The 229,524-nt window shown below is 58.6% G+C and carries 223 protein-coding genes and 10 pseudogenes (1 of these 233 only partly in view); 122 read left to right on the top strand and 111 right to left on the bottom strand.

Translation table 11 applies throughout. The annotated features are described in order from the left end of the window. The 4 genes and pseudogenes from C5748_RS10605 to C5748_RS10595 form a co-directional block, all read right to left on the bottom strand. On the bottom strand, positions 1–434 hold the 5' portion of the coding sequence (locus C5748_RS10605) for a carbohydrate ABC transporter permease (RefSeq protein WP_105741901.1). It extends 526 nt beyond the left edge of the window; 434 of the gene's 960 nt are visible here — the first part of the coding sequence; the start codon lies at positions 432–434; its stop codon lies off the left edge, out of view. Continuing rightward, complete coding sequence (locus C5748_RS29470; protein ID WP_425350237.1) at positions 434–937, bottom strand: TOBE domain-containing protein; 504 nt, start codon at positions 935–937, stop codon at positions 434–436. The genes C5748_RS10605 and C5748_RS29470 overlap by 1 nt, the downstream gene beginning before the upstream one ends. A 147-nt stretch (positions 938–1,084) precedes the next feature. Then, positions 1,085–1,543 (bottom strand): annotated as a pseudogene (locus C5748_RS29465) (ABC transporter ATP-binding protein); the annotation flags it as partial. A gap of 62 nt (positions 1,544–1,605) precedes the next feature. After that, positions 1,606–3,120 (bottom strand): alkaline phosphatase family protein, encoded by a 1,515-nt coding sequence (locus C5748_RS10595; protein ID WP_105741899.1) that lies wholly within the window; start codon positions 3,118–3,120, stop codon positions 1,606–1,608. A gap of 147 nt (positions 3,121–3,267) precedes the next feature. Here C5748_RS10595 and C5748_RS10590 point away from each other — a divergent pair, with 147 nt between their 5' ends. Continuing rightward, positions 3,268–4,176, top strand: coding sequence for a LysR family transcriptional regulator (locus C5748_RS10590; protein WP_105741898.1), 909 nt, complete (start codon positions 3,268–3,270; stop codon positions 4,174–4,176). Between the two features lie 289 nt (positions 4,177–4,465). Here the strand turns inward: C5748_RS10590 and C5748_RS10585 are convergent, their stop codons facing one another. The 7 genes from C5748_RS10585 to C5748_RS10555 form a co-directional block, all read right to left on the bottom strand. Further along, complete coding sequence (locus C5748_RS10585) at positions 4,466–5,713, bottom strand: M24 family metallopeptidase (RefSeq protein WP_105741897.1); 1,248 nt, start codon at positions 5,711–5,713, stop codon at positions 4,466–4,468. Positions 5,714–5,788: 75 nt separating this feature from the next. After that, entirely contained in the window at positions 5,789–6,958 is a 1,170-nt protein-coding gene (locus C5748_RS10580; RefSeq protein WP_158259841.1) for an NAD(P)/FAD-dependent oxidoreductase, read from the bottom strand. A gap of 64 nt (positions 6,959–7,022) precedes the next feature. Continuing rightward, positions 7,023–7,892: an ABC transporter permease gene (locus C5748_RS10575; protein WP_105741895.1), complete on the bottom strand. Its 870-nt coding sequence runs from the start codon at positions 7,890–7,892 to the stop codon at positions 7,023–7,025. 2 nt (positions 7,893–7,894) lie between these two features. Beyond that, positions 7,895–8,827, bottom strand: coding sequence for an ABC transporter permease (locus C5748_RS10570; protein ID WP_105741894.1), 933 nt, complete (start codon positions 8,825–8,827; stop codon positions 7,895–7,897). Beyond that, positions 8,827–9,807: an ABC transporter ATP-binding protein gene (locus C5748_RS10565; protein ID WP_105741893.1), complete on the bottom strand. Its 981-nt coding sequence runs from the start codon at positions 9,805–9,807 to the stop codon at positions 8,827–8,829. Before C5748_RS10565 ends, C5748_RS10570 begins: the two co-directional genes overlap by 1 nt. Beyond that, positions 9,804–10,796, bottom strand: a complete 993-nt coding sequence (locus C5748_RS10560) for an ABC transporter ATP-binding protein (RefSeq protein WP_105741976.1) — start codon at positions 10,794–10,796, stop codon at positions 9,804–9,806. The genes C5748_RS10565 and C5748_RS10560 overlap by 4 nt, the downstream gene beginning before the upstream one ends. 71 nt (positions 10,797–10,867) lie before the next feature. Next, the gene (locus C5748_RS10555; RefSeq protein ID WP_105741892.1) at positions 10,868–12,442 is read right to left on the bottom strand and encodes an ABC transporter substrate-binding protein; all 1,575 of its coding nucleotides are present in this window, start codon (positions 12,440–12,442) and stop codon (positions 10,868–10,870) included. Between the two features lie 176 nt (positions 12,443–12,618). On the opposite strand from C5748_RS10555, the gene C5748_RS10550 reads away from it, so the two are divergent. The 3 genes from C5748_RS10550 to C5748_RS10540 all read left to right on the top strand — a co-directional run bounded on the left by C5748_RS10550 (position 12,619) and on the right by C5748_RS10540 (position 15,741). Continuing rightward, positions 12,619–13,530 (top strand): LysR family transcriptional regulator, encoded by a 912-nt coding sequence (locus tag C5748_RS10550; protein ID WP_105741975.1) that lies wholly within the window; start codon positions 12,619–12,621, stop codon positions 13,528–13,530. A 179-nt stretch (positions 13,531–13,709) separates the two neighbouring features. Further along, positions 13,710–14,894, top strand: coding sequence for a pyridoxal phosphate-dependent aminotransferase (locus C5748_RS10545; protein WP_105741891.1), 1,185 nt, complete (start codon positions 13,710–13,712; stop codon positions 14,892–14,894). Further along, on the top strand, positions 14,869–15,741 hold the full coding sequence (locus C5748_RS10540; RefSeq protein ID WP_245428981.1) for an isocitrate lyase/phosphoenolpyruvate mutase family protein: 873 nt from the start codon (positions 14,869–14,871) through the stop codon (positions 15,739–15,741). Before C5748_RS10545 ends, C5748_RS10540 begins: the two co-directional genes overlap by 26 nt. Positions 15,742–15,747: 6 nt before the next feature. Here C5748_RS10540 and C5748_RS10535 read toward each other — a convergent pair whose 3' ends face one another. Next, positions 15,748–16,116 carry a Rid family hydrolase gene (locus C5748_RS10535; protein WP_105741889.1) on the bottom strand — a complete coding sequence of 123 codons (369 nt, stop codon included), beginning with the start codon at positions 16,114–16,116 and terminating at the stop codon, positions 15,748–15,750. A gap of 299 nt (positions 16,117–16,415) precedes the next feature. On the opposite strand from C5748_RS10535, the gene C5748_RS10530 reads away from it, so the two are divergent. The 4 genes from C5748_RS10530 (at position 16,416) to C5748_RS10515 (ending at position 20,208) form a co-directional block, all read left to right on the top strand. Next, positions 16,416–17,552 (top strand): NAD(P)/FAD-dependent oxidoreductase, encoded by a 1,137-nt coding sequence (locus C5748_RS10530; RefSeq protein WP_105741888.1) that lies wholly within the window; start codon positions 16,416–16,418, stop codon positions 17,550–17,552. Next, positions 17,536–17,856: a (2Fe-2S)-binding protein gene (locus tag C5748_RS10525; RefSeq protein ID WP_105741887.1), complete on the top strand. Its 321-nt coding sequence runs from the start codon at positions 17,536–17,538 to the stop codon at positions 17,854–17,856. The genes C5748_RS10530 and C5748_RS10525 overlap by 17 nt, the downstream gene beginning before the upstream one ends. Beyond that, positions 17,846–19,231, top strand: coding sequence for an FAD-dependent oxidoreductase (locus C5748_RS10520; protein WP_105741886.1), 1,386 nt, complete (start codon positions 17,846–17,848; stop codon positions 19,229–19,231). The genes C5748_RS10525 and C5748_RS10520 overlap by 11 nt, the downstream gene beginning before the upstream one ends. Positions 19,232–19,485: 254 nt before the next feature. Further along, entirely contained in the window at positions 19,486–20,208 is a 723-nt protein-coding gene (locus tag C5748_RS10515; protein ID WP_105741885.1) for an autoinducer binding domain-containing protein, read from the top strand. A 4-nt stretch (positions 20,209–20,212) separates the two neighbouring features. Here C5748_RS10515 and C5748_RS10510 read toward each other — a convergent pair whose 3' ends face one another. After that, a complete protein-coding gene (locus tag C5748_RS10510) occupies positions 20,213–20,539 on the bottom strand; it encodes a transcriptional repressor TraM (protein ID WP_105741884.1) in 327 nt (108 codons plus the stop codon). A gap of 274 nt (positions 20,540–20,813) precedes the next feature. After that, positions 20,814–22,052: a group II intron reverse transcriptase/maturase gene (gene ltrA / locus C5748_RS10505; RefSeq protein ID WP_105741883.1), complete on the bottom strand. Its 1,239-nt coding sequence runs from the start codon at positions 22,050–22,052 to the stop codon at positions 20,814–20,816. A 1,038-nt stretch (positions 22,053–23,090) separates the two neighbouring features. Between ltrA and C5748_RS10500 the strand changes: the two genes are divergently transcribed. Beyond that, a complete protein-coding gene (locus C5748_RS10500) occupies positions 23,091–23,552 on the top strand; it encodes a MarR family winged helix-turn-helix transcriptional regulator (protein WP_105741882.1) in 462 nt (153 codons plus the stop codon). 473 nt (positions 23,553–24,025) lie between these two features. After that, positions 24,026–26,287: a bifunctional salicylyl-CoA 5-hydroxylase/oxidoreductase gene (locus C5748_RS10495; RefSeq protein WP_105741881.1), complete on the top strand. Its 2,262-nt coding sequence runs from the start codon at positions 24,026–24,028 to the stop codon at positions 26,285–26,287. A 146-nt stretch (positions 26,288–26,433) separates the two neighbouring features. Here the strand turns inward: C5748_RS10495 and C5748_RS10490 are convergent, their stop codons facing one another. Further along, a complete protein-coding gene (locus C5748_RS10490) occupies positions 26,434–27,567 on the bottom strand; it encodes an AraC family transcriptional regulator (RefSeq protein WP_105741880.1) in 1,134 nt (377 codons plus the stop codon). Positions 27,568–28,254: 687 nt separating this feature from the next. On the opposite strand from C5748_RS10490, the gene C5748_RS10485 reads away from it, so the two are divergent. The 6 genes from C5748_RS10485 to C5748_RS28565 all read left to right on the top strand — a co-directional run bounded on the left by C5748_RS10485 (position 28,255) and on the right by C5748_RS28565 (position 34,981). Further along, positions 28,255–29,781 (top strand): ABC transporter substrate-binding protein, encoded by a 1,527-nt coding sequence (locus C5748_RS10485; RefSeq protein WP_105741879.1) that lies wholly within the window; start codon positions 28,255–28,257, stop codon positions 29,779–29,781. Positions 29,782–29,856: 75 nt separating this feature from the next. Further along, positions 29,857–30,873, top strand: a complete 1,017-nt coding sequence (locus C5748_RS10480) for an ABC transporter permease (protein WP_158259840.1) — start codon at positions 29,857–29,859, stop codon at positions 30,871–30,873. After that, entirely contained in the window at positions 30,870–31,727 is an 858-nt protein-coding gene (locus tag C5748_RS10475) for an ABC transporter permease (protein ID WP_105741877.1), read from the top strand. The genes C5748_RS10480 and C5748_RS10475 overlap by 4 nt, the downstream gene beginning before the upstream one ends. Before the next feature lie 3 nt (positions 31,728–31,730). Then, positions 31,731–33,584 carry a dipeptide ABC transporter ATP-binding protein gene (locus C5748_RS10470; RefSeq protein ID WP_105741876.1) on the top strand — a complete coding sequence of 618 codons (1,854 nt, stop codon included), beginning with the start codon at positions 31,731–31,733 and terminating at the stop codon, positions 33,582–33,584. A 47-nt stretch (positions 33,585–33,631) separates the two neighbouring features. Beyond that, on the top strand, positions 33,632–34,252 hold the full coding sequence (locus C5748_RS28570) for an aldehyde dehydrogenase family protein (protein WP_199194761.1): 621 nt from the start codon (positions 33,632–33,634) through the stop codon (positions 34,250–34,252). A gap of 159 nt (positions 34,253–34,411) precedes the next feature. Further along, on the top strand, positions 34,412–34,981 hold the full coding sequence (locus C5748_RS28565; RefSeq protein ID WP_199194760.1) for an aldehyde dehydrogenase family protein: 570 nt from the start codon (positions 34,412–34,414) through the stop codon (positions 34,979–34,981). Positions 34,982–35,121: 140 nt separating this feature from the next. On the opposite strand, the gene C5748_RS10460 is transcribed toward C5748_RS28565, so the two are convergent. Further along, entirely contained in the window at positions 35,122–36,144 is a 1,023-nt protein-coding gene (locus C5748_RS10460; RefSeq protein WP_105741974.1) for an AraC family transcriptional regulator, read from the bottom strand. Between the two features lie 128 nt (positions 36,145–36,272). Between C5748_RS10460 and C5748_RS10455 the strand changes: the two genes are divergently transcribed. From C5748_RS10455 to C5748_RS10405, 10 genes are all read left to right on the top strand, one after another. Further along, positions 36,273–37,718 (top strand): APC family permease, encoded by a 1,446-nt coding sequence (locus C5748_RS10455; protein ID WP_199194759.1) that lies wholly within the window; start codon positions 36,273–36,275, stop codon positions 37,716–37,718. Positions 37,719–37,741: 23 nt separating this feature from the next. Next, positions 37,742–38,995, top strand: a complete 1,254-nt coding sequence (locus C5748_RS10450) for an ornithine cyclodeaminase family protein (protein ID WP_199194758.1) — start codon at positions 37,742–37,744, stop codon at positions 38,993–38,995. 88 nt (positions 38,996–39,083) lie between these two features. Beyond that, entirely contained in the window at positions 39,084–39,506 is a 423-nt protein-coding gene (locus C5748_RS10445) for a RidA family protein (RefSeq protein WP_105741875.1), read from the top strand. 73 nt (positions 39,507–39,579) lie between these two features. Further along, the gene (locus C5748_RS10440) at positions 39,580–40,872 is read left to right on the top strand and encodes an NAD(P)/FAD-dependent oxidoreductase (RefSeq protein WP_105741874.1); all 1,293 of its coding nucleotides are present in this window, start codon (positions 39,580–39,582) and stop codon (positions 40,870–40,872) included. Positions 40,873–41,101: 229 nt separating this feature from the next. Beyond that, on the top strand, positions 41,102–42,277 hold the full coding sequence (locus C5748_RS10435; protein WP_105741873.1) for an ornithine cyclodeaminase family protein: 1,176 nt from the start codon (positions 41,102–41,104) through the stop codon (positions 42,275–42,277). A gap of 70 nt (positions 42,278–42,347) precedes the next feature. Continuing rightward, positions 42,348–42,770 (top strand): RidA family protein, encoded by a 423-nt coding sequence (locus C5748_RS10430; protein WP_105741872.1) that lies wholly within the window; start codon positions 42,348–42,350, stop codon positions 42,768–42,770. A gap of 72 nt (positions 42,771–42,842) precedes the next feature. Continuing rightward, on the top strand, positions 42,843–44,135 hold the full coding sequence (locus C5748_RS10425) for an NAD(P)/FAD-dependent oxidoreductase (RefSeq protein ID WP_105741871.1): 1,293 nt from the start codon (positions 42,843–42,845) through the stop codon (positions 44,133–44,135). Positions 44,136–44,241: 106 nt separating this feature from the next. Then, a complete protein-coding gene (locus C5748_RS10420) occupies positions 44,242–45,753 on the top strand; it encodes an aldehyde dehydrogenase family protein (protein ID WP_105741971.1) in 1,512 nt (503 codons plus the stop codon). Between the two features lie 561 nt (positions 45,754–46,314). Continuing rightward, positions 46,315–46,881: a YybH family protein gene (locus C5748_RS10410; protein ID WP_105741869.1), complete on the top strand. Its 567-nt coding sequence runs from the start codon at positions 46,315–46,317 to the stop codon at positions 46,879–46,881. 230 nt (positions 46,882–47,111) lie between these two features. Further along, positions 47,112–48,446, top strand: a complete 1,335-nt coding sequence (locus C5748_RS10405; RefSeq protein WP_105741868.1) for an NAD(P)/FAD-dependent oxidoreductase — start codon at positions 47,112–47,114, stop codon at positions 48,444–48,446. 75 nt (positions 48,447–48,521) lie between these two features. On the opposite strand, the gene C5748_RS10400 is transcribed toward C5748_RS10405, so the two are convergent. The 7 genes from C5748_RS10400 to dctP all read right to left on the bottom strand — a co-directional run bounded on the left by C5748_RS10400 (position 48,522) and on the right by dctP (position 55,090). Further along, entirely contained in the window at positions 48,522–48,947 is a 426-nt protein-coding gene (locus C5748_RS10400; protein ID WP_105741867.1) for an organic hydroperoxide resistance protein, read from the bottom strand. A gap of 33 nt (positions 48,948–48,980) precedes the next feature. Continuing rightward, entirely contained in the window at positions 48,981–49,778 is a 798-nt protein-coding gene (locus C5748_RS10395) for an aspartate/glutamate racemase family protein (RefSeq protein ID WP_105741866.1), read from the bottom strand. Between the two features lie 123 nt (positions 49,779–49,901). Continuing rightward, positions 49,902–50,720, bottom strand: coding sequence for an alpha/beta fold hydrolase (locus C5748_RS10390; protein WP_105741970.1), 819 nt, complete (start codon positions 50,718–50,720; stop codon positions 49,902–49,904). Positions 50,721–50,778: 58 nt separating this feature from the next. Then, positions 50,779–51,996: an MFS transporter gene (locus tag C5748_RS10385; protein ID WP_105741865.1), complete on the bottom strand. Its 1,218-nt coding sequence runs from the start codon at positions 51,994–51,996 to the stop codon at positions 50,779–50,781. A 30-nt stretch (positions 51,997–52,026) separates the two neighbouring features. After that, a complete protein-coding gene (locus C5748_RS10380; protein ID WP_105741864.1) occupies positions 52,027–53,502 on the bottom strand; it encodes a TRAP transporter large permease in 1,476 nt (491 codons plus the stop codon). A gap of 3 nt (positions 53,503–53,505) precedes the next feature. After that, positions 53,506–54,027: a TRAP transporter small permease gene (locus C5748_RS10375; protein WP_105741863.1), complete on the bottom strand. Its 522-nt coding sequence runs from the start codon at positions 54,025–54,027 to the stop codon at positions 53,506–53,508. A gap of 82 nt (positions 54,028–54,109) precedes the next feature. Next, positions 54,110–55,090 carry a TRAP transporter substrate-binding protein DctP gene (gene dctP, locus C5748_RS10370; protein WP_158259839.1) on the bottom strand — a complete coding sequence of 327 codons (981 nt, stop codon included), beginning with the start codon at positions 55,088–55,090 and terminating at the stop codon, positions 54,110–54,112. A 525-nt stretch (positions 55,091–55,615) separates the two neighbouring features. Between dctP and C5748_RS10365 the strand changes: the two genes are divergently transcribed. From C5748_RS10365 to C5748_RS10355, 3 genes are all read left to right on the top strand, one after another. Beyond that, positions 55,616–57,253, top strand: coding sequence for an ATP-dependent acyl-CoA ligase (locus tag C5748_RS10365; protein WP_105741861.1), 1,638 nt, complete (start codon positions 55,616–55,618; stop codon positions 57,251–57,253). Between the two features lie 128 nt (positions 57,254–57,381). Continuing rightward, positions 57,382–58,557: a thiolase family protein gene (locus C5748_RS10360; protein ID WP_105741860.1), complete on the top strand. Its 1,176-nt coding sequence runs from the start codon at positions 57,382–57,384 to the stop codon at positions 58,555–58,557. Between the two features lie 2 nt (positions 58,558–58,559). Then, positions 58,560–59,810 (top strand): SDR family NAD(P)-dependent oxidoreductase, encoded by a 1,251-nt coding sequence (locus C5748_RS10355; RefSeq protein ID WP_105741859.1) that lies wholly within the window; start codon positions 58,560–58,562, stop codon positions 59,808–59,810. A gap of 99 nt (positions 59,811–59,909) precedes the next feature. Here C5748_RS10355 and C5748_RS10350 read toward each other — a convergent pair whose 3' ends face one another. The 15 genes from C5748_RS10350 to C5748_RS10285 form a co-directional block, all read right to left on the bottom strand. After that, the gene (locus C5748_RS10350; protein ID WP_105741858.1) at positions 59,910–60,635 is read right to left on the bottom strand and encodes an SDR family NAD(P)-dependent oxidoreductase; all 726 of its coding nucleotides are present in this window, start codon (positions 60,633–60,635) and stop codon (positions 59,910–59,912) included. A 5-nt stretch (positions 60,636–60,640) separates the two neighbouring features. Continuing rightward, positions 60,641–61,432, bottom strand: coding sequence for a cyclase family protein (locus tag C5748_RS10345; protein WP_199194757.1), 792 nt, complete (start codon positions 61,430–61,432; stop codon positions 60,641–60,643). After that, the gene (locus C5748_RS10340) at positions 61,429–62,667 is read right to left on the bottom strand and encodes an SDR family NAD(P)-dependent oxidoreductase (protein WP_105741857.1); all 1,239 of its coding nucleotides are present in this window, start codon (positions 62,665–62,667) and stop codon (positions 61,429–61,431) included. Before C5748_RS10340 ends, C5748_RS10345 begins: the two co-directional genes overlap by 4 nt. A gap of 1 nt (position 62,668) precedes the next feature. Continuing rightward, on the bottom strand, positions 62,669–63,841 hold the full coding sequence (locus tag C5748_RS10335) for a thiolase family protein (protein ID WP_105741856.1): 1,173 nt from the start codon (positions 63,839–63,841) through the stop codon (positions 62,669–62,671). Then, complete coding sequence (locus C5748_RS10330; protein ID WP_105741855.1) at positions 63,838–65,451, bottom strand: AMP-binding protein; 1,614 nt, start codon at positions 65,449–65,451, stop codon at positions 63,838–63,840. Before C5748_RS10330 ends, C5748_RS10335 begins: the two co-directional genes overlap by 4 nt. Before the next feature lie 8 nt (positions 65,452–65,459). Continuing rightward, entirely contained in the window at positions 65,460–65,933 is a 474-nt protein-coding gene (locus tag C5748_RS10325) for an aromatic-ring-hydroxylating dioxygenase subunit beta (RefSeq protein ID WP_105741854.1), read from the bottom strand. Further along, entirely contained in the window at positions 65,930–67,270 is a 1,341-nt protein-coding gene (locus C5748_RS10320; protein ID WP_105741853.1) for an aromatic ring-hydroxylating dioxygenase subunit alpha, read from the bottom strand. Before C5748_RS10320 ends, C5748_RS10325 begins: the two co-directional genes overlap by 4 nt. An 18-nt stretch (positions 67,271–67,288) precedes the next feature. Further along, positions 67,289–68,233: a PDR/VanB family oxidoreductase gene (locus C5748_RS10315; protein WP_105741852.1), complete on the bottom strand. Its 945-nt coding sequence runs from the start codon at positions 68,231–68,233 to the stop codon at positions 67,289–67,291. 309 nt (positions 68,234–68,542) lie between these two features. Beyond that, positions 68,543–69,289, bottom strand: coding sequence for a maleate cis-trans isomerase family protein (locus C5748_RS10310; RefSeq protein ID WP_105741851.1), 747 nt, complete (start codon positions 69,287–69,289; stop codon positions 68,543–68,545). Between the two features lies 1 nt (position 69,290). Beyond that, positions 69,291–70,208 (bottom strand): fumarylacetoacetate hydrolase family protein, encoded by a 918-nt coding sequence (locus tag C5748_RS10305; protein ID WP_105741850.1) that lies wholly within the window; start codon positions 70,206–70,208, stop codon positions 69,291–69,293. A 20-nt stretch (positions 70,209–70,228) separates the two neighbouring features. Further along, the gene (locus C5748_RS10300) at positions 70,229–71,347 is read right to left on the bottom strand and encodes a cupin domain-containing protein (RefSeq protein ID WP_105741849.1); all 1,119 of its coding nucleotides are present in this window, start codon (positions 71,345–71,347) and stop codon (positions 70,229–70,231) included. A 15-nt stretch (positions 71,348–71,362) separates the two neighbouring features. Continuing rightward, positions 71,363–72,409 (bottom strand): carbon-nitrogen hydrolase family protein, encoded by a 1,047-nt coding sequence (locus C5748_RS10295; protein ID WP_105741848.1) that lies wholly within the window; start codon positions 72,407–72,409, stop codon positions 71,363–71,365. An 85-nt stretch (positions 72,410–72,494) separates the two neighbouring features. Further along, positions 72,495–72,728 (bottom strand): hypothetical protein, encoded by a 234-nt coding sequence (locus tag C5748_RS28845; protein WP_245428997.1) that lies wholly within the window; start codon positions 72,726–72,728, stop codon positions 72,495–72,497. Further along, entirely contained in the window at positions 72,644–73,117 is a 474-nt protein-coding gene (locus C5748_RS10290; RefSeq protein WP_199194755.1) for an aminotransferase class III-fold pyridoxal phosphate-dependent enzyme, read from the bottom strand. The genes C5748_RS28845 and C5748_RS10290 overlap by 85 nt, the downstream gene beginning before the upstream one ends. A gap of 24 nt (positions 73,118–73,141) precedes the next feature. Continuing rightward, complete coding sequence (locus C5748_RS10285; protein ID WP_105741847.1) at positions 73,142–74,656, bottom strand: aldehyde dehydrogenase family protein; 1,515 nt, start codon at positions 74,654–74,656, stop codon at positions 73,142–73,144. A gap of 117 nt (positions 74,657–74,773) precedes the next feature. Here C5748_RS10285 and C5748_RS10280 point away from each other — a divergent pair, with 117 nt between their 5' ends. The 5 genes and pseudogenes from C5748_RS10280 to C5748_RS29305 all read left to right on the top strand — a co-directional run. Continuing rightward, complete coding sequence (locus C5748_RS10280) at positions 74,774–76,927, top strand: thiamine pyrophosphate-dependent enzyme (protein WP_105741846.1); 2,154 nt, start codon at positions 74,774–74,776, stop codon at positions 76,925–76,927. Positions 76,928–76,935: 8 nt separating this feature from the next. Continuing rightward, positions 76,936–78,501, top strand: a complete 1,566-nt coding sequence (locus C5748_RS10275) for an indolepyruvate oxidoreductase subunit beta family protein (RefSeq protein ID WP_105741845.1) — start codon at positions 76,936–76,938, stop codon at positions 78,499–78,501. After that, complete coding sequence (locus C5748_RS10270; protein ID WP_105741844.1) at positions 78,498–78,986, top strand: acyl-CoA thioesterase; 489 nt, start codon at positions 78,498–78,500, stop codon at positions 78,984–78,986. The genes C5748_RS10275 and C5748_RS10270 overlap by 4 nt, the downstream gene beginning before the upstream one ends. Positions 78,987–79,021: 35 nt before the next feature. Then, positions 79,022–79,540: a MarR family winged helix-turn-helix transcriptional regulator gene (locus C5748_RS10265; protein WP_199194754.1), complete on the top strand. Its 519-nt coding sequence runs from the start codon at positions 79,022–79,024 to the stop codon at positions 79,538–79,540. Beyond that, positions 79,537–79,800 (top strand): annotated as a pseudogene (locus tag C5748_RS29305) (MarR family winged helix-turn-helix transcriptional regulator); the annotation flags it as partial. The gene C5748_RS10265 and the pseudogene C5748_RS29305, both read left to right, overlap by 4 nt. A gap of 3 nt (positions 79,801–79,803) precedes the next feature. Here C5748_RS29305 and C5748_RS28835 read toward each other — a convergent pair. Beyond that, complete coding sequence (locus C5748_RS28835) at positions 79,804–80,394, bottom strand: LysR substrate-binding domain-containing protein (protein WP_105741841.1); 591 nt, start codon at positions 80,392–80,394, stop codon at positions 79,804–79,806. Continuing rightward, positions 80,391–80,537 carry a hypothetical protein gene (locus C5748_RS29460; RefSeq protein ID WP_425350236.1) on the bottom strand — a complete coding sequence of 49 codons (147 nt, stop codon included), beginning with the start codon at positions 80,535–80,537 and terminating at the stop codon, positions 80,391–80,393. The genes C5748_RS28835 and C5748_RS29460 overlap by 4 nt, the downstream gene beginning before the upstream one ends. A 143-nt stretch (positions 80,538–80,680) precedes the next feature. On the opposite strand from C5748_RS29460, the gene C5748_RS10250 reads away from it, so the two are divergent. Continuing rightward, entirely contained in the window at positions 80,681–80,917 is a 237-nt protein-coding gene (locus C5748_RS10250; protein ID WP_105741840.1) for a hypothetical protein, read from the top strand. A 456-nt stretch (positions 80,918–81,373) separates the two neighbouring features. Then, positions 81,374–81,913 (top strand): GNAT family N-acetyltransferase, encoded by a 540-nt coding sequence (locus tag C5748_RS10245; protein ID WP_105741839.1) that lies wholly within the window; start codon positions 81,374–81,376, stop codon positions 81,911–81,913. Positions 81,914–81,925: 12 nt separating this feature from the next. On the opposite strand, the gene C5748_RS10240 is transcribed toward C5748_RS10245, so the two are convergent. Genes C5748_RS10240 through C5748_RS10220 form a run of 5 tightly spaced genes read right to left on the bottom strand, consistent with a single transcriptional unit; the run spans position 81,926 to position 89,807 of the window. Then, positions 81,926–83,707, bottom strand: a complete 1,782-nt coding sequence (locus C5748_RS10240; protein WP_105741838.1) for an ABC transporter ATP-binding protein — start codon at positions 83,705–83,707, stop codon at positions 81,926–81,928. 8 nt (positions 83,708–83,715) lie between these two features. After that, positions 83,716–84,786 carry an ATP-binding protein gene (locus tag C5748_RS10235; protein ID WP_245428975.1) on the bottom strand — a complete coding sequence of 357 codons (1,071 nt, stop codon included), beginning with the start codon at positions 84,784–84,786 and terminating at the stop codon, positions 83,716–83,718. After that, positions 84,779–85,474: a response regulator gene (locus tag C5748_RS10230; protein ID WP_105741967.1), complete on the bottom strand. Its 696-nt coding sequence runs from the start codon at positions 85,472–85,474 to the stop codon at positions 84,779–84,781. The genes C5748_RS10235 and C5748_RS10230 overlap by 8 nt, the downstream gene beginning before the upstream one ends. A gap of 39 nt (positions 85,475–85,513) precedes the next feature. After that, positions 85,514–88,633: a multidrug efflux RND transporter permease subunit gene (locus tag C5748_RS10225; RefSeq protein ID WP_105741837.1), complete on the bottom strand. Its 3,120-nt coding sequence runs from the start codon at positions 88,631–88,633 to the stop codon at positions 85,514–85,516. Positions 88,634–88,646: 13 nt separating this feature from the next. Further along, the gene (locus tag C5748_RS10220; protein ID WP_105741836.1) at positions 88,647–89,807 is read right to left on the bottom strand and encodes an efflux RND transporter periplasmic adaptor subunit; all 1,161 of its coding nucleotides are present in this window, start codon (positions 89,805–89,807) and stop codon (positions 88,647–88,649) included. 302 nt (positions 89,808–90,109) lie between these two features. Between C5748_RS10220 and C5748_RS10215 the strand changes: the two are divergent. After that, a pseudogene (locus tag C5748_RS10215) lies at positions 90,110–90,271 on the top strand (GTP-binding protein); the annotation flags it as partial. Positions 90,272–90,394: 123 nt separating this feature from the next. Here C5748_RS10215 and C5748_RS10210 read toward each other — a convergent pair. Further along, positions 90,395–91,291 (bottom strand): LysR family transcriptional regulator, encoded by an 897-nt coding sequence (locus tag C5748_RS10210; protein ID WP_105741966.1) that lies wholly within the window; start codon positions 91,289–91,291, stop codon positions 90,395–90,397. Positions 91,292–91,395: 104 nt separating this feature from the next. On the opposite strand from C5748_RS10210, the gene C5748_RS10205 reads away from it, so the two are divergent. From C5748_RS10205 to C5748_RS10190, 4 genes are read left to right on the top strand one after another with little or no spacing between them, the layout of a single operon-like run. Continuing rightward, positions 91,396–92,478 carry a 4-oxalomesaconate tautomerase gene (locus C5748_RS10205; protein ID WP_105741834.1) on the top strand — a complete coding sequence of 361 codons (1,083 nt, stop codon included), beginning with the start codon at positions 91,396–91,398 and terminating at the stop codon, positions 92,476–92,478. A gap of 49 nt (positions 92,479–92,527) precedes the next feature. After that, complete coding sequence (locus tag C5748_RS10200) at positions 92,528–93,529, top strand: ABC transporter substrate-binding protein (protein WP_199194753.1); 1,002 nt, start codon at positions 92,528–92,530, stop codon at positions 93,527–93,529. 10 nt (positions 93,530–93,539) lie between these two features. Further along, positions 93,540–94,361, top strand: coding sequence for an ABC transporter ATP-binding protein (locus C5748_RS10195; RefSeq protein WP_105741832.1), 822 nt, complete (start codon positions 93,540–93,542; stop codon positions 94,359–94,361). Further along, entirely contained in the window at positions 94,348–95,124 is a 777-nt protein-coding gene (locus C5748_RS10190; RefSeq protein WP_105741831.1) for an ABC transporter permease, read from the top strand. The genes C5748_RS10195 and C5748_RS10190 overlap by 14 nt, the downstream gene beginning before the upstream one ends. 144 nt (positions 95,125–95,268) lie before the next feature. Here C5748_RS10190 and C5748_RS10185 read toward each other — a convergent pair whose 3' ends face one another. The 8 genes from C5748_RS10185 to C5748_RS10150 form a co-directional block, all read right to left on the bottom strand. Continuing rightward, entirely contained in the window at positions 95,269–95,865 is a 597-nt protein-coding gene (locus C5748_RS10185; protein ID WP_105741830.1) for a glutathione S-transferase family protein, read from the bottom strand. Positions 95,866–95,880: 15 nt separating this feature from the next. Then, on the bottom strand, positions 95,881–97,239 hold the full coding sequence (locus tag C5748_RS10180; RefSeq protein ID WP_105741829.1) for an MmgE/PrpD family protein: 1,359 nt from the start codon (positions 97,237–97,239) through the stop codon (positions 95,881–95,883). 116 nt (positions 97,240–97,355) lie between these two features. Beyond that, the gene (locus C5748_RS10175) at positions 97,356–98,711 is read right to left on the bottom strand and encodes an MmgE/PrpD family protein (protein WP_105741828.1); all 1,356 of its coding nucleotides are present in this window, start codon (positions 98,709–98,711) and stop codon (positions 97,356–97,358) included. Positions 98,712–98,716: 5 nt separating this feature from the next. Continuing rightward, the gene (locus C5748_RS10170) at positions 98,717–100,096 is read right to left on the bottom strand and encodes an MmgE/PrpD family protein (protein ID WP_105741827.1); all 1,380 of its coding nucleotides are present in this window, start codon (positions 100,094–100,096) and stop codon (positions 98,717–98,719) included. Positions 100,097–100,124: 28 nt separating this feature from the next. Next, a complete protein-coding gene (locus C5748_RS10165; RefSeq protein ID WP_105741826.1) occupies positions 100,125–100,895 on the bottom strand; it encodes an amino acid ABC transporter ATP-binding protein in 771 nt (256 codons plus the stop codon). 4 nt (positions 100,896–100,899) lie between these two features. Next, positions 100,900–102,000, bottom strand: coding sequence for an amino acid ABC transporter permease (locus C5748_RS10160; RefSeq protein WP_105741825.1), 1,101 nt, complete (start codon positions 101,998–102,000; stop codon positions 100,900–100,902). Between the two features lies 1 nt (position 102,001). Then, positions 102,002–103,198, bottom strand: a complete 1,197-nt coding sequence (locus C5748_RS10155) for an amino acid ABC transporter permease (RefSeq protein WP_105741824.1) — start codon at positions 103,196–103,198, stop codon at positions 102,002–102,004. An 82-nt stretch (positions 103,199–103,280) separates the two neighbouring features. Beyond that, positions 103,281–104,315, bottom strand: a complete 1,035-nt coding sequence (locus C5748_RS10150; RefSeq protein ID WP_105741823.1) for an amino acid ABC transporter substrate-binding protein — start codon at positions 104,313–104,315, stop codon at positions 103,281–103,283. A 65-nt stretch (positions 104,316–104,380) separates the two neighbouring features. Here C5748_RS10150 and metC point away from each other — a divergent pair, with 65 nt between their 5' ends. The 5 genes from metC (at position 104,381) to C5748_RS10125 (ending at position 110,511) form a co-directional block, all read left to right on the top strand. Further along, positions 104,381–105,631, top strand: coding sequence for a cystathionine beta-lyase (gene metC, locus C5748_RS10145; RefSeq protein WP_245428972.1), 1,251 nt, complete (start codon positions 104,381–104,383; stop codon positions 105,629–105,631). Positions 105,632–105,737: 106 nt separating this feature from the next. Further along, positions 105,738–106,382, top strand: coding sequence for a GntR family transcriptional regulator (locus C5748_RS10140; protein ID WP_105741965.1), 645 nt, complete (start codon positions 105,738–105,740; stop codon positions 106,380–106,382). A gap of 192 nt (positions 106,383–106,574) precedes the next feature. Continuing rightward, positions 106,575–108,188 (top strand): tannase/feruloyl esterase family alpha/beta hydrolase, encoded by a 1,614-nt coding sequence (locus C5748_RS10135; RefSeq protein ID WP_245428969.1) that lies wholly within the window; start codon positions 106,575–106,577, stop codon positions 108,186–108,188. 47 nt (positions 108,189–108,235) lie between these two features. Continuing rightward, positions 108,236–109,357 (top strand): serine hydrolase domain-containing protein, encoded by a 1,122-nt coding sequence (locus C5748_RS10130; RefSeq protein ID WP_105741820.1) that lies wholly within the window; start codon positions 108,236–108,238, stop codon positions 109,355–109,357. A gap of 203 nt (positions 109,358–109,560) precedes the next feature. After that, on the top strand, positions 109,561–110,511 hold the full coding sequence (locus C5748_RS10125; RefSeq protein ID WP_105741819.1) for a LysR family transcriptional regulator: 951 nt from the start codon (positions 109,561–109,563) through the stop codon (positions 110,509–110,511). A gap of 26 nt (positions 110,512–110,537) precedes the next feature. Here C5748_RS10125 and C5748_RS10120 read toward each other — a convergent pair whose 3' ends face one another. The 6 genes from C5748_RS10120 to C5748_RS10095 all read right to left on the bottom strand — a co-directional run bounded on the left by C5748_RS10120 (position 110,538) and on the right by C5748_RS10095 (position 117,206). Continuing rightward, on the bottom strand, positions 110,538–111,617 hold the full coding sequence (locus tag C5748_RS10120) for a serine hydrolase domain-containing protein (RefSeq protein WP_105741818.1): 1,080 nt from the start codon (positions 111,615–111,617) through the stop codon (positions 110,538–110,540). Between the two features lie 42 nt (positions 111,618–111,659). Continuing rightward, complete coding sequence (locus C5748_RS10115) at positions 111,660–112,601, bottom strand: ABC transporter ATP-binding protein (RefSeq protein WP_245428994.1); 942 nt, start codon at positions 112,599–112,601, stop codon at positions 111,660–111,662. Between the two features lie 44 nt (positions 112,602–112,645). Further along, complete coding sequence (locus tag C5748_RS10110; RefSeq protein WP_105741816.1) at positions 112,646–113,620, bottom strand: ABC transporter ATP-binding protein; 975 nt, start codon at positions 113,618–113,620, stop codon at positions 112,646–112,648. Then, positions 113,617–114,504 carry an ABC transporter permease gene (locus C5748_RS10105; RefSeq protein WP_105741815.1) on the bottom strand — a complete coding sequence of 296 codons (888 nt, stop codon included), beginning with the start codon at positions 114,502–114,504 and terminating at the stop codon, positions 113,617–113,619. The genes C5748_RS10110 and C5748_RS10105 overlap by 4 nt, the downstream gene beginning before the upstream one ends. 13 nt (positions 114,505–114,517) lie before the next feature. Then, complete coding sequence (locus C5748_RS10100; RefSeq protein ID WP_199194752.1) at positions 114,518–115,489, bottom strand: ABC transporter permease; 972 nt, start codon at positions 115,487–115,489, stop codon at positions 114,518–114,520. A gap of 160 nt (positions 115,490–115,649) precedes the next feature. Then, positions 115,650–117,206, bottom strand: a complete 1,557-nt coding sequence (locus tag C5748_RS10095) for an ABC transporter substrate-binding protein (protein ID WP_105741814.1) — start codon at positions 117,204–117,206, stop codon at positions 115,650–115,652. Between the two features lie 263 nt (positions 117,207–117,469). Here C5748_RS10095 and C5748_RS10090 point away from each other — a divergent pair, with 263 nt between their 5' ends. From C5748_RS10090 to C5748_RS10060, 7 genes are all read left to right on the top strand, one after another. Next, positions 117,470–117,727, top strand: coding sequence for an ABC transporter permease subunit (locus tag C5748_RS10090; protein ID WP_245428967.1), 258 nt, complete (start codon positions 117,470–117,472; stop codon positions 117,725–117,727). Continuing rightward, positions 117,714–117,851, top strand: a complete 138-nt coding sequence (locus C5748_RS10085; protein WP_245428964.1) for a hypothetical protein — start codon at positions 117,714–117,716, stop codon at positions 117,849–117,851. The genes C5748_RS10090 and C5748_RS10085 overlap by 14 nt, the downstream gene beginning before the upstream one ends. A 251-nt stretch (positions 117,852–118,102) precedes the next feature. Further along, positions 118,103–119,227, top strand: coding sequence for an acetylornithine deacetylase (gene argE, locus C5748_RS10080; protein WP_105741812.1), 1,125 nt, complete (start codon positions 118,103–118,105; stop codon positions 119,225–119,227). Between the two features lie 12 nt (positions 119,228–119,239). Next, complete coding sequence (locus C5748_RS10075) at positions 119,240–120,163, top strand: 2-hydroxyacid dehydrogenase (RefSeq protein ID WP_105741811.1); 924 nt, start codon at positions 119,240–119,242, stop codon at positions 120,161–120,163. 19 nt (positions 120,164–120,182) lie between these two features. After that, the gene (locus C5748_RS10070) at positions 120,183–120,536 is read left to right on the top strand and encodes a cupin domain-containing protein (protein ID WP_105741810.1); all 354 of its coding nucleotides are present in this window, start codon (positions 120,183–120,185) and stop codon (positions 120,534–120,536) included. 27 nt (positions 120,537–120,563) lie between these two features. Beyond that, positions 120,564–121,607, top strand: a complete 1,044-nt coding sequence (locus tag C5748_RS10065) for a tartrate dehydrogenase (protein WP_105741963.1) — start codon at positions 120,564–120,566, stop codon at positions 121,605–121,607. A gap of 16 nt (positions 121,608–121,623) precedes the next feature. Further along, the gene (locus C5748_RS10060; protein ID WP_105741809.1) at positions 121,624–123,081 is read left to right on the top strand and encodes an NAD-dependent succinate-semialdehyde dehydrogenase; all 1,458 of its coding nucleotides are present in this window, start codon (positions 121,624–121,626) and stop codon (positions 123,079–123,081) included. 127 nt (positions 123,082–123,208) lie between these two features. On the opposite strand, the gene C5748_RS10055 is transcribed toward C5748_RS10060, so the two are convergent. The 5 genes from C5748_RS10055 to C5748_RS10035 are packed head-to-tail and all read right to left on the bottom strand — an operon-like array spanning position 123,209 to position 128,974. After that, entirely contained in the window at positions 123,209–124,114 is a 906-nt protein-coding gene (locus tag C5748_RS10055) for a DMT family transporter (protein ID WP_105741808.1), read from the bottom strand. Between the two features lie 44 nt (positions 124,115–124,158). Beyond that, entirely contained in the window at positions 124,159–125,616 is a 1,458-nt protein-coding gene (locus C5748_RS10050) for an aldehyde dehydrogenase family protein (protein ID WP_105741807.1), read from the bottom strand. Then, a complete protein-coding gene (locus C5748_RS10045) occupies positions 125,613–126,887 on the bottom strand; it encodes an NAD(P)/FAD-dependent oxidoreductase (protein ID WP_105741806.1) in 1,275 nt (424 codons plus the stop codon). Before C5748_RS10045 ends, C5748_RS10050 begins: the two co-directional genes overlap by 4 nt. 49 nt (positions 126,888–126,936) lie before the next feature. Beyond that, positions 126,937–128,124, bottom strand: coding sequence for an alanine racemase (locus tag C5748_RS10040; protein WP_425350233.1), 1,188 nt, complete (start codon positions 128,122–128,124; stop codon positions 126,937–126,939). A gap of 1 nt (position 128,125) precedes the next feature. Then, complete coding sequence (locus C5748_RS10035; protein WP_105741804.1) at positions 128,126–128,974, bottom strand: GNAT family N-acetyltransferase; 849 nt, start codon at positions 128,972–128,974, stop codon at positions 128,126–128,128. 253 nt (positions 128,975–129,227) lie between these two features. Between C5748_RS10035 and C5748_RS10030 the strand changes: the two genes are divergently transcribed. Further along, the gene (locus C5748_RS10030; protein ID WP_105741803.1) at positions 129,228–130,172 is read left to right on the top strand and encodes an ornithine cyclodeaminase family protein; all 945 of its coding nucleotides are present in this window, start codon (positions 129,228–129,230) and stop codon (positions 130,170–130,172) included. Positions 130,173–130,249: 77 nt separating this feature from the next. Here C5748_RS10030 and C5748_RS10025 read toward each other — a convergent pair whose 3' ends face one another. After that, the gene (locus tag C5748_RS10025; protein ID WP_105741962.1) at positions 130,250–130,918 is read right to left on the bottom strand and encodes a haloacid dehalogenase type II; all 669 of its coding nucleotides are present in this window, start codon (positions 130,916–130,918) and stop codon (positions 130,250–130,252) included. Positions 130,919–131,235: 317 nt separating this feature from the next. Between C5748_RS10025 and C5748_RS10020 the strand changes: the two genes are divergently transcribed. From C5748_RS10020 to C5748_RS10000, 5 genes are all read left to right on the top strand, one after another. Next, positions 131,236–132,615 (top strand): aspartate aminotransferase family protein, encoded by a 1,380-nt coding sequence (locus C5748_RS10020; protein WP_105741802.1) that lies wholly within the window; start codon positions 131,236–131,238, stop codon positions 132,613–132,615. Positions 132,616–132,874: 259 nt separating this feature from the next. Next, entirely contained in the window at positions 132,875–134,485 is a 1,611-nt protein-coding gene (locus tag C5748_RS10015) for an ABC transporter substrate-binding protein (protein ID WP_105741801.1), read from the top strand. Between the two features lie 78 nt (positions 134,486–134,563). After that, entirely contained in the window at positions 134,564–135,514 is a 951-nt protein-coding gene (locus tag C5748_RS10010; RefSeq protein WP_105741800.1) for an ABC transporter permease, read from the top strand. Next, on the top strand, positions 135,511–136,359 hold the full coding sequence (locus C5748_RS10005) for an ABC transporter permease (protein ID WP_105741799.1): 849 nt from the start codon (positions 135,511–135,513) through the stop codon (positions 136,357–136,359). Before C5748_RS10010 ends, C5748_RS10005 begins: the two co-directional genes overlap by 4 nt. After that, positions 136,360–138,003 carry an ABC transporter ATP-binding protein gene (locus C5748_RS10000; protein ID WP_105741798.1) on the top strand — a complete coding sequence of 548 codons (1,644 nt, stop codon included), beginning with the start codon at positions 136,360–136,362 and terminating at the stop codon, positions 138,001–138,003. A 10-nt stretch (positions 138,004–138,013) separates the two neighbouring features. Here the strand turns inward: C5748_RS10000 and C5748_RS09995 are convergent, their stop codons facing one another. Beyond that, positions 138,014–138,490, bottom strand: a complete 477-nt coding sequence (locus C5748_RS09995; protein WP_105741961.1) for an Lrp/AsnC family transcriptional regulator — start codon at positions 138,488–138,490, stop codon at positions 138,014–138,016. Positions 138,491–138,717: 227 nt separating this feature from the next. On the opposite strand from C5748_RS09995, the gene C5748_RS09990 reads away from it, so the two are divergent. Beyond that, positions 138,718–140,043, top strand: coding sequence for an NAD(P)/FAD-dependent oxidoreductase (locus tag C5748_RS09990; RefSeq protein WP_105741797.1), 1,326 nt, complete (start codon positions 138,718–138,720; stop codon positions 140,041–140,043). Positions 140,044–140,047: 4 nt separating this feature from the next. Here the strand turns inward: C5748_RS09990 and C5748_RS09985 are convergent, their stop codons facing one another. Then, positions 140,048–141,076, bottom strand: a complete 1,029-nt coding sequence (locus C5748_RS09985) for a GNAT family N-acetyltransferase (RefSeq protein ID WP_105741796.1) — start codon at positions 141,074–141,076, stop codon at positions 140,048–140,050. A 656-nt stretch (positions 141,077–141,732) separates the two neighbouring features. After that, positions 141,733–141,960: pseudogene (locus tag C5748_RS09980) on the bottom strand (GNAT family N-acetyltransferase); the annotation flags it as partial. A 150-nt stretch (positions 141,961–142,110) separates the two neighbouring features. Here C5748_RS09980 and C5748_RS09975 point away from each other — a divergent pair. The 3 genes and pseudogenes from C5748_RS09975 to C5748_RS09970 form a co-directional block, all read left to right on the top strand. Continuing rightward, positions 142,111–142,419, top strand: a pseudogene (locus C5748_RS09975) (transposase); the annotation flags it as partial. A 708-nt stretch (positions 142,420–143,127) separates the two neighbouring features. Then, entirely contained in the window at positions 143,128–143,370 is a 243-nt protein-coding gene (locus C5748_RS27845; RefSeq protein ID WP_158259837.1) for an NAD-dependent epimerase/dehydratase family protein, read from the top strand. A gap of 36 nt (positions 143,371–143,406) precedes the next feature. Continuing rightward, complete coding sequence (locus tag C5748_RS09970) at positions 143,407–144,300, top strand: alpha/beta fold hydrolase (RefSeq protein WP_105741794.1); 894 nt, start codon at positions 143,407–143,409, stop codon at positions 144,298–144,300. A 99-nt stretch (positions 144,301–144,399) separates the two neighbouring features. Here C5748_RS09970 and C5748_RS29300 read toward each other — a convergent pair whose 3' ends face one another. After that, entirely contained in the window at positions 144,400–144,603 is a 204-nt protein-coding gene (locus C5748_RS29300) for a hypothetical protein (protein WP_342588354.1), read from the bottom strand. A gap of 18 nt (positions 144,604–144,621) precedes the next feature. Here C5748_RS29300 and C5748_RS28830 point away from each other — a divergent pair. Further along, positions 144,622–144,996: pseudogene (locus C5748_RS28830) on the top strand (FAD-dependent monooxygenase); the annotation flags it as partial. Between the two features lie 48 nt (positions 144,997–145,044). Here C5748_RS28830 and C5748_RS09960 read toward each other — a convergent pair. Both C5748_RS09960 and C5748_RS09955 read right to left on the bottom strand, forming a co-directional pair. Further along, positions 145,045–145,224 (bottom strand): annotated as a pseudogene (locus tag C5748_RS09960) (SDR family NAD(P)-dependent oxidoreductase); the annotation flags it as partial. Between the two features lie 188 nt (positions 145,225–145,412). After that, the gene (locus C5748_RS09955) at positions 145,413–146,222 is read right to left on the bottom strand and encodes an SDR family NAD(P)-dependent oxidoreductase (RefSeq protein ID WP_105741793.1); all 810 of its coding nucleotides are present in this window, start codon (positions 146,220–146,222) and stop codon (positions 145,413–145,415) included. A gap of 47 nt (positions 146,223–146,269) precedes the next feature. On the opposite strand from C5748_RS09955, the gene C5748_RS09950 reads away from it, so the two are divergent. The 11 genes and pseudogenes from C5748_RS09950 (at position 146,270) to C5748_RS09900 (ending at position 158,291) form a co-directional block, all read left to right on the top strand. Then, entirely contained in the window at positions 146,270–146,668 is a 399-nt protein-coding gene (locus C5748_RS09950; RefSeq protein ID WP_105741792.1) for a winged helix-turn-helix transcriptional regulator, read from the top strand. 542 nt (positions 146,669–147,210) lie between these two features. Then, positions 147,211–147,803 (top strand): annotated as a pseudogene (locus C5748_RS09945) (NADPH-dependent F420 reductase). A 519-nt stretch (positions 147,804–148,322) separates the two neighbouring features. Beyond that, positions 148,323–149,906 carry an AMP-binding protein gene (locus C5748_RS09940; protein WP_105741791.1) on the top strand — a complete coding sequence of 528 codons (1,584 nt, stop codon included), beginning with the start codon at positions 148,323–148,325 and terminating at the stop codon, positions 149,904–149,906. 63 nt (positions 149,907–149,969) lie between these two features. Then, positions 149,970–151,157, top strand: coding sequence for an acetyl-CoA C-acyltransferase (locus C5748_RS09935; RefSeq protein ID WP_105741790.1), 1,188 nt, complete (start codon positions 149,970–149,972; stop codon positions 151,155–151,157). 209 nt (positions 151,158–151,366) lie between these two features. Beyond that, entirely contained in the window at positions 151,367–152,053 is a 687-nt protein-coding gene (locus tag C5748_RS09930; RefSeq protein ID WP_245428956.1) for a TetR/AcrR family transcriptional regulator, read from the top strand. A gap of 129 nt (positions 152,054–152,182) precedes the next feature. Next, entirely contained in the window at positions 152,183–153,076 is an 894-nt protein-coding gene (locus tag C5748_RS09925; protein WP_105741788.1) for an SDR family NAD(P)-dependent oxidoreductase, read from the top strand. 135 nt (positions 153,077–153,211) lie between these two features. Continuing rightward, the gene (locus C5748_RS09920; protein ID WP_105741787.1) at positions 153,212–154,453 is read left to right on the top strand and encodes a branched-chain amino acid ABC transporter substrate-binding protein; all 1,242 of its coding nucleotides are present in this window, start codon (positions 153,212–153,214) and stop codon (positions 154,451–154,453) included. A gap of 109 nt (positions 154,454–154,562) precedes the next feature. Continuing rightward, positions 154,563–155,513 carry a branched-chain amino acid ABC transporter permease gene (locus tag C5748_RS09915; protein WP_105741786.1) on the top strand — a complete coding sequence of 317 codons (951 nt, stop codon included), beginning with the start codon at positions 154,563–154,565 and terminating at the stop codon, positions 155,511–155,513. Continuing rightward, on the top strand, positions 155,510–156,805 hold the full coding sequence (locus C5748_RS09910; protein WP_105741785.1) for a branched-chain amino acid ABC transporter permease: 1,296 nt from the start codon (positions 155,510–155,512) through the stop codon (positions 156,803–156,805). The genes C5748_RS09915 and C5748_RS09910 overlap by 4 nt, the downstream gene beginning before the upstream one ends. Then, positions 156,805–157,596: an ABC transporter ATP-binding protein gene (locus tag C5748_RS09905; protein ID WP_105741784.1), complete on the top strand. Its 792-nt coding sequence runs from the start codon at positions 156,805–156,807 to the stop codon at positions 157,594–157,596. Before C5748_RS09910 ends, C5748_RS09905 begins: the two co-directional genes overlap by 1 nt. Beyond that, positions 157,596–158,291 (top strand): ABC transporter ATP-binding protein, encoded by a 696-nt coding sequence (locus C5748_RS09900; RefSeq protein ID WP_105741783.1) that lies wholly within the window; start codon positions 157,596–157,598, stop codon positions 158,289–158,291. The genes C5748_RS09905 and C5748_RS09900 overlap by 1 nt, the downstream gene beginning before the upstream one ends. 42 nt (positions 158,292–158,333) lie before the next feature. Here C5748_RS09900 and C5748_RS09895 read toward each other — a convergent pair whose 3' ends face one another. From C5748_RS09895 to C5748_RS09885, 3 genes are all read right to left on the bottom strand, one after another. Continuing rightward, complete coding sequence (locus C5748_RS09895; RefSeq protein WP_105741782.1) at positions 158,334–158,651, bottom strand: CoA transferase; 318 nt, start codon at positions 158,649–158,651, stop codon at positions 158,334–158,336. A 310-nt stretch (positions 158,652–158,961) separates the two neighbouring features. Then, a complete protein-coding gene (locus tag C5748_RS09890; RefSeq protein WP_158259836.1) occupies positions 158,962–159,939 on the bottom strand; it encodes a glycosyltransferase family 2 protein in 978 nt (325 codons plus the stop codon). 24 nt (positions 159,940–159,963) lie between these two features. Then, positions 159,964–160,563: a polysaccharide deacetylase family protein gene (locus tag C5748_RS09885; RefSeq protein ID WP_245428954.1), complete on the bottom strand. Its 600-nt coding sequence runs from the start codon at positions 160,561–160,563 to the stop codon at positions 159,964–159,966. Between the two features lie 799 nt (positions 160,564–161,362). On the opposite strand from C5748_RS09885, the gene C5748_RS09880 reads away from it, so the two are divergent. After that, the gene (locus C5748_RS09880; RefSeq protein WP_245428951.1) at positions 161,363–161,779 is read left to right on the top strand and encodes a helix-turn-helix domain-containing protein; all 417 of its coding nucleotides are present in this window, start codon (positions 161,363–161,365) and stop codon (positions 161,777–161,779) included. A 570-nt stretch (positions 161,780–162,349) separates the two neighbouring features. On the opposite strand, the gene C5748_RS09875 is transcribed toward C5748_RS09880, so the two are convergent. The 3 genes from C5748_RS09875 to C5748_RS27835 form a co-directional block, all read right to left on the bottom strand. Beyond that, entirely contained in the window at positions 162,350–163,600 is a 1,251-nt protein-coding gene (locus tag C5748_RS09875; protein ID WP_105741779.1) for a type II toxin-antitoxin system HipA family toxin, read from the bottom strand. Beyond that, positions 163,593–163,901, bottom strand: coding sequence for a helix-turn-helix domain-containing protein (locus C5748_RS09870; RefSeq protein WP_105741778.1), 309 nt, complete (start codon positions 163,899–163,901; stop codon positions 163,593–163,595). The genes C5748_RS09875 and C5748_RS09870 overlap by 8 nt, the downstream gene beginning before the upstream one ends. 398 nt (positions 163,902–164,299) lie before the next feature. Beyond that, the gene (locus tag C5748_RS27835) at positions 164,300–165,178 is read right to left on the bottom strand and encodes a LysR family transcriptional regulator (RefSeq protein WP_158259835.1); all 879 of its coding nucleotides are present in this window, start codon (positions 165,176–165,178) and stop codon (positions 164,300–164,302) included. 130 nt (positions 165,179–165,308) lie between these two features. On the opposite strand from C5748_RS27835, the gene C5748_RS09855 reads away from it, so the two are divergent. The 6 genes from C5748_RS09855 to C5748_RS09830 all read left to right on the top strand — a co-directional run bounded on the left by C5748_RS09855 (position 165,309) and on the right by C5748_RS09830 (position 170,310). Beyond that, positions 165,309–166,511, top strand: coding sequence for an aminotransferase class I/II-fold pyridoxal phosphate-dependent enzyme (locus C5748_RS09855; RefSeq protein ID WP_105741777.1), 1,203 nt, complete (start codon positions 165,309–165,311; stop codon positions 166,509–166,511). A gap of 34 nt (positions 166,512–166,545) precedes the next feature. Further along, positions 166,546–167,178: an RraA family protein gene (locus C5748_RS09850; RefSeq protein ID WP_105741776.1), complete on the top strand. Its 633-nt coding sequence runs from the start codon at positions 166,546–166,548 to the stop codon at positions 167,176–167,178. A gap of 58 nt (positions 167,179–167,236) precedes the next feature. Then, positions 167,237–168,070, top strand: a complete 834-nt coding sequence (locus C5748_RS09845; protein WP_105741775.1) for an ABC transporter substrate-binding protein — start codon at positions 167,237–167,239, stop codon at positions 168,068–168,070. A gap of 67 nt (positions 168,071–168,137) precedes the next feature. Then, complete coding sequence (locus C5748_RS09840; protein WP_105741774.1) at positions 168,138–168,836, top strand: amino acid ABC transporter permease; 699 nt, start codon at positions 168,138–168,140, stop codon at positions 168,834–168,836. 2 nt (positions 168,837–168,838) lie between these two features. Further along, positions 168,839–169,585, top strand: coding sequence for an amino acid ABC transporter permease (locus C5748_RS09835; protein ID WP_105741773.1), 747 nt, complete (start codon positions 168,839–168,841; stop codon positions 169,583–169,585). Beyond that, positions 169,582–170,310, top strand: coding sequence for an amino acid ABC transporter ATP-binding protein (locus tag C5748_RS09830; RefSeq protein WP_105741772.1), 729 nt, complete (start codon positions 169,582–169,584; stop codon positions 170,308–170,310). Before C5748_RS09835 ends, C5748_RS09830 begins: the two co-directional genes overlap by 4 nt. 333 nt (positions 170,311–170,643) lie before the next feature. Here the strand turns inward: C5748_RS09830 and C5748_RS09825 are convergent, their stop codons facing one another. The 4 genes from C5748_RS09825 to traA are packed head-to-tail and all read right to left on the bottom strand — an operon-like array spanning position 170,644 to position 176,575. After that, positions 170,644–171,303, bottom strand: a complete 660-nt coding sequence (locus C5748_RS09825) for a lysozyme family protein (protein WP_105741771.1) — start codon at positions 171,301–171,303, stop codon at positions 170,644–170,646. 10 nt (positions 171,304–171,313) lie between these two features. Continuing rightward, entirely contained in the window at positions 171,314–172,480 is a 1,167-nt protein-coding gene (locus tag C5748_RS09820; RefSeq protein ID WP_245428949.1) for a conjugal transfer protein TraB, read from the bottom strand. Beyond that, complete coding sequence (traF, locus tag C5748_RS09815) at positions 172,470–173,000, bottom strand: conjugative transfer signal peptidase TraF (RefSeq protein WP_105741769.1); 531 nt, start codon at positions 172,998–173,000, stop codon at positions 172,470–172,472. Before traF ends, C5748_RS09820 begins: the two co-directional genes overlap by 11 nt. Further along, positions 172,997–176,575, bottom strand: a complete 3,579-nt coding sequence (traA, locus tag C5748_RS09810) for a Ti-type conjugative transfer relaxase TraA (protein ID WP_105741768.1) — start codon at positions 176,573–176,575, stop codon at positions 172,997–172,999. Before traA ends, traF begins: the two co-directional genes overlap by 4 nt. 257 nt (positions 176,576–176,832) lie before the next feature. Here traA and traC point away from each other — a divergent pair, with 257 nt between their 5' ends. From traC to C5748_RS09790, 4 genes are read left to right on the top strand one after another with little or no spacing between them, the layout of a single operon-like run. Next, a complete protein-coding gene (gene traC, locus C5748_RS09805) occupies positions 176,833–177,096 on the top strand; it encodes a conjugal transfer protein TraC (protein ID WP_105741767.1) in 264 nt (87 codons plus the stop codon). A gap of 4 nt (positions 177,097–177,100) precedes the next feature. Then, positions 177,101–177,316: a conjugal transfer protein TraD gene (gene traD / locus C5748_RS09800; protein WP_105741766.1), complete on the top strand. Its 216-nt coding sequence runs from the start codon at positions 177,101–177,103 to the stop codon at positions 177,314–177,316. Continuing rightward, positions 177,303–179,228 (top strand): Ti-type conjugative transfer system protein TraG, encoded by a 1,926-nt coding sequence (traG, locus tag C5748_RS09795; protein WP_105741765.1) that lies wholly within the window; start codon positions 177,303–177,305, stop codon positions 179,226–179,228. Before traD ends, traG begins: the two co-directional genes overlap by 14 nt. Then, positions 179,225–179,728 (top strand): thermonuclease family protein, encoded by a 504-nt coding sequence (locus tag C5748_RS09790; protein ID WP_245428946.1) that lies wholly within the window; start codon positions 179,225–179,227, stop codon positions 179,726–179,728. The genes traG and C5748_RS09790 overlap by 4 nt, the downstream gene beginning before the upstream one ends. Before the next feature lie 241 nt (positions 179,729–179,969). On the opposite strand, the gene C5748_RS09785 is transcribed toward C5748_RS09790, so the two are convergent. The 3 genes from C5748_RS09785 to C5748_RS09770 all read right to left on the bottom strand — a co-directional run bounded on the left by C5748_RS09785 (position 179,970) and on the right by C5748_RS09770 (position 182,103). Continuing rightward, positions 179,970–180,344 (bottom strand): hypothetical protein, encoded by a 375-nt coding sequence (locus C5748_RS09785; protein WP_105741764.1) that lies wholly within the window; start codon positions 180,342–180,344, stop codon positions 179,970–179,972. Positions 180,345–180,789: 445 nt separating this feature from the next. Further along, the gene (locus tag C5748_RS09775) at positions 180,790–181,332 is read right to left on the bottom strand and encodes a hypothetical protein (protein ID WP_105741762.1); all 543 of its coding nucleotides are present in this window, start codon (positions 181,330–181,332) and stop codon (positions 180,790–180,792) included. Positions 181,333–181,644: 312 nt separating this feature from the next. After that, positions 181,645–182,103 carry a hypothetical protein gene (locus C5748_RS09770; RefSeq protein WP_146119499.1) on the bottom strand — a complete coding sequence of 153 codons (459 nt, stop codon included), beginning with the start codon at positions 182,101–182,103 and terminating at the stop codon, positions 181,645–181,647. Between the two features lie 566 nt (positions 182,104–182,669). Between C5748_RS09770 and C5748_RS09765 the strand changes: the two genes are divergently transcribed. Beyond that, positions 182,670–182,912, top strand: a complete 243-nt coding sequence (locus tag C5748_RS09765; RefSeq protein ID WP_105741760.1) for a WGR domain-containing protein — start codon at positions 182,670–182,672, stop codon at positions 182,910–182,912. A gap of 157 nt (positions 182,913–183,069) precedes the next feature. Then, positions 183,070–183,348, top strand: coding sequence for an HU family DNA-binding protein (locus C5748_RS09760; protein WP_105741759.1), 279 nt, complete (start codon positions 183,070–183,072; stop codon positions 183,346–183,348). An 85-nt stretch (positions 183,349–183,433) separates the two neighbouring features. On the opposite strand, the gene C5748_RS28555 is transcribed toward C5748_RS09760, so the two are convergent. The 4 genes from C5748_RS28555 to C5748_RS09730 form a co-directional block, all read right to left on the bottom strand. Further along, entirely contained in the window at positions 183,434–183,598 is a 165-nt protein-coding gene (locus tag C5748_RS28555) for a hypothetical protein (protein WP_199194751.1), read from the bottom strand. A gap of 624 nt (positions 183,599–184,222) precedes the next feature. Next, a complete protein-coding gene (locus C5748_RS09750) occupies positions 184,223–184,534 on the bottom strand; it encodes a DUF736 domain-containing protein (protein ID WP_105741758.1) in 312 nt (103 codons plus the stop codon). 670 nt (positions 184,535–185,204) lie between these two features. Continuing rightward, entirely contained in the window at positions 185,205–186,068 is an 864-nt protein-coding gene (locus tag C5748_RS09735) for an adenine nucleotide alpha hydrolase family protein (protein WP_105741756.1), read from the bottom strand. Then, positions 186,068–186,994, bottom strand: coding sequence for an ArdC family protein (locus C5748_RS09730; RefSeq protein ID WP_105741755.1), 927 nt, complete (start codon positions 186,992–186,994; stop codon positions 186,068–186,070). The genes C5748_RS09735 and C5748_RS09730 overlap by 1 nt, the downstream gene beginning before the upstream one ends. 329 nt (positions 186,995–187,323) lie before the next feature. Here C5748_RS09730 and C5748_RS09725 point away from each other — a divergent pair, with 329 nt between their 5' ends. After that, on the top strand, positions 187,324–188,154 hold the full coding sequence (locus tag C5748_RS09725; protein ID WP_105741754.1) for a hypothetical protein: 831 nt from the start codon (positions 187,324–187,326) through the stop codon (positions 188,152–188,154). A gap of 113 nt (positions 188,155–188,267) precedes the next feature. Here C5748_RS09725 and C5748_RS09720 read toward each other — a convergent pair whose 3' ends face one another. The 3 genes from C5748_RS09720 to C5748_RS09710 all read right to left on the bottom strand — a co-directional run bounded on the left by C5748_RS09720 (position 188,268) and on the right by C5748_RS09710 (position 189,617). Beyond that, positions 188,268–188,672, bottom strand: coding sequence for a type II toxin-antitoxin system VapC family toxin (locus tag C5748_RS09720; protein ID WP_105741753.1), 405 nt, complete (start codon positions 188,670–188,672; stop codon positions 188,268–188,270). Beyond that, on the bottom strand, positions 188,672–188,917 hold the full coding sequence (locus C5748_RS09715) for a type II toxin-antitoxin system VapB family antitoxin (protein WP_105741958.1): 246 nt from the start codon (positions 188,915–188,917) through the stop codon (positions 188,672–188,674). The genes C5748_RS09720 and C5748_RS09715 overlap by 1 nt, the downstream gene beginning before the upstream one ends. A 112-nt stretch (positions 188,918–189,029) precedes the next feature. Continuing rightward, positions 189,030–189,617, bottom strand: coding sequence for a hypothetical protein (locus tag C5748_RS09710; RefSeq protein ID WP_105741752.1), 588 nt, complete (start codon positions 189,615–189,617; stop codon positions 189,030–189,032). Between the two features lie 520 nt (positions 189,618–190,137). Here C5748_RS09710 and C5748_RS09705 point away from each other — a divergent pair. After that, positions 190,138–190,446 carry an alkylphosphonate utilization protein gene (locus tag C5748_RS09705; RefSeq protein WP_105741751.1) on the top strand — a complete coding sequence of 103 codons (309 nt, stop codon included), beginning with the start codon at positions 190,138–190,140 and terminating at the stop codon, positions 190,444–190,446. 12 nt (positions 190,447–190,458) lie between these two features. Here the strand turns inward: C5748_RS09705 and C5748_RS09700 are convergent, their stop codons facing one another. The 7 genes from C5748_RS09700 to C5748_RS09670 all read right to left on the bottom strand — a co-directional run bounded on the left by C5748_RS09700 (position 190,459) and on the right by C5748_RS09670 (position 195,067). Beyond that, positions 190,459–190,761 carry a DUF7673 family protein gene (locus C5748_RS09700; protein ID WP_105741750.1) on the bottom strand — a complete coding sequence of 101 codons (303 nt, stop codon included), beginning with the start codon at positions 190,759–190,761 and terminating at the stop codon, positions 190,459–190,461. A gap of 102 nt (positions 190,762–190,863) precedes the next feature. Beyond that, positions 190,864–191,097: a hypothetical protein gene (locus C5748_RS09695; RefSeq protein ID WP_105741749.1), complete on the bottom strand. Its 234-nt coding sequence runs from the start codon at positions 191,095–191,097 to the stop codon at positions 190,864–190,866. 1 nt (position 191,098) lies between these two features. Further along, positions 191,099–191,494: a hypothetical protein gene (locus C5748_RS09690; RefSeq protein WP_105741748.1), complete on the bottom strand. Its 396-nt coding sequence runs from the start codon at positions 191,492–191,494 to the stop codon at positions 191,099–191,101. A gap of 34 nt (positions 191,495–191,528) precedes the next feature. Next, positions 191,529–191,870 (bottom strand): hypothetical protein, encoded by a 342-nt coding sequence (locus C5748_RS09685; protein ID WP_105741747.1) that lies wholly within the window; start codon positions 191,868–191,870, stop codon positions 191,529–191,531. Further along, positions 191,867–192,754 carry a DUF7007 domain-containing protein gene (locus C5748_RS09680; RefSeq protein ID WP_105741746.1) on the bottom strand — a complete coding sequence of 296 codons (888 nt, stop codon included), beginning with the start codon at positions 192,752–192,754 and terminating at the stop codon, positions 191,867–191,869. Before C5748_RS09680 ends, C5748_RS09685 begins: the two co-directional genes overlap by 4 nt. Further along, entirely contained in the window at positions 192,751–193,227 is a 477-nt protein-coding gene (locus C5748_RS09675; RefSeq protein WP_105741745.1) for a hypothetical protein, read from the bottom strand. The genes C5748_RS09680 and C5748_RS09675 overlap by 4 nt, the downstream gene beginning before the upstream one ends. Before the next feature lie 94 nt (positions 193,228–193,321). Continuing rightward, positions 193,322–195,067, bottom strand: coding sequence for a ParB N-terminal domain-containing protein (locus tag C5748_RS09670; RefSeq protein ID WP_105741744.1), 1,746 nt, complete (start codon positions 195,065–195,067; stop codon positions 193,322–193,324). Between the two features lie 300 nt (positions 195,068–195,367). Between C5748_RS09670 and C5748_RS09665 the strand changes: the two genes are divergently transcribed. The 4 genes from C5748_RS09665 (at position 195,368) to C5748_RS27830 (ending at position 196,735) form a co-directional block, all read left to right on the top strand. Next, complete coding sequence (locus tag C5748_RS09665; protein WP_105741743.1) at positions 195,368–195,670, top strand: BrnT family toxin; 303 nt, start codon at positions 195,368–195,370, stop codon at positions 195,668–195,670. Further along, complete coding sequence (locus C5748_RS09660) at positions 195,654–195,932, top strand: BrnA antitoxin family protein (protein ID WP_105741742.1); 279 nt, start codon at positions 195,654–195,656, stop codon at positions 195,930–195,932. Before C5748_RS09665 ends, C5748_RS09660 begins: the two co-directional genes overlap by 17 nt. Positions 195,933–196,116: 184 nt before the next feature. Beyond that, a complete protein-coding gene (locus C5748_RS09655) occupies positions 196,117–196,392 on the top strand; it encodes a ribbon-helix-helix domain-containing protein (RefSeq protein WP_105741741.1) in 276 nt (91 codons plus the stop codon). Beyond that, the gene (locus C5748_RS27830) at positions 196,376–196,735 is read left to right on the top strand and encodes a type II toxin-antitoxin system RelE/ParE family toxin (protein WP_146119498.1); all 360 of its coding nucleotides are present in this window, start codon (positions 196,376–196,378) and stop codon (positions 196,733–196,735) included. The genes C5748_RS09655 and C5748_RS27830 overlap by 17 nt, the downstream gene beginning before the upstream one ends. A gap of 280 nt (positions 196,736–197,015) precedes the next feature. Here C5748_RS27830 and C5748_RS09640 read toward each other — a convergent pair whose 3' ends face one another. The 5 genes from C5748_RS09640 to C5748_RS09620 all read right to left on the bottom strand — a co-directional run bounded on the left by C5748_RS09640 (position 197,016) and on the right by C5748_RS09620 (position 204,110). After that, the gene (locus tag C5748_RS09640) at positions 197,016–202,124 is read right to left on the bottom strand and encodes a DEAD/DEAH box helicase family protein (RefSeq protein WP_105741739.1); all 5,109 of its coding nucleotides are present in this window, start codon (positions 202,122–202,124) and stop codon (positions 197,016–197,018) included. An 83-nt stretch (positions 202,125–202,207) separates the two neighbouring features. After that, entirely contained in the window at positions 202,208–202,618 is a 411-nt protein-coding gene (locus C5748_RS09635) for a DUF3085 domain-containing protein (protein ID WP_105741738.1), read from the bottom strand. 136 nt (positions 202,619–202,754) lie between these two features. Then, positions 202,755–202,943 carry a hypothetical protein gene (locus C5748_RS09630; RefSeq protein ID WP_105741737.1) on the bottom strand — a complete coding sequence of 63 codons (189 nt, stop codon included), beginning with the start codon at positions 202,941–202,943 and terminating at the stop codon, positions 202,755–202,757. Then, positions 202,940–203,497, bottom strand: coding sequence for a hypothetical protein (locus C5748_RS09625; RefSeq protein ID WP_105741736.1), 558 nt, complete (start codon positions 203,495–203,497; stop codon positions 202,940–202,942). Before C5748_RS09625 ends, C5748_RS09630 begins: the two co-directional genes overlap by 4 nt. 10 nt (positions 203,498–203,507) lie before the next feature. Then, entirely contained in the window at positions 203,508–204,110 is a 603-nt protein-coding gene (locus C5748_RS09620; protein WP_105741735.1) for a DUF1419 domain-containing protein, read from the bottom strand. 242 nt (positions 204,111–204,352) lie between these two features. On the opposite strand from C5748_RS09620, the gene C5748_RS09615 reads away from it, so the two are divergent. Both C5748_RS09615 and C5748_RS09610 read left to right on the top strand, forming a co-directional pair. Continuing rightward, entirely contained in the window at positions 204,353–204,649 is a 297-nt protein-coding gene (locus C5748_RS09615; protein WP_105741734.1) for a hypothetical protein, read from the top strand. Between the two features lie 111 nt (positions 204,650–204,760). After that, positions 204,761–204,958: a hypothetical protein gene (locus tag C5748_RS09610; protein ID WP_105741733.1), complete on the top strand. Its 198-nt coding sequence runs from the start codon at positions 204,761–204,763 to the stop codon at positions 204,956–204,958. Positions 204,959–204,973: 15 nt separating this feature from the next. Here the strand turns inward: C5748_RS09610 and C5748_RS09605 are convergent, their stop codons facing one another. Both C5748_RS09605 and C5748_RS09600 read right to left on the bottom strand, forming a co-directional pair. Beyond that, complete coding sequence (locus C5748_RS09605) at positions 204,974–205,873, bottom strand: DUF3991 and toprim domain-containing protein (RefSeq protein ID WP_105741732.1); 900 nt, start codon at positions 205,871–205,873, stop codon at positions 204,974–204,976. A 212-nt stretch (positions 205,874–206,085) separates the two neighbouring features. Continuing rightward, positions 206,086–206,274, bottom strand: a complete 189-nt coding sequence (locus C5748_RS09600; RefSeq protein ID WP_105741731.1) for a hypothetical protein — start codon at positions 206,272–206,274, stop codon at positions 206,086–206,088. A gap of 363 nt (positions 206,275–206,637) precedes the next feature. Here C5748_RS09600 and C5748_RS09595 point away from each other — a divergent pair, with 363 nt between their 5' ends. The 9 genes from C5748_RS09595 (at position 206,638) to C5748_RS09555 (ending at position 216,132) form a co-directional block, all read left to right on the top strand. Next, positions 206,638–207,105 (top strand): Ros/MucR family transcriptional regulator, encoded by a 468-nt coding sequence (locus C5748_RS09595; protein ID WP_105741730.1) that lies wholly within the window; start codon positions 206,638–206,640, stop codon positions 207,103–207,105. Positions 207,106–207,408: 303 nt separating this feature from the next. Then, positions 207,409–207,642 (top strand): MucR family transcriptional regulator, encoded by a 234-nt coding sequence (locus C5748_RS29455; RefSeq protein WP_425350235.1) that lies wholly within the window; start codon positions 207,409–207,411, stop codon positions 207,640–207,642. A 215-nt stretch (positions 207,643–207,857) separates the two neighbouring features. Beyond that, positions 207,858–209,090 carry a GGDEF domain-containing protein gene (locus tag C5748_RS09585; protein WP_105741729.1) on the top strand — a complete coding sequence of 411 codons (1,233 nt, stop codon included), beginning with the start codon at positions 207,858–207,860 and terminating at the stop codon, positions 209,088–209,090. A 321-nt stretch (positions 209,091–209,411) separates the two neighbouring features. Further along, entirely contained in the window at positions 209,412–210,167 is a 756-nt protein-coding gene (locus tag C5748_RS09580; protein WP_105741957.1) for a LuxR family transcriptional regulator, read from the top strand. Between the two features lie 68 nt (positions 210,168–210,235). Next, positions 210,236–210,901 carry an acyl-homoserine-lactone synthase gene (locus tag C5748_RS09575; protein ID WP_105741728.1) on the top strand — a complete coding sequence of 222 codons (666 nt, stop codon included), beginning with the start codon at positions 210,236–210,238 and terminating at the stop codon, positions 210,899–210,901. Between the two features lie 455 nt (positions 210,902–211,356). Then, the gene (locus C5748_RS09570; RefSeq protein ID WP_105741727.1) at positions 211,357–212,775 is read left to right on the top strand and encodes a 3-phosphoshikimate 1-carboxyvinyltransferase; all 1,419 of its coding nucleotides are present in this window, start codon (positions 211,357–211,359) and stop codon (positions 212,773–212,775) included. Beyond that, positions 212,762–214,090, top strand: a complete 1,329-nt coding sequence (gene aroA / locus C5748_RS09565) for a 3-phosphoshikimate 1-carboxyvinyltransferase (RefSeq protein ID WP_158259832.1) — start codon at positions 212,762–212,764, stop codon at positions 214,088–214,090. Before C5748_RS09570 ends, aroA begins: the two co-directional genes overlap by 14 nt. 40 nt (positions 214,091–214,130) lie before the next feature. Then, complete coding sequence (gene asnB / locus C5748_RS09560; protein WP_105741725.1) at positions 214,131–215,681, top strand: asparagine synthase (glutamine-hydrolyzing); 1,551 nt, start codon at positions 214,131–214,133, stop codon at positions 215,679–215,681. A 70-nt stretch (positions 215,682–215,751) separates the two neighbouring features. Next, on the top strand, positions 215,752–216,132 hold the full coding sequence (locus C5748_RS09555; protein ID WP_105741724.1) for an ectoine synthase: 381 nt from the start codon (positions 215,752–215,754) through the stop codon (positions 216,130–216,132). Positions 216,133–216,260: 128 nt separating this feature from the next. Here C5748_RS09555 and C5748_RS09550 read toward each other — a convergent pair whose 3' ends face one another. Then, positions 216,261–217,193, bottom strand: a complete 933-nt coding sequence (locus C5748_RS09550) for a DMT family transporter (RefSeq protein ID WP_158259831.1) — start codon at positions 217,191–217,193, stop codon at positions 216,261–216,263. 45 nt (positions 217,194–217,238) lie between these two features. Between C5748_RS09550 and C5748_RS09545 the strand changes: the two genes are divergently transcribed. Further along, the gene (locus tag C5748_RS09545; protein ID WP_158259830.1) at positions 217,239–218,162 is read left to right on the top strand and encodes a LysR substrate-binding domain-containing protein; all 924 of its coding nucleotides are present in this window, start codon (positions 217,239–217,241) and stop codon (positions 218,160–218,162) included. A gap of 302 nt (positions 218,163–218,464) precedes the next feature. Here the strand turns inward: C5748_RS09545 and C5748_RS29450 are convergent, their stop codons facing one another. Both C5748_RS29450 and C5748_RS29445 read right to left on the bottom strand, forming a co-directional pair. Continuing rightward, positions 218,465–218,710 carry a hypothetical protein gene (locus C5748_RS29450; protein WP_105741720.1) on the bottom strand — a complete coding sequence of 82 codons (246 nt, stop codon included), beginning with the start codon at positions 218,708–218,710 and terminating at the stop codon, positions 218,465–218,467. 2 nt (positions 218,711–218,712) lie between these two features. Further along, on the bottom strand, positions 218,713–219,054 hold the full coding sequence (locus C5748_RS29445; RefSeq protein WP_425350232.1) for an MFS transporter: 342 nt from the start codon (positions 219,052–219,054) through the stop codon (positions 218,713–218,715). Between C5748_RS29445 and C5748_RS09525 the strand changes: the two genes are divergently transcribed. The 13 genes and pseudogenes from C5748_RS09525 (at position 219,005) to C5748_RS09485 (ending at position 225,277) form a co-directional block, all read left to right on the top strand. After that, the gene (locus C5748_RS09525) at positions 219,005–219,373 is read left to right on the top strand and encodes a hypothetical protein (RefSeq protein ID WP_146119496.1); all 369 of its coding nucleotides are present in this window, start codon (positions 219,005–219,007) and stop codon (positions 219,371–219,373) included. The genes C5748_RS29445 and C5748_RS09525 overlap by 50 nt on opposite strands. Further along, a complete protein-coding gene (locus C5748_RS29440; protein ID WP_425350231.1) occupies positions 219,285–219,599 on the top strand; it encodes a TetR family transcriptional regulator C-terminal domain-containing protein in 315 nt (104 codons plus the stop codon). Before C5748_RS09525 ends, C5748_RS29440 begins: the two co-directional genes overlap by 89 nt. Positions 219,600–219,894: 295 nt before the next feature. Then, positions 219,895–220,173 carry an AbrB/MazE/SpoVT family DNA-binding domain-containing protein gene (locus C5748_RS09520; protein WP_105741717.1) on the top strand — a complete coding sequence of 93 codons (279 nt, stop codon included), beginning with the start codon at positions 219,895–219,897 and terminating at the stop codon, positions 220,171–220,173. Next, a complete protein-coding gene (locus C5748_RS09515; RefSeq protein ID WP_105741716.1) occupies positions 220,160–220,549 on the top strand; it encodes a type II toxin-antitoxin system VapC family toxin in 390 nt (129 codons plus the stop codon). The genes C5748_RS09520 and C5748_RS09515 overlap by 14 nt, the downstream gene beginning before the upstream one ends. Before the next feature lie 342 nt (positions 220,550–220,891). Continuing rightward, positions 220,892–221,518, top strand: coding sequence for a GntR family transcriptional regulator (locus tag C5748_RS09510; protein ID WP_105741715.1), 627 nt, complete (start codon positions 220,892–220,894; stop codon positions 221,516–221,518). 136 nt (positions 221,519–221,654) lie between these two features. After that, positions 221,655–222,227, top strand: a complete 573-nt coding sequence (locus tag C5748_RS09505) for a biotin transporter BioY (protein WP_105741714.1) — start codon at positions 221,655–221,657, stop codon at positions 222,225–222,227. Next, the gene (gene bioB, locus C5748_RS09500; RefSeq protein WP_105741713.1) at positions 222,227–223,213 is read left to right on the top strand and encodes a biotin synthase BioB; all 987 of its coding nucleotides are present in this window, start codon (positions 222,227–222,229) and stop codon (positions 223,211–223,213) included. Before C5748_RS09505 ends, bioB begins: the two co-directional genes overlap by 1 nt. A gap of 11 nt (positions 223,214–223,224) precedes the next feature. Next, positions 223,225–223,629 carry a DUF3363 domain-containing protein gene (locus C5748_RS29435; protein WP_425350230.1) on the top strand — a complete coding sequence of 135 codons (405 nt, stop codon included), beginning with the start codon at positions 223,225–223,227 and terminating at the stop codon, positions 223,627–223,629. Continuing rightward, on the top strand, positions 223,514–223,759 hold the full coding sequence (locus C5748_RS29430) for a DUF3363 domain-containing protein (RefSeq protein ID WP_425350234.1): 246 nt from the start codon (positions 223,514–223,516) through the stop codon (positions 223,757–223,759). Before C5748_RS29435 ends, C5748_RS29430 begins: the two co-directional genes overlap by 116 nt. Further along, positions 223,760–224,206 (top strand): annotated as a pseudogene (locus C5748_RS09490) (DUF3363 domain-containing protein); the annotation flags it as partial. Next, on the top strand, positions 224,170–224,397 hold the full coding sequence (locus C5748_RS29625; protein ID WP_280953477.1) for a heme-binding protein: 228 nt from the start codon (positions 224,170–224,172) through the stop codon (positions 224,395–224,397). The pseudogene C5748_RS09490 and the gene C5748_RS29625, both read left to right, overlap by 37 nt. 56 nt (positions 224,398–224,453) lie before the next feature. Further along, positions 224,454–224,852 carry an EamA family transporter gene (locus C5748_RS29425; RefSeq protein WP_199194767.1) on the top strand — a complete coding sequence of 133 codons (399 nt, stop codon included), beginning with the start codon at positions 224,454–224,456 and terminating at the stop codon, positions 224,850–224,852. Then, a complete protein-coding gene (locus tag C5748_RS09485; RefSeq protein ID WP_199194750.1) occupies positions 224,780–225,277 on the top strand; it encodes a DMT family transporter in 498 nt (165 codons plus the stop codon). The genes C5748_RS29425 and C5748_RS09485 overlap by 73 nt, the downstream gene beginning before the upstream one ends. A gap of 102 nt (positions 225,278–225,379) precedes the next feature. On the opposite strand, the gene C5748_RS09480 is transcribed toward C5748_RS09485, so the two are convergent. Continuing rightward, entirely contained in the window at positions 225,380–226,285 is a 906-nt protein-coding gene (locus C5748_RS09480; protein WP_342588353.1) for a LysR substrate-binding domain-containing protein, read from the bottom strand. A gap of 162 nt (positions 226,286–226,447) precedes the next feature. Here C5748_RS09480 and C5748_RS09475 point away from each other — a divergent pair, with 162 nt between their 5' ends. The 3 genes from C5748_RS09475 (at position 226,448) to C5748_RS09465 (ending at position 229,422) form a co-directional block, all read left to right on the top strand. After that, the gene (locus C5748_RS09475; protein ID WP_105741711.1) at positions 226,448–227,587 is read left to right on the top strand and encodes an epoxide hydrolase family protein; all 1,140 of its coding nucleotides are present in this window, start codon (positions 226,448–226,450) and stop codon (positions 227,585–227,587) included. Between the two features lie 32 nt (positions 227,588–227,619). Further along, positions 227,620–228,720, top strand: coding sequence for a winged helix-turn-helix domain-containing protein (locus C5748_RS09470; protein WP_342588352.1), 1,101 nt, complete (start codon positions 227,620–227,622; stop codon positions 228,718–228,720). A gap of 114 nt (positions 228,721–228,834) precedes the next feature. Beyond that, the gene (locus C5748_RS09465) at positions 228,835–229,422 is read left to right on the top strand and encodes an alpha/beta fold hydrolase (protein ID WP_199194749.1); all 588 of its coding nucleotides are present in this window, start codon (positions 228,835–228,837) and stop codon (positions 229,420–229,422) included. Here the strand turns inward: C5748_RS09465 and C5748_RS09460 are convergent. After that, positions 229,399–229,524 (bottom strand): annotated as a pseudogene (locus C5748_RS09460) (IS3 family transposase); the annotation flags it as partial. The gene C5748_RS09465 and the pseudogene C5748_RS09460 sit on opposite strands and share 24 nt — an antisense overlap.

Below are 229,524 nucleotides of genomic sequence, written 5' to 3'. Positions count from 1 at the left end.
ATGGCCGTTAGCGTCGCCATGTAGGGCAGGAAATGGATAGCGCGGTAGAAGGCCCGGAAGGACTTGCCGCTCTCGATCAGCAGCGCGACCGCGAGGCCGAGAATGATCGTGCCTGGCACAACAATGGCGACATAGGCCACCGTGTTGAAGAGCGAGGCCCGAAAACCCGGATCCGCGAAGACCTCTTCGAAATTTTCCAGGCCGACGAAGGAAAGCGTGCTGGCCCCAAACTGCCAGTCGGTCAGCGCAATCACAAACACAGCAAGAACCGGCAAGAAAAACAGCACGATCAGCAGCGCGAGCGCCGGTCCGGCAAGCGTCCAGGCCGCGAGCATATCTGCGAGCTTGGTCGACCGACTGTTCGCCGAAGCCGGGGAGGCGCCGCGTTGGCGCGCCTCATGTTTCCGGTCGGGAAGCGACATGACGTCTCCCATCACGCAGTTTCCCGAATTGGCGTGACTCGGCTCTCGCTGATAGCAGTCTTCTGCAAACGATGGCCCGCCTCATCGAACAGCATCATCTGGGTTGGCTTCACGCCGACGACCAGTCTGTGACCGGAGCCAATATGAGGAGCCCGTTCGGCGTGCAGCCGGACGATCAATGGTTCATTCATGCCTTCGACGAGAAGGTGAACAAAGAGATCCGACCCCATATGCTCGATCAGATGAACCAACCCTTCGATCACGTTAGGAGCATCGGGCTGGGTAATCAGGCTGAATGCCTCCGGTCGGATGCCCACCGTGAGCTTCGTGCCGGGAGCAATGGACTCCGGCACGGAAAGCTTCGCTCCGGACGTCGCCATCAGGCCGCGCTCGATCACCGCGCCGTCCAGCGTGTTGATCTTCGGAGATCCAATGAACTCCGCGACGCGCCGATCATGAGGATCGGCATAAATGTCGCGCGGCGGGGCTACCTGGAGCAGTTCGCCATCGAGCATGACGGCCACTCGATCCGACAGCGTCATGGCCTCGGCCTGATCGTGGGTCACGTAAATGAACGTGACGCCAAGCCGCTTATGGAGTTCCTTGATTTCGGCCCGCATCTGAACACGCAGCTTGGCGTCGAGATTGGAAAGCGGCTCGTCCATCAGGAACACGGCTGGCTCGCGCACCATCGCGCGACCGACGGCGACACGCTGGCGCTGCCCGCCCGAGAGCTGCCCGGGCTTGCGCGCCAACAGGTGATCGATACCGAGGGCCGCCGCGGTCCTTGAAACCTCGGAGTCGATTTCTGCCAGGGTGGGGCGTGTGCCCGGCAACAGCTTGCCGATAAGCGGCAGACGCTGCCATGAGTTCAGCCGGCGCATACGCAAGGGGACCGCCATATTCCCGGCGACCGTCATGTGCGGATAGAGGGCGTAGGACTGGAACACCATCGCAACGTCTCGACGCTTGGGACGAAGATCGTCGACCTGGCGGTCGCCGATGCGCACCGAGCCGCCGTCTTGCCGTTCCAGACCGGCCAGGATTCTCAGGAGCGTCGATTTTCCGCAGCCCGAAGGGCCGAGCAGGGTGAGAAATTCGCCGCTCTCGATCGAAAGCGACACATCGCGCAACACCTGGGTGGCACCGTAGGACTTGCGGATGTGATCGAATGTGATCGCGCTCATTCGGCGGCCTCGAGCTTGCGTGTTGCGGTCGCATCATTGGCGGCAGCACCGCCCTCCAGATAGATGGTTCCGCCGATGACATTGCGCCGAAGCGACTGGCGGAAGGAGCCGAGGCCAGCTTCGAAATTCTCGGCTTCGACATGAGGCTCAAAATTGTCCTGTGTCGCGCTGGCGAGAGCTTCGCGAAGCACACGGCCCGTCATTGTCGAGGGAACGGCGAGCCTCAGCCCGTGCAAAATGGTTGGCGCAAGATCGCATATGCCCGAGGGGATCGTGGACACGCTTCCGCCACCCCGGAAATGCGAACCGGCGACGATCCCGACTGCGGCCAGCTCCTTGGCGTGCAGACCGCCATGGACGCCAAGGCCCGCGACGCGATCGTTATCATAGAAAGTGCCGCCGGCGAGGCCGAACTGGTCGATGCCATCGTCGGCACGGAATGCGAAATAGACGTCCGGCGCCCGATCGTGGTCGCAGAGCACAAGGCGGCTGGCAAAACTGCCGGGGGCAATGCCCTCGACTTCGTTTCGAGGCGCCGTGAATATGGGACCGCACCAGGGCTGGTCCATCATTGCCTCGACCAGGCGCGCCACCTGGGCGGCTGCACGGTCTCGCAGGTAAAGAGCTCCGACCTGACCTGGAACGACCACGATGTCGACATCAGGGTCGGGCGCCCGGCCGGGAGCAAAACCTGCCATCCTCAGGTCATCCATGACCGAGACGCGGGTATGCGCGGTGATGTGGCCGTGATCGGATGAAAGCATCAGTTGGACACCGGCCGACTGACCCTCAGCTTCCCACCACTCGAGCACGCGTCCAAACTGGGCATCGCAATAGGCGATGATTTCGCGGGTGGTCGAGGAACCGGTTCCGTGGAAATGCGAGGTCGTGTCCGGTTCCCCATAAGAGAGGACTGCAACATCCGGCGAAAGTCGCGGCCAGACGTAATCGAGGAAAACCGACGTGATCCATTCCTGCCCAGAAAAATCGGGCTGCCCGGTCGCTGGGGCCGGGGGCAGCTTGCCGAACTCGACTTCGATCTGAGCCAGGACATCAGCCGGCGTACATGCTTCCGGGAAATGCCCAGAAAGGCGGATATGACCGAAGTCCTCTGCCTTATGATGGAAAAGCCGCGTTGTGCCCGGCGTGTTCGTCGCAAGGACGGCCAGGCTTTTACCAGATGCCGCCAAAAGCTCACCAAGCGTCGGCGCTGTCATTAGGTGGCCGCCGCTTTCCCGGTTCAGCTGATCGAGCAGAACGGCGTCGGACGTGTCTATGTAGCGTTCAGGGATGCTTTTCCGGTCGACGAACTTGTTTCCGACCATGCCATGCCGGACAGGGGCTGATCCGGTGACCAGACTTGGAAAAGCGGCGCGTGTTTCACTGGGATAGACCGTAGTGTGTCGCCCGAGCGTCACACCTAATTCCTGGACGCGTGCAATGTTGGGCGTGAGCTCCGAGGATATCAGATCGGGCCGCAACCCATCAAAACTTGCGATCAAGAACTTCATACTGTCTCCCTGCGAAATTTGTTGCCTTTTCGCAGGGTCACCGGTAGCGGTGGATTGCAACATGGACGTGACAGATATCGTATTTTGCGATGAGTTGCTCCGATTTTGGCGATGGTTAAGTTGAAATAGAATTGTCGGAGCCCGCCCGTGTCGAAAGAGGACCAGGATGTCCCGCTGAATGCCATTCGCGCCTTTGCCATGATCGCCCGGCATGGCGGGGTGTCGGGTGCGGCCCGCGCGCTTGGGACCACACAAAGTTCCGTCAGTCGGCATCTGTCGGTGCTTGAGCATTATCTTGGCGAACAGCTGCTGGCACGGAGGGGCCGCACCAGCGAACTCACTGATTTTGGCCGCACGTTTGTATCTGTCGTGGGTGACTCGCTGGACACGATCTGCTTTACCGCGCAACGCATGCGGCGGAGCCAGCAATCTGCCGGAAACCGCCTCGTTATCCGGACCTCGCTTTCAACGTTTGCCTATACGATTCTCATTCCCAATCTGGAGTCATTCAGCGCTCAAACAGGTGGCGCACTGGTTGATGTCGTCACATCAATGGCGCCTCCGACGGCGCTCGACGGATTCGATGTTCTGCTGACCCGAGACCTAGACCTGGCCGAACCAGGAGCGCATTGGGACGTTCACGAAGAACGTCTCGTTTGCGTCGGCGCGCCAAGCCATGTTGCCCGGAAAGGCGCTGGGGCATTGCAGACCATGCCCGTCCTCACAATCACCTCACGGCCGGATATCCTTCCGAATTGGCTGAATGCGATGGAACTCACTGCAGATCAGATCCTGCTTGGCGCGCGTTATGACCATCATTACCTGGCGCTGCCTGCGGTTACGACGGGACGCAGCCTGCTCGTGGCCCCGGAGATCATCGTAAGCGGGCTTGTCCGGGATGGTGTGCTGGAGATCGTTCCGGGATCCCAGACGCCGAGCGGAATGCAATATCGGGCATACGTGGTCGATCGGACTCCCAACATCGTCCTGGCGCGGACATTTTGCCGATGGCTGACAAGATTATGCCGGACCTCCATCACCGCCGAAGACAGCTAAGATCGGTATCCCGCGATGGCGTTCATCACCATTACGATATCAGCGGTTGTTGATGTCATATCCCTCCACGATTCGTCTATCGATGTAGCGCGCCGGTGTGACCGAACGTGCTCGCTAGGAAAGATGCTACGGTGTTCAGACAAGGTCAGGCCGCGCGCCTGCAAGCGGCAGAGGTTTGGCGTCAACTCCGGAGAGACGAGGTCCGGGCGAATCCCCTCAAAGCTGACGATAAGGAAACGCACATCATCCTCACAGCGCAGATATCAAGTTGGAGGATTGTGCCGGTCCGTCAGCATTCGCAGACGACCAGATTTCGCGACAGCGACCAACACGGTTCGGCCGTTTCGGCGGCGATAATGAACTGATCTTCCAGCATGAACGCGCCAAGGCCTCGGATATACCAAGGCAGCTCATAGGCAAGCACCATGCCTGCCTCGATCTCCATGTGCTCGTCAGCCGATATGAATGGCCACTCCTCCACGAAGACCGAAGCACCAACACCGTGCCCGAAATGGCCCCGGCAATACATGGTAAAACCGTCATCGTGCATCGACCTCATGGCCGCGGCGTGAACCGCGCGCAGTGGAATGCCGGGGCGCAGCAATCCCAGCCCGCGGTGAAAGGCCTTGTGCAACGAATTGTAGACAGCCCGCTGATCCTCGCTGGGTTGGCCCATGACAGCGGTTCTGGCACTATCGGACGTGTAGCCCTGAACGGTGCAGCCAACATCAAGACGAATGATATCGCCCTTTTGTGCCGGCCGCCCCCATCCGGTTGCCTTCGGACCTACCGTTACGGTCCCTACAGGATAAATCGGACCATCATAGCCGAGCTCGACGGCACGACGCGATGAAGCGGCGTGGAAGCTGGAGAACAGCTGTTCCCCGGTGCGGCCGGGCTCGAGATTCGATATCGCCGCCGCCACGCCTGCCTCCGCCGATTGAGCGGCGATCCGAAGCAAGGCGATTTCCTGCTGAGATTTGATCATCCGCAACCGGCTCACCAACTGCGAGGCGTCCGACCAGCGAACATCAGGGCAGGCGGAGGAGAAGCGCCCAGCATCGGCGAATGGAAGAAAAGCATACTCAGTGCCCAACCGCGCCGAGGCGAGCCCGCGACGCCTCAGCACGTCGGCCAGCAGACCAAAGGTCAGGTCGGCATCGTAGTTGGCAGGTCGCGCACGGGCCGACTTGGCCGGACGCGCCAGCGACAGCCGCTCCACCAGTGTTCCATTTTCATACGGAGCAATGTCGATCAGATCGACCCAGACTGGAAAGGTAACAATGTCTTCGATTCCCGATGCGGCACGAAATTCTTCAGCATAAAAATCGCCGACAATGGCTGTCATCGGCACGTTGGCATTCGCCGGCACGATTACAAAGACTGCGCCGGCCCGACGCCAACCGGCCGCGCTGCCTGGCTTCGCGCCGGTGGCATAAGTCACCGATTCGGGCTGGATTAGGACCATGCCATCCAGCCTGGCCTCTTCCAAAAGAGCGTGGGCGCGTTTGCGGTCAAGCGAGCCAAGCTGGATCATATTGTCATGCCTTTCTTGCTGGCAACTGGGCCGGCCTACGCTCCAGATCGAAATCGTGCGGGTCGATATGTGTCATCAAATGCGCGTCGGAAGCATTTCCCCGCCAGTGGAGGGCGATAATCCAACAGAAGACTCCCATTCCCCAGCCGAGAACCGCTCCGGGCGGTAGAGAGCAAAGTCCGTTGACTGCCTGCCATGCAGGATCTCCTCCACCGCAGCGCGCCCGATCAGTGGGCTCAGGGAAATTCCCGAATGCATGACCGCGAGGTGATAACCGTCAACCCCAGTGATCGGGCCGAAAACCGGCTTGCTGTCAGTGGGATAGGGCCTGACAGAGACCCGTACCGCAGCAATCGTGGCCTCCCTCACGGTCGGAAGAACGGCTTCGACCAGCCGGATGATTTCCGCAGCGCCAGCCTGTCCGGCGTCTGGGCCCTCACTAGCATCGATCATCTCATCGGCGGACTTCGCATGCAGAAGGAGCCGGCCAGCGCCCTCGGGCTTGATGTATATATCGGGAGCCTTGAGGATCCGGCTGACATTGCTACGGGTCACATCCGTGATCACGGTCATGCCCGGTCGCCATTCCATTGGCAGAGCATAACCAAGGCTCCGGCCGATGACATTGACCGCGCGACCAGCGCAGTTGACGACGTAATCGGCCTCTAGTTCGCCGCCCTCAAGCAGGCTAACGCCCCGGACACGCCCCGCGCTCACCAGCAGGTTCTCGACGCCGGCCTCGACAAGCGTGGCCCCGCGCCGTTCCGCCTCGCGCATCAGAACGTGGCGATAGACGACCGTATCGACGCCGCCGTCGGTTGGATAATAGACTGCCTCGCAACCCTCAAGGCTAACGCGCGAGACATCTGGCTCCAGCGCCAGCACCTCCTCGGCGCTCAACATCTCCATTGAATGACCATAGGAGCGTAGGCGTTCCAGACGGACCGCATGCGCTTGGGCTTTCTCCGTTCCGGCCAACCACCATTCGAGCGTTCCGGTCAACCGGAGCCAGTTGGCATGGCCGATCGTCTCGCCCAACTCGCGATGCGCCGCGTTGCCACGCATCACTAGTCGGTAATACTCCTCGGGATGCTTGTCGTGGCAGTTCAGCCAGGCGAAGCTGGCCAACGAGGCGCCACCCATCAGCCCTTCGGGATCAACGATGGTCACCGTCGCTCCATCCATGGCAAGATGATAGGCGACGGAACAGCCGATCGCTCCCGCGCCGATGATGATCACTCTCATCTGGAGCACCTTGCAAACTGGGGCGTGCATCGGCCGAACATAGGACGAGGTCTCACGCGCCACATCATCGCAATCCTTTATCGAGGCCATCACGCAGCCAATCGCCAAGCAGGCTGATCGACAGCGTTGTCAGCACGATCAGGGCTGCTGGCGCGAGCATGATCCAGGGCGCCCGGGTCATATATTCGCGACCATAACCGACCATGTTACCCAGGCTCGTCATTGGCGGTTGAACACCGAGACCGAGAAAGGAAAGACTGCTTTCCATCAGGATGATCTCGGGAAAGGTCAGCGTCATCAGGACAATCAGCGTCGAGAGAACGTTCGGCAGGATGTGGCGCAGATAGATGCGCCGGGGTGAAGCACCCAATTGCCGTACCGCCCCCGCATAGCCCTGGGCAGCGGCCGAGAGCGCCAATCCTCGCGCGACACGGGCAAACCGTTCCCAGCCGTAGAGACCCATGAGGGCAATGAACAGGGGCAGGCCGGTCCCGAAGAAGGCAAGAACCGAAAGGGACAGGACCAGAAACGGCATCGCCGCCTGGAAATCGATCAGCACGAGGATGACATGTTCGACTGGGCCCCGGAAATGCGCCGCCATGAAGCCCAAGGTCGTGCCAAGGATCGCAGAAATCACCGTAGCGGCGAGTGCGACGACAACCGAGATGCGGACCGAGTAGACCAGCCGCGACAGCACATCGCGCCCGAGCTCGTCCGTCCCGAGCCAGTGCTGCGGATCAAAGGGGCCGATCAACCGGTCCGGTAAATTCAGTGAGGTATAGTGGAACGGCGCGATCTGGTCCGCGAAAAGGGCGACCAGCAGGACCACGACGATCCATGCGATACTCACCATCACCGATAAGGGAATGCGCCGCCGTTTAGAGGCGTCGGAGCTACGGGCAATCTGAACGGCCACGCCTGTCTTCGTGCGCATGGTCACCGCCCTTCCGAGTTGGCGTTGGAAAGGCGTGGATCGAGGATGCCGTAAAGGATATCTACGAACATGTTCGAAAGCACCATGGTGGCCGCGACCAGCAACAGGATGCATTGCACCACCGAGAGGTCGCGCGCCGTCACCGATACGACAAGCAGATTGCCGACGCCCGGCCACGAGAACACGCTTTCAGTCACCACCGAACCCGCGATCAAACTACCAACCATGAAGCCGATGATCGTCACGGTGGGGATCGCCGCATTGGGAAGGGCATGGGCCCGCACGACAGCACCCCAGGGGATTCCCTTGGCGTTGGCCGTCCGGATATAGGGCTGACCCAGCACCTCCAGCATTGCGCTGCGGACGAAGCGCGCAAGGATAGCCGCGCCGCCGATCCCCAGGGTGAGAACTGGAAGGATCAGATGCGAAAGCTCGCCAGTTCCCCCGGTGGGCAGCAGTGGCATCCAGAGTGCGAAAATCTGCACCAGAAGCAGGCCGAGGACAAAACTCGGCACCGTATAACCCGCAACCGCGGTGACCATGACGGTCCGATCGAGGGATTTGTCGTGGTGGAGCGCTGCATAAATCCCCGCGGGCACGCCGATGGCGACCTTCAGCAACAAAGCGGGCAGGGTCAGCATCACCGTCGCAGGAATCCGCGACACCACAAGGTCAAGCGCAGGCCCGCCGCCTCGCATGGAATGACCAAAGTCACCCTGGAATATCGCAGTTACATAATTGAAATACTGGATAAAAATCGACTGGTCGAGACCCCACTCCTTGCGGAAGGCCGCCATCGCCTCTGGAGAGGCATTGTCGCCCATGATGCTGATCGCCGGGTCGCCCGACACACGCAGCACAATGAAAGCGAAGGTCACGACCAGCGTGATGGTGATGAAGGCCCTCAAAAGGCGGATGAGCAGGTAGCGGACCATCAGGCGCAGACCTTTCCTGACGCGACCACATGGCAGGCGACGGCCCCGCCGTCACGCCGGACCGTCAGTTGGGGAATATCGCTGGCGCATTCGGACCGGGCGAGGGGGCAGCGGGGATGGAAGGCACAACCGCTCGGCCGAGCGGCAGGGTTCGGCGGCTCGCCTTCCAGCACTATGCGGGCGTGCGTGGGCCGACCTGGCACCGGTACCGCCGAGACCAGCGCTTTTGTATAGGGATGCAAGGGGTTTGACAGAACGGCCTGGGTTTCACCAAGCTCGACTATGCGGCCCAGATACATCACCGCGATGCGCTGACTGATCTGGCGCACCACCTTCAGGTCATGGCTGATAAAGAGCAGGCTCAGCCCCATACGATCCTGAATATCCATCAGCAGATTTACCACCTGCGCCTGAATGGAAACGTCAAGCGCCGACACGGGCTCATCGCAGACCAGCAGCGCGGGACGCATGACCAGCGCCCGGGCAAGAACCGCACGCTGGCGTTGGCCACCCGACAGTTGCCCTGGTAGGTTTGTCGCATGACCAGTGCCCAGGCCGACCGCGTTCAACATCTCCAGAGCAACAGCTTCGCGTTCACCAGTTGGGCCGATGTCGTGGATGTCGAGCGGTTCGCGCACTTGCTCGAGAATGGTTAGCCGCCGGTCCAGGGCGGCCAGAGGATCTTGAAAGATCATTTGCATCTGCGTGCGGATCCGGCGCCATGCAGGGCTGTCGATTTCGGGCAGTGCCGCGCCACGAAAACGGACTGTCCCATCGTCCGGCGGCTCGAGACCCAGCGCTACGCGGCCAGTGGTCGATTTGCCCGAGCCCGACTCGCCGACCAGCGCCAGCGTCCGTCCCTCCTCCACGTTAAGCGACACGTCGTCGACGGCGCGGAAGCGAACCTTGCGACCGAGCAGCCCCTGCCGGATCGCATAACTGCGCGAGATGCCGCGCAATTCGAGGATGGTCGAGGTCATGCCAGCACGCGGTCCTTTTCCGGTCGAACATAGGACGGGGTCTGTGCGACGCAGGCTGAAAGCCGACCGAAACCAGCCTGCACCAAGGGTGGAACGGCCGTTTCACAGAGCGGCTCGCGTTTCGTGCAACGGGGGGCGAAAGGGCAACCCGGCGGCAGTCTGCTCGGATCGGGCACCTGCCCGTCGATGGGTACAAGCCGTCTGAGCGGCCCCTCGAAGGGCGGCAGTGCCGCCAGAAGCCCCTGTGTATAAGGATGGCGCGGATTGGAAAATATTTCTTGCGCCGGCGCGGTTTCGACGACACGTCCGGCATACATGACCACGACACGCTCGCAGGACTCTGCGACCAATCCCAGATCGTGGCTGATCAGTACGAGCGCCATGCCTGTCTCGGTCCGGATAGTGGTCAACAGCGCAAGTATCTGTGCCTGGATGGTGGCGTCGAGCGCCGTCGTCGGCTCGTCTGCAACCAGAACATCGGGTTTCCCCGCCAAGGCCATGGCGATCATCACCCGCTGGTTCTGCCCGCCGGACAACTCATGGGGATAGGCATCGAACCGCCGGCGCGCATCGGGCAGTCCAACCAGTTCGAAGAGCCGCGTCGCCTCCGCCCGGATGTCACCCCCCGAAACTCCTTGATGCCGGGCCAAAACCTCTCCGACCTGGCGCCCGATCCGGATCACGGGATTGAGTGCGCTTGACGGATCCTGAAAGATCATCGCCACACGGCCACCACGGACCCGATCCAGATCCGCCGCCGGAGCATTCAACAGATCCTTTCCCTCAAGTGTGACGCGACCGGACACCGCAGCGAAGCTGGGAAGAAGACCGAGCGCTGCCAGCCATGTCACGGATTTGCCGCTGCCCGATTCCCCGACGATCCCGAGCGCCTCGCCACGATCGAGAGATAGATCGATTCCCCGCAGGACGGAGACGCCATCGAATGCTACCGTCAAGTCCTGGATTGCGAGCAAGGGGCCCGGCGGCATCGCCGCCGGGATCGTGAAGGGCGAGACAGTGTCGGGATGGAGGTTGTTCGCCCAAGGTTCGCGCATGACCATCAATTCTGAACACTGGCTGCGTTGAAAGGACCGAAGTCCAGATCCAGCGTTTGACCAGCCACCCAGGCCACGTCCTTGCGTTTGCCATAGAACTGGCCCGAGCCGTGGAGGATCACGACCGGCGGGTCTTCACGATCTACGATCTCGAGCATCCGACGGATGATGGAACGGCGGCTCTCGACATCAACCGTAACCTTCAGCTTCTCGCCGAGGGCAAAGTATTCTTCGTTGCGCCAGAGGCCGAGTCTGACGTTCTGGCCCGACGGGCCGAAAATGCGCCAGGGGAAGCCGAGCGGATCGGGAATGGTCGCAGTATTCGAACTATCGTAGATCGCGTGGACTGGGCTGGTCTGAATCTGGCCGAAATTCTCCATCATCTGCAGCTCGACATTGAGGCCGACAGCCTTCCACATCTCGACCATGACCTGCGCGCCGGAGACTTGGTTGGGATAGTAGTTGTTGAGCAATTTGTAGGTGATGGTTTCACCGGCATAGCCCGCCTCCGCCAGAAGTTGGCGTGCAAGCTCCGGATCATACGCGGGCTGCGGGAAGTCCTCGATATAGGCATCACCAAAGCTGGAGAGCTGGTAACCGTTTGGAATGGTCAGCCGATCTCCCCACAGGGCTTGAACCAATGCCTTCCGATCGATGGCAAGACTGAGCGCGCGTCGGACACCAACCTTCCCGAGAATCGGGTCGGTAGTGTCGATCACCAGGGCGCGGATGTTTGCCACCGGACCACCTGCGACTTCGAGATCGGGATGGTTCTCGATCTGCGGGAACATGTCCGGAGCGATGTCGGTGATGATGTCCACTTCGCCTGCGGCCAGTGCATTCATGCGCGACGCGGTTTCGGGAATGATCCTGAATTCGATTCCTGCATATGGCGGCGGCAATCCGCGCCAATAAGCATCGTGGGAAATCAGCGTCACCTCCTGATCGAGCGTCTGGCTGACGATCCTGTAGGGGCCGGTGCCGATCGGTGCGGTGTTCCAGGCATCCCACGAGCCGGCTGCGTCGAAGGCTGCCTTGCTGACGATTTCAGCACCCCAAGAGGCGAGCCGCTTCTCCAGCAGGGCATCGCTGCCCTTGGCGCGGACGATGACCGTGTGTGGATCGATGACTTCGACCGAGTCGATCGTTTCAAGCGTTTCCATCGCAGTCGCCTTGCCGGCCATGTCCGGACCCAAAAGGTGCTGTGGGCTCAGCGAAAAGGTGACGTCCTCGGCGGTAAACGCTCCGCCATCGTGGAAGGTCACCCCCTGGCGCAGGAACAGTTTGACCGAGCGATCGTCGGTGCGCTCCCACCGCTCTGCCAGACCCGGGCGCAGGTTCATTGCCGGTGTCTGGTCATAGGCGACCAGTGTGTCGAATATCTGGGGCGCCAGTCGGCGTGTGGCGGTGTGAGTGTAAAGCACCGGATCGATCGCAGGCGGGAAGCCGGACATGCCCACCCTCAGGGTGTGGCGCTCTGCGTCCTGTGCGGCCGCAAAGCGCGGCCCGATCATGGCTATCATTCCACCGGCCGCACCGCTGGCCAGCAGTTTGCGTCGGGTCAGTGTGAAGGTGTTCATGTTGGCTCCTGCTCGCAACTCGGCGTGTCGAGGTTTCCGTCGGCCCGGCACTCCACATTGAGCGCCAAGTCCGTGCGATCATCGGACGGCACTGTTACAAAACGGCGACAAACATCTAATAATGCGATGACTTGCCCGCGATTTCGGATGAATCGTGAGAACAAAGGGAATTGGATGTGACCGACGAAAGAGAACTTTCACTCAATGCAGTGCGCGCGTTCGTGCAGGTGGCCCGGGACAACAGCATTACTCGCGCATCGAAGACCCTCGGGATCACCCAAAGCTCGGTCAGCCGACATGTCGCGGTCCTCGAAGAGTATTTTGGGGCCAAATTGCTTGACCGCCGCGGGCGCCAGAGCCAGCTCACCGACTACGGGCGATTGTTCGCCGACGCTGTAGCTGAACCGCTCGAGACAATTTTGTTCACAGCACGGCGCATGCGGCGCGAGGATGGAGAGAATGCCAACCGGCTGGTGGTACGGACCTCACTCTCGACATTCGCCTATACCCTGCTCATCCCGAACCTGCGCGAGTTCTCGAAAGAGATGGGCGGTGTAACGGTAGACGTCATCAGCACACTCTCCCTGCCCGCAGCGGGCGATAGTTTCGACGTGCTGCTCACTCGCGATCTCACCTTGACAGAACCGGCGGATCGTTGGGATATTCATGACGAGCAGATCGTCTGTGTCGGCTCACCGGATTGTGTCGCCGGTCGTGGGCTCGAGGCTCTGGCGACGACACCCGTGATCGCCGTCACGTCGCGTCCGGACATCCTGCCAACCTGGCTCCGCTATCTCGGTCTCAGAACCGCTGATGTCAGGACCGGAGCACGTTATGACCATCATTATCTGGCGCTGCCGGCGGTAACGAACGGGCAGACGCTTCTGGTGGCCCCACATGTCATCGTCGCGGATCTGATCCGTCAGGGGCTGCTGGAAATGCTGCCTGGCTCGCGCGCGCCGAGCGGGATGCAATATCGCGCCTATGCAGTCGATCGTGGCGCCAATCCGGATCTCGCGCGCGCGTTCTGCCGCTGGCTCACGCGGCTGTGCCGGAAAAAGACCGGCGACGAGAGGGGCGGTAAATAGGCGAACAACGAAGAACCATCGCAATATGAGATCAATCTGAGCGCTTTCTCCGATGCCGAAACTGGCGAGAGCAGGGCGCCTAATCTAGGTCTGGCGGTAACCGCCCCGACTTTGAGGAAAGTCCATTGTCATTACTCTCCAAAAGATTGCAGGCTGTGCGCCCCTCTCAGACAAAAGCGATGACCGCCAAGGCCGCGGCTTTGCGCGAGGAGGGCAACGACGTTATCACACTGAGCCAGGGCGAGCCCGACTTCGATACACCCGAGAATGTCCAGATGGCTGGCATCGCCGCGATCCGCGACGGCAAAACGCGTTACACCGCCGTGGCGGGCGTCAAACCGCTTCGCGAGGCGATCCAGCACAAACTGAAGCGCGACAATGACCTTGATTACGAAATCGACCAGATCACCGTCGGCTGCGGTGCCAAGCAAGTGGTCTTCAACGCGCTCTTTGCCAGCCTTGACCCCCAGGACGAAGTGATCGTCCCGACCCCTTGCTGGGTTTCCTATCCCGATATGGTGCGGCTTGCAGGTGGTGAACCCGTGCTTCTCGAAACGGCTGAGCGCCACGGCTTCAAGCTCAGGCCGGCGGAACTCGAGGCAGCGATTACGCGGCGAACCAAATGGCTGATGCTCAATTCACCCAACAATCCAACGGGCGCTGTGTATTCCAAAGCTGAGCTCGCCGCGCTCGCCGACGTTTTGCGCCGACACCCGCACGTTCACGTGCTGTCCGACGATATTTATGAAAAGCTCGTTTACGACGCCCCGTTTGCCACCATGGCGTCGGCCGCGCCCGATCTCGGCGAGCGAATACTGACAGTCAATGGCGTGTCGAAGTCTACCGCCATGACGGGCTGGCGCGTTGGATATGGCGCTGGCCCAAAAGACCTCATCAAGGCGATGAACACCATCCAGGGGCAGACCTCCTCCCACACGAGCTCCATCTCTCAATACGCTGCCATCGAGGCGATCGCTGGCTCTCAGGAGTACCTCGGCGACTTTGTCGCGGAGCTCAAGAAGCGTCGCGATCTCGTTGTCGACAGGGTGAGCGAAATGCCCGGCCTTCACTGCCGTGTCCCCGAAGGAGCCTTTTACGTTTTCATCTCCTGTGCCGGGGTTCTTGGTAAAGCGACGGCGAACGGCAAAGTCATCGAATCGGACATGGATTTCGCCATGTATCTCCTCGAGGACTTTGGCGTTGCTGTTGTGCCCGGCAACGGCTTCATGGCCTCGCCTTACATTCGCATTTCCTATGCCTCGTCGGTCGAAGATCTGGTGCGTGCCTGCTCGCGCGTGCTTGCAGCCTGCGTCGCGCTTTTCGAAGGAGCACAGAACCGTGAGCAAATCAAAGAGACTGCGTGAATGCATGGCCGAGCGCGGCCTCGTTCACATCATGGCAACGCATAGCCCGCTTTCGGCGGTTCTCGCCGAAGAAGCCGGCTTTGACGGCTTGTGGGCTTCCGGCTTCGAGCTCTCAGCGCTTTATGGCGTTCCCGACATGAGCCTGATCTCGATGACGCAGCATCTCGATATGCTACGTGCGATCGCCGGCCGATCATCGCTGCCGATTGTCGCTGATATCGACACCGGCTACGGCAATGCCATCAACGTCATCCACGCCATTGGCGAATATGAACGCGCCGGCGCATCGGCGGTCGTCATCGAGGACAAGACCTTTCCCAAGGTGACCAGTCTCGTCGATGGCGGGCGTCAGGAGTTGCTTCGGGTCGAAGAGTTCCAGGGCAAGATCGAGGCCGCTATCAATACCCGTAAAGATCCGGATTTTCTTGTGATCGCTCGTACCGAGGCGTTGATCGCCGGCCTTGGAGAGAAGGAGGCGCTGAAGCGCGCTCACGCCTATGAAGCGGCCGGCGCCGACATGATCCTCATCCATTCCAAAAAGAAGGAACCCTCCGAGATCGAGTCCTTCGCGCGAGCCTGGGACGGCAATGTGCCGCTGACCATCGTTCCGAATGCCTATCCGGAGCTCGACGTTTCCCGGATCGAAGCGCTCGGCAATATTCGAATGGTTATCTACGGAAATTACGGCGTGCGCGCAGCCACCGCAGCGATGCAGTCGGCTTTCCGGCGCATCATTGCCGATGGCGGCGTGCAGAACGTTCATAAAGACATCGCGCCTGTCGAGGAGATCTTCCGGCTACAGCGCACCGACGAAACCAAGGTGAACGAGCGAGCGTTCCTGCGCTAGACGCCCTCATTCTGGCTTTGCGGCCACAACGGCAATCTCGACCAGGGTTCCGGGTGACAAAACCGTACCCATGCAGGCTCTTTGTGGCCAATGGTCGGGATTGTCACCGACCCATTGCCTCCATGCGACGTCGAAATCAGCTTTGCTCTCGAGATCAGACAAGAAGACGTTGACGGAAAGCAGGTAGCGCTTATCCGTTCCGAACTGAGCAAGCATTCGCTCGATCTTTTCAAAGCTTGCCGCAATTTGGCCCTTGAGATCGAGGGTTTTGTCCAGCGCCGTCGCTACCGTCCAGACCAAGCCGCCATAACACGACGCCGAACTTCTGCCAGGAGCAACGCCCGGCGCACGGTCTATGGGAAACTCAACTGTCATGACTCCCCTCTCAGCGTGAAAAGTCTTGCTAACGAGTAACGGTGGGCGATTGCCTCTGTCAACGCAATGCAAAATGTATTTCTATATATATATTCAAATATATTCGCCAATCATCTTGCATTGACGGCATATTTTAAAGAACATCAACTATCGAGAATTTGTGACAGAATGACCAAACAGCCATAGTTGAGAGGGTACAGCAGTTCCTCCCGCCGCCAGTGCTTAGCGGTCGTCCGATTTGTTCACGCACTGTCTTTCGCAACGAGGAGCGCGTTCTTGCTCAAACGCAAGCTGGACCGATGACAAATAGCAATCAACACGAGGCCGACGTGCTCATTGTCGGCGGGGGGGTGGTTGGAGCCAGCATCGCCTATGGGTTGGCAGAGGAGGGCGCTAAAATCGGAATCCTTGATGCCGAGGATTCCGATTTTAGCGCCAGCCGTGGCAATTTCGGCATGATTTCGATCTCCAACAAGGGCTTCAACAATCTCGCGTACTTTCGGCTCTCATACGCATCCAGCCGGCTGTGGCCGGAATTCGCCAGTACGTTGAGAGAGCAGACCGGGATCGATCCGGCCTTCGACCTCAAGGGGAAGGTCTATATCTCGGTCGGAGATCGGGAATTCGCAGCCCATGCCGAGAAAGTCGCTGAATACGCCCGACGTGTTGGTGCGGAATATCAGCATGACATTCTCAATCGAGCCGATCTCCGACAAATGCTCGGGAACGTGCGTCTCGGTGAGCGGGTGACCGGGGGTTCCTTCAGCCCGCTTGACGGGATCGCTGAGCCACTGAAGCTTTATTCGGGCCTTCTGAACGCGATCCAACGTCATGGGGGTAGTATCCTTCGTGATCACCGCGTGGGCCGCATTCAGCACCAGAGAGGTATCTTCACCGTCGAAGGCCCGTGGGGCTCGCTTTCGGCCCCGAGGCTGGTGATCGCCGCGGGGCTGGGAACGCCGGACCTGGCGTCACAAGTTGGTATTTCAGTCAAAGTGCGACCCCAGCGGGGTCAGATGATGGTCACCGAACGCGTAGAGCAGTCCTTCCCTTACCCGGTCAGTGGGCTTTTGCGCCAGAATCCGGAGGGAACGATCATGATTGGCGTTTCCACCGAAGAGGTTGGATATGATGACCGCACAACTGTCTCTGTCCTGAGGTCACTGGCGATGAAAGCCATCGAACGGCTGCCAGATCTTGGTTCGGTGCAAATCACTCGGTGCTGGGCCGCCTTGCGGCCGAGAACGGAGGATGGATACCCCGTTTATCAAGAGTCGCATGAACGGCCGGGGGCGTTCGTCATCACCTGCCATAGCGGAATCACGCTGGCTGCTCTTCACAAGCGTCTGCTGCCCCAGTGGATTCTGGGTGGGCGAAAAGATGCGTTGCTGGAGCCCTTCGGGTTAGGGAGGCTGCAAAGTGCGTCCGCCGCATGATCTGCCCGAACCACCTCACCAGGTTTCTTTCAGGTTCGGCGACGAAGAAATCGAGGCGTGGGAAGGCGAAACGGTTGCAACGGCCCTTCTGGCTTCGGGTGTGATGATCACCGGCGTCCGAGCGATGAGCGGCCGTAGCCGGGGGCCATACTGTCTCATCGGCGTCTGTCACGAGTGCCTGGTCGAGATAGACGGGCTTGCCAATCAGCGGGCGTGCATCACAACAGTCCGGCAAAACATGAAGGTGTGTCGGCAGACGCGACTGCGCCCGCTGACGGGGGAGGACGAAACGCGTGAACAATGATGTCGTAGTCATTGGTGCCGGCCCCGCCGGAATGGCAGCAGCTATTCAGGCCTCGAGCCTGGGACTGAAGGCACTCGTTTTGGACGAGCAGCCGGCCCCCGGCGGCCAGCGGTTCCGCGCGATTGAACAGCGCTATCGGCGCCTTCGCGCTGCCGGAAAAGGCCTTCCTGCTTCAGAGCAAAAAGGTCTTGACCTCATTCGCCGGTTTCGCGAAAGCGACACTCGCTTTGTCGATCAGGCTTCGGTGTGGGATATCTCGCCAGGCGGACGGCAGATCAGCTATCTTCATCATGGCCGGAGCTTCACGATTCCGGCGAACGCCGTGGTTGCTGCGCCAGGCGCCTATGAGAGGCCTGTTCCCTTGGAAGGGTGGCACCTGCCCGGCGTGATGAGCGCAGGCGCGGCCCAAACGATGTTGAAAATGTCCGGGCATCCAGTGAAAGGCCGGATCGTGCTGCTCGGCTGTGGGCCCCTTCTTCTGCTGACTGCCCGGCAATTGAGCAATGCCGGTGCGAATGTCGTTGGCCTACTTCAAACGACAGGGCCCGCTGATTTCCTTCGCGCAACACCGTATCTGCCCGCCGCCTTGAGGTCGGCGACTTTGCTCAAACAAGGGTTGCAGTTGCTCACGCAAACCCCGCTCGTCCCTAAAGTGTTTTCGCTGACACAGGCGTCGATCATCGGCGCCGACCACGTTGAGGGAGTGAACTATCGATCGCGTGGTGGCTCCGGGTTCATCGAATGCGATGCTGTACTGCTCCACTTCGGCGTCATTCCGAACACTCAGCTCAGCCGCCTTGCTGGTGTCGCCCATGACTGGAATGAACAGCAGGAATGCTGGCAGCCCGTAGTGGACGCATGGCAGGAGACGTCGGCTGAAAACCTGATGGTCGCTGGCGACGGAGGAGGGATTCTCGGCGACGAGGCGGCAGAGATGTCCGGCCGGTTGAGTATTCTTCGGATCGCCCACCGGTTGGGCCGGATCTCCGATCAGTCACTCAGCAAGCTGGCTGCGCCGCTGCAAAGGGGGCTCAAGCGACTTGCCGCTGCACGGGCATTGATCGATACGATTTTTCATACACCAGAAACGATGCTGATACCGAGCGGCGACACGGTCGTCTGCCGCTGCGAGGAAGTGACAGCCGCCGAAATTGCCGCGGCCAATGCATCCGGAGCGTCGGGTCTCCGGCACCTCAAGGTCCAAACGCGCGTTGGCATGGGGCCTTGCCGTGCCCAAATGTGCTCAATGGCAGCTATGGCGATGATCACACCGGGAATTCGATGCGGACAACGCCCGCCGCCACCAGCGACGGTGCGGGCGCCCATTCGTCCGCTGACTATCGGCCAACTTGCCGAGGCCGATGTGGAAATCTGATCTTGCCCAGCCTACCGACTCGCCAATGCCAGACTGGGATAGAAACCATTAACGGTCATCGCCGTCGGCGGATCAATGTTGTTTATCAATTGATCGTGAAAGCTGACGAACTATATCAATATATGTGGAGTCGGCGCTTGACACCGAGAATGAACGCCTGATCGAAATATCTGATTGGGCCTCGGGTAGAGGATTGCTGACAAGGGGCTCTCAAACCGCATTACCTGCGGATTCTGACCTAGGGGGACATACGGATGGGTGCAGAGCGTTGGATCGATGATCAACTGGCCAAGCTGATTGAGCAGATCGATGTCGTCAACGACATAGATGCCGCTAATGTCGTGCTACACGGCTTTGCGCGATCATGTGGATTTCAGCATTTTGCGTACATTTGTGTGGACGGCGATGAGTTGGTCGGGCTGACGGACTATCCACCAGACTGGCGGGAAGTCTACGTGAAGCGCAACTTCAAGGCAATCGATCCCGTCATGAGGATGGCACGCCAAACCCTGAACCCGTTCGCATGGAGAGGCTCCAACGAGCGCCTGAACGGGCTGGGCGACGCGGACTTCTTCCGGGAGGCGGAACGTCATGGAATCTGCTCCGGCTTCTCCATGCCTATACCCGCCGGATACGGGCGCTTGGCTATGCTCTCGTTGGCGAGTACTGATCCGGAAGCCTCTGCAGGCGTAGCAGTTCAAAATCCTGTTTTGGCAGCTACCGCCGTGGCCTTCGTACATCTTGGGCTTCTCCGATCGGCCAAGAATTCTGCCAATCGAGACCGACCGAGGCTCACTGGGCGGGAGGCCATCTGCTTGATGTGGTCATCTCGCGGCAAAACCGCGGCAGAGATTGCTACTCTTGTCGGAATCTCAGAGATCACGGTACGGTTCCACCTTAACCAGGCCCGCGACAGGCTGGGGGCTGGAAATGTGTCGCATGCAATCCGTCTGGCGGTCGAACGGGAATTGATCTGAGCCGTCACGGCCTCGGATTGCTCACCGGCGGAACCTCCGGAATATAGCCCAGCTTATCGGTCAACGCGGCGACGACCGCAATCTGCGCGCGATTGTTCAACATCGCATCCGAATAGGCCTTCATCAGCTTGTCCCTGCCCGGATCGTCATCAGCAATGTCACGCAATGCATCATATGCGAGCTCGAGCTGGTCGATCAGCTTGCGGTGTTTCACGATCGCCTGGGTGGTGGCACTGACCAATTCGTCTCCGGCGAGGGGCTCGAGGACTAGCGCCAGCGACTGCGCCAACTCTTCTATCTGGTTTGATGTTTGATCTTGACTGCGGGTCATTTCACTCTCGAAAGGATTTTTCGCGGTACGCCCCCGCGAATTTGATCCTGTGGCCCGTAGCCGGGGATTGCAAACTGTAACTAGACAGCCCTAGAACCTTTAGTGCCGAGCACCTGGACATAGTTCCAAGTCCCCGGCCGAAAAGGGCCAAGGAAAGGTGTCGTATCGGCCGACACCAACCGCTAGTTAGGTCGAGTAGGCCGAGGGTTTCCCCCCAGCCTCTCACAGAACCGTACGTGAGACTCTCGCCTCATACGGCTCTTCCGGTCCACCATTACACGATCACAAACCCGGCCTGCCAATGGGCGAATAGCTTCGGCGTGCGTACCGCCTGCTCCTTCACCCATGCGCGAGCCATATCACCATTGTACCGAAAGTTCTTGTACTTTCGTCGCGCCCATTTCACCAGCCGGGAATTCAGCACATAAAAGACCGCCGACATATCTGCCGGTCGGAACTTGCCGTAATAGGCCAGCCATCCCTTCAGCGCCGGATTGATCCGTTTGGCGATCTGGGCAAGGTCGAGTGTCACGGCCATATGCAAGCGCCATGTCCTCATGACACCGCGCAGCCGTGCCACCGCCTTCTTCGCGATTGCCGGTGAGAAGTTGCTGCACAACCGGCCCTGCTTCAGCGTCCGCCTTGCCCGGAAGTCGTACCCAAGGAAGGTAAATCCCGTCCGGGCATATGCGACCGTCCGCGTCTCATCCCTGCAATAGACGATCTGTGTCTTTTCGGGATGGACGGTGAGACCGCATTCGCGGAAGCGCTTCGTCAGCGCCGATTTGAACAGCTCCGCCTCGGCCTGCGAGCGCACATGAACGACGATATCGTCTGCGTAGCGCTCGAAGCCGAGATCGGGGTGCTCTCGCGCCATCCACATGTCGAACGCATAGTGCAGATACAGATTCGCGAGCAGCGGACTGATGACACCGCCTTGCGGCACGCCAGCAGTTCGTTCCTCCAGCCGACCATCGGGATGCTGCACCGGAGCGGTGAGCCACCGCTGGATGTAAAGCAGCATCCATGGCTCGCCGACGTGATGGCGCACGGCCTTCATCAGCAAGTCGTGGTCGAGCGTGTCGAAGAAGCTCTTGATATCCACATCCACCACCCAGTCCCGTTGCCAGCACCGCTTCCTCGCTTTCGCGATGGCATCGTGCGCCGACCGGGAAGGACGGTATCCATACGAGTCCTCGTGGAACAGCGGTTCGAGCAGGGCTTCCAGTTCCTGCGCCACCACCGCCTGCGCAATCCGGTCCGAGACGGTCGGAATGCCCAGCGGCCGGACGCCGCCTCCTGCCTTCGGTATCTCCACCATCCGCACCGGGGGCGGCATGTAGCTACCGGAACTCATCCGGTTCCACACCCGGTAAAGATGCTTCGACAGCGAAGCGTCGAAGGCGTCCCACGTCTGGTTGTCGACGCCGGTCCCTTCACCCCTATGGCGCACCTTTTTGAAGGCCCGCCACACCTGCTCCTTCGTGATGTTGAATGGTTTCGCCTTGAACACGGCTCATCCTTCGCAGTTGACCTAATCCAAGACGTAGGCCGGGCAACCCCTTCGCTCCCTCCCCATTACAGGGAGTTCATCACTACTACGGGTCACTCCGCCCCTGCCGTCCCGCACCAAGGCAGGCGGCAGGTTCCCAAGTTCCGTGAGAAAGCCGATGATCCACGCTCGCACTGCCTCTATGCCGGATGCCGCCTGGCCAGTCTGCACACATCCTCCAGGCTCCGTCCCGCGCCTAAACCCGAGGGCAGCGGTTTCGACATCACTTGGGCTTAACGACACCTCAATAGCAGTTCACTTGCGTTTGCCTTCATGGATCGTACCTCCCGGCAACGCTCACCACCGCGGCTTTTGACCGAAGCAGCTTGCCGAGGGTTTGGGATCTGCATGTGCATGCCGATCCCGGAGGGCCTTCCTCCATCTCACTCACAGCACGCAAAGATGCGCCAAACGGCACAGCTTTGCTTCTTGGCACACGGGTTTGCACGCCCCAAAGCAGCGCGTACTGCTTCGCGGGCCTTATACGAACGAAAAGCGGAAAAAACCAGACACCTTGGGTAGAGGGCATCATTTTCGTTGTAGACGTCGACTCGCATAGGAGGCCGTTGCTTGGACTTAAAGCCTTTTTGGCGAGCCCCGGTACAATGGAATCGAACGGGATTGAAGGGGCCGCGCCTGGGCTGGAAAGCAATGGGCGAAGGCATACCCGGCAACGAGCGCCAGATCAAACCCGCGCAGAAACGTTGCCGAACCCCATCCAGAAACCGCCCCAGAAGCATCTGAACTGCCTCTGCGCGGACACAATCACCATCATCCCGGCCCGAGTGGATTCGGCGCGCACCCCGGCCCCATTCCGAACGCGAACGGCCCGTGGGTGAGAACCATGGCGCTTTGATGCGTAAGCGGACCTGGATTCGATTCGGATAGAGTCAATAGGTCCGTTCACCCGATTGCCCTGCCCCCAACACACGAGTCAGTTGAGGTATAAAGTATTCTTCTTTATGTGTGTGGGATATCAACGCTCGGAAAGCTCTTAGAATGACCCCTCTGCGGACCAATGCCACATCCGTTGCAAAAGAACGGCTGCGTCTGTGGCTGAACATGCTCAAGGCAGTGCGTCATGTCGAAAATGACGTGCGCGAACGGCTTCGCGCGCAATACCAAATGACCCTACCGCAATTTGACGTCATGGCGACGCTGCATAACCACCCGGAAGGTTTGCGAATGAGCGACTTGTCGCAGCAGCTTGTCGTCTCGAACGGCAATGTCACAGGCATTGTCGAACGCTTGGTCGCTGACGGTCTGGCCGAGCGCGAGAACCTCGAAAGTGACCGCCGCGCATCACTTGTCCGAGTCAGCGAGAAAGGTAATGCTTTGATGGATGAGATGGTTGTAGTGCACCGCGAATGGATCGACGAAATATTCCAAGATATTTCAGAGCCGGATGCCGCGCGCGCCATTTCGATCATGTTGGATATCAGGCAAAGGCGCTGCGCATGATGAAGAGCTGCTGCTCCAACACAAATTACCGCAGATTTATTCTATATCTAAATATAAAAGCCGTTCCACCCGACCGATGACAGCAGCAGTTGGACTGAAGCGCCGTGACGGAAATCGATCATGATTCCGTCACTCATCGCCCTGCGGCGGACATGCATCATCCAGACCGGCGCTCAGCTTGCGGGCACCTCAGCTAGATAATCGGCTGACCTTCTACATTCCTTAGGTGCAGACGGAAACCGGAGTGAGGACACGTATTCATCGATGGTGTCCGCCACAATGTGTGCGAGACAGCGGTCCTCAGACACCCTCTCTGACCCTGATAAGGCGCGTGTAGAAACAGCGTGCCAGTGGCCGTGATCGTCCGATGTCATCGCGGTCACATCAGGCATATTAATTTAAGTTTGAAACTTTAAACTTGAAGCATTATCGGTTTGATGCGACACTTCTTGCGAACAGGGGAGTGTGAATCGATGCGAATTGCCTGTCTCGGCGGCGGCCCCGCCGGCCTCTATTTTGCAATCTCGATGAAGCTGAGGAGCCCGGGGGCAGAGGTCACGATCTTTGAGCGGAACAAGTCCGATGATACCTTCGGGTGGGGCGTTGTCCTGTCCGACCAAACGCTGGAGAATCTGCGGGGCAACGACCCGATCAGCGCGGACATGATCCAAAGTCACTTTGCCTACTGGGATGATCTCTCGGTCATCATCGGCGGCGCGCACGAGAAGAGCACCGGGCACGGTTTCTGCGGCATCGGTCGGATGCGGCTGTTGCTGATCTTGCAGGAACGGGCAAGGCAACTGGGCGTTACCTTGAAATTCGCGACCGAAGTCGCCTGCGTCGACGACCTCAAGGGCGACTACGATGTCGTCGTGGCATGCGACGGGTTGAATTCAAAGACGCGTGAACGTTATCAGGAGGCGTTCCGCCCCGTGGTGAACACGCGCGCCAACAAGTTTGTCTGGCTCGGCACGCACCAGAAATTCAACGATGCCTTCACCTTCATCTTCGAAAAAACCGACAATGGCTCGCTCTGGGCGCATGCCTACCAGTTCGACGCGGACACGGCGACCTTCATTGTCGAGACGGATGAAGCAACCTGGAAGAACTATGGCTTTGGCAAAATGAGCCAGCAGGAGTCCATCGCGGTCTGTGAGGAGATATTTAAGGACCACCTCGGCGGCCAGTCTCTGATGACCAATGCCAACCATGTTCGCGGATCTGCCTGGATCAACTTTCCCCGCGTGCTTTGCGAAAAATGGCATCACGAAAACATCGTGCTGTTGGGCGATGCGGCAGCAACGGCGCATTTTTCCATCGGGTCGGGGACCAAGCTGGCGATGGAAAGCGCCATGGCACTTGCCGATTTGTTGCATAACGAGCCCACCATCGACGCCGCGTTTATCAAATACGAAACCGACCGCCGGGCGCAAGTTCTGCGAATCCAGTCCGCCGCTCTCAACTCGCTGGAGTGGTTCGAGAACATTCACCGCTATCTAGATTTCCATCCGGTCCAGTTCAACTATTCGCAGGTGACCCGGTCACAGCGGATCAGCCACGAGAATTTGCGCCTGCGCGATCCCAAATGGCTCGAAGGTGCGGAACGCTGGTTCCAAGGTCATGACGGCCCGGTCCGCTCGCCGATATTTGCCGGCCTAAAGCTTCGGGATATGGAACTCGAAAACCGCGTCGTGGTCGCACCGATGTCGCAGTATCGGGCCATGGACGGGGCGATCACCGACTGGCACTTGGTCCACTACGGCGAGCGCGCCAAAGGCGGCGCGGGTCTTATCGTCACCGAAGCCTTGGCGGTCACACCGAACGGGCGCGCCACACTGGGTGATGCCGGCCTTTATGACGATAAGCAGATCGAGGGTTGGTACCGGATTGCGTCCTTCGTCCACGCCGAAGGCGGCGCAAAGATCTGCGCCCAGCTCGGACACGCCGGGCCCCGTGCCGCGACTAAACAACCTTGGAATGGCGATAATCTACCGCTGACCGACGGCTGGCCTCTCATTGCCGCAAGCGACATCCCATGGGGAGAGGCCTCCGCCTTGCCCAAAATGGCAACTATGGCCGATCTGTCCGAAGTCACCGCGGCCTTTGTCGCCGCCGCAAACCGCGCCAAGGCCGCAGGATTTGACATGCTCGAACTGCACGCCGCCGCCGGCGGCCTGCTTGGCTCCTTCCTGTCGCCGGTCACAAACAAGCGCGGCGACAGCTTCGGCGGGTCGGTAGACAACCGGCTTCGGTTTCCGCTGGAGGTTGTCGGGGCCGTCCGCTCGGCCTGGCCTTCCGGAAAACCGTTGTCGCTACGCTTCTGTGCCCATGACTGGCTTGAGGGTGGCCTGACCGCCGCTGATGCCGTAGCCTATGCGAAGGCGTTTGCCGCCGCAGGAGTCGACATTCAGGTCATCACAACGGGCGAAACACGGGCAACATCCAGCCCGCAATTCGGCCGGATGTACCAGACTCCCTTCTCGGACCAGATTCGGAATGAGGCTAAGGTCAGCACCATGGCTGTCGGCAATATCTATGAGGCCGACCACGCCAATTCGATCCTGATGGCCGGTCGCGCCGATCTAGTGGCTGTGGGGCGCCCGCACCTGACCGACCCTTATTGGACAAACCGGGAGGCCGCAAAAATCGGCGACATCCAACAGGCGTGGCCGGCACCTTATGCGCTCGGCGCCCAGCAACTGAACACTCTGATGGCCCGGGACAGACAGATATGACGCTCCGTCGACCTGTTTCCGCTGAAAACTGACTCTGACTCATATTCGCTGCCGTTGAGAGAAGGGTCTTGCTGATTCAGCGCGCCCGCGCCGTGACTATCCCGGCGTTATTGTGGCCCAGCTTTGCATCGCTGCTCTCACCCGTATCATTTGTCCTGTTCATCTGCGTCAGTCTCCTCATTATCGCTGGTGGCGCCGGTGCGCCGCGCGCGGCGCAAGGCGGTGATCGGCGGCTCGCCTGTCCACTCACGGAACGCTCTTGAGAATGCGGACTGGTTTGCATAACCGAGATGGGCCGCAAGCTGGCTTAGTTTGATCGTTCCGGTGCCCAGCAGCATTTTCGCTTTCTTTCGGCGTTCACGATTAAGGACCTTACTAAAGCTGGTGCCGAATGTACCCAGCTGACGGCGAAGCGTCCGAGGCGCTACGCCGAGCTTTCTAGCCAAGGCCTCCAAATCTACGCTCTCCCTTCCCAGCCGTTGGTCTATCAGTTGAGAAAGCCTTTCGTGTATCGGTTGAAACGTATCTTCAGGCGGTCGAAGCAGATCGAAAAGGTGCATTTCGACAATTGCCCGTGCAGCAGCGTTGGAATTGACCCAAGCATGCATCGGTCGGTCGAGCTCCGCATCGCGCAGGAGAATGCTATTGGAATCCTCATTACCCCTGACCGGACAACGGAAGAAACGCTCAAGAGGCTCTTCGCGTCCCGTGATGTCGTGCTCAAAGCAGATTTCGACGGGGCTCCAGCGCTCGGAAAGAAGCTGCCGAGTCAGAGTACACAAGCCACCTATCGCATTTTCTGCATCCTGCACCCGTGGCCAGATGTCCATATCATCAATCACGTAGCCGTATCTCGTCTCCTCGAACCTCCGTTCAACATTGCAGGTTGTATGGCTTTGCCAACTCGCTTGAAAACGCGAGAATACCCCGAGTGCTTCGCGCAGTGTCGGAGCGGTCGCCAAAAGGGGATAGACGGGTCCAATTTCCCAAAGCCGAAAGTTCTGTCCCAGCTCTAGCCCAAGATGGGGCCTTTGCAACGCCCTTGCGGCCTCTTCGAAGAATTCGACGTAAGATTTAAGCGGATAGGTTGCATACGGATTTAGGGATTTGCTATCTTTCAATTTGAACTTGGCCAGTGCACGGGCACACTCTGACGAATCGCCAGTCATTTCATTGATAATCATATCAAGGAAAAAACAGCGGACCGTAGCGTCCCGGGCTGCAACGCGCCTGCCGCGTTTAGGCTCTGGAACCGTTCCTTTCGTTTCGATGCCACTCATGCAGCTCCTCCCCTGTTGACATCTGCTTCATATATAAAAAAATGCAATAGCAAGGTTATGATTTCGATGGAAAAATCGAGAATAGCTGGAATATTGCCGATTTTGCAAAAATATTGGCCTGAATTGATATAGACGCTAGATTGGTGGCAACGTACTCTTTATGCAAGAACCAAAAAATTGGTGGAACGAACTTGATGATTTCTCTGGGTCAGATTGATTGCAATCAGCAGGCGGCTTTCGCAGATTGCAACAGCAGCGGTGTTCAAACTGGGGCCGGTTTTTTATGGTCAGGAGGCACTTGTCACCTGTCCGAGCAGAGCGGCTTCGTCCAAGTTTCCAGAACTGCAGTCTCAAAAAAGCGCCACTCGTGGCCGCGATGCGACTACAACCAAAGGCAGAGAGTTGCATTTTGTACTGCACCAACCGGCGCGGCGCAATGACCAGAATCGGCGTGGCGGGAAGCGCTTCTTGCATTGGGCTTTTCCCGGCAGGCTGCAGTCGATCATTGTCTTTGCGCCACATCATGCGGACGACCCGTAAATTGCTCTCGCACTTGCTGAGGTGACGTCAACACAGCTTGGACATGATTTTGGAAGAAAAAGCCCTTTGGGCCCATGCCGATACCAAGGCAGTCCGCCTAGGGCAGCATTAAGAACGCTAAAACAAGTAAGAGGGAGGGGTTCCAAAATGAATGAGATCGACAGGCGTCTGTTTATGAAACTCGCCGGTGTGGCCGGCTGTGCGTTACTGGCTCGACCAGATTTTGCATTCGCCGACGAAATCGAAAATGTTTCGATTGCATGGGTGACCGACCCGGTTACCTGGGATCCCAATCAACGGCTGGCTCCCGACCCGCAAACAATTCTGAAAACCGTTTTTGATCAACCGATTGATCAGACACATGACCTCAAACTTGTGCCCGGCCTTTTGACGGAGTGGAAAATGGCGGACGACGCCATGAGCCTGCACGTTAAGCTCCGTGATGATGTGAAATTTTCTGACGGAACTCCACTGACCGCGGAAGATTTTCGCTATACCTACTATGAGCGTGCCGCCAACGGCGATAAAATCGACCTTGTCGTAGGCTTCGGCATCGTTTCGGACATCGAGGTTGTCTCTCCGACCGAAGCGATCATGCGGTTTTCAAAACCGTTCCCGGCGGCTCCGCAATGGCTCAGTTTCAGCGCCAGCTACGTCATCTCCAAGGCCTATGCGGAAAAAGTTGGCCCGCACGCTTTGCAGACGGAACCGATGGGATCCGGTCCCTATGTGCTCAAAGAGTACAAGCGGGACAGCCGCATCGTCCTGACGCGGCGCGATGATTACTGGGGTGAACTCCCCTCTATCAAACAGCTAACATTCGAGATCATCCCAGACCCGACTGCTCGCCTTGCTGCGCTTGAGTCAGGCACTGTCGATATCGCGACGGAATTGTCGATCCGCGATGTGAAACGCCTGCGGCAAAGCGGCAGCTACAACGCGGTCGCAAATCCGATAGCACGGATAATCTACGTCACTATCCGTGCTGATGGCACATTTGAAGATCACAACATTCGCCTTGCCGCACACCACGCCGTTGACAAGGAGCTTCTGTCAAAAGCATTTTTCGGCGGTGACGCCGTTACGATCGACGTGCCAACCATCCCTAGAATGCCCAGCTTTCCGCCCGATTTCCATTTCGCCTACGATCAAGACAAGGCGAAGGAACTCCTGGCGGCATCGGGTTACAGCACTGACAATCCCGTCAGCCTCGATTTCGCCACGACAAACGGCCAGTTTCCCGGTGACTATGATATCGCGCGCGCCATTGTGACGATGTGGGAAAAGGTCGGCATCAAAGCCAACCTGACTGTGATCACCGAGGCGCAGTGGTATGACCTCAACGCCTCGGGTAAGCTTCCGGACGCTTCCCTCTTTGTCTGGGAGAACGGGACTGGTGATCCCGAACTTTTCGCCGGGAACATGTTTGACGCGGACCTACCCTTTTCGACTTACAGGACCCCGGAAGTCACCGCCATGGTCAAGCCGCTGCTCAAGGAACCAGACTACGAAAAGCGTATCAAGGGATATGAGGAACTTAACAAATACCTCATCAATGAAGGGGCGATGGTTCCGCTCCTCCAAGCCATCCAAACTATTGGCTATCGAAAGGGCATCGCGCTGACGCCTTGGTCCAACGGTTTGATTCGACCGAGCGCAATCACATCTGGGTAGGCTGTATTCAGTCGAGATCTCGTCATCGCCAAATGCGGCGGTGACGAGCCTTGTCGGCGCTATGGAGGTATGGCTTTGATCAAAGCAGTTATACGCGTCATAGGTCGAAGGCTCTTGGCGATTGTTCCCGTTTTCGCTGTTGTTACGATACTCGTCTTCGGGGCATTGAGAATTCTACCCGTAGATCCGGCCCAAATGTCCCTCCCACCGTCTGCAACGATCCAACAGGTCGAAGATAAACGCGAAGAGATGGGTTTAAACAGGCCCATTTGGGAACAGTATACGATTTGGTTCAAGCGAGCTGTTGTCGGCGATCTCGGTGTGTCGTCTCAATATAGAATGTCAACGGCAACCATAGTACTGGAGCGACTGCCTGCGACAATCGAGTTGGTGATGTGCTCACTGGTTTTTGCCGTTTTCGTGGGCACGGTTGGTGGACTGCTGATATTTTCAGCCAACGGGACGCCCTTTGCGTCCGTTGGGATGATGGTTACGTCGGCGGTCATGGCTTTGCCTGATTTCCTGCTCGCTCTGCTTTTCATTCTGCTGTTCGGGGTTTTGCTGCCCATCTTCCCCGTCAATGGACGTCTTGACCCAGGTCTTCAGGTTCCCGTTCACACGGAGTTCCTGCTCGTCGATTCCCTTCTGACAGGCGATATCAAGATATTCGCAAGCGCTCTCAACCATATAGCGCTTCCGGTCATGGCTCTTGGTTTGGCATTTTCTCCGACTATTGTTCGCGTGCTACATTCGAGCCTGATAAACACCTATCAACAAAGCTATATTCGGCAGGCCCGGCTTCGTGGATTGAGCGACCGCGAGATCCTGTTCGGACAGGCCCTTAAGAATGCCATACTGCCGGTGGTCATTCTGGTCGGAACACAGTTCGGCGGCCTGTTCGGCGGCACGCTGCTTGTCGAAATGATCTTCTCCTTTCCGGGGCTTGGCAATCTGATGGTGAAAGCCATGCAGACGGCTGACCTGTCGGTCATCATGGCCATTGCCTTGATCTATTGCGCCACCACGCTGGTCTTCAATTCGTTGGCAGATGCCGCAGCGTATTTGCTAAACCCGAAGCTGAGGAACGGATGATGGGCAAATCGTTTCGTCTGCCCGATCTGAGCCTTCTGGTCGGGGGGGCTGTCGCAGCGCTCATTCTCATGTGCGGCATCTTCGCGCCATGGCTCGCTCCGTACAATCCGAATGATCAGGAGCTTCTCTATATACTTGCCCCACCTGTTTGGTCCGCAAACGGTTCGATCGAGCATCTTCTGGGGACTGACAGTCTTGGCCGTGACACGCTTTCCCGTCTTATCTATGGCGCTAGCACCGCAATGACCGTCGCCACTGCCGCGTCGTTCGGTGCAATGGTTCTGGGTGCCTTCTTCGCCCATTTGGCTGGTTATTTCGGGGGCTGGGTTGATTGGATCATCAGCAGGACCGTGGAGGTCTGGTTGTCTTTTCCACCGGTTGTCCTGTCGATGCTCTTGATCATCGGCCTGGGTGTTGGGACTGACAAAGTCATATTGGCCATTGTGCTGGTGGACTGGACCCGTTTCTGTCGTGTGTTGCGCAGCGAAGTACAGGTGGTCCGAGGGCAGGATTATGTCGCGTTTGCCCGTCTCATCGGATTTTCGCATGCGCGCGTGATCGTCAAGGAAATACTGCCGGCAACCCTGCCTATGCTGATCACTTTGCTCAGCCTTCAGATGGGGATTTCGGTTGTGGTCGAGGCGATCCTTTCCTTTGTGGCAATGGGCGTTCCGTCAGACGTGCCGGCCTGGGGCCAGATGATCGCAGATGCGCGCATCGACATGTATGAGGCGCCTTGGGGTCTTGCTTTGCCCATTTTTGCGATCTTTGTGACCGTCTTGAGCTTCAATCTTTTTGGCGAAGGCCTGCGGCGGACGCTCGATCCGCGTCAAACCGCAAATCGGGACGCCTGATCCGTGGCAGAGCAAAATATTCTCCACATCAAAGATCTCGATATTTCGCTGAGGACCGGCGACAGGATTCTGAGTGGCGTCGACCTGGCGATCGGTCCAGGCAAAATCCTTGGGGTCATTGGAGAATCCGGCGCGGGTAAGTCGATGATCGGCAGTGCCATCGCCGATACGTTGCCTGTTGGACTCTCAATCTCACACGGCTCGATCGAGTTCGACGGATTGAACCTGACAGACATGACTGCGAAAACGCGCCGTGATCTCCTGGGTCGGGATATCGGGTTCATTCCACAGGAGCCGATGACCGCCCTGAATCCGACGCTAACGATCGGTCACCAAGTTTGTCACCACCTTGCAAGAATCGGAATCAGAAGCGCACGAACGCGTGAACAGCGCGCTATCGATCTTTTCTCTGAAGTGGGGCTGGGCCGGCCAAGGGAGCTCTTGAAAAGCTATGCCCATCAATTGTCGGGAGGCATGCTGCAGCGAGTCCTGATCGCGATGGCGTTCGCCTCCAATCCTCGCCTTGTCATAGCGGATGAGCCGACGACGGCACTTGATGTCACCATCCAGTTGAAGGTCGTCGAACTCATTGCGAAGATGCGCGAAGCCCACAACACGTCTGTGCTGTTCATCACCCATGACCTGCAGCTCGCTGCCGACGTGTGTGACGATGTAGCCGTCTTGTATGCCGGACGCATTGTCGAAACGGGAGATGCACGAAGGATCATCAATGCGCCGAGGCACCCCTATTCAAGCTGCCTAAATTTGGCGACCCCAAACCTGACGGGACCGAAGACCCATTTGATGATTATGCCCAAAGCGATGCCGAGCCCGCTTGAACGAACTGCCATGGCCGGCTGCGAATTTGCACCGCGCTGTCCCGTTGCGGACGATCGCTGCAGCAGTTCGAGGCCCCTGTTGGAAGAAATTTCTGCCGCACATTGGAGCGCATGCCATTGGCCGGAGCGGACTGAAACGATTGCGACGCCTCCGCTGAAGGCAGATGACGAGGGCCTCGGCCTGGGAAGCAACCTGGTGCTAAGAGCGAGGGCCCTGGGGAAATCCTACCGCCAGCACGATTGGCTTGGTCGGGTGCATCAGGTTGAGGCATTGCGGGGTCTGAATTTCGAGGTGCGCGAACGCGAGTTCGTTGGCATTGTGGGTGAAAGCGGATCCGGCAAGAGCACACTGACGAAACTCGTCGTCGGGTTGGAAGACATTACAACTGGCGTTCTCGACGTCGTAGGCATGGATCGCGTCACAACGCCCCGTGACAATTTCTTCGATCAAGTTCAGCTTGTCTTCCAGGATCCGCAGTCTGCACTCAACCCGCGTCGTCGAATCGGGAGTCTGGTGACACAAAGCCTGGAGTGCCGTGACAGCGGGCTCTCTCCGTCAGCCAGAAAGCAACTGGCCAAAGACCTGCTGGTCAAGGTCATGCTGCCGCCAGATGTCATCGAACGATTCCCCGATCAGCTTTCCGGAGGGCAGAAACAACGTGTGAACATCGCGCGGGCTCTGTGTTCCAATTCTCGTCTTCTGATTGCCGATGAGATCGTATCGGGGTTGGATGTGTCCGTGCAATCGCAGATCCTGGAATTACTCAGAGAACTTCGTAAAGAAGCATCGTTCTCGCTTCTGTTGATATCGCACGACCTCGCGGTCGTCCGCCAGGTCTGCGATCGGACGCTGGTGATGTGCAGAGGCGAGATCGTCGAACAGGGTCCCGTGGAAGAAGTCTTCAACAACCCGCAACACGCCTACACGAAAGAGCTTATCGCAGCAGCGAAAGGAAACTCTCGGTGGCACCCCCATACTCTTAATCAGGAAGCCGAGAATGAGGCATTTGGAAAATGACATAGAACTTCTCGGTGCGGAGGCTCGATCCTTCCTGAACCGAGAGCATGGCGTTTTCATCGACGGCAAATCGGTCCTGGGAGAAGAGCGCTACGACATCGTTGACGCCACCACAGGGCAAACCGCATCCACCGCCACAAGAAGCTACCCACGTTGATGTTGACGCTGCGGTGATCGCTGCCCGCAAGGCGTTTGACGGGGTATGGGCGCGCAAGCGGCCACACGAGCGCGAGGCATGCCTGCTGCGTCTGGCGGATTTGCTGCTGAAAAACAGTCGCGAGATCTCGGAAATCGCATCCATCGAGTCCGGTCGGTTGCTGTCCAATACACGCGGGATTGACGTCGAGCATTCCGTCCTTGTGCTGCGGTATATGGCTGAAATGGCAACCAAGATAAAGAGCACCACACTGCCCCTTTCGATTCCCTACATGCCGCAAGGTGAATTCGATGGCTACACTTATCGCGAGCCGATTGGCGTCGTTGCGGCGATCGTTGCCTGGAACGTTGCACTCGGGATAGCGATCTGGAAAATCGCCCCGGCACTTGCGGCCGGATGCACGGTCGTTCTCAAGCCTTCACCGCAGACCCCACTCACCGCTTTGCGCCTGGCAGAACTGGCGGTTGAAGCAGGCATTCCAGAAGGTGTTCTTAATTGTCTTGACTGGTAGCGGATCGCAGGTCGGCGAGGCATTGGTGCATCAGTTTGGAGCTTGGCGGAAAGTCACCTTTCATTGTCATGGAGGACGCCGATCTCGATACAGTGATCCCGGCGGCCGCCTGGGGAATTTTCGCCAATCACGGACAAAAATTGCTGCGCTGGATCGCGCTTGTATGTCCATGCCAGCCGGTATCACGAAGTTGTCGAAGGTGTGGCCGGGATTGCACACTCGATCAGAATGGGTTCGCCTTTGCTGGCCGAAACGCAGATGGGACCGTTCACAAACTGTGCACACCGCGATCGTGTCCTTCAATTCGTTGAAGCCGGAAAGTCGGAAGGTGCGCGTCTGGTGACTGGAGGCGGAAGCCCTGATCATTCAGGTGCATATATCGAGCCGACAATTCTGACTGATCTGACATCCCGCATGACCCCTGTTGCCGAAGAAATCTTCGGTCCGGTTCTCGTGGCTGCACCATTTGAGGCGGACGAAGAGGCGCTGCAATTGGCCAATGATACCATGTTCGGGCTCGGGGCCAGCATCTGGAGCAACGACACACGAGAAATACGGATGAAGAGAAGAGGGATCAAGGCTGGCTCGGTATGGGTGAATGTTCGCAATGCACTGGATATGGCGCTCCCGTTCGGAGGTTGGAAGAATTCCGGTCAGGGTTTCGATCTCGGCGAAAAGGCCGTACTCGGCCACACAAGGGTAAAGGCAGTTGTCCAACACTTTACGTGAGCAATAACTTAAATAGATGTGCACCGGGTTCTTTCACAACATCGGCAGCAAGCATCTCACATTAACCGGCAGGCGGACCGGAAACTTCAGATTTTCGGATCCCGATCTGTTTCAGATCATTCGCTGACGGACATGGGTTTTCAGTTTTCCGTCTTTGAAGGCGGGTGGCCAGCCCAACTTTTAAAGGCCCTGCAAAAGACGGCACCATCAGCGTAGCCCAGCGCCTGTGCAATATCCGACATGGTCGAATTCTCTGCCGATAACAGGTTGCGAGCAAGTTCCTGGCGGCAAGACAGAGTGAGATTGCGGATCGTAGCCCCCTCCTCCCCTAGTCTTCGCTGGAGAGTTCTCGGCGTGAGGCCCAGTTCTTCGGCTAGAAGGCCGACAGTTATGTGCCGTCTTCCGATATAAAGCCCGATGAGTGATTTGACCTTGGAGCTTAGGCTCTGACCAACATAGGTCTGGCTCATGAGATCGGACATATGTCGCTCCAGAATCAGAGACAACTCCTTGTTTTCATTTCGATATATCTGAACCGCTTCTTCGCGGTTCATGACAATGCGGTTGCTGGACTGCTTGAATAAGACCGGCGACCTGAAGATTCTACGGATCACCTCGGGCTGAGCCGGCATTTCGTGTTCAAAATGAACTTCTAACGGTTTCCAGCTTGCCTTGAAGTTGGAGCGCACGAGCTGGCAGCTCGCGGCCAACGAATATTCCGCATCCTGTCGGCGCGGCCAGATTGAGTTGTCCGATATCCGGTAGCTCCAGACCAGAGTATCACCATCCATGACTATGTTGGAATTCGTCGTGTTCTGCAGCGAGTTGGCGAATTTCGATATACGATCGAACGCGTCCATGATTGACGGCGAAAGCGAAAAGAGCATTCCCACTGGTCCGATATCACCTGGTTTGAAAACCGCCCCAAGCTTGGCCCCGAAGAAGGGATCATCCAGCGCTGTGGCGGCATCTTCAAAGAAAGCGACAAAGCGCTGTAGCGGAATGACGGCATAGGGATCGCTGAGAAGCGGCCGCATGATGCCGTGTCGGGATAGAAGTTCGCGAGCTTTTTCTTGGCGATTGTCAAATTGCTCAAGCAGAAGCTTGATCGCCGACACTCTGATGAAGGCAACGGCTCTTGTCGGATTACGGGTTTCGTTCATGGTCGCGCCCCGCAAATTACCCGGAATTTGGCGCATATTATCAAATTAATGGCACACTTTGCAATACTGCGGCGCAAAGAAGGCTGCTTAAGTCTTGCAAATAACAATTGATAAAAAAGGGGTTCAAGATGAATATTGGAGATAGCACCACCATGCCCGCCAACAAGCTGGCGAGCAATTCTGTCGGCATTGCCCACATCGTCTTTTTCGTCGTCGCCGCCGCCGCACCACTCACGGCGGTCGTCGGTGCAACACCACCGGCCTTCGCGTTTGGCAACGGTGCCGGCGTACCCGGCGCTTTCATCCTGGCGGGTCTTCTGTATCTGATCTTCTCGGTTGGGTTCACAGCCATGAGCCGTCACATCAAAGGTGCCGGCGCGTTCTACACCTATATTGCAAATGGCATTGGCAAGCCTGCCGGTGTTGGTGGTGCCTTCATTGCGCTTCTCACATACAGCTCGGTACAAATCGCCGTTTACGGTCTTATCGGGGTCTTCACTCAGGGTGCATTTGCGGGCCTCGGCCTTGATCTGCCATGGTGGGTCTGGTCCTTCGCATTCCTGCTCATTGTCCATTTTGCAGGACAACGCAACCTCGCCTTCTCGGGAACGATCCTTGGCGTGTGCATGTTGGTGGAAATGGTCATTCTCCTCCTCCTCGACCTTGGCATCGTCTATCACGGCGGCGGACCGGAAGGGTTCAGCATGACGTCATTTGCACCGGCAACTGTCTTCGCACCCGGTCTCGGCGTATCGCTGGTCTTCGTTATCGGTTCGTTTATCGGCTTCGAGGCAACCGCAATTTTCGGTGAAGAAACGCATCGTCCGGAAATCACGATCCCGCGCGCAACCTATTTCTCCGTTCTGCTGATTACCGTTTTCTACGCATTTTCAACCTGGGCAATCGTTCAGTATTACGGACCTTCCAAAATCCAGGACACCGCCAAGGGCGCACTCGACACATTGTTCTTTGACGCGGCTACAGTCGTGCTCGGCCCATGGGCCGCCCATGCGATGAACATCTTGCTGATTACCAGCCTGTTTGCTTGCATCCTGTCCTTCCACAACACCTTGAACCGCTATTTCTTCGCACTTGGCCGGGAAGGGCTGGCATTCAAGGTGCTGGGCAAGGTCCATGAGATTCATGGTTCGCCCTATGTGGCGGGTATGCTGCAATCCCTCATTGCGGCCGCTACCCTGGCTGCCTTTGCCCTTGCGGAACAAGATCCGTTCGCAGTTGTGTTTTCCTATATGTCCGCACTAGCGGTTCTCAGCATCCTGACCGTGCAGGTGCTCGTCTCGATCGCGATCATCATGTTCTTCTGGAACAACCGGCGAGGCCATGGCGTGTTGAGAACGGTCGTCGCTCCGGCAGTCGCACTCCTGGGGCTGGCGGGAGGCTTGGTATTGGTGACCTCCAATCTGGATCTGCTTGCCGGAACCTCGAACATCGTCGTCAATTCCTTCCCGGTCGTCGTCGTCGCGGTTGGTGTTCTTGGCGCTCTGTTCGCCCTTTCGATCAGAAAAACCAGCCCTGCTCGTTATGCAGCGCTCGGCAAGATCTTCGAGGAATAGCAACTGACGGGCATTGCATCGCAATGCCCGTTCATGAACGTCTTCCGGAAGACACTCCCACAGAACCCGTATTTGACCAAGGCGGCTCAAAGGGGCTGCGCGGCCTGATCTCAACAACGCTAAAAGAGCTTTCAACAATGACTGAAGATACCAAAATCGACTTCGTCTATCTGTCCGAGCAAGACATGATCAAAGCCGGTGTCACCGATATGCCGGCTTGTGTTGACGCAATGGAAGAAATGTTCGGGCTATTGTACCACGGCGACTATCGCATGGCCGGCCCTAACAACGACTCCCACGGTGCTGCCATCAGCTTCCCGGAGACTTCGCCCTTCCCTGATATGCCAAAGCCGACCGCCGATCGCCGCTTCATGGCAATGCCGGCTTATCTGGGCGGACAGTTCCGCACCGCCGGCATGAAATGGTATGGCTCCAACATCGCCAATCGCGAGAAAGGACTCCCGCGGTCGATCCTCATGTTCTGCCTCAACGACGCAGACACCGGAGCGCCGCTCGCCTTCATGTCTGCCAACCTGCTTTCCGCCTACCGCACCGGCGCCATTCCAGGTGTCGGCGCACGTCATCTGGCGCGCAAGGATTCCAGAACTGTCGGCATTCTCGGTCCCGGCGTCATGGCCAAGACCACGCTTTCTGCCTTTATGGCAACCTGCCCCATGATCGACACGGTCAAAATAAAGGGCCGGGGCCAGCAGAGCCTCGACAGCTTTCTGGGATGGCTCAGCGGCACCTTTCCGCAGATCACCAATGTCGAGATTGTCGATAGCATTGAAGCCGTGGTGCGTGACTCGGATCTCGTAACCTTCTGCAATTCAGGCGCCGTGGGCGATCCATCGACCTATCCCAAGGTAAGACGCGAATGGGTGAAACCGGGCGCATTTCTGGCTATGCCAGCGCTTTGTGATATCGACGAGGGCATGAAAAGGCTTGATATCCGCAAGGTTGTCGACAACACCGGCCTTTATGATGCCTGGTATCACGAACTGCCAAAGCCCGCCCATGTTTATGTGCCAATTCTCGGCGTCAAGTTCATGGACATGATTGCGGAGGGCGCCATGAACCGCGATCAACTCGAAGACATCGGCAAAATCATCGCGGGCGACGCCCCTGGGCGCCAACATGATGATGAAATCATCATCATGTCTGTCGGTGGCATGCCGGTCGAGGACGTGGCCTGGGGCACCGTGGTTTATCGCAACGCGATCGAACAGGGTATCGGCGTCAAGCTGAACCTCTGGGATGTACCCGTTTTGCGCTGACGTGCATTCCGGGGCGGGCCCTTGATCCAATCCGATCAGCACGACCCGGCTTGCCCCATCCTTCATTCCCAGAAATTTCGGAGACAACATGACCAAGGTCGTTAAAATCAAGACAGGTTCCAAATTCGAGGACCATGGTAGCTACTCTCGTATCGTGGCGGTCGACAACTGGATTTTCGTGTCCAACACTGCGGGCCGCAATCCGCAGACCCAAGAGATCCCCGTGGATGTGACCGAACAGACCGTGCAGGTCTTCACCAACATCGAGCGCGCGCTTGCGGCCGTCGATGCGAGCCTCGCCGATGTCATTTCGTCCCGCGTCTTCATTCAAAATCCGGAAGACACGGCGGCGGTCATGACAAAGGTCGGCGAGAAATTCAGTGGCATCAATCCGGCCAGCACCGTGACATGCCCGCCGCTTGGCTCGACGGCCTACAAGGTCGAAATCGAGGTCACTGCCTATCGTGGCGCATCGAAAGCAGACATCGAAGAACGCGTCATTTCGCTTTGAAGATGGCCTTGCGGCGATGGCCTCAGCCATTGTGCCGTGCTGCCAATTTTCCACAGTCCCAAGGATGACATCCATGGCACCGACAATTTCTCCCGTTCAAACCTCCACCGCTTTTCCGACTTCGACTACGGTTGTCGTGATCGGTGCTGGGATCGTGGGACTGACAGCCGCGTTGACGTTGGCGGAACGGGGCATTCCGGTCGTGGTGCTTGAAAAAGGCAGGGTGGCGGGTGAGCAATCGTCGCGCAACCTTGGCTGGGTGCGCAAGATGGGACGCTCGGCACCGGACGTTCCGATGTCATTGGCTGCCGATCGGCTCTGGGCAACCATGTCCGAGCGCGTTGGAGCCGATGTCGGCTACCGTCGGGCCGGCATTATGTATCTTGCCCGTACGGAAGCCGAAATGCCGATGCATATGGACTGGCTCAAATCTGTGAGCCACTTGTCGCTTGGTTCCAGACTCTTGAGCGCCAAGGACATTGATACGCTGGTGCCCGGCGGACAAGGCACATGGGCGGGCGGCATCTATACCGCGTCTGACGGCCGCGCCGAGCCCACGCTTGCTCCAAGCGCAATTGCCAATGCCGCCATCCAGAAGGGTGTGGTGATCATTGAGAACTGCGCTGTCCGTACGCTGTCGCTTGCGGCCGGACGGGTGAGTGGTGTTGTTACCGAGCGTGGGGAAATCCGCTGCGATCAGGTTCTGCTGGCTGCAGGTCTGTGGTCGCGCAGGTTCCTCGGCAATCTCGGCGTCTCGCTACCGACGCTGCCACTGGTTTCGTCGGTTATCCGTACCGCGCCTATGGATGGCCCAACCGAAATTGCAGTGGGCGGTCCGGATTTTTCGTTTCGCAAACGCAAGGACGGGGGCTTTACCATTACCCAGCGCGGTGCCTTGGGCGCACCCTTGATGCTCGATCATTTGCTGATCGGCTTGCGCTATATGCACATGCTGCGCGGACAGCGCGATCTTCTGCGTATCAGCCTCGGCAAGGACTGTCTCACGGATATTTCCATGCCGCGCCGCTGGGGGCCAAAAAGCAAGTCGCCCTTCGAACACATCCGCACGATGGACCCGCCAGCAGATGCCGCCATCAACGCCGAGGCCATGCGTAACCTGACAGCGGCCTGGCCTGCCTTCAACGGCACAGTGATTGAGGAAGTCTGGGCCGGCATGATGGATATCACGCCCGACTCCCTGCCAGCGATCGGGCCAGTCGCCAAGGTGCAGGGGTTCACCGTCGCGTCGGGCTTCTCGGGACACGGCTTCGGGACAGGTCCTGCAGCCGGACAACTCGCAGCCGATCTTCTCACCGGCAGCACGCCGATCGTTGATCCTGCCCCATACCGGCTGGAACGCTTTTAACACCGCAAATCCATGAACTGAATTATGCAGGTTTTGGTGGCAGGCGCGCAAAGCTGCGGGCTTTTGCCAAATGCGGATCAGAAGCCGAACCACGCATCTTGAAGCCCAAACATGGAGCTGTTCGAGACTCGCTCTGGCCTGATCCGCAAAATTATCGGCCGCTTCAGTCATTCCTTGTCTTGCCTCTTCATGACAGTTTTTGCAGATCAAAAACAGAAGAGTAGTCTCCATGCTTCAAGATAATCGTGAGCATCCCATTGACGACCAGAGCTCGTCGACACTGATCGACTTCATCTACCTTTCCGAGCCGGACATGATACGCGCGGGCGTCACCAACATGGCAGCGTGCGTGGACACGATGGAAGAGATGTTCGGGCTGCTCTACCATGGTGACTACCGCATGGCAGGGGCGAACAACAATTCTCACGGTTCGGTGGTGATTTTCCCGGAGACCTCGCCTTTCCCCTATATGCCCACGCCGACCCCTGATCGCCGTTTCATGGCGATGCCAGCGTATCTGGGCGGTCGCTTCCGCACGGCTGGCATGAAGTGGTACGGCTCCAATATCGAAAACCGGCAGAAAGGACTGCCGCGCTCGATCCTGATGTTCATCCTCAATGACGCGGACACCGGGGCGCCGCTGGCGGTCATGTCGGCCAATCTCCTTTCGGCTTATCGCACTGGTGCAGTACCTGGCGTCGGCGCGCGCCATCTTGCGCGCAAGGATTCACGGGTCGTCGGCATCCTCGGACCGGGCGTGATGGCCAAGACCTCACTCTCGGCTTTCATGGCGGTCTGCCCCCAGATCGATACAGTCAAGGTCAAGGGCCGCGGCAAGAAAAACCTGGACGCCTTTCTGAATTGGATTTCGGAAACCTTGCCTCAGATCACCAATGTCGTTGTCGTCGATAGCGTCGAAGAAGTGGTCAGGGATTCCGATATCGTGACCTTCTGCAATTCGGGCGCAACAGGTGATCCTTCGACATATCCCATGGTGAAGCGCGAATGGGTCAGTCCTGGCACCCTCCTGTCGATGCCGGCGCTGAGCAATATCGATACGGGCATGGAGTCGCCTGAAATCCGTAAAGTTCTCGATAATCCCGGTCTTTATGAAGCCTGGTATGAAGAAAATCCCAAGCCGGTCCACAATTCGATCCCGGTAGTTGGCATACGGTTCATGGACCTGATTGCCGAAGGCAGGATGTCTCACGATCAGCTTGAAGACCTCGGTAAGATCGTTGCAGGGGAAGCACCGGGACGCCGCGATGATGACGAGATCATCATCATGTCCGTGGGCGGCATGCCCGTCGAGGACGTGGCTTGGGGCACTGTCGTCTACCGCAACGCGGTCCAGGAGGGGGTCGGTGTCAAACTGAATCTCTGGGACGTTCCCGCATTAAGGTGAACCTGACCAGACAAGCCAAACCCATGGCTTTGCCTTTCCGCAATCACAGTTATCCAGCAGAGTGAAGAATATGACCGATATCGTCAAAGTCAAAACCGGCTCCAAATTTGAAGAGCATGGCAGTTATTCGCGCCTCGTCGCCATCGACAATCTGATCCTGGTTTCGAATACCGCCGGCCGCAATCCTAAGACGAAGCTGATTTCAGAGAATCTGGCCGAGCAAACCCTTCAAGCACTCGCCAATATCGAAGGGGCGCTTGCCGCAGTCGGCGCCACGTTGGCGGATGTTGTGCGGACGCGGGTCTTCGTTCAGTTTCCGCAAGACATCGATACGATCATGACCGCGTATGGAGAAAGGATGCGTGGCATCAACCCGGCTCTGACAATGACCTGCCCGCCTCTCGGGTCGATGGAATATAAAGTCGAGATTGAAGTCACGGCTTATCGCGGTTCCTCCAAGGCGCATGTCAAAGAGATGACTATTTCTCTCTGACCTGAGATGCGCGCGCGCATCCGCGAAATTCCAGGGCGCGCAATCTGATGCAATCATTCAAGGATTTGGGTCGTGGCTCCCGTTATCGTTCCGGTACAATCTTCACTCGACATTCCGCCATCGACGACAGTTGTCGTGATCGGAGGAGGGATTATAGGTCTGACCGCTGCGCTGACCTTGGTTGAACGGGGAATTTCCGTGGTTATTCTTGAGAAAGGTCAGATTGCTGCAGAACAATCCTCACGCAATCTGGGCTGGATCCGGAAAACGGGGCGCGACCAGTTCGATCTGCCGCTTTCGGTTGAATCGGATCGACTTTGGTCCGAGATGCCCCGAAGGGTGGAGACTGACGTCGGCTATCGCCAGGCCGGTATCATGTATGTTGCGCGCACCGAAGTAGAGATGGCCGGACATGAAACCTGGATCAAGTCGGTTGGCGGCCAGTCGCTCGATTCACGTCTGCTGAGCCCGGCGAATATCGACCAATTGGTTCCGGGCGGTTCTGGCAAGTGGGTCGGCGGAATTTTCACACCATCGGACGGTCGCGCGGAACCCACACTCGCAAGCAGCGCGATTGCGGCGGCTGCTATGGCAAAAGGAGCTGTAGTCGTCGAAAACTGCGCTGTCCGTACATTGGTGATGTCGGCTGGCAGGGTAAGCGGCGTTATGACCGAGCGCGGCGAAATTCGCTGCGAACAGGTTCTCCTTGCTGGCGGCATGTGGTCCCGGCGCTTTCTCGGCAACCTCGGCGTCTCGCTACCTACCCTTCCGTTGGTGGCTTCCGTCTTCAGAACGGCCCCCATGGATGGGCCGACCGAAATTGCCGTCGGCGCCGCGGATTTCTCGTTCCGCAAACGGCATGATGGAGGCTACACGATCACCCAGCGCGGTGCTCTTTATACGCCGCTGATGCTCGATCACCTGCTGATTGGTTACCGTTATCTGCCCACGCTGATGGCGCAATGGAAAAACCTCCGTGTGTCTCTAGGGAGGGACTTCCTCAAGGACATGTCTTTGGGTCGCCATTGGAATGCCTCCGCGAGGTCGCCTCTCGAACGTGTCCGGACGATGGATCCTCCGGTCAACGAGGCACTCAATTCCGATGCCTTGCGAAACCTCAGCAAGGCATGGCCGGTTTTCAACTCCGTTGTGGTGAAACAAAGTTGGGCCGGGATGATCGATGTTACCCCAGATTCACTACCCGTGATTTCCCCGGTCGCAAAGGTGCCTGGGCTCACTGTGGCCTCTGGGTTCTCTGGCCACGGCTTCGGCACGTCACCTGCGGCGGGCCAGCTGGCGGCCGATCTCGTGACCGGCGGCGCACCGATCGTGGATCCCGCTCCCTACCGGCTTGAGCGCCTCTAAGGCCTGCCGGGTCTGGTTGGCGGTTGCGCAACCAACCGAGGTCGCCTTGAAGAACTTTTAATCCCGGATCCGGCCGATGCTGATTCGAACCTGGAGTGAACTTGATATGGTTGCAATGATCGAGAGGGCCGGCGGGCCGGCAGTGCGGATTCCGGCCAGCAAGATGCTGATTGACGGACAGTGGTGCGACGCTGCGGACGGACGGACGATCCCGGTCTTTGATCCAGCCACCGAAGAAAAAATCGCTGATATCGCCGCGGCCGGCGCCGCCGATGTCGACCGCGCTGTTCAGGCGGCCCATCGCACCTTCGAAAGCGCTCTGTGGCAGAAGATGCGACCGCTGGACCGCGGACGCCTGTTGGAGAAGCTTACGCTTCTCATCGAACGCAACGCCGAGGAATTGGCGCGCCTCGAAACGCTCGACAACGGCAAACCGTACACAGTTTCCAGAAATATCGATATGAAGTTCACTGTCGATGCTCTGCGCTATTATGGCGGCTGGAGCTCGAAGATGGCCGGCGAATACATCCAGCTGTCGCCTCTTTTCGACGATGGCGGCACCTACCGTGCCTACACGGAACGCAAGCCAGTGGGCGTCGTTGGTGGCATCACGCCCTGGAATTTTCCGCTCGGACAGGCAATTCAGAAGATCGCGCCCGCGATCGCTTTTGGCTGCACCATTGTGCTCAAACCGTCCGAAGAGGCGTCGCTAACCACTCTGCGCCTTGGCGAGCTCATTCTTGAAGCAGGCATTCCAGAGGGTGCGATCAACATTGTTACAGGTTACGGCCATGAGGCCGGCCAGGCGCTCGTTGATCATCCTCTGGTGCGGAAAATTGCATTCACGGGGTCCACGGCCACTGGCCAGAGGATCCTCGAATCCTCGTCTCGGCAGATGAAACGCGTGACGCTCGAACTCGGCGGCAAGTCTCCAACGATCGTGCTGGCGGACGCGGATCTCGACAAGGCGATCCCCGGCGCCGCGAACGCCATCTTTCACAACTCCGGGCAGGTTTGCACCGCAGGCTCTCGGCTGTTGATTGAGGCTTCGGTCTTCAACGAGGTCACCAAGGGCGTCGCCCGGATTGCGCGAGAGCTGAAGCTCGGAAATGGCTTCGATCCATTGGTTCAACTTGGTCCACTGATTTCGGCCCGCCAGATGGATCGCGTCGCCTCGCTCGTCGCCAGCGGCGTCGAGGAAGGCGCGGAACCGCTTTGTGGTGGAGAGCGTGACGGTAGTAAGGGATATTTCTATCGTCCGACCGTGCTGGCCGGCGGTCGTCCGGACATGCGCATTGCCCGTGAAGAAGTGTTCGGCCCAGTGGTTCTGGCCATGCCGATCAATGATGTCCGCCAGATCAAATCGCTGGCCAACGACACCGAATTTGGGCTGGGGGCCAGCATCTGGACGCGCAACATTGACCAGGCGCATCTCCTCGCAAGCCAGATCGATTGCGGGACCGTCTGGATCAACACACACAATGTCCTGGACGTGGCGATGCCTTTCGGCGGTACAAAGCTCTCCGGGCTTGGCCGCGAGTTCGGCACCGAAGCAATTCACGCCTATTCCGAGCCACGCACCGTCTGCATGCGCCTGGAAGCAACGGATTTCGGCTGAGGATTATCGACCGAAGGGACAGCTGCTGGTTCAGTTGCACCCGCCGACAGCTTGCAGATGCGGCCATTGGTATCGCCAGATTGTTTGAGGCTGGTTGCGCGGTGGCGTTTCGTCGGAGTTCATGCGGTCAAGTCCGAGGTGTAGCTATGCCGAAAAGTAAACGCGTCGGGCCGCGCGGAACGTCGCCCGCTTTATCGACCCCTTGTGAGCCCGGTGCTCAGCGTCCGCCACGAGGGTGTGGATCAGCTTTTGGAGCTGCGGGATAGCCATGCCCCCCAGTGCGGCATCGGTAGCCAGGTGAAGGCCTATCTTGCCGGACACAATCCGCAAAATTGCGCCCGCAACGAGTGACCCGAAGCGGATTTGCTTCCCGGCTGGCAACCACAGGTCGCTTGGCGCGCAGGTCGTCCATGTGGGCGGGCAGAGCGCAAAGCGATGACAAGCTCGCACCACATTGGATGTTGGCCGAAACCGCACAAAATACGGCCGGAACTGAAATAGACTACCAAAGCCACCATCGCTAGCCTGACTCAATTGACGGGGTTAGGAGAGGTGACGACGATGATTACATCAATCTACAGGACATGGTGGCGCTTGCTTTCCGACGACGTCGGAAATCCCGGTACGAATGCCGAACAGGCAGACGATCTGACCCGCTCGGAATTTCTACGCTTGATGACCATGGGGCTTGTGTCAGCCAGTGCCGGGCTGTCCGTCGACCGGGCGTTTGCCCAAATGCCGAGCGACACCACGCCGGTGACCGACTTGGACAAGGTTTACGACGCCTGGCAAGACCGGTTCAATGCGGGTGATCTCGATGGACTGCTCGCACTTTATGCCGCAGATGTCACCTATATCAATCCTGACGGGGCCCAGTTGATCGGCCAGGAGGCGACACGCGCCGATTATGCGGGGCTTCTGGCATTGAAGCCGAAAATTGAAATCGGCGACCGCAAGCATGCCGTCTATCAGAACATTGCACTGACAACCAATCACTGGACGCTTGAACTCGCCGATTCCACCGGCGCCATGCAGAAGCTGACCGGGGGCGGCATCGAAGTCGTCCGCAATCAGGACGGCGCGGGCTGGCTTTTCATCATCGACGATGCGTCGCGATCCGCGTCGTGACGCCTCCTGGTCAATCCGCAAGACGATGGTGTCGTCCCACATGAGATAGTTGGCGTGCAGGATCGCTGTTGCCCATTGCGCGGTTTCACGGCCAGCGGGATATGCATCGCCTTCAGCGAGCCCCCAAAGTCAGTGGGGCTCGGCGTTCCATTGCATCACCAATGACAATCACATTGCTGGTGGGCTCCAAGTCCATCGCGCGACCTTTGCCACCTGCGGGCTTGAACATCATGCATACTGACCTCGATCCTGTACCAACTGACGCAGTGCTGCCCTCGCGGGTCGATGTGGTTATCATCGGTGGTGGCATCCTTGGCGTCTCAACCGCCTACTTCCTTGCCAAGCGGGGAGTGTCGGTTGCATTGTGTGAAAAAGGGGAAATCGGCGCTGAGCAGTCGAGCCGGAACTGGGGCTGGGTCCGCAAACAGGGAGGCGACCCTTCCGAAATTCCCCTGACCCTGCACAGTGTCGAGCTGTGGAATACAATGAACGAGGACATCGGTGCGGAAACCGGCTTTCGCACATGTGGGAGCATCTCACTTGCTTCAAGCGCGAGGGACATTGCTGCCTGCGAGGGCTGGGTTGACTCTGTCCGGGAGTATCTGCCCGAATTGGGGACCAAGGTTCTGTCGAAGAGGGAACTGCAAGATATTCTCCCGGGTGCACCTAGGCATTTTGTGGGAGGACTTTACACCGCCACGGATGGTCGCGCCGAGCCGCAACTGGCCGCTCCCGCGATAGCGAAGGCTGCACGGTCGCGCGGTGCCGCGGTAATGACCAATTGCGCCGTTCGCGGGTTCGAGACCAGTGCAGGGCGGATATCTGGCGTGGTAACCGAGAAGGGATCGATCGCCTGTGGCTCGGTCGTTCTCGCAGGCGGCGCCTGGTGCCGAATCTTCTGCGCGAACATGGGCATCTTCTTTCCACAGTTGAAGCTGCGGACCTCGGTCATGCGTACCAAGCCTTTGGAAGGCGGGCCGGAAACCGCTGCAATGGCGCCCGGATACTCGTTCCGGCGTCGCCTGGATGGCGGTTACACGATCGGCACCGGATTCATGAACTACGCCGACCTGGTGCCGGACAGCTTCCGAATGCTGCCCTTGTTCTGGCCGACGCTCCGCCATGAATGGAGCACGATCAGGGTTCGGCTTGGTCGCCGTTTCTTCGATGAACTGACCATGCCTGCCCGTTGGCGGCTTGATGGGGTCAGCCCGTTCGAAGCGGCTCGCATACTCGATCCGGATCCCGTCGTCAGTGATCTTGATCGGGTGCTGGAAACGCTCTCGGCGGACTTTCCAGTCTTCCGCTCCGCCAAGATCGCCAAACAGTGGGCCGGCATGATCGATGTATCGCCGGATGCGATGCCTTTCCTTACAGCGATTCCATCGACGCCGGGATTTTTCATCGCGACTGGTTTTTCAGGACACGGCTTTGGCAACGGGCCTGGCGCGGGATATCTCATGGCCGACCTGGTGACGGGTGCGAAACCGCATGTCAATCCGCACCCGTTTCGGTTCTCGCGGTTCACCGACGGTCCAAGGCCGGAATACCACGCCAGAGTTTGAAGGGCGGGTCGCTGCCGAGCTCCAAATCCCAGCAAATATCGAGCCAAGGATTTTGCCGTTTCGGGCTGCTGCCGGTCAGACCAATGTCAGCGTGACATCCATGTTGCCCCGCGTGGCGTTTGAAAACGGGCACCGCTGATGCGCCTTAGCGACGATTTTTTCAGCAATGTCCCGTTCGACCTGCGGGATGGAGATCAGAAGTTCCGCAGTCAGCTTGTACCCTTCAGGCGTCGCCAGAACACCGATATGCGCTTCGATTGTCGGATCCTCGGGCAGCTTGATCTTCTCAAGCCGGGCGACCAGTTTGGTCGCACTCAGGAAGCAGCCCGAATAGGCTGCGGCAAACAGCTGTTCGGGGTTGGTGCCATTGCCTCCGGGGCCACCGAATTCCTTTGGCATCGACAACGCAACCTCCAGGTTTCCGTCGTCGCTGACGGCCTTGCCGCCATCGCGGCCGCCATTGGTTTTGACCCTAGCTGTATAGATAAGCTTGTCCGACATGTGCTTTCTCCTGTGTAATTTTGTTCGAAAATGTCAGTTTGATCGAAGCGCGTTCTGGCCATGGGCCATCAACGTTCTGAAGTCATTTCTCGATCGCTCATTCGCGTAGCCGAAACTTGGACCCCGGTTCGGCTCAAGGCCGCTCAACGCGTTAAGCTGAACCCACATTTCGGCGGATTTCAGCGCCACGGCCGCGCAGTTCACAACCGGAGCGTTGGCAACCATGAATCCCTTTTCGCCGCCGATCAGAAGACCGGGCAAGACGCCGGCTGGAACGATAACGTCGGCGCCGCCCTGGACCATTGGCAAAGCACAATCGGTAAAGCCTTTCAACAAGGCAACTTTCTTTTCCGCATCCCCGGCGAAGGCCTCGTTAAAGTCCTCCGGGGTCAAGCCCAGACCTTTGACAAACTTCACCCGATGACCGATGCCGTACAGGTCAGCCTGTTCATAGTGCATGATCTCAAAGGCCGGATCGATGGAGACCAGACCGATCCGCCGGCCCAGTTGGGATGCCGCCAGCAACGTTGCTTCCCCTGTCCCGACAACTGGAATCCGCACCGCAGATCGCACATCGTAAAGGCAAGGGTCCTGGAAATGTCCCATGACGAAGCAGTCATAGCCGCGTTCCTCGGCGGCCAGTGCGGCATCAATGGCCTGCAAGCCACAGCGCAACTCGCTCAAGCGGCTGAAATCGCGATCGGGCGGCACCATTCCGGCTACGTCGACCCGGGTGCCCGGGGCGGCAATGTCATTGAGGTAATTTTGCAAGGCAGTCAGATAAGACGCTCCGATATCCCGGTCCACGAAGCTTTGCCAAAAAATCCGCATTGTTTTCTCCGCCTGTCGCGCTGACGACCTTCATAAGGTACAGCTAATTATACTGCCGGCGTCGATTTATCTTATATGTAAAATAAATCGGCGGATCAATGACCATACGCACTTTCCTTTGTGCTAAAACACCGCTCGACGGTGATCTGCACGCAGAAACTTCGCCACCGCATTGGCGAATAAGCCAGGCATTTGATCGGGGAGCGGGATCCCCCCGCCGGGAATTTCCAGCAATGTTGCATTTTGCAACGATGCAGCGACCCGGGGCGCCATGGAGCAAGCCTTGATGTCTTCGCTTGGGGCAATAACCAGTGTTGGACACCTGACAAGGCCAATTCTGTCTTCCATGCGGTATCGGTTCACCACGCGGTGCCCCTCAGCGGCCAGGGGCCCTGCCTTGATCGCATCCACGATGTACCGTTCCAACAAGGCGCGACCGCCATCTTTCGGATAATGCTGCTGACGGCGCGCCCAAAGTTCCGTGAGATGGCTTCCGTCATCACGTGGTTCGACTTCGTCAATGACACGGGAGCCCGCGTGTTCTGCGCGGCGGGTCGCATCCACATACGACATGGCCGAAACCACAAGCTTGCGAACCCGTTGCGGCGCCCGGACGGCCATTTCCAGACCGATCACCGCGCCCGTATGGTGTCCGGCTATACAAAACTCGCCGTGCCCAAGCACGTTCATCATTTCCAGCGCCGCTTCGGCCCAGCCTTCGATCGTTGTCTTTTCAGAGGGAAGCGGATCGGAATCCCCAAATCCGCGCGTATCCATGGCGATTGCCTGGTAGGTCTGTCCGAGGCGCGGCAGGACATCGACGAATTCCATCCATGAACGCGGTGTCTGATGCAAGAGAAGAACCGGCTCTCCCTGCCCTGAGATTGCGGCATGCACGGATCCAGATGGCGTCGAGACGAAACCCCGCTTGATTTTCAGCATCTTGATCCGAACCTCGCTGTGTTCCATTGGACTCGAATGGTGAGGAAAAGGCGCTAGTTCATAGTCCTGACCGGTCAAGCAACCGGCCAAGTATCAAGACCAGGACCGCTCCCCCGCCGAAAAAGGCCATTGTGTAACTGATGGCGCTATGGTCTCCGTCATACAATCTGGAAGCCATCAGTGCTCCCAGGAATCCGGCGATCATGGTACAGGCTCCATAGAGAGAGGCGGCAAAGGCTGGCATTTCGGCGGCGGGCTCCAATGCCGAGGCCATAGACGTTGGCAATATCATTCCGAACACCAGCACGTAGAGGCAGACGGATATCCAAAAGACCTGAAGGTTTGGCGAAAGCTGGTTCAGGGTGAGGTGCAGGACAACGGAACCGCTCAGAATGGCAACGGACAGGTTCCCCACCTTTCGCAGGCTGATCCGCTTCAGCAATTGACCTGCAAGCAGCGCACCCGCAGTGTTGGCAAGGGCCGCAATCGTAAACAGTGTGCCAAAGGCCCCGGGACTGATACCATATCTGTTTTCGGCTGTAATGGCCCCCACGGCGCCCAGCGAGGCATAGCCGCCGAACACCAGGCCTCCGGTCGCGGCCGGCACAACAAAGCGCCGGTTCCAAAGCAAATATCGGGCCGACTTCCTCAAGAACTTCAGCGAAAACCGCTCCGGTCGGTTGCGGCCAAAGTTCGGATCGAGCACGAAATAGGTATAGGCCAGAAACACCAAGGACAGCGCCATCAGGGCGAGAAAAATGGCGCGCCATGAAAACAATATGAGGAACCCGGATCCCAGCACAGGGGCGATCAGAGTTGCCATAGTCAGAATGGCACCAAGCATGGTCAAGACCCGTGCAGCCTCTGATCCGGACGAAACATCCCGCACCATTGCGCGGGCGATCACGGGGGCCCCCGCCATCAATCCCTGGGCACAACGCGCCGCCAAAAGTAATTCGAAGCTGGGAGCAAGCGCGCAGGCCAAAGACGCAATCGAAAATCCGAACAAGGATATCAGCAATGCGCGGCGGCGACCGAAGGCATCAGAATAGAGTCCCCAGAAAATCTGGCCTATTCCATAAGCGAGAAAGTAGACCCCCACCAGCAAAGCTCCGCTGGCTGCAGGTTTTCCGAAATGCCGGGCGACAACGCCGGTTGCCGGCAACACCACTTCGACCGTGACCGCCGCCAAAGCGGTGATCCCCCCCATGTAGATCAACATGTCAGTTCGACTGAATGGCTTCTCCACCTTCACGGGTTCAGACGGAAGGTTCATTGAAACAGAATCCGGAAAGGTTGAGGGAAATCACTGCAACAGACTTGGGAGCCATGTGGCCAGTTCGGGAACAAGGATCAGCAGCCCCAGAACCAGCAGCTCGATCAGAATGAATGGCACCGCGGAACCGATAATCTGGCCTATGGTGATCCCTTCTGGCGCGACGCCCTTCATGACATAGAGCAGCAGGCCGAAAGGCGGCGTGAGAAGTCCGATTTCCATTGAAATCAGGATCAGCACCATCAACCAGATCGCGTCGATGTGATAGATCGCCTGCAAGGAGTGGGACCCGAGCAGAAAGAACGGCAGGGTCAAGAGCAGCATGCTGACCTGATCCATAAACGCCCCCAGAAACAGCAGGATTCCCATCATCATGATGACCACGACCAACGGACTCATCTTCAATGAAACCATGGCTTCGAGCAGGCCGGTCGTTGCACCCGAGACTGCCAACGCTTGGGTAAAGACCAGTGAGCCAGCGATGATGAAAATGATCATCGTGTTGATCTTGACGGTCCCTTTCAGCGCATCCGCTATGGCGCGCCAGGTAAAATCTGCCCCCTCGATACCGGTGATTGTGATCTTGTTATTGAACAGCCGAAAGAAATAGCATGACCCCAGCGCGGCCAGGCATCCCATTGCCGCGGCCTCGGTAGGTGAGGCAAACTTGAAGAAGATGCTGCCAACGACAACCACGAAAATAGACATCAGAGGAGTGACATAGACAAAGAACGGCAGGACTCTGTTCAGTGTCCGCTTGAAGCCCCCATCATAGGTCCGCACCCAAATCTGGCGCCCCCTTCTGTTGTAAGCAAGCATAACAGGCTTATCGAGGTGGCTGGTATCGGGGTCGTACGCAGGGGCCAGATCGGGGTTGAGGATGCACCGCACAATCACATAGGCAAAAAACAGCAGTGCCATCAGGAGACCGGGCACGATACCCGCGACAAGCAACTTGGCCACGGATTGCTGCGCGATACTGGCGAGAAGAACCGCAAGCGATGATGGCGGGATCAGCATGGCGATCCCGCCCACAGCCATGATCGGCCCCATGGCGATCGCCGGTTTATAGCCCAGCTTGATCATGTCGGGCAACAGCACTTTTCCCAAAATCGCCGTGTTAGCCACGGTAGATCCCGACAGCGACGAAAAGACCGTACCGCCGACGATAGCGACGATCGACAAACGGCCGGGCACGCGCGCGATCATCTGCTCAATGGCGCCGATGGCTTTGAAAGCAACGCCTGTCTGCAACAGGATTTCTCCCATAAGCAGGAAGAGCGCAATTGTTGTGAGGGGATATCCGACTGCCTCGTGGAACTCCATCGGTATGCTTTCCAGCGACACCCTGACAATCGTCCAATCCCCTATCGAGTACCAGCCGCCAATAAACATGGCGGTTCCAAACAGATTGGCAGCCATGAACGCAAACGCGACAGGGAGGCCGAGAAACAGAAAGAAACAGACTGTCCCCAGCATCAGGAAAAGTGCGAAATACCATTCCATTGATCAGAACCCCGCGCTTGCTTCAGCGACATATCCGTGCCGTGCGGCACGGTGATACCGCAGAAGAAATTCAATGGTGAGAAGGACGAATGAGACAAAGAAAACCGACAGGACGATCCAGTTCGGAATGCGCAGGTCCTTGTCGGGCAACGTCCCCAAGACATAGGCTGAGATGGCGCTCTGAACCCCAAGATAAGCCATGATGGCGCACAGGACGGCTCCAACCAGATCCATTACCCGCTCCAGCCAAGCCGCAGCGCGGGCGGACAGGCTGGAGATGATAATATCAACTCGAACATGGGCGCCCTGTTGCAGCACCCAGGTCGCAGACAAGAAGACGCCAAAGAACAGGAAGTACTCGGCTCCCTCGTTCAGCCATTCCAGTCCACCCATTCTCAATTTGCGTATCAGAAAATCCAACGGCGCAAGAATGGCGAACATACCAATTGAGATGGCAACGCCGATTGCAATCGCATTGTTTAGTTTCCCAAACATCGTTTCGAAGGTTTTGACTAAATCATCCATGGGGCCGTCCCTGTCTTCAGCGGAGCAAATCGTCGACCAGCCAATACCGGCCGGTCGACTTTGATCAGATCGCAGAGCGCGATCAATTGCTCTTGGTAAACAGATCCTTAAGCTTCGGACCTGTCTCCGGGTTTTGTTCAAGGAACTCCGCCCAGGCAGAATTTTTTGCCACGCGTAGCCATTTCTCGGCGTCCGCACCTTCAAAAGTGATCGTCTTCATGCCGTTCTCGGCCTGCGTCGCCTTCATCTTCTCATCAAGGTCTTTCGCGTAATCGCTGGTCGGCTCGGTGCGCGCCTCGAACTCGAGGATCACCGACATCACGAGGTCGCGCGCTTCCGGGCTCAGGGATTCCCAGCGCGCAAGATTGGCGATGGTGTGAATGGTTGCGTGATAGACACCGGGATCGACACGATAGTGCGCAACCTTGTACCAGTCCGGCGAGACGCCCCGGAACGACCAGCCAAAGCCGTCAACCGTACCGTTTTCCATCAATGTATAGACCTCAGGCATTGAAGACCGCTGCACAGTAGCCCCCATTGCCTTGAAAAACGCGGTGTAGACAGGCGAGATACGCAGGTTGAGACCTGTCAGGTCCGGCTTGTCGATCGGTTCGGCTAGAAAAAGATGGAATGGACCGTCGTCATGATGCCTGCCAAGAAAGATTGCGCCTTTCGCCTTCATGAGCTCCTGGAAGTAATCCAGGGCGCCGTTCTTGCGTAATTCGGCAAATGTGTAGTCGGACAGGCGCAGAACGGGCGCTTCGGGGAGCAGGTTGCCAAAGAATGCTTCGGGGCAGCCGGCAATGTCATAGGCGCCAAGCGCCATGCGCTCACCGACCTGGAACGGGCTTCCGATCGCTGGCGCACCGCCCAGCGATTCAATCTGCACGATACCCTCGCCACGCTTGTTGATCTCGGCAACGAGGTCTTCGAACGGAACACCCGGAGGGGCACCGATCGGGAAGCAGCTGACGCCGCGAAGAACAGCCACCTCTGCGAACGCAGCTGTGGCGGCAAAGGACGATATTGCGAGTGCTGCTGCGCCGAGCAGAACGGATTTCATGAGTTTCATTTTAGCTCCTCCTAAATTTACATTTCCTAGGACGAGTGACGATCAACGCTTTGCGCCGCACTCGGCCTGAAACGGACGAAAGTGGATTCCTGACTGCCCCAAATGTTCTTTGTTGATGCTTGCGGACAGGAAACACAGCCGGATTGGATTGCTAGACCAGGGGGAGTTCGCTCCCCGCCATGCGGCGTGATTGGGTACGGATGAAGCCATCTTTTCATAGCATCAGGCCAATCTCGCTAACTTGCAGGTCCAAACCAGTTTAGGCACATAGATTTTTATTTTACATATAAGATTTTGTCAAAGCATATAAATGCTCTCTCGGCACATGAACCATCCGAGATTTATTTCCTATTAAAACCATATAGATAGAAGATTTTCTGACTGCGCTGACGAATTTCACAGGCTCCAGATCGCCCGCAGAAGTTGTTTGACGTAAGCAACCCGACAGATTATTTTACATATAAGGCAACTGCTGCCGGAACCATTTTTCCGCATCTTCAATCCTGGGAGAACACATTGACGCACTTGGAACCGACATCGGAGCAGCGCCAGGCTATTGACAATTATTCGCGGATTTCCAAGGAATTCCCGCCCAAGGACCGGACGCTGTACACGCTTCTGAAGCGCCAAGCCGAAAAGTACCGCGACAAGATATTGGTGTCCTGCGGCGATGTCCGCTGGAGCTTTGAACAAACAGCCCAGATCGCAGAAACTTACGCCCGATATCTTGCCAATGCTGGTGTGATTGTCGGAGACAGGGTTGCCATTCACTCCAGCAACCGCCACGAGTTCTTGCAAATATATCTGGGATGCGCCTGGCTTGGGGCCATTGCCACTCCCATCAATACCGCGTTTCGCGGCACCCAGCTGGCCCACGTGATGAACAATGCCGAACCCAAACTCCTGGTCGTGGAATCCAAGTTCCGGCCAGTCTACGAAGACCTGCCCGAGGGGACGAAAGTGCCCAGCCTGATCTGGCAGATCAAGGATGATGGAATAGTCACAAGCGACGGCGCCGATCTGATTTCATCCGATGCCGGCGACATGACGCTGGTCCCGTGTACAACCCCCGGCCACACGGTCGCAATTCTCTACACATCCGGCACAACCGGCCCGTCGAAAGGTGTTTGTTGCCCACAGGCACAAATGTTCTGGTGGGGAGTGTACTCGGCGCGCGCGCTCGGCGTGCGTGAAGGTGATGTGCTGATGACCGCCCTGCCTGTATTCCACACTAATGCGTTGAACACCTTCTACCAGGCATTGCTGAACGGATGTGGATACGTGCTCGAATCGAAATTCTCCGCATCCCGCTTCTGGGATCGAGCCAGGGAATCGGGCGCGACGGTGACATATCTTCTGAGCGCAATGGCCGCCATACTGATGGCCCAACCCGCCCGAGGTAATGACAAGGACCACAGGGTGCGGGTCGCGTTGGGCGGCGGCGTGCCCGGGCCGATGCAGGCTCCGTTTCTGCAGCGTTTCGGTGTGCCATTAGTGGATGGATACGCCTCGACAGAGACCAATTTCATTTTCTATACGCCTGCTCCGTCGGATCATCCGGGATCTATGGGATATCTGGCGCCCGGCGCGGAAGCACTGATCGTCGATGAACACCAAACGCCCGTTCCCGATGGCGAGGCCGGCGAACTGCTTTTGCGCCCTACAGAGCCGTATTCCTTTGCATCCGGGTATTTCGGGATGCCCGGAAAAACAGTCGAAGCGTGGCAGAACCTTTGGTTTCACACTGGCGACCGCGTCTTACGTGAACCGGCAAACTATTACCGCTTCATTGACCGAAAAAAAGACGCCATCCGCCGTCGTGGGGAAAACGTTTCCAGCTGGGAAGTCGAGCAGGTAATACTCTCCCATCCCGCCATAAAAGCGTGTGCGGCTTATCCTGTACCCTCGGAGTTAGGCGAGGAAGAAGTTGCAGTGGCCTTACAATTGAAACCCGGCGTACGGTTCGATGAACTCGACCTGATCAAATTTGCGGAAAGCCGTTTGGCCTATTTCGCAGTACCCCGTTTTCTCAGGATTGTTGCTGACATGCCGCTCACAGAAAACGGCAAGGTCAAGAAAGTGGTTTTACGAGCGGACGGAATTGTCGAAGGCATGTGGGATCTTGACCGGACGGGCTACAAGATCAAACGGTAGCTCCTCCAAAGGACCGCTTCTATGAACACTCATGATGACACACGCACTGCCCGGCAGGTTCTCATCCCAGCCTGTATGATCATTCCAGGGGTCCACACGTATGTCTCCTGTTTCGTGCGGGGGGCGATTTGAGCGCCACCCTAAAAACGCGGAGCGGGTATGACGGCGTTGTGCTGGCATCCCCGGTCACGGTCCCCTATCAACGATTTTCAACAAGACCTGCCCATTGGTGGATAGGGCAGGCACTGCGCGGGTTAAGCAAATCGGCCGGGCTATCTCATAAGGAGATTGATGGCTTTTGCCTTTCCAGCTTCACAGTTGGGCCCGACAGCGCCATCGGATTGGCACAACATATGGGGATGTCCTTGCGCTGGATTGATACCATCCCCTTGGGTGGAGCGAGCGGGATCGCTGCCGTGCGCCGCGCAGCAAGGGCAGTGCAGGCGGGAGATGCCCGCGTGGTGGCCTGTATCGGGGCAGATACCAACCACGTCGATACTTTTCGGCAGACGACAGCAAATTTCGCCAGATTTGCCCAGGATGCGGTGTTGTCCTACGGGTCCGGCGGGGCAAACGCGAGCTTCGCCTTGATTGCCCGGAATTACATGAACCAGTTCGGGGTAACACGTGAAGACCTCGGTCGTATCGCGGTTGCGCAGCGCGACAATGCGTTGCGTAATCCCAACGCTTTGATGAAAAAGCCGCTCATTCTGGAGCAGTATATGAAGGCGCACCCGATCTCCGACCCAATCCATCTGTTCGATTGTGTTATGCCGTGCGCCGGTGCCGAGGGTCTGCTGGTCATGCGGGAAGAAACAGCCAAAATGCTTGGCCTGCCCTTCGCACGGCTTCTGTCTTCCATTGAACGCCACAATGCGGTGAGTGATGACGTACAGCTTCGCGGCGGTTGGGTTGCCGATATCGACGAACTTTATGCAATCGCGGGTATACGCCCCTCGGATCTGGACGTGGTCCAGACCTATGACGACTATCCGGTGATCTGCATGATGCAATTCGAGGATCTCGGCTTCTGCAAAAAGGGCGAAGGCGCTGAGTTTGTCCGTGCGCATGACCTCAGGATTGACGGTGATTTCCCGCACAACACATCGGGCGGTCAGCTGTCATGCGGACAAGCCGGTGGTGGTGGCGGATATCTGGGCCTGAACGAGGCGCTTCGTCAGGTTACCGACACAGCCGGACCGACCCAGGTTCCAGGCGCCCGACTGGCTCTGGCCTCGGGGTTTGGCATGATGAACTATGACCGCGGTCTTTCTTCCGGCGCGCTCATTCTGGCGGGGGATTGACCATGACAGAGCCTCTCAAGCGCCCGGCCCGCAAGAATCCGCTGGTTCGCACACAGGTGCCGATGCTGCCCCCGTCGTTTCAATCGCGCACTGCCCAGATCCTCACTGCAGCCGCGGCCGAAGGCCGGTTCGCGCTACAAGAATGCACCGAATGCGGCACCATCGCATACCCGCCGCGCGACGCCTGCTCCGAGTGTCTTTCCGATGATTTGCCGCTCACCGACCTTCCCGCGGGCGGCAAGGTCCTGTCACACACTCTGATATCGGTACCAGGCGAGCTCTATTTTCGCGAGCGTGCGCCGTGGCTAATCGGGTTGGTGAAACTGGATTGCGGCCCGATCCTGGTGGCCCATTTGCACGCCGATTGCGCCACGGGTGATCGAGTTCGGATGTCGCTTCAAATGGACAAGGCCGGCAATGCCGCCGCTTTCGGGCGGCCTGAACAGGATGTGCCCAACATGACCGATGACACCCAATGGCGCGAGATGACTGCGGCTCCCAAATTTCGGCGCGTGCTGGTGACCGCCGGGCGCACCCGCGTTGGCCAAACGATCGCCGGCGCACTGGCAGATGCGGGAGGCACGGTTTTTGTCGGGATCTCAGAACCGTGGATACCTTTTGAAGGTGAAGAGAAGCTCAAAACTGACGATCGGCTGCAGTTGATGGACCTGAGCGTCGATGACGAGCGATCGGTGCGCGAACTGGCAGCGCTGATAGGCGGCAAGGTCGACATCCTTGTGAACACCAATGATTATGTCCGCCCCGGCAACCTGCTCGACCAGAAAAACGCCTCCTCCGTCAGAGACCAGTTAAACCAGCATTTCATTGGCTTTGTACACCTTGCCCAAGCCTTTGGCGGGGCGATGCGGGCACGTGGTGCGGATGGTTCGAACAGCGCCACAGCGTGGGTGAACGTGTTTTCTGCCTATGCCTTGGCGAATGCAAATCCGTTCGGCGCGTTCAGCGCAGTCCAGGCGGGCTGCCTGTCGCTGTCGCATTCATTGCGCGGTGAATTGCGACCTGCCGGCGTACGGGTGATCAACCTGTTTACAGGGCCAATTGATGATGAATGGTACCAGACATTGCCAGCGCCCAAGGTCGCGCCCCATACCATCGCTTCGGCGTTGGTAAAGGCGTTGCAGAACGGGCAAGAGGATGTGTTTGTGGACGATATCGCCCGGGACATTCGAGAGCGCATCAGACAAAACCAAAAAGGTACCGAGCGGGCATTGAACAAGGACCAATCCGCCTGAATGCCTCTCGCCGGAGCTTTCTTGATCCCGAATGCAAACCGACATCGCCTCGCCAAATTGAACCGTTACCGAATTGAACCCGTTTCAAAGCGACACGCATCAGGCTCCAAGTCCGCCCAGGCTGGTACCGCCACAGACATAAAGCACCTGACCGGTTATGAAGCTCGCCTTCGCATCGAGAAAGAACAAGGCGGCATTGGTGATGTCTTCCGATGTGCCGATACGTTTGACCGGCACGGAGTTGGCGATTTTGTCTTCGAGCTCACCACCCTTCGGCACAATGCCCCAGAAGTTTTCGGTTTTCACCGGTCCGGGGGCGATGACATTGACGGTAATACCCTGGCCGGCGAGCTCGAGCGCCCATGTCCGAGCCAAGCCATGCACGCCGGCTTTTGTGGAGGCATAGGCTGAGCGGGTCGGCATTCCCATTGAAGCTCGCGAACTGATGAAAAGGATGCGCCCCTGGCCGCTGTCCTTCAATCCCGGCAGCATAGCCTGTGTAAGCGTCAGCGGCGCCGCAAGATGCAATTGGGCGAGTTTGACAACATCCTCGGATTTCGCGTCGGCAAGCAGGTTGGGCAGGATCATGCCGGCATTGTGCACCAGCGCACCGATCCGGTGTTCGGCGGCGATCCGCGCCGCAATCTCGGCTGTTGCCGCCGCGTCGGTGAGATCTGCCGTGTAGCCGCTCAGCTTTTCATGTTCCCAACCGGGCAATTCCAGACCCAGGGAAACTACCGCCTCGCCTGTGGCCAGCAACTGCTGTGCGATCGCCGCCCCGATCCCGGAGTTGCCGCCGGTAATCAGCGTCGTTTTGCCCGTCATGAAAATTACTCCGCGTCAAAAAGGGCAAACACCCGCAGAGGACTGCCCGAACCGCCCTCGATTTTTAGCGGCGCCGCTACGATCATTGCTCCGAATGTCGGCAGCTTGTCGAGATTGGTCAGGCACTGGAGGCCATAGCGACCGTTGCCATGCAGGATCGAGTGGGCTGGCAGTGGCGGATTGAAATGAGAAGCCTGTCCGGCGTCAGTTCCGACTGTCTCGACAGCCAGCCCGATACAGTCCCTCTCATGCACCAGAAACTCCATGGCGCCCGCATCCGGACCGGGCGAATGCGCGCCGTCTTTCTTGAAGTTCAGATAGTCCGGGGTGCCGACCCGCTTGTACCAGTCGGTGCGCAAGGCAACCCAGTGCCGTGTCGGAATTTTTCCGTTCCTGGCTTCCCAATCCTCGAGATATGCCCGGGTCAGCACGAAATCCGCATCAGCCCCCGCCTCGGCGGAAATATCGACAACAACCGCGGGCGCGACAAAGTCACTGACAGGAACGGCGTCGACCGTGTTGTCCGGCAAATCCTTGCCCGTCACCCAATGAGCCGGCGCATCGAAATGGGTGCCGGTGTGCTCATTCATGGTGATGTTGTTCCAGTACCAGGCCGGGCCGTTTTCGTCGTAACGCGACAGCGTCTCGACCCGAAAAGGCGCGCATTGGCCGAATTCGGCAGGCAACACAATCACCGGAAAATCGGGAGAAAGGGTATTGGTCAAGTCGACGCATTTCAGCTTTCCACTAACCAGCGCCGCAACCATCTGCATGCAAAGTGAACCGGAGTTGCTCATAGGTTTTCCTCTCTCATGGTCAATAGCGGATCCTGCCGCCACCGCTTTGCCAGATCTTCGGCGATATCGCCGACATAAGCCTCTTCCAGCCCGTCCTGAAGCGCCTGGACAACCGCCTTGGCAATTCTGGAGGGCGCGACCTTGGGCAGCGGCACCGCCTGATGCCATTCATCGTCGATCGGTCCGCACAACACACTTGCGACCCGGATACCGACACTTGTCATCTCGCCACGCAAGCCCGCGATCAAGGATTGCCTGGCCGCCGCGCTGGCCGAGAAACCCGCGAACCCGGCATTTCCCGTCATCGCATAGACGAAATTGATATCGACGAATGCGGAGGCCGAATTCACGCCATCATCCGAGCGGGCGCCCATCGCCGGACAGAAGGCCTGTGCCAGGCGCATCAATCCCGACGCATTGACATCCATCGCTGTTTGCAGCGTTGCAAGCCTGCTTCCGACCGACACTCCGCCGGGGCGGACATAGCCTGCGGTGTTGACGATGATATCGACGCGGCCACCAAGCAGACCACCCAGTTCGCTCACACTGCGGTTGTCGGTCAAATCCAGCGGCACCACATCGACATGGGGTGTCGAAGCGATCTGGTCCTCTCCGTCATACCGCAGCAGCCTGTCGGAATTGCCGAGAAAAACAGTGCTGGCGCCAGCCTCTAGAAGCGCGTAGGCGACCTCCTGCCCAAGCTTGGTCCGTCCATCAGTGACGAGAACACGGCGGTGCTTGGGCGCCGACGTGAAAACGCGCAGTTGTGGATCATCCTGCATATGCGGTGTCTCCTTCAAAGGCAGCGCGAACATGGCGGGATTGCCACCGCGGTCCAGTACCAGGCGCATTCTGACCTGATCGCCAACCGCCACATCGCTATGAAGATGCGCCACGGCTGTGGGCCCGGCGTCGAGTTGAACGGTTCCGATCCGCCATGGCAGATGTTCACGATAAAAATTGTCGGTGGTTGCCCGAACCGTGGTTTCCGCCAGCAGCACCGCGGTGTGGGGCTGGTCGGCCCACCGCAACTCCCCCCAGCATTGTGGGCAACGGTCACGCGGCGGATAAGTCGCAACGCTGCAGCCCGCGCAGACCTGAAGAACGAACCGCCCCTGTCCCGCGCGCACCGCCATCGCCCTCGCCGCGCGGCTGCGCAGACCGGGCGAGACATGTCCGAGCCGAGACATTTTCAGCGGATCCTTGCGCTCGGGAGGAGGGAGACCTTTGCTCATCTCAGTTCACCCCTTCGAGAACAGCTGCTCCGGTGCAAACGCCCCGGTCGTAGTTCACGAGCCCGAAGCCCGAGACAAGCACCCGCCTGGCATCGGGCACCTGGGCGCCCAGCGGACTGTGCAGCACCTGTCGCAATGCTTCGGTGACATTCTGGAATCCGCCGGCTGCGCCCGCCTGCCCCGCCGAGAGTTGACCACCATTGGTATTGAGCGGCATCGAACCGGATACGGTAAAATCGTGCCTGTCGATGAAGCCTGCGACCTCGCCTTTCCGGCAGAAGCCTAGATCCTCCATCTGCATGGCCACAATCACCGGATAATCATCGTAGAACTGGATCGTATCCATGTCTTCGGGGCCGCATCCGGCGGCGTTCCAAAGCGTGTCTACATCCCTGGCCCATCCGCCACGGACCTGGACGGGATCTTCGGGAAACGCGTTGTGGCGTTCGATCGTCGCCATGATCGAGGCTGCAGGAAGACCCAGGGATTCCGCCTTCTCTTCTGTGGTCACAATAAAGGCTTCAGCACCTGCGCAGGGCATGACGCAATCCAGAAGATGAACCGGATCGCTGATCACCCGGGATGTCATGTATTGTTCAAAACTCAGTGGGTGTTTCATCAAGGCATGAGGATTGGACAGGGCGTTTGCCCGTTGCGCCACACAGAGCTTGGCGAAGCTCTCCCGCCCAATCCCATATGTGCGCATGTAATTGTCTGTAATTAGCGCAAAGGTCGCATTCGGCCCGCCAAATCCATAAGGATACATAGCGTCCTGAGAAAACCGCGAAAATCCAGCAAGGGTCTGGCGGAAGCTGTCGACATGATTGGTATCGGCGGCAAGGCAAACAACAATTTCGGCGTCTCGTGACTGGACGGCGCGCGCGGCGCGGCGCATCGCCATGACGCCGCTGGCGCCCCCTGTCGGAATGTGATCCATCCAACTCGGACTGAGCCCAAGATGCTGGATCATGCCGACCACAGTGTCCGGTCCCGACGAAAAGCTGGCAAAACAAAACCCGTCGATATCAGCCGGCCCCAGGCCGGTACGCCCGGCCAGCGCGCTCAATGCGGCACCGGCCCACCAATGCGCGGTTTCAGGTGAGTAGCGAACATACGGAACGGTGACGGGGCAGCAGACAGCAACACCATCGTATGCAACCGGGCGCCGGTTCAAGCCCTTCGCCTCTTGAGTGAGCGGGTGTCGTGTAAGCCGCTATTGTTCATGAGTTCCCCAACCAGGTCCTTGACCTTTCCACGCAGGATTTTCCGTGTGGCGGTCAACGGCAGTTCATCAACGAAGCACACCCAGCCCGGGACCTTGTAATACGCCATCTGATCCAGCGCCCAATGCACAATCTCGTCGGCTTTCCTGGCCGAACCCTCACCCGTTTCCAGTACAATGACGACCGCAACCTCATCGCCGCGGGTTTCGTCCGGCGTCGCCGCAGCCGCAGCCATGCGGATGTCCGGATGCCGATTGAGGATGGTCTCGACTTCCACAGCGGCGATGTTTTCGCCCGACCGGCGGATGACGTTTTTCTTTCGGTCGACGAAATGAAACGAACCGTCGGGATCCCGCGAGACGATATCGCCGGTATGAAACCAACCACCTTCCCAGACTTCATCGGTGGCCTGCTGGTTTTTCAGGTATCCGGAAAAGAAGCCGTAGCGGCGATTGTCGCCCTTGCGGCGGACAAGAAGTTCACCGGCAACATCCCCCTCGACATCTTGCCCCGCGTCATCAACCACCCGCACTTCAACAGACGGTTCGGCCCGGCCGAAGCAGGAAGTGCCGATCTTGCGCGGCTCTTCGTTGGCGCAAATCACGCCGCCACTGCCGGTTTCCGTCATGGCCCAGGCCTCAATGAGCGGGAAGCCGAAACGCTGTTCAAATGGCTCGTGCAGCTTCTTGTCCACGCCGGCGCCGAACCCAAAGCGAACCGAATGGTCGCGATCAGACGACGATCGTGGAGCGCTGCTCAACATCGATGGCATGACGCCGAGATAGTGAACCACGGTGGCGCCGCTCTCGCGCACCGAATGCCACCAGCTTCTGGGATGGAAACGGTCCAGAAGGATAATGCAGCCGCCAACCGTGATCATCGCCATGACGGAAACGGCCATGGCATTCATATGAAAGACTGGCAAGGGCGTGAGCATCCGCTCGCAATTCTTGCGCAAGCCGATGTAGCCTCCGGTTTCAGCGTACCAGTCACCGGAATGAAGGAAGTACTCGTTGCTTAAGATGCAGCCTTTGGGCTGGCCGGTTGTCCCGGACGTATAGAGCAACGCGCATTCGGTGGAATTGCCCAGTTCCACGCTGCCCGAAGCGGGGAGGATCGCGTCAGGCAGCGCGTCTCCGGGGGAGATTACCGGCAAGTTCAGACCCGCGTTCGCGGCGGCCTGCCGCAATTCTTCGACTCTTTCGGGCAGGACAATCGCCAAGATCATTTCCGAGTGTTGGGCGACGTATTCCAGTTCTGCGAGCCGCAGGTCCGGATTGATCGGTACGACCGAGGCACCGAGGCTGTTGAGCGCTAGCCAGATCTCCAGATACACTGGCCTGTTTTGTAGCAGCAGTCCGACGCGGTGACCTGCCCCGTAGCCTGCCTGGGTGAGCTGCTTGGCCCAGACGCTGACGCGCGCCCCCATTTCGGCATAGGAAATTTCACCCGCCGGGATCCCGTAGATCCCGGCGGTTTCTTCCAGAACCTGCAGAAAGGGTGCCTCACCCCGCCGATGAATAGCATCAGTGAAGCGTTCGAAAACTGTTTGCTGGGACATGCGCCGCCTTAAATGAAGAGTTGGAGATTGCCGAACGGGGCATCGAAATTGATCAGATCAATCCGCTTGAGCTTGATCCTCAGCGCACCGTTCTCTTCGACCAAGTGATGCGACACCCAGCCCGAATAACGCTCAAGCTGGTCGCCCCGTGTTTCGGTGTAGACGAAGGATGTCCTGGCCTTGCAGACGCCGTCACCTTCGCCAAGTGACAGAATGCGCGGCCGCTCAAGCAGGTGATGGCAACGGCTTTTGGGCTTTTGGCTGAAGGTGCGTTCGCCAGCAAGCCGCTCCACCCGCACCGTCAGCAACAGCCGGTCTTCATACATCAGCGACGGCTGCATGATCGGGTCCTGCTGCTTCCATTCGAGCGGCATCCAGTAGCGCCCCTCCTCGTGAAACAACGACAACCAGTCTTCCCAGCGCATCTCATCGAGAGCCGCAACTTCATCATAGATGAAGTCTACAATCCGATCCGGTTTCATTCCGCAGCCTCCACGGGTTCATCCATGCCGAGCGTCATGAACTTGCTCCAGGCATAGAACTGGTTGCGCATCTGCCGCTCTGATGTTCCATTGACGACCTCGTTCGCATCACGCTGTTCGTCCGCTTCGTACAGGCGATGAAGGTCTATCCATTCATTGCCATCCGAGTGCAGTCCCTCCTGGGCTCGCTCGTACATTTCCAGATCATCGTGACCCACGATCGAGGTCGGCGCATTGATGAAGCGATTGTACATAAGCGACCGCTCATATATCTTGTCCGGCGCACCAACGAGGCGAAAGACGAAGCTTTCAACCAAGGTCTTGTCGACGGCGAGAGGGATAAAGTTGCGCAGGATCTGGACCGGTCCCTTGACCATGATATTCGGCATATAGATTGTGTTGTGGCGAACATCGCCGAGGATTTCCCTGGCCCTTTCCGGCCCATAGGACGCCTCCATCCTTGCCATGTATTCGGACACATCGTCGTAGTCCTGATGGATCGATCCCGAGACCCCTGTATGGCCATGACCATTCGGCCAGACCCGGATACCCGCTCCCTCATAAAACTCATAGGGTGACATAAACGGTGCATAGAGCTGCACCGCCATCGGGGTTTCCGTGAACTTGTGCTTCTCGCGTTCCCAGACGCTCACAGCGGTGCCGGCGGAGCTTTCATGGGCGACCATCGGGTGGCAGGTGTCAGTCTGATTATCCACCAGCATCTTCCAGTTGCACTGATGCATGTAGCGGATTGGCGGAGCAATGATCTCAAGCTTCCCTTCCGGGGACCGGTCGATCATGTTGTCGATGGTTGACAGGGACTCGCCGAAATACTCTTCAAAGGAGGGCCCGTTGTCGGCGAGTCTGGCAAAAATGAAATCGCGATAGACCTTGACATTCCTGACGCGCGCAAGCCCTTCGGATGCGGCTTGCGTGTCGAAACCGGTCCCTTCATACCCTTTCTTCAGCGGGATCGCGAGAATCGATCCATCGGTCTTGAACGACCATGCGTGATAGGGGCAGCGGAAGAATTTACCCGTGTTTCCGCAGGCCTCCGATGCAATCTTGACACCTTTGTGCGGGCACCGGTTGTGCAGAACGTAGATCTCTCCATCGCGATGGCGGGAGATCAATATGGGCTGGTGGCCGATTTTCGAAGTGATGAAATCGCCCGGATTCTTCAATTGACTGGCATGGCCGACATAGACCCATGTGTTTGGAAATAGATTCTCCATTTCCAGATCAAAGATCTCCTTGTCCACATAGGTGTCGCGATGAACGGCATAGCCCTTCACCAGATCCCGTATGGCCTTCGCATTCCCACGGTATCGATCCATGACAACCTCCCTTGCGGACTAAATATCCAAAACCAGTCGCGGCGTTTTCGACCGCGAAACGCAAATCTGCATCACTTTCCCCGAAGCCTTTTCGGCGTCTGAAAGAATGACGTCCCGATGATCGGGTTCACCCTCGATCACCTCACACTGGCAAATTCCGCAATCGCCGCGCTTGCAGTCGTAGAGCGGATCAAGACCGGCATCTTCCAGCGCCTCGATGATTGTCTTGTCTGCGGCGACGTGAACCACCTGCCCCGAACTCTTCACAACAACATCGAAAGCCGTATCGGATGCATGATCAATGGCGGCGGAGAAGAGTTCATAGTGCAACTGATCCGACGGAAACCCTTGTCTGTCCGCGGTTGCCTTGATGGCCTCGATCATGCCCGTCGGCCCGCAAAAATAGAGATGAGCATTCTTCGCTGCTGAATTCAGCACGGCGCCGATGTCGAGAGCATTGTCCTGATCATCGTAATGAAGAAACAGTCGGTCCCCGCAAATGCGTTGCATTTCTTTGACAAATGCAAGCTTCCCTACGCTTCGGCCCGCATAGTGCGCTTCAAACAGCCGGCCCGCGCGGGCCAACTCATCGGCCATGGACAGGATCGGCGTTATCCCGACACCGCCCGCAATCAGGATCGCGGGTCCATCATGCTCCTGCACCGCAAATTGACTGACCGGGTCCGAAATCTGAACCTTGTCGCCCCGTTTGAGCGCATGCATGAATCGGGATCCGCCTTGGCCGTTCTTTTCAAGCAGAACACCCAACGCCAGTTCTCCGGCGCTCAATCCCGACAGGCGCAGCAGGGAATAGGCCCGGCTGGTTCCGTCAGTAAGCAACACGCGAACATGCGCACCCGCGGTCCAGGTTAATGTCGCACCGGTAGCGCTGGTGAATTCAAGCCTCTTTATGTCAGCAGTCTCGTAAGCCGATGAAAGGAGCTGATAGGTCTTGGTTTGCATCTCGCACGCTTTATGGTTTTGCATAAATTTATATATAAAACATCATCTGTCAAGACATTTGCACAGCGCTTTAAAAAAGCCGATTGATTTCCAAATATTTAGCCATAAACTTATGTATTGGCATGTTAAAGTATGGTCTTAATCGGCTTGCGGAACGCTCTCCATCAACTCAAAATCCGCTGGACCGGACTGGATACGCTGGTGCAATCGAAATCTCGATCAAAGGTGTCCGTCGCCTGCGAAGGTGCAGGATCGGCGAACTGAGCGGACGCGATGGCTCCCTCACCGCGTCAGTATGTCAGGCCGCGCCTAACCGGCCAGTAGAGTTCCGCAATTGGGCACCTTGGGCTCAAGACCCAATTGCACCAGCATCTGGTGGATGGTTGCCACCGACGCCGACAAAACCGGAATGCCGCATTCATCCTCAACCCGCTGGATCGCCGCCAGCGACGGCATTTGCACGCAGGCTGAAAGCACAAGGGCATCGATGTTCTTCAGGTCAAGACGCTTGTAAATGTCCACAAGGTTCATCGGGTCCTGAGCGGCAACCTCGAGATTGTCCGGAATCTCCAGGGCAATGTAATCCTTGACCTCGACACCTTCGGCCTCGATATACTCCGCCACCATTTTGGTCAGTGGTTTCATGTAGGGCGCAACAATCGAAATACGCTTTGCCCCCATCAGTTTGAGACTGTCGACAAGCGCCCCGGCGGAACTGACCACCGGCGCAGGGTGACCGTTTTCAACGGTGATCCTGTGCAGGCGTTCCTGGCTTTCTCGGTGATAGCCCTTGCCCATGGCCATGATGGCGACAAGACAGGCGTAGCCCATCACATCGACGGCGGCATCGGAAAGCTCATATGCGCAACGGTCGCTGTCACGGTCCATCGCCTTGAGTTCTTCCGGAGTGACCTTCTTCATCCGCATCCGCGAGGAGTGGAACGAAAAACGCTCCGGAAAAATGCTTTCGCGGGCACGCAGCATGGCCGGAATTTCGCGCTCCATGGTCAGGTTTGACGAGGGAACGATCTGGCCGATCTTGATCGACTGGTTCATGTCAATCACCAATCTTCACAACAGGATTGCGCAGGACGCCGATACCGTCGACGCCACATTCGACGACGTCTCCGGGCCACATGAATTCCTGCGGATCACGCCCGGCGCCAACACCCGAGGGTGTTCCGGTCGCAATGATATCACCAGGCTCCAGCGTCATGCCCGACGACAAGTCGGCTATCAGGGTCGGAATATCAAACAGCAGGAACTTGGTGTTCGAACGTTGCTTTTCCTCGCCGTTCTTTTTCAGCCAAAGGACGAGATTGTGCGGATCGATGATCTCATCAGCCGTCACGATCGCCGGACCGAACGGCGCATAGCTGTCCTGCCCCTTGGAAAAGATCCACTGTCCGGCACGCCGGTTGTCGCGCGCCGAAACGTCGTTGATCACCGAATAGCCGAAGACGTGGCTCATCGCGTCTTCCTTGCCGATACGGGTCGCCCGCTTGCCGATGATCACGGCCAGCTCGACCTCCCAGTCAAGTTGCTGGGTCATCGCAGCATTGTGCTGGATCGGCTCGCCGTCGGCTATGACGGCCGTCGGCGGTTTTGAGAACACAACCGGCTTGTCGGGAAGCTCTTTGGAGGTATCGAGCGATCGCGCGGATTCGGCGACATGCTCGACATAATTCAGGCCAATGCCGAAGATGTTCTTGCGCGGACGCGGAATGGGCGCCAGCATCTTCACGTTTTCAACGGGAACGGCAATGCCGGTCGGGCGTTTGCCATCGGTGTCGGCGATCGCGCGAGCCAGAGCCGCCAACGCATCCGGACCCTGGTCGATCAGATCAAGCATCGAGGTCGGGAACTCTTCCCCGACTACATCGCCGAGTCGCTCGACGTCAATGACAAGTCCACCCCAGACAACACCAAGACGTCCCTCTGCCGCTGCCGCGGCACGATAGGTTACAAGTTTCATTTTTTGGTTCCTAAACTGTCTTATTTCTCGACGATCTGATGACCGTCATTTTCCTCCAGCGCCTGCTCGGCGTAGAAGCCAAGCTTGTGCATGGTCGGCAAATCGTTGAATGAGAACAGACACGCATCATCGCCGGTCGCGGTGTTGCAGTGCTCGTGCCACATCCAGGGCGGGACGCAGAAAATGTCCTTCTCTTTCCAGTCAATGCGCTTGCCGTTGATGACGGAATAGCCCTCGCCTTTGGCAACCTGATAGATGATATTGCCGGTGTGACGGTGCGCCTTCGTATGCTCCGACGGACGCAGCAGTTGCATGGTCGCTCCCATGGTCAGCATGGGCTCGCCGCCCGTGTGCGGGTTGGTGTAGCGCATGATCACGCCGTCATATGGAGACCCATCGGTCACCTTTGCGTAGTTCAAGAGCGCTTCGTAGGTTGGGTCCCAGCGATATTGGAATAGGGGTGAATAGGGTTTGTCCCATTTGTCCATCAGTGGCAGCAAGCCCGGTGCGCCGTAGGTCAGCGGACTGTCATTCACCGGAAGATTGGTTGTCTGGTAGTCATTGGGATGCACGGCGTAAAAATTGGCTTCGAGCGCATTGGTCAGCGGAATATCGAGCCCGTCCTGCCACATGCTTGTTTCCCCGTCTTCGGCGATCCCGTGCTCATGCCACGTGCCGTTCGGTGTGATCACAAAGTCGCGCGCACCCAGACCAATCTTGTGACCATCGACAATGGTATAGGCGCCGGCTCCTTCCATGATGAAGCGCAAGGCCGTCGCCGCATGCTTGTGCGCACCGGCCCGTTCGCCCGGTTTCATCACCTGGATGCCGGAAAACAACCAACCGCAGCAGGCGCTGACATCCTTGCGTTTTGGGTTGCGCAGATAGACCACCCGCCGCCCGGCGTCCTCGGGACGCACGAGATTGATGGCACGCAACACCTGTTCGCGCAAATCTGAATTGCGCCACAAAACAGGGTCGGAGACCGGCGTTGGCTCCCATGGCTCAATCGAATTGGCGATCGTCCAAAGTGCCCCGGTATCCAGCTTTGCCAGATCTTCATAGTAAGAATTCAGTTCGGCATTGTCCGCAACGCGGGCACGCCCAAGAATGTCATCGCCGTGTGCAGCATTCGTCATTGCATCGTTCCTTCCCTACTTGAGATTGTCGAAGTGAATGGGTTCTGAGGCCGGCAGATCACCCTCTGGCGTTCCGTCGGTTTCATAGCGCGGAGGAGTTGTCGCCAAGGCGCTTTGAGGCGAAGTGTTCAAATGAAGCTGGAAAACGTCGAAGCGGTTGTAGTGCCCGATAATGTCGTGCATCTGCTTGGGCTGGATACAGCGCGCCAAATCAATCTCGGCGTAAACGATACCTTCATCGTCGATAAGGCTATCACCCACGACCCGGCCATCTGGTCCGACAATTCCCGAAAATGCGCTGGATTTGCGCTCCAGCATGGCGCGTGCGTCCGGGCGCACCTTTTCCATCTCGGTGATAATCTCGTTGGAGATTGTCGAGGTTGAAACGATCGTGAAGACCTTGCCCTCGAAACTGTGCGACTGCCCACGCAGCTTGATCGCCTCGGCCATGTCATAATCGGGAGGCGCAACCGGCAGCGAGATGTAGCATGCCGCGTGCACGAGTTCGCCTTGGGCAAGCAGAGAAAACCTCGCCAGGGTGTTAGTGTTCTCGCCACAGGCGAGCCCTCCCAGAGGGCCGATCTCGGTGTCATGGACTTTGAGGCTGGATCCGTCGCCGCCCGTCCAAGTGAGCTTTTCGGCCCATGTCGGGACAAGCTTGCGATGCTTGCCGATAATGGTGCCATCCGGTCCGATGAAGACCAGCGTGTTGTACAGTCCGCCGAGCGATATCGGGCTTCGTTCGTTCACGCCGATCACCACATAGGTGTCGTTTGCCTTGGCCGCGGCGCACACGGTCTCGATTTCCGGACCAGGCAGGAATATTGAAGCCCGCACCAGTTTTTCAAACCAGGCCCCTCCGGTGACCGGATCGGTAATCCAGTTCCAATAGGGGTACCCGGGGATAAACACCTCCGGAAACACAACGAGGCGCGCACCGTTGCCCGCCGCTTCGGAGATCAGATCAGCAGCCTTTCTCGCCGTTGCTGCGGCGTCCAGATAGACGGGGCTGGCTTGCACCGCCGCCGCCTTGAACCATGGGAATTCCTTATCAGGCAACATGGGGACTCCTATTTGCTGTCTTCGTAACGCAGGAAAGCGGTCGTCAGCGCTCCGACAATCTGGTCAACGTGCTCGGCCTTCAGCATCAGCGGCGGCGATATGATGATGTTGCAGCCGGCGGGTCGACGATGGCTCCCTCGTCGCGGGCGAAGGCGGCAATCATCTCGCCCTGGCCCTTGCCGGGATCAATCGGTTCGTGTGTCTTTTTGTCGGCGACCATATCAATGCCGACCATCAGCCCCTTGCCCCGCACTTCGCCGGTAAGCGATGACCACGAGGGGGTATCGGCGAGGCCTTTGAACAGCCGCTCGTCCTGGATCTCGGCATTCTGGGGAAGCTTTTCCCGTTCGACGATGTCGAGAACAGCACCTTGACCATGTCCTCTTCCGCCGCCAGATCCATGATTTCGGCGGAAAGCGCGATCAACGGCGCAGTGGTTGTGCCGGCGAAGCTCGAATAATAGCTGATGTTGTCCATCTGCTCGATGAGCACGGCTTTGACCTCAGCCCGATTGTGCCCGACATTCACATTCCAGAGCCCGCCGATCCCGTCGAGATAGTTCCCGCCATCAATGTCGGTGACAAACACGCCATCGCCTTTGACAATGATCTGCGGCGGATGCTCCTCCGAAATAAACGCATGGATCATTGGGTGAAGTTGATGGCGCGCTTTGTGCTCGCGCAGGAAGTTGTTGTCCTTGATCGTCATGGATTTGTCTTTTCCGTTACGGCATTATCCCAAAGCGATGCAGACCGACTTGGTCTCGAGATAGTTGTCCAGCGCGGACCGTCCGTGCTCGCGGCCAATGCCGGATTGCTTGTATCCGCCGAATGGCATGTTCTGGTCAGGGAGGTTGTGCGTGTTCACCCACACGGTTCCTGCCTGAATCCGCGGGATATAACGGTTCACCGTGTTGATGTTGGTTGACCAGATCGAGGCGCCGAGCCCGTACTTTGTGTCGTTGGCCATCCGGATTGCATCCTCGGGATCCTCGAATGGAGAGATCGTGAAGACAGGTCCGAAAACCTCGTCCTGCATGATTGCCATGTCACGGCTGACATTCGTAAAAATCTGCGGCCGGACGAAATAGCCGGCACCGCCATATGCTGTCGTGTCGAGAAGCGGTGTCGCGCCCTGCTCGATGCCACCGGCGATGCAGGCGGAAACATGGGCCTGATGCTTGGCCGAAACCATTGGGTTGATCTGGTTGGCCGGATCAAGGCCAGATCCGATTGGCAGTGACTGCGCTACCTGCGCCATGGTCTCGCAGACCTTTTCGTACACCCCCTTTTGGGCATAGATCCGGGTCCCGGCGCAGCAGGTCTGCCCGGAATTGAAAAACACGCCAACGCCTGCGGCGATGCCGAGCTGCTCAAGGTCCATATCGTCGAACATGATCATGGGTGCCTTGCCGCCGAGCTCCAGCGTCACCCGCTTCATGTCCTGCATTGCCTGGATACCGATGCGTTTGCCGACTTCGGTTGAACCTGTGAAAGCCAGTTTGTTGATATCGGGATGGGCCGTCAGCGCGGCACCCGCTTCTTCACCGGTTCCGGTCACGACATTGACCACGCCCTCCGGCAGACCAGCCTCAAGGCAAATCTCGACCAGCCGAACGGTGGTCAATGGCGTCTCCTCGGCCGGCTTGATGACAACCGTGCAGCCGCAAGCGAGCGCCGGAGCGATTTTCCACACCGCCATGTTCAGTGGAAAATTCCAGGGCGTAATCGCGCCGACAACGCCTATCGGCTCCTTGCGGGTATAGGCGTTGTATTTCGTGCCCGGCGGGACCGAAACCGAGATGTCTATGGTGGAGCCTTCGATTTTGGTTGCCCATCCGGCCATGTACCGCATGTATTCGGCGGAGGCGCCAACCTCGATCAACCGCGACAGCATGACAGACTTGCCATTGTTCAGCGTTTCAAATTGCGCAAGCTCTTCACCATTGGCTTCGATCAGGTCCGCGATTTTCAGCATCACACGCTGCCTGTCGACCGGCGACATGGACGACCACTCGCCGTTCAGCGCGGCCCTGGCGGCCTTCACCGCTTTGTCCACGTCCTCGGCTCCACCGCGCGGCACTTCCGCCATTTTTTCGCCGGTCGCCGGATTGAAAACATCAATCGTTCCGCCATTCGCGGCTTCCAGCTTCTGCTTACCGATAATCATTCGAACCGGAGATTTCAGAAAATCCGCGACAGCGCGCTCGATCTGGGAGACGGATGTATGTGGAGCTGCAATCTGCATGTTCGCTGCTCTTTCTCGCAAGAGGCCTAAAACATTTTCGACCACATCAGGCCGAAACGACTTGACCTATTTTACATATAAATTTATTCATTACCATACATTTTTTAGGAGACGTCCATGGCCGAGCGTTCATTTGCAAAAGAGGTGGAGGATCTACGTCTTGGGGAAGGTGATATTTTCCGAGGCGAAGGAATTCTTGCCATTACGAAGGCACTGCTCCAGGCAGGCGTATCCTATGTGGGCGGTTATCAAGGGTCTCCCATCTCCCACCTGATGGACGTGCTGGCCGACGCCAACGACATTCTCGAAGAGCTCGGTGTGAACTTTCAAAGTTCGGCCAGCGAGGCAACAGCCGCTGCAATGCTGTCCGCTTCGGTGATGTACCCGTTGCGCGGGGCGGTGGCCTGGAAGTCAACGGTGGGGACCAATGTCGCCTCGGATGCTCTGGCCAACCTCGCCTCCGGCGGCGTCACCGGTGGCGCGATGGTGATCATCGGCGAGGATTATGGTGAAGGCTCCTCCATCATGCAGGAGCGCACCCACGCTTTCGCGATGAAATCACAGATGTGGCTGCTGGATCCGAGACCTGAGCACGAGTGCATCGTCAATTTGATTGAAAAGGGCTATGAACTCTCCGAAGCATCCAACACTCCGGTCATGCTGGCCGTTCGCGTGCGGTCCTGCCACATGACCGGAAGCTTCATATGCAAGGACAACAAGCGGCCGGAATTCACACTGAAGGATGCCCTCAACAGTCCAAAACGCGACCTCGACAGAATCGTGCTGCCGCCTGCCGCCTACGAGCATGAACAGGAAAAGATCAAGCACCGCATGCCTACCGCGATTAATTTCATTCGCGACAATAAGCTTAACGAATTCTTTGGCGAAAAAACCGGGAAGACCGGGATCATCACCCAGGGCGGGATGTACAACAGCCTGATCCGCGGCCTGCAATTTCTGGGCCTGAGCGACGCCTATGGAAACACCAAGATCCCTATCTATGTGATGAATGTAGGCTATCCAACAATCAATTCGGAGGTCGAGGAGTTTTGTGAAGGCCTGGATGCGGTTCTGGTTGTTGAAGAGGGACAGCCGGAATATATCGAACAATCGATATCCACCGTGCTTTCGCGGCTTTCAGCTCCAACCAAGATCCGTGGCAAGGCCTATTTGCCGATGGGCGGCGACTACACGGCAGCGGTCCTGAGCGATGGAATCGGACGCTTTCTTGAGGATTTCGATCCCAAGCAACTTGGAAACCGGCCTCCAGTTCCCGAATCGAAACCGATTCTCTCCGAACCGGCCATTCACAAGCTGAAGGAGGTTGTCCCTCCCCGACCGCCGGGGCTGTGCACCGGCTGCCCCGAACGGCCGATCTTTGCCGCCATGAAGCTTGTCGAGGAAGAACTCGGCCAGCATCATGTCTCCGCCGACATCGGCTGCCATCTGTTTTCGATCCTGCCACCCTTCAACATCGGCGCAACAACCATGGGCTATGGCCTGGGGGCAGCTTCGGCCGCGGCTTTCAATGTAAAAGCCGACAAGCGCTCGATCGCGATCATGGGTGACGGCGGTTTTTGGCACGGTGGCCTGACCAGCGGCATCGGCAACGCCGTCTTCAACAAGCACGACGGCGTCTTCCTGATTGTCGACAATTACTATTCCTCCGCCACTGGCGGCCAGGACGTGCTCTCCTCCCGTGCGTTCAACAAGCGCCGCAACACGAACAATACGATTGTCGACGCAGTAAAAGGCATCGGCGCCAAATGGGTACGCCAGATCGATCACACCTATGATGTCACCCAGATGCGCGCAGTGCTGAAGGAAGCCCTGACGACCGAAGAGGAAGGACCGAAAATCATCGTTGCTTCCTCGGAGTGCATGCTCAACAAGCAGCGTCGGGTGAAACCGCAGATCAACAAGGCCATCAAGGGTGGGAAGCGGATGGTGACCGCCCGGTTCGGCGTCGATGAGGATGTCTGTACCGGAGACCACGCCTGTATCAGGCTCTCGGGCTGTCCTTCCCTGTCGGTCAAGGAGCTTGGAGATCCCTTGCGGGACGATCCCGTAGCATCCATCGACAACACCTGCGTGGCCTGCGGCAATTGCGGCGAAGTGGCGGACGCGGCGGTGCTATGCCCCTCGTTCTATCAAGCTGACATCGTTCATAATCCCGGCACTTGGGACAAGCTCAAAAACAAGCTGACCACGCCGGTGATCCGGTTCCTGCAGAACCGTCAGGACCGCCTAGCGGTCAACTTTGAAGCGTGAGGCTGAAAATGAAGGACGATACCGTCAAGCTCAACCTGAAAGCCGCTGGTCCCGCAACCGAACGGCCGATTTCCGTCGCGATCGTCGCCATGGGTGGCCAAGGCGGCGGCGTCTTGACCGGATGGATCGTCAGCCTCGCGGAAAGCCGGGGGTGGATCGCCCAATCGACCTCTGTCCCCGGCGTGGCGCAACGTACCGGCGCTACAATCTACTATGTCGAGATGATGCCACCCGACGATGCGGGCAGACAGCCAATCCTGGCGCAAATGCCAACTCCGGGCGATGTCGATATCGTTATGGCGTCGGAATACATGGAAGCCGGACGGTCGATCCTACGCGGAATTGTCACGCCGGAACGTACCACCTTGATTGCCTCCAACCACCGTTCTTTGGCCGTTTCAGAAAAAATGGCCCCGGGCGACAGCATTGCCGACAGCGGGGCCGTGACCAACGCCATCGGTGTTGCCGCTTTGCGCGAAGTCATTTTCGACATGAACGCCGTCGCCGTGAAGAACGGCAGCGTGATTTCCGCGGCTTTGTTCGGCAGCTTGGCGGCATCTGGCGCTCTGCCATTCGAGCGAGAGACCTATTACGAGGTCATTCGCAAAGGCGGCAAGGGTGTCGAAGCCAGCATTCGGACCTTCGACGCCGCCTATGACCGCACCTTGGCTGGTGAGGAACAGCAGAGCCAGCCGGAAGAAAGCACGGCAAAGCTGCCGATCCCGGCAAGTCTGGCTGCGCCCAAGGCAGACCACCTGCTGCAGCGACTGCGAAATGAACTGCCACAGGAAGCTCACGGGATGGCGTTTCTGGGCCTGCAGAAGGTCGTGCAGTTCCAGGACATCAGCTATGGCGAAGAATATCTTGACCTTCTCGATCAACTGCACATCTGCGACCGGTCGGCCGATGGCGAGGCAAAAGACTGGTTGTTCACCGAACAGGCTGCCAAGTACCTCGCCAATGCAATGACCTACGACGACTTGATGCGGGTGGCGGGCCTGAAGACACGGCTCAAACGCCGCGAGCGGATCGAGCGCGAACTCGGGATATCAGATAAGCAGATCTTGCAAACAACGGAATATATGCACCCGCGAATGGAGGAATTTGTCTCCGTACTGCCTGTCGGCCTGGCGCGCTGGCTCATTGGTCGCAAAAGCATATACGGCTGGCTCGATCGCAGAATTAACAAGGGGAGGCGTGTGAAAACTTACTCTCTGCACTGGTTCCTGGCGCTTTATTTTGTCGGGTCCATGAAGCGGATCCGCCGATTGTCATTGCGCCACCTTGAAGAAGTAGCCCATCGCGATGATTGGCTTGAAAAGGCAAAAACGGCACTTGCCTCAAACTATGAACTGGGTGTCGAAATCCTCCGGTTCCGCAGGCTGATCAAGGGATACTCGGATACCCATGTGCGCGGCCGGTCCAAGTTCGACAAGGTCATGCGCACGACACTCAAAATCGCCGACCGCGACGACGCCGCCACTTGGGCGCGCCTTATGCTAGCATCCGCTATCAAAGATCCTTCCCAGGACGGGCTCGACGGAACAATCAGAACAATAGAGACAATGGCATGACTTCATTACCAGCAGCCCCGTTGGCAGAGCAACTGTCGGAACTTCCGCTTGGCCGCCGTCCAGCGGAATTCTGGTCGGCTAAGACCATTTTCCGGCATGGACAGTGTGATCCCGCCGGTATTGTCTACACGCCGAAATTCTTCGATGTCTTCAACCGGACGATCGAGAAATGGTTCTCCGAAAGCTTGGCGCTGGACTATTACGAGATTCTCGGAACACGTCGAATCGGATTGGGATACGTCACTGTGTCTGCGGAGTTTTTCATTCCGTGCAAGATGGGTGAGGAAATAGAGGTCTTTGTCCGTGTCGTCAAAATCGGCAACAAATCCTACACTTTGATGCTGCATGGCATGAAAGGCGGTAAGGAAGCTCTGCGCGGGCACTTCGTGACGGTGACGACATCCCTGGACACGCACAGTTCCATACAGATTCCATCTGACATCCGGCAGGCCCTGGTAGCATATGGAGAAAAAACCAATATATAAACGTATCTGTTGATGACATGAGGGCGGTGCAATCGGTGCAGACGAAAGATACGCAAGATTCAGCGCATTTCGGTGATGACGAATCGAATCTGACAGTCCGCCAGAAAGCCGAGACGCGATTTTGGCTTCAGGTGCTCAATGTAAACAAACTGATTTACGGTGATCTGAACTCGGCACTCAACGACCGCTTTGGTCTTTCCGTTGCAAAATTCGACGTCCTTGCACAACTTTTCCGGTACCCCGATGGCGTTTCCATGGGTGAGCTCTCGAAAAATCTCAAGGTAAGCAATGGCAACGTGTCCGGGCTAGTGACCAGACTGCGCAAGGACGGTCTGGTCGACAGACAGGTCACAGAAACCGACCGTCGGTCCTTCCGGGCATCGCTGACTGAAAAGGGACGCAAGGTCTTTGACGAAGCAAACAAGCTGCACAGGCAAGTCGTCTCAACAAAACTGCAAAGTGTGCCCATGTCTGATATCGATGCCGTGACCAGTGGGCTCAAGGCAATGTCAATGAAAACAAAAGACGCCTTTGAAGAAGAAGAAGAAATATGACGGAAAAAGGCCGGCTGAAGACCAAACGGCGAAACAGCTTTCCATTCAAATCGCGCGAAAGTCTGCGTCGGTACGTCCCTCATTTGATCACCCGGTTGGCTCACAGATGGGGTGCCGACCAGAACGCCGCGCTTTCGGAACTTGGTTGGAACGGAACAATGATGCGGATCATGTCCTCGTTGTCCGCCCACAAGGAGCTTACGATCAACGAGCTCTCGGTCCTGGCTGTAACCGAACAATCGACAACAAGCAGAAGCATTGAGTTACTCGTCACCGCCGGACTGGTCAAACGTGAGATAAGTGACAGCGATCAACGCGTCCGGACGGTCGTGCTCACGAAACTCGGCAAAGCAAAACTGAAAGAGATCTCGCCGCTGATTAATCGCCTTCACGCCAAGCTGGTTGAGGATATTGATGAGGAAGAGCTGGAGACCTGCATCCGGGTTCTTCAGAAAATGACGGATAAAATTTGTATAAACAAGATTTAACGCTCCGTTTGTTTCAAGATAGGCCGGAGCGGCACAGATGATCCTATCGTTCGACGCTAGTTTGCGTGCCACCAAGCTGGAATCCGTCAGAGCAGCGCTCCTGACTGCGACGTCAATCCCTTCGCGTGCAATATCGGAAATTGCGTCGGTAAGCATGAGATCAATACGCACGTCAGGATAGATTTTCATGAAGTCGAACGTCGTAGGAACGATGTGATATCGCCCAAAGGCAACTGAGGCCGAAACCTTCAGTACGCCGCGCGGACTGTCACTATCAAGCCCGACGTCTGCCTCGAGAGACTCAATACTATCGAGAATTTTGCGCCCTTTGCGGAGATACCGTTCGCCGGCGCCTGTGAGGGTCATGCTACGTGTCGTGCGAGAGAGAAACTGGGCACCAAGTCTCTCCTCAAGCTGTTGAACTCTCTAATTGCTGAATGAGACATCTTAAGACGACGCGCAGCGGGGGAAAAGCCGCCAGCGTCAATTACTGCAATGAAAATCGCCATGTCGCTACTTTTGTCCACGTCACTCACCTTATGATTTGTTCCTTAAAAGAACATAATATTCCAAAAAAGAGTCAATTCTAGCGGGTATTTTTTTGCTCTATCTTCACCGGGAAGTTGTCTCTGACGCATCTGGAGGTAGCATAATGAATACGCAGAATGGCCTTTCAGAAACAATCGTTGCACCCGACCAATATTTCTCACCTGGCGCAAATCAACCGTCTGCCGAAATGAGTGATTTGCGGACCTATTCGGACGAATTCATGATTTCCGGTTTATCCTTCGATGACGATGAAGTGACGATCAACTGGGATGATGGTCATGTTAGCAGATTCACCACTTTTCCGCTGCCGGCGATGTCGGCGGAAAGTCCGATGAACTGATCTGCTCAAGGGCAAGGATGATCACGTTCTTGAATTCCCTTGTTTTGCGCTCTGCCTCCTTTGGAGTTTGTGTTTTGTGGCGGGGATTTATCGCCGTCGCTCGTAGTGCTTTGGCGCACTGGATCGCAGTTTTCGGCTATTGCGGGATATTGTAGCGTAGGATTTGGTTGCGGGGGCACGCAACCTCCGATACCGACAATCGCTGGCAGTTGCCATTTAAAGCCAGCTTTAGGCCTCGCTATATTGGTTCGAAGCGGTCAAGGGGTTGAAATCGCCTCTAATTGGACTGCGATCTGTACCGGTTAACACTGAAAAGCGTGATTCTGTTGCCCCGACTGCGTCAAACGTTGCACCACGAAGCCCGCCGACTATAACCTAAATTCTGCATTTTGTTCTTGTGCGAGCCAGCCACACTGAGTTGCTCACTCAGGATTGGGTACCACTAAAAGAGGTTGCATGGACGCTATTGAAACGAACCGGCTTGTCCTCAGAAATTTCCGGAGCGGGGATGCGCTCGGGATTTACGCATATCTAAAAGAACCCGGAGCGAGTTGCTTTCTTTCCATGAAACTCGACGACATGGGTGCCGCTGAAGCGATGGTGGAAAACCGAAGCCGAAGCGATGATCACATCGCCGTCTGCCTGAAAGATTCAGGCGAGGTGATTGGAGACGTGTTCGCCGTTCCCGAAGAAGACACATTCGCGGTCGGGTGGAATTTCAACGGAGATTTCAGTGGTTGCGGCTTTGCTTCCGAAGCCGCCCGGGCTTTGTTCAGCTATCTGTTCAGCGTCAGAGGTGCCCGCCGGCTCTATGCCTATGTTGAGGACCATAACCGCGCCTCCCGGCGTCTGTGCGAGCGATTGGGGATGCGGCAGGAGGGGTTGTTTCTCGAATATGTAGCGTTCAAAAAGGACGACAGCGGGGAACCAATCTTCGAGAACACCGTGCAGTTCGCCATCCTGCGAAAGGAATGGCTTCAAAGCGGTGAGCGGTAATTCATTGCAAGATCACGCACCCCGCAACAAACTCGCATAAACGCCGTTGAGAGCCACCAACTGGTCATGGCTGCCCTGTTCCACGATGCGCCCCGCCTGCATGACCACGATCAGGTCAGCATGGCGGATGGTCGACAGCCGGTGCGCGATGGTGATCATTGTACGGCCCTTCGACATCCGGGCCAGCGCCAATGACATTGCGCGTTCGGTTCGGGTATCGAGAGCACTGGTCGCCTCATCTAGCAGCAGCACCGGCGGGTCGCGCAGGATAGTGCGGGCCAGTACCAGGCGCTGCTTCTCGCCTCCGGAGAAGCGGTAGCCATTTTCGCCTACCAGCGTGCCGTAGCCTTCGGGCAGCGACGCGACATGGTCGTGGATCTGGGCGATCTTTGCCGCCGCGAACAATTCAGCCTCGGTCGCGTCCGGCTTTGCGAAGCGCAAATTCTCCGCCACCGAAGCATGCAGCAGATAGGGCTCCTGCGAGACGACGCCGAGCATTTCGGACAACGATTGAAAGCTGAGGTCACGCAGATCGACACCGTCGAACCGGATCGCGCCGCTATCGACATCGTAAAGCCGCGCCAGCAGATATCCCAACGTCGTCTTACCCGAACCGGTCGGGCCGACGATCGCGACATTGCTGCCTGCGGGAATGGTCAGGCTGATGTCACGCACGGCGGGACGGCCATCCTCGCGATAGGCGAAGCTGACATGGTCCAGTTCCACCTCTCCGCGCATATCGGCACGCCGGATGGCAACGGGATCGGGCCGCTCGGTGATCTCAACCGGCTTGTCCAGATACTCGAAAATTCGGGCGAACAGGGCGCGCGTTTTCCGCGTATCGCGGCCGATTTCCAGCAACTGCTCGAAGGGCCACAAAAGTTGCTCCTGCAGCGTGATCATCGCGACCAGCGTGCCGATGGTGGCGGGATTGCCAGTCTGCATCAACAGCCCGCCCGCCAGCAGTGTAATCGCCGGCAGGACCGCCAACGCAAAGCCGATCAGCGACCATTGCCATTCCCCTGCGGTATGCGACTTCACTTCAAGTTTCGCCAGGTCGCCCGAGATGCGGGCAAACCGTTGCGTCAGGTGCGGTCCCCGTCCCATGGTGCGGGCGAGGATGATCCCAGAGGCCGACAGCGTCTCCTGCACGGCGACCGACATATCGGCGGCGCGAGCCTGCTGCTGGTAGGTCAGCGCCTCGCGCATCCGGGCCACGCGGTTGCTGATCAGGACCGTCCCCGGCACGATGAACAGAACGAAGAGTGCCAGTCGCCAGTCGAGGATCAGAATGGCGATGGCGGTCATGACGACCGCGCTGAGCGAGCGACCGAGTTCGTCCGCGGTTTCGGTCACCAGTGATTGCAGCCCGTCTATGTCACTGGCGATGCGCGATTGCACCTCGCCCACGCGCGTTCCGGTGAAGAACCGCAGCGAGAGGCTCTGGAGATGGGCGTAGAGTCGCACCCGCAAATCGTGCAGAACCGCCTGTCCGATGCGTGAACTGAGAATGACCTGGCCAGCGCCGATTGCAGCCGACAGAAAGGCGACAAGGACCATGCCCGCCACCAGCCAGACCAGCAGTCCGATATCGTTGCGTGGCAGGGCTTCATCGATGATCGCGCGCAGCAGGAACGGACCCGCCAGGCCGATCGCCGAAGCGACCACCATGAGCAGCATGACCGCCGCGATCCGCTTACGATAGGGCGCGACCAGCGCCAGCACACGCCGCATGGAAACATGCTGCGCGGCAAGGCCGTCATAATCGTCGGAGTCCTGGAGATGTACGGACATTGATACTCTCAGATGGAAACAGGCTGTTCCCGGCGCGGCAGCCGGATTTCGACGGCAAGGCCAGGGTTGTGGGAAGAAAGGATCAGCGCATCGCCTCCATGCGCCTGCGCGATCGCCTTGACGATGGGCAGGCCTAGGCCGGAGCCGCCGCCACTACGCCCCCGTGATTCGTCCGCGCGCCAGAATCGCTCGAAGGCGCGTGCGCGGCTTTCGTCGGGAAGACCGGGCCCGGTGTCGGTGCAACGGAAGAAGACGTGCTGTCTGGCCACGCCGGTCTCGACGTGCACCGTACTTTGCGGCGCATAGCGGCAGCAATTTTCGAGAAGCGCGACGAAGGCCTGTCGCATTCGCGAGCGGTCGGCGCTCGTGACGGCGTTGCGCAACGCCAGGGTCGTGGTGATCCCGGCCTTGCCGAACTGATCCTCAAGCGAGGTCAGCGCCGCCTCGGCCTCCACCGCCAGATCGAGACGTGAACATTGCAGATCGAGCTGCCCCGCATTGCTCAGCGCCAGCGTGCGCAATTCCTCCACGATGGCCGACAGATCGTCCACATGCTCGATGAGCCGGCCATAGAGCTCGGCGCTGGGGGTGAAGGCGCCATCCAGCAAGCCCTGCAATCGGCCACGCAGAATGGTCAGGGGGGTACGCAGTTCATGCGCAATTGCCGAATTCGAGTATTGCAATTCGGCCTCGGCGCGCTGCAGCCGCTCTGCCATCTGGTTGAAGTCGTCGACCAGATCGCTCGCCTCGCCGAAATTGCCACGGCGCAAGGAGGCGCGCGCCGAAAAATCACCCTCCGCAACCCTGCGTGCGGCCCCGGCGACCGATTTCAACGGTTCCACAATCCGCCGCGCAAGGATCCAGCCGAGCAATGAGGCGGTTGATATGCCGATCCCCAGGAGCAGGCCCAACGTGACGATATCACCGGTACGCAGGAAATCGTCGTCGATGAACTCCGGATAGAGCCATTCGTAGATGAAGAAGAAATACGCGATCAGCCCGAAGTAAACGACGGCGAAGGCAAGCAGGGTCAGTGCGATCATCGCGCGGACGATCAGGGAGTTCAGGTTTCTAGCCATGTGTGTTGTCCAGCCGGTAGCCGACACCACGAACACCGGTGAGCAATCCGTCGGCCCCGGCCGCCGTCAATTTGCGACGCAAATTGCTGACATGGCTGTCCACCGTCCGGTCAAGCGCCTCGCCTTCCGGCAGGCAGGCATCGACCAGTTCCGAGCGCTCGAACACCCTGCCCAGGCTCGCGGCCATATGGGCCAGAATGCGAAATTCGGTCCGCGTCAGGTCCAGCTTTACCGGCCCTTCCGCGCTTTCGACCTCCACGCGATAAGCCTGCGGATCTACGGTCAGCGGCCCGACGCGCAGCATCTGCTCGCTGCCGCGCCCCATGGTCCGGCGCAGGACGGCCTTGGCGCGGGCCACAATCTCAAGCGGGTTGAACGGCTTGACGACATAATCGTCGGCGCCGATGCGCAAAGCCTGCAACTTGTCGAGGTCCTCCGCCAGCGCAGTGACCATGATGACCGGCGTATCGCCGCGCCGACGGATCGCCGCCAGCACTTCATAACCGTCCTGTCCCGGTAGCTTGATGTCCAGCACCACAAGGTCGGGCCGCAAGCGCAGGTGATGAGCAAGCCCGACAGTCCCATCACCGGCGGTGATGATCCGGAAACCCTCACGCGACAGATAGGTCCCGATGATCTCAGCGATCTCCGGCTCGTCTTCAATAATAAGGATCAAAGCATTGTTCATGGCCATGTTTTCAATCTTTAAAACAATGTCTCCAAATGTTCACTTGGCTGGGACCGTGTTTTTCCTCAGGTTCTTCTCCCATGATTTTCGCGTGGTCAATCGACTGACGGCAATGTAAAGCACCGGCACAAAGAAAACCGCCAATAACGTCGCGGACAACATCCCGCCAAACACGCCGGTTCCGATCGCATTCTGGATTTCAGAGCCGGCGCCGCGTGCGATCATCAGCGGTACGACACCCAGGATGAAGGCCAGCGAGGTCATCAGGATAGGCCGAAGCCGCAACCGGGATGCCTGCAGCACCGCCCGGTAGAGGCTCATTCCTTCATTCCGCAGGTGCCGGGCGTACTCGACCAACAGAATGGCGTTCTTGGCGGAAAGCCCGATGATGGTGATCAAGCCCACCTTGAAAAACACGTCATTCTCCATCCCACGCGCCAGTACCGCCAGAACTGCGCCGAGCACACCCAGCGGCACGACCAACATGACCGCTAGCGGGATTGACCAGCTTTCATAGAGTGCCGCGAGCACGAGGAATACGACCAGCATCGAGGCGGCCAGGAGCATCGGCGCCTGTGCCGCGGATTGTCTTTCCTGCAGCGATTGCCCGGTCCACTCCAGCGCGAAGCCCTTTGGCAGCTGTTGAGCCAGACGCTCCATCTCGGCCATCGCCACGCCGCTGGACACCCCCGGCGCAGCCGAGCCTGAGATGCGAGCAGCTGGATATCCATTGTAACGCGACAGTTGCAGAGGCGTGGTTTCCCAGACAGGCTGAACGACTTCGGACAACGGAACCATGCCGCCGTCAATGTTGCGCACCTGGAGACGCAGTACATCTTCGACATGCATCCGGGCGGGCGCGTCGGCCTGCACCACAACCTGCTGAAGCCGGCCTTTGTGGGGAAAGTCGTTGACGTAGCTCGATCCAATCGCCGTCGAAATCATGTCGCTTATCGCCGAAAAGGGGACCCCAAGCGCCAGCGCCTTCTGACGATCGATCCTGAGCGCTATGCTCTGCCCATCGGGCAGGCCCTCCGTCATCACTCCGGTAAGCAACTTGCTTTCAGATGCCAGCGCGATCAGCTGGTTCTCGGCCACCTTCAGCGCTGCCGGACCGGAATTGCCTCGGTCCTCCAGCCGCAACGCGAAGCCAGACGTGGTGCCCAGCGATTCGATGGCGGGGGGCTTCATGATCATCGCCGTGCCTTCGGGGATATCCGCCATCGCGGCCTCGGCTGCCGCGATCTCTTCGTTCACCGTCGTCTTGCGCTCGCTCCAATCCTTCAGGCTGGTGAATGCTTGCGCAGCATTGGGACCAGAGCCGGAAAAGCCGAACCCCAGAATGACGATGCTTTCGACAATATCGGGACGGGAAGCGGTATGCGCTTCATATGTTGCGACGATCTCGCGCGTACGTTCGGCGGTGGCGCCGGCCGGCAGCTCGAACATGGCCATGAAATTCCCTTGATCCTCTTCCGGCACGAACGACGTCGCTACCCGTGAATAACCAACGCCCAGGGCCACCAGCAGCAAGGCATAGATGGCCAACATCCGCCCGCCACGCCGTAACATCCAGCCGACGACACCGGTGTAGCGCGCGGTCAGGGCATCGAACTTTCTGTTGAACCACGCAAAGAACCCACTCTTGGCATGACTGTTCGCAGGCCTTAGGATCGTAGCGCAGAGTGCGGGTGTCAGTGTCAGTGCGAGGAAGGCGGAGAACAGGATCGAAACCGCCATTGATATGGTGAACTGGCGATAGATTGCGCCGACGGAACCGCCGGCCATCCCCATTGGAATGAAGACAGCGGCCAGAACCAGTGTGATACCGACGATGGCGCCTGAAATCTCGCGCATGGCCTGACGGGTGGCGTCCCTCGGCGACAAGCCCTGCCGGGACATGATCCGCTCGACATTTTCGACGACGACAATGGCATCATCGACGATGATGCCGATGGCGAGCACCATGCCGAACATGGTCAGCATGTTGATCGAATACCCCGCAGCCATCATCACCGCAAAGGTGCCCAGAAGCGCGATTGGCGCAACAATGGTTGGGATCAGCGTGTAGCGGATCTTTTGCAAGAACAGCAGGATCACCAGGAAGACCAGCACCATGGCTTCGACCAGCGTCTGGATGACCTTGGTGATCGACACCTTCACGAATGGCGCGGTGTTGTAGGAGATCGTGACCGCCATGTCCTTCGGCATCGCGGTTTGCAACTCGGCCAGGCGCTTTTCGATCGCGGCTGCGGTGCTCACGGCGTTGGCGCCGGGCGTCATCTGGATCGCGGCCGCCGCCGCGGGCTTACCATTGCTGCTGACACTGAAAGCAAGTGTCTGTGCGCCGAGTTCCACCCGCGCAACATCCGACAGGAGAAGACGCGAGCCATCGGCCTGCACTCGCAACGGTATCGCGGCAAACTCCTCCGGCGTGTTCAACTGTCCATGCACAGTCAGCGGCGTCGAGATCCTCGTCCCCGGAACTGTTGGCTCGTCGCCGACCCTGCCGGGCGAAACCTGAGCGTTTTCGCGCGTGATGGCGGCAGTCACATCGGCCATGGTGAGGTTGTAGGCAGCCAGTTTCGCTGGATCCACCCAGACACGCATGGCGCGTTCGGAACCGAACTGCTGGACACGGCCCACCCCCGGCACGCGCTTCAATTCTTCGCTGACGTTGCGGGTCAGATAGTCACCAAGAGCCAGTTCCTCGGTGTCGCCACTGATTGACTTCAGCGTAATGACCATCAGAAAACCCGATTCAGCGGCTTCGACACTGACGCCACCGCGCCGGACCGCTTCCGGGAGACGTGGTTCGGCGTTCTTGAGGCGATTCTGCACATCCACCTGTGCCAGTTCCGGGTCGGTTCCGGGTTTGAACGTCACCATGATGTTGGCGCCACCGGTCGAGTCGGCAGTGGATTCGTAATAGAGCACGTTCTTGACGCTCGAGAGTTCCTTCTCGATGGGTGTGACCACGCTGTCATTGACGGTTTGTACCGTCGCGCCGGTATATGTCGCGAAGATGCCGATGCTCGGCGGCGCGATTACGGGAAAACGCGCCACCGGAAGCTGCGGAATGGCGACAAGTCCTGCCAACGCTATGAAGATCGCAATCACCCAGGCAAAGACCGGGCGATCGATGAAGAATTGTGGCATGATAATCTAACCTTTAAAGCTTGTCGGTCGCCGGTGCGGCATCTTGCGAGGCGGTAACCGGGGTAACGGTCATCCCGTCCTGCAGGCGGTCCTGTCCGCGAATGACGATTACCTCGCCCGCCTTCAAGCCCGACGTCACGACAAGACGCCTCCCTATGGCGTCGCCCAGGACCACGTCGCGTCGTTCGGCCCGCCCGTCGCCAGCCACGACCACGATCTGCGCCCCACCGGCACCGTTGCGAACGACGGCATCTTCCGGAACGAGCAAAGCATCGGGAAGGAGGCCACGTGGTATTCTCGCGCGGACGTACATTCCGGGCAGAAGCCGCAATCCGGGGTTTTCCACCTCAATCCGGACTGTTGCGTTGCCGGTTCCCGTATCCACCGTAACGTCCGACAGCACCAGCGTACCTGGACGGGGGTGTGGTTTGCCCTCCGCGTCGAGTATCTCGACCGGACCTAATCCTTGCTCGGCAGCAGATTGCAGTCCATCGAGCTTCGCCGCGGGCAGGCGCAGATCCACATACACACGGTCCAGTTCCTGCACCACAGCGAGCTCTGTCTGACTCGAAGTAGATGCGAGAGCGCCCTCGTCGGCCAGCGCGCGCCCGACATAGCCTTTGATCGGCGACCTTATGGTGGCAAAATCAAGATCGAGCTGGCGGCGACGAAAAACCGCCCTGGCCTCGGCGAGGTTAGCCTGCGCCGTGGCCAGTTCATTGCGCGCGTCTTCGTAATTCTTGCGGCTCGTCGCGTTGCTTGCAACGAGTGCTTCGGCACGTTCCAACCCTCGTCGCGCGTGCTCCACCGCCCCTTCGGCTCGGGTCAACCCTGCCCGCGCAGTTTCGAGATCGGCTAAGAGCAAGGCCGGATCGATTTCAAACAGGATTTCCCCGGCCTCAACCTGGGTCCCACCTTCCGCAAACCGCTTCTTGATTATACCGCCGACCTGGGGCCGCATCTCGACTCTTCGATAGGCGGCCACGCGTCCGGGAAGCTCATCGATTAAAACGACGCGTTCCGGTGCAAGCGTGGCGGTGGTGACCTGCGTGGGACCTTGCGCATCTGAGGAAGCGCCTTCTGACCCCGAAACCGCACCGCCCCGAAAAATCAACAACACTGAGAGGATAGATACGCAAACTAAAACGGCGATGATCAAAATGCGATGCGACATGGGACGTTTCCGGGTTGAGGTTTTCATCCGCTCACTGACGTGCGCCCTTCGATACCACGTCGAGAAATGGTGGAGATTTGGTGGAGACGTCGACGGTTTCGGCGACCGCAATCAAAGCCGATAATAAGTCGTTGGTGCGCCCGAGGTTGAGAACGCTAAGGCCGAGAGACCGTTCGAAAAGGATGCGATCACTCTCGGTTTTCGTATCGGATAGCGCGTCATCGAGTTGCAGGCACCTGCGCCAGCTGCCTTTTAGAGGCAGCAGCAGGCACCGATCCGCAACAATACGCTAGGAATCAAGGATGTTATCTGTTGGAACTGAACACTTCTGCGCACCCACTCCCATCTCACTTCTGACGGGGTTCCTCGGCAGCGGCAAAGCGACCGTGCTCAACCATCTCCTGCGCCATCCCGATTTGGCGCGCACGGCCGTCATCATCAATGAGTATGGAGAAATCGGCCTCGCAACAGGAAAAGCGGGGTCCGCGAGAGCACCGTGAACGGAGTCAGCTGAAACCGTTTTGCGGGTTCGGTACGCCCTGCGCATAGAGTTGCAAAGCGCCGCCGCCTTGCCCATTCTATTGAAACTATGGTGTTTTCCAAGTCTTCAACAGCATCCCCACAAATTTCTCGGCAGCTGGCGACAAGGTGCTACTTCTTCTTTGCACGATGCCTATCGTTCTCGATACGACAGGCTCGACGATTGGTCGTGACACCAAAAAGGGATGATCCTCTTGCGGTGTTGCAAGACGTGGTAAAACGGAGATACCCAAGCCTGCTTCGACAAGCCCAAGTGATGTATTAAGGTGTGTCACTTCGTAGGACCAGTTCAGCTTTAGATTGTGCCTCGCGAGCGCACCGTCGAGAAGTGTTCTGTTTCCGCTAGAGCGGTCCACAACCACCAGCGGATAAGCTTCAAGTTGGTTCCACTGGATCTTTTCAAACTCTGCCAGAGGGTGATCTTTTCTCATTGCAAGAACAAACGGATCGTCGATGAGCGGCTCAAACGAAAGGTCGGGATCGGAATTGCCCATGAGATTGATTCCAAACTCCACCTCGCCCCGCGCCACTGCTTGAAGGCCTTCGTTAGCCGTAAGGTCGCGAATTCGAAGACGAATGTGAGGATATTGGTCGCTAAACGTCCTGATGACGATCGGGAGAAAGTAAAATGCTGCTGTAGGGACACAGGCCATGGTGATGAGCCCGCGTCGTTGCGTGCCATCTTTCATAGCGAACAAGGAGCCATCGAACTCCTCAAGCATGCGCCTGACGAGCGGCATCACTTCCTGACCCATAGCAGTCGGCGCAACGTGACGTGTCGTGCGCTCAAGCAACGGTGCCCCGATAGATTGCTCGAGTTTTTGGATGCGCCGGGTCAACGCAGGCTGCGAAATATGAAGAGCATCAGCAGCCCTGTGGAAGCTCTCCAGTTCAACCACTGCTTGAAAAGCGCGAAGATCCAAGATTTCACAATTGATGCTCATATCGCAATAGACCTCCAAAAAATTGCATTTAACAAATAACCTAACCTTCCTCATATTGCAACAAATCGATGGATTGATCCACCAAGTGCAAGATTGAGGCGACCATGAATGATCTTCAAAAGATACCTTGTGTGCTGATGAGGGGCGGAACCTCACGGGGGCCTTTTTTTCTCGCGTCGGACCTTCCACATGATCAGGCTGACAAGGACGCGGCACTTTTGTCTATAATGGGATCGGGCCACCCGCTCCAGATCGATGGCATCGGCGGCGGAAATCCCGTTACGTCCAAGGTCGCGATCATCGGGCCGTCCAACGTGAAGGGTGCGGATATCGATTACCTTTTCGCTCAGGTTCGCACGGACCGCCAGTACGTCGACTATTCGCCCAACTGCGGGAACATGTTGGCGGCCGTTGGTCCGTTTGCAATCGAGGCGGGCCTTGTTCGGGGTCAGGGAAACGATACGCTCGTTCGTATTCACAACGTGAATACCGGCAAGCTGATTGAAGCCAAGGTTCCAACTCATGGCAATGAAGTCATTTACCTCGGCGACGCCTCGATTGACGGGGTACCTGGGCTGGCAGCGCCGATAGCTTTGACTTTCATGGATGCGGCGGGGGCCAAAACCGGTAAGCTGTTGCCCACGGGCAAGCCTGTGGACGTTATAGACGGCATCGACGTAACCGCAATCGACTGTGCGATGCCGATAGTGCTGATGCGTTCGACCGATCTAGGCCTTACTGGATATGAAGAGCCGCAAGTTCTGTCGAAAAATCGCGAGTTGATCGAGCGACTTACCCAGGTCCGCGTCAAAGCTGGCGTCCTTATGGGAATGGGTGACGTAACCGATATGGTTATTCCCAAACCTGTTCTCATTTCGCCAGCGCGCAAGGGCGGAACTCTGTCTGTGCGATATTTCATGCCCAATGAGTGCCATCCCGCACTGGCGACAACCGGAGCTGTCGGCATCGCCACGGCGGCGGTTACAGAGGGAACTGTGGCGTTTGAGCAGGCTGGCCAACCCGCTGTACCTGCCCAGATACAGATCGAGCATCCGGCAGGACGTCTCGATGTTCAACTCGAGATGAGAAATGGAGCAATAACGGCTGGTCTTGTCAGGACGGCACGCCGACTTTTCGAAGGATACGCTTTTGCTAAGCCTGCTGCGGCAATCGAAACCGCAGCTTAAAAGACAATAAAGTAACAGAACGACCGTATACAACCGGGAGGAGCCCCCTATGCGTAAATACCTGCTAGCAACCGCGGCGCTTTGTGCGTTCGCAGCATCGGCAAATGCTGAATCCGTAAGAATGAGTGTTGGATCGTATAATCTCAACAACCTGCCCTTTCCGGTGGCCGCCAGCCTTGGCTACTACAAGGACGAAGGGCTGGACGTCACAACCGAAAACTTTGCCCAAGGTGGTTCCAAGGTTCTACAGGCACTTATTGCCGGGTCAACGGATGTCGCTGTCGGCTTCTACGACCACACGATCCAGATGCAAGCCCAGAACAAGCACGTTGTCGGCTTCGTGATGCTGGCGCGAAACTCCGGACTGGTTCTCGCTGGCACGAACGATACCGATTTCGACCCTGCAAAACCTGAGACGATCAAGGGCAAAAAAGTCGGCATCACGTCGCCCGGTTCATCATCCGACTTCTTCATTCGCTACTACCTCAGGCAACACAATCTGAGTGAAGACGATATTTCCATCATTGGCGTCGGTTCTGGCGCGGCAGCCGTTGCTGCGCTGCAGCAGGGAAAGATCGACCTGCTGGTAAACTATGACCCGGCGGCCACGATTGTCATTGAGCGAGGGTTGGGCAAGATCCTGATCGACGCTCGTAGCGACCAGGGGGCGAAGGACGTCTACGGCGGCATCTATCCGACGTCCGTCCTGTATGCCACCCAGGAATACATAGATACGCACCCAGAAGTAATTCAAAAGGTTACCAATGCGACCGTAAAGGCGTTGCACTGGATGAAGGCGCATTCTGCCGAAGAAATCGTCGAAAAGCTTCCAGACGACTTCGTGTCTGGCGACAAGCAAACCTACATAAAGGCTGTGGAAGCTGCGAAGGCGATCTTCTCGGAAAATGGCAAGTTCGTACCAGGTGATCTGGAAACACCGTTGACGGTTTTGAAAAGCTTCAACGAGGCGGTCGCCAAGGCCACTATCGATCTCAACAGCACCTACACCAACAAGTTCGTCGAGGCCACGGCTTCGAAACCTGCGAACTGAGGACCTCTCAATGTCTTCGACAATCAGAAAGTTAAAGCCAGTGGTAGAGGTTCAAGCCAAATCGATGGTGGCAATTGATGACGTCACGATGGCGTTTGGTACGTTCGTCGCTGTTCAGGACGTGAATCTTAAAGTCGGCGATGGGGAGTTCCTCTCCATCGTCGGACCGACGGGTTGCGGTAAATCGACTATCCTCAACGCAATCGCAGGCTTGTTGAAGCCAGCGAAAGGTGCAGTCTCTATCGACGGCGCTGCTGTCAACGGCGTTCAAAACAACATCGGCTACCTGTTCCAGCAGGACGCTCTCCTTCCCTGGAAGACGGCATATCAAAACGTCGAGCTAGGCCTCATGTTCAGGGGAATGCCGGAAGCAGAGCGGCGCGTCAAGGTGCTGGCATGGCTGGAGAAAGTTGGCCTGAAAGGTTTCGAAGCACGCTTTCCCCACCAACTCTCCGGTGGTCAGCGCAAACGTGTGCAGATGGCTCAGGCTCTCATCACTGAGCCAAAGGTCATCTTGATGGATGAGCCCTTTTCAGCGCTTGACATCCACACCAGACACCTCATGCAGAACGAGCTTTTGAGGCTTTGGCAGGAAGACCGCAGGGCAGTCGTGATGATCACGCACGACCTCGAAGAGGCCATCGCATTGGGTGACCGGGTTGTCGTCCTGGCCGCAGGTCCGAAAAGCCGCGTTATCGAAAGCTTCCCTGTCGATCTCGAGCGTCCGCGCAACGTCGCGGAAATCAAACTCGATCCAAAATTCATAACTCTATACCGCGACATTTGGGCATCCCTGCGCGGCGAAGTGGAGAAAAGCTATGCACGCCATTAACATTCGCCTCATCCAGGTTGCGCTTCTGGTTGTCATTCTGGGTGGCTGGCAGCTGGGCGTTTCCACCGGGGTAATCGACCGCTTTTTCTTCCCCGCCCCATTCGACATCGTCAAACAGGTTGTCACGTGGATTGCGGACGCGGGTTTCTACAAGCATGTCGGAATCACACTGAGCGAAACAGTCCTGGGTTATCTGATTGGTACAGGCCTCGGTGTAGCGGCCGGCGTATGGCTTGGACTAAGCCCATTCGTCGCACGCGTTCTCGATCCCTTCATCAAGGCTGTCAATGCAATTCCACGCGTTGTCCTGGCTCCGATCTTCGTTCTGTGGCTGGGATTGGGCCTCTGGTCTAAAGTTGCACTTGCAGTCACGCTCGTGTTCTTCGTTACCTTCTTCAATGCGATGCAGGGCGTCAAAGAAGTGAACCCGGTCGTTTTATCGAACGCTCGCATCCTCGGCGCGAAACGAGCCCACCTTCTGCGACACGTGTACTTCCCTGCTGCCGCAAGCTGGATCTTGTCTTCGCTCCGCACCTCTGTCGGCTTTGCAGTGGTCGGCGCAATCATCGGTGAATATCTGGGTGCGTCGGCGGGCCTCGGCTACTTGATTGCTCGCTCTGAAGGTAACTTCGATGCCGTCGGCGTGTTTGCTGGCATCATCATCCTGGCAATCTTCGTTCTTGTCATCGATCTCATACTTGATTTCGTTGAGAAGAAATTGATCACCTGGCGACCAAATGCGGGCGAAGAACGCCCTGCATAGGAACGCGATTTACAGTCAAGGAAGGGGCGGCGGATTGGCTGCCCCTTTCCATATGGATGACTATTGGAGCAGCAGCCACTTTGGTTCATGTCGCCGCACTACAACTCTTAATTCCTGATGATTCTCAGAATGAGGTAAATTCCATCAAGTTAATGCCCGCGAGATATGACGGCGGTACGCTGCGTTTTCGTTCAGGCGCTCAACGTAAGTTTCAAGATTGGGTAACGAGGCCTTGTCTTGCAACAAGCAATATCGATATGCAGAGGGAGCGAAGGTCATGTCTGCCAATGTCAGGTGCTCGCCAGCGAGATACCTGTTGTTACCAAGCCAGGCGTTGACCTGAGCAAAGGGAGCCATGGCTGATTGTCTGGCCGCATCGTCGGCAGTACCAGCTTTCATGGCCTTTCGCAGACGCGTCAGCGGCGGCGTCAATGAGATCGACGACCAGTCCATCCAGCGATCGATTTCCGCCTTTTCTCCTACCTCCTGCGGCCAGAGAGAACTGCTATCCTGAAGGCTGGCTAGATAACGAAGAACGGCGTTGGATTCCCAGACGATCACATCGCCGTGGCGAAGGACGGGAACCTTGCCGAACGGGTTCATCTGCAGAAAATCCTGGTCGTCGTTGCCGCCGAACTTGCCGCCCGTCAAAACGAAGTCGAATGGCAGCGTCAGTTCGTCCAGCAACCACAAGACCTTGGCGGTGTTCGAGGAGTCCCGCCTTCCATATAATGTCAGCATCACAATATCCTCCGGTTAGTTTTGTACAGCGCAACGGGCGATGACCGGTGCAATTCGATCATCAGGAACCAGCGCCTGGATTTCACGAAATATGTTGGACGCGACCTCTGCACCCAGAAGTGTGTGGGCACAATCGATGAACTTCTTCTCGAGTTCGTCGTCCGACATAGGATTGGTCGGTCCGCGACCGAACTGGGTTGACGCGACACCTTCCAGTACGCGACCATCGGTCAGCGTGACGCGCACCGTACCGCGATAAGCATCGGCCTGCTGATGTCCGACGGCTTGCGTCTTTGCCAGAAGCGCCGATATTTGCGGCGTGAGAAATCCCTCGTCCTCAAAATCCGCAAGGCAGATCTGACCGCTGACAAGCGCCTTTGCCGTCAGGAACTGAACGCTGAATTTGGCATCGAGGCCGGATTTGGGTATTGGGCGGTTGGTGTGCGCCAGACGCCGCTCGTGGGTTTCGATTTCGATCTTCTGGATCGAGTGCTCATCGAAAAGACCATGGCGATTGACGATCTTGAGCGCTGCGTCGATTGCGGAATGCGCGCTTCCGCAGCAGGGATGCTGCTTGATGGCGATACCCGGCGCCAAGATTTCCAGCGGACCATCCCAGCCATCGAGAATTGCGTGTTGGTCATAGGTACCTTCACCGTTGAAGAGGCGGAAGAAACCGTAATTATGTTCGAAGGCTTCAGGGTTCGAGTTGAGACCACGCTCCGTGAGAAGCGCCGCAAGCAAGCCGTGGTAAGCGGCCTGGCCTACATGCAGAGGCTTTACCGGTGTGCCGAAATTCGATTTCAGCCCAGACGCCATGGAGACCGCCATGGCGAGGCAATTTGCCGTCTGTGCGGTATTGAAGTTGAGAAGCCGTGCTGCTGCTGCCGCCGCACCAAAAATCCCGAGCGTCGCCGTTGGATGCCAGCCCTTGTCGTAATGATGAGGAAGCAGACCGCGAGCGAGGCGTGTTTCGACTTCGACGCCTGTGACATATGCCTCGGCCACCTGCCCGAAACTGGCTTTCTTCTGTTCAGCAAGCGCGAGTATCGCCGGGAGGACGGGAGCAGATGGGTGTCCGCCCATCGTGGTGCTGCAATCGTCAAAATCGAGCGCGTGCGCCGAAATTCCGTTGAGGAGTGCGGCCTGAAGGATGGATGCCCGCTCCCCTCGTCCCCAAAGCGTTGCCACGCCGCCGGCAGATCCGACTTCACAGACATCCTCCACCGCGTCGATGAAATCGCTGCGGCATCCGGCAAACGCAACACCGATCGTGTCTGCAGTGGCGCGTCGCGTTATCAGCAGCGCTTCGGCTGGCAATGAATTGAGGGTCAGTGCACAGGCGCGCTCCGCCAGCATGTGGGAAAAACTCATGAAATGTCTCCTAAACCTTGAAGCGGAGCACGCCTTTCAAAGCGCGCACGAACGCTCCATCTTATTGAACCTGCGCATGTTTCGTATGGATGGGCTGTGGTTTCCGAAGCCATGCATCACCGCTTGCTGCGTTCTATGGCGGAGGTCAGCATGCCCACACGAGGAAGCGTATCGAGCGTCATCAATTGCTCAAAAACCTCATTGACGCCTTCGTCGGTCAGCGTGCGGCTGGCGCAATCCGTAAACTTCGCCCGCAACATTCCGGGGGGCAGCGGTGTTTCAGGACCGCGCCCGACCGGTGCATCGACGGAATGGGAAAAAACCTGACCGTTCGACAGGGTGACATGAACTTCACCGCCATAGTCGCTGGCATCGTCGGGAAGATTTTCCATCCGCATCAAGCCCATGACACGCAGCACTTGGGGATCGTGCAGGGCCGCGTCCTCGAAGTGATCAAGCAGAACCGCACCGTTCACGAGACCTCGCGAAACTACATAGGGCAACGAGAACTTGGCATTGAGAGCCGTGGTTGCGGGGTTGCGGACATGCGGCAACATTCTGCGCGGATGCATACGCACCAGAACATTGGTGATTTCGCCAGGATCGCTCAACGGACCCTGATGCAGCGCAATGGCCGCGTCGATGGCGGCGTGTACGCTGTAGACGCAAGGGTACTTCTTGATGGAAATTCCCGGTTTGAGCAGATCGAGGGGCGCGCCCCAATCGCTCAGCATGCGCGTTGTGTCAAAATTACCAGGACCATTGAAGACATTCAGGAAGCCTTGCGGGTGTTCCAGCGCGACGCCTGAACCATTGACCCCTTTTGCAGCGAGAAGCGCTGCAAAAAGGCCGTTGCGGGCCTGGAAGCCTGCATGAAGCGGCTTGGTGTCTGTGCCGAAATTGGCCTTGATACCCGCGGCCGACGACGCGGCAATCGAAATGGCATTCGCTGTTTGACCCGCGTCGAGTTTCAACAGGTGGCTGGCCGCAACGGCAGCACCGAAGATGCCGAGCGTCGCCGTCGGGTGCCAACCCTTTTCGTAGTGGTAGAAGTTGACACCGCGCGCGATGCGCGTCGCAGCCTCTACACCAACGATATAGGCATCGACAAACTCGCGACCCGTTGAGTTAAGCGTTTCTGCAAGGGCAAGCAGTCCCGGCACGATGATGACGGTGGGATGACCCGACAGCGACTTGCTGGTGTCGTCGTAATCGATCGCATGACCGGACGTGCCGTTGACAAAGGCCGCATCGAGCTTTCCAAGCCGCATCTTGCGGCCGAGCACAAGGCACGGGCCCTCAGTCAGCATGCCCGGCAATATCGACCTTTCCGTCGTTTCGGTGGCAGCCCCAATCAGCGCGCAGCCGATCATGTCTGCAATCGCATCTCGCGCCCAGCCGATGGCTTCTGGATCAAAATCCTGGGGAACCAGCGCAACCGCGCGTTCGGCAAGTTGTAAGGACAAGGACATAACGGTTACACCTTCTCTAATTTTGAATGACGGGTGGTTGCTGAACCCAGCATCAGCTTTCCGATTGCGGCTGTGGAGGGTTGGTCGGACAAAGCCAGCAGTGCGGATAAGAGCCGTCTACTCTCTTCGTGTGTCAGCACCTCAGCAGTGCAGCCGTGGAATTTGTCCGCGAATTGTTCGTCGCTCAGGGGGTTGGAGGGACCTCTCCCCATGGCGACGCTGTCTTCAGCGCTCAGTTTCCGACCGTCGGCCAGCACCACTTCCACCTGGCCGAAGGACAGGTCTCCGTCCTCGTGGGGTTCGAGCTTCACCTTTGTGGAGAGCGCTGCGACCGTCTCATCCGCTATGGCGCCCGCTGAGAAATCGGAGAAGCCGATCGTGTTCTGCAACAATGAACGGGCCGTGAGATATTGCGCGCTGAACTTCGCATCGAGCCCATCTTTTGGTACGGGCCTGTCGATGTTGCGTAGCCGACGGCTGTGAAGCCTCACTGTTACCGAAGTAACGTCGTCCGGCTGATCGATTTGGACGCGCAGCTGGCCAGCGGCGTCGATAGCCGAATGAATGAAGGCGCAGCATGGATATTGCTTGATCGCTATACCGGGTTCTAGAAGAAGGAAGGTTCCTTCCAACTCTGCCAGCACCACTTGCCACTCCCGCGAGGGGCCGCCGCAGTACGCGGCGATGAAACCGAAACGATGTTCGAGAGCCGTGAGGTTGGCCGAAAAGCCGTGCTCAGCCAATAACGCGGCCTGAAGACCGTTTCTGGTCGCTTGTGCGGCATGTAGGGGTTTTGCCATCGTGCCGGAGTTTGCGCGCAAACCGGACGAGCAAGAGGCTGCAATGGCGATTGCCGTCGCCACCCCATTTTGATCGAGCTGCAACAAATGGCTGCACGCAACGGCAGCGCCGATCACGCCGAATGTCGCGGTTGGATGCCATCCACGGTCGGCATGGGCAGGATTGCAGATCTTTGCAAGCCGCAGCTCAGTTTCAAGGCCAGCAATATAGGCCGTCAGCAATTCGATTCCCGAAGAATTCCGTTCCTCCGCCAAGGCGAAGAGTCCTGGCACAATAGACACGGACGGATGGCCATCCATGACCAGATGGCAATCGTCGAAGTCCAGCGCGTGTGCAGCTACGCCGTTGATCTGCGCCGCATTCAGCACGTGCCCGGTCTCGTTGCTGCCCCACAATCCAGCCTTGCCAATCCCAGCAGGTAATATTGCGCGAAGGGTGTGCACCGCCTCGTCCGATGCGCCCGCCAGACCGCAGGCAATCGTGTCGGCGAAGGTGCGCGAGGCCCAATCCATCACCTCTTTAGGCAAAGCTCGGCTATCAAGCTCCGCCGCAAAGCGGGCCAGCGCCATAGTCAACGATGACATCTTAATCTCCGATATTCGCGCCGACGCGCTAGTGCTTTAGAATCTGGTCAAGGAACGTCCGGGTGCGCTCATGCTTGGGATTGAAGAAGAATTCCTCCGGCTCCGCTCGCTCCACGATGTTTCCGTCGGCCATGAGAATGACGTTATCGGCAACTGTGCGAGCAAAGCCCATTTCGTGCGTTACGACGATCATCGTCATGCCGCTCTCGGCCAGTTCGATCATCGTATCGAGCACTTCCTTGATCATCTCCGGGTCGAGCGCCGATGTCGGCTCGTCAAACAACATGATTTCCGGTTCCATACAGAGCGAGCGGGCAATAGCCACGCGCTGTTGCTGGCCCCCTGAAAGCTGGAGTGGATATTTGTGAGCCTGCTCCGGAATGCGCACCTTGCGCAGGAAGTGCATCGCTCGCTCCTCCGCATCCTTGCGCTTCATGTGGCGAACAAGGGTTGGACCGATGGTCAGGTTCTCCAGCACGGTTAGATGCGGGAAAAGGTTGAAAGACTGGAACACCATGCCAAGGCTGCTGCGGATGGCGGCGATATTCTTGACGCTATCGTTCAGTTCGATTCCCTTGACGTATATATCGCCCTTCTGATGCTCCTCCAGCCGGTTGATGCACCGAATGAGCGTAGACTTGCCGGACCCCGAGGGGCCGCAGACAACAACGCGTTCGCCTTTTTGAATTTCCAGCGATATCTCATTGAGAACCTTGAATGCGCCGTACCATTTGGAAACAGCATTCATCTGAATGACGGCCGATGAAGTAGAGTTTATCGTCACGGTATGCCCTTTCATGATCTCAGATACGACCGACCGCAACCCAGCTCTCGACGCGGCGCGCATACATTGAGAGCGCCAGACCGAAGACGAGATAGACGAGTGCAACGAAGAGATAGGCTTCAATGTAGAATTGACGCCACAACGGATCCTGCATGACAGCAGTCGTGGCGGTCAGAATATCAAAGAGGCCGATGATGATGACAAAGGAAGTATTCTTCATGGCGGCAATGATGTGGTTGGTCATTGCCGGCAAGCATATGCGCAGTGCTTGCGGCAGTATGATCCGCCGCGTGGTTTGCCAGTACGTCATATTCAACGAAGCCGCCGCTTCATACTGACCACGCGGGATCGCCTGAAGACCGCCGCGAATGACCTCTGCCTGATAGCAGGCAAAGAAGACAGCGATGGATAGCGTGATACGCAAAAGCTTGTTCACCTCCATGCCCGCAGGCAGGAACAGCGGAAAAATATTGACCGCGACGAAGAGAATGGTGATCAGCGGCACGCCGCGCAGGCTTTCGATAAAGACCACGGAAAGTCCGCGGGCGACCGGCAGCGGCGCGCGACGCCCTAGCGCCAGGAGAACCGCAATTGGCATGCCGAAAAGCACCGAGCCCGTGAAAAGTATGATGGTCAGTGGCAAGCCACCCCATTCGCTTGTCGGTACATAGGGCAGGCCTAACACGCCACCGAACATCAGAACGGCGATTGCCGTGACGGAAGCAATCCACATTGGAATGAGTAGTGAGCGCTTCCAGCAGGCCGGGGTCAGTGACGCTATGACGGTGGCGAGATAGATGACAATCATCAATACAAGCCGCCAATGTTGATCGTAGGGATACATGCCGAAGAGGATCGGGCGATGTTTCTCCACGATGACCGCCCAGCAAGCCCCCCCTGCATCGCGGCAGACTTGCGGGTCTGCCGCCACCCAGACCGCATCCAAAACGGCCCAGTGCAGGAGAAACCACAGAGTGCGGATCGCAATGGCTGCGACCACGATCGTCAGTAATGTCTGGCCGATGCTGCTGAAGAAATGGCGGCGCATCCAACGCCAAGGGCCTGAAGCCAAAACCGGAGGGAGTTCGGCGGGATGTTCCAAAATCTCGGATGTGGCCATGTCAGCGCTCCTTGATCTCAACGAGGCGATTGTAGAAATTCATCACCAGCGACGTGACGACGCTTATCGTGAGATAGACGACCATCATGATTGTGACGGCTTCAACCGCCTGCCCTGTCTGGTTCATGACCGTGTTGCCGATATTCACTAGATCCGGATAACCGACCACGACGGCGATAGAACTGTTCTTGCTGAGGCTCACATATTGGCTGGTCAGCGGCGGCACGATGACGCGCAGAGCCTGAGGCAAAACGATGTAGCGCGTGATGTACCAAGGCTTCAGGCCAATCGTCTTGGCAGCTTCGATCTGCCCGCGTGGCGTCGCCTGAATGCCGCTTCGAACGATTTCGGCGATGAAGCCGGAGGCGTACATGGAGATGCCGAGCAGCAGCGCCACGAACTCTGGAGACAGAGTAGATCCGCCCGAAAAGCTGAAACCTTTGCGTTCCGGAATGCTCATGTCCAGCGGCGCGCCCGAAAGCAGCCAGACCAGCAGTGGAAGACCTGTGATCAGCAGTAGCGACACCCAAAGGCTATCGACATGCTTGCCTGTAGCGTCGTTCCTTCGCCGGATAAATCTGGCGGCAATGATGGAGAGAATGACTCCTGCAACGAATGCGACCAGCATCCATACGTGTGAGGGATCGGCATTCGGCATCGCAACTGTAAGGCCTCGGTTGCTCAGGAAGCCAGCGCCCCACAATTCGACGGCACCACGGGGCGGCGGCAGGTTGCGGATCACCACGGACCAGAAGATGACCTGAAGAATGACCGGAATATTTCTTACGATCTCGACATAAAAGCCCGCCACCTTCTTGAGAAGCAGGTCGTTGGAACTGCGCGCGATACCAACGGTAAATCCGAGGATCGTCGCGACAATGATGCCGACACCACTGACCGCCAGCGTGTTTAACAGACCGACGGCAAGCGCGCGGAAGTAGCTGTCGCGTGCGGAATAGTTGATCAGCCTCTCGCCGATCTCGAACTGCGATACTTCTGATAGGAAGCGAAAGCCTGTGGCGATATTTTGCGCACGCAGATTCTCGACGACGTTTGAATAGAGGTAATAGCCTGCAAGCAGGACGAATATGGCAAGGATCACCTGATAGAAGGCGGAGCGAAACGCCTGACTATAGACTACGCCCGCTATCTGGCTTCGACGGGTCGACCCCCTGCTGGATGAACTGGAAAGAGACATTGTCGTTCCTTGAGGAAGGGCGACGGCAAAACCGTCGCTCAAGGGAATAGACCGCGCCGAAAGCAGCGGCGCGGCGGCGCCGTCAGTTCATGGGTTGACCGTACAGAATACCCCCGTCATTCCATTGACGGTTCAAATCCCGGTCAAGAGCAATGGACGTCGAAGGTCCGAAGTGCCGGTCGTAAATATCGGCGTAGTTTCCGACCTGCTTGACGATATTGTAGCTCCATTTTTGATCGAGCCCGAGCTTTGCGCCGTTATCGCCGATCATGCCGACAAGGGTCTGGATGTCAGGATCGTCGGACTTCAACATCTCATCGACATTCGCCTGAAATACCTTCATCTCTTCCGCGTTGAATGTCGCATAGACCACCCATTTGACGATGTCATACCATTGGTCGTCACCCTGCCGCACAGCCATGGCCAGCGGCTCCTTGGAATAGATGCCTTCGAGAAGAACGTGGTCGGCAGGATTAGGCGTATCGACGGCTCGCACGCCCGGAAGAGCGGCCTTGTCTTTCGCCAGCGCATCACAGCGTCCGGTGACATAGGCATCCACCAACTGCTTGTTGTTCTCGATCACCACAGGCGTGTATTTCAGGCCGCGCGCGGCGAAAATCTGGGCGATATTACGCTCGGTCGTGCTTCCCGGGGCCATGCAGATGACCGCGCCATCGAGATCCTTGACTTCCTTCACGCCGGAGTCGGCGCGCACGAGGAAGCCCGTGCCGGTGTAGAAGATCGGCGGCGCGAAGTTGAGACCGAGTGCTGTATCGCGCGACAGATTGGCCGTCACGTTGCGAGCGAGAACATCGACCTCACCGGACTGGATCGCCGGGAACCGCTGCTGTGATGACAGCGGCACATAGCGAACCTTATTGGCGTCTCCTAGCACGGCCGCAGCAACCGCCTTGCAATAATCGACCTCGAAACCTTCCCATACACCCTTGCTGTCGGGTGCAGCGAAGCCGTGACGTGCCGGGTGAACGCCGCACAAGACGAGGTCACGTTCCTTGACCTGTTTGAGCGTGTCGCCATTGGCGGCAAAGACAGAAAATGGGGGCAAAGTCGCCAGTGCGACAGTTGCGGCGAGTAGGCATGCTTTCAAATTACGCATTTTATCCCCTCTTGTTATACAGCGGCAGTTCAGCCCTTTCCTCAAGGCTTTAACCGGCAGTTGACGTGCCGCTGGTCTTTGTATACAAATGTTTTCAGTTGGATGCAACTATGATTTTTAAACGGCCCTTCAAATCAGCGAGAGCAACCAGAATGCAGAAAAACTTAGGCCAGGAAACAGTTATTGCGCATTGTGGACGCCAGCCGGAGAAACATCACGGGGCTGTGAGCACTCCTGTTTATCGTGCATCGACCATCCTTTTCCCGACACTTGCAGAGCTCGACGCGAAGGACAGCGCAAAACTGCGATATGGCCGCAGAGGCACTCCCACAACCCATTCTCTGGAAGATGCAATCTGCGCTCTGGAAGAGGCGGATGCTGCACTGATTGCCCCATCCGGCGTCATGGCGCTTTCTGTCGTGTTGATGTCATTTGCCGATCAGGCGGCTCATTTTCTCGTCAGCGACAACAGCTACGGTCCCACCCGAAAATTCTGCAGCCAGTTGCTCACCCGGTTCGGTATCGAAACCACATATTACGATCCCGCCATCGGTGCGGGCATCGAGTCATTGATCCGCCCCGAAACGCGGTTGATCTGGATGGAGTCGCCCGGCTCCCAGACCTTCGAAATCCAGGACGTCACCGCGATTACCGAAGTGGCCCGCAGGAAGGGTGTTGTAACCGCTATCGATAACACATGGTCCGGTGGTTATTTTTGCAAGCCGATCACCCAGGGCGTTGACATCTCGTTGCAGGCAGGCACCAAATACGTCTCCGGTCATAGCGACATCATGCTCGGAACGATCGCATGTACCTCGACCATTTATGAGAGACTGCGCGAAACTTATCTGCGCTTCGGCGTGTGCATCAGCCCTGATGATGCGTTCCTGGCCCTTCGCGGCATAAGAACACTCGGCGTCCGCATGCGTCAACACGAAGCCAACGCGCTTGAGGTCGCCGATTGGCTCGAAAATCAGGAGCAGGTCATCCGCATCATGCACCCGGCCCGCGCCAACGATCCGTATCACGATCTTTGGAAGCGGCATTTCACCGGCTCCTCCGGTCTCTTCGGGTTCGTTATCCGCGAGACGGACCGCAAGGCATTGGCCCGCATGTTCGATGGCTTTCACCTGTTCGGTATGGGCTCGAGTTGGGGAGGTTTCGAAAGCCTCATGGTTCCCAGCAACCCGTCGGTCTATCGCACGGCCACGCAATGGGCGCCCGGCGGGCAGACGGTCCGTATCCATGTCGGTCTCGAGGACCCCAAGGATCTCATCAACGAAATCGCGTCTGGATTTGGGCGGTTGAAAAACTAGAGCATAAACACTCGCCAGCCAGCGAAAGTTAGAAAATCCGTTGCATACAATCACTCAAACGTTAGAACACCGGCAAAGGTGGATGTTACCGAGAATGGATGCTTCGATGGATCTGAAAATTGATGGCGAGCCTGAAAAAAGCTCCCCCTTGGAGCTTCTGCTCAAGGCCATAGAGCGAGGCGATCTTCCGCCGGGCACGCGCTTGCGTGAGACGGACCTCGCTTCACAGCTCGGTGTAAGCCGGACGCCGGTCAGAGAGGCTCTCCATCGCCTGCATGCCATGGGACTGGCTGACCATGGCTCACAACGCGGACTCGTCGTCGCTCAGATTTCCTACGATCAGACCCGCCAGTTGTTCGCCGTACGCGAAGGCTTGGAGGGAATGGCGACACGGCTGGCCGCACAGCACGCGTCTCGGTACGAGATAGACGTGATGAAGCAAATGGTGAAAAACGACGTCGGTATTACGGATGCGGTGCGGCTCAGCGAAATGAACAAGCAACTGCATCGTTACATCGCCAACGCATCGCACAACCAATATATGATCGACGCGCTGAATAATTTGCGGATACACCTAAGCTTATTGCCTGCTTCGACCTATGCCCTGGCGGAGCGGATCAAAAGCGCGCAGCAGGAACATGAAGAAATAGTAGCCGCCATTGCTCAAGGCGATGGCGATGCCGCAGAGGCTGCGGCCCGTCGCCATGTCGCCAACGGTTATCGAATTAGACTTGAGATGACGCGGGTCTGACAGCTGCTTAGCTGGCGTTGGCACCAAGGGAGTTCATGCGCCGAACGCAACAATAGGTCCATTATTCGCATTTCACAGAAGGACCGTTTTTCAGCTAAGTCTAAGCAAGAGGAGCGTTGCCTGCGATTGGAGTAGCTGGGCGGCTTGGAGGACATCATGACATCTCTATTTGGAGCTACATCACGCGTTGTGATGACGATCTCGCTTGCCTATTTGCTAGCACCATCCGCTTTCGCCGCACCGCAAGATGCAGCCGGCCTGTGTTCAGCGATAGCCGCATCATCAATCCCCGCGTCAAGAATAAGTCTACCCACCACTGGCGCCAAGATCCAGTCAGCGACGCTGGTCGGCGCTTCGGATCCAGTCAACCAAAATGGCGAATATTGCAAGGTTATCGGGCAGATCAAACCGGACGATCCGAAGGCTCCGGATATCATCTGGCAGGTCAACCTGCCGACGGCATGGAACGGAAAGCTGTTGCAATATGGCGGAGGCGGCTACAACGGCAGCCTACCGCCAACCACGGACAAAACGACTTTAGGACTGGATATTGCGCCGACGCCTCTGGCGCAGGGCTATGTCACCTTCGGCAGCGATTCCGGCCATCAGGCCCCGAATGCAGATGACGCCTCATTCGCCAAGAACGACGAGGCGATGCTGAACTACGGGTATATGCATATCAAGAAAGTGCTTGATGTGGCGAAGGTCCTGGTTGCCGAGCGATACGAGAAGCCTGTTACTCGCGTCTACTTCCAAGGCGGATCGACCGGCGGACGTGAAGGATTGACAGCAGCGTCCCGCTGGCCGGAATCCTATGACGGCATTTTGACCAACTACCCAACGGCAAACTTCGTTGGGCTTCGGCTCTGGGGAGCCGGTCTGGCGCGGGCCGTTTACGACGACAGTTCCGCAGGTTGGATTCCGCCCAAGCTTGTGGAAAGAATTGCGAAAGAGGCCTTGAAATCATGTGACGGCCTTGATGGCGCTGAAGATGGCCTCGTCAGCAACATGCAGGGATGCCGTGCTCAATCCGCAGCTCTGGTCGAGAGCCTTGCCTGCAAGGCATATGTGACGGGAAACCCTGATGGGTGTCTGACGAAAGCGCAGATCGACAAAACGCTGAAGATTTATCATGAAGGCTATTCGCTGCCTTACCAGTTGGCGAACGGCATCGACACCTACCCCGGCTATAATAGCCTGGAGGGTATCATGATGCATCTGGGATCGGAGCCGCAGATGCGAACACCTCCCGTCTCCGGACCGAATGCGCATCACTCGAGCCGCTCCTTCGAATTCCTGCAGAATTTCGTGCAGCGCGATCAGCCCCTCGACCTGCTTTCCTTCGACATTCGCCAGCCCGGAAAACTCCAGGATAGAATCGTCGAGCTATCCGAGGCTATTGGTGCAACGAGAACGGATTGGTCTGCCTTCAGCGATCGGGGCGGCAAGATCATTTGGCTTCAGGGCAATGACGACCCGAGTGTCAGCCCGCTGGGCAATACCAAACTATTCGAGTCCATTGTCTCGAAGATGGGCAAAGACAAGGTCAAGAGCTTCATGCGCTTCTACCTCGTACCCGGTCTGGCGCATGGTGGGGGTCGTTTTTCGCCAACTTGGGACAATCTGACCGCGCTTGATAATTGGGTGGAACATAGTGTGCCACCATCCAATCCGATTGTCGTGGACGCAACGAAGTCATCCACAAAAGGCCGCACCAGACCGCTTTGCGAATATCCAAGCTGGCCGAAATACAAAGGCAATGGCGATATGGCACTCGCTTCGAGCTTCAGTTGCTCCAGCGATTAACGCCGGCCGCGCCAAACAAACAATCAACATTCATCGGGAGGATTAGAATGACAGCAGGCCCAAATCTATCGCGACGCTCCGTTCTTGCCGCCTCGGCAGCATCGACCTTTGCCGCGATCAGCCTTGGCGGACAGACCGCTGCGGCGGCAGATTCAACGCCGTGTGCCGCCGCAGGAAAACCATGGAAAACCTCGGGTGACGTTGCATCGGCTGGCTGGTCTTCAGTAAAACTGGCGGAGATGGAGACAAGACTCTATCCGATGGCCACCACTTCTATGATGGTGGTTCAAGGCGGAGAAGTTGTTTATCGCTACGGCAATCTGTCTGATGTGAGTTACCTTGCTTCCGCTCGAAAAAGCATATTATCCATGCTGTTCGGGCGCTATGTTGCTGAGGGGAAGATCGATCTCGACATGACGATCGGAGAGATCGGCATCGGAGAAGATGATGGTCTTCTACCTTTGGAAAAGACCGCCAAGGTCAAAGACCTCCTGACATCGAGTTCAGGCGTCTATCATGCGGCAGGAAGTCCAGGTGGCAACGAAAACACACCGGAACGCGGGAAGACAAACCCAGGCTCGGTCTTTCTCTACAACAACTGGGACTTCAACGTCCTGGGCGCAATCTTCGAGAAGCGCACTGGAAAGACGGTGTTCCAGGCACTGAAGGAGGATTTGGCGGAGCCATTGGGCTTCGAGGATTTCGATTTCGATCGCCAGCGGATGATGGGCTACGAAAATCAATCGCGTTATCTCGCATACCATCTCTTTCTATCCGCCCGCGATATGGCGCGTCTTGGACAGCTGATGCTTCAAGGCGGAAAATGGGACGGAAAAACCATCGTGCCGGAGAACTGGATCGCCGAAAGCACGAAAATGCGGTTTACGCCGGAGCAGACCAAGAGCAAGGAAGGACTTGGTTATGCTTATCTATGGTGGATACCAACGTCCAGCGATCCTGCCTTCAAGGGCTCCTACCTGATGAACGGCAACTTTGGACAGTTTGTTCTATGCCTTCCCGCCATCGACACCGTCATCGTGCATCGCCGCGCCGTCACGGACGAATTTTCAGTCGCTAGAAATCTTGGAAAGACCACATACGAGCCGGCAAAGGTCGCAGCCAGCGATTTCCTGAAGATTGCCGAGTCCGTCGTGGCTGCCAGAATATAATGTCAGCTCAGCACCCGGAAATTTGACCACTTCTCTCCCGTCCGTTCTGCCGGTCAGGAACAGAACGGGGGCCGACTAATCTTCCTTTTGCAGCAAGTACCGCTTGCACGATTGCGCTCAAGCAAGCGAGCTTCTGTTTTTCGAAACATTATCCGTGCAATTATGATCACGGTAAAGTTTCGTGGACGCGGGCACGGTTTGTCATGCAACGGTTTCAATTGGGATCAATCGATCTTAATCTTCTAAAAGTCATCTATGCGCTGGTCGTGAAGGATAACATGACCGCAGCTGGCGAATATATCGGCCTCTCTCAACCTGCCATGAGCCATGCTTTGAAACGCGTACGTGCCATAACCGGCGATGAACTGTTCAAGAAGACCTCCGGGGGCTTCGTCATGACTCGATTTTGCACAGAGATTTTTCCAGCGGTGCGACGCATCATCGAGGACACGGAGTCCGTGATGCTACAACGGCTGACGTTTGAGCCGGCAACATCCCATCGTTCCTTCAGAATTGGCATGAACGATTACTTTTCAGTCGTACTTATGCCGCGCTTGGTGGAACGCGTTCGTTCCAAGGCGGAACACTGCGTTTTAGAAGTCATTCACATGCCAAGAACTGGTGTTGCTAATAATCGGAATTTTCTTCCGGTGGTACAGGAACATCTCGATGAGGGCACCATCGACGTGGCTGTCATGACTGCGGACAATTTTCCCGCCCGGTATCGCTGTGCGTCTCTCTTTACCGAACGACGGGTTTGTATCATGTCGGCGCATAATCCTGCAGCGAAAGACCCGCTAACACTCGCCGCTTTGCTATCGCTCGGCCATGTGAAGGTGACGTCTGCGCCAAGTCGGCGAGGATGGATCGACGAACGGCTCGATTCCATGGGTCTGGAGCGCAGGGTGGTGGCTGTCGTACCGCACTTTTCTGCAGCCGTTGCCATCGTTGCTCGCAGCGAGCTCGTTGCCATAATGCCGGAAAGTGTTGCTAAGCTTTTCGAACGTTCGCACGAGCTGTTATTGCTGGAATCGCCTTTTGCAGCGGAAAAGCAATCCACCAGCATGATCTGGCTTGCCGAAAAGGAGCGCGATCCGGCAAGCCTCTGGTTGCGTGAACAGATTTCCGCCTGCTTTACAGAAGATCTGTCTTAACAGGCGCATCTGCCAGGGAGCTTCCGTTATCGAGTACCGAGTTTCGCCTTGATGAATTGGTCGGCAACACCCAGGAAATTTTCCATGGTGACTGCAGGCAATTCTTCCTTGAAGCTACCGTCGTTGCGCGCGATTGCCAGATCGTCAGGAATAGCGCGTCTATTGACGAACACCATATCCAGCGCAGGCATGCACAAGATGAACTGTCCGAAATGGCCAGCGGCGACAGAGGCGCCTTCCCATTCAGGCGTGTCCTTCGTGACAACAGGAATCCACCAGAGGTAACTGTAGCCGGCAATCCGAGATTTTTCGCTCTCATTCATCTTGTCAGCGGGAACATGAATGCGCGTGCTTTCCGCTACCCAATCGGCCGGTACGATTTGCTCGTCGCGCCAATGACCGTTCCGCACCATCGTCAGACCCAGCCGGGCCATATCCCTGGCGGAGAGAAAGAAGTGATAGGCTAGATAACGGGAGGCTCCCTCATATCCCATCATGCGCTGGCGCGAGGGGTCAAAATCCTGCATGCTCATCGGACCCGCAAAATCTTCCTCGAAAGCCTTGAATACGTTGCGGCCAGTCAGTTGCTCGAAGGCAGCGCCAAGAGCGTTGAAATCCCAGTTGTTATAATGGAAATAGGCACCAGGCTTTTTCGAGCCGCGCTTAGGTATATTCTTCGTATTGCTGCCCGGACTTCCTGGCTGATGATATACACCCGAACTGCTGATAAGGAGATCATGCAGAGTCGCTGTCTTTTCAATGGGGAGGAGGCCGTGGTCTTCGTCGATATCGAGATCCGCCATCGTCAGATTGAGATCGATTTTCCCTTCGGCCACGGCTTTGCCCATGAGCATCGAGAGGATGCTTTTTCTGGTCGACGCAAGATAGCTCACCTCGGAAACATCGCCATAGGTGTACAGAGCTCGCCCGTTAGCGACCGCCATGAAGGAAGTGGTCGGCAAGCCCTCAAGCATGGCATCGACCTTCTGTCGCACATCGGCAGAGAGGCCGTGTTCTTCAGGAGCGTCGACCATCGCCCACTCATGGGCGGGAAATTCATTGGTGACGGGTTGGGACTGGCGTTCCAGAGGTACTGAAACAGACATATTGCATCCTTTTAACGTTCAAGTTTTTCGATTGTGGGAGGTTCAATCGTTCAGATGGCAGGCACTTTTGTGCCCTGGGCCAATGAGTCTAAGTTCCGACCTCTCGACGCGGCACCGCTCCATCGCCATCGGACAGCGGGGGTGAAAATGGCATCCCGACGGAGGCGAAAGCGGGCTCGCGATTTCCCCCTCGATCGCTGAAAAGCGCCGTTGAACGGGATCGAGACTGGGCCGCTCCTGAAGAAGGGCGCGCGTATAGGGATGGTTTGGATGCGAAAACAGTTCGCCGACCGCTGCCTCCTCGACTACGCGTCCCAGATACATCACCATAACACGATCGGAGATGTGCTCTACGACAGAGAGGTCGTGGCTGATGAACAGATAGGTAAGATCCAGCTGTTCTCTCAGATCAAGAAACAGATTGAGGATTTGCGCCTGTATCGAAACATCGAGCGCCGCAACGGACTCGTCGCAGATCAGCATATCGGGCTGAACCGCCAGTGCACGGGCGATCCCGATGCGCTGGCGCTGCCCCCCGCTGAACTGATGCGGAAAACGACCGGCCATGGATGGATCGAGCCCCGACCGCTGCATCTGCTGGCTGACATAGTCATCCAGCTCACGTGCCGTTGTCATGCCGTGGTGAAGGGGAGCAGCTCCGATGATTTCCCGCACACGCTGCCGCGGATTGAGCGAAGACGACGGGTCCTGAAAGATCATCTGGACCTTTAATCGCGCTTCATCGGCGCTCTTTCCGGGCATCTCATCCAGCTGCTTGCCTCGGAACAGGACCGAGCCTTCGGAGGCCTGAAGAAGACCGGCCACCACTCGACCGAGAGTGGATTTGCCGCAGCCCGACTCTCCAACAATCCCGACGACCTCACCTTCTGCCACGGTGAGACTAACGTCATCCAGAGCGCGTACGACCGGATTTGGAGCTTTCAGGCCCATCAATTCCGCGCCGCGCTCCACCACACCGGACATGCGACTGAAGCGCTTGCTGACATTACGCACTTCCAATCGATTGCTCACGATGGCGCTCCTTCCATAACGGGGTGAAAACAGCGAAGAAGGCGCCCCTCTACGGCTTCAAGCGCCGGAGGGTCGAAACAAATCTCCGTTGCGGACGAACAGCGGGGACGGAACGCGCAGCCTTTCGGCATATTGGCGACAGACGGGGTAGTGCCCGATATCTGCTTTAGCCTGGAACCCCGCTCGTTATGAGCAGGAAGGCTCGCAATGAGGCCATTCGTGTACGGATGCAAAGGCCGTCTCAGCAGGTCGGCCGTAGAGCCCTGCTCTACGATGCGTCCCGCATACATCACCGACAGCTTTTCCGCCAAGCCGGCAACAACCGAAAGATCATGCGTGACCCATATCAAGGCCATCCCTTTTTCTCGGGCGAGTTTCTGGACGATCGAGAGAATTTGCGCCTGAATCGTAACATCCAGCGCAGTCGTCGGCTCATCGGCGATGATGAGATCAGGCGACATGAGAAGGGCGATAGCTATAGCCACGCGCTGCCGCATGCCGCCGGAGAATTGATGCGGATAAGCGCTCAGGCGTTCTTCGGGGCTTGGAATGCCAACCATGCCCAATGCATCTCGTGCGCGTTCCCATGCGGCCTGTTTGCTGACGGATTCGTGCGTGCGCACCGCCTCCATCATCTGCGTATCGATGCGCAGAACAGGATTGAGCGTTGACATCGGATCCTGGAAGATCATGGCGATACGATTGCCGCGGATAGATCGCAGCTCCTTTTGCGAGAGCTTGCGCAGGTCCCGCCCCTTGAACAGGATCTGGCCGCCCGTGACCTGCACGGGCTTGTCAAGCAAGCCCATGATGGAGAGACCCGTTACGGATTTGCCGGATCCGGATTCTCCAACGAGACCCATGACTTCGCCGGCAGCGAGGTTGAGATTGATATCATCGATAAGGGTGACGTTGCCTTGTTCGGTCACGACCTCGGTCTTCAAACCGTTAATCTCAAGCATGGCACTCATCTCCGTGCAGCCTTCGGATCCAGTAACTGGCGCAGACGATCCCCAACGAGGTTGATGGCAAAGATCGTGACAAGGAGTGCAATGCCGGGAAAAAGGGCGATCCAGTAGGTACCTGAAAGCATGAACTCGTATCCGCTGGAGATCAGGAGCCCAAGCGAGGGCTCGGTCACCGGCACACCCAGACCGAGAAAGCTCAATGTCGCCTCGAGTGTAATGGCGCGGGCCACCTGCATGGTCAGCAGCACGACGAGCGGCGAAAGACAGTTCGGCAGCAGTTGGCGGAACAGGATGTTGCGATGCGGCAGACGAAGTGAGCGCGCTGCCTCGACATATTCCCGGCGAAGCTCTGTCAAAGCAGCGCCGCGAGCCGTGCGGGCATAGGTTGCCCATTCCACCAGAACGATCGCGAAGACCACATTGCCGATGCTCTTGCCGAGAAGTGCTAGGATCAGCAACGCGGCAAGAATTGTTGGAAAGGAAAGCTGAAGATCGACAAGCCGCATCATTGCGTTTTCAACCCGCCCACCAACATAGGCAGCCGTCAGTCCGAATGCGGTACCGATGATGAAGGCGAGCGCGGCGGAGCCCAGCCCAACGATCAAGCTTATTCGCAGGCCGTAGAGGATGGCCGACAGCATGTCCCGGCCCTGATCATCCGAACCGAACAGGAAAGTAAAGCCCGCAGAAGACCCGGTGCCTGGGGCCATCCGCCCGTCCATGATGTCCAGTTGCATCAGATCGTAAGGGTTTTGGGGAGATAGATAAGGCGCGAATACGGCCATCAAGACAATCAGAGTAATCAGCACCAGCCCGAGAACCGCGAGAGGCGATCTTGAAAACTGGCGTATGAACTGCAGCCCTGCCCGAAATTTCGTGGAGTTCATAACCGTTTGCACGTCATTCTCCCTGAAGCCTGATGCGTGGATCGAGCAGCCTATAAGTGACATCCACGACGAGGTTGATAATGACGAACATGATGACCACGAGCATGAGGTAAGCCACGATCACGGGACGATCGAGTGCGGCGATGCTGTCGATGATGATCTTGCCAACCCCAGGCCAAGCGAAGATGGTTTCTGTCACGACCGAAAATGCAATCGTCTGACCGATATCAAGACCAACCACGGTGACGACGGGGATCATCACATTTTTCAGCACATGGACGCTGAGAATGCGCCTTGGCGACAGACCTTTTGCCCGGGCAAATCTTACATATTCGCTCGACATCGCCTCACGTACGCCCGCTTCGGTCAGGCGCGTTACCATCGAGATATTGAAAAGAGAGAGGCTGACGGCAGGCAGAAGCATATGGCGCAGTCCATCCAACGTGACGAAGGACCAGGGTATCCCAAAGATGATTTCTGTTGCTCCACGCCCCGAACTTGGAAGCCAGCCAAGCTGGACGCTGAAGATCATGATGAGCAGGATCGCGATCCAGAAAATCGGCAGGCTGAAGCCGAAGATCGAACCAATCATGATTATGCGGGCAAAAAGACTGTCAGGCTTCCAGCCTGCGGCCAATCCGAGCGGCACGCCCACGATCAGCGACAGCAAGACGGCCGCGAAGGCGAGTTCCAGCGTTGCGGGCAAACGAGACAGGATCAATTCGACCGCTGGCTCCTTATAGACGTAACTCACGCCGAGATTGCCCTGCAGGAGCCCTTTCAGGAACAGGAAGAACTGCTCGTACAAAGGCCGGTCGAGGCCGAGATCCGCGATCAATCGCAGGCGATCGTCGTGGGTTGCTTCAGGCGGAAGCAGCGTTTCTATCGGACTGCCAATCAAGTGAAGACCGACGAAAACAATCAGGGCCATTGCGAGAGCGACCAGGATCGCTTGCAACAGGCGCTGGATAATCCACAGGGTCATGATACCCTCTTGCTCTTGATAAGATGCTGACCAACCGCTTCGGTAAGGGGGTAAGGTCTTGCAAACGCATTATCGCCGACAATCGCGTGTAACGACTTCGCCAGCCAAATCGCGAGGAAAGCAGGCTGGCGCTAAGGCCGCCAGCCGCTCATCTCACGGTTTACTCGGAAATGTCCTTGGCGAGTGTGCGCTCATCAATGCGCGGTGCATAAGAAAGACCCTTGCGCAGGACCCAAGCATTGCTCTGCTGGTAGAGTGGAATAATGGCTCCATCATTCACTGCAACCTTTACAGCCTCGATAAGGGCGCCTTCACGCGCCTTGTCATCGTAGATTGTCATTGCCCTGGAAACGAGATCATCAAGCGTCGGATTGGAATAACCACTATCATTGGCCGCTCCCAGCCCACGTTTTGGATCGACGGTGCCTAGAACGTTGACCAGCATGGAACTGGCATCATAGGTTGCATTTCCAAGACCCAGAAGCTTCATGGCGAACTCCGACTTGCGTGACGAGAAGGTCGTCCACGGAAGAGCTTCCACATTCGTCTTCACGCCAATTCTCGTCCACATCTGTGCAACAGCCTGCACCACGGCGGGGGCGTTCGGGTAGCGATCGTTCGGCACGTGAACCGTCAGTTGAAAGCCGTTCGGGTACCCGGCGTCCGCCAACAGCTTCTTTGCCTCAATAGGATCGGGCTTCGGCGGCTGAATATCGGGAGTATAAGAGAAAGCACCCTTGGGTAGCCACTGTCCGGCGGCCGTCGCGGTACCTTCCATGATCTTCTCGACAATGCCTTCGCGGTTGATCGCCACTGAGAGCGCATTGCGAACTCGTGGATCAGCAAGAGGATTTGCCTCCAACGCTTCTCCGTTCGATCCCTTTACGTTGGCCTTCCACGCATCGCCGGAAGTTGATGGCGCAAGATAAATGACCCGTAGGCCTGGGGTAGTGACGAACGAGAGATTGGCCGTGGTTTTGAAGCGCTTGATATCCGTCGCTGCTGGCGCGTCAATCACATCGACATCACCTGCCAAAGCCGAAGTTGTACGAGCGCTTGCGCTTGAAAGCATGCGGTAAGTCGCGTGATCCCAGGCAACCTTTTTTCCCCACCAATCGGAATTGCGCTCCAGTGCAACTTCTATGCCCTGCTTGAATGTCGTGAAACGAAATGCCCCCGTACCGATTGCTGCCTTACCGGAATTGTAATCTGCGGTGTCAACGCCCTCTCCCGCATGGCGAGACACGATAGCAATATTTGCGAGATCGCCTGGAAGCGTCGGTGCCGGTGCCTTGGTGTGGATAATGACTGCCAGGTCCCCATCGGCCTCGACGCTCGCGATATTACGCATGAAACCACCAAAGCCGCCCGGGCTGTTCGGCACGCTTCCAGCACGACTCAACGTGAAAAGGACATCATCTGAGGTGAAGGGCTTTCCATCGTGCCACATCACACCTTCGCGAAGAGCGAAGCGCCATTTTGTCTCGGAGACGGATCCCCACTTCGTGGCCAGACCTTCAACGAGTTGTCCCTCGGCAGTGCGCTCGGTCAGTCTGTCGAAAATCTGCATCGCGATCGAGTTGTTGGGCGAGGCATTATAGAAATGCGGATCGATAGACGTTACCGTGCCACTGAGGCCGATCGTCAGGTCCTTGGCCATAACGGGGCTTGCGACAACGCCGACCATGCCAGCCAGAAGAATTATTCTCGTTTTCATTTTTTCTGTTCCCTTCTTGTCTCGGACGCAACGAGTCACGAACGAATTTTACCCAATATCAACGGACATAAAGATTTAACAAATGAATGTTTTTTGCGATAATTATTCTCCTAGCGAATAACGCATGATTTAATTCGGCTTGTCGGCACCAGCATGGTTTGGCGTAAATACCGGAGGACAGGGCTCGTTCGCGTGTGCTCGGCCCAACTACTCATCCTCGAGAATTAGCGCGTTTAGCTTAGCGAGGGATCTTTCGTGCGGCGGTGTATCTGACAATCATCGTGACATTAGGCGCCTTTGTTCTTTCCAAGATTCTCGGCCTGGTTCTGGCCTTCATGGGAGTGAACGGCATCTGCTCACTCTCTGCCATCAGCCGCGTGTTCATGTTCGTCGTTGAAGGCATCCCGGGTCTTGTCACCCTATTCTGCATCTACTTCGTCTTTCCCGATCTCGGCCTGTCGCTCACAGCAGTCCAGGCGGCGATCCGGAAGACGAGTCGCTCACCAGATGTTGGGCAGTGATCTCGGCAAGACGGTCTATTCGGAACTCAGTTTCGGCACCCGCCCGTTCTTCAACGGCAAGCCATGGTTCCTTCCACTGGCCGTCTGGTACTATGGCATGTTGGACAAGTGGAACCAGCACTGACATCACATCATTATTTTTCCGTCTGTCCGTGCTGCGCTTCGACGCGCACGGGGATTTTTAAAATGTACTTTGCAAACGCCAGAATGCCATAGCGCCCATCCGCATGATTTGCTTAATCGGCAGCCCTCAACGCATTTTCTACCTGATTTTTGCCATCATACAGCACCGCCAAGGCCAATCTCCCGACTACTATGGAACCAGTTTAGCCCACGCCCTCCCATTGCTTCAAAGCGAGATATTGAAAACCTGCGATGCATGAAGTCGAAATCCTCGAAAAACTGGTTTCATTCCGCTCGGTTGTCGGAACACCGAATGGAGATATCGTTGAGTGGGTCACGAGTTATCTGAGGGGTCTGGGTGCCAAGGTTCATGTCCTTCCCGGCCCGGAAGGCGATAGGAGCAATCTGTTTGCCACGATCGGCCCAAAAGATCGCAGCGGATATATTCTGTCGGGACATCTGGATGTCGTGTCGGCTATAGAACCAGACTGGATTGGAGACCCATTCAGGTTGCGGTCAGAAGGCAATCGCTTACATGGTCGCGGCGCAACGGACATGAAAGGATTTCTCGCTGCAGCACTCGCGGCAGCATCCAAGGTGGACGCAAATTCGCTCGTCAAGCCGATACATTTCGCATTCTCTTATGATGAGGAAGCCACGTGCCACGGCGTTCCCCATCTGATCGAGCGTTTACCTGAGCTGTGCCAGCCGCCGCTCGGCGCAATCATCGGCGAGCCGAGTGGTATGCAGCCGATCCTTGCGCATAAGGGCAAGGCAGCGGCACGCATCACCGTACGTGGCAAGTCGGGGCACTCTTCACGGCCCGATCAGGGGCTAAATGCGATCCACGGCGCAACCGCCATTCTGGTTCAGGCGGTAAAGTCATCCGAGACTCTCTCTCATGGCCCTTTCGATGCGACATTCGAGCCACCCTATTCTTCCCTTCAGGTCGGCACCCTGAAGGGTGGTACCGCTCTCAACATCATTCCTGACATTTGCGAGTTCCAGCTTGAGGCACGGGCGATTGCCGGATGCGATCCGCGCAGCTTGCTGTCCGATATCCGGCAGGCCGCCGACGCCCTTCAGGCTCAAGGATATGATGTGGAATGGACGGAGACCGGCGCTTATCCTCCCCTGTCTCTTTTGGCAGACTCGGCTTTGGCGGCCCTTGTTACCGCACTCTCGGGCAAAGCGCCGCTGGCCGCTGTCAGCTACGGTACGGAAGCCGGTCTATTCCAGCAGGCGGGCATCGATTCCATCATCTGTGGCCCGGGGAATATTTCACGTGCCCACAAGCCGAACGAATACATTCTGATCGAAGAGCTCTCGGCATGCGTGGCCATGATCGACGCGCTTTCCCGACATTGCTGTGGATAGAAGGGCCCAACAATGACACTGCTCTGTAACATGGACGAAGCCCGCGCAGCAGCCTTTGCGAAGGTTTTTCAATCTTCTCTGCGGGACATTCCGCTCTCGCTCGACGCGGCTTCGGTAGAACCGGAGGACGTGCGTTATCTTCTCAGTTGGAAAGTGCCGGACAATATCGCCCGTTATACCAATCTCGAAGTGATGTTCTGCACCAGTGCCGGGATAGATCAGATATCTTTCGACAGTCTGCCAACCACCGTTAAGCTGGTGCGCATGGTGGAAGATGGCATCATCCGCATGATGCAGGAATATGTCACGCTTTCTGTTCTGATGCTTCACCGCAACTTCATTCAATATGGGCATCATCAGAAGCAGGCTCTCTGGCAGTCTATCCCTCAACCGCAGGCGACTAAGCGGCGTATTGGCATTCTCGGTCTTGGCGTTCTCGCACAGGCCGTCATCGAGCGTCTCACGCCCTTCGGCTTTCCGATTTCCAGCTGGAGCCGAAGCGCAAAGACCATTCCCGGTGTGGCCTGCCTCAGCGGCGACGAGGGTTTTTCGCAGCTGATTTCGACCAGCGATATCCTGATCTGCCTTCTGCCGCTGACCGACGAGACGGCCGGTCTGCTCGACGCCGAACTTTTCTCGCAAATGCCGAAGGGCGCATCCCTCGTCCATGTCGGTCGTGGCGGTCAGCTCGACCATCAGGCCCTGCTCGAAGCACTCGATCAGGATCATCTTTCGGCTGCCATACTCGACGTGACGGAGCCCGAGCCTTTGCCGAGCGACCACGCCGTCTGGTCGCACCCGAAAATCACGTTGACACCGCATATCGCCAGCGTCACCCAGCCGGCCAGCGCAGCACTTGCCGTCAGCGACAATATCCGCCGCCATCTTCAGGGGCACGACTTGATTGGCCTCGTCGACCGCAATCGCAACTATTGAGCCAACAGGAAGACAATCCATGACCTATATTCAGAAAATCGCGCATAACCCGACCTTCGCCCCCAAGGAAGCAGTGCCCGTGCCGGAGCGTCTGATCTCCGGCGACCCGCATTTCAAAAGCTGGCCGATGGACGAGTCCAAAGACGGTTTGGTGAAGACGGGCGTGTGGGAAGCGACGCCGGGTGTCACCCACTCCATCAAGGGGGAAACCTATGAGTTCTGCCATCTGCTCTCCGGCGTGATCGAACTGACCCCGAAGGATGGCGAGCCAGTCATCTACCGGGCAGGTGACAGCTTCGTGATGAAGCCGGGCTTCATCGGCATCTGGAAGACCATCGAGACAGTGCGCAAGATTTACGTCGTCGTCTCCTAAGTGCTCACGGCCAAAGGGATTGCTGCCATGAAAAGCTACAACATCGCTCTCATTCCGGCAGACGGCATCGGTCCGCAAGTGGTCGAAGCGGCCTGGGCGGTGTTGAGCAAGGTTGCAGGACAAAGTGGTTTCGGTCTGTCTGCGACCAGATTTCCCTGGTCCTGCGCCTACTACAAGGAAAATGGTCGGATGATGCCGGCCGATGGTATCGAGACATTGCGCAGTTTCGATGCCATCCTCCTCGGATCCGTCGGATGGCCGGCAGAGGTACCGGATTCCGTATCGCTGCACGGTTTGCTGCTGACGATCCGCAAGGCTTTCGACCAATATGCAAACGTCCGGCCTCACCGCTTGCTGCCCGGCGTCGATGGTCCGCTGAAGGCCACCGAGTTCGACATTCTCTGCATTCGCGAAAATACCGAGGGCGAATATTCCGGCGCGGGTGGACGGGTGCATCAAGGCACTCCAGCCGAAGTGGTTGTCGAGACCTCGATATTCACCCGCCGCGGCGTGGAGCGCATTCTCCGCTATGGCTTCGAGCAGGCCCGTCGGCGACGCGGCCGTCTGGCCTCCGTGACCAAGTCAAATGCGCAGAGACATTCGATGGTGTTCTGGGATGAAGTCACGCGAGAACTGGCCGCAGAATATGGCGATGTCGCGGTCACCTCCTATCACGTCGATGCGCTGGCCGCACGGATGATCATGGCGCCGGAAAGCCTCGACGTCATTGTCGCGTCGAACCTCTTCGGCGATATCCTGACCGACATGGGAGCGGCCATACAGGGTGGGTTGGGATTTGCCGCATCGGCCAATATCAGCCCGGACCGGTCGCTGCCTTCGATGTTCGAACCCGTGCATGGTTCGGCCCCCGACATTGCCCATCTCGATGTTGCAAACCCGATTGCCACCATCTGGTCTGCTGCAATGATGCTGGAGCATCTGGGAGAAAAGCAGGCGGCAGACAGGGTGATGGCCGCCATTGCGACCGCAACCGCGAAGGATATCGGCATCCGGCCGGGCAAGGACAAGACCTCGGTCATTACCGCTGCAGTGCTGGAAGCACTGGATTGATTTTAGGAGATTTACGATGGAAGCATTGACGGACACAGATCTTCTTCGCCAGAGTGCGCTCGTGGCCGGAGATTGGGTTGCATCCCATTCGGGCAGGACGCTGGATGTCATCAATCCGGCGACGGGCCTGGTGATCGGCTCCGTGCCGGACATGGGAGAAAGCGACACCAGAGCCGCTATCGCTGCCGCCAACGCAGCCTATGCCGGCTGGAAAAGCAAAACTGCAGCAGAGCGCGCGGCCCGACTTGAGGCCTGGCATGCCCTCATGCTGGCTCATATGGACGACCTGGCCCTTATTTTAACCTGCGAGCAGGGCAAACCACTGGCCGAAGCAAGGGGCGAGATCGCCTATGGCGCATCTTTCGTAAAATGGTTCGCGGAAGAGGCACGCCGCATCTCCGGGGCAACGGTACCGGCGCCGACGCCCGACCGACGTATCGTCGTGCTCAAGCAGCCTGTCGGCGTCTGCGGCATCATTACCCCATGGAATTTCCCAAATGCCATGATCACGCGCAAGGTCGCACCGGCGCTTGCCGCCGGATGCACCGTGGTCATCAAGCCATCCGAACTGACCCCCTTCTCCGCACTCGCGCTTGGCGTGCTTGCAGAGCGCGCGGGCATTCCACACGGCGTGATCAACATCGTGACCGGTATGCCGAGCGGAATCGGGCAGGAAATCATGGCCAATGAGACCGTGCGCAAGATTTCCTTCACGGGCTCTACCCGCGTTGGCGCGCTACTCATGAAAGGGGCCGCCGACAGCATCAAACGGCTGTCACTGGAGCTTGGAGGCAATGCCCCCTTCATCGTTTTCGATGACGCCGATCTCGATCTGGCCGTCGAGGGCGCCCTGATCTCGAAATTCCGCAATGGCGGCCAGACCTGTGTCTGCGCCAACCGCATTCTCGTACACAGCGCCGTCTATGACGAGTTTGCAGCGAAGCTGACCAAACGCGTTGATGCCATGAAGGTCGGTTCCGGCACCTCCGACGGCGTTTCCATCGGCCCGATGATCAACAGCGCGGCAATCGACAAGATCGAGCGACACGTCAAGGATGCTGTGGACAAAGGTGCCAAGGTCGTCACCGCCGAGCGCGCGCTGGAGGCAGGATCGAACTATGTCGCGCCCGTGGTTCTGATCGGGGCGACGACCGATATGCTTCTTGCGCAGGAAGAGACCTTCGGACCCGTTGCTCCGCTGTTCCGTTTCGAAACCGAAGAAGAGGCGCTCGAAATAGCAAATGGAACGCCTTTCGGTTTGGCCTCCTATTTCTACACCGAAAGCCTCAGCCGGGCATGGCGCGTCGGTGAGGCTCTGGAATTCGGCATGGTCGGGCTGAACACCGGTGCCATTTCCATGGAGGTCGCACCCTTCGGCGGCGTCAAGCAATCGGGCCTGGGCCGTGAAGGCGGCCAGATTGGCATCGAAGAATATCTTGAGGTCAAAGCCTTCCATATGGGCGGTCTGCGGTAACGCAGATCAACCCAGCTCCCGTAGCCGGGGCTCTTTTCAGCAATCAATTGAACGGCCCGCCCCCGCGAAAATCGGTGGCGGGCCGTTCTGATTCAATTGCTGTGCCGTGGAAAATTGCGCTTCCGTCTCAGGACGACCTTCGGTGCCCCATGACGGTGATCGCACCACCCGCCAGAACGAACGGCAAGGCCACCATGAAGGCAGACGTCATGGGTTGGTTGAAGAACAAAAGGTCGGCCATCAGCGGCCAGATAATGGCGAAATAGTCGAAAGGTGCGAGGAAGGACGCTTCCGCGTGGCGGAAGGCAATCGTATTGGCGATATGCGCCAGGCCGCCGAAGATACCGGCCATCACCAGCAGCACGAAACCGGTGCCATCCGGCATGGTCCACCCGAATGGCAAGGTGGCTAACCCACAGGCCATAGATGTCAGAACGAAATAAAAGGCTATGGCGCCCGTGCTTTCGGTACGGCTCAAGGTGCGTACCGTAATCAGCGCGAATGCCGTCAATACCCCGGTCAGAAGTCCAAATATGTACCCTAACAACTGATCTCCAGCCATGTGGTCGCCATCCAGTTCAGGCCAGAACAGCACCAGCACCCCGGCAAAGCCGATGATGACGCCGCCCGCCCGCGTCACCGTCAAACGCTCCGAGAGAATGAACACGGCAGCAAGGGCCATGAAGATGGGCGAAAGATAGCCCAGAAGCGTCGCCTCGGCGAGCGGCAGCCGGGCAATGGAGGCGAAGGACGTGAACATCGCCGCAGCGCCAAGTCCGGAGCGAAGCAGATGGCCGAGTGGCCGCCGTGTGGCGAGCCCGGAGGGGAACTCCGAGCGCAGCCACAGGAAGATGACCAGGGGTATGAGCGCAAACAGCGACCGGTAGAACACGATTTCACCCAGCGGCGTGGTGTCGGAGAGGCTTTTCACGCAGATCGACATGGCCGCAAACAGCAGCCCTGCCAGCACTCTGAGAACGGCACCCGACCAAGGTCGGCTATCCACTTGTTCCGCTGCGCCCGTTGCGCTCATATGCTTTTCCTTGATGGACGACGGCGGATCGGTCTTTTCGATATTCAGCCGAAATAGCCCAACATCGATTTGACCTCGAGATATTCAGCCATCCCCTCAAGGCCATATTCCCGCCCATTGCCGGATTGTTTGAACCCGCCGAAAGGCGCGTGCGGGTCCCAAGCCGGATAATTGAAATGAACCTGCCCGGAGCGGATTTGCGCGGCAACATTCTTTACCACGGACAGGTCCTTGCCTTGCACATGTGCGCCAAGCCCGTAGACGGTATCGTTGGCAATTTCGACAGCCTCATCGACCGTGTCGTAGGGAATAATGCAAAGAACGGGTCCGAAGATTTCCTCTTTTGCGATCTGCATATTCGTATCAACGTCGGAAAAGATCGTCGGTCTGGCATAGAGACCGCTCGTCAAGCCATCCGGCCGACCAGCCCCACCGGTCAGCAGACGGGCGCCCTCTTTCAGGCCTGTCTGTATCATCGTCTGAACACGGTTGAACTGCGCAGCATTCGCCATGGCGCCATGGGTCGTCGCGGGAGACAGGGGGTCGCCAATCACGATCTCGGAGGCGGCTTTGGTCGCAATCGCTTCCACTTGGCGCAACACATCCCTTGGAACGATCATACGCGTGGGGGCGCTGCAGGACTGGCCGAGATTGCGGAATGCGGCGGCGACCCCCAGCGAAACCGCGCGATCGAGATCAGCATCGGGCAAGATCACATTGGGCGATTTTCCGCCCAGCTCCTGCGCAACGCGCTTGACCGTGGGTGCGGCAGCCTGCGCGACCAGAATGCCGGCGCGGGTCGAGCCGGTGATGGAGATCATATCGACATCGGGATGCGAGGCCATGCGCTGACCGACGACTGGACCATCGCCATTCACCAGATTGAAGACGCCAGCCGGAAAACCTGCATCCTGAATGGCTTCTGCAAACAGCAGGGCATCGAGAGGCGCAAGTTCGCTCGGCTTCAGGATCAAAGTGCAGCCTGCCGCCAATGCGGGTGCAACCTTGGCGGTGATCTGATAAAGGGGCCAGTTCCACGGTGTGATCAGGCCACAGACACCAATAGGCTCGCGGGCGACGGCAGTGTGGCCGCGTTGCTCGACGAATGGGAAGGACAAGAGAACGTCCCGCGCGGTTTTGACATGGGCAATCGCGAGAGGCACCTGCGCGGTGCGGGCATAGCCGATAGCAGCCCCCATTTCGAGCGTCAGGTACTGGGCGAACAGTTCGCTGCGCTGCTCCATGATCTCACGCAAGCGCGTCAGCAGTTCGGCACGATACGCTGGCGTGGTGCGCGACCAGGTCGGGAAGGCTTTGCGCGCCGCCGCGACTGCCTTGTCGACATCCGCCACATTGCCAAGTGCGATATGGGCGACGACTTCCTCTGTGGCCGGATTGGTAACAGCACCTTTGGCCGTTCCGGATGCGGGCACCCATTGCCCATTGATGAAGAACTGATCCAGCCGGTTCTTGCCCGTCAGGTATTCCATAGGTGCGGTCATCGAAGGATATCCTTCATTCGGAAATAGGCGCCGAGGATCGGCAGGAACCACGGGCGTCCGAAATGGCCGGGAATGGCCGGCCAGTCGAAATCCTTCCACGGGTTTAGCTCGACATTGCCATCCATGACCTCAGCCATGATGCTGCCCATCAGCGTGGACATCTGCGTGCCGTGGCCGCTATAGCCCATGGAGTAATAGATACCGTCACGCTGACCGGCCCGCGGCAGGCGATCACGGGTCATATCGACCATGCCACCCCAGCAATAATCGATGCGCGTATTTGCCAGCTCTGGGAATACATCGACCATGGCAGCTTTCAATATGCGGCCGCTCTTTTCGTCCGATTGTGGATTTGAAACGGCAAAGCGCGCCCGCCCGCCAAACAGCAGACGATTGTCGGGAGTCAAACGCCAGTAGACGACGAGATTTCGGGTATCGACCACCATTCGGCCCGTGGGCATCAGACGTGCGACATCTTGCTGTGACAGTGGCTCGGTGACGATGAGGAAAGCGCCGACCGGCACGATACGTCGCCGGATCCAGCCGAGTGGTCCGACCTGAGAAATGCCGCTTGCCAGCAGCACCTGACGTGCTGTGATCTTGCCGTTCGGGGTCTGGACCTCATGTCCATTCTGCACGCGACGGATGCCCATGACCGGGCTTCGCTCGTGAATCTGCGCTCCATGTCTGTCAGCAGCGGTGGCAAGCCCGCGCACAAAGCGCCCGACATGCATGCCGGCACTCTTGGGATAAAGCAGCCCGCCGTAATATCGGTCCGTTCCAACCTCGTCACGCAGCTCCTCGCGGGAGACCATGCGCGTTTCGGGATCAACAGTGGCGGCAAGAAGCTCCTGGCTGCGCGCAAGCATGTCGTAATGTTCAGGTTTTGCTGCGATCTTGAGCTTGCCGTAGCGCGCGAAGCTGCAATCGATCTCTTCCTCTTTCACGATCTTTTCGACCAGCGAAACACCGGAATCGAAGGCCTTGTAAAGCGTGTTAGCCCCGCCGCGGCCAATCCGTGCAGACATCTCGGCGTAATTTTGCGCAAAGCCGTTGTTGCACATGCCGCCATTGCGGCCCGAAGCAGCGTTGCCGATGGTATCCGCTTCCAGAAGGACGACATTCGCCCCCTTTTTTGCAAGGGCGAGCGCTGCCGACGAACCAGTCAAACCGCCACCGACGACGGCGACATCACATTGACCGGCCAATGACCGGTCGGAGCCGCTACGAAATGGCTCGGACGTATCTAACCAGTAGGATGTGAGTTTCATTGCCGATTACCTTCGTAGCTTGGAGTAAAATGCGGCGTTCCGGGAGAGTCTACCAGCCGCGCATACGGTTCCAGCGCGCTTGTATGGTGGGGCTTTTGCCGTTCACGACACTGTAGAAATCGTGCTGACCGGCCATGGCGCAGGCGTGATTGGGCAAAATCCGCACCTTCGAACCAATCGGGAGAATCGGCATGGCTTTGCTTGAACCTGAGCGGATGGAAAGAATGCCGTGTTCCTGACTTGCCTGCGACACGATCACGTCCTCATAGACGCGGCCCTGCTCGTCACAGACGACACCATAGCCCTGATCAACCTTCTGGCTGGACGTTCCACGGTCACGCGACAGCGCCATCCAGCCCGCATCTACGAGAATCCAGCCCTTTTCCGGTTTTGCGCCCACGACAGTCGCAAGCACCGAAATCGCCAGATCATCAAGCGTGCACACGCCGACACCGTGCTGGACGAGATCGAAGAACACATAGACGCCAGCGCGCACTTCGGTGACACCGTCAAGATTTTCAGCGAAATGCGCCGTCGGCGTGGAGCCAAGGCTGACAATCGGGCATGCATGCCCGTGTTCTCTCAGAACATTCGCTGCCTTCACCGTTTCGGCGCGCTCATTTTCGGCAGCGGCGACCAGCGCTTCCTTTGTGCTCAGCGCATATGATTCGCCCGCATGCGACAACACACCAACCAGATCGACACCCGCAGCCTTCACGCGACCGGCAACAATGACGAGGTTCGGGTCCGCGGGTTTCAAGCCGCCACGATGATCGTCAACGTCAAGCTCAATGAAAGCGGAGGGCACGACACCGGTTTTTCGCCCCGCGTCGCCCAGCGCATCGGCCTGTTCCACCGTATCGAGCAGGAATTTCACATTGGCGCCGGTGCGTCGCGATAGTTCAAGACCACGCACCGCAGCAGCAGGCGAGACGCCCACCGCATAGGTGATGTCCTTATAGCCGTAATCGGCGAAATATTCAGCTTCTGCAAGGGTCGAAACCGTGATCGGACCCGGTTCTCCGGGGTAAATGCGGCGGGCGACATCGATGCTCTTGGCTGTTTTCATGTGCGGACGCAGCACTGCACCCAAAGCACTGATATGGCTGGCAAGGCGCTGAATATTCCGGTCCAGCTTGCTCTCGTCGAGCAGCAGCGCCGGTGTGATCAGCGCATCTATCATGCCAGCACCACCGGCGCGCTTCGAATCGAGGTTTTCAGTGTTCATTCTCTGCATCCTAACTGAACGATTGGTTCGAAACCGCGTACATATGGGTTGGAGCGACGGCGGTCGGTCTGGTTCCAAGCACCATGGACACGGCATCGCCAACCAATTTGAAGCCAAGACCCTCAAGCCATTCGCTCAATCCATCATCGGAATAAACATCGATGCGAACGAATTGCCCAACGAGGTTGACGAGATGCGCCTCAATCAGACGCTTCGCATCGTCAATATTGTCCGCCACCACAGGGCCGACAACATATCCGCGCCCGAACCGTCTTCTGATGGCAAAGCCAGTAATCTGCGCATCACGGACGAGCACCGCCGTCTCACCGACCTGCAATAGCGCTGAGATGAGCTGCTTTCGCGGCATTCCGATTGCACGCTCATCGAGAGCCTCTATGGACGCCAGATCGCTGGGCGCCGCCGGGCAAATGTCGTCACTTTGGTCGATCTTACCCGGGTCGGCCAAATGCCCTTGGTATTGAAGCACTCTACCCCATGGCTCGAAGCCCCGGCGCAGATAGAGCGGCATGCCCTGTTCGGTCGAATTGAGAAGAACGTTTCGTCCCTTCGTCGCGTCCAGCAGGGCGTTGAAAAGCCGCGATCCGTTGCCACCGCCTTGGGCTTTCGCCGTGACGATGATCATGCCTGCGGTGGCGTAGTGATCTCCGTAGCACCACCAGAGCGCCGTTCCGAGAACATCGCCATCACGCTCGAGGACCACACCTTCGCCCACCTGCAAGGCGAACGCCCAGTCCTCCAGCCGGTAGGGCCAGGAGAATTCTTGCGAAAGCTTCAATGCGCCTTCGAGATGACGGCTCTCGAGCTTTACCAGCGAAATGTCGCGGTCGTCATTGCTCATGTGCTTCTGGTTATCCGCTATTGTGAAAGCAGTGCCTTTGCCCCGCTTTGAAAATCAGGAATGTTGAGACCAGCTTCCCCGAACTGGGGAAGTTTTCTCTGCTTTTTTTAGCCGCCTATTTGGTGGATTAATTTGTTTTCAGGGAGGAGGCGGCATCACCTGTGCAGCTTCCTGATCAAAATGAGCCGATATATCAATATGCTCGATGGTGTGAGCCACGGCCCGCAATTATCGACCGCCGAAAGGACCAGCCGTGATCTACATAAGCGAAGAAGAATCCGCCGCCATGATTTCGCACGAAATCGCCTATGAGGCGGCCCGTGCGGCGCTTGTCGCGGCAATCAGTGAAGAAGGCCGCGTCTTTCCTGCAGTGCTGGGTCGCTCCGCCTCGCCGGCCAACACATTTTCGATCAAGTCTGGCTCTTCGCAGCATCTCACGGGTGTCAAAGTCGGTTCCTTCTGGGCGAAAAACCCTGAGCGGGGATTGCCGCGTCACAATTCCACGATTGTCCTGCTCGATCAGGAAATCGGACGTCTGAGCGCAGTTGTCGAGGCTGGTACCGTGAATGCCTACAGAACGTCGGCGGCCGATGCGGTGGCGGCCGATCTTCTAGCACGTCCGGATGCGAAAACTCTGACGATATTCGGAGCGGGAAATCAGGCATACTACGAGGTAACGGCCCTTGCGAGAATTCGCCCTATCGAAATCGTGCATGTTGTCGCGCGGCCATCCGAGAGGCGCGACGCCTTCGTCAAACTGCTGGAAGCGAATGGTCTGAAAATCCACGTTTCTCCGGTGCAAGAGGCAGTCTCATCGTCTGATATCGTGGTTGCGGCAACGCCATCGCGAGAGGCCCTGTTCGATGCAAGCTGGGTGCGGCCCGGCACCCATGTTGCCAGCATGGGTTCGGATGCCCCCGGCAAACATGAATTGCCGACCGAATTGCTGCTCAAGGCCGACCTCTTTTGTGATCTGCCATCGCAATCCATCACCATCGGCGATTACCAGCACGTTCGTAATCAGATCACCAACGGCGATATCAGCATCACGCCGATTGGCGACGTCATTTCGAAAAATGCCCCTGGACGGAAATCCGACACGGCAATAACCGTCTTCGACAGTTCCGGCATCGCCTTGCAGGACCTCTATATTGCCGATGCGCTGATAAAGGCGAAGATGGGCAACAGCATGCTATAACCGGGCCCTGCCGGTTTCTAAGTCCAGAACCCCATCTGGCCGGATCATCCGTGCCAGATGGGGTTTGTTTTATTGGCTCAAAGGCCGAGAGCGCCTGCGAGACCAGAAATGTCGGTGATCTCCGTGTAACCGTAATAGGGATTTGCGGGCTCGTGTCCGCGATTGACCCAGATCTTGTTCTTGATACCGAGACCATAGGCCGACATCAGGTCATACCGGAACGATGACGAGCAATGCGCGATGTCCTCGGGACCGCAGCCCAGCATGTCGAACATATATTCGAAAGCCTGGAAACGCGGCTTGTAGGCATCGGCCTGTTCCGCCGTGTAGACGGCGTGGAACGGTGCGCCGAGCTTATCGACATTCGACATGATTTGCGAATTCATTGCATTGGACAAAATGACGAGCGGTATTTCCTTGGCCACTTTCGCAAGCCCCGCCATCACGTCCGGATGTGGCCCCCATGTCGGGATGCGCTCATACACCATGACGGCGTCTTCCGGCCTGAATGCCACGCCATTTCTCTTGCAGGTGCGCTCCAGCGAATTGTGGACGATGTCGGCATAGGGTTTCCAGGAGCCAAGGCATTCGTCGATGCGATAGGCCGTCCAGTCCTTGATAAACTGCTGCATTGCAGCTTCGGACAGCGTGATCCCGTAAAGATCACGCGCAGCTTGCGCCATATTGAAATTGATCAGGGTCCCGTGGCAGTCGAAGGTAACGTATTTGGGGCGGAAAGTGGTCATGGAACTGTCCTTGTCGTCCGTGGTGAGCATTTACCGGCACCCATCCTAGATCGGCACAACAGACCGCATTCACCATATTCCTCCGGCGATGAAGCAGAAAATACCAATTCGACAGGGCGCAGCAGCACAGCATGTCATTCGGCATGACCGACCGACCCCGATATTGAGCTGGCTCCATCATCTGTCGGCAGAAGATGCGGCGACCCGGGCGCGCAACAACGAAATATTCCGTTTATCCGCGCCAGTTCGGGGACTTCACCGGCAGCACATGGGGGAAAGTTGCAGACAGCCCGCTAAAGCTGGATTGGAAGCGACACATGTTAAGCAACTCCCTGATCGAACTCGACCGACGACACTTAATCCACCCCGTCTCCTCATACAGGGGCCATGAATATCTCGGCGTTCGTGTCTTGAAGTCAGCCAAAGGCGCCGTCCTCACCGATATGGACGGCCATGAACTTGTCGACGGTTTCGCCGGTCTTTGGTGCGTCAATGCCGGGTACGGCCACGAAAGCATTGTCGAGGCAGCCGCACAGCAGATGCGCGAATTGCCATACGCGACTGGCTATTTCGACATGGGATCCGAGCCTGCCATCCGGCTTGCCTCCGAACTGGCCGACCGCGCGCCGGGCGATCTCGATCATGTGTTCTTCACGCTCGGTGGTTCGGATGCGGTGGATAGCACGGTGCGCTTCATTCGATATTACTGGCACTGCAAAGGCCAGCCGCAGCGCGACCAGTTCATATCTATCGAGCAGGGATATCACGGGTCGTCCACGGTCGGCGCGGGCCTGACCGCACTTCCCGGCTTTCATGCGGGGTTTGGCATTCCTTATTCCTGGCAGCATAAAATCCCCTCGCATTACAGCTATCGCAATCCCGCAGGCGATACGCCGGAAGCGATAATCCAGTCGTCGCTCGCCGCCCTTTACGCGAAGGTCGAGGAGATCGGCGGGCCAGAGCGGGTGGCAGCATTTTATGCCGAGCCGATCCAGGGTTCGGGCGGTGTACTCGTTCCACCGAAGGGCTGGATGAAGGCCATGCGCGATGCCTGTGCGGCCCTCGACATTCTGTTTATCGCCGACGAGGTCATTACCGGCTTCGGGCGCACCGGGCCGCTCTTTGCCAGCACGGAAGACGGGATCGTTCCGGATTTCATGACGATAGCGAAGGGTTTAACCTCCGGTTACGTGCCGATGGGCGCGGTGCTGATGTCCGACCGCGTCTATCAGGTGATGGCGGACGGTGCCGGACCCGTCGCAATCGGCCATGGCTACACCTATTCAGCTCACCCCGTCAGTGCGGCCGTGGGCCTTGAAGTTCTGCGTCTTTACGAAAACGGCCTGCTTGAAAATGGACGTCGGGCCGGAGCACGGCTGATGGCAGGGCTGGAGACATTGCGCGATCATCCGCTTGTCGGCGATGTTCGTGGCCGCGGCATGCTGGCTGCCATCGAACTCGTCGTCAACAAGAAAAAGAAGACGCCGCTTCCCGCAGAAGCCGCCCCCGGCCGCCGTATCTTCGACCGGGCGTGGAAAAGCGGTCTCGTGATCCGCGCCTTCGCCAATGGTGTCTTGGGCTATGCGCCGCCTTTGTGCTGTACGGACGCGGAAATCGACATGATCCTCGATCGCACCCGTAAGGTGCTGGATGCCACGCTCGAAGATCCGGATGTTCGCAGCGCCATGGTGGAGTGACGCGCTGAAATTTATTTTCTGTTATGAAATGTCGTGGCGGGCGGCAAATTCGGAATTTTGTACCGCCCACGGCATCATCTTTAGAAGAAGCAATATCGGCAGAGTGCCAAACTCAATCAACTGCAAGAGACCGAAAACGGTCCGCGACGCGTGGGAGACAACTCAAGAGGAAGTCGAAGCAGGCCCCAATCTGCAAAGCAGCATACCGCACGGAGTTTACCGTCGGCGTTCGGTCAACCACAATAACAAAGGGAACGACATGCAAAAATTACCGACCAACTGGTCCAAATCCGATGACGCATTCGTAGAGAACGCGATCCGCCGCGGCGCAACGCGGCGTGAGCTGTTGCAGATCATGCTTGCTGGTGGCGCAGCGGTGGCAACCGCAGGTCTCGCAATCGGTCGCGCAGATCAGGCAATTGCAGCGACGCCGACATCCGGCGGCGCGTTGAAGGCAGCGGGCTGGTCCTCATCCATCGCCGATACGCTGGACCCGGCAAAAGCATCCACCACCACCGATTACGTCCGCATCTGCACCTTCTATAACCGTCTTTCTGTGCTGGACGAAAAAGGCACGCCGCAGATGGAGCTGGCAGAGTCGATCGACAGCAAGGACGCCAAGACCTGGACTATCAAGCTGCGCAAGGGGGTGACGTTCCACAGCGGCAAGACACTGACATCCGCTGACGTGATCTTCTCCCTGAAGCGCCACCAGGACCCCGCGATTGGATCGAAGGTTGCGAAAGTCGTCGCCCAGCTGAAGGACTTCAAGGCCGTTGACGATCTCACGCTTGAGATCGTACTGGAAGCGCCCAACGCCGACCTGCCGAGCATTCTCGCCCTCCACCATCTGATGATCGTGGCCGAAGGCACGACGGATTTCAACGCCGGAAATGGAACTGGCCCATTCGTGAAAGAAGTCTTCGAGCCGGGCGTCCGCTCTATCGGCACGAAGAACAAAAGCTACTGGAAGTCCTCGCTTCCGCACGTCGACTCGGTGGAGTTTTTCGCCATCGTGGACGATAACGCCCGCGCCAATGCGCTGCTTTCAGGGGATGTCCACCTTGCCGGCCAGATCAGCCCTCGCTCCAGACGGCTTGTCGAAAGCATGCCGGGCTTCGTGATGACGCAGGCAAGTGCCGGTAACTACACCAACCTCAATATTCGGTTGGACATGGCGCCGGGTGACAAAAAAGACTTCGTTGACGGCATGAAGCACCTCGTCAACCGCGAGCAGATCGTAAAGGCGGCCCTGCGCGGTTACGGTCAGATCGGCAATGACCAGCCGATTTCGCCTGCAAACCGCTACCATGATGCATCCTTGCAGCCGAAGGCCTTCGATCCTGACAAGGCGAAATTCCTGATCAACAAGGCTGGCCTGCTTAACCAGACGATTCCGGTCATCGCATCGGACGCCGCTGCCTTCTCGGTGGAAATGGCAGGCATGATCCAGGCCTCCGCCTCGCAAATCGGCCTCAAGCTTGATGTGCAGCGCGTGGCCTCGGACGGCTACTGGAACAATTACTGGCTCAAGTCACCGATCCATTTCGGAAATATCGATCCGCGCCCGACACCGGACATTCTGTTCTCGCTTTTCTACACATCAAACGCAGCGTGGAACGAAAGCCGTTATAAGTCCGACCATTTCGACAGCCTTCTTCTCGAAGCGCGCGGCATGCTGGACGAAGGCAAGCGCCATGAGATCTACAACCAGCTGCAATCCATGGTCGCTGACGAAGCCGGGACCATCATTCCTGCCTATCTCTCCAGCGTCGATGCCATGAGCGAAAAGGTCAAGGGCTATACATCCAGCCCGTTTGGCGGCCTGATGGGCGGCACATTTGCGGAGTATATCTGGCTCGCGGCCTGATGAGACTTTTGATCGGCGGCCCCGGCCGCCGGTCCGAAGCACACTGCTTTCGCAGGCATCAATTCAGGGAGCAGAGCCGTGAACAAACATATTCTTTTTCTGATTACCAACCGGATCATCATCTCATTGATCACGCTTCTGATCATTGCGGTGATCGTCTTCGTTGCAACGACACTTCTACCCGGTGATACGGCAACGATTCTTCTCGGGCAGTCCGCCACCCCTGAAGCAATCGAGGGTCTGCGCAAGGCAATGCATCTCGATGAACCCGCCTTTACCCGGTTCATTAGCTGGATATTGGCTTTTCTTCACGGCGATCTTGGTATTTCTTATTCAAACAACATGCCCGTCGCCGACATGGTTGGTCGCCGCTTGCTGAACTCGTTGAAACTCGCTTCGGTCACGACGGCCTTTGCGGTTCCGCTTTCGCTGTTTCTGGGTGTTACCACCGCGGTTATGCGGGGATCGCTCTATGATCGCGCTGTTACCATTTTCACGATCGGTGTGATTTCCATTCCGGAATTCATCGTCGCCACGACAGCCGTGCTAATCTTCGCCGTCTATCTGAAATGGCTACCCGCGCTATCCCTGACGGCTGACATCGACACTTTGGCCGGACTTCTGCGGGCCTATGCCATGCCTGTGATTACCTTAACCTGCGTCGTATCCGCTCAAATGATCCGGATGACCCGGGCCGCGGTGATTGATGCACTGGCCAGCCCCTATGTCGAGATGGCTCTTCTCAAAGGCGCGTCCCGCAAGAGGCTCGTGCTTTCCCATGCGCTCCCCAATTCCCTTGGCCCGATTGCCAATGCCATGGCGCTCTCCCTCTCCTATCTGCTTGGCGGGGTCATCATCGTTGAAACCATTTTCAACTATCCGGGAATTGCCAAACTCATGGTTGATGCCGTAACGACGCGCGATCTGCCGCTCATCCAGAGCTGCGCGATGATTTTCTGCCTGGCATATCTTCTGCTCGTGACCATAGCCGATCTAATTGCCATCCTATCGAATCCGAGGTTGCGATGACAGTAGAGACATCAAGCACCACCAGACGTCGCCCGCGCTACCAGATAAAGGTGGTGGGAATGCTGGGCCTTGCCATCATCGTGTTCTGGCTCATCGTTGCCGCACTCGGCCCGCATCTGGCGCCCTATCCAATCGGCGATATCGTCGATCAGGACTATTTCGGCCCGATGTCCCGGGATTTCTGGCTCGGCTCCGACTATCTGGGGCGCGATATGCTCTCCCGCATCGTTTATGGCGCACGCTATACGCTCGGCATCTCCCTTGCCGCCGTTACCATGGCCTGCACCTGCGGCGTCGTTCTGGGCATGAGCGCGGCCGTTGCCGGTGGCTGGTTCGACAGTGTCCTGAGCCGGTTTCTGGATGCGATGAGCTCCATTCCAAGCAAGCTTTTTGCCCTTGTCGTCGTATCTGCAGTAGGATCATCCATACCCGTCCTCATCTTCATGCTGGCGGTCATCTACACACCGGGCTCCTATCGTTTCGCCCGCGCACTGGCGGTCAACATCGCCGCCATGGATTACATCACGATCGCGCGCCTTCGCGGTGAGAAGATGTTCCACATCATCACAGCGGAAGTGCTGCCCAACATCATCGGCCCCGTGCTGACCGATCTTGGCTTGCGCTTCGTTTTCATCGTGCTTCTGCTGTCCGGCATGTCTTTCCTCGGCCTCGGTGTGCAGCCTCCAGCCGCTGACTGGGGCGGTCTGGTGCGCGAGAACATCGATGGTCTGCCATTCGCGGCTCCCGCCGTGATCCTGCCATCGATTGCCATCGCCACCCTGACCATCGCCGTCAATCTTTTCATCGACAACCTGCCTGTAAAAATTCGCGACCGGAGTGAGTGAATGGCCAATCTTGTTGAAATTCGTGGCCTGAAAGTCGAGGCAAAAACCGACGCCAACCGGCGCATCGAGATCGTGAAGGACGTAGACCTCGATCTTGTTCCCGGCGAGATCGTAGCGCTGATCGGGGAAAGCGGATCGGGCAAGACGACGATTGCGCTGACCCTGATGGGGCATACGCGCACCGGATGCTCCATTTCCGCAGGATCGGTAATGGTGGATGGTCAGGACGTCGTGCAGATGAGCGAGCAGCAGCGCTCCAGGCTGCGCGGCGCAGTGGTCAGTTATGTTCCGCAATCGGCGGCACTGGCCTTCAATCCGGCAAAAGCAATCATGGATCAGGTCATCGAGGTGACCCAGATTCATGGCATCATGCCCGCCGAAGAGGCAAGGCAGAGAGCAATCGAACTGTTTCGTGCATTGTCCCTGCCCAATCCGGAAACCATCGGGGAGCGATATCCTCATCAGGTCTCCGGTGGCCAGTTGCAGCGACTGGCCGCTGCCATGGCCTTGATCGCCAATCCCAAAATCGTCATTTTCGATGAGCCGACGACGGCGCTCGATGTGACGACACAGATCGAAGTTCTGCGAGCCTTCAAAGATGTGATGCGGCGCGCTGGTGCGGCGGCGATCTATGTTTCGCACGATCTTGCCGTCGTCGCACAGCTTGCCGACCGGATCGCCGTCCTTCGAAACGGTGAAGTTCAGGAAATGGGACAGACCGTCCAAATCCTCGAACAAGCCCGGCATCCCTACACTCGCGAACTCATCGCTGCATTCGAACCCCACCGCGCTCCCGTCGTTCTCAACGAAATAGACGAGCGGCGCCCATTGCTCGACGTTGAAAATGTGGTTGCAGGCTACGGGTGGTCGAAAATTGATAGTTCGCTTTTGGTGAAAGCGGTCGATAATGTCAGCCTGCAACTCTACGAAGGCCGGAACCTTGGCATCGTCGGGGAATCCGGCTGCGGAAAATCGACACTGGCATGCGCCATTTCCGGTATTCTACCGGCTGTTTCCGGGCACATCATTTTCGATGGCCGCGAGCTTGGCCCCGGCTACAAGGAGCGGACTGCGCAGCAAAAGCGGGAAATGCAGATCGTTTTCCAGTACGCCGATGCGGCTCTCAACCCTGCCAGATCTATCGATGACATTCTGGGCCGGCCTCTGGCATTTTATCACGGCCTGACCGGAGAAGCGCAATCGAAGAGAATCAATGCCCTGCTCGATATGGTTCGTCTGCCCACAAGCCTGCGTGGACGCCGGCCGGGGGAATTGTCCGGCGGGCAGAAGCAGCGTGTCAACTTTGCCCGCGCTTTGGCAGCCGAGCCAAAGCTGATCATATGCGACGAAGTAACTTCAGCGCTCGACACCGTGGTCGTCGCTGCCATCATCGACCTTTTGCGGGAACTTCAGCAGGAACTGTCGCTCTCCTACATCTTCATCAGCCATGATTTGTCCATGGTGCAGGCTATCTGCGACAAGATCGTCGTGATGTATCAAGGAAAGGCAGTCGAGGAACTGGCCGTGGAAAACATGACGCAGCCTCAGCATCCCTACACACAGCTGCTGTTTTCATCGGTTCCGAAACTCGACCCGAATTGGCTGGACAGCCTTGCAAGGGAGCGACCCATCCTAACGGCATGAGCCGGAACAATCAGAGCGGAAAAAGCGAGGGCAACGGCATATGGGGCTTCACGATCGGTGACTTCAGCACGACGAAGCTGAAATATTTATCGATACCGATATCCATATCCGTCAACCTCTCCATAATCTCCTGATACTCGGCAATGCCGGAGGTGACGAATTTCATCAGATAATCGTATCCGCCGGAAACCAGATGGCATTCGATCACTTGTTCAAATTTTCCGACGGCCGTCAGAAACCGCGCAAAGTCCATCTGCCGGTGGTTCTTCAGGGTGACTTCCGTAAAGACCGTGAGAACGGGACCGAGTTTGGCGAGATTGATCTGCGCGGAATAGCCTGAAATGAAACCTTCCTGCTGCAAACGCTTGACCCGCATCAGGCAGGGACTTGGCGACAGATGCACGAGATCGGCCAATTCGACATTCGTCATGCGGCCGTTCTTCTGCAATTCATAGAGGAGTTTAATGTCGGTTCTGTCCAGTTTCATCATGATCGATCCTCTCAGAATGCGCAACGTCAAAGCACGATATGTCGTGTTCCCGGTTAGGAGAACACTATCACTTCTGCGCGGAAAAACATCCAGATAGGTCTCACGCGAATGGTAGTTTCTCCTCACAGCGTGTCAGGATACCGCATTTTATGCTGCCAAAGCCCTGCATGCAGTCACGCTTGTGGCACAAGACCGTTATCTTAAAGAGGATTGTGGAGACAGCCATGCCAGCACCCGTTGAAGCCGTAAAGACCAATGACACATTGCCCACGGAGGCGGACGTTGTCATCATCGGAGGAGGTGTGGTCGGGGTCTTCTCGGCCTATTATCTTGCCCGGCGCGGTTTGAAGGTTGTGCTCATCGAAAAGGGGCAGATTGGTGCCGAGCAATCCAGCCGGAACTGGGGTTGGTGCCGCCAGCAGAACCGTGATGCGCGCGAGTTGCCCATGGCGTCCAAGAGCCTTGCGCTTTGGGAGGACTTCAAGGCGGCATCTGGCGAAGACACCGGGTTTTACCGCAGCGGCCTTCTTTATCTCAGCAATGACGAAAAAGAACTCGCCGGATGGGCGCGCTGGAACGATTTCGCCAAAGGTGAAGGGATCGAAACACATATGTTGGGGCCTGCGGAAGCAAGCCAACGCGGAGGCACTACCGGCAAATTCTGGCGCGGTGGCGTCTACGCGCCGACCGATGGTATCGCCGACCCGGCGCGTGCCGCACCAGCGGTGGCAAAAGCAATCCTCAAGCTCGGTGGCGCTGTCGTTCAGGACTGCGCTGCGCGCGGCATCGAAACCACAGCCGGGCGTCTCTCCGCCGTCGTTACAGAGAAAGGCGTTATCTGCACACAGACTGCGGTGCTGGCTGGAGGCGCCTGGGCATCCTCTTTCTGCCGCCAGCTAGGCATCCGCTTTCCGCTGGCCTCCATTCGCTCCACCGTGTTGTCGGTCGGCCCGGGTGCCGAGACGGTGCCGGACGCACTCCACACTGCCGCCGTATCGTTGACCAAGCGCGGCGATGGCGGCCATACCCTGGCAATCAGCGGCTTCGGACGCATCGATCCTACCCCTCAGAAACTTGCCTTCACCAAAGAGTTTCTGCCGATGTTCAAGCGACGTTGGCGCAGCCTTTCGATTGGAAACCTAGAAGGTGCGCGGGCGGGTCACGAGACCCTCAGCCGCTGGTCGCTGGATCGCCCGACGCCAATGGAACGCATGCGTATTCTCGATCCTGCTCCCGATACCGGGACGGTAGCGTTGACCCATGCCCGTGCGCTCGAACTTGTGCCTGCCTTGAACGGCAGACCCGTAACAGGTGCCTGGGCCGGTTTTATCGACAGCACTCCAGACGGCGTCCCTGCCATCGGCGAAATCCGGTCTATTCCCGGCTTTATCCTTGCCGCGGGCTTCAGTGGTCACGGATTTGGAATTTCACCCGGTGCCGGCCACCTGGTGGCCGACATCATTACCGGATACGACCCGATCGTGAACCCGCGCCCCTACCACCCGGATCGCTTCTTATCGTCCTCCTGGGGAGAGATCGCGGAGTTTTGATACTCTAGCCGAGCGTGTGGCTCGTGAGACCAAATGTCCGGGGATGATCAGTAAAAGCCGCGCTATCATTCGCAGCGGGGGACCGAACCATGGTCACCACATTTCCAACCGGCTCAAGGCCGCTGGCAGTGAGGAACTCGGCAAAGGGTCCACCTGAAACTGGCGTATCGACCCGCAAAAATTGCCGGCCGCGTTTCTCCATATGCTTGGCTACTAGAGCCACGGCTTCGCTCTCGGTAAATGCCACGATCGGACCAATGACCCCGCCGCGCCCGAAGTGTCGAAACAGGGCAAAGCCGCGCAGCACATCACTATTAAATATGCCGAAGCCCTTCCCCTCTTTGAGCAGTTGCGCAAGCAATTGCGCGCGCTCGCCTCCGAACGCCAATGCGTCCAAACCGACCATGGCCTCCAGATCGTCTGCCGACAATTCTCTTAAATCGTTGGTGGATGGGAGCTCTTTGTGTGCAGGCTTCAGGCTGACGTGCCCCTGAAATTGCGAAACGCTGCGGGTCTGCGAAAAACCGAGAGAGTTAAAGAAACGCCGGACATTCGGAGGCGCATTGACGCGCATCTCGCGTTCGCCGCATCGCTCCAGAATGTGCTGCACCAGCCACTGCGCAGTTCCGTTTTCCTGGAGGCGCGGAGAGGTTATAACCATTCCAATCGTCGCCACCGTCTCGCCAAAGGGAAACCACATGGCAGAGCCCAGCACCCGATCAATCGTATCCAGAGCAACGACGCCCCGCCCGACTGTTCTCAATAATTGCCAATCTTCGGCGCGGTGCGGCCAGCGCACGGATACGGACAATTGATGGAGTTGCTCAAGATTGGCGTCTCTGATGTCTCCAATCCGGCTATCGAAGCTCCCGGCGATCCTGTAGTTTTCGGCCACTTCGCTCATGTTCACTCCTTGGAAATTCTGCCCACTGACGATAAAGATCAAAAAACGCGTATCTGGCTTGCAGTCTGTCCACACCACCCATTGCAAGGTAAACCCGGCCGAGGAAAATTTTTCACTGTTGCCGAGCATCCTGCGGCATCTTAAGCTTTTAGATCAGCACAGCGAACTCCCACCACATTCCAATATGCTGAAGATTGTAGCTTTTTCACTCCATTGATTGTTCTTGCTATTTCTATGAACAAATCGTGTCCACCGCCTTCTGGAACAGCACGTGGCCTCCGGTGGTCAAGCCAAAGCGGGAACGACATCATCTGCGCGTTGATCGCTCTGCTTTTTAGCTCCGCCCCACCGCTCACCTTTCGTTAGACTACACCAGGCACTAAGGTTTTCGTGCTGCCGGCTGACGCGCGTGGTCAACGCAGTGGGCCCAACGGCAAAGAAGGGTTTACCCGTGGGGCGTGGAACTTGCAAAAGGAAGAACAGACGGAACGATCGATCGATCGAAAGACGAGAGGCGGGAAACGCCGGTAAGGGCAAAACGGCGCAACGACGCCGCCCGATTGTTTGGCACCGTTTTTCTCGTACTCCATCTTGAGCCTGCGGCGTTGCCCGGCCGCATAGAGAGGCCGGACATATGACCGCAAGCGATCTACCCGCTCCAGAAAACTTCATCTTGCAGACAGGAGGCCGTCCACATATGCCCTGACCCCTCCCTCCCGCAAACTTGCAGTTTAAGTGTGGGCCGCATAGTTCATGTCCTTAGTGTCACGGCCTCTTCCTGTAGCTCAAATGCCCAGACGCTGCCACTCCTCACGAAGTAACGACATCAAAACGAGATCTTTTCGTCTTTCGCCTACACGCAGCGATGCGCGCATGACGCCCTCCTCGACAAATCCCAGACCCTGGTAAAGGGCCGCAGCGCGCACGTTTGACGGAAGTAAATCAAGCCATAGCCGATCGATATCGTATTCGTCGAACACCCATCGGCAGACTTCTCGCAAGAATGCCAAGCCATAGCCGTTTCCCGGTGGCGTTACTGCTTAGACAACCCGTTCGACGCCGGACTCGCGGGCAATATTGAGGGCAATGAGCGCCTGGGAAGACCGAGTAGTCGACATGGTGGAGGAAACGTTCGACTTTGTAATCCGGGTCATTCCGAACCCCGGCGCAAGGCGCCGAAACTCGCCAGTCTCATGCACAGTGCCGAGCAGGACGTGCTCGCCTACATGACCTTTCCCAAGCAGCACTGGGCCAAACTTCATTCGACAACCCCACTCAATGGCGAGATCAAGCGCCACACAGAAGTCGTCGGCATCTTCCCCAACGACGACGCCATCGTCCGCCTCGTCGGTGCACTGCTCCTGGAACAGAACGACGAAGGGGCAGTCCAACGGTTCCGCTAACATTGACCCTTGAGACCATCGCAACAATGAGCTGATGATCCACTCATCAGCCTGCCAGCAGCAAGCTGATCCATTCCCGGCTCTGCCTGGAAGCCGCGGAGGCGGCCGAAGCTATATCACTCCCTGGGACACAACCCGCTCGCTCATTGACATCAAATACGTCGGGATCGACCAGCAAAGCCGAGCCCGTAGTCCGTTGCCCGACACTATTGATATCATCCCGACGCGCCGTCCGATTGGTACGCGGCGTCTGAACCGAGCGACATTGTCGCGCCCGCCGCAAGGCTGTTGCAAATGCTATTCCTCTTCCTGAGAAGAAGCCAATCGCTCAGGAGGCAGTCCCGTACCTCCGTCACGATCGTCATCCAGGTTTGCCCCGCAATCTAACAACTAGTTTCCATCAATAGATGAATAATGTCGGGATTCTTTACCGATCAACCCCTGAATAAACCCGATCGAACTACCAATATAATATGTACAGCAGAGCATTGAATTTCCTGGACTAAAAGGAATTCTCATAAAAGACAAAAGAGGGCCAGCCCCGTGAAGGGCGCGAGAAGATATTTCGAGCGAACTGAAATCAAGATGTTAGCCTCTCTATGCTTCTCGGAACAGCGAGATGCTGTGACATGGCGGGCGGGCTGAAAGTTTCAGCTTCCAACTTGGATATAAATAAGCATAAACTTATGCGATTGGTAAAGGGACAGATGCTCATCTGGATCGAGAGAAGTAGATTTCCCTTGATCAAACGCGAGTTTGATTGTGGAGGAATTAGAATTGAAGGCTTTGATTGTTGGCGGAACCCGCTTCATCGGTGCGCATGTGGCTCGGCGTCTTCATGATACGGGTACCGAAATCACGATTTTTCATCGGGGGACAAATAACAGTCCGATCCTGCCGGAAGTCGAGCACGTTCTGGACCCAGGCGCAGAATATCCGATTACATCGTTGCCTGCCCGGCTGCTTCGCGAGTGGGATGTCGTCGTGCATAGTCTCCACCCATGCCGGATGCTCAAATAGAACGCCTTACAAGGCTTTTTCCAACGCGAGAATTTCATGCGAACCGTCAAAACCGACAACCTCGAAATTGTTTACTTTGAGCACGGTCACCCAGATGGTTGGCCCGTGGTGCTGGGTCATGGGTTCCCTTACGACATCCACGCCTATGATGAGGTCGCGCCTCGCTTGGCGGACGCGGGAGCGCGGGTGCTCGTCCCTTACCTGCGGGGCTTTGGCCCGACGCGGTTTTTGTCAAAGTCCACAATGCGCAGCGGTCAGCAGGCTGCTCTTGGCAAAGACGTCGTCGATCTGCTTGACGCTCTTGGTATCGAGAAGGCCATTCTCGCCGGGTATGATTGGGGCGGCCTTGCTTCATGCGTCGCATCGGCGTTGTGGCCTGATCGAGTGGCCGGCCTGGTCTCCTATGCGGGCTACGACATCATCGACGTGGAGCGGCTCGGCCGTGCCTACCAGCCCCGCCTTGAACAAGCCGTCTGGTACCAACATCTGTTTCAGCACGAGCGCGGCCGGGAATGCTTGTCTCTCCACCGCCGCGAGTTGTGCAAAATCCTTTGGCAGCAGTGGTCACCGACCTGGGCCTTTGACGATGAGACGTTCGAGCGGTCAGCGGCCTCATTTGACAACCCGGATTTCGTTGATGTCGTCATCCACTCTTATCGCTTCGACTTCGGGAATACCGCCGGAGATCCCGCGCTGGCTGACCTGGAAGCAAGGCTGGCCGAGAAACCACCCATCAGCGTTCCCGCCATTACCATCGACGGAACACAGGACCCGCTAAAGCCTGGCGGAACGGCCGATCATGCCCCAATGTTCAAAGCACGGCACGAGCATCGGGTCGTTGAGTGCGGACACAATCTGCCTTGGGAGGCGCCACGGGATTTCGTCGACGCTGTAACCTCCGTTCAAAGTTGGGGCGTATTCGTTGCCTAGACGCTGACGGGTAGCCGGACTTGGAGCCGCCACGGATCAACGGTTTGCCGCCTGCGGTACATCATCCAAGGCAGCGGCAGCCAATATCAAGTAAGTGCTCTACCCGTGACGAATGCTGCCACCGCGCATCAAGGTGGGCGGTGGAGCACGGGCAGCGAGTGGTACGAGCACGCGCGTGACGCGCTTCTCAGATCCGCCGTAAAGGCCGGGCCACATTCCATCATCAGGCCGCAGATTTGCCCCAGTGATATCGCTCGCGCGCGGGTTCACGAGGAAAGCGACGGTATCGGCGATTTCTTCCACTGTCCCAACTCGCCCTATCGGCTAGCTGGACCAACCGATCAAGAGGTCGTGCGCTGCAGGTATCTCATTGGGGCAGACGGCGGCCGAAGCTTCGTAAGAGGTTCGCTTGGCGTGAACTTTCCTGGAAAAACCCGGTGTACGTGCGCTGGCAGCAGATGTCTCGCTATCGGGACTTGACTGGCAGGCTTGGCACCAGTTCAACAGCGGCGACATGCAGCGAATGGTTTCAGTTTGCCCGCTCCGGGGACCGAGCTTTTCCAGATCCGGGCGCCGATCCCGCCGGAGGGCGAGGGCGAGCGGTCCGCCCAAGCGCTGCAGCAAATGATCACCTTACGAACTGGCCGCCTTGCAGAGCGCTACCGCGTTGGACGGCCGTTTCTTGCTGGCGACGCTGACGTCGGTAACGTCCTTTCCAACGGGTGAGAAGACCGAGAGGCCTCAAGCGCGCGCGCCCGGCGATGCCAGCCACTCGGCATTCATATCCGGCTCCGTCACACCCGGCAGCACGGCATTGACCGTGAGCCCACGAGTTGCAAATTCCGGTGCCGCCGCGAGTGTTAATGTCTCCAGCGCCCCCCTGGAAGCAGCATAGGCAGGATGGGTTGGCACCGCGATGCGGCGCGAACTTCCGGTGATCAGGGCTGTCTTGCGGTTCAGTCGCGACCTTAAACGGCACTTTGGGCGAACAGTGGCGGACGAGACGAAATGGGTCCGACGTCACCTTGTCGAGTTTGTCCCGACCATAGTCTCAAGATCGAATCTATGACGGCGCGTGTCAGGTTGGCTAATCCATGACCTGCCGGGACAGGTTACAGTCCCGGCCACATTCCTCCATCAAGCCGAATGTTGGCACCGGTGATGTAGCTGGCCCGTGGGCTGACAAGAAATGCGATGGCATCGGCGATTTCTTCGAGCGTTCCCACCCGTGCCATAGGAACCTGTGCAAACATAGGAAGCACCGTCTGTTCGATGTCTGTCCATGGTGCTTCCGACGCAAGGCCGTGATTTACTGCGGCCGTCCGGAACGCTGCGTCGAGGCTGGCGCTATGGATGGTTCCCGGTGAAACGGTATTGGCGGTGATGCCATCTGACGCCACGGCCTTTGCCAGAGAGGCGGTCATTGCGATCATGGCTGCCTTTGCTGCCGCGTAGTCAGGTCTCTTCGACGGAGGCATCAGTGCCGCGAGGCTGGAGATATTGACGACCCTTCCCCATTTTGCCGCCCGCATACCTGGCAGAAGACGTGAGGTGACCCGAACGGCCGCAAGGACGTTGCGATCATACCCCGCCGCCCACGTCTCAGAACGCGTCGTAGTCCAGTCCTCGGCTTCGCCGGAACCACCCGCATTGTTGATGACGATCTCGACGGGGTTGACGAAAGCCTGCGCCTCATCGACAAGGCGCTGGACCTCGTCTTCGTTGGTCAGGTCGCCGATGACGACATGGGCTCGCCCGCCCTCGACGGAAATGTCGTGTGCAACCTCCTCGGCCTTGAGCCTGTTGCGGCCGTGGATGATGACGATGGCACCCTCGCGTGCCAGTCCTCTGGCCACTCCTTCGCCGATGCCCTTGCTGCTGCCGGTCACCAGAGCAACCTTGCCGTCGAGTTTCAAATCCATCGTACAAATCCCATGTTAATGTCTGGACGGGATAAGAGGACAGGACGATGAATGAGGCAATTACGCACTTAAAGGTGCCTATCGAACGCGAGGAAAACAATGTTTGCCTTGGCCCGGACGGTTCGGTCGCACATGTCACCAGAGTCCTTCGTATGATCAGTGGACGATGGAAGCTGCCGATCCTGTTCCGTCTTTTTGCAGATCCGTCGATGCGAACGTCGCAGTTGTTGCGGGACATACCAGGCATCTCGCAGAAAATGCTGACGCAACATCTGCGAGAACTGGAGAACGACGGACTTGTGCTGAAGACCGATTTTCAGAAGCAGCCTCCACATGTCGAGTACAGACTTACCGATGCTGGTCACGGCCTCTTGCCGGTCCTGATGTCGGTGAGGGAATTTTCTCGTCGTCATGGCGATATTTCAGGGGCGGACCTCACGCCTTGATGGTATACGAACCTGCCCACCATTACCTTCAAGATCTCGTGTAAAGCCCCAAACTCCATCTGGTTCAATGTCATAAACGCTTGGCTTCGAACACGTCGTCCGGCGCCGCTGGGCCGTATGTATGAGCGTAACTCTGTCTGCAATGCTGGGGCAGCGTGGATCGCGAAAGTCGCGGCGATGGAGCCACTCGGCTTATCTGCCTCCGGGGCTGCACGACTCCATTAAGTCTCTGTCACGCTTCAACGTTTTATAACTGCTCCAGGACAAGCGGACGCCTGGAACAACTGGCTCACACGCGTCTGTCGCGTCGGCGCCCGAGCGGACTGGTGCGACCGCGACAGGCAGCAATATTGGTACGGCTGCCAGTCTTGGTCACCATCGTGCAAAGGCTGCTTTTATTTCCTGCTACACATTGGCAGGTATTTTTCAAAGCAACTTATCCAGTGTGATCGGCAGAGGCCTGGCCCAACTCTGACCCGCTACGCCTGGACGGGTTCCATTCGATATTCAGCGCTCGACCGGGCGTGGTAAAGCAAAGGAAAATAAACACAATTATCGGCTTCGGCAATGTTGGCCAAGCTCTAGCCAAGGCGTTTGCCGCAAGGGTATCGAGGTATCCGTGGCAACCACGCGCGACCCGGAAAGCTTTGCAGCCGATGCGGTCGCGATCGGGCCTACGATCATTCCCAAGAAGCTGGCGGATGCGGTCAAGGCGGACATCATCTTTTGGCAGTTCATTTCGAGTCGCACCCGGATGTCGCGAACGCACTGCCCACCTGGCGGGGGAAGACCATCGTCGATGTGACCAATGCCTATGGCGTGCCCCTGAGCAACTGGGCGGACAGCCTTCTTCCAAGTTCATAGCGCAGGCTTTCTCTGGTGCAAGAATGGTCAAGAGCTTCAACCATCTGATCGCTGCCACCCTTGACCAGGATCCCGCCGTAAAGGGTGGCAGGAGAGTCGTGTTCCTGGCGAGCGACATGACGACGCTGTGGCGGAGATTGGTACGCTCGCGGAAAATCTCGGTTTCTCGCCGATCAAACTTGGCGGGCTGTCGGAAGGTGGGCCGCTCGTCCAAGCGCGAGGAATTAGCTGGCGTCATCTGATCTTTAAGGACCTGGTCAAATTCGACTGACTGCGTCCGATGGACGCCGGTTCGCCGCTCGTGGCGCGGACGCTGGTGCACGGTCTGCCTGCTGTCGCTGGCCTCCTCAAGCACACCAACTTCGCAATCGGGGTCAACCTTCTCGGCTGAGCTTTCCCGCGGCATCAGCGCCGTCGTCATCTTCGCGTCAAAGATCAAACCGTTGCAGAGCACCGTAAACTTCGTACTGAGACCATGGCCATCTGGCGGGAAATCGCGTTGCCAAATGTGGGATGAAGTCAACACTGCGGAGTCCAACTCGCCCAGTGGAACTTAAGGCGACGCTACCCTGGCGCCCATTAGTGGGAACATAGCAGACAACCATGGCGATTCGATGTTTTTATTCACGCACTGGAGAGTGAATATTGACATCTGTCGCGGCCTGGCTCATTGATCGACGCCAAGGATGTCGACGCATTGTCTGTCCAAGCGGGAAGCCACAGCTGGGCTAAGCCATCCCATTCCGGCCGGCGTTGCCCGCGCAAGACGTGCCAGTTTGAAGGAAGCGCCATGATCGACGGAAGCATGCAGTCATTTCCGCTGACGGTCGAGAAATTCATTCAGCATGGAGCCAGATGGAATCCGGAGGTGGAGGTGGTGACGGCGCTTGCCGATGGCTCTACCCGCCGCATCCGTTATGACGCGCTGCATGACCGCGCCCGGCGCCTGTCTGGTGTCCTCTCGCAGTTGGGCGTCGGATTGCGTGATCGGGTGGCGACGCTTGCCTGGAACACGGCCGATCATGTCGAGGTCTGGTACGGCATCATGGGCATGGGCGCGATCTGCCACACGCTGAACCCGCGATTGGGGCTTGCAGATCTTGCCGCCATGCTGCGTCAGTCGGAGCCGGAGATCCTGGTCGTCAGCGCCGATCTGCAGCCTCTGGCGCGGCAACTTGCGGCGGCCTGCGCGTGCCTGCGCCATATCCTGGTGATCGACGGGCCCTGCGACTGCAGTCCCTGCAATATCGATGTGACGCTGCTGGATTACCTGCTCGAGGGCGATGTGGCCGATGTTCCATGGGGGCAGTTCGACGAGACCTCGCCGTCCGGCCTCTGCTTCACCTCGGGCACGACCGGGGCGCCGAAGGGCGTCACCTATACCCACCGCTCGAGTTTCCTGCATACCCTGCGCCTGCTGCAGGCCGACATCTTCGCGATCAGCCGCCGGGACACCGTGCTGGCCGTCGTCCCGATGTTTCATGCCAATGCCTGGGGGCTGCCGTTTGCCGCGCCGGCCGTCGGTGCCAGGCTGGTGCTGCCCGGCCGCGTCTCCGATGGGGCGGGCTTGGCCAGACTCATCAACGAGGAAAACGTGACCCTTGCCGTTGGCGTGCCGACCCTCTGGCTCGGGCTTGTCGAGCATCTGGAAATCCATGGCGGCAACGTGCCGACGCTGGAGCGCGTCCTGGTCGGCGGCGCGCCCCTGCCCCCGGCCCTGATGCGGCGGATCGAGGAGCGGCTCGGGGTTACCGCCCAGACCAGCTGGGGCATGACCGAGCTCTCGCCGTCGGGCACCGTGGCATTTCCCGGCGATCCCGAACGCCGGGCCGACCTCTTGGGCCGGCCGGCGATCGGCGTCGATCTTCTGCTGACCGATGCCGGGGGGACAGCCCTGCCGGAGCAGCGCGACATCGAGGGGCACCTTCGGGTGCGTGGTGCTGCCGTGGTCGAGCGCTATTTCGGCCAGGACGAGCCTGCAACCGACAGGGATGGCTGGTTTGCCACCGGCGATCTTGCCCGCATCGACCGGGACGGCAACCTGACGATCACCGGTCGGGCCAAGGACCTGATCAAATCCGGCGGCGAATGGATCAACCCGGCCGAGATCGAGGCGATCATCGGGGCGCTGCCGGACGTGTCGCTGGCCGCCGTGATCGGCAGGCCCGACCTCAAATGGGGAGAGCGCCCGCTGCTGCTGGTCGAGATGCGCCGCGATCGGGAGGTGCGCGACGAGGACCTGCTGGCCTCGCTGAAGGGCCGGGTGGCGTCCTGGTGGATCCCCGACCGGGTCGTGCGCCTGGAAGCGATGCCGAAGGCCGCGACGGGCAAGATCGACAAGGTGAAACTGAGAGCCGAACACGGCCAGGCATAGGATCTCGGAAAGCCGCTCCCGCCAGCAATAGGGGGAGCCGCCGTCCGGTCAAGGAGGAAGACCATGAGAGAAGCCGTCATCGTCAGCACTGCGCGCACCGGCATCGGCAAGGCCTATCGCGGCAGCCTGAATGCAACCAAGTCGCCGAGCCTGACCGGCCATGTACTGTCGCAGGCGATCGCGCGGGCCGGTATCGATGTCGTCGAGATCGAGGATTTCGTGCTCGGCACCGTGCTATCGGCCGGCACCGCCGGCATGAACCTTGCCCGCAACAGCATCTTTGCCGTCGGCGTGCCGGCGACCGTGTCCGGCCAGACCATGGACCGGCAATGCGCCTCAGGGTTGATGGCGATCGCGACCGCCGCCAAGCAGATCATCGTCGACGGCATGGATGTCGTAGCCGCCGGCGGCCAGGAAAACATCTCGGCCGTGCAGGACAATTATTTCGCCTGGGTGCAGAAGGATCTCGATCCGGCGGTCGTCGAAAAGGTGCCGCACGCCTATATGCCGATGCTGCAGACGGCCGAATTCGTCGCCCGCAAATATGGCATCGGCCGCGATGCCCAGGACGCCTATGCCCTCAAGTCGCAGCAGCGGACCGCCGAAGCGCAGGCCGCCGGGCGGTTTGACCGCGAGATCGTGCCGTTTTCCACCACCATGCTGGTCAAGGACAAAGGGACCGGTGAGATCTCCGAGCGCTCGGTCACCCTCGACCGCGACGAGGGCAATCGCCCGGAGACCACGCTCGAGGGTCTGGCCACGCTGAAACCGGTGATCGAAGGCGGCGTGATCACCGCCGGCAATGCCAGCCAGCTGTCGGATGGTGCGTCGGCTGCGATCCTGATGGATGCCAGGCTTGCCGAACAACGCGGGCTGACGCCGCTGGGCATCTATCGCGGCATGGCGGTGGCCGGCTGCGCGCCAGAGGAAATGGGCATGGGCCCGATCTACGCCATCCCGAAGCTTCTGAAGGCACATGGCCTGAAGGTCTCGGATATCGGCCTTTGGGAGCTGAACGAGGCCTTCGCCGTCCAGGCGCTCTACTGCCGCGATCATCTCGGTATCGATCCGGAGATCTACAATGTCGATGGTGGCGGCATTTCGATCGGCCACCCCTATGGCATGACCGGTGCCCGGCTTACAGGCCATGCGCTGATCGAGGGCAAGCGCCGCGGCGTGCGCTATGTGGTGGTCACCATGTGCATCGGCGGCGGCATGGGCGCTGCGGCCCTGTTCGAGATCAACCGCTGAGCTGAGATCTTCGCTCACCAGCGAGCAAAGATTGACGGGGCGCGACCGCCAAGCCATGAATGCGGCAAGACAAATGCCGGTTGAAGGCGGCGGTGTTTCAACGGTCGGGCGGTGTCGGACCGGTTTCGTGGCGCTATGCCCGATGAACCGGACCGGGCTTTTTCCCCTGTGCATGCCCCCTGCCCCGACCCAGACAGAAAGGTTCGCCCGTGCCCGCAGAACGAAAATCGCCGCCCAAAAGGTCCGTCAAGGCTGAGCGGCGCACCGAGATGATCGAGCAGATCCTCGACACAGCCGAATATCTGTTCTCCCGCCACGGCCTCCACGGCGTCACCCTGAAGGACGTGGCGAAGTCGATCAGCGTGCATCACACGCTGATCAACTACTATTTCGACGACAAGAAGAAGCTTTTCGACGCTGTCTTTTCGCGCCGCGCCGTGGTGACCAGCGAACGGCGGATGAAGATGCTCGACGACTACGAGGCGGTCTGCAACGGCAAGCCGACGGTCGAGGGCGCATTGCGGACCTTTCTCGATACCGATCTCGACCTTTATATCGAGGGCGGAGAAGGCTGGCGCAATTACGCAGCGCTCGGCGCCCAGGTGGCCAATACGCCGGAATGGGGCGCCGAGCTGATGGATGAATATTTCGATCCGGTCGTGCTGCGCCTGATCGACATCCTGAAACGAGCTCTGCCCGACTGCGCGCCCGAAGAGATCTTCTGGAGCTACCATTTCCTGACCGGTGGGCTGATGCTGACGCTTGCCCGCACCGGTCGCCTCGACAAGCTCTCGGGTGGGCTTTGCCGCTCCGATGATTTCCTGGCGGCCAAGGAGCGCATGGCGACCTTCATGGCCGCCGGCTTCCTGGCGCTCTGCGGCAAGAAGAAGGATTGATCTCCAGCGGGTGCCTTTTCGCTGATTTTCCACCACTGAGCGCCCGGCAAACCAAAAGATTGTCTTGCATGATGATCGTTAATTCACTAGTGAGTGAATGTAACAGAACCTGTTGTCAGGAGGAGACGAATGAAGCTCTCAGGTCGCATAGCCATCGTGACGGGCGCAGGCGGAGGTCTTGGTCGATCTCACGCGCTTCTGCTCGCACGGCTTGGTGCCAGCGTCGTCGTCAACGACATGAATGAGGAGGCCGCCCGCAAGGTCGCCGACGAGATCATTGCCGCCGGCAGCGAGGCGATCGCCTTTGCAGCCTCGGTCACCGACGAGGCCAAGGTGGCCGAGATGGTGGCGCAGGCGATGGGCCGCTGGGGCCGCATCGACATTCTGGTCAACAATGCCGGTATCCTGCGCGACAAGAGCTTCGCCAAGATGAGCATCGAGGACTTCCGGCAGGTCGTCGACGTCCACCTGATGGGCGCCGTCGTCTGTAGCAAGGCGGCCTGGGAGATCATGCGCGAGCAGCGCTATGGCCGCATCGTCATGACCACCTCCTCCTCCGGGCTCTACGGCAATTTCGGCCAGTCGAACTATGGCGCTGCCAAGATGGCGCTGGTCGGGCTGATGCAGACGCTTTCGATCGAGGGCGAGAAATACGGCATCCGGGTGAACTGCCTGGCGCCGACGGCGGCGACCGCCATGACCGACGGATTGCTGGCGCCCGAGGCGCTGGCCGAACTCCTGCCGGAGCGGGTGAGCAACGGACTTCTGGCCCTTGCCGGCGAAGAGGCACCGACCCGGGCCATTCTCTGTGCCGGTGCCGGCCATTTCGCCGCCGCCAATGTCACCCTGACCGAAGGCGTGCAGATTGCCAATGACGACAGTGCGCCCGAGGCGGTCGTTGCCGCTTGGCCGCAGATCCGCGACCGCGCCGGCGAGATGGTGCCAGCCTACGGCTTTACCCAACTCGAACGGGAGGTGGCGAGTGCTACGGCGCAGAACGCCGGGCGGACCGCACACGGCTGAATTCGCCGCCACCAGCGTGGCGGCGATCCATTCCCTTCCGACCGAGGATCGGACGGTGATGGTGATTGAAGAGCAGAACCAGGCAGAAAAACGGGAGGCGGGACGAGAGTTCTCGCAAGGAGGAGGAACTTACGGATGAAACATCTATTTGCAACGACGGCGCTCGCCGTCTCGCTGGTTGCCGGTCATGCGGCGGCCGAAGATACGCTGAAGATCGGCTATGTCGATCCGCTTTCCGGCGGCGCGGCAAGCGTCGGCCAGATCGGCCTCAACCATCTGAAATTCATCGCCGACGAAGCCAATGCCAAAGGCGGCATCAATCGCGAGAAGGTCGAGGTGATCGGCTACGACAACCAGGTCAACGCCCAGACGAGCCTCGTGCAGGTGCAGAAGGCGATCGACGAGGGTGTCCGCATCATCGTCCAGGGCAACGGCTCGTCGGTCGGCGTGGCGATCGAGGATTTCGTCGCAAAGTATAACCGCCGCAACCCGGACAAGCACATCGTCTACCTGAACTACGGCGCCATCGATCCGGTCCTGACCAACGAGAAGTGCAGCTACTGGCATGTCTCCTTCGATGCCAATGTCAACGTCAAGATGGCCGCGCTGACCAACTTCATCAAGGACCAGTCTGACATCAAGAAGATCTACCTGATCGACCAGGACTATTCTTTCGGCCATGCGGTCGCCGATGCGGCGGTCAAGATGCTGAAGGAAAAGCGGGCCGACATCGAGGTCGTCGGCAACGAGTTCCATCCGCTGGTCAAGATCACCGACTTTGCGCCCTATGTGGCCAAGATCAAGGCGTCCGGCGCCGACGCCGTCATTACCGGTAACTGGGGTCAGGACTTCTCGCTGCTCCTGAAGGCAGCCGGCCAGGCGGGCCTCAAGGTCAAGTGGTTCACCTATTATGCCGGTGCTGCCGGTGGTCCGACCGCGATCAAGCAGGCCGATCTCGCGGGCCAGGTCTACCAGGTCAACGAAGGCATCAACAATCTCGGTTATCCCGAGGCCGACAAGACTATCAAGGCCTATATCGACCGCTACAAGGATGCGCCGGTGGTCTTCCCGCGCATCTTCAACACCGCCGGCCTGCTGTTCAAGGCGGTCGAGGAAGCCAAATCGAGCGATCCGGCCGACTTCATCCCCAAGCTCGAGGGCATGGAATACAAGACCTTCTCCAGCGGCGGCGACGGCTTTATCCGCAAAGAGGATCACCAGCTGTTCCAGCCGCTGTTCATCTCCAGCTTCGGTCCGCTCAAGGATGGCGAGTCCTTCGACGAGGAGAACACCGGCTGGGGCTGGACCAAGATCGGCGAAGTCGCTGCCAAGGATACGGTCGTTCCGACCACCTGCGAAATGAAGCGTCCAGGATAAGGTCGGGTCGAGGAGGCGTCGCGATCCTTTATCGCGGCGCCTCGTCCATCTGCCGGACCTCAGACTGCGCGCCCGATCGGCATGCCCGGATCAAAGGCTTGAGATAACCGTGCTCGAAATCGTCTTCGTGTCCACCATCAACGGCGTGCTATTCGGCATGCTCCTGTTCCTGATGGCCAGCGGCCTCACCGTCATCTTCTCGATGATGGGCGTGCTGAACCTTGCCCATGCGAGCTTCTACATGCTCGGCGCCTTTTTCGGCTTCGAGATCAGCCGCCATATCGGCTTCTGGCCGGCCCTGATCCTGGCGCCGATCCTGGTCGCGCTGATCGGCATGGTGGTCGAGCGCTTCGGCCTCAGGCGCGTGCATCGCTACGGCCATGTCGCCGAACTGCTCTTCACCTTTGGCCTGACCTTCGTCATCCAGCAGGTCGTCGAAATGGTCTGGGGGCGCCTGCCGGTCAATTATGTCGTGCCGCCCTCGCTGAATTTCTCTGCCTTCACCATCTTCTCGACGACCTACCCAGCCTTCAAGGTGTTCGAGCTCCTGACGGCGGTCGCGATCTTCGTCGTCCTGCTTCTGATCATCCGGCGCACCCGGATCGGGCTGATCGTCCAGGCGGCGCTCACCCATCCCGACATGGTCGGCATGCTCGGCCACAATGTAGATCGCATCTTCATGCTGGTCTTCGGCGTTGGCGTTGCGCTGGCAGCCGTGGCCGGCGTGATTGCCGGACCGGCGCTGGTCACCCAGTCCAACATGGCGGGCCTGCTCGGCCCCATCCTCTTCGTCGTCGTCGTGGTCGGCGGGCTCGGTTCGCTCAGCGGAGCCTTTGCCGCCTCGCTGCTGATTGGCCTCGTCCAGACCTTCGCCGTCGCCTTCGACATTTCGCTTGCCGACCTGTTCGGGCCGCTCGACCTCGACAATGCCCTCGGCGACTATCTCAACGACATCTGGAACGTCACCATCGCGCAGGTCGCGCCGATCCTGCCTTATCTGCTCCTGGTGCTCGTCCTCATCGTGCGGCCCCGCGGTCTCATGGGAATGCGTGACACATGACCGGCACTTCCTTCAGCCTCCCCCCTCCCACGCCCGGCGGCGCGACCAGCAATCCGGTCCTGCGCTACGGCATCTGGGTTCTCGTCGCAGCCGGCCTCCTGCTGCTGCCGCAGGTGTTCAGCTCGGGCCTTGCGATCTCGACCATGTGCCTGATGGGCACGATGGTGATCTTTGCCCTTTCCTACAACATGCTGCTCGGCCAGACCGGCCTTCTGTCCTTCGGCCACGCCGTCTTTTTAGGCCTCGGCGGTTTCCTGACGGCGCATGCCATGAACATGGGCGCCGACGGCCTCTTTCCGCTGCCTTTGATGTTCATGCCGATCGTTGGTGGCGTCACGGGACTTGCCTTCGGCATTCTCTTCGGCGCCGTCTGCACGCGCCGGGCCGGCACCGCCTTTGCCATGATCACGCTCGGGATTGCCGAACTCGTCGCCTCCAGCGCGCTGATCCTGCGCCATGTCTTCGGCGGTGAGGAGGGCATCAGCGTCGACCGCACCGAGCTGCCGCAGCCGCTCGGCATCGTGTTCGGCCCGCAGATCGAGGTCTATTACCTGATCGCCGCGTGGTGCTTCGTCTCGATGCTTGCCATGTACGCCATCACCCGCACGCCGTTCGGCCGAATGTGCAATGCGGTGCGCGACAACCCGGTGCGGGTCAGCTTCATCGGCTACAACACGACGACCATTCGCTTTATAGCCTTCAGCCTCGCGGGCCTGTTCGCCGGGATTGCTGGTGGTCTCACCGCCATCAATTTCGAGTTGGTGAACGCCGCTCAGATGGGGGCTGCCGAATCCGGCACGGTCATCCTGATGGCCTATATCGGCGGCACCGGCTTCTTTGCCGGTCCGATCATCGGCGCCGTGCTCGTCACCTATCTGCAACTGATGCTGTCCGACATCACCAATGTCTGGCAGCTCTATTTCGGCCTGATGTTTATCGGCATCGTCATGTATGCGCCGAACGGCATTGTCGGCCTGCTTGCCGCCCAGAGGCCGCTCCTCGAACGCCGCTGCCTGCACCGCATGATCCCCTATTACGTGCTGGCGCTGGTACCCGGTCTCGGCGCGCTTGCCGGCCTTTCGATGGTGATCGAGATGACGACGCAGCTCTCCGTCAGCGGCTCTGAAGGCATGTCGATGAGCCTGATGCACATTCCCTTCGAGGCCGACAGCGTAGTTCCCTGGAGCATCGCAGTCGTGCTGCTGCTTGCCGGCGGCTACGGCTTCTTGCGGGCCGCCGCCGTCACCCGCAACGCCTATGATACCGCGACCGCCGACAGGAGGGCTGGCTGATGACATCGACGTCCCCGATTGCCGCCACCTCTACCTCCACGCCCGCCCCTGCCATTGCGCTGCAGGACCTGGAGAAATCCTTCGGCGCGATCAGGATCATCTGCGGCATCGACCTCGTCATTCCGGCCGGCGAGCGCCATGCGGTGATCGGCCCGAACGGTGCCGGCAAGTCCACCCTCTTCCACCTGATCAGCGGCCACTACCGCCCGACGGCCGGATCGATCAGGCTGAACGGCGAGGAAATCGCCGGCATGGCGCCGGAAAAGATCAACCGCCGCGGCCTGTCGCGCAGCTTCCAGATCACCAATATCTTCCCGCAGCTTTCCGTCTGGGAAAACATCCGCTGCGCGACGCTCTGGTCGATGGGCTATCGCTATGCCTTCTGGCGCAATGTCGAACGGCTGGCGGATGCGCGTGAGAAGACCGAACGGATATTGAGTGAAATCAACCTCCTGCATCGCTGGAACGTGCCGGCTGGCGAGCTTGCCTATGCCGAACAGCGGGCGCTGGAGATCGGCCTGGCGATCGCCGGTGATGCCAGCGTGCTCCTGCTCGACGAACCCATGGCCGGCATGAGCCATGCCGAAACCGAACGCATGGTCGGGCTGATCCGCACCGTTAGCGAAGGCCGCACCCTCCTGATGATCGAGCACGATATGAGCGTGATCTTCGGCCTTGCCGACAAGATTTCCGTGCTCGTCTACGGCGAGCTGCTGGCCTCGGACACGCCTGAAAACATCAAGAGCAATGCTGCCGTCCAGCAGGCCTATCTCGGCACGGAGGCCGCGTGATGCTGCAAGTTCGCGATCTCCACGCCTATTACGGCAAGAGCCATATCCTGCAGGGCGTCTCGCTGGACGTCGGGGCAAACGAAGTGGTCAGCATTCTCGGGCGCAACGGCGTCGGGCGCTCGACCACCCTGAAGGCGATCATGGGCAAGCCGCAGCCCAAGGGTTCGATCACCTTAAACGGCCGGGAGATCGCCGGGCGGCCGCCGCACGCGATCAGTCGCCTCGGCCTCGGCTATGTGCCGGAGGAGCGGGCGATCTTCCCGACGCTGACCGTCGAGCAGAACCTGATCCTCGGGATGAAGTCGGGCGAGACCGATGCCCGCTGGGGTATCGACGACACCTGGGCGATGTTCCCGCAGCTGAAGGACCGCGCGCACGCACCGGGCGGCGCGCTGTCGGGCGGCGAGCAGCAGATGCTCACCATCTGCCGCACGCTGATGGGCAATCCGGATCTGATCATGATCGACGAGCCGACCGAGGGCCTGTCGCCGCAAATGGTCGAGCGCACCGGCGAACTGATCGCCGAGATCGCCAGACGCGGCATCTCCATCCTGCTCGTCGAACAGCGCCTGGTGCTCGCCATGCGCCTGTCGAGCCGCGTCTACGTCATGGGCCACGGCACGATGGTGTTCGAAGGCACGCCGGCAGAGTTGCTGGAGAACAATGCCGTGCGTCGGGAATGGCTCGAGGTCTGAGCGGTTCCGGTCGGAAGAAAGACCAGCCCTGCGGCTGGCCCCTCAAATCACCGCGTCTTTCTCAAGTCTTGCAAGATCCGCCTCGCTGTAGCCGAGGCCTTGCAGGACCGTGCGGGTGTCGTGTCCAAGCTGCGGTGGAGCCACGGTCGGAGCGATCACTTCGCGATTGGCCTTGAAGCCGAGCGTCGGCAGGTGGATGGCACCCGGCTGATGCTGCCACGGCATGGCATGGACGAAGGCGCGGGTTTGCGCGTGGTCTTCGCGCAGCACCTCGTCGAGCGAACGCACCTTGGCAGCCGGAACGCCGGCCGTGTCCAGCAGCGTCTCCCCGGATATGGCCGCGGACGGCCATCTTGTCACACCCGAACTTGCAGCTGCTATCAGTCCCTACATCAGAAAGCACATTCGTCGCTTCGGAAAATACGGTCTCGACATGAATGACAGGCCCGATCTGTTAGTTCCACGCGATCTCCCGTTTGAAATTCCCTTGTGACCGGTTTTTACATGTATCCTCAACCCACCCCTTATACAGCTTCCTGAGCCGTCATCGCGCGGCCGCGGCAAGGCTGTTGCAAATGCCATCCTCTTCCTGAGAAGAAGCCAATCGCTCAGGAGGCGGTCCCGTACCTCCGTCACGATCGTCATCCAGGTTGGTCCCGCAATCAAACAATTAGTTTCCATCAATAGATGAATAATGTTGGGATTCTTTACCGATCAACCCCTGAATAAACCCGATCGAGCTACCAATATAATATGTACAGCGGAGCATTGATTTTCCGGGACTAAAAGGAATTCTCATAAAAGATAAAACTAACTTATAGAATCGGGTTGCAAGTGATCCCATCAGGAGAAACAGGGACCCGACACGGTCCTTTTTATAACGCTCCCGAAAGACGGTACGCGCGTGATCACGATTCCTTCTATAGTAGTAGCGCAAACACAATCTAGTCTTGGACAGGTATTCGTATGCTATGGCATGTGGCGTCCACCCAGTACGTGCTCCCATGCTTTTTGCCACATCATAAAGTTGCCAGTCCTCGCCTCCGGCCAAACCCAGTTCCTCGTTGAACCGCAAACGGGTACGCCTGAAAAAGTCCAGATTTCCCATCCAGCTTCCAGTCGCCAATCGGAGCGTATTCGCCCGCCCCTGAGACCTTCTTTTCATACAACGCCGTTCGGCCTTCAGATTTATGTCGTTTACGGCTTTCCATATTGTTTTATTCCAGCGCGAATATTTGTCGTCGACCGGCGCAACGCGAACGGGCGAGCCAACGATGTCCAGATCATGTGCGTCCCGTTCTTTCAAGAGTTCGCACAACCAATCGCTTTCCACCTCTTCATCGTCATCGGCAAAAGTCAAAAGATCAAATCCCTCTTCGATCGCATGCTGTATTGCACGGTTGCGGGCAGCGGCGATCCCCAGAACAGGTTGAATGACATAGGCGACCTGGTGTTGGGAAACGTCATTTCTGAAACTCTGAATGGTCGGTCCCAGGGTTTCCGAGCCGTTGTTCTCGACGATGAGGAAGCAGATACGGACGTTATCCGGAATCTTGATCCTCCCATATGAAGCCAACAAGCGGCTTAACATCAAAGGCCGGTCGCGCGTCACCGTGGCCACGGCTATTTTTCTGACAGTGGAAATCATTTGGCTCTGCTCTTGCATGGATAATCAGCCAAAAATCGTCTTGCGACACGCTGCTATCCAGCCATCGCTGTGGCGGATGTTTCGGCGTGGTAAAAGCAGAGGATCGTGTCGCGAACTTGCCTGAGCTTTTCTCAGCGTCACGGCCAGTTTAAACCCGGATCTCTCGACAATATTCCTTATGTCGGGAGAAACATCGCCGTAAGGGTAGCTGAAGGAGGTGACGCGCTGGTTTGAAATTTCCTCGAGGCGCTTTCGCGAGTTAGAAATCTGATCGAATGCTTCACTCAACCCGACTTCAGTCAAATGAACGTGATCAACGGTGTGGGCTCCGATTTCATTGCCCGCATTCGCCCATTCACGAATTTTCTCGTCGGACATGCATCGCGTATAGGGAATGCCTTTTGGTTCATCCCACTTGTTGAAGCCGCCTATCTGGCCGCTGACGAAAAAACAGGTCGAACTGAACCCAAGATCTCTCAATACAGAAAGAGCGTTTTCGTGGACGTTGCAAAAACCATCGTCGAATGTGATGCCGACAACCTTGCCGCGTTTCTGGCCCAGGATATACGGATGAATTTCACGCAGTGACAGCCCTATATATCCCAATCTGGAAAGCCATTTCATCTGTCGTTGAAAGTTCTTTGGAGAAACGAACAGCCCGCGATAAGGAGATCCAGAAGGCGGAACGTCCGCTATCGAGTGATATGTCAAGATGGTGACTGGAGAGCAATTTCGCACTTTTAACGAATCCTCTAACCATGAAGGAATTTTTTGTCGAATGATCGAGCATCATTGAGAATTATTCTTCCGGACATTTCAGATCAGGAAGAATCCGTCCCGATGAAGCGTGGCTTTTGTCCCGACTTATCTTTACACGGCCGGAATTCAGTGGATCGAGTGCGTGCACCGGCTAGCCGACCGGTATGCCGGACTGGATCAAGAGACGGAGGGACAGTTTTCGGTTGCTGTGCGGAATAACCGGTGGCAGTACTGTCGAAACGGCGATAAGCGTGCATTAACGCATCGCCTTCGAACGTGCCGTGGCGCGGGCTTGCTGAATGGCAGACGGATCACAGCCGTTCACACCCGCAAAAATGCCATCGACGATCCGAAATGGCACCAAAGCAAGCCCGAACGCCTGGCGTTGCGGTTCGATTGTCTCATTTCCCATTTGCCGAAAACTCTCCGTCGCTCGTAATGCGGCTACAGAGGCGAACTGAATTCGTTCTGTTGCCGGGTTTTCGCCGGAGAAAGTGCGACGCTTCTGTCGAGAAAACGTGGAGAAAAACCTCACGTTTTGTGGAACGCCAACTCCCACAACCGGTTTTCTGTGCGGACGGAGCGAAGCCGAAGCGGACCCGATCACGTCGGTGGGCGACGGTCAATCGCAGAGCAGAACCCGTTTGTGCTGATAGTATCCGTGATGAATATTCCACAGGGGGCTCTGCTTCGCCAAGCTGCTCGAGCGGATGGCCGAATCGCGCAGATCAGAGCTGCTATCACTCATCTGCGCGAGAACTTCGATCGTCTCGTTCGGATTGAAGAGTTGTTGGAGATTGCAGGGATGAGTGCAGCCACCTTTCATCGGCGCTTCAGAGCCGCCACAGCGATGAGCCCATTGCAATACCAGAAGGCGCTCCGCCTGCAGGAGGCAAGACGGCGTCTGATCGCGGACGCCGATGCATCCGGCGCAGCTTATGCCGTCGGTTATGAGAGCGCATCGCAATTCAGTCGCGAGTACACCCGGATGTTCGGGACCCCACCAGCACGCGATGCCGCGAGGCTGCGCGCGGTTATGAGCAAGTCAGCCGAGGTGCCGGAAAACTCCCGGAGCTGTTGATAGAGGCCGGCCGCTTCCCGGCCTGCCTCTATCGCAAGGGAAGGTTCAGCGGGACAGCCGAGGCAGGATCAGTCTTCCCCGCGTTTAGCGAGGATGCTTTCCCAAAACCTGTTCCCGATTTGAGTTTTCCGAAATTGCCCCGTTGGACATGGAGAAACGGGACTGCAGCAGGTTGCCCGAATGGCCGGTTTCGAGAGGTCGTGGCGACCTACTGAACGGCCGGTCGATTCCTGCTATAGCGATGAACCACGAAATCACTGCACGTGACTTCTGATCGCGGCAACTCGCTGCACTTCTCTCTTGCGCACTGAACTTGTCTTGTGCACGCGCGAAACCCAAAATAGCTGCCTTTTGGCGTGCCTCACCGCATTTGACTGTTGAGTTTAACAATCGAACTGTGGACGATTACAGCTCGTACTTTGGCCGATAACTAAAGCTCAATTGTTTCGCAATCACCGCTATCTCCCTGCAGGCGGCCGCAAGAGTGCCCTTGTGGGTTGGCGGAGAGGCTACGACCACGCGCGCCGCTTGTCATCTCTGTTTCCACAAGAACCTGACGCGCTCTTCCCATCAGACGTCGGATCCCAGGATTGGCGTCATCATCTTCACATGGGCGTCGATCCGCTCGAGCACCTTTTCTGGGACGGCAACCCGTTCCGGAAGATCCCACCAGGCTTCGTTGACGCGCTCGACAGTGTCGATCACTGCCTTGAGGACGGCCGGCTCCGGGAGCCGGGCCCGATTGGCGAACGCCTTCCAGCGTGACAGGCCGAGCGCCTTGAAGGATCGCTCCGCGCCAAGCGATAGCGCCATGGTGTCTCGAGGAATATAAGGAACGGTCGAAAGGATGTCGTAGATCGGCGCAAGCTTCGGCGTGTTCCCGTCATTGGGATAAATCAGCGACCAATTTTTCAGATGCATGTCGCCATTGCCGGTGATCACCGTCAGGGCCAGCCGGCGCACGAATTCAAGCGCGGCTACCGGGGAGACAGCGACGCTGATTGCCGAGGCGATGTCGTGATAGGCCGCGCCCTCATACTTGCCCGAAGGATAGACGCCGAAGACCTGGGCGAAATCCTCGATATGGATGCGTTCGCCGCCCGTGCCCCGGTCGAAGCGTTTCACGAGAAGGACCCTGCCGTCCGATAGCGTTTCGAATTCCTCGGGAATTCCCTCAAAATCGGCCTTGTCCACCAACTCGCGCTCGGACACCTCCATCCCGATCGCGGCCGCCAATGCCAGATTGGCAAACTCGTTCTCGGAAACGCCTGGAAATGCCGTCGACGGGAACTTGGCGATGTACTGCCCCTGTCCGTCACCGATGGGCAAGGTAAGGCCGCCACCCTTGCCGGTGTTCTTCATGACGGAGAGCTTCATCTGCACACCGGCCAGCGAAAAGCGGGCTTTCGGCGTGCTTCCCAAGCCGCTATCCGGCACTGCTGTCGTGCCGTCGCTTGGCACGACCCGGACCGCGCCCGGAAGATCTGCGCCCAATGCGGCCAGCAGATCGAAATCGTTGCCCGGTCGCACACTGCCGGCGTGATGCTTCTCCATCGCCTCGCGCAGTTTGTCCTCCGGAAGCAGGTTGGCGAAGAATGCCGGCAAGGCGCCGGCCACCGGTTTGGGATTCTTGCGCAACCCGCCTGCCGCAGCCCGGAACGACAGACTGAGGACGGGGAAGCCGCCGGTTGCGCGATAGGCATCGTCAAAATTGAACGCGTTGAAATCGCCAGGTGTCCTGACGATCGTGCCAACCTTGAGGTCATTCAGCAGCACGTCGAGTGACCGGATGGCCTCCGGCGCCTGAAATACCCTAGCCATCGTCGCCATCCTCGGCATGGGAAACAAAGGCGGGAAGATCGTCATCGTCATGCGGGCGTAACAAGGCCTCGACTGCCGGCACCATGGCCTGCGGGATCAACATCATCTCCATGCCCAGTGCGCGGGCAATATTCATCAAGGTGCTCGCTCGTGCCGCAGCCGAGCCTGTTTCGATATCGCGGTAGCGGGGGCGCGATATGCCCGCCAGGTCAGCGACCTGCTCCTGTGTCAATGCCGAGGCTAGTCGGGCCTGCTTCAGCACGCGGCCGATGTCCTGAAGCGCGTCTGGTTGCGACTGCATTGTGATGCCCTAACGTATCAGGTTGGAGTTCAATGATGCGTATAAGTATCTTATTCTGCGTTGTCAAGTTAATGATCTGACTACGGATCACGGGCCTTCAAAATGATCTGCGCGAGGATCATATGTCGCGCGACCGTAAAGGGACGGCCTTTTAACCACTGCGTCTTGAGCTCGAAAGGTAGGAATGGGGCCGCTCGCCGACTGGCACCTCTGGAGGTGGTTTCCTGACCGGCAGGTTTCGGAAGAATGGCCAGAGAAGCCGACATCCACTTAGCCTAGCGTTCAACAAGTTTCCTTGACAGCCCCGGACATAACATAAAAGAACCGCTTGATGATCTGGCTTGGGGCGGGAATCAACGGGCTTTTACACCCGCAGGAATCCTCACGATCCAATTACATCATAGGACTTCCGAAAAGTCGCAGAGCTCCCGCATTATATCGGCAAGCGACCCCATCAACTGTGAGTGATGATCTTGCCGGAAGATAGCGACGTAGGGAATCTCCGGTAGCAAGGGCTTCGTTTGGATGACCCTCAGCCTCCCATCGTCGATCAGGTGCTTAAAGCAGAGGCGTGGCAAATGACTGATGCCGAGCCCGGCCACGGTCATTCCGACGACTGCCATTAGGCTGTCGGTGATCAAGACGCGTTCGAATATGAGCCGCTGCGACAAGAGCCACATGGTCAGGTGAGATCCCGCTCCGGAACGCCCTCCCTGTAGCAGTAGCGGATACGATACCAGCTCCTGCAGGGAGAGGACCCGGCAATCCCCTGTGAAGCCAGGCTGTTCCATCCAGCCGAAATCGACGTTCGCCAGATGGACCGTCCTCACGTTTGAATCGCTGGTCACATCGGGACAGACGATGATGTCGAGCTGGCCACTCTGAAGGCTTTCGTACAGCGTCCGGCTGCTTGCCACTTCGGGCTCGACAGTTATGCCCGGATACTCCGCTCGGATTCTGAAAATCAGCTGTGGGAGCCAGGTCATGGCGGTCAGTTCCGTCACGCCGATCCGTACGCGCCGCTGTACTCCCGTACGGCTGCCAGTCTTGATGGTCGCGACTTCTTCCTGAAGCTGGAGCATCTTGCGAGCGATCTCGAGAACTTCCTCGCCACGCGGCGTGAGCTTGGAACCGCGCTGGGAGCGATCGAAAACAGGAAACCCAACCGTCGCCTCCAGCTCTGTGATGCGCTTAGAAATCGCCGACTGCGTTGTGCTGAGCTTGGTAGCGGCACGCTCGAATGTTCCGAGCTGGACGATCCAGACGAGTGCTTCCATCTGCCGAATCGAGAGCATCTTCATGCCTAAAAGTGATGAACGGGTATGAGTTAATATCTCTTTATTTGATAGCCAGTCAACAATAGTGTCGCTCCCCAGCGTGGAAGTTCCCGTTCGGAGGAGACAAAGGATGACAATCGGTCTTGCGGAACGCGTAATCGCGTTGAAGCCTTCGGCAAGCATCGTTGCCAGGCAGAAGGTGACCGAGCTTCAGGCTGCTGGCAAGACGATCATCGACCTCACCATTGGCGAACCGGACCTGGATACGCCTGCGCACATCATCGAGGCGGCCATCTCGGCCGCGAGGGGCGGGGATACGCACTATACCGTTCCAATGGGCACGCCCGCTCTTCGTAAGGCCATCGTCCAGAAGCTCAAGAACGACAACGCGTTGGAGTATGGCCTCAACGAGGTGATCGTCGGCGTCGGCGCCAAGCAGCTCATCTACGAGGCATTTGCGGCGACCTTGAACGAGGGCGACGAGGTGATCGTCCCCGCACCTTACTGGGTGAGCTATCCCGACATCGCCACTATCCACGGCGGCAAGCCCGTCATCGCTGAGTGTCCGGAGACTGACGGCTTCAAGCTCACGCCGCAGTCTTTGAAGGAAGCAATCACTGCCCGGACGAAGTGGCTGGTCCTGAATTCGCCGAACAACCCGACGGGCGCGATATATTCCCGTGAAGAGCTTTCCGCGCTGGCGGAGGTGCTGCGGGAAGCGCGCCACGTGTGGGTTATGACCGACGAGATCTACGAACACCTGACCTACGAAGGAAAGGCCCTGAGCCTCGGTGAAGTGGCGCCGGACCTCAAGGACCGTCTTCTGATCGTGAACGGCGTCAGCAAGGCATACGCGATGACGGGCTGGCGCATCGGCTACGCGGCAGGTCCGGCTGCGCTCATCGCCGCCATGAACAAGCTGATCGGGCAGAACACGTCGTGTGCCAGTTCCGTCAGTCAGGCGGCCGCCGCGGCCGCCCTTAACGGCGATCAAGCCTGCGTGGCAGAAGCTGCCGAGACCTTCCGGAAGCGCCGCGACCGCATGTTCGAGCTGCTGGACGGAACGCCGGGCATGAAGCTCCGCAAGCCCGACGGAGCATTCTACTTCTATCCGTCCGTCGAAGGACTCATCGGGAAGTCGACGCCGGACGGCAGGGTCCTGAAATCCGACCTTGATGTCGCGCTCTACCTTCTGGAAAGCGCCCACGTCGCCGTCCTCGACGGCAGCGCCTACGGAATGTCGCCCTATCTCCGGATGTCGTTCGGCGGTGCACTGGAAGACATTGAGGCGGGCTGCCGTGCCGTCCGGAAGTCCTGCGAGGCGCTCGTCTAGGGCGCATAGCAGATATCCCGAAAACAAGAGGAAGATGATGTCGACAGTTGCAGCTCACGACGATCCCAAGGCGCTGCTTGAAGGATTCCGCACGGCGGCGACCGCGGTGATCAGCGACAACCTCGAGCGTCTCCCCGGGGCGGTGGGGCTGCGTCCCTTTCATCGTATCTCCGGAACGATGGTTGGCCGGGCCTTCACCGTGAAGGTGGCGGCGGGAGACAACCTATTTATACACAAGGTACTGGACGTAGCTCAAGCTGGCGATGTGATCGTCGTCGACGGCGGCGGGGAAACATCCCGCGCGCTCATTGGAGAGATCATGGTCGCGTTAGCCAAGAGCCGGAAGTTCGCCGGTTTCGTGATCGACGGAGCGATCCGTGACAGCGGCGCCATCGGCGACGACGTGTTTCCCGTGTTCGCACGGGCAGCCATCCACCGCGGACCATACAAGCATGGCCCTGGCGCGATCGGGCAGTCGGTCAGCGTCGGCGGCATGGTGGTCAATCCGGGCGACATCGTGGTGGGCGACGCAGACGGCGTGGTGTCATTTCCGGTGGCGGGAGCCGACGAGCTCCTCCGGGCGGTGCGAGCGCATGAGCGTAAGGAAGAAGAGATGCTTCGGCAGATAGCCGAAGGAACCTATGTCGGAGCCTATGCAAAGGCCTGACTGAACCGGGCTCACAGCCTATAGAAGCACAAACAAGAACATAAAGAGGTGGAATACGATGAAACTCAAGCTCTCCGTCATCACGCTGTTGGCGACGGTCCTGTCCGTCAGCACCGCAGCCGCCGACCAGTTGGCTGACATCAAGTCCCGCGGGACGCTGACCTGCGGAACGCTGGGAACGGCCGAACCGTTCAGCTTTGCCGATCCCGCCACCCGCGAGATCGCCGGCTACGACATCGACCTCTGCAAGGGGATCGCTGACGACATGGGCGTTGAACTGCAGATGAAGCCCATGTCGGTGGAAGCGCGCATTCCCGAGCTCGTCCAGGGCCGCGTGGATGTCCTTGCCGGGAACCTCGGGTACACCCCTGAGCGCGCTGAGCAGATCGACTACACGACCGCATATTTCGTCAGCCTCCAGAAGCTCCTCGTAAAGGCAGACTCCGACTTCGCCGCCCTCGACGACCTGGGGGAAAGCCGCATCAGCGCGCCGAAGGGTTCGAGTTCCGAACGCTACGTACGCGAGGCGCTTCCGCAGGCGACCCTGCTGACGTTCCAGGATCCGCCATCGGCGTTCCTTGCGCTCGCCCAGTCCAAGGTCGACTCAATGATCCTGTCCGAGATCAACGCGGAGAAGTTCGTCGCCCAGACAGGCGAGAAGTTCAAGTTCATCGACCAGGCAGTTGCCGAAGAGTTCTGGGGCCTGGGCATCCGCAAGAACGAGCCTGCGCTTCTGGAGCAGGTCAACGCCACGCTGAAGCGTCTCGAGGAAAGCGGCGAAGGCCAGAAAATCTTCGACAAGTGGCTTGGCGAGGCGACCGCCTACAAGCTGAAAAAGCCCTTCAAGTTCGACGAGCCCGTCAGCGATCCAGTGCTGCGCCCGGCACGTTGATCCCGGCATCATGAAGTCCTATCCCCGGTGCCACTAGCCGGGGACGGGCTGAATACAGGGGATTGCCATGGGCTATGAGTTCGATTTCTCGGCTGTCCTGACGGATCAATACGTTGGATGGCTTCTGGCCGGCATTCGCGTCACGCTGTTGCTGGCTGCTGGCGCGTGGGTGCTCGCGTTCTTGGTAGGCACTGCCCTGGCCGTGCTGCGGGCGACGAACTTCAGGCCCGCCGTCTGGATGGTCGCCGCCTTCGTAGAGATCCACCAGAACATTCCGCTGCTCGTGCAGGTCCTCTTCTGGTACTTCGCCATGCCGGAAGGCCTTCCGGAAGCCTGGCGAGACTGGCTGAACCGCAACAACAGCGAGTTCATCCTCGCAATGATCGCGATCGCGCTCTGCCACGCGGCCTACATCTCCGAAGCGCTGCGGAGCGGGCTGCGTGCGGTTCCCCTAACCCAGTACGAGGCAGGACGCTCGTTCGGTTTCAACTACATCCAGACGATGTGGTACATCGTCGTTCCGCAGGCACTGCGCCTGTCAATCCCGCCGCTGGTGAACCACTCGCTGCTACTCTTCAAGAACACATCCATTGCCATGGCCATCGGTGTCCATGAACTGACGTACCAGACGCGCCAGATCGACAGCGACACGTTCCGTACCTTCGAGATCTTCCTGGTCGCCACAGGCTTATATCTTCTGTTCTCATTCATCATCATGGCGGCAGGCAACCTCGCCGAACGCCGCTTCGGGATGGGAGCGCGGTAGCCATGTTGGAGATCATCCAGAACAATTGGACGCTGCTTCTCGTAGGCCAGTACCCGAACGGACCCTTGGGAGGCATCGTCGCGACGCTCTTGCTGGCGGTCGCCGGACTGACGCTGGCGTTCCCCATCGCCTTGCTTCTTGCGATAGCGCGCATCAGCCCGTTCAGGTGGGCGAGCCTGCCAGCAGCCGGCGTTGTCCACGTAGTCCGGGGCATGCCATTCTTGATGGTTCTCTTCTGGAGCTATTTTGCGCTGCCGCTCCTCATGGGGCGGCCGCTCAGCGGCTTTTGGACGCTCGTTGGCGCGTTGGTGCTCTATGAAAGCGCCTATCTTGCCGAGGTTATCCGCGCGGGTATTCAGGCCCTGCCGAGGGGGCAAGAGGAAGCGTCGCGATCGCTCGGCTTCGGTTACTTCCGGACGCTGACGCTCGTGATACTGCCGCAGGCGCTCTACAACTCCCTGCCGGCTCTTATCGGGCAGTTCGTCTCGCTGATCAAGGAAACGTCGCTTGGCTACGTGATCTCGGTCAACGAGTTCACCTATGCGGCAGCCCAGCTGAACAGCCAGCTCCTCGTTCAGCCCGTCGAGGTCTTCACGATCCTCGCTATCACCTACTTCATCGTCTGCTTTGCGCTGACGCAATCGGCACGCTGGCTCGAACAGCGTATCGCGCGCCGCCGCCAAGGCAGACCCGGAGAGCTCCAAGCGCAACCCCAGACAAATCCTCTGACCACGGAATCGATGCCATGATCCGCTTCGACAAAGTCAATAAGTGGTACGGGCCACACCTTAAGGTCTTAACTGATATCACTGCCGAGGTGAACAAGGGTGAGGTGGTCGTCCTCTGCGGCCCTTCCGGGTCGGGCAAAACTACGCTGATCCGCACGATCAACCGCCTTGAACCGATCAACAGCGGAACGATCACCGTCAACGGGCAGGAGACCCATGCCAAGACGGCGAACGTCAACCGCCTGCGGAGGGACATCGGGTTTGTTTTCCAGCAGTTCAACCTGTTTCCGCACATGAGTGTGATGGACAACATCATGTTGGCGCCTCGCAAGCTCCGCGGAATGAGCCGCGCACAGGCTGAGGAAAAAGCGCGGACGCTTCTTGCGCGCGTCGGCCTCGAGGACAAGGCCGGCTCCTATCCCGCTCAGCTGTCCGGCGGTCAGAGCCAGCGCGTCGCCATTGCGCGTTCGCTGGCAATGGATCCGCCAATCATCCTGTTCGACGAGCCGACTTCTGCGCTCGATCCGGAGATGGTCGGGGAGGTGCTGGCTGTCATCAAGGATCTGGCGCATACGGGCATCACCATGATGTGCGTCACCCACGAGATGGGCTTTGCGCGCGAAGTCGCTGACCGCGTTTGGTTCTTAGACAAGGGGGGCCTTCTGGAGGACGCGAAGCCGGACGAGTTCTTCTCAAGTCCCAAGCACCCGCGCGCGCAACGCTTTCTGGCTGACCTAAGGCACTAATTCCCGAAGCATGGCTTCGGTCTTGCTTGCGCCAAACGACATCGCTCGCCGACCGACTTTTGCGTCTTCAGTATGCGGAGTTGTTGCGCTCCCTGAAGTCGCAGCTTCGCTGGATGATGTCCAAGACATTCCGCATATAGGCGTTAAGCTCGCCTTGCCTGTAGTAGACGGTCACGTCCAAGGTCCGGTTTCAGGCGCGATCAGTGTTACCGCGAATGGCCGAGATGCGGTCGGAACCCGTCATGCACAGTGGACTGGCTAAACAGGGGATTGGTGACTTCTACGCGGCGTTCGATCGTGAATTCCTGGGCTAACGTCGCGCTCCGGCCGCATTTAACGAGGTCCGGAGCCGCTGTTCAGCATTAGTCGATCCCCCGAAACCTGCTGCGCGTTGATCCTTGACAGATCGATCCTGATGCCTGCGCTGTTGGGATCTTCAGCGGCGACAGGCTCGTCCGGAAGGTCCTCAGTCGCCAAAGCAGATGCACTTGCGCCTAGCTCGGCTCCATCCTTTCTGTCCGCGCGGTCCGGTATGGCAACTTCGACATCTGTGGGATCGGCGGCGTAGAAGACTTGCTCGCCCTCGAACCAGCCGGTGCCATAGGCCCAGATCGCATCATCGAATGCCTCCGGCCGGGGATTTCCGTACCATTTGGTGCCAATTCGATAGACCTTGCCGAAGAGCTCGGTCCCCACGCGCAGATTGTGGCAGGTAGCGAAGAGGTTTTGATCGATCTGCTCCGGATCCGTGACGCCCAGACCGGCCGGGTATTGGGTCAACCCGACGCGAACATTTGCCTTGCCGATCCACTCGCGGGTCACACGGACGGCTTCGTCGACCGTGGTTGGCCTAGGCACGAGTATGGTGCGGTCGCCCTGACTGACCGTTACGGCCAGGTGGTCGTTGACGCCGATCGTTTCCACGAATTGCTGCACGATCTCAACCGCCAATCTGGGGTTGGCACACTGCTGGACAAGCTCTGCATCGATCACTGTCGACCTCCTAGAGATTGAATGCCATAACCAAAGGCAGGTTGAAGAGGCGCGCCCAGGCCTGGGCGCTCGCTTTCTGAATTGCGACGATGTTGGTGTTGTCGGTCCACCAGCCATTGCCGGTCGCGACGATCACGTCAGGGGGGTGGAACGCCGACTGCAAGATCGGCCAGATGATGAGCTGCTCGTAACAAATGAGCGGCGCCACTCTCCTTCCGGCGAGGTCGACAAGCGGATTGGCGAAGAAATGTGCCCGGGCACCGGCCGGCGCGCCTGTCCATGCCAGCCATGGCTGCCACATGGAGACCGGGACCGGCATTCTCTCGGAATAGAGAACGCTTATGCCTTCGCCGGTGATCTCCATCATGACGTTGTCGTAGCCCGTCTCGTTCACGATGATGGCGCCGGCGTTCACGGTGACATCGAGGCCGGTGAGCTCGCGCGTCCACAGATGGGCCGCTGTCGGTGTCCATATCCCGGCAGCGCTCTCGGGCAGCACGATCACCTTCGCTCCCTCGCCTGCGGCGGCCTTGATCAGTTCAATGGTTTCGATCTGCTGGGCATAGTCCGCATATTGCCCGCTCTCGCCACGGAATGTGGTGTCGACACCGACCCAACCTTGAGGCATATCGGGCGGCGTCCACATTGCGGCGGACCACAGACACAGTCCTCCCAGGACAAGTGTCGCGATCGGCCAGGCCTTGGACGTTATGACCAACAGGCCGATCGCTGCCACCGCGAGGCCGAACCAGCCCCATCCGGGGAATACGACCCCCGCTGCGGTTATCGGATGGGCCCACCCAGCGATCCCGAAGGGCGGCACGCTCATTGCCACGGCCGCGATGCAGTAGCGGAGCGCCCTTCCCCATCCTGGCCGCGCCGTCCAGAGCGCAGTATGGACAATTACGAAGCCGCTCGCCGCGGCGAACCAGAGCGCAAAACCCGCGCCGAGACCGCTGCCGTAAAAGTTCGCGACACCCTCCGGCAGGCCACGCGCGGCGGCGAGGAAATATCCGGCCGATATCGCGGCCGTTACCAGCCTCGAAGGCGAGAAGGCCCATAGTGCCGGAAAGAACATTGCGACCGGAAGGGTGAGCGGATTGCCGCTCCAGCCGACAAGCCCAACAAGGACGGCGGCGCAAACCAGCGCGATCGATCTCAGCGGCTCACGGATCAAAAGTGAATACCGGACGGGCAAGCCCCAGAACACCGTCGGCCGGGATCGGCCCGAAATATCTCGAGTCATAGGAACCTGCGAATTCTGAATGGAGGAAAAGATGATCCGGCGGCACGATGCCGCCGTCATATGGCTCGAGCGCCCTGCCCTGGGCATCCAGCGATCGGACTTCGGATCGGGCAAGGGCTTTGCCATCGATCTCGATGCTTCGGCCGATATCGACGCGCTGTCCTGGACCCGCGACGACCGACTTGATGAGCGGCGACAACCAGCCTGGGCACAGACCGGTCCGCACATATCCCCGCTCGCGGGCCATAACGAAGTCCTGGATCCGTGGCGGACAGATGAAGATACGATCTCCGACCTTGACCTCCCGGTCGAGTGTCTCGACCCGCCAGAGGCCGAGCGGATAGCTCGGCGTGAAATTGATCCGGTAGCCGCCCAGCCACCCGCCGGCGGCGATGCCCGCGAGGCCGACAGCGCTGACGGTCACTATGGCCAATGCCTTCCTCCGCCTCATGGCTTCAGCACCGAAGCTTGCCGCTGCGATTGGCGCAGAGCCTCGGTTTCCTTCAGCACCTGCGTCGTCCGCTCGTGCGCCGCAAGCTGTTGGCCGGCACGCATGACCGGCCAGGCGGAAACGAGCTTTTGCTTTGCGTCCGATGTCATGCCGGCGGCAGCGTTCTCGAACGCGTGACCTGCCGCTTCCTTGGCCGATCTGGACAGGAAGGTCCGCTCGCCGAACCGCTCGGCGACCTTCTTGTTGAAGGCGTCGATTTCGGCCTTGGCCATGCGATCCGCGAGCGCAAATCCAAGCGCTGCGGGAAGGTCGTTGCGATCGATGGCGTCACGGACCTTTTCCAGGACGATAGCCGCCGACGGCGACAAAGCAGGTATGTCGATCGACAGCCGCTGCCGCTCGGCTCTCACCCCGGCCGTCAGGGTGTTCAGCTTCATCTCGCGCATGGCAAGATAGCGCTCGACGTCACGGCGCAGCGCGGGCACGTTAACCTCAGCGACCTGTCGGTCCTCGCGGTCCGCCTTGCCGGCGAGGAAGCCATCCCTGCCGCGCAACGGTCCGAACGACATCGGGTCGCGCTCGAGCTGGTCCATGCGCTCCTTTGCCTCTGCGCGGTCGGCGAGAACCATCTCGAACCGCATGGCGCGGAAAGCAGCTTCCGGATCGGCATAGATCAGGCGAATGCGGTCCGAGAACTCGTTCCATTGATTGCTGAGCGCCGGATCCGACCGGAGCTTCTGCTCCGCCCTCTCGTTGATCGACAGGGCGAAGGTTGTGACGCCCTTGACCATGGGTTCGACCTTTCCTGCTGTCCGGGGATTTTGGAGAACTGACTTTTCGACAAGGCCCAGCCGGGCGCCGACGGCACGAAGCTGCTGGCCAAGAGCGGCGAGGCGTTCTTTCTGGCGAAGCGTCCACTCAAGCCGGTCACGTATCAGGGTACGGGCCACGCGCATGAGATGGAGGCCGCGGGTCTCGGCAAAGCTGAGAACCTGTCTGGAGAGCCGACCACCGGTATAATCGAGAGTCGTCTCTTTGGCGCCATCGCGTGAAAGGCGTTCGGTCAGCCGTGAGACGGCAATGGCCCGTATATCGACAACCTCCCAGGAATGCCGCTCGACCTGCTTGCCGTCAGGCAACTTCAGCTTTTCAGACCCCTTGTGTTCCAGCCCGATGCGATCGCCGATCTGCACGTCGGCCGCCTTGATTGCGCGTTCGAGGTCGACGCCCCAGATCGTGCTTCGCTTGCCCTCGCCCATATCGAGCGTCACGAAATAACTGTCGCGGTTTTTCGGATTGTTCTCGAAGGGGGCAACGCCATGCTCGACCACGACGCCGCCGCGTTTGGTGAACTCGTTCACACCAACATAGAAACGGGCGTCATCGCGATGACGTGTCAGCGCCACATAGGTCAGATGCCGATCCATGTGCCGCGAGGCGAGCACGCGCACATCATCGACGGTCGCGCCCTGGCTCTTGTGGATCGTCGTTGCATAGCCATGGTCGACATTGCGGTAGGAGCGCTGATCAATCTCGATCCGACGCGTAGCGCCGCCCTCACCGATTTCAGCCACGAGCCGGCCCGGTCCCGCCTCGACGACTTTCGCCAACATGCCGTTTTTGACGCCGAGCGATCCCTCATTCCTGAGAAGCACGATGCGGTCGCCGGCCGAAAACATCCGCTCGCCATCTTCCGTCCGGAAGACAAAGCCCTCCTGGACAAGGCCGCGTTCGACCAGCCTGGCGCGGGCCAGTTCGTTGAGGGTGCGCACATCACGGCGCAGATAGGCGAGGATGAGCGAGGACTTGTCTGGATCGTAATCGTGGTTCCAGTCGGCGATCAGCTTTTCGATTGCCTCGTCGCGGGTCCACCCGGTTTGTACCAGGCCGGCTTTGTCATAAGCGCCGATGGCGCTACTGACGTCGCCGCGGGCAAGATCCATCGACGCCGTTCTCATCCAACTGTTGCGCTGGCGATAGATGGTGCCGAGTTCGGCATAGCCGATACGATCGGCAATGGCGCGGAAAGCTGCGCCCGCCTCAATCGGCTGCAGCTGGTCCGGGTCGCCGACAAGGACGAGTTTAGCCCCTGCCTTTGTCACGGTTTCGACGATCTCCGCCATCTGGCGCGAGGCAACCATGCCGGCCTCGTCGAGGACGAAGACGGTCTTGTCGTCGATCTGGTCCCTGCCCCGCTGCCAGGCGAGCTCCCAGGAAGCGAGCGTGCGCGAGGTGATCCCCGCTTCCTTCTCGAGCCCCTCGGCCGCCTTGCCGGCGAGCGCGCCGCCGACCACGCGATAGCCTGCCGTTTCCCACGCCTCGCGTGCCGCCTTCATCATCGTGGTCTTGCCTGCGCCGGCTCGTCCGACCACGGCTGCAATGCGCGTGCTGCTCGCCACATGCCCGATCGCCACGCGCTGCTCGTCCGACAAACGCGAATGGCTCTCGGAAATTCCCCTCAGCACTTGTCTCCGAACCCCATGCGACTTTGCCCGAGCGAGGAACCGCGCGCGATTGACCATCTCGGATTCCAGCCGGACCATCTCGCGCGTTGTCAGCTTCGCCGGCACTCGCGCGCCGGTGGAGAGGTCGACTGTTTCGACATCGAGCCGGAGGCATTGCGGGCTCTGCGGAACACGCAGCATGAGCTGCTGGAACGTGACCGCGTCATCGATATAGCGATGCAGCACCTTGGCGATGTCGCGTTCGTCGAATACGCTTTTTTCCTGGCTGACAATGTCGAGCACGAGTTCGGGCCGCGCAACGATGCGGGAAGCATTGATCTCCCGGCGAGCTTCATGCTGCTGGAGTTGTTCGAGCTCCGGCTTGCGCCCGACTATCCTTGCTTTTCGCAGGATTGCCATTGCGGCAACACCGATATGGGTGGTGGGCACAATGTCGATACCGCGCTCGGCGTAGGAACGCCCATCAACACGGAGGTCGAGGCCGGCAAGCGCCAGATGCTGGTTCTGGAGATCGAGCCAAGCCCGCCTTTGCTGGAGGAATTCGGCCTTCTCGCCGGCCCAGAGCCGGTACTGGATCTTGCCAGATTTCGTGCGGACGGGCTCTCCGTCGGAACCGATTACGGCAACCTTCTTGCCTCCGAACCCTTTCTCGGTCAGCGGTCGCAGGGTGGTCATCAGATGGGCGTGCGGATTGCCAGGCTCGTCATGGATGACCCAGTCGGCAACCTGTCCCCGCGCCAGGACCTGCTCGAACACGAACTGGCGCATGAGCGCGACGTTCTGCGCCTTCGTCAGTTCGACCGGCAGAGCGATGATGAACTCCTTGGCGAACTGCGCGTCGGCGCGTTTTTCGAAGGCCTCAACGCTATTCCAGAAGGCTTCCACCGCACCTGCAACCGAGCGGTCGGCGATCAACGCACGCGCCCATTCGGGCGCATCGGCCGGCAGCAGGAACTCCTCATGCCCCAGCCCGCGCTTATGGGTGTAATCGACCACGCGCGCTTCGGCCTCATGTTCCATTTTCGCGCAGTGGCGATACGCCGCCGACAGCACGGCGCTGCGCCCATCGGCGCGCCCGATGATCTGTGGCGTGAAATGCGTGATGGCCACGGCGGCGACGGGCTCCCTGCGGTTGAACCGGACACGGGTTCCGCAGGTCAGCCCGCCCCTTCTCAGGGGCCGGGGCGCAGGCACGTCGCGTCAGCGACGTATTACTGCGCCCTTGGTGCATTCCTTCGGAACGCAGGGATGATCTCTCAAAGCGTCGGCTTCGCCGACCTGTCAAATCCGATAGGTCGCGCAAAGCGCGCCCATCGTTCACCCTCATGATCAAACAAGCCTGTTTGTCATGAGGAAGGACAACCGGAATGAAGAAGCCATCGTCAAGGATCAGGGAAGAGATTGCAAAGCTGCAGGAACAGCTGAAGCAAGCCGAAACACGCGAGGCGGAACGCATTGGGCGTGTTGCCCTCAAGGCGGGCCTTGGCGATGTCGAGATTGAGGACATAGCCCTTCAGGCCGCGTTCGAGGAGATCGCCGCAACGTTTCGCAAGGGGGGCGGGCGCACGGGCAAGACAGCGCCCACGCCGGTCGCATCTGGCGCGGCTTCGGGGCAGGCTGGCGAGGCTTGAGCGCATGCGACAGGCCAGCCAGACACAAGCCCGGAAGAAGGACGCGCACGAAAAGATCCAGCTCGGCGGTCTGATCGCCAAGGCGGGCCTGCGCTATGAGAAGCGCGCGCTGCTGCTCGGCCTTTTAATCGACGGCGCGAGCCGCATAAAGGCCGATAACGCAGAGCGTGCGCGCCTGCTGGCGATCGGGGAAAAGGCCTTCGCCAATGACCCCGACTAGGATCACCGTGCTCTTTGCGCCTGTCGTGCTGATGCTCACCACGGTCTTCATGTTCGCGGGCATCGAGCAATGGCTTGCGCGCTTCGGCTCGACCGAAGAAGCGCAGCTCATGCTCGGCCGGATCGGGATTGCCCTGCCTTATGCCATATCGGCAGCGACCGGCATCGTGTTCCTGTTTGCGGCGAAGGGCGCTATCGCGATCAGGACGGCCGGCCTCGGCGTGCTGATCGGCGCGGTCGCGACTATTCTGATCGCCGGGATGAGGGAGATCGGCAGGCTCGCCGCATTCGCTGACGCCATCCCTGCCGGCGGCAGCATCCTCAACTATGCCGATCCTGCAACTGGGATGGGTGCGATCCTCGCCGCCGTCGCGGGCGCCTTTGCTGCGCGCGTCGCCATGCGCGGCAATGCGGCCTTCGCCACAGCAACGCCGCGCCGCGTGAGCGGCAAGCGCGCCATCCATGGAGAGGCCAACTGGATGACGCTCAACGAGGCCAGGCGCCTGTTTCCTCAAACTGGCGGCATCGTCATCGGTGAAGGCTACCGCGTCGACAATGACAGTGTTGCGGATCGTGGTTTCCGCGCCGACGACCGGGAGACATGGGGCGCCGGTGGCAGGTCGCCACTTCTGTGTTTCGACGCCTCATTCGGCTCGACTCACGGCCTCGTCTTCGCCGGCTCCGGCGGCTTCAAGACGACATCGGTGACGATCCCGACAGCGCTCAAATGGGGCGGCGGACTGGTCGCGCTCGACCCGTCCAACGAGGTCGCGCCAATGGTGATCGCCCACCGGCGCGCCGCCGGCCGACACATGCATGTCCTCGATCCGAAAAGCGCGGAAACAGGATTCAACGTTCTCGACTGGATCGGACGGTTCGGCGGCACCAGGGAAGAAGATGTCGTGGCCGTCGCCAATTGGGTGGTGACCGATACCGGACGCTCAACCTCGATCCGCGACGACTTCTTCCGCGCCTCAGCGCTGCAGCTCATCACCGCGCTCATCGCGGATGTCTGCCTGTCAGGACATACGGAAAAAGAAGATCAGCATCTGCGGCAGATGCGGGCAAACCTTTCGGAGCCCGAGCCGAAGCTGCGCGAGCGGCTTCAAAGGATATACGACAATTCGGAATCCGACTTCGTGAAGGAGAATGTCGCGCCGTTCATCGCCATGACGCCGGAAACCTTCTCCGGCGTTTACGCCAATGCCGTCAAGGAAACTCATTGGCTAAGCTATCCGAACTATGCCGCGCTGGTGTCGGGATCGAGCTTCGCGACCGACGACATTGCCGATGGCAAGACGGACATCTTCGTCAATCTCGACCTGAAGACGCTGGAGGCGCATCCGGGTCTGGCCCGCACCATCATCGGCGCGCTGCTCAACGCGATCTACAACCGCAATGGTGAGGTGAAGGGGCGCACGCTGTTTCTCCTCGATGAGGTGGCGCGTCTGGGATATCTCCGGATTCTGGAGACCGCGCGGGATGCCGGTCGCAAATATGGCATCAGCCTGTTGCTGCTGTTCCAGTCGATCGGCCAGATGCGCGAAACCTATGGCGGGCGCGATGCGACCAGCAAATGGTTCGAGAGCGCATCATGGGTGTCGTTTGCCGCGATCAACGATCCGGAGACGGCCGACTACATTTCGCGCCGCTGCGGCAACACGACAGTCGAGGTCGATCAGCTGAGCCGGTCATCGCAGATGTCCGGATCGTCGCGTACGCGGTCGAAGCAGCTTGCCGCGCGACCGTTAATCCTGCCGGACGAAGTGCTGCGCATGCGCAGTGATGAGCAGATCGTGTTCACCGCCGGCAATGCGCCACTGCGCTGTGGACGCGCCATCTGGTTCCGGCGTGGTGATATGAAAGCCGTCACCGGCCAGAACCGATTCCACCGAACGGAGGCGGACGCGTGACGCCAAGGACGATCCTGCTTTCTATCGGGGTGCTGGTGGCAGCCGGACTTGGATATGTGGTGTTTAGCGATGAGTTCGGCAGGCCAGAGCGGCCTGCACAGTTTGACGTTCCACCGCCCTCTATCTTTTATCCTCCGGTCAGGGATCCGCACAGGGCGGAATTCGCGGTCTGCACCGGTCCAATCAGCGCGAACTGCATCGTCGATGGTGACACGTTCTGGTTCGAGAGTGCGAAGATTCGCATCGCCGATATCGACGCACCGGAGATTTCGGAGCCGAACTGCCCAGCGGAGCGCCGGGCCGGCGAAGCGGCAAAGCGAAGACTGCTCGAACTCATGAATGATGGCTCGTTTTCGCTCGCTGCGGGATGGCGCGACGAGGATCGCTTCGGGCGAAAACTGCGCGTGGTTTCCCGTGACGACCGGTCGCTTGGCGAGATGCTGGTCAAGGAGGGGCTTGCCCGAAACTGGGATGGGCCTCGCCTGACCTGGTGCAACTGATAGACGCAACGTCAGGGAGAGGAGGATGGGGGTTTTGGGGGAAGGAGGTGGAGGGACACCGTCCCTCCTTCCCCCATGGGAGGATGTTTGAAGGAGGGGCTTTGCCCTTCCTTCATGGGGTGAGGTTGAGAGGGGCGGCTTGCCCCCCTTTCATAGCCAGGCCAACCGGTCGAACCGGTTGGCCTGGCTCCCAGCATCAATGCAAGGAGAGAGGCGGCAAAGGCCGCCTCTCTCCTGAAGGTCAGTCGGTGTCTGGCCCGCACAACGGGTTGCTGACGGGATCCTCGTTGTGCCCGTCGTGCGGCAGCAATTGGCGGATGACAACGTTGATCGGATTGTTGCCGATCTCGGTGCGGCCCTGCGCAACGAGGATGCTCACTGCGGTCTCGTTGCTCTCAATCGCCCGGATGGCATCCTCCATGTCATCGTAGGGCCCAAGGTTTTCGATGGCGATGACGTCTCCCTCTTCATCGTAGCCGCCGTGCAGATACATCGGCGCATCGGCCAGTCGCTTCGCGGCGCGCTCTGCCTCACGGATCAGCCAGAAGCCCAGCTTCCGCTGTCTCCAGTATTCTGCGCTGCCGCCGTCTATGGTGATGATTTTCCGTTGAGTCATGACAAGTCTCCTTTCGTCCTTCTGACGGAAGGCGTCCGCACCGTAGGCGCGAGGAGTCAGGGATCGCGAAGCGACCGCCAGCGGCGGCGAGTGGGGGAGCCGAAATGCGTCAGCATTTTGGAGGAACCGCTCGTCCTTGACGCCGGAGTGGCGGGTGCAAAATGCACAGTCAGAGAGAGATAGTCCGCGGCCCCGACCAGGGCCGCGACATTATGGATGGGGAAGGTCTGGAAGGGGGTGGACCACCCCTTTCCAGGGGTGGGGGAGTTGGAGGGGGCGGGGCTTGCCCTGCCCCCTCCGGGGAGAGCTTGAGAGGGCGGCTTCCCCCTCTCATAGAGGACTGCGGGCCGGTCGATCCGGTTAGACGTCCCACGCACCATATCCGCCAGAGCAAAAGCATCCGGAAAGAAAAGGGAAGGCGACAGCGCCGCCTCCCTGGTTGCCGTTACCACGGGATTTCCGCGTCGGGGTCGAAAGCCGGCATCGTCTTCGTCGCCTCCGGGTTCCGCGGCCTCGGCTTGTAAATGACCATGTCGTAGGTGAAAGCTATTCCACACTCGATCTCGACGTCATCAAGAATGGCGGGCAGACCACACAAGCTTTCTCGGGGGATATCGATGACGCGTGGAATTTCAGCGGACTCGGCTTTCCCCGTGACGGGATTTCGAAATGAACCATCGGGTTCCGAGCGGTTCCATCCACCGACCTCGAGAGGTTGGCAATCGTACCAGTGGCGCTCCGTTGCATTCTGACGTTGAAGCAGATGGTAGATGAGGTCATCCTGCTCGTCCGGATCGGTTTCGCGTCGGGCTTCGCATGCGAGGTGGATCAATTCGGCCAGCTCCGCGCGGAAACCGTCGAGGACGGTGATGACGTAATCATGGGTCTCCCGTGCGAAATTGCTGTCGCAACCGAAGCGGTTGGCCCGCACGAGGAGCTTGAAGCCAGCGAGCTTCACAATGAGGTTGAGCGTTTGCGAGGAATTCATAGGAAGGTCTCCTTTCGTTTCTGACGAAAGGTGCCCGCACCGTAGGCGCGAGGGGTCAGGGATCGCGTGAGCGACCGCCGGAGGCGGCGGGTGGGGGAGCCGAAATGCGATAGCATTTTGGGGGAACCGCTCGTCCTTGACGCCGGAGTGGCGGGTGCACAATAGAACGTCAGAGGTAGATCAGGCCCGCGACCCCGCCAGGGGACGCGACCGTATCCGGCGACCAGCCGGCAATAGCGCTACCCGATATGCGAGATCGAATTCAGGAAGGCGACCAAAGCCGTCTCCCCGAGCGTCGGACAGGAAGGTCTCCTACGCCGCAGCGTTGTGCTTGACCCGCGCGGCAATGAAATGCACGCCGATTTCGGCGAAGATTTCATCAAGGCCGTCGAGCTCGGACGCCGGGACCAGAGTGTGATCCAGCGTCACGCCGCAGACGATGCCAGGCTCGTCTCCGTGAACAAGGACGCTGATCTCTTCGAGAACGGAGATCGGCCCTTCGTTGATCCAGCGCTGATCGCAGCACGGGCGCTCGAAGTAGAGCTCGAAGAGGAATGCGTCCGACTCCGACTTGTGCCGGTTTGCGTCCAGCTCGATCCATATCGGAAGCTCGCTCTCGATATCGACGCGCATTTCATCGAGCATCTCCAGAAGCCTGACGTGCATGGCCCGGGCAAACTCCGTCCGGCACCGATCGAGTCGGACAAGGACTTTGTGGCGGATCGCTTCGACGCTGCCGAGACGCGAGTATGGATTGAAGATGTTTGTCATCATGAACTCCTTTCGTCTTTCTGACGGCAAGGAGCCCACGCTGTAGACCAGAGGGGTCAATGACCGCGGAACGCGGTCGTCTCGCGGCAAGCGGAGGTGCCCATTTTTTTGGAGGCGCCCGCCAGGGTGCCGGCAGAAAATTGGAGGCGCCGCGCCGTCATTGACGCCGGATGGGCTGGCGTACACTAGGACGTTCAGAGGAAGACCCCGCGCCCAAAGGGCGCGGTCCGTATCCGGTGACCAGCCGGTCCTGTACGATCCCATACGCGATGCAGACCTTGCCCGTTTTTCTGTGCCATCGAAGCGTTGCGTGAGGATCGTCACCGAATGGCAGAGACCGCTTGCGGGCTCCGTAAGCGCCGCCTTGCGTCGCAAGTAGGGCCGTCCGCTCCCCGAGCGGCGTGCCCAATCACTCCGGTCGAAAATTATCGTACCGGCACGACACGACCATGCTGTAGGGAACCCGCATCTGACCGCACCGGGGCATCACTGAAATGAATCGGTCATGCCCGAGCGATTCACGAAATGCGTTGGACGCCGCTACCAAAGGAAGCGAGACTCCAGCCATGGAGAACGAGGAGACAGGTCCGGTTCATCTTCGCCGCATCGACCCGTCGCAGAATATGCGCCGGTTCTATACGCTCGCCATCCAGCCGACATTGTTCGGCGGCGCGTCCGTCATCCGCAACTGGGGCCGGATCGGCACGAACGGCCAGTCCATGATGGAAACCTTCGATCAGGCCGAAGACGCTGAGACAACAATGGCGAAACTGGAGCGGACCAAGCGGCGGCGCGGCTATCGGGATTGAGCCGGCTCAGGAAGCGCAGATGCCGAAACCGCCTCCAATCCATGAAATCCGGTCGTTTTCAGTGGATTCTCGCGGATGACAGGACGGCCGGCCTCTTCCGAAGGAAGGATTTCGTTGCCATAGGTGGATTGGGGCTTTCCAACACAAAGGTATTACAATGACAACAACGAATGAGATTGCCGACAAGATCGCAGCCGAGCAGAGCCTGACGAAAGCTCAGGCCAAGACGATCGTCGAGAGCGTGTTCCACCAGATGGTGGACGCGGCCAAGAGCGGCGCTGAAACCAGCGTGCCCGGATTTGGCAAATTCAAGATTAAAGACACCCCGGAACGCGAAGGCCGGAACCCTTCGACTGGTGCAACAATCAAGATTGCGGCGTCGAAAAAGTTGACCTTCACACCGGCGAAGGCGATCAAGGATGCCCTCAACGGCTGAGCCGAGGGCTGACATATGTTCGGCCCCGATTCAGAGGTCGATCAGCGCCGCACAAAGCCAATGCGGCGCTGATGAAAAAGCCTCCCTAAAAGGGAGGCTCGCCGAAGAATGGCCCGTAGGCGTCAGCGAGAAGTCGGTCCCGCTCCGCAATCGCCTTGGCCAGTTCCGCCTCGATCTCGCGGCGTTCATCGGGATACACCGCGTTCCGGCCTTCAGCTTTCAATTCCTCGATATGTTGATCGATCGACATTGGTCGTCTCCTTGATGTTGGTGAAAGACGACCTCGGCTGTCATGCCGGACCGGAGGGGTCAGGGATCGCGAAGCGACCGGCGGAGCCGGCGAGTGGGGGAGCCGAAATGCGCCAGCATTTTGGGGGAACCGCTCGTCCTTGATGCCTTCGGGCCGGCATGGCAGGCTTGGACGATCTGAGCAGACCCCGGTTCCACACGCACCGAGGGTACAAAAAAGCCGGAAGCAGGCTCGATGCCTGGTTCCGGCTTCCATTAGGCGAGGAAGGCCCTGCTGGCGGACGCCACAGCGCCGGTGCAAGTGGAAAATCAGGCGGGCGGTTCACAAATCTCAATCTGGACGTCAGGCGAAAAATTCGTCGGCAAATCCCAGTTCGGAGAGCCGGGCAATGTCTTCGATGGGCACGACCTCGTAATCGTCGGACATGTAGTGGTATTCGCCGTTGCGGACATCTCCGATATGCGCCCCAGGTCCCGTCGGGCCAGATGGCGATATCGTCCGGATGCTCGCGGCGGGATGCTGCCTGTGTAATGTCGGTCATTTTTCGTTCCTTCCGGCTGCCGGCGTTTTTCCTGGAAAGGCCGAAGGCCCCGCCCGTGCGGCGGAGCCCTCTGTTCGAGGCGATCAGTCCCGGTTGGGGCGAGACCAGATCAGCTGCAGGCCTTCCTCGCCTTCCACCTCGATCAGGGTGGCGTAGATCGGTGCAGGGAAGCTCGGGTCGTCCAGCTTGACCGAGAGGTAGTCGCGGCCTTCCGCGGAGACCTTCTGCCAGGCGGCGCCGAGCTCGACATTCGCTCCGGCGAGGATGCGGAAGTGGGGGCCCTTGTCGGAGGGATTGTCGATGCGGACCAGCTTGGCCTTGACGTTGAGGTTAAGAGTTTTGATCGAGCCGCTGAAGCCGTTGCCCGAAGAAGCGAAAGAACCGATGGTAGCCATGATGTCGTCTCCGTGAGTTTCTCGGGCCGCGACCATCGCGACCTCGATGGCGGTCGATGGACCGGAGGCGATCGGCCCGCACCCCGCAGGGGCCGCAACGAGAGTGAAGGGCAGCCAGGGCGAGGCTTTCTTGTTCCGCGCGGAATGATGGCGAAGCCAGCAGGGGAAGAAAGCCGCGACCGGCTGTTGCGGGTTTGAGAACGAGGCGCAGCGAAGCGAAGACGGCCTTCGGTCAGACCAGCCACATCGAGGACGCAGTTGGTTGCGCCCTTTCATGAAACCACCGGGCAGACGACAGGCGACCTCATCGACCTGACGACTTTCACCGCGGCCACGATGAAGCGCGATCAATCTCGGCCCCACCTGGTAAGTGTCATCGCGTTACGACAGCCCACCTCATCCGGCAAGAGAGGCGGCCGCCGTCTCCTATCGGTCGAACGACGACCGGCCGACTGGCGAAACTCCGAGGATCCGGCGACTGCCCCTTCAAGCAGGCACGGCCGCTTCAAGGTCACGGAAATTCCCATCTTCGAGCTGGACGCCGGTACGGCCGGTTGATCTGGCTCGGCTCTCCGGTTCACCGCCCGAACAGTGTTCGGACGCAAGGCGGGCCTCCAGCCGGCAGCCACCCGCCAGAGTGTCGAAGCCACCGAAATTGCCGGGCCCGTAACTACAAGCCGCACATACCTTCACATTCGTTCGGCCAGAGGTCGAGCTGGCCGTGATCGGTGGCGGTTGACAGATCGGCCTCTTCCAGGGGAACGCCGGAGCGATGCAGGAAGACGTCGCCACGTATACCCCGAAGACCGGTCCGGATCGCCCGATCCACCTCCACGGCGTCGTCCCACGCCGCCCGGTCGTTGCTTCGCATGGATCGCCACATGGCGTCACTATGGTAGGGGCATCCGATGCACGCGCTCTTCGGCGGTTTCGGATAGCCATGACTTTTCAGCCAGTCGAGGCAGTCTTTCCTCGTCATACGTTGCTCGATGAGAGGAAAGCGGTTGAGCTGCCAGGCCTCGCGGCTTGGCTTCATGCGCACGACCTCGTCCATCGAAATCCCGAGCCACTGGTGAACGACCGGGTATTTCGGGGAGCGTTTGCGGGTGAGACCGGCCAGTTCCCGCACCTTGCGGCGGATCGGTTCAATCTTCGCAGAGGTCGTGCATTGCCGGCGTATCATGCCGATCGAGACATTGCCGCGCCGGTCGACGGTTCGCGTGAAGGCAGGGATCGATGCCCATCGCTTGCCATCGCCCGCGGCAAGCAGGCTTTCCCGAAGATTGCCGGCCGATACGGTGTGCACCGGGAACGGCAGGACGTTTGGCGACATCAGCCAGTGCAGATGCTCGTAAACTGCGGCCGGCTCCCAGCCGGTATCGGCAAAAATCGCACAATCTACAGAGCCGAAATGCCCATGGGCGGCCATCAGAGCAAGGGTAGTGGATTGAACCCCGGCACCGAGGCTGAGCACACGTAGGCGGATGGGGGATGGCTCAGTGCCACCCCCGAGGTTGACCGGAGAATGCAGCATCACGCAGCCTCCGCGACCCGCGTCGCATTCGGCTGGAGATCATGCAGATAGTTGACCGCACGTTGGGCATGCGCAGCCGCAGCGAAGATGAAACGCTTCTCGTTCTTGAGAATTTCTAACCAACTGGCAAGGTAACTCGCATGATCGGGCCGCGGCTCCAACTCGGGCACGATGCCGAGATCAGCGGCTAAAAAGCAGCCGCCCAAATCGGCCACAAGTTCTTCGTGGGCTCTGAACGAGCGATCCTTGTGATAACGTGAGAGATTGCGATCAAGTCGCTTCTCCGAGCCGACCCAATGGGTCATTTCATGTCCGAGGGTCGCATAATAACCCGGTGCGTCGCGGAAACTCTCGAACGGCGGCATTTGCACCACATCGAGCGCCGGATTGAAATAGGCCTTGTCGCCGCCGTGCCGGATGACCGCCCCGGTATTGGCGAAGAAGGCATCCGCATGCTCGATTCGCTCCACCGGATCGGCCACTGGCGCGGGATTGCCGTAGTACTGTGCGGGAAGACCCTCGATCTGGTCGGCGCAGAACACCGTATAGGCCTTGAGGAAGGGGATGCCGCGCTCGACCTCCTCGCCACTGGCATCGGTTTCGGTGCGGGTGAAGCGGTTGGCATAGACCACCATCGAGCCGGTCTCGCCCTTGCGGACATGGCCGCCCAGTTCGACGCCCTGTTTGAATGTCATCCAGGTCGGAGAGACAAAGCCTCGAGCAACCGCCTCGGACCAGAGGAGCAGCGTGTTGATTCCCTGATACGGCAAGCCGTTGTGGCGCAGCGGGCGCGTGATACGCCCGGTGGTGTTCGTTGCGCTCCATGGCTTCACCCACGGACGCACTCCCTTCTCCAAATCCGCGACGATGCGGTCGGTGATCTTCGCGTAGATGTCGACGCGGGGTTTGCTCTCTTTCCTGCTCATTTCCTTGAATCTCCATTCGAGGCCGCGCCAGTCGCGGCTGTCACGAGGTCCGCAAGCGCAGGACCGCAGATTCGCGAACCCGCTCGAGAGCAATCGGAGGAAAGAGGGATGTTGTAGGCGGGCCGCAACGTCAGTGGAGGACGGCGCAGCCGTTTCGCGGGCCGAGGACCGGAGCAGGACCAACATTCGTGACAGCCGCGAGTGGTGCGGGCTCGCTTGCCGCTCTCACTGAATTACCAGTCATGGTCAGGCGGTATGGGTTGAGTGCGGAAATGCCCAAGGCTATATCAGGGTTCACCTGAATCTTGATTTGCCCGAGGACTGATGCGTTGTTCGATATGCCTGTTTCTGCCGAAGCCGTCCGCAATGCCGTTGTAGCGGCTTGTATTGCTCCCTTCCTTGTCGCCTGCAGCGATAGCGTCCCCGAAGCAACCGACCAACAATTGCTGGAGATCATCGGTTCATCATCTTCATTTCTCGGCTCCGACAGTCCCCTGAGCATTCCGCGCTCAGCCGTTGAATGTGTTCGTGTGCTTTCCGGCCTCGATGCCGATATCTACAAGGACATGCCCGCGGAAATGCTCGGCGCCTTCAAGACTGGTTGCCGTCAGGAATTCGCGGAGCGCCTCAAGGACGAAAGCAGGAACCCGTTGGGCTTCACGCTTGAGAGTTTCGAAAACAAGGACCTGGCGGAACGCATCACGAAGCTGAAGGAAACGAGCGATGAGGCCAATCGCGTGGCAGCCGAGGAAAAGCGCGAACGGGAGAAGGCGGAAAGCCTGGCTCAGGCCGAAGCCGAGCTAGAAGCAGCGCGCGCCGAATACCGGAGCTTCGTCGCCTCAATCGATGACCGCGTAAGCACTGCCGCCCCTCTTTGTGATGAATGGCTTCTCAATCAGGCATCCGCCAAGGAGAAGGCCCGCAACTCCGTATGGGCTTATCGTTCGGCTCCCGAAATCTGCAAGGAAGCAACAATCACCCAGATCCGGGCATTGGCCGGCAAGCATCTCGAAACCCTGGTCAATCAGACGATAAAGGCCAATTCGCTGTTTGGCTTCAACAAGCCGTATTACGGCAACGCCAGCGGGGAATGGTTCGACCAGCAGATGGAGCGCCTGAACGCGGATATTGCCGGCATGAAAGCCGAGATCGCCGGTTAAGATCGTATAGGTGGAGAGGACGGGCCTACAAAAATCGGCGAGATGATGATTGGGGAGGCCTTCCCCCAAGAAGCCACTTGTCCCAGGTCCGCATTTCCAGCTTTAAACCCTGTTCAGGGCACCGTCTCAAGATCCGTCTGCCGGAACTCATCGGCTGTCGCCAGGATCGGCACACGGTAGTATTTGGCGCAGGCATAGTGGAGGCAATCGCCAAGATTGAGGCCATGGCGACCGGCGCGAAACCGGTGCGCTGCCGACAAGGCCAGGCTGGTGGTACGCTTCGCCGGCGGCAGGTCGCGAATTTCGATCCCGCGCGCCTCCAGAAATTCCAGGATGATCGGCTCGACGGCTTCGACCGAGATCCCGAACTTGTCCGGCCGCGCGAGGCCGAGCGCAGCTTCCAGCACGGCAACCGGCGAGGTCAACCGCTTCTGCGCGCCGGCGAGCGCATCGGACACCCGCTGCGCCTCAGGCTCGTCGGACAAGAGTGCGATGATGGCGCAGGCGTCGACGAACATCAGCTTTCGTCCCACATTTCGTCGAAAGCTTCCCTGGGCAGCGGTGTCCTCGCCTCGTCCCGAAGCATGATGCCGTGTTTTTCGCGCACCCTTGCAGCGGTCTGCAGCGGGGTTTCCGCGTTGCGCCGCCGTTCGATCGCCTCTTTCATGGCGATGACAATGGCGTCGGTGATGTTGACGCCGGCCATCCGGGCGAACTTGCGCGTCAGCGCATCGGCCTCCGGATTATTGACGTTGATCGGCATCGCTGCCTCCATGTAGATATTTCCATAATGAATGTAGATGATATTATCTACATTCGCAAGATGAGGACGATGGAAAGAAGATTGGGCGGAGCCGAAGCTCCACCCGGGTCTGTTAGCCGAGTGCGGCCATTTGCAGATCGGCCGCCTGGCGGCTGACGGTCTGGCCGGGATTCTCGACCTGCCGCTCGTAGGGCTTCCAGCTTTCGCCGACGATGTGCTCGTAGGCCGCAACGGCCCCCTCGGCCGCCGTGCGTAGGGCGTGGGCCTGGATGCCCATGTCGGCGGCAAACTCGCGCTTGCGCTGGGCATTGCTGTCAAAGCCCACCGGGCCGCCACGATCCTCGTCGCGATCGTCGTTGGCGAGCTTCGCCGTGGCGTCCTTGGCCTCGGTGACGGCCTTGGAGTAGAACTGGCCTGCCCCGTAGGCGGAGCCGACATAGGAGCCAACGATCCGTTGCAGGTGGATCTGCATCGCCTTGTCTGAAAGTCCCTCGGAGAGTGTGTCGGCGCCTTCGATCAGGCTGCGCTCGTGGAACGAGCGGATACCGTCGCTGTCAAGGACGGGAAGGCCGAAGCTTTCGGAGATGAGGGAGGCCTGGGTGCCGTCCGGGCAGCAGAGCCTCACCATTTCGAGGGTCGTGCCCTTGCGAATCTGGACGACGCGAGCCTTGGTCTTGGTGGAGCGGGTTGAACTGGACATTGAGCTTACCTTTCTAGCGATGCCCTTCAGGTGATCCGGCCCTTGCCGGTCTTGCCTGCGGGTGCGGTCAAAAGGAACCGGCGGAAGCTGGACGCTTCAGGGTCCGGGGCCTGTCAGGCGAGCGAGGTTGGCTTGCGGACAAGCGGGGGCCAGTTCTTCACTGGTCCCTGCGCAGGACGCGGGCCGGCCTTGCCGAGATCGGCGGGTTCCGGCCGCTCGGCGGCGCGTCAGCGGCCTTGAAGCGGCCAGCCGCTGGTTCAGACCGCAGCAAACCCGCCGGCAAGACCGGCAAGGGATGGTCACGGACAACCGGCATGCGGAAGGATGAGCGCCAGTTCGATCCGCTCCACCCAGACAATCCGCTAGCCCGCGAAGCTGCGCGAGGAACGCCAGCAATTTGATCACCGGTTCCGGCTGGTATAGATGACCTGCGCCGGTCCGCCGCTGCGGATCAGATATTCGGCCTGCTCCCACGTCTGACTGACGGCGCACGATGTTCAATTCCGCAGCGAGGGCAGCAATGACAGATCAGAATGACGACTACGTCTATGACGAGGTGACAGGAGAATGGCGACCGGCTTCGGAGATGGCTGCCATTGCAGCTTCCGCCGGGCAGGTCGAGGTGCGCGATACTGCCGGCAACGTGCTCGCCGACGGCGATTCCGTCGTCCTCGTGAAGGACCTCAAGGTCAAGGGCGCGGGCCAGACCCTGAAGCAGGGCACAGTGATCAAAACGATCCGGCTGACCGATAATCCCGAAGAGATCGACTGTCGGCATGACGCGATCAAAGGGCTGGTGCTGCGCACCGAGTTCGTGCGCAAGCGCTGATGCAAGACGGTGCTACGCCGGTTCCTGCGCCTTTGCCCATATGTCAGGGCGCCATTCTGCGATCACGGCTTCGATGGCGGCACGGTATTCCGACGGATAGACCGCTTCGTTCTGCTGGGAGAGCCAGGAGAACACCGTCGCCATGTCGGTGGCTATCTGCGTGTCGACCGCAAACAGATCGGCGATATCGAAGCCGCCAAGACTGTCCGCGTTCCACCAGGCGAGGATGAAGTTCGCAACGCGTCGGGCCTGCCCGGTGTCGCTTTTGGCGATTTTCAGGAGGCGCTCGAAAGCGGCGCGTGCCTTGTCGTCCATGACGGGTTCCTCAGTGTCCGGGGCATGGTAGCCCAACTTTGACGATTTTGCACGGTGGTCCCTGCCACAAACTTCGTCTCCAGACCGGCCGTATGGCTGGGTTCAACTCTCCCCCTTGTCGTCGTTATGGGCGTTCTGCGCATCGTAATGTGCAAGCGCGCGAACAATCCGTTGGCAATCAGCGTCGAACTCGGCAATCCGCGTCCGCGAGCCACCGACAAGCGTCGCGATATGACGCTCTTGCCCGGGAGCAAAATAGAAGAGATTCCTCCGGGTGCTGTTGACCGTGGCGGTCGCAACGTAGTGACCGGCCATGAAATCGTCGGGGGCGGCCATCTCATTCGCCCTCCGCGGGATTGCCGACGATGGCGTCGGCCCTGGCAATCGCCGTTTGCGCGCGCGGCAGCCATCGCTCGAAATCATGCTGCGACAGGCCCATTTTCTGCGCAGGTTCTCTCAGCAGCGCGAGTAGGATGCTGAACATCTCCGCCTTGCGCTGAACGGTCTCGTCAAACCGTTCCGGGATAGGGATGTCCGGAACGGCGTAAGCCTGCCGTCCCTTCCACAGGCCGGTGACATAGGTCTCGCCGGATGTGTCGACATCCTCCTTGGCGTCCTCCCATCCGTCGTCCGATATGGCGACACGGCAAGCGTCGTCGGCACTCGCGGCCTCGTATGTGCGCCGGCGATACACCGGCAAATGATATGTGGTTTCCACCGTGAAGAACGGCATGGCATGCTCCATTCGATTTGTACTGCCGGAGTGGTTACGCCCGCATCAGCTGCGGGCTGGCAGGCTCCAGCCGCGCGCGCAGCGCAGCGATTGCCGCATCCTGCCGCGCGAGCTTGCGGGACAGGGCGTCGATTTCCGGCTGGCGCTCCGCCGTGATGGCGGCGAGGTTCGAGCGATACCGCTCGAGGAAGGCGGCGGGCTCCGGGGCTTTGCCCCGGCGATAACCGATCTGCCTGCGGCCGATGAGCGGAACCATCGCAGTTATGCGCCGCGTGATCTGCCGGTCGATCATGGCGAGCTGATGCTGCGTCTGCCGGCGAGCGTCCTCCATCCGGAGGAGCCGTGTCCGCAGGCCGAGATCGGGCGAAACCGTCATGACGCCACCCTGCCCCGCCAGCCGATGAAGCTGGACGGTCCGGAATAGACGGCATGGCGTTCGGGATCGACGACAAAGCCGAAGCGGCCGACCTGATACTCATCGGACGGGATAAGGAAGCGGCGTTCCTCCGTGCCGGGACTATGCCTGCCGCCCAGTGTCGCGACGACTTCGGTGAAGCCGGTCCGATGATCTGAGTAGATTGCCGATCTCACGATCCAGTCGGCGGCGTGCTCCTTGAGAAACGCTCGCTCGTCCTTGCTGCGGGATTCGCCGGGTTGCAGGACAGTGCCAAAGATATTCTCCCAGCCGTCCGGCCAGCTATCCTTCAATGTGCGCTCGGCACAGCGCCGCTCGAAGCTGGTGAAAAGGTGCGGATAGGTGATCGCGACAATCGCCCACGCGGCGTCCTCTTCGTACCATCCGCCGGCGGCCCGCAGCATGTCATGTACCTTGCGGTTGCGCACGCCGGAGAGGTGGATCCCTCCATGCCCGGCCGTCGAATGGCAGACGACGCCTTCAGCGTAGACCGTCGCTCCCTGCGATCGTCCCCACGGCGTGTTTGCGGTGGAGTGCATCTCCCGACGGTCGAGCGCACGCTTCTCGCGCTGGTGTTCGGCATTCTCGTCGACCCGCATCCGGAACGCCGCCTCGTCGGCCAGTTCGCCACCATGGCCAAAGAAATCGCTGCGCGTCCATTCCTGCATCGGGCGGCGCAGGTTCCAGCCAGTGGCGAGGAAGAACTTTCCATCGCGACCGGGCAGCATTGCGAACGCTGTTTCTCCGACAAGAGCAACGATCAGACCCTCGGCGCTTCGACCAAAAGACGCCCCCGGGAATTCGGGGGCTTCAACGTCCTGGGTCTGGTACAGGAGCGCGCTCATGCCGCCGCCCTCCCCTCAACTGCGTCCGCCGCGACCGTATCGGCGGTGATCTCGCGGAACACCGCCCGCGGATAGCCGTGGCGCGTGAGCCATTCCTCGGCGTCCGCGCGGTTGGCGGCAAGATGGACGAGCTCGGCATCGTCACCGGGGCGGGCGAGCACAAGCACGGAGCCGATGGCTGGTCGCTCCTTAACCGCGAACTTCAGGTCGCTGTTTACCGAAAACGTCTGGTGAACACGCAAGACGATGGTGCCCTGATTGCCATAGTCGCCCTTGTGCAGGGTGATCGAGGCGGGCAGCACCGTGTTGCCAACCCGGGCCTCGGCCTGCTTGCGGATTAGACGACCACCGCTATTGCGGGTTTCCCAGACGGCGAGCTTCTTGCGATGCCGCTCTGGCGGGCGTGGGGAACCATCGGTGTAAACCAAGGTCGAACCGAGGGGAACGAGGTCATAAATCAATTGCGCGGACATTGGGCGCTCCTCATGATGGTTGGTGGAAACAAAGCCGCCGCCGGCGATGTGCCGGCGGCGGGATGATCGTTCGGAGGGATAAGAAGAGGCCGGTCTATTCGGCGGCCACCTTGTAGGCCTCGACATGCTCGTCGGTGAGTTCCTCGGCCTGCGGATCCGGATCCTCGCCGAGGTCATCATGCGCCGGCTCGATGACCGCATCACCATCGAGCTCGTCCTGGTCCGCCGGTGTGCCGTCGTCCTCAGCCTGCTCCTTCGGCTCGTGCTTCTTGAGCCAATCGGCGAGTTTTGCCGTATTGGGGGCGAACAGCGCCGAGGCGTGGACGAAGTGGCCTTCCTTGAAGTGCTCGACCAGGGCCGCGCGGGTATCCTTGACCTTCTGCCGGGGCAGGACGGATGTATCCGCGCAGGACGCTTCCAGCGCCGGTCGCGACAGGCATGAGAGGAAGTCTTCCGTTCCCATGTTGGGCAGGAAGTTGTCCGCCCCGATCACATCGCCGGCGACACGGGAAACCACACCGCTGTCGGACCGGTTTTCCCGGCATGACAGCACATCGATCAGGAGCGAGCGCACCGCAATGCGCAGCGTGTCCATATCGAACTCAAGCTTGCCCTCCTGGTTGAAGAGCGACACGGAATGCTCTCCAAGGCGCGCCGACCCGTAATACGACATGTCGCGGGTGCCGGACGCCACCGTCACGTTCTGTCCAGCGAAGGCGAGCACGAGCAGCGCCATCAGCGTGTCGTCCTCGATCGGAGCGCGTGACAGAGCCTCGTGCAGCGCATCGGTGCGCAGGTCGCCGATCATCGCGATGCCCTTGCGCGTGACATCGGGACGGGTCTGGACGATCAACTGCGTATCGTCACCCTCGACGACCTCGTCCTCGCCCTTCTTGCCCTTCGGCTTCTTCGCCTCCGGCATGCGATAGGCGACCGACTGGACCTTGCCGTCACGGTCGAGATAGACGGCGGTGTGATCGGACTTGCCGGCCTTGCCGTAAACGCGCTCGGCCTTGGGCGGCAGTTTCGGCTCGCCCCACTGGCCAGCCTCGACGATAACGCCGCGCTTGGGCAGATTGTTGGCCATCCACTCCTGCTGTGCGCCGAGAAACGCCTCGACATCGGTGGTGTAGCGGCTGTCCTCGTCGGCAGGCGCGAACAGGTCCTCGACCCAGGCAATTCCATACGCCTGTGCAAGATCGTCGCCGAAACTGGCGTGCTTGGCGAACATGCGGGTCTTGGTCAGGCCCTGCGCCACGCTCCACCACGACACCTGAGGATCGGCCTTGGACGGCTTGTGCTTCTTCCAGACCTCTTTTTGCTCGTCGAGCGAGGCCGCCGCGATGGTGCGCAATTGCTGCTCATTGGGCATGTCACCCTTCGCCATGTGATCGAGCATGGCCGGAAGTACGTTCGCCAGTAGCCTGAGCTTCCTGATCTGGCGCACCGGCAGAGCAAGGGCGACAGCGATGGCTTCCTCGGTCCAGCCGAGCGCGACCAGCCGCTCGATCGCGCGCCACTGGTCGACCGGATTGAGCTGCTCATGCGCCAGCGTTTCCGCCAGTGAGCGCATCGCCCCGCCATCCTCGGCACGTTCGATCACCAGGACGGCGATCTCTTCGAGGCCCGCGGCGATTGCCTGCTTCACGCGACGATGACCGGCGTCGATGACATAGCCATTCCCGCCATCCGTTTCCGGCGCCACGACAGGCGGCTGCACGATGCCGACGGCGCGGATGGTCGCCAGCAGCAAGGCGTCGGCCTGCGGATTGGATTTCGAGCGTCGCGCCTTGTCGGGGTTTTCCTTCAGCGCGCGTGGATCGACAAACTTCAGTTCCATGGGGATGCTCCTTCATGCGGTTGCGGACGCGGCGTCTGGCCGGTCCTTTCCCGTCTTCTTTTCGAAGACCTCCCCCGGCCCGCGGAGCGGACGGGCCGGTGCAACTGCGGCCGAGCATCCCTGCCGGGCCGATCAAGCGGGGCTCACAGCCCTGCGAAGAGCGAACGGCCGGGACTGCGAGCGGCGCGGTTGAGCGTAAGCGTCACCGGTTCGGCCGATCGGCGAACCGGATTTACTCTTTTCTTCACCATTCTCCTCTCCCTTCCTTGCAATTTCTGTATATGCTGACAATATACACCCATGATCGCATGGGATAGGATCGTCGGCTTCTACTGGGACGACGGTAACGCGCGCAAGAGCGCCGACAAGCACGATGTCAGCCAGATGGAAGCCGAGCAGGTGTTCTTCAACGAGCTCCTGCTGACGGTTCCCGACGTGAAGCACAGTGGCGCCGAGCGGCGCATCCATGCCCTCGGACGCACCGATGACGGGAGACTGCTGCACATCACCTTCACGCTTCGGGAAGACGGGAAGAAACTGCGGGTGATTTCCGCCCGCGATATGAGCCGCAAGGAGCGGAGCTATTATGAACAGGGCATCTGACACGATACCAAAGTTCGCGAGCGAGGCTGAGGAACGGGCTTTCTGGGAAAGCCATGATTCCAGCGAGCACATCGATTGGAGCAAGGCCGAAAAGGTGCGGCTGCCCAATCTGAAGCCTTCGTCGACATCAATTTCGCTGCGGCTGCCTAATTCTCTTCTGGAGCGGATCAAGGTCGCGGCCGGCAAGCGTGATGTCCCCTATCAATCGCTTATCAAGGTCTGGCTTGCCGAGAAGCTCGATACGGCCGGTCCGCAACGCTGACCGCAACCACGTGGAAATGGCCGGTCACGCCCGAAGGCAGACCGGCCATGAATGTGAACGTCAGGCCGCGATCGCGTCGGGAGCGACGGATTATTGTGTCTGGCGCAAAGGGCGTGACATGGAAGCGAAGATCCTTGCCATATGCTACTGAGTAGCATATGTTGATGCCAAAAGGAGATTAGCGATGAGTGTCAAAGCGTCTGTCTCGCTAACCGAATCCCAGGATTCCTTTGTACGGAATCTTGTGGCTGAAGGCCGGTTTTCCAGCGTGAGTGCGGCTATCCAGCATGGGCTGGAGATGTTGCGCGATGAAACGGAAGCTCGACGATCCCACACAGAAGCACTGAGTGTACTGCTTGCGGAGCGCCGTGCCGGCAAGTTCGTCAGTCTGGAGGAAGGCCGTGACCAGACCCTGGATATGATCAGCAAAAAAAAGGCGGAATATGGCCTTTCGGGTTGAACGGTCCGAAGCTGCTGCCGCTGATCTGGAACTGATATTCGATTTTCTCATCAATGCCGGACTTGATTTTGGTGAAGATCCGGAGACTGCTTTCGCACACGCATCATCTCGTATTGCGGAGATCGAGCGAACCCTGGAACGGATTGCAGACGCACCGTTTCAGGGCACCCTCCGACCGGAGCTGGGGGATGGCATCCGAAACGTGACAAAACATCGAGCCATATTCTATTTCGACGTTTTGGAAGAACAGCAGCTGGTAAGGATTCTGGCCATATTCTTTGGAGGACAGGACCATCAGCGCCGGATGCTGATTAGAATGCTAGGTCGAGCGAAAGGGTTGTGAGGGCAGCACCCTTTTCAGACTGAAGGACGCCTCGGAAGAGGCAACAGTGCGAGAGGCGGCGATAGAGCAATTTCGCGCCAAGGAGAGGGGGATTGGACGGCATCAGCGCCAGTGCCCCGTGATCGGCTACCGATCGAGACCGAGGACGACGCCCTCGCCGCGGCAAAAAACACACTGGTCGGGCGACTAGCTTCGGGCAATGGCCTCGTGGCGGAGTGGTCACGCGGGGGATTGCAAATCCTCTTCAGCACCGGTTCGAATCCAGGGCGAGGACTCAAATTCAAGCAGCCTGCACCTCTTGATGAACCGCGCCCTCTACATCCTCCGCGAGCGCTTTCTCAATCTCCACAAGTTGTTGTCGCTTATCGGCCAGTTCGCCCGCAAAGGCGAATTCGCCACCCTCACCACGAGACTGATAGGACGCCAGCCTACGACGGGCATCGGCAAGGCGCTGGCGATAGCGCTCCTGTTCCCCCTCGAAACCGTCGAGCGCGTTCTCGAGGCGAGCGACGGCTCCGCGCGGCGTAACAGTCACTGCAAGATCGATCTCGTGATCGGCGCCGGTGCGTAGCAGCATGGTGGTATAGCGATAGCGATCCTTGCCGAAGCGCTCGCCGGTGTATTCGAGATCGAAGCCGCCGATGGTCGCTATGACGGTATCGCCATCTTGCTGAAGCTGCACCAGAGTCAGGATTTCTTTCATGAGCGCCCTGCCCGCATCCTTGCGCTCGGTGTGGGCCTTACCCACGACGCTCATCGTGAAGACGTCGCCACCAGTCGGAACAAGGCGCTCGATATCCTGACCAATTTCGACGACACGCCGGGTCGAGTATTCGATATCGCGCTCGGCATCGCGAATCTGACGACGAACAGCGTGTCGATCGTCAATATGGGCAGCGCGCAGACGCTCCAACCGGGCAATGTCGGCTTCGAGCCCCGCCTTCTGCATCAGCCGCTGATCGCCGCTTGCTATTGCCTTTGCCATGGCGAACTGGCTGGCCTGACCTTCGCCCATGTCCTCTAGGCGGCGAATGGACGTGTCACCCGAAAGTGCTGCCGCTATGAAGCGAGCCTTGCGCTCGTTGTTCTGCCACATGGTCGCGTCGAGGCTGCCTTCGGTAGCGTATGCGAACAGATCAACACTATCGTGCTGATTGCCTTGCCGCACGATGCGACCCTCGCGCTGCTCGATCTGTGAGGGCAACCAAGGCACGTCGAGGTGATGCAGCGCTTTCAACCGCAACTGCGCATTGACGCCGGTGCCCATGGTTTCGGAACTGCCTAGAAGGAAGCGGACCTTGCCGGCCCGCACATCGCCGAACAGCCGTTGCTTGGCATCAGTCTTCTTGTAGTCCTGCATGAAGGCAATCTCGGAAGCCGGTACGCCCATGCGGATCAGCTCGTCGCGGATCCAGCGGTAAGCGGAAAACCCTCTCGTCTTCTCGACGTTGATGGTGCCGAGGTCGGAAAAGATCATCTGCGCGGCGCCGGGAAGTTCGAATGACTTGCCGTCCGGTCGAACATAGGCGTTCTCCGCCGTTTCCCGCCAGATGCGGTAGGCATTCGAGATCAGGTTGTTGAGCTTGTTGTCGGGTTCGTTGTCATTGTCGGCATCCACCAGACGCAGGTCGATCGCCGCATGGCGTCCGTCCGTGATGACGGAGAGCAGAATGTCGTCACCCGGCTCCGGCGGCCGCTCACGTTCCTCGATGGCCTTGATACGCGCGTCGAGCACCATCTGGTAGCGCTTGAACGCGGCCGTCGGCTTCGAGGTGACAATCTGGCGACGACCGGTCGAGATCGCGGGGACCTTGACGTACTGGCGCAGATCCTCCGGCATGACGACATCGGCGAAGCTCCGGAACATCGCGATCAGCTCGGGAACGTTGACGAAGCTCGCGAAGCGCGAGACAGGCTTGTATTTGCCCGATGGCTGAAGCTCGAGCTCGGTCGTGGTGTCGCCGAAAGTGGACGCCCACGCGTCGAACTCATGCAGCCCGCGCTCCATCAGGGCCGCATAGTCCATAAGCCGCTGGACCGAGAACATTTCGCCGAGCGTGTTGGTGATCGGCGTGCCCGAGGCCAGCACAAGTGCCCTGCCCGGATTTTTCGTCTCGATAAAGCGGGATTTGACGTAGAGATCCCACGCCCGCTGCGACCCGTTCGGATCGACGCCTTTCAGCGTCGACATGTTCGTGGCAAAGGAGAGTTTCCTGAACTCCTGTGCTTCATCGACGATGATCTGGTCGACGCCGATCTCGGCGATCGTCAACAGATCATCCTTTCGCGTAGAAAGTGCTTCCAGGCGCTCCTGCAATCCTTCTTTCAAGCGCTCGAGGCGCTTGCGCGAGACACGGTCATCGCTCTCGACCTTGGTCAGCAGCGTCTCGTAGAGTTCCAGCTCGTCGTGGATCATCTGCTGCTCGAAGGCAGACGGCACGCCGATGAAGCGGAATGCCGAATGCGTGATGATGATGGCGTCCCAGGTGGCCGTCGCTGCCCGCGACAGGAATCGTGCCCGCTTGTCCTTGGTGAAGTTCGTCTCGTCCGCTACGAGGATGCGGGCATTGGGATAAAGCGCGAGAAATTCCCTCGCGGCCTGCGCCAGGCAATGACCCGGAACGACCTGCATTGCCTTGGCGATCAGTCCGAGCCGGCGCTGTTCCATGATGGCGGCCGCCATCGTCATGGTCTTGCCCGCGCCGACTGCATGGGCGAGGTAGGTGGAGCCTGCGGAAACGATGCGCCAGATGCCGCGCTTCTGGTGCCCATAAAGAGAAAAGGCGCCCGAGGCGCCTGGCAGTTGCAGGTGGTCCCCGTTGAATCGCCGTGGGGCGATGTTGTTGAAACGGTCATTGTAGACCCGCGCCAGCCTATCGGTCCGGTCAGGATCGGACCAGATCCAGTGTTGGAACGCATTCTTGATCTTCTGGAGCTTTTCCTTGGCCGCCTCGGTATCGATGACATTGAGAACACGCTTCTCGCTGTCGCCGTCCCTGATCGTGTCGAAGATCTGCGGCACGCGGCTGTTGAGCGCATCCGCCAGCAATTCGCCGGCGTGACGCCGATCTGTCCCCCACTCGGACGTTCCGACCGCCAGATAGCCAAGCTGGCGTGCCTCCACCGTCCATGATGCCAATTCCGGCATATGGTGGATTTTAATATCTGCGTTCATCGTCTCCTTGACGAAGGAGACGACATCGGCAGCCGGTATCCAAGGCGCGCCGAGCCGCGCGGTGATATCGGAAGGTTTGAGATCGGCCGGCTGGACGTTCTGCAGCGCGGCAACATTGCGCTCATAGTCCGGATCGAGTGCGGCGGCGGCTTCCGCGACTTTCAGCTTGTCGCGGACATGGCCGGAGAGATAAGCGTCGGCAGTTTGCCAGGAGCCATCGGCGGGATCGCGGAAGATGGCGCTGCCTAGTTCGGCTACGACGTCGGCCGGATCGCGGTGCAGCAGCTCGGCGATATGCTCGAGATCGACACGGCCGCGTTCGTTCAGCACCACGGCGAGCGCATCGGCGGCCGAGGTGATGACCGGCGGCGCGGGCGGTGAGATGACCCGCTCGGTGAAGATCGGACCGGGCCGTGCAGTGTCGTTCTCAAGATCGTAGTCCTCAATGGACGCCACCAGCCAGCAATCGGAATCATCCACGAAGGGCTGGAGGTTCGGACGTCGATGGCTCTCGCGCGTCTCGCCGGTTTCGGGGTCTTCCGTGATGGAAACGACCGTGCTGTTGATCGGACCAAATTCCCGCACAAAGCTTGACCAGGCGATGCGCAGCCTGACCTGAATATCCTTCCAGGGCCGGTCCTCTTCCTGTGCCTTCAGGACCTCCCGCACCGCATCGCGCACCGGAATCAGCTTGCTGATAATCCGGACATGCTTTTCCGGGATGCCGTCGCCGCTGCGACCCTTTCGGACCTTGATTGCAATGGGCTCTCCGTCGATGACCTGCATCAGCCCCTTGGCATTGTCGACGAAATAGCTGCCCTCGCGCACATGGCGATCGGAAGGCAGGTCGGACATGCCGTCGTCGACCTCGTCCTCGAGTTCAAGATCGATCGGGGTTGGTTCGCCGTCATAGAGGGCTTCCGGAAGAAGAAGGACGGCAGCCGATAGCGCAGCAGCGAGAGCCTCGTCCTTGCGGGGAAGGCATGTGTAGGTCTCGCCGAAGGGACCGGAGGTGAGCCCATGCGTGCCCAACACGAAATCCGGATGCCGTGCAAACCAGCGATTGACGCGGATTGGGCCTTCTTCCTCAGTGGCCGGGCGAACCTCTTCGAGGTCCAGCCAGCAAACATCATCTTCGGCCTCGCCGACCTTGCGCTTGCGGAAGAACAAGATGTCGACCACGACGTCCGTACCGGCATCTGCGCGGAAACCGCCTTCCGGCAGACGTATCGCGGCGATCAGGTCCGCCGTCTTGGCGATATGCTCGCGGGCTGTGCTGTCTGCCTTGTCCATCGTGCCATGCGAGGTGACAAAGGCTGCGAGGGCGCCGGGCTTCAGCAGATCGATCGATCGCGCGATGAAATAGTCGTGCAGGCGCAACCCGAGCGACCGATAGGCCCGGTCCGAACGCACAGTGCGATCGGAGAAGGGCGGATTGCCGATGGCAAGATCGACACTCGCCGGGAGTTCGGTGCGGGCGAAGTCGCCGGTAAGGATCCGCGCCCGCGGTTGGAGCAAACGGGCAATGCGCGCCGTCACCGGATCAAGCTCAACTCCGGTGATATGGGAAACCTCTTGCAGCGCGTCCGGCATCAACGCCGGAAACAGACCCGTGCCTATCCCCGGTTCCAGCACCCTGCCCCCGCGCCACCCGAGACGCTGGAGCCCCGTCCAGATCGCCCGGATGATGAACTCCGGGGTGAAGTGGGCATATTGGGTGCAACGGGCGAGCGAGGCATAGTCCATCTCGCCGACGGCATCCTCGAGCGCGGAACCGATCTCGTCCCATCCGTCGCGGAAGTCGACCTCGCCGGGACGGCGGAAGACGCCATTGGCAAGATCGGATGCGCCAAAACCGGTGAAGCGGATCAGCTGTGCCTGCTCTTCCAGTGTGGCCGGACGTTCTTCCGTCTCGATCTCGCTGGCAAGCTGGATCGCGGCAACATTGTCGCGCGCGCGCTCCTTCCAGCCACGCGCGAGAGCACGATCCCCGTCGAGATGGAAATTCTGTGCAACGCGCAGGCCCGGCGAAGCAGCAGCCCGGTGTCCAGCCGGCTGTGCCGGAGCAACGGGCGCCGGCGAGGACGGTGTTGGATCGTCATCGTCATCATTGGCCGCGAAGTCGCTGCCGAAGGCCGTGACCCCGAGACCGAGGCCGGACGAGAGCGACGTGCTGCCGAACATATCGAGGGTGAAAGGATCGTCGTGTGACATGGGGATGTTCTCCTGATTGAAGGCGCACGAAGCCGCGCCGCCGGTCAGGACCGGCAGCTGCTCGCACGCGAAGGGGTGAAGTGTTAGGGACGGAGCGGCAGGCGAACGGGTGTCAACGACATGCTGGTGTCGGTCATCTGAACCCGCAGATGCGTGGCATCGGGCATGGCGTCGAGCAAACGCATGACCTCGTCCGCATCGAGAAACTCGATGCCGTCATCGCCCCCGAAATGCTGGCGTTTGTAGTGCCAGTAGTCGGGATTGGACGAAGGGTTGCATTCCTCGGCATAGCAAACGAGGGCCTTCTGGCCCTCGGCGAGTTTGCCGTTCGACAGGATGTACACGCCTTCATCACCGACCAGCCAAAGGCCGGGTCTTTCGCCCTCACCGGGCCGGAGGCCGTAGTATGGATTGCGGAAACCGCCATTGGCGGCGGCATCCGATTGTCCACGCGCGATGATCTCGCGCACCTTGTCCAATGGGAAGGTGAACATGGTAACTCCATTGATGTGGTTCGCGTCCGGGCTGTCAGCTCCGGCGCGCGGGAACGTGTTTAGCTATGAGGGAACGGGAGCTCAGATTGGCGGCGATAGCCGATCGTCATGCAGATCGATACTTGAGCCGCCGATCCTATAGGGTCCGAAAATAGAAACGTTCCGACGCCTCGGCGCGCAACCGCTCGACGCGGGCATCCCATTGCGGCTTCATTCTCGCCTTGCAGCGCTTGATCAACCGCGTGATGCGTTCGGACCGACGCTCGTCGGCACCAAACAGGTCAGGATGCGATCGTAACCGCCGCAACAGGCGCTCATAATTCATGACGAACACTCCCTGTCTTCGGCAGTGTCTGGCACTGTCGTGGACGCAGGCGTGTTCCACATCTTCTCCAGCATGTCGGTTGTCGAGTTATACTGGATCGCATCGGAGGTGATCCGCATCACGCTGCCGCCAAACCCGTCAGGACGCATCTTCGTGCAGGTGAACGCCGCCGTGACGACGATCTCATCGAGAACAGTCGAGCGCCGGACCACATCCTGTAACATGCGATCCCAACCGAAACTGATCTCGGTGAGATCAATTTCGATGCAGTCGCCGGGCATGCTGTCTTCGCGGGCGTCATGCCCCTTCAACAGCACCGCGATATGATCGTTGATCGCGCTCTGCGCATCGATGGAGCCATCATAGGCTGCGCGGAGCGGGCCAGCTTCGATCGACACGATGTCGCTCGGCCCACACCAGGAGTGGAGATAGACGTAACCTTCCCCGGACGGCTCGCAATCGAAGGCGAGGCCAAGGATTAGATATTCCAGGGCGGTCATATCCGCTATCGGAAGATCCGGCGTTATAACAGTGGGCGAATGATAGTCTGCCATGTCCGCCTCCTCACGCCGCAATGCGTTCGGGAAGATGGCGCAGATGCACAGGCAGCTTCGCCGCGATCTCATCGTCGCTGAGATCTTCGAGCAGCTTCAGCATGGTGCCCCGACGGCCCCCATAATAGAGCACAGTGCGCTTGCCACGATGCTCCGGCAGCCATTGATCCCCGGCATAGCCGCGATACTCGTCATGCGTGGCGCTCCAGATGTGCTCGATGCGCTCCTGGTGCGTCATCGCCTTCACCGGCCAGGACTCGCGTTCGACGATAGCGTCGCGCATCTCGACCGGAGAACGTGACTGCGCCAGATCGCAGTAGGCGTGGAAGTAGCGGAACTTGCCGTCGATGCGCAGCGTGTAGAAGACACTGGTGATCGAACCGGTCAAAAATTCGCGCATGGCGAACATCTCGCCCCGCATCCAAAGTGGCGGCAGAATATCCAGCATGTAATCATGCTCGGCGCGGCCCGTCTCGAACCATTCTCCGCAATGGAGCGGGCTGGCATCGCCTTCAAAACGACCGGGCCGCTGGTGATGACGGTCGAACATGCGGAACATCTGCCGGCGATCGGCGACGCCCTGGAAAACCTTGCGAATTGGAGAGTGGGTCATTGGCGGGCTCCTTCGGCCTCGTCGGGCTGGAGCGCGGATCATCCTCGTGAATACCCATCATCTTCAGCTCTTCCTGACCCCTCCCCGCGGCCGCCTCTCCGTCCGGGCGGGTCAAGGGCCGGCGCAGCCGGGCGAAGCTTCACCCTTGACGCGACAGGCGGGCATGCGGCAGCCGGATTTCATTTTCTTCTCCTTTTCTTCCCTTCCCCAATTTGGCCGTACCTTCGGGCTGTCATGCACGCATGAAACACAGTCTCGCCATCGCACTCCTCTTGCTCGGCGCGGTCACAGCAATGGCGGCCGAGCCGGAATCCCCCGACAGGGTGGACCCACTTCTTGATTGCTCCACACCCGTCCACGATGCCGATACACCGGAAAAGGCCAAGCTGCTGCGCGTACAATACGGGGGCGACTCCCTCGCCAGGGAGTTGCGCGAAACCTATGGTTCCCGGCTTGCCGGTCTGTTCTGGGATCAGCAGGAAGGCATCGAAAGCAGGCTGGTCCTGCGGTTGACTGGCGACGAACCTGTCGAGAACTAGAGGTTATCGGTTTGCGGAGAACCGCTGACGGTCGAGTTCATCACCAATCAGACCCATACGCGAGAAGAGCTGCAAAAGCTCCACGCCGATAATCTGCCCTGGTTAAGGAACGTGTTCCCCGGCCTGCAGGGAACTTATGCCGACGAACGAACCGGCGAGATCGCACTCGATATTTATGCCCCTGAGGCAGAGGGCATAGACATTGAGGCGGTGAGGACCCTGGCCGAGCGCCGGCTCAGCGCGCCCTTGCGTATCGACATGGTCGATTCCAAGTTGACGTTGGCGGGCCCGAAACGCGCGGATCAATGAAAGGCCATCAAGCCTTCAAACGGTCGCTGCGACCTGAAGCATCGCATTCCAATCGTCGGCCGCCGGCTTCAATCGCTCGAAGTCACAGGCGAGTTCACCGGCGAGCTCACGCAGCCGCGACACGAATGCCTCACCCTGCGGGTTAGCGTCCGTGGCCGCGACGAGGCGGGCGTCCGGCCGTTCGCACAGCAGGCGAATGGCGGCATCGGTTGCCGGCGACCAACCGCCGCCGGTACTGACGTAGAGCGTATCGCGCCGCATGTTCTCGATCGCGGCCAGGCTCATGGCGTCGATCGCCGCTTCGGTAACGCAAATGCGACCAGCACCCTCGTGTCCAAAACGAAAAAGAACCTTGCTGCCTCCTGTCGCAAAGCCGCGCCACTCGGGTCCCCTCTCCTCCCAGCCGGTGACGATGCCGGCCACATCGATATGGGCTGCCCACATGCTGCCGCGCGGTCCCTCTCTCAGAACGTTCTGGACAATAGCGGCACGGATGGTTTGCTCGGGAATATGCCGTTCATCGCGCAAATAGCGCCAAGTCGCCGATCCGCGCCATGGCTTGCGGCGGGCCGCCCATCGTTCCGGGACCGACTGATCGGGCTCAGTCTCGCGGGATTGCCGTTTCCATTCGGGCTCGCTCGGTACGAATCCTACAAGCGAGGCAACCTGCACGAAGGCTTCCAGGAAATCGCAGCCGTCCAGATGCTGGACCAGCGAATAGACGTCGCCCTTGGCGTCGGACAGCGGATCGAACCATCCCTTGTCGTCGTGAATCACGATGATGATGTCGTCGCCACGTCGGTACTTGACCGCCTTACGCGTGCTTTCCTTGAGATCGATTGCGAAGCCGTCTGTCTCCAGCACGGCGCCACAGCCAACCCGGCCGCGCAATTCTTCTATATCCGCCTTTTCCATTCTTCTCTCCCGGTCGGCTTTCTGCCGGCCTTTCTCCAAGTCTATCTCTTTCACACAATTCCCGGAACACTCAGCGACCGCCGCGAAGAGCAAAGGGCGCAAGGGCGCGGCTGGCAATCGGCGGAATCGAGGAACTCGGGGAACAGCCAGCCGCGGCGCAGCCTCCCTTGCGGTCTGCCGATCGCAAGCGGCACGCGAGCGGCAAGGCCGGTTCAATGAACCGGCTGGCCGCCTGTGTAGGGATCATAGAGATAGAGGGCGTCTACCTCGTCATCATCGAGGTCGTCGGCGGGAAGAACGCCGTATGCGTTTTCATCGACCTTGAAGAGGATGACTGGCGTCATCAGGGTGCGAGCGAGGTTCCAGGCATGGTTCTGAGCGAGGCTGAGTTCTTGCGTCATCGTTGTGGCTCCCGTGGTCGCGGGGACCATTCCCCGCTCGACAGGCGCCCGTCGGGTCCAGCCGGGACCGCGATCATCGCGATGGCGAAGCCATGAGCGACGGCACGCTTGCGTAGTCCGACCCCGAAGCGGGTTGATCGAAAGGTCTGGGCTGGAACTAGGGAATTAAGCCGATAAGAGCGGGGAATGGGCTCTGCACCTGAGCCAGATGATCCAGCACGAAGCCTCGTGGTTCATGCCTGCAACACTTGCGGTTGACGTGAGGCCGCATCATCAAGGTCTATGCGAACACACATTCTTCCTGTACCGACGATGCCGCCGCGACAGTGGCGTCCCTACGAAAAACCCCATACGGGCAAGGCCATGACCGAAGAGAATACACAGGCCGCAGCCAACCTGGTCGAGCTGACAGCAGAAATCGTTTCCGCCTATGTCAGCAACAATCCCGTACCCCCGAGTGAGCTGCCGAGCCTCGTTGCCGATACGCATGCGGCGATCGCCAATCTCGCCGCAGGCGCCAAAGCCGAACAACCGGAAGAAAAGCCCGTTCCGGCGGTGTCGGTTCGCAAATCCATAACACCGGGTTTCCTGATCTGCCTGGAAGACGGCAAGCAATTCAAATCGCTGAAGCGCCACCTCGCCACGCATTACAACCTGACGCCGGACCAATATCGGCAGAAATGGAATCTGCCGGCCGACTATCCGATGGCTCCGAACTATTCCGCAACACGGTCAGCTCTGGCAAAGAGCGCTGGCCTCGGTCGAAGACCGCCGGCCGGGCAACCGACGCCTGCTCCGAAACGACCAACTATAAAACTGAAGTTCAGTTGAGCGGCGCACGGCGACGCGTTCGAGAGTCGAACGTTGACATCTGTCACAATTCAAAGCCGGTTGTGTCGCACAACCCTGACCGTGCAGCTCTTGAGCGCTTACGTCACGAATAATGCGGTCCCCTCCAATGGGCTGGCCGAGCTTATCCGGACGACGCGTGCCACACTTGCAGAGGACAACAAAAAAATGTTGCTATCGACGGCGAAACCCAGCCTGAGCGGGATCCCGAACATATCCCGGCCGTATCGGCCAAGGAGAGCTTAGCGTCTAAGGATCATATCCTGAGCATGATCGACGGAAGCCATACAAAACGCTCAAGCGGCATCTGTCGACGCGCGGACTGACACCGGAAGAATTTCGACTGCGGACGATTATCCGTTGGTGGCGCCATCGTATTCTGAACAGCGGCGGAAAGTGGCCAGGGAACTCGGGTTGGGTCGAAAGGGGGTCAGACGGCTCGCGCCGCGGCCAATGCAGCGCCGGCAGAGAGCGTGGCATCAGAGCCCATGGCGCCGGACCGAACCCCGAGCGAGGTGACGATATGAGCAGACGTCAAATATATATTGAAATATATTTATTCTTTACCTTTGTTTTCCTTGACAATTTGAGTATCCGCGTCGACGAGAGCAATTATCAGTTAGATTTTGAGCCGTTTCGTTCATCACTTCTTGTCGCCAAAACCCTCAGGCTGACCACGTCTGGGAGCGTCGGATACCGCCCTCCTGTCAGGCTGTTTTTGGGTTACGGGGGCGATGGAAGAGTCGGCAAATACTGTTATTATGTCCATGGCTGGGTCAGGGTTTCTAGTTGCGTTGGCTTCTGCCTATATCGGGATCTGGTGCCTCGATCGTAGTCGACAGGCTCTCCTGGTTTTCGCTGCGATGTGCGTTGCAGTTTTGCTCGGTGAAGCAATTTGGCTAGGAAGTTCTGACCATGGAAAAGCCGCTGTCCTCGTGCGCAGCGGGCTCTATACCCTTGGCGTGGCCCTGCTCTGTGAAGGTATCTTGCGGCGGAGCTCGAGGAGTGTCCATCCGATTGCTGCACCTGGCTTCGTCGTCATCGTTTTATTGTTGATCTGGTACTCCATCTATGCGGTCGAGGAGCCGACCTTCCGTAATTTCGTTCAAAGCGCTGCCTACAGCGCAGCATTGTCAGCAACATGGTGGCAGGTTCGAGCCGCACCGCGATCACGTTTCGTTGAAGGACTCCTATTCTGCCTGCTGGCGCTCTTTTGTTTCGCCTTCTTCCTGAACGCTGCCTTGAGCACAGGCGATCTACTCCAAGTCCAGTCGGCACACGGCCATAGAAGTCTTCACGAGGTCGTCCATATTGCAATTGTCATCATTGGGATCAGCCTTGCCGCAACCATCTTGGCAGCGACGGTCATCGAGATCATTGAAACGCTGCGCTATGAGCGCGACTTCGACCTACTGACCGGCGTGTTTAACAGACGCGGGTTCGACACCTACGCCGCAACGGTATTCTCGCGGGAAGTCGTGACCGGCCTAGTGCTGTTCGATCTCGACCATTTCAAGCAGATCAATGACCGATATGGCCATGGTGTCGGGGACGAGGTTCTCGGACGCGTCGGAGCAGTGCTTCGCGGCGCGACCTATGGCCGCAACGCGATCGGGCGTATAGGTGGGGAGGAGTTCGCCGTATTGCTTGTCGATTGCGACGAGGGGGAGGTGCTGAAGTTTGCTGAGCGTCTACGGATCTCTATTGCTGAAATTTCGGTGGAGGTTGGCTTCATGCACATCAACGTGACCGCAAGTCTGGGTGTCGCTGCGAGAAAGCAAGGTGACTCGCTTCGCACGATGATTGGCCGTGCCGATGCACGCCTTTATGCGGCGAAGTCCTGGGGAAGAAACCGCTCAGTAAGCTTCGAGTCGCCCATGCATAGTGCGACAAATGTGGCCGCAGCTATCCCTTCTCTGTGTGATGGACCGAAAGTATCGAGCACAAACCAGGCAGGATACGCGTAATTCGCCTCTTAGCCGCTGCGCTGTCCCGCGAGCACTGATATAGTACGCTTACGATGGGTCATATGGACGAAGCAAACCAGTATTATGTTTGGGAAATATCGCCGGTTCACTGATCAGGCGAATGTACTGCCAAACGACTGACGGGCTGCAACTTTAGATTTGCCCCTTCAACGGGTCGCAAGTCGTCTTGCGCGATACCATTCCGAACGAGCCAATTGCATGGAGATTGGATAGCCCGGGCCGAGAGCAAGTTAACGGCCCGAGATGGGGGAAAGGGGTTTGGATATCGACGCACGCGGGCGGCGTGTCGTTGGCGGGCGAATGGAGCAGCCCAACGACAGCCGCTTTGTATCAATTGATCGGATCGCGGAAGCGCCTGGTGTCCAGGACGCGCTTTGGGCCTTTCAGGGGCATTATGAAGGTATCTCCTTTGTCACCTACCAGCTGGCGCGGACGGTGGCTGGGAAGGTTGACGCGCCGTTCGTGCGAACCACGTACCCGGAGTCATGGATCGCTCGTTATCTCTTGAGGGGATATGTCGAAGTCGATCCGATTGTCCGGGATGGCTTTGCCCGACGGCTCCCGTTCCATTGGCATGAAGTAGCCCTGGATTCGGATGCAGCCAACTTCCTTGCCGATGCGTCGGCGCATGGTGTCGGAGGACAAGGCTATTCGATTCCTGTGGTGGATAAGGTTCGGCGGCGCGGTTTGTTTTCCGTCAATTCCGTTTTGCCGGCAGATCTATGGAAGGCTCTCGTAGAATTGCACAAGCAGGAATGGGCATCGCTCGCGCAGATCGTGCACGGCAAGGCGATCTATGAGCTCCATGGCGAAGCCGATCCTGTGCCTGCTCTTAGTCGTCGGGAGGTCGAGTGCCTCCATTGGACAGCTCTGGGCAAGGATTTGAAGGACATTGCGCTGATCCTGAATCTGTCCGACCATACAGTTCGCGACTACCTCAAATCGGCCAGGCTGAAACTGGGCTGTGCGACACGCTCGGCAGCGGCCACACGAGCGATTCATCTTGGGATCATAACGCCTTGGCCAAGGCAATCCCCCCCGAACAAGGGCCCTTGAGGGGGGACTACCCGCCGATCTTTGCCCGGAGCATTGTTTTCGCGCTGCCAGAATAAAGGAGCGCGAAGATGATTGTTTCAATACAAGCTCATGAATACGCTGCCTATCCGGAAGTGCTCGCTCAGATGTTCCGGACTCGAAAAGCTGTATTCTTTGACAATTTGCATTGGCAAGTTGAGGTAGATGGCGAATTCGAACGCGATCAATACGACGATATGCAGCCAGTGTATCTGGTGTGGTGCGATTCAGAACGAAAGCGCCATTATGGAAGCATGAGGTTGATGCCGACCACCGGGCCGACCCTTCTCTACGATGTGTTCCGACGGACATTTCCTGACGCCGCCGAACTGTCAGCACCCGGCATATGGGAAGGAACCCGTATGTGCGTCGACGAGAAGGCACTGGCGGAAGACTATCCGCATATCTCGCCCCGCCAAGCGTTTTGTCTGCTCCTCGTTGCGCTATGTGAGTTTGCTCTCGTCAATGGGATTCACACAATGATCTCAAACTACGAGCCTCATGTTGAGCGGCTTTACCGGCGAACCGGTGCGACCGTCCATGAGCTTGGGCGGGCAGATGGTTTCGGTCGATTCCCTGTTTGTTGCGGAGCGTTCGAAATTTCGAGTCAGGTGCTATCGTCCATGCGTGGGGCGCTTCGCCTGTCAGAGCCTCTGTACGATCGGTCAGCTCGACCAATACCGACGATTCTGGCGGATTATGGCAAAGCCGCCTGAGGCACGACCAGATGAGGGATCGCTACTGCGCATGTCGACGAACCTTGGAGCGGACCACCAAGCGTGCACTTTCGGAATCGGGTGGAGAGGGCGATGGCTAGGAGAAGCCTTCACCAAACCTCTAGCTAGGGGAGGACGGCAACCATCCCATCTGCCAAGCAACAATATACATACATTTCAGCTCATGGTCCAGGCTATCGATTGCATCTCGCTTCCTCTGATCCAACCAAAAACAGATTTATGTCAACAGCCATTAATACTGCTTTTTTTTCTTAATAGGTGTTTAGATATTTGAAATTTCAAATACAACTTATCCGTTTAATGTTGCTGTGCGTTTAGCTATCGGAAGTTTTCGCATACGACGAGATATTCGAAACGCAGCAGCCATACCCACTCACTGGAAAGTTCATATCCCCCCGTGCTCTCGTCCAGCACGAAAAACATTCAAGATACTGATGCAAACCTTCTACCATCGTCAGAGGAGCTCCAGGATGCATGTATCAATATTACCCGTTGGGGAACTGAAAGGGCTGGCGTCAGTGCCATCCTCGAAGCCGCATATGCAAAGAGCGTTGATTTTTGCACTTCTGTCCGAAGGAGACACGGAAATTCTATTCCCCTCGTGGTCCAGCGAAACAAAGCGGCTGTTTGAGGCAGCGAAACAATTCGGGCTGCAAGTCATCGAAGACGGTCCGGAACGGCTCGTGGTGCGAGGAACGGGAGGATTGCTGAAACCTAGCGCAAAAGCGTTAATGGCCGACGGGTCGGCCTTTATGTTCCGAACTGTCGCGGCCTTGGCCAGCGCAGTACCGGGAGAAACGACAATAGAGGGTTATAAATCGATCAAAAATCGACCAGTTCTTCAACACCTGACCTTCATCAACGATCTGGGCGGAAATTGGAAAGATCTGAGCGATTTGAACAGCGCCCGTATCCTCATCAACGGGAAGAAAGACTTCGGCGGTGCAACGATCGTTGACACGGCAAAAACCTCGCAATTCCTGACCGCGCTATTGCTAATCGCCCCGCTTTCGCCGAAGGGGGTGTCGATCATCACATCGGGCGGATTGGTAGGAGAAGGGTATGTCGACCTCACCCTGTCCATGATGAAGGAAAGGGGTATTCCCGTCGCACTAGATGGCAACACGTATTCAGTACATCCCGGCCTGTATAAAAACATACCGATAACAATTCCATCCGACTTCACGGCTCTCTCGTATCTCATGGCGGCCGTCGTAGCCCGCCCTGGCTCAGAGCTGACCGTCGAGCACTATCGCCGTTCCACAATGAGCAGTGAAACGCAGTTTTTTGAAGCGTTCGCCAAACTGGGCGCTGTCTCTGATTATGACGAACGCGCGCATCGCCTTCATATTAGGCATACCAATCCGGCTGAGCACGAAATCGAGATCGACGCTAAGAATATCCCGACGGTGGTTCCATCCCTGTGCGCAGCGGCCTGTTTGTCGGCCGCTGATGTAACCATCAGAGGAGCCGGGCACGTCAATCATCACAAATGCCAGCGCCTTCTCGTGATGGTCGAAGAACTTCGTCGCCTTGGCTGCAATGTCCGTCCAAAATTCAACCATGAAGGAACGATGGAAGGTCTCATCGCCCTGGGGAAAAGCGAACCGACGGGAGGGGTAACCCTCGATAGCTTTCGGGATCACCGGGTTCTTGGGGGGCTTTTCGCTGCCTCCTTAAGCGCGAAGGAGATCACGCGAATTACAGGCGCGGAATACATGGACGCCGGCTTCCCAAGTTTTTTCGACGTGATGTCAATCCTCAACGTCCGCACCCGTAATGAAGAGATTGACGAGGGCGTTATTCAACGGACCTCCCCCAGAAGAGCGGAGGATTATTATGAAACTGCTTGAAGTCGATAAACTACAGGTATTCCCGGCCGAGTGGTTCGAGGGGGCAATCACGCCGCCGGCCTCGAAAAGCTCGTCCACCCGTTCGGTACTGGCGGCAACTCTCTCCAAGGGTACCAGTCGGATCACGAATATAGCCAACAGCAAGAACGTCAAGGCCATGATCGACTGCTGTGAAGCTCTTGGTGCCAATATCTGTTATCAAGACGCCACCACGTTGGCTGTGGATGGCCCCGGCTGGGACGGGTTGAACGACCACATTGTTCTCAATCCTGGCAATTCGGGCGTCGTGCTTCGCCTGTTATTAGGCGTCACAGCTTGCCTATCCGACGTGACCTTCCGGACGGACTATGATCGATCCCTCGGTCAACGCTCGAACATCGAAATGATGGACGCCCTAGAAGCCTTGGGGGTGCAATGCAAATGGCGAGACAATGACGGAAAACTACCGATCCACCTGGATGGTACGAACCTGCACGGTGGTGATACGGCGATTTCCTGTCGGAAAAGCTCGCAATTTCTGAGCGGGCTCCTGTTTCTTGGCGCATCCATTAAGGATCGGCTATCCATTACGGTTCTGGATGAACTGAAGGCGCCGGACATGGTTCGGACGACAATGCGAATCCTGAAACAGGCTGGTGTGGAAGTGCAGGCCCAGCCGAATATGATGGCCTACCATCTTCCGGCCGATACGACTCTGCAACCGTCGAATTACGTTGTCGGTTCCGATCCTGCCAGCACAGCGGCGTTGCTGGCGGCTGCTTCGGTCGTGCCGTCCAATGTGCGCCTCACCTCCTATCATGAGGAAGAGATGGGCAACGGCGCAGTGCTGGATTACCTGAGAAAACTGGGAGTTCGGATGGAACGATCGTCCAAAGAACTTAGGGTTTTCGGCGGCGGTCCCTTTGTAGCGCATAATTTCGACGGCTCTCTAGCTCCCGATGCGGTGCTGCCATTGGCAGCTGTCGCCGCTTTCGCTGATGGTACGAGCCGTTTCGGGAACATCGAGCATATCCGGTATAAAGAGTGCGACCGGATCAGCGACTACCGTGCGGAACTGCTCAAAGCCGGCATTCAAACCGAGGAAACACGGGACGAATTGATCATCCATGGCTCTCCCGGCGGCATAGATGGCGGCGCTGAGGTCTTTGGGCACTTCGATCACGGCGTCATTATGGCCTTGTCCGCCATTGCCTTCGGAAGCCGTCACGGTCTGATCATCAATGATCCACAGCACGTGGCCCAGACCTATCCTACCTTTTTCGATGACATGCAAAAAATCGGGGCCTCTGTGACCCCCCTGCTGAAAGTCGCCTAAGGCACAACGGTCTATCGTCCCACACGGTTTGGAGGAATATATGTGCGGAATTGCGGCAATAATCGATTTTGCGTCCAGTTGGGACGGTCGTCATGTCAACGGACATGATCATCAGGCGGAGCTTCTGACCATGTTGGAGAAATTCAGATATCGTGGCGACCCTGAATTATTCGGAGAAGTTTTAGTCGACGACGGTTTTGCCTTGGGCACCAATCGCCTGGCAATTGTTGACCGGCACCATGCGAAACAACCGATTACTGATAAGGCCGGTCAAGTCGTCGTGGTTTTCAATGGCGAAATTTACAACCATTCTGAGCTGCGAGAGGAGCTGAAGCAACAAGGGTGGGAATTCCAGACCGAGTCAGATACGGAAGTATTGGTGAACGGCTACCTGCACTGGGGAAACGACCTGGCAAATAAGCTCGATGGAATATACGCCTTTATCGTTGCTGACAAAGTAAACAACTCCTTCTTGGCGGTCAGAGACCATGTGGGCATCAAACCACTCTATTATGCTGTGAAGCACGAGGTCCACTATTTTGCATCTGAGCAAAAATCGCTCATTCATCTCGGTGTCTCTATTGCCACTGTTGCTCCAGGAACCTTCATCAGGGACGGGAATACTTACACGTATTTCGATTTGGAAGGCCAGCCGAGTGCAGTGGTTCAGAATCTGCCGAACGTCGATGAATCGATAAGGGAATGTCGGCGCCTTCTGGAAAATGCGGTCAGAAAACAGGTTCAGACGGACCTTCCTATGGCCGTCATGTTCAGCGCAGGTATCGATAGCAGCATCATTCTCAATATGGCGTGCAAATACCACCCGAATGTCACTGCCATCACGATAGGATTTGATGGGGCCGCTGACATGCCTATCGCCGAACGCTACTGTAAGGAACGCGGTATAAGACACCTTACCTATCGTTTGGATCGCGACGAATTGGTGGGCATGATCCCACATGTCGTATATGTGGCCGAATTTTTCGAAGGGATTGATATTATCGATGCCTGCGTTGCGTATTTCGGCTACAGACATGCCCGCAGGAATGGCTTTAAGGTTGCCCTTTGTGGGGAGGGAAGCGACGAAGTTCTCGCGGGCTATGACCTATTTCGCTCTCACAGTGACCCCCAGTCGCTAATGCGCTATCGGGTCCACAACCTTCACAGGACGGATCTGCAGCGCGTTGACCGGGCAAGCATGATGAATTCCGTCGAGGCGCGCGTGCCGTTTCTCGACAAGGAATTCCTCAGCTTCGCATACAACCTTCCGATGAATATGAAGCTTCGAAGCGGGGTGGAAAAATGGGTGCTTCGCGAAGCTTTCCGGGACGTGCTGCCGGACTATCTGATTGATAGGCCCAAAGTGCGTATGCCCGAAGGCAGCGGCGTCAAAAATATCCTTATGGAATATGCTGCCACCCAAAGTCCCCGTATCGATGAAGGCCTGCGCGGGCAGTTGAAGTTGGATACCCCCCAATCGATGTATTTCTACAGCTTATTTTCAGAGCAAGGATTCCCCATTCCCACAGGCCGCCATCGCTTGCCGGGGTTGGACTACTCCGAAAACGGCTATTTCAAATTCGCATCGTAATCCTTGAACCATTATCGGGCCCGCAGAAGGGCGGGTATGTTCCATTGCCTATCGAAATCAGGAGAATGTCATGATCGTCCGTTCACTTGTCGAAATTTCTGGATCAGAAAGAGACGTAAACTGGGGATTGGGCCAAAGTCGACGCTTCCTGCTCGCCGATGACAATATGGGATTTACCGTGGCAGACACGACGATCCCTGCCGAAACCGCTATTTTTCTTGAATACAAGCACCACTTAGAAGCCTGCTACTGTATTGAAGGGACCGGTGAAGTCGAAGATATGAACGGCAACATTTATCCTATCGAACCCGGCGTGATCTACGCCCTCGATAAGCACGACCCCCATTTCCTACGCGTCTTCACTGATATGCGTTTGGTCAGCGTATTTTCACCCGCTTTGAATGGTGCTGAAAGTCACAGCCTTTCAAACGAAAGGGCTTCAACTTATTAGACGTAAAGGTCCCGTGGAAACAACGGTGGCTTCGGTATGAACGTTACGGCCAATTGTTCGGCCCTGTCCTTTCTCCATCGAAGTGTTGGAGGCGGTTTCTTTTGGCCGGGGCGGGCTGGTCGCGTCGCCTATTTACCCTTGGCCACCAAATATAATCCGCAAACCACCATCAGCGTACCAATGGCGAACAATGGAGAAACCTGTTCCCCAAGCAATTGATTGCTTAGCAGAACCCCGAAGACAGGCGCCAGGAATGAATAAGCAGACAACGTTCCGGCAGAGAAGCGCTGCAGCATCCAGAAAAATACGAGATAGCTCAGAAACGCTACGAAGACGACCTGGAAAAGCACAGCCTGAACGACGACCGCTGATTGCGGCGCTGACCATTCCTCTCCCACAAGATAAGACAGTAGGGGAAGTGCGATTGCAGATCCGAGCAATTGGAAATAAAGGACTGCATTGGCCGGAACGTGAATGAGCCTCGTAACCTTGATAACGAGAATAGTGCTCGCCCAGGCCGCAGCCGCTCCCAGACAGAGGAGATCGCCCGTAATGCTGGTGTGGTTGGCTATGGTTTCGTTGCGCCACAACACTGCCAATACGCCAAGAAAGGCCAGCCCGAACCCTGCGATTCCGAGTCGCCCGATCCTCTCGCTTGGCAGAATCACCGCCGCGCCCACGGCGATCATAATCGGACCGGTATAGTACAGAATCGTCCCACGCGACGCTGTCGTCTCGTTCAGCCCGAGAAATAACAATGCAAAGTCCAATGTAAACAGCACGCCCAACAGGGCGGCAGCTCCAGGGCCAACCCCCATACGCCAGGGCGGCGTCCCTTTTACCAAGAACCACATTGTCATCAATACGCTCGCCCCGATAGACCGAATGCCAGCTTGGAATATCGGCGCAAGTTCCGTATTGCCGATTTTTATTGCAACTTGCTGTCCTCCCCACAACGCGAAGATGAGGATCATCAAAACGGTGGCCCAAATGGAAAGTCCCTGAGGCTTTGATGAAATAGAAGAAGTGAGTTTCTGAGTGGCTGATGCCTTATGTGTCATGACACAACTTCTGGCTTGTGCTTCCTCCCAACTCAATATAATAGATTGAAATCGCTGTTTAGAATTATCGAACGCCCCGATATGGTTGCAAGACTTCCGCTCGAACAATTGCGCACGTTCGTTCATGTGGCGCACTTGATGAGCTTCCGAAAGGCTGCAGAGAAACTGAACCTCTCCGTGGGGGCCCTCAGTCAGCGCATAGCGTCCCTCGAGGAGTATCTGGGGGGACCTCTGTTCATCCGGCATCCCCAAGGTATCGAATTGCTCCCATCCGGGAAGGAATTGCTTCATAAAGTTGCGGTCCCGCTTGAATTGATTGAAGAAGCGGTAGCGAAGAAATCATCTAAGTACACTTTGTGCATCCATACCGCCTCCAGCTTTGCCTACCATTGGCTCATTCCCAACCTGGGCGAATTTCGCGACAGACATCCGGACATTAACGTCGAGGTATCGACCGGCGTCCGGTTGGTCGATATTACGTCCGGCGGAATTTTCGCCGATCTTGCCATTCGTTATGGTAAAGGCTCCTATCCGAATCTGCATTCGATAGAAATTTTGCGCCCTTCGCTTAATCTCGTCGCTTCACCGGAAGTCCTGAATACCCCCGATGATCCTTGCATAAATGAGTTGCTGCGAACCCTGCCGCTCCTGAGTTCCAGGGACCGGGAGGAATGGGATATATGGTTCGATCGTTTCACCGTGAATAATAAAGACGCGAGCTGGGGGATGGTGCTTGACGACGACATGGCTGTGATTAGCGCCGTTGTCGGAAAGCAGGGACTTGGAAGCGTCCGGGATATCTATGCCAAGGATCTCGCTGCAAAGGGGAAACTCGCGATTCTTTCCGAGTATAAAAACCCCGATAAGGCCTTCTATCTGGTCGGACGGCAGGATCGTCTTGAAAGGAGAGACGCCCGTACCTTCCTAAACTGGCTTAAATCGAAATTCGATCCGGTCGTGGGTAAATAGCTTGCATCCTGGAACTTGCCCGGATTGTGCTCCACGAAGAAAGCGGACATCTTTTCAGATTTAATCAAGGAAACGCGTGCTGGCGATGAAGCCGGTCGCGATCTCGTCGACGGATTTGAAGTGAAGTACGTCGTGTCCCAGAAGTCGGCATGCTTCCAAAGCCAAGGCCCCGGCGCGTCCGGAGCCTCCGTCTCCAATTCCCTTAAGTCGCACTTTGTGGCGAGCAGCGGCGCATGCAAGCATATGCGTCCGGGCAATCATGCCAGCACCGAGAATGACGCCAGTTTTCACGCTCTGCACTGTTAGCTCTCGCCGTTGGACTTTGGCGTGGTCCGGGACGCAATGCTCAAAGCGGCCAAAAGAGAGATGGTTGTCGTCCCAATCATCAGGGCTATGGCGGTCCAGTGAGCGTTCGTGGTCGTCATGAAAATTCCTGAGATCGATACGATCGCCGCTCCGCCTGCAACGGTCGTGGCATTGGCAAGCCCCAATGCTGTCGCCGACAGTTCCGAGCGCAAGGACAATACGCCGGAATTGGCCGCAGGCATGGTCAGGCCGTTTCCCAGCCCGACAAAGGCACAGGGCAGGAAGAAGGCCGCCACATGATGAACGCAAAATAGAAAAGTAAAATTCCCACGGAAAGACCGGACAATGTCAAAATCCGGCCGCTTGCCATGAGGACAGGCGGTGCGTAGTTTTTGCCGTAGCGACCGGCAAATGTGCTTCCCAGAACAAACGCTCCTGGGACAAGCCCCATCAACGCACCGACTGCGATCGCAGATTCAACGCCAAAGCTCTTTGCGACCAGAGGTGCGCCGCTGAGAAAGATGTAGAGGGTGCCCATGGAAAAAACCATGCAGATAGCGTACCCCCAGAAGATGCGTGAACCCATCGGCATGGTAACTCTTAAGCCGAAAGGTGGCGCCGAGATCCCGCGTCTTGGTCTCCTCGAAACCGCGCATGACCAAAAGGAGACCGACCAGGCCCAAGACGGCGAAGGCGATGAAGTTCGAGCGCCATCCAAACAGGACGTCAAGCGGCCGCCGATCATCGGCCCGAGCGCCCAGACCGAGAAAACGAAGGCAATCCGGCTCGTCTTTGAGGGAAGAACAGCATGCGGTGATGCTCTTTACCAGTTGGGAGCGACCCCGAGGTTGCATGATCGTCTCGTCGGGACTTCGCATGGGAGCCGGCAACGACGAACTGCTTAAATGGCTTTCGGAGCAACGCACTCAACGGCTCGCTTCAATATTCGATCGCTTGCGACGCGGCCAAGAGGCTGGAGAAATAAATCAATCAACCGATATTTCTTCGCTTGCAGATTTTCTGATAACGGTACTCCAAGGGCTGTCAATTCAGGCCGAGGATGGGATGACGAGACGGAGATTGCTTGGGATCGTTGAGCAAACGATGAAATATTATGACAGCGCGGGATGATTGTTTGTCATGTCGGGCGCTACCCTGATCGGGCCGATTGGCCGCACACAACTGATGGTTACACTGGCATTTTATTTTAGAATGGCAACTTAATTGGGTCGGTAGCGCTCCCCGCTCGACAGTTTCGGACCCCCGCTCGCCCCACCACGATCTCAAAGCCTCTCCGCCGCACCGGCTCGAACCATTCCGGGCCTTCCTCTGGCTCCTAAACGACGTGTAGGAGAAGACGTGGACTTGAATGTCAGGCCGTTCGAAGCTATCTTACGTTTGTCTTACATCAGGAAGGTTCGGGCCTATGGCCACAGTAGAGAAGCTTACCACCACCACCGTTTCCACCAAGGGACAGGTCATCCTGCCCAGCGCTATTCGCCTGCGGCGGGAATGGCGGGCGGGAACGCGGCTCACAGTCGAGGAGACGGCCGAAGGCGTGCTGCTGAAGCCCGCGCCGGCATTCGCCGAGACGCGGCCTGAGGATGTGTTCGGTGTGTTGCCCCACAAGGGCCAGCCGAAGACGCTGGATGAAATGGATGCGGGTGTGCTCGCCGAGGCCAGGCACCGGCATGCTCGCGATTGATACCAACCTTGTCGTCCGCTACCTGACCAACGACCATCCGAAACAGTCGCCGCGAGCGCGGGCGCTGGTCGACGGCCAGCCGGTCTTCACCTCCATCACGATCATCCTCGAAACGGAATGGGTGCTACGCAGCACCTATGAGTATCGTCCGGCGGATGTCGCCCGCGCGCTGCGCGCCTTTGCGGGACTTCCGACGGTAACGGTCGAAGATGGCGCAATCGTCGCAATCGCCCTCGACCTTGCCGAGAAGGGCATGGATTTCGCGGACGCGCTGCACCTCGGAAGATCTGCGCATTGCAAGAGCTTCGCGACCTTCGACCGGAGATTTGTCAAGGCCGCGAAGGCCGCCGGCTACGAGAGTGTGCAGGAAGCATGAGTGCGCCAGGCCGTCAGGCGAGCGGCATACGCTCTCAGCCGTCGCCCGTTTCCTGCCCGGTCTTTGTTCTTGCCGCGGCAATCTGTGGGGGGACTGTCGGTATCGGGACGGACGGGAGGTTTTGATCGCGTTGCACAATCACGCTTTTCATCCGGGGCATGCGGATTTCCACATCAGGTTTCATGAAGAGTCGGGGGTGCAGGAGGCATGGATCAAAAACGGCCTTCACACCGTGCGCATGCCTGCATCGAGCTTCAACGACTTCCAGTCGCGAGCCCGATAGCCGTTGAATAGACAATATGGTCGCTCGACGGCGGGCTGCTCCCGAATTATCTATAAAACATGACGACAGCCAAAGACGACACAATCGCCGTGAGGATCAGCAAGGTTCTGGCCGAGCGGATTATTACCGGGAAGCTCGAAGCCGGCTCCCGGCTTGGGCAGGACCACATTGCCGAAGAGTTCGGCGCGAGCCACGTCCCGGTGCGCGAGGCGTTCCGGCGCCTGGAGTCGCAGGGGCTGCTCGTCAGCGCGCCGCGCCGGGGCGTTCGTGTCGCGGGCTTCAGTCTCGAAGAGGTCCGGGAGGTAGCCGAGATGCGAGCCGCGCTTGAAGCGTTGGCCTTGCGCAACGCCGCTCCGCATCTGACCAAGGCTATTCTCGATCAGGCCGAGGAGGCCAACAGGGTCGGCGATCGCGCCCGTGACGTGCAGGCATGGGAAGAGGCCAATCGGACCTTCCATCGCATCATTCTGACGCCTTGCGGAATGCCACGTCTGCTCAAGGCCATCGATGATCTGCAGACGGCTAGTTCGCGCTTCCTGTTCTCCGGTTGGCGGGCGGAATGGGATGCTCCAACTGATCGCGATCACCGGGCGATCCTGCATGCCCTGAGAGCGGGAGAGCCGGATATGGCGGCGTCCGTGCTGGCGCGGCATGTCCAGACGATTGGGCAGAAGAAGCCGCGATAACCGGCCGATCCTTCGCCTTCATTCAACGAACGAAGGTCACATCCGGGCATGGCTATTGCCATGGCGGCGTTTCTGTGGATTCCTTTAGCGATAGATTCGCTAAATTATAGATAATTTTGAGCTGAAGGAGAATGACATGAGCGACACCGCCTCACGACAGATCGAAGCCCGCTCCGGGATATCCACGCGAACGGTCGTGACCGTCATTGCCGGCGCGGCGCTGATGACGCTCGCCGCCAAGGTGCAGATCCCGTTTTGGCCCGTGCCGATGACGCTGCATACGATGGCCGTGATGGCCTTCGCCGTCGCTTTCGGCCCGCGTATCGCGGTCTCGATCTTCCTGACCTATCTCGCGGCCGGCGCGGCCGGCCTGCCGGTGTTCTCCGGCTCGCCTGAACGCGGCATCGGCCTTGCCTATATGGTCGGACCCACTGGCGGCTATCTGCTCGGCTATCTAATTGCCTCGTGGCTGGTGGGCGTCCTTGCAACTGGCAAAGGCACGGCCGGCCGTCTCGGGGCCATGCTGGTCGGCATGCTGCCGATCTACGGGTTCGGTGCGGCATGGCTCGCAGCCTATGTTCCGGTCAATCAGGTTCTCGCGGCTGGCGTTCTGCCCTTCCTCCTCGGTGATCTGGTGAAGATTGTTGCGGTCGCGGCAATCAACATGGTGCTACCTGCAACGATCGCCCGCTTCCGAGGCAAAGCATGATGACGGTGACGGATGGGACAATCCGGCACGATTGGTCGGTTGAGGAAATCGTCGGCCTGCATGAACTGCCGTTGCTCGAACTGGTCGGCCGCGCCAACGCAGTACATCGCCGGCACCACGATCCCAACAAGGTCCAGAAGGCAAGCCTGCTTTCCATCAAGACAGGGGGATGCCCTGAGAACTGCGCCTATTGCCCGCAATCGGCCCATCACAGTGAAGTCGATCTGACCCGCGACAAGCTGATGGACCCGGCTAAGGTGGTCGCAATAGCGGCGACCGCCAAGGCAGCAGGGGCTGAACGCTTCTGCATGGGTGCGGCGTGGCGGCAGGTTCGGGACGGCAAGGAGTTCGACGCCGTTATCGAGATGGTCGAGGGAGTGCGCGCCCTCGACATGGAAGCCTGCGTCACGCTCGGCATGCTGAAGCCGCATCAGGCCGAACGGCTCGCCGCCGCCGGCCTCACCGCCTACAACCACAATCTCGATACCAGCCCCGAGTTCTACGGCCGGATCATCACCACCCGCACCTATGCGGACAGGCTGGACACGCTGGCGACGGTGCGGTCCTTCGGCATTGGCCTGTGCTGCGGCGGCATCATCGGTATGGGCGAGACGGTTCGTGACCGGGCCTCGATGCTGCAGGTCCTGTCAGCGATGGAGCCGCACCCCGAAAGCGTACCGATCAACGCGCTTGTCCCGGTTGAGGGAACGCCATTGGCAAAGCGTCCGCGCATCGATCCGCTGGAACTGGTGCGGATGGTGGCGACGGCTCGCCTCGTCATGCCGGGCTCGACTGTGCGGCTTTCGGCCGGGCGCTCCAGCCTCAACCGCGAGGCGCAGATCCTGTGTCTCGTGGCGGGAGCGAACTCCGTCTTCTACGGCGATACGCTGCTTACTACACCCAATGCAGACATCGGCGAGGACGCCGAATTGTTCGCGGCGATCGGTGAGCCGGAACGCGCCTGCGTCTCCGCCTCAGCAGCGTGAGCGATAGAGGAGTGGCATTCGCCGCAGTCATTGCCGCTCCAGCTCTGTTTGTTTTCCTATCATCGGCAACCAGCTTCATCGCGGCGCGGGCAATCGCGGCGCATGCCGATCCGATCCTGTTCGTCCGCTTCCTGTTTGTGATCGCGGCTTTTGCGGTGCTGGCGCGCAAGGTGGAATGGCCGAAGGGCTGGCAGTTCGTCGGCCGCGTCGTCGATCAGTATCTGTCCGACGAGCTGGGCCAGAACCTGACCGTTGTGGTGGACGGGATCGACGGCCGGACGCACCATATCGCCGGCGTCGATCCGGTGCGCGCTGAGGGCGCGTTCCGGGCTGCGATTACGTGGGCATGTCGGTGCCCATATCCGCAGGCTGGAGGCGCTGCGCCGCGCCGGCATCGTCAAGCGGATCGACCCTGACCAATGGCGCATTCCCGACGACTTCGAGAGCCGCGCCGCCGCCTACGATGCCGGCCGCAGTCGGCAGTCCAGGTCCGCGTCCTATCGGTTCTCGACCTTGAAAGCAGATCGGCGCAGACGCGCGACCTGACTCGACCGGCGGCTGGTTTCGCCCGACTCATTCGCCTTTGCGCCAACCTGCTTCGAGCAGCAGGTGCGCGAAGCGATGGACCGTCGCCGCGAGCATCATATCGAATAAGGCGACGCCACGCCCCGGCACGACGGTCGCATCTTCTATCGGCGGGATCTTCTCGCCACCCTGCGTGAGCGAGAAGTTGCCCGCGTCGGTGGAGAGATGGCAGGGAGCAAGGCGCTGTCATTCCGTGCTGCGGCCGATGGCGAAACTGTCAGCGGCAAGTTTACGGGGACCGTGCAGCTATCGAGCGGTAAGTTCGCCATCGTCGAGAAGGCGCACGAGTTCACCCTTGTCCTCTGGCCGCCGGTCATCGACCGTCAGCTAGGCCGCGAAGTCGCCGGCGCCGTGCAGGGTGGTTCGGTGTCGTGGCAGTTGGGGGGGCAGCGAAGATTGGGCTTGTAGCCTTTCGTCTCCCTGAGCTTCACAACGGCGTCTATGCCTTTCTTGCCGTGCCGGGCGTGACGCCCGTGGGTGGCGCCCACCCGATCAAGATCGGCGGTCAGGTCGTCGGCGCGATCAGCACGGCCGGCGGATCGTTCGAGGTGGACAATGAAATATGCCAGATCGCTCTTGCAGCCATCGATGATGGCTAGGCTGGAGCGCGTGAACATGCAGCCGGGTATCGCCGCCGCTCGCGGCCAGGAGCCGTATAACTGACGGCTTCGCCCTCCTGTCTCGGATAGCGGGCTTTGCTTCTATTTCGCCTGAGCTGATCCTTGCTGTGCGGATGCTGCTATCCGGTGCCCTGTTAGGGTTCGTAGCGGCTGTGGCGGGCGAGCGACTCCCCCCGGCCCGACGGCTCGCGTTGCATCTGCTCGCCGGCGCGCTGCTCAACGGCGTCTATCTTTGCACGAGTTGGTGGGCGATCCAACGAGGCATGCCTGCCGGGATAATGGCCCTGCTAGGCGCGCTACAGCCACTCGTGGTCGCCGTTGCGTCATTCGCCCTGCTTGGCGAGCGTCTCGGAATACGCTTTTGGATCGGATTGGCGACCGGTCTCCTTGGCGTCGTAATGGTGCTCGCGCCGTCGCGTCGATCCTGGCGATAGCGGCTGGCACCATGATCCAGCGTGGATCGATCGGCGGCGATCCGATGCCGATTTCAGGTGCGGTGCAGAACCTCGGCGGCGCGGCCGTTGCGATCCTCGTCACCTTGGCTCTCGGTGATTATCGCTGGGACGGCGCGCTCGCCTTGTGGGCCGGGTTGGCCTGGTCCGTGCTCGGGCTATCCGTTGGAGCACTATCGCTGCTGGTTTGGATGACGCGCCACCAAGGAGCAACGCGGGTCAGCCTGCTGCTCCTCATCGTTCCTCCGCTTGCGGCGCTCGAAGCATGGATCTTGTTCGGCGAGAAACTGACACCCGTTCAGATCGCCGGCTTCGTCCTTGCGCTGGGCGGAGTGTTGCTTGCGCGAATGGCGAGCCCCGGGCAACAGATAACCGCGCAACGGCCGGGAAAGACCCGAGATGCTTGAAGTGTCCTGACCTTCGCACCCCAGCACAAAACGACGCCGGCGCCTCGCGCCAGCCTCCACGTGGGAACCACATGTCGTTCGAACGGGCAGCAGGCGATGCCCTTATAGTCGGTCCACAAGATAATCTACGAAGCAGCGGACCCGTGCCGGCGTGTGCGCTCCACCGACGAACACCGCATGAACCTCCTCGCCGTCGCCCGGGTTGAACTCTTCGAGCAGCGGAACGAGCTTCCCGGCTTGGATTTCGTCCGCCACCGTCTCAGCGCAGACGCGCGCAATCCCGATTCCCTCGATGGCGAGCTGCCCCTCTGTTTCGCCATTGTTCGTTTCCACGCTGCCCTTAATCGCAAGCGAGAAGTCGCGCCCATCCTTGCGGAAAGGCCATGTCGGTGCAGCGCGCTTAAAGTTGAATCCGATACAATCGTGGTCGTGCAGGTCCTCTGGAATTATGGGCTTGCCTCGGTGCGCGAGATAAGTCGGTGCGGCCACGATCACCTTGTGTGTCACTCCAAGCTTGCGGGCTGTCAGCGGCCCATCGGGGAGCGGCCCCAACCGCACCGCCACGTCTGCCTGGCCCCCGGCGATGTCCACGACAGTATCAGACGAGATGATCTCAAGCAGGATGTCTGGGTACGTCCGAATAAAATCACGCAGGAGCGGCACCACGAACATCCTGCCGTACAACTGCGAAATGCTCACCCGCAAGCGTCCCTTGGGCGAACTCTGGTCGGCGATCGACTGTTCGGTTTCCCTCAGGTCGGCGAGGATGCGGCGGGCGGATAACAGATAAGCCGTCCCTTCAGGCGTCAGCATTAGCGATCGCGTGGTTCGCAGCAGCAAACGTACGCCAAGCCGGGCTTCGATCCGGTCGATGACGCGCGCGATGGATGACGGTGCCAGCTTCAGCCGACGGCCAGCGGCCGAGAAGCTGCCTTCCTCAGCCACGAGAGTGAAGATTTCGAGATCGCCGCCGACATCCATAAAGGCCCGCTTGTGCGCATTACGCAAAAGAGTTCACCGAGTTTTCAGGATACACTTTCGCGCAGAGAAAGGCCACCTTTGCGAAAGTGTCGATGATGCGTTGTGCGCATGGCACCAAGCGCCACGCTCCGCTCAAGAAGTCAGAGACATGTTGGCCTTCAGGAGCGATCACCTGATGAGGAGAAATCCATGGTCTCGCATTACACGATCAACATTGCTAACGAACGGCTCGACGCGATCAGAGCGAAAGTCGATGCCTATGACTGGAGCGAGCTCCCGGACGCGGGAGGCTGGTCGGCGGGCGTCGGGGTCGAAGATCTCAAACGCCTCGTCGCCTACTGGCGCAACAGCTATGATTGGCGCGCCGTCGAGGAGCGGCTGAATCAGCTACCCAACTTTACGACCGATGTCGAAGGCGAGCGCCTCCATTTCCTCCATGTGAAGGGCGACGGCTCCCAGCCGCCCATCCTCCTCCTCCACGGCTGGCCAGGCTCGTTCCTCGAGTTCGAGCGGCTGCTTGAACCTCTGGCAGCCGCCGGCCACGACGTCATAGTTCCCTCGCTTCCCGGCTTTGCTTTCTCCAATCCGATCACCGGCGTCATCGGCCCGCGGCGAGCTGCCGAGCTCATGCACGCGCTGATGGGCCAACTGTTTGGTGCGAAGCGCTACGTCGTCCAGGGCGGCGACTGGGGCGCGCATATTGCGAGCTGGATGGCCTACACGCGACCGGACGCGCTGCTCGGCATCCACATCAACATGATGAGCATATTCCCCGACGGCGTCGTTCCAACCACGCTAGAGGAAAAGGACCTGCTCTCCAGCCGTGATGCGATCCTCGACTGGGAAACCGGCTACAACCTCGAGCAGGAGACGCGCCCGCAGACGTTGGGCGTTGCGCTGGCGGACAGTCCGGTGGGCGCGGCCGGCTGGATCCTTGAAAAGTTCGGCAAGTGGGCCGACCTGCCTAAAACGGCCGACGGCGGTCCGAACATCTGGAGCAAGTTTTCGGAGCAGCAACTGCTCACCAACATCATGCTCTACGTCGCGCCGTCGGCGGTCGTGACAGCGACATGGATCTATCACGGCAAGCGACTTGAAGGATCGGATCGCTTCCCTGCGGGTACGCGCATCCGGGTGCCGACGGGGGTGGCAGCCTTTCCCGATCCCGTGTTCCTGCCGACGCCGCGCTCGTTTGCCGAGAAGGCCTACGACGTCGTGCATTGGACCGACTTTGAAAGGGGTGGCCATTTCGCAGCTCTCGAAGAGCCAGACCTCCTGCTCGCTGACCTGCGTACCTTCATTGCGACGGTTTCGGGAGAGCCCTCCTGAGATCGGAAATCTCAATATCCGAGGCTCGGCGCGTGGCGCTGACTGCTCAGGGGTTCAATCGCGTCCGCCGTGGCGACGACGCCAGCGCTGCACGCCTGCGACGGACCATCAATCGGCTCGGTTTGCTCCAGATCGACAGCGTGAACGTCCTCGTGCGCGCCCACTATCTGCCGCTGTTCTCGCGGGTGGGTTGCTATGACCGCACCCTCCTGGACGCAGAGATGGCCGCAGGGCCGAAGCGCTTCTTCGAATATTGGGGCCACGAAGCCTCGCTGCTGCCGGTCGGCCTTCAGCCTCTATTACGCTGGCGGATGGCCCGCGCGTTGCGCGGAGAGGGAGTCTGGAAGCAACTCGAACCCTTCGCCAGCGAGAAAAGAGGGCAAGCCGATGCCCTGCTCCGTCGCATCGGCGCCGAAGGACCGCTCGCCGCCTCCGATGTGGCGGGGAGCAAGGCCCCGAAAGGAATGTGGGTATGGAGCGAGGCGAAGCATGCGCTCGAATGGCTGTTCTGGGCTGGGCTGGTCGCCGCCACGCACCGCCGGGGCAGCTTCGAGCGCGTCTATGACTTGCCCGAGCGGGTGTTGCCCCGTGCCGTCCTTCAAGTCCCCACGCCCGATGACGGAGATGCGCGACGAACGCTCATCGCCAGATCGGCTGAGGCGCTTGGCGTCGCGACGGCCGACGACCTGCGCGATTATTATCGCATTCCCACTGCCGACGCTCGGGTACCGATCCAGCAACTGGTCGAGGAAGGGATCATCGTTCCCGTGCGCGTCCGAGGTTGGCGGCAACAGGCCTATCTCCACAAGGACGCGCGTGCCGGCCGCAGAGTCGAGGGCGCAGAGCTGCTGTCACCCTTCGATCCGCTAATCTGGCATCGCCCACGAGCCGAAAGACTATTCCGCTTTCGCTACCGGCTCGAAATCTACACACCCGCCCACCGGCGCGAGCACGGCTATTATGTGCTGCCCTTCCTGCTGGACGGCTCGCTTGTTGCGCGCGTGGATCTGAAGGCAGACCGCAAGACCAGCACATTGATAATTCAGCGGGCTCACATCGAGCCCAACGCTCCGCGATGCACGGCGGAACGGCTGATCGAGCAACTCGGGGTGATGGATCGTGGCTCGGATTGACGGGCCTCGCCGTCGCCCCGGCCGCTGTGACGGACCCTCTCCTTGCAACCCTCTGCCTCGAAAGCCGGCTGGCGTCTGTCGATTTGGTATCCTCGTGGAGGGGGTCCGCCCTTCATGAATGAGCAACCGGTAAGAAGCGTCGATACAGACATCCTGCGGATCGCCTATGTCGAATATGGCTCCGCCGTCGGTTGGCCAGTGATCCTGTCGCACGGCTTCCCCTACGACGTTCATGCCTTCGATGAAGTAGCGCAGATTCTCGTTGAAGCGGGAGCAAGGGTCATCATGCCTTATGCCCGTGGGTTCGGTCCGACCCGTTTCATGTCGGACGCTATCATGCGAAGCGGGCAGCAGGCCGCCCGAGGCTGCGACATCGTCCAGCTTGCCGAGGCCCTTGGCTTGGAGCGCCCCATCCTGGGTGGGTTTGATTGGGGTGGAAACGCGTCCTGCGTGGCGGCGGCGCTATGGCCTGAACGTATCGGAGGGCTCGTCTCGTACGCGGGCTATGACATCATTGATGTGCGGGCCGGAGACCACGCTGCCACGCCCGCTCTGGAGCGAGTCTGCTGGTATCAGCATCTGTTTCAGACCGAGCGCGGACGTAAATGCCTGGCCGAGCATCGTCGCGACCTGTGCCGCTTGCTGTGGGAGGAGTGGTCCCCGGGATGGCAGTTCGACGGGCCTGCCACGTCGTTCGATTAGCGTCGTCAGTTCTCGCGCCACACGCCGTCCGGAGATCGATGTGTCCGGGATCGCAGCCAGGCATTCGCGCGTGACATCATCGACGACATTGAGAACGCGGAA

Source organism: Phyllobacterium phragmitis (assembly GCF_002980495.1).
GTDB classification, from domain to species: Bacteria; Pseudomonadota; Alphaproteobacteria; order Rhizobiales; family Rhizobiaceae; genus Paramesorhizobium; species Paramesorhizobium phragmitis.
This window is presented reverse-complemented; position numbering and strand designations above follow the sequence as displayed.

Bases quoted from the DNA above. Each gene is read 5' to 3' on its own strand.
- C5748_RS29470 (WP_425350237.1), bottom strand. From the start codon at position 937: ATGCTCGATGGCGAACTGCTCCAGGTAGCCCCGCCGCGCGACATTTAT.
- C5748_RS10595 (WP_105741899.1), bottom strand. From the start codon at position 3,120: ATGAAGTTCTTGATCGCAAGTTTTGATGGGTTGCGGCCCGATCTGATA.
- C5748_RS10585 (WP_105741897.1), bottom strand. From the start codon at position 5,713: ATGATCCAGCTTGGCTCGCTTGACCGCAAACGCGCCCACGCTCTTTTG.
- C5748_RS10580 (WP_158259841.1), bottom strand. From the start codon at position 6,958: ATGAGAGTGATCATCATCGGCGCGGGAGCGATCGGCTGTTCCGTCGCC.
- C5748_RS10575 (WP_105741895.1), bottom strand. From the start codon at position 7,892: ATGCGCACGAAGACAGGCGTGGCCGTTCAGATTGCCCGTAGCTCCGAC.
- C5748_RS10570 (WP_105741894.1), bottom strand. From the start codon at position 8,827: ATGGTCCGCTACCTGCTCATCCGCCTTTTGAGGGCCTTCATCACCATC.
- C5748_RS10565 (WP_105741893.1), bottom strand. From the start codon at position 9,807: ATGACCTCGACCATCCTCGAATTGCGCGGCATCTCGCGCAGTTATGCG.
- C5748_RS10560 (WP_105741976.1), bottom strand. From the start codon at position 10,796: ATGCCGCCGGGCCCCTTGCTCGCAATCCAGGACTTGACGGTAGCATTC.
- C5748_RS10555 (WP_105741892.1), bottom strand. From the start codon at position 12,442: ATGAACACCTTCACACTGACCCGACGCAAACTGCTGGCCAGCGGTGCG.
- C5748_RS10545 (WP_105741891.1), top strand. From the start codon at position 13,710: ATGACCGCCAAGGCCGCGGCTTTGCGCGAGGAGGGCAACGACGTTATC.
- C5748_RS10535 (WP_105741889.1), bottom strand. From the start codon at position 16,116: ATGACAGTTGAGTTTCCCATAGACCGTGCGCCGGGCGTTGCTCCTGGC.
- C5748_RS10530 (WP_105741888.1), top strand. From the start codon at position 16,416: ATGACAAATAGCAATCAACACGAGGCCGACGTGCTCATTGTCGGCGGG.
- C5748_RS10515 (WP_105741885.1), top strand. From the start codon at position 19,486: ATGGGTGCAGAGCGTTGGATCGATGATCAACTGGCCAAGCTGATTGAG.
- C5748_RS10510 (WP_105741884.1), bottom strand. From the start codon at position 20,539: ATGACCCGCAGTCAAGATCAAACATCAAACCAGATAGAAGAGTTGGCG.
- C5748_RS10500 (WP_105741882.1), top strand. From the start codon at position 23,091: ATGACCCCTCTGCGGACCAATGCCACATCCGTTGCAAAAGAACGGCTG.
- C5748_RS10495 (WP_105741881.1), top strand. From the start codon at position 24,026: ATGCGAATTGCCTGTCTCGGCGGCGGCCCCGCCGGCCTCTATTTTGCA.
- C5748_RS10490 (WP_105741880.1), bottom strand. From the start codon at position 27,567: ATGAGTGGCATCGAAACGAAAGGAACGGTTCCAGAGCCTAAACGCGGC.
- C5748_RS10485 (WP_105741879.1), top strand. From the start codon at position 28,255: ATGAATGAGATCGACAGGCGTCTGTTTATGAAACTCGCCGGTGTGGCC.
- C5748_RS10475 (WP_105741877.1), top strand. From the start codon at position 30,870: ATGATGGGCAAATCGTTTCGTCTGCCCGATCTGAGCCTTCTGGTCGGG.
- C5748_RS28570 (WP_199194761.1), top strand. From the start codon at position 33,632: ATGGCGTTTTCATCGACGGCAAATCGGTCCTGGGAGAAGAGCGCTACG.
- C5748_RS10460 (WP_105741974.1), bottom strand. From the start codon at position 36,144: ATGAACGAAACCCGTAATCCGACAAGAGCCGTTGCCTTCATCAGAGTG.
- C5748_RS10455 (WP_199194759.1), top strand. From the start codon at position 36,273: ATGAATATTGGAGATAGCACCACCATGCCCGCCAACAAGCTGGCGAGC.
- C5748_RS10450 (WP_199194758.1), top strand. From the start codon at position 37,742: ATGCCCGTTCATGAACGTCTTCCGGAAGACACTCCCACAGAACCCGTA.
- C5748_RS10445 (WP_105741875.1), top strand. From the start codon at position 39,084: ATGACCAAGGTCGTTAAAATCAAGACAGGTTCCAAATTCGAGGACCAT.
- C5748_RS10440 (WP_105741874.1), top strand. From the start codon at position 39,580: ATGGCACCGACAATTTCTCCCGTTCAAACCTCCACCGCTTTTCCGACT.
- C5748_RS10435 (WP_105741873.1), top strand. From the start codon at position 41,102: ATGCTTCAAGATAATCGTGAGCATCCCATTGACGACCAGAGCTCGTCG.
- C5748_RS10430 (WP_105741872.1), top strand. From the start codon at position 42,348: ATGACCGATATCGTCAAAGTCAAAACCGGCTCCAAATTTGAAGAGCAT.
- C5748_RS10420 (WP_105741971.1), top strand. From the start codon at position 44,242: ATGGTTGCAATGATCGAGAGGGCCGGCGGGCCGGCAGTGCGGATTCCG.
- C5748_RS10410 (WP_105741869.1), top strand. From the start codon at position 46,315: ATGATTACATCAATCTACAGGACATGGTGGCGCTTGCTTTCCGACGAC.
- C5748_RS10405 (WP_105741868.1), top strand. From the start codon at position 47,112: ATGCATACTGACCTCGATCCTGTACCAACTGACGCAGTGCTGCCCTCG.
- C5748_RS10400 (WP_105741867.1), bottom strand. From the start codon at position 48,947: ATGTCGGACAAGCTTATCTATACAGCTAGGGTCAAAACCAATGGCGGC.
- C5748_RS10395 (WP_105741866.1), bottom strand. From the start codon at position 49,778: ATGCGGATTTTTTGGCAAAGCTTCGTGGACCGGGATATCGGAGCGTCT.
- C5748_RS10390 (WP_105741970.1), bottom strand. From the start codon at position 50,720: ATGCTGAAAATCAAGCGGGGTTTCGTCTCGACGCCATCTGGATCCGTG.
- C5748_RS10385 (WP_105741865.1), bottom strand. From the start codon at position 51,996: ATGAACCTTCCGTCTGAACCCGTGAAGGTGGAGAAGCCATTCAGTCGA.
- C5748_RS10380 (WP_105741864.1), bottom strand. From the start codon at position 53,502: ATGGAATGGTATTTCGCACTTTTCCTGATGCTGGGGACAGTCTGTTTC.
- C5748_RS10375 (WP_105741863.1), bottom strand. From the start codon at position 54,027: ATGGATGATTTAGTCAAAACCTTCGAAACGATGTTTGGGAAACTAAAC.
- dctP (WP_158259839.1), bottom strand. From the start codon at position 55,090: ATGAAATCCGTTCTGCTCGGCGCAGCAGCACTCGCAATATCGTCCTTT.
- C5748_RS10355 (WP_105741859.1), top strand. From the start codon at position 58,560: ATGACAGAGCCTCTCAAGCGCCCGGCCCGCAAGAATCCGCTGGTTCGC.
- C5748_RS10350 (WP_105741858.1), bottom strand. From the start codon at position 60,635: ATGACGGGCAAAACGACGCTGATTACCGGCGGCAACTCCGGGATCGGG.
- C5748_RS10345 (WP_199194757.1), bottom strand. From the start codon at position 61,432: ATGAGCAACTCCGGTTCACTTTGCATGCAGATGGTTGCGGCGCTGGTT.
- C5748_RS10340 (WP_105741857.1), bottom strand. From the start codon at position 62,667: ATGAGCAAAGGTCTCCCTCCTCCCGAGCGCAAGGATCCGCTGAAAATG.
- C5748_RS10330 (WP_105741855.1), bottom strand. From the start codon at position 65,451: ATGTCCCAGCAAACAGTTTTCGAACGCTTCACTGATGCTATTCATCGG.
- C5748_RS10325 (WP_105741854.1), bottom strand. From the start codon at position 65,933: ATGAAACCGGATCGGATTGTAGACTTCATCTATGATGAAGTTGCGGCT.
- C5748_RS10320 (WP_105741853.1), bottom strand. From the start codon at position 67,270: ATGGATCGATACCGTGGGAATGCGAAGGCCATACGGGATCTGGTGAAG.
- C5748_RS10315 (WP_105741852.1), bottom strand. From the start codon at position 68,233: ATGCAAACCAAGACCTATCAGCTCCTTTCATCGGCTTACGAGACTGCT.
- C5748_RS10310 (WP_105741851.1), bottom strand. From the start codon at position 69,289: ATGAACCAGTCGATCAAGATCGGCCAGATCGTTCCCTCGTCAAACCTG.
- C5748_RS10305 (WP_105741850.1), bottom strand. From the start codon at position 70,208: ATGAAACTTGTAACCTATCGTGCCGCGGCAGCGGCAGAGGGACGTCTT.
- C5748_RS10300 (WP_105741849.1), bottom strand. From the start codon at position 71,347: ATGACGAATGCTGCACACGGCGATGACATTCTTGGGCGTGCCCGCGTT.
- C5748_RS10295 (WP_105741848.1), bottom strand. From the start codon at position 72,409: ATGTTGCCTGATAAGGAATTCCCATGGTTCAAGGCGGCGGCGGTGCAA.
- C5748_RS10290 (WP_199194755.1), bottom strand. From the start codon at position 73,117: ATGACGATCAAGGACAACAACTTCCTGCGCGAGCACAAAGCGCGCCAT.
- C5748_RS10285 (WP_105741847.1), bottom strand. From the start codon at position 74,656: ATGCAGATTGCAGCTCCACATACATCCGTCTCCCAGATCGAGCGCGCT.
- C5748_RS10280 (WP_105741846.1), top strand. From the start codon at position 74,774: ATGGCCGAGCGTTCATTTGCAAAAGAGGTGGAGGATCTACGTCTTGGG.
- C5748_RS10275 (WP_105741845.1), top strand. From the start codon at position 76,936: ATGAAGGACGATACCGTCAAGCTCAACCTGAAAGCCGCTGGTCCCGCA.
- C5748_RS10270 (WP_105741844.1), top strand. From the start codon at position 78,498: ATGACTTCATTACCAGCAGCCCCGTTGGCAGAGCAACTGTCGGAACTT.
- C5748_RS28835 (WP_105741841.1), bottom strand. From the start codon at position 80,394: ATGACCCTCACAGGCGCCGGCGAACGGTATCTCCGCAAAGGGCGCAAA.
- C5748_RS29460 (WP_425350236.1), bottom strand. From the start codon at position 80,537: ATGGCGATTTTCATTGCAGTAATTGACGCTGGCGGCTTTTCCCCCGCT.
- C5748_RS10250 (WP_105741840.1), top strand. From the start codon at position 80,681: ATGAATACGCAGAATGGCCTTTCAGAAACAATCGTTGCACCCGACCAA.
- C5748_RS10245 (WP_105741839.1), top strand. From the start codon at position 81,374: ATGGACGCTATTGAAACGAACCGGCTTGTCCTCAGAAATTTCCGGAGC.
- C5748_RS10240 (WP_105741838.1), bottom strand. From the start codon at position 83,707: ATGTCCGTACATCTCCAGGACTCCGACGATTATGACGGCCTTGCCGCG.
- C5748_RS10235 (WP_245428975.1), bottom strand. From the start codon at position 84,786: ATGGCTAGAAACCTGAACTCCCTGATCGTCCGCGCGATGATCGCACTG.
- C5748_RS10230 (WP_105741967.1), bottom strand. From the start codon at position 85,474: ATGAACAATGCTTTGATCCTTATTATTGAAGACGAGCCGGAGATCGCT.
- C5748_RS10225 (WP_105741837.1), bottom strand. From the start codon at position 88,633: ATGCCACAATTCTTCATCGATCGCCCGGTCTTTGCCTGGGTGATTGCG.
- C5748_RS10220 (WP_105741836.1), bottom strand. From the start codon at position 89,807: ATGTCGCATCGCATTTTGATCATCGCCGTTTTAGTTTGCGTATCTATC.
- C5748_RS10210 (WP_105741966.1), bottom strand. From the start codon at position 91,291: ATGAGCATCAATTGTGAAATCTTGGATCTTCGCGCTTTTCAAGCAGTG.
- C5748_RS10205 (WP_105741834.1), top strand. From the start codon at position 91,396: ATGAATGATCTTCAAAAGATACCTTGTGTGCTGATGAGGGGCGGAACC.
- C5748_RS10200 (WP_199194753.1), top strand. From the start codon at position 92,528: ATGCGTAAATACCTGCTAGCAACCGCGGCGCTTTGTGCGTTCGCAGCA.
- C5748_RS10195 (WP_105741832.1), top strand. From the start codon at position 93,540: ATGTCTTCGACAATCAGAAAGTTAAAGCCAGTGGTAGAGGTTCAAGCC.
- C5748_RS10190 (WP_105741831.1), top strand. From the start codon at position 94,348: ATGCACGCCATTAACATTCGCCTCATCCAGGTTGCGCTTCTGGTTGTC.
- C5748_RS10185 (WP_105741830.1), bottom strand. From the start codon at position 95,865: ATGCTGACATTATATGGAAGGCGGGACTCCTCGAACACCGCCAAGGTC.
- C5748_RS10180 (WP_105741829.1), bottom strand. From the start codon at position 97,239: ATGAGTTTTTCCCACATGCTGGCGGAGCGCGCCTGTGCACTGACCCTC.
- C5748_RS10175 (WP_105741828.1), bottom strand. From the start codon at position 98,711: ATGTCCTTGTCCTTACAACTTGCCGAACGCGCGGTTGCGCTGGTTCCC.
- C5748_RS10170 (WP_105741827.1), bottom strand. From the start codon at position 100,096: ATGTCATCGTTGACTATGGCGCTGGCCCGCTTTGCGGCGGAGCTTGAT.
- C5748_RS10165 (WP_105741826.1), bottom strand. From the start codon at position 100,895: ATGAAAGGGCATACCGTGACGATAAACTCTACTTCATCGGCCGTCATT.
- C5748_RS10160 (WP_105741825.1), bottom strand. From the start codon at position 102,000: ATGGCCACATCCGAGATTTTGGAACATCCCGCCGAACTCCCTCCGGTT.
- C5748_RS10155 (WP_105741824.1), bottom strand. From the start codon at position 103,198: ATGTCTCTTTCCAGTTCATCCAGCAGGGGGTCGACCCGTCGAAGCCAG.
- C5748_RS10150 (WP_105741823.1), bottom strand. From the start codon at position 104,315: ATGCGTAATTTGAAAGCATGCCTACTCGCCGCAACTGTCGCACTGGCG.
- C5748_RS10140 (WP_105741965.1), top strand. From the start codon at position 105,738: ATGGATCTGAAAATTGATGGCGAGCCTGAAAAAAGCTCCCCCTTGGAG.
- C5748_RS10135 (WP_245428969.1), top strand. From the start codon at position 106,575: ATGACGATCTCGCTTGCCTATTTGCTAGCACCATCCGCTTTCGCCGCA.
- C5748_RS10130 (WP_105741820.1), top strand. From the start codon at position 108,236: ATGACAGCAGGCCCAAATCTATCGCGACGCTCCGTTCTTGCCGCCTCG.
- C5748_RS10125 (WP_105741819.1), top strand. From the start codon at position 109,561: ATGCAACGGTTTCAATTGGGATCAATCGATCTTAATCTTCTAAAAGTC.
- C5748_RS10120 (WP_105741818.1), bottom strand. From the start codon at position 111,617: ATGTCTGTTTCAGTACCTCTGGAACGCCAGTCCCAACCCGTCACCAAT.
- C5748_RS10115 (WP_245428994.1), bottom strand. From the start codon at position 112,601: ATGTCCGGTGTGGTGGAGCGCGGCGCGGAATTGATGGGCCTGAAAGCT.
- C5748_RS10110 (WP_105741816.1), bottom strand. From the start codon at position 113,620: ATGAGTGCCATGCTTGAGATTAACGGTTTGAAGACCGAGGTCGTGACC.
- C5748_RS10105 (WP_105741815.1), bottom strand. From the start codon at position 114,504: ATGAACTCCACGAAATTTCGGGCAGGGCTGCAGTTCATACGCCAGTTT.
- C5748_RS10100 (WP_199194752.1), bottom strand. From the start codon at position 115,489: ATGACCCTGTGGATTATCCAGCGCCTGTTGCAAGCGATCCTGGTCGCT.
- C5748_RS10095 (WP_105741814.1), bottom strand. From the start codon at position 117,206: ATGAAAACGAGAATAATTCTTCTGGCTGGCATGGTCGGCGTTGTCGCA.
- C5748_RS10085 (WP_245428964.1), top strand. From the start codon at position 117,714: ATGTTGGGCAGTGATCTCGGCAAGACGGTCTATTCGGAACTCAGTTTC.
- argE (WP_105741812.1), top strand. From the start codon at position 118,103: ATGCATGAAGTCGAAATCCTCGAAAAACTGGTTTCATTCCGCTCGGTT.
- C5748_RS10075 (WP_105741811.1), top strand. From the start codon at position 119,240: ATGACACTGCTCTGTAACATGGACGAAGCCCGCGCAGCAGCCTTTGCG.
- C5748_RS10070 (WP_105741810.1), top strand. From the start codon at position 120,183: ATGACCTATATTCAGAAAATCGCGCATAACCCGACCTTCGCCCCCAAG.
- C5748_RS10065 (WP_105741963.1), top strand. From the start codon at position 120,564: ATGAAAAGCTACAACATCGCTCTCATTCCGGCAGACGGCATCGGTCCG.
- C5748_RS10060 (WP_105741809.1), top strand. From the start codon at position 121,624: ATGGAAGCATTGACGGACACAGATCTTCTTCGCCAGAGTGCGCTCGTG.
- C5748_RS10055 (WP_105741808.1), bottom strand. From the start codon at position 124,114: ATGAGCGCAACGGGCGCAGCGGAACAAGTGGATAGCCGACCTTGGTCG.
- C5748_RS10050 (WP_105741807.1), bottom strand. From the start codon at position 125,616: ATGACCGCACCTATGGAATACCTGACGGGCAAGAACCGGCTGGATCAG.
- C5748_RS10045 (WP_105741806.1), bottom strand. From the start codon at position 126,887: ATGAAACTCACATCCTACTGGTTAGATACGTCCGAGCCATTTCGTAGC.
- C5748_RS10040 (WP_425350233.1), bottom strand. From the start codon at position 128,124: ATGCAGAGAATGAACACTGAAAACCTCGATTCGAAGCGCGCCGGTGGT.
- C5748_RS10035 (WP_105741804.1), bottom strand. From the start codon at position 128,974: ATGAGCAATGACGACCGCGACATTTCGCTGGTAAAGCTCGAGAGCCGT.
- C5748_RS10025 (WP_105741962.1), bottom strand. From the start codon at position 130,918: ATGACCACTTTCCGCCCCAAATACGTTACCTTCGACTGCCACGGGACC.
- C5748_RS10020 (WP_105741802.1), top strand. From the start codon at position 131,236: ATGTTAAGCAACTCCCTGATCGAACTCGACCGACGACACTTAATCCAC.
- C5748_RS10015 (WP_105741801.1), top strand. From the start codon at position 132,875: ATGCAAAAATTACCGACCAACTGGTCCAAATCCGATGACGCATTCGTA.
- C5748_RS10005 (WP_105741799.1), top strand. From the start codon at position 135,511: ATGACAGTAGAGACATCAAGCACCACCAGACGTCGCCCGCGCTACCAG.
- C5748_RS10000 (WP_105741798.1), top strand. From the start codon at position 136,360: ATGGCCAATCTTGTTGAAATTCGTGGCCTGAAAGTCGAGGCAAAAACC.
- C5748_RS09995 (WP_105741961.1), bottom strand. From the start codon at position 138,490: ATGAAACTGGACAGAACCGACATTAAACTCCTCTATGAATTGCAGAAG.
- C5748_RS09990 (WP_105741797.1), top strand. From the start codon at position 138,718: ATGCCAGCACCCGTTGAAGCCGTAAAGACCAATGACACATTGCCCACG.
- C5748_RS09985 (WP_105741796.1), bottom strand. From the start codon at position 141,076: ATGCTCGGCAACAGTGAAAAATTTTCCTCGGCCGGGTTTACCTTGCAA.
- C5748_RS09970 (WP_105741794.1), top strand. From the start codon at position 143,407: ATGCGAACCGTCAAAACCGACAACCTCGAAATTGTTTACTTTGAGCAC.
- C5748_RS09955 (WP_105741793.1), bottom strand. From the start codon at position 146,222: ATGGATTTGAAACTCGACGGCAAGGTTGCTCTGGTGACCGGCAGCAGC.
- C5748_RS09950 (WP_105741792.1), top strand. From the start codon at position 146,270: ATGAATGAGGCAATTACGCACTTAAAGGTGCCTATCGAACGCGAGGAA.
- C5748_RS09940 (WP_105741791.1), top strand. From the start codon at position 148,323: ATGATCGACGGAAGCATGCAGTCATTTCCGCTGACGGTCGAGAAATTC.
- C5748_RS09935 (WP_105741790.1), top strand. From the start codon at position 149,970: ATGAGAGAAGCCGTCATCGTCAGCACTGCGCGCACCGGCATCGGCAAG.
- C5748_RS09925 (WP_105741788.1), top strand. From the start codon at position 152,183: ATGAAGCTCTCAGGTCGCATAGCCATCGTGACGGGCGCAGGCGGAGGT.
- C5748_RS09920 (WP_105741787.1), top strand. From the start codon at position 153,212: ATGAAACATCTATTTGCAACGACGGCGCTCGCCGTCTCGCTGGTTGCC.
- C5748_RS09910 (WP_105741785.1), top strand. From the start codon at position 155,510: ATGACCGGCACTTCCTTCAGCCTCCCCCCTCCCACGCCCGGCGGCGCG.
- C5748_RS09905 (WP_105741784.1), top strand. From the start codon at position 156,805: ATGACATCGACGTCCCCGATTGCCGCCACCTCTACCTCCACGCCCGCC.
- C5748_RS09900 (WP_105741783.1), top strand. From the start codon at position 157,596: ATGCTGCAAGTTCGCGATCTCCACGCCTATTACGGCAAGAGCCATATC.
- C5748_RS09890 (WP_158259836.1), bottom strand. From the start codon at position 159,939: ATGATTTCCACTGTCAGAAAAATAGCCGTGGCCACGGTGACGCGCGAC.
- C5748_RS09885 (WP_245428954.1), bottom strand. From the start codon at position 160,563: ATGAAATGGCTTTCCAGATTGGGATATATAGGGCTGTCACTGCGTGAA.
- C5748_RS09880 (WP_245428951.1), top strand. From the start codon at position 161,363: ATGAATATTCCACAGGGGGCTCTGCTTCGCCAAGCTGCTCGAGCGGAT.
- C5748_RS09875 (WP_105741779.1), bottom strand. From the start codon at position 163,600: ATGGCTAGGGTATTTCAGGCGCCGGAGGCCATCCGGTCACTCGACGTG.
- C5748_RS09870 (WP_105741778.1), bottom strand. From the start codon at position 163,901: ATGCAGTCGCAACCAGACGCGCTTCAGGACATCGGCCGCGTGCTGAAG.
- C5748_RS27835 (WP_158259835.1), bottom strand. From the start codon at position 165,178: ATGGAAGCACTCGTCTGGATCGTCCAGCTCGGAACATTCGAGCGTGCC.
- C5748_RS09855 (WP_105741777.1), top strand. From the start codon at position 165,309: ATGACAATCGGTCTTGCGGAACGCGTAATCGCGTTGAAGCCTTCGGCA.
- C5748_RS09850 (WP_105741776.1), top strand. From the start codon at position 166,546: ATGATGTCGACAGTTGCAGCTCACGACGATCCCAAGGCGCTGCTTGAA.
- C5748_RS09845 (WP_105741775.1), top strand. From the start codon at position 167,237: ATGAAACTCAAGCTCTCCGTCATCACGCTGTTGGCGACGGTCCTGTCC.
- C5748_RS09840 (WP_105741774.1), top strand. From the start codon at position 168,138: ATGGGCTATGAGTTCGATTTCTCGGCTGTCCTGACGGATCAATACGTT.
- C5748_RS09835 (WP_105741773.1), top strand. From the start codon at position 168,839: ATGTTGGAGATCATCCAGAACAATTGGACGCTGCTTCTCGTAGGCCAG.
- C5748_RS09830 (WP_105741772.1), top strand. From the start codon at position 169,582: ATGATCCGCTTCGACAAAGTCAATAAGTGGTACGGGCCACACCTTAAG.
- traF (WP_105741769.1), bottom strand. From the start codon at position 173,000: ATGAGGCGGAGGAAGGCATTGGCCATAGTGACCGTCAGCGCTGTCGGC.
- traC (WP_105741767.1), top strand. From the start codon at position 176,833: ATGAAGAAGCCATCGTCAAGGATCAGGGAAGAGATTGCAAAGCTGCAG.
- traD (WP_105741766.1), top strand. From the start codon at position 177,101: ATGCGACAGGCCAGCCAGACACAAGCCCGGAAGAAGGACGCGCACGAA.
- traG (WP_105741765.1), top strand. From the start codon at position 177,303: ATGACCCCGACTAGGATCACCGTGCTCTTTGCGCCTGTCGTGCTGATG.
- C5748_RS09785 (WP_105741764.1), bottom strand. From the start codon at position 180,344: ATGACTCAACGGAAAATCATCACCATAGACGGCGGCAGCGCAGAATAC.
- C5748_RS09775 (WP_105741762.1), bottom strand. From the start codon at position 181,332: ATGAATTCCTCGCAAACGCTCAACCTCATTGTGAAGCTCGCTGGCTTC.
- C5748_RS09770 (WP_146119499.1), bottom strand. From the start codon at position 182,103: ATGACAAACATCTTCAATCCATACTCGCGTCTCGGCAGCGTCGAAGCG.
- C5748_RS09765 (WP_105741760.1), top strand. From the start codon at position 182,670: ATGGAGAACGAGGAGACAGGTCCGGTTCATCTTCGCCGCATCGACCCG.
- C5748_RS09760 (WP_105741759.1), top strand. From the start codon at position 183,070: ATGACAACAACGAATGAGATTGCCGACAAGATCGCAGCCGAGCAGAGC.
- C5748_RS28555 (WP_199194751.1), bottom strand. From the start codon at position 183,598: ATGTCGATCGATCAACATATCGAGGAATTGAAAGCTGAAGGCCGGAAC.
- C5748_RS09750 (WP_105741758.1), bottom strand. From the start codon at position 184,534: ATGGCTACCATCGGTTCTTTCGCTTCTTCGGGCAACGGCTTCAGCGGC.
- C5748_RS09735 (WP_105741756.1), bottom strand. From the start codon at position 186,068: ATGCTGCATTCTCCGGTCAACCTCGGGGGTGGCACTGAGCCATCCCCC.
- C5748_RS09730 (WP_105741755.1), bottom strand. From the start codon at position 186,994: ATGAGCAGGAAAGAGAGCAAACCCCGCGTCGACATCTACGCGAAGATC.
- C5748_RS09720 (WP_105741753.1), bottom strand. From the start codon at position 188,672: ATGTTCGTCGACGCCTGCGCCATCATCGCACTCTTGTCCGACGAGCCT.
- C5748_RS09715 (WP_105741958.1), bottom strand. From the start codon at position 188,917: ATGCCGATCAACGTCAATAATCCGGAGGCCGATGCGCTGACGCGCAAG.
- C5748_RS09710 (WP_105741752.1), bottom strand. From the start codon at position 189,617: ATGTCCAGTTCAACCCGCTCCACCAAGACCAAGGCTCGCGTCGTCCAG.
- C5748_RS09705 (WP_105741751.1), top strand. From the start codon at position 190,138: ATGACAGATCAGAATGACGACTACGTCTATGACGAGGTGACAGGAGAA.
- C5748_RS09700 (WP_105741750.1), bottom strand. From the start codon at position 190,761: ATGGACGACAAGGCACGCGCCGCTTTCGAGCGCCTCCTGAAAATCGCC.
- C5748_RS09695 (WP_105741749.1), bottom strand. From the start codon at position 191,097: ATGGCCGCCCCCGACGATTTCATGGCCGGTCACTACGTTGCGACCGCC.
- C5748_RS09690 (WP_105741748.1), bottom strand. From the start codon at position 191,494: ATGCCGTTCTTCACGGTGGAAACCACATATCATTTGCCGGTGTATCGC.
- C5748_RS09685 (WP_105741747.1), bottom strand. From the start codon at position 191,870: ATGACGGTTTCGCCCGATCTCGGCCTGCGGACACGGCTCCTCCGGATG.
- C5748_RS09680 (WP_105741746.1), bottom strand. From the start codon at position 192,754: ATGAGCGCGCTCCTGTACCAGACCCAGGACGTTGAAGCCCCCGAATTC.
- C5748_RS09675 (WP_105741745.1), bottom strand. From the start codon at position 193,227: ATGTCCGCGCAATTGATTTATGACCTCGTTCCCCTCGGTTCGACCTTG.
- C5748_RS09670 (WP_105741744.1), bottom strand. From the start codon at position 195,067: ATGGAACTGAAGTTTGTCGATCCACGCGCGCTGAAGGAAAACCCCGAC.
- C5748_RS09665 (WP_105741743.1), top strand. From the start codon at position 195,368: ATGATCGCATGGGATAGGATCGTCGGCTTCTACTGGGACGACGGTAAC.
- C5748_RS09660 (WP_105741742.1), top strand. From the start codon at position 195,654: ATGAACAGGGCATCTGACACGATACCAAAGTTCGCGAGCGAGGCTGAG.
- C5748_RS09655 (WP_105741741.1), top strand. From the start codon at position 196,117: ATGAGTGTCAAAGCGTCTGTCTCGCTAACCGAATCCCAGGATTCCTTT.
- C5748_RS27830 (WP_146119498.1), top strand. From the start codon at position 196,376: ATGGCCTTTCGGGTTGAACGGTCCGAAGCTGCTGCCGCTGATCTGGAA.
- C5748_RS09640 (WP_105741739.1), bottom strand. From the start codon at position 202,124: ATGTCACACGACGATCCTTTCACCCTCGATATGTTCGGCAGCACGTCG.
- C5748_RS09635 (WP_105741738.1), bottom strand. From the start codon at position 202,618: ATGTTCACCTTCCCATTGGACAAGGTGCGCGAGATCATCGCGCGTGGA.
- C5748_RS09630 (WP_105741737.1), bottom strand. From the start codon at position 202,943: ATGAATTATGAGCGCCTGTTGCGGCGGTTACGATCGCATCCTGACCTG.
- C5748_RS09625 (WP_105741736.1), bottom strand. From the start codon at position 203,497: ATGGCAGACTATCATTCGCCCACTGTTATAACGCCGGATCTTCCGATA.
- C5748_RS09620 (WP_105741735.1), bottom strand. From the start codon at position 204,110: ATGACCCACTCTCCAATTCGCAAGGTTTTCCAGGGCGTCGCCGATCGC.
- C5748_RS09615 (WP_105741734.1), top strand. From the start codon at position 204,353: ATGAAACACAGTCTCGCCATCGCACTCCTCTTGCTCGGCGCGGTCACA.
- C5748_RS09605 (WP_105741732.1), bottom strand. From the start codon at position 205,873: ATGGAAAAGGCGGATATAGAAGAATTGCGCGGCCGGGTTGGCTGTGGC.
- C5748_RS09600 (WP_105741731.1), bottom strand. From the start codon at position 206,274: ATGACGCAAGAACTCAGCCTCGCTCAGAACCATGCCTGGAACCTCGCT.
- C5748_RS09595 (WP_105741730.1), top strand. From the start codon at position 206,638: ATGACCGAAGAGAATACACAGGCCGCAGCCAACCTGGTCGAGCTGACA.
- C5748_RS09585 (WP_105741729.1), top strand. From the start codon at position 207,858: ATGGAAGAGTCGGCAAATACTGTTATTATGTCCATGGCTGGGTCAGGG.
- C5748_RS09580 (WP_105741957.1), top strand. From the start codon at position 209,412: ATGGAGCAGCCCAACGACAGCCGCTTTGTATCAATTGATCGGATCGCG.
- C5748_RS09575 (WP_105741728.1), top strand. From the start codon at position 210,236: ATGATTGTTTCAATACAAGCTCATGAATACGCTGCCTATCCGGAAGTG.
- C5748_RS09570 (WP_105741727.1), top strand. From the start codon at position 211,357: ATGCAAACCTTCTACCATCGTCAGAGGAGCTCCAGGATGCATGTATCA.
- aroA (WP_158259832.1), top strand. From the start codon at position 212,762: ATGAAACTGCTTGAAGTCGATAAACTACAGGTATTCCCGGCCGAGTGG.
- asnB (WP_105741725.1), top strand. From the start codon at position 214,131: ATGTGCGGAATTGCGGCAATAATCGATTTTGCGTCCAGTTGGGACGGT.
- C5748_RS09555 (WP_105741724.1), top strand. From the start codon at position 215,752: ATGATCGTCCGTTCACTTGTCGAAATTTCTGGATCAGAAAGAGACGTA.
- C5748_RS09550 (WP_158259831.1), bottom strand. From the start codon at position 217,193: ATGACACATAAGGCATCAGCCACTCAGAAACTCACTTCTTCTATTTCA.
- C5748_RS29450 (WP_105741720.1), bottom strand. From the start codon at position 218,710: ATGCCTGCGGCCAATTCCGGCGTATTGTCCTTGCGCTCGGAACTGTCG.
- C5748_RS09525 (WP_146119496.1), top strand. From the start codon at position 219,005: ATGGAAAAAACCATGCAGATAGCGTACCCCCAGAAGATGCGTGAACCC.
- C5748_RS29445 (WP_425350232.1), bottom strand. From the start codon at position 219,054: ATGGGTTCACGCATCTTCTGGGGGTACGCTATCTGCATGGTTTTTTCC.
- C5748_RS29440 (WP_425350231.1), top strand. From the start codon at position 219,285: ATGCTCTTTACCAGTTGGGAGCGACCCCGAGGTTGCATGATCGTCTCG.
- C5748_RS09520 (WP_105741717.1), top strand. From the start codon at position 219,895: ATGGCCACAGTAGAGAAGCTTACCACCACCACCGTTTCCACCAAGGGA.
- C5748_RS09515 (WP_105741716.1), top strand. From the start codon at position 220,160: ATGCTCGCGATTGATACCAACCTTGTCGTCCGCTACCTGACCAACGAC.
- C5748_RS09510 (WP_105741715.1), top strand. From the start codon at position 220,892: ATGACGACAGCCAAAGACGACACAATCGCCGTGAGGATCAGCAAGGTT.
- C5748_RS09505 (WP_105741714.1), top strand. From the start codon at position 221,655: ATGAGCGACACCGCCTCACGACAGATCGAAGCCCGCTCCGGGATATCC.
- bioB (WP_105741713.1), top strand. From the start codon at position 222,227: ATGACGGTGACGGATGGGACAATCCGGCACGATTGGTCGGTTGAGGAA.
- C5748_RS09475 (WP_105741711.1), top strand. From the start codon at position 226,448: ATGGTCTCGCATTACACGATCAACATTGCTAACGAACGGCTCGACGCG.
- C5748_RS09465 (WP_199194749.1), top strand. From the start codon at position 228,835: ATGAATGAGCAACCGGTAAGAAGCGTCGATACAGACATCCTGCGGATC.